A 226,159-nucleotide genomic window follows, 5' to 3' on the forward strand; every position below is an offset into this window, starting at 1 on the left:
GCGCACCGAATCGCTCAAGGCGGCCGGCGTCGACATGCACCAGCTGGCCGAGGAGGGCGTCGAGATCTTCTTCACCCAGGTATTCCGCGACGGCTTCTTTCATGCCGACATGCACCCGGGCAACATCCTGGTGTCGGTGCAGCCGGAGTCCTTCGGCCGCTATATCGCGCTGGACTTCGGCATCGTCGGCGCGCTGTCGGAGTTCGACAAGAATTACCTGGCGCAGAACTTCATCGCCTTCTTCCGCCGCGATTACCACCGCGTGGCGCTGCTGCACGTGGAATCCGGCTGGGTGCCGCCCGAAACCCGCGTGGAAGAGCTGGAAAGCGCGGTGCGCGCCTGCTGCGAGCCGTATTTCGACAAGCCGCTCAAGGAAATCTCGCTGGGCATGGTGCTGATGCGCCTGTTCCAGACCTCGCGCCGCTTCAATGTCGAGATCCAGCCGCAACTGGTGCTGCTGCAGAAGACGCTGCTCAATATTGAAGGGCTGGGCCGCCAGCTCGACCCTGACCTGGACCTGTGGAAGACCGCCAAGCCGTTCCTGGAGCGCTGGATGTACGAGCAGGTGGGCTGGAAGGGCGCCTGGGAGCGGGTCAAGGTGGAGGCGCCGCAGTGGGCCAAGATGCTGCCTGACTTCCCGCGCCTGGCACACCAGTTCCTGGAGCGCCGCGCGCTGGCCGGCAACGGCGAGAACGACAAGCTGCTGGCGCAGCTGGTGGCCGAGCAGCGCCGCACCAACCGGCTGCTGGGCACGGCGTTGTTGCTGGTGGGCGGCTTTGTCGCCGGCATCGTGTTGACGCACGTGCTGGCCTGGGGCGGCTACTGGTAGGCCGGCCTCGCCGCCAGCGCACCCCCATCCCCCTATATAAGGAACGAGTGGAGACCATGCCGGACGTGCCCAAGCCCGCCCCCGTCCCTGCCTTCAGCACCCGCGACGCAGCCGACCCGTCGTTCTGGGACGAGCGTTTCGCGCAGAATTTCACGCCCTGGGACGCGGGCGGCGTGCCCGAGGAATTCCGCCAGTTCATTGCCGGCCGGGCGCCCTGTCCGACGCTGGTGCCCGGCTGCGGCAACGGCTGGGAGGCGGCCTGGCTGTTCGAGCAGGGCTGGCCGGTGACGGCGATCGACTTTTCGGCCCAGGCGGTGGCCTCGGCCAAACGCGCGCTCGGCCCGGCGGGGGTGGTGGTGCAGCAGGCCGATTTCTTCGCCTTCACGCCCCAGCCGCCGTGCCAGCTGGTCTACGAGCGTGCCTTCCTGTGCGCGCTGCCGCCGGCGATGCGCGCCGACTATGCCGCCCGCGTGGCCGACCTGCTGCCGCCCGGCGGCCTGCTGGCCGGCTATTTCTACCTGGGCGAGACCCGTGGCGGACCGCCGTTTGCGATGCCCGGGGCCGAGCTGGATGCCTTGCTGGGGCCGGCCTTCGAGCGCCTGGAAGACCGCCCCTCGGCCGCCCCGTTGCCGGTGTTCCAGGGGCAGGAGCGCTGGCAGGTCTGGCGCCGGCGGCCCGTCTGAAGGCCTGCCGCCAGGGCCTTGTGGCGACAGCGATGCACGGCGTGGCGCATTTGCGCCACTGGGGAATTTTTTTGGCCCGCGCCGGTCTGCGTCGCTATAATCCGCGTTTTGATTCGGCTACGACCGCAGGCCCTGCCGCGTCCGTCCCGCCACGGGATGGCACGCCAAGAAGCTCCTCACGCGGCCCCGACCGATGAATTGGACTCCGGGCAGGCGCCCCTGACGTATCAGGAAAGCCGCCCGGCATTCGGTTTTTCGCCACAAGGGCACTTTCTGCATAGGGCAGCGGCATGCTGATCTGGTTCGTCATCATCTACTGGGTAATCTCGGTCGGCATCGGCCTGTGGGCGGCGCTGCGCGTACGCAACACCACCGATTTCGCCGTCGCCGGGCGCAGCCTGCCGTTCCATATCGTCACCGCCACCGTCTTTGCCACCTGGTTCGGCTCCGAGACCGTGCTGGGCATCCCGGCCGTGTTCCTCAAGGAAGGGCTGTCGGGGGTGGTATCCGACCCGTTCGGCTCGTCGATGTGCCTGATCCTGGTGGGCCTGTTCTTCGCCCGGCCGCTGTACCGGATGAACCTGCTGACCATCGGCGACTACTACCACAACCGCTACGGCCGGCTGGCCGAGGTGCTGACCACGCTGTGCATCGTGGTCTCGTACCTGGGCTGGGTGGCGGCGCAGATCAAGGCGCTGGGGCTGGTGTTCTATACCGTGTCGGACGGCGCGCTGTCGCAGGAGGCCGGCATGATGATCGGCGCGGCCAGCGTGCTGGTTTATACGCTGTTCGGCGGCATGTGGTCGGTGGCGATCACCGACTTCATCCAGATGATCATCATCGTTATCGGCATGATGTATATCGGCTACGAGGTCAGCGGCCAGGCCGGCGGCGTCGCGGCGGTGGTGTCGCACGCGGCCGCGGCGGGCAAGTTCGAGTTCCTGCCGGCGCTGGATTTCGTGCAGATCATCGGCTTCGCCGCGGCGCTGTTCACCATGATGCTGGGCTCGATCCCGCAGCAGGACGTGTTCCAGCGCGTGACCTCGTCACGCACCGAGCTGATCGCAGGCCGCGCCTCGGTGCTCGGCGGCGTGCTGTATTTCTGCTTCGCCTTTATCCCGATGTTCCTGGCGTATTCGGCCACGCTGATCGACCCGGGCATGGTAGCCAAGTACATCGACACCGATTCGCAGCTGATCCTGCCGCAGCTGATCCTGCAGCACGCCCCGATGTTTGCCCAGGTGATGTTCTTCGGCGCGCTGCTGTCGGCGATCAAGAGCTGCGCCTCGGCAACGCTGCTGGCGCCGTCGGTGACCTTTGCCGAGAACATCCTGCGCCCGTACTTCCGCCATCTCGACGACAGGCAGTTCCTGCGCGTGATGCAGGCCGTGGTGCTGGTGTTCACCACGCTGGTGACGCTGTTCGCGCTCAACTCGCACCTTTCGATCTTCCATATGGTTGAAAATGCCTATAAGGTCACACTGGTGTCGTCGTTCGTGCCTCTGGCCTTCGGCATGTTCTGGAAGCACGCCACGCGGCAGGGCGGCCTGGCCGCGATCCTGCTGGGCCTGTCCTCATGGCTGACCTGCGAGGTCGCTTTTGCCGATGCGGTGGTGCCGCCGCAGATGGTCGGCCTGCTGTTCTCGATCAGCGGCATGGTGGTCGGCTCCTTGCTGCCGCAGTGGATCGCGGATCACGCGCCGGTCAAGGAAGTGCATATCGCCTGACCCGGCGGCGCCGGCAAGCGCCGGCAGGGCTCCGATAGCCCCTCCATTTCCGGCCATCAGCCAGCCACAGAACGGTTTATAATTCAAGGCTTTGCATCGCCATGCGGGACGGCTTGCGCGGGTTTCCGCGCTTCCCGGCACCGGCGGCGATGCCCGCCCTTGTACCGATTTCCGTAGTTTTCTCGCGAAAAGACACCATGCCGATCTATGCCTACCGTTGCGACGCCTGCGGCCACGGGCGCGATGTGTTGCAAAAAATGAGCGATGCCCCGCTGACGGACTGCCCGTCGTGCGGCGTCGCCGGTTCGTTCAAGAAGCAGCTGACCGCGGCCGGCTTCCAGCTCAAGGGCTCGGGCTGGTACGTGACCGACTTCCGCGGCGGCAGCGGCGGCGCCAGCGCACCGGCTGCGGGCGGTGCGGCTGCCGGCGCGGCTGCGGCCAGCGCCCCGGCGGCAGCCGAATCGTCGGCCAGTCCGTCGGCCAGTTCGTCGGCCCCGGCCAGCACGACCGCCGCCGCGCCTGCCGCCGGCGGTTGCGGCAGCGCCTGCGCCTGCCACTGATCCGGGTCGCCACGTGGTCGCCAAGAAGACTTCCGCCCTCAAGACCTGGTTCCTGACCGGTCTGCTGGTGCTGGTGCCGCTGGGCATCACGCTGTGGGTACTCAGCCTGATCATCGGCACGATGGACCAGAGCCTGGCGCTGCTGCCCGAGGCCTGGCGCCCGGACCGGCTCATGTTCGGCAAGCGCGTCACCGGCCTGGGCGCCATCCTGACGCTGCTGTTCATCCTGCTGGTCGGCCTGCTGGCGCATAACTTCATCGGCCAGCGCCTGGTGCGCTGGTGGGAAGCGCTGCTGGGCCATATCCCGGTGGTCGGCCCGATCTACACCAGCGTCAAGCAGGTGTCGGACACGCTGCTGTCGTCGTCGGGCAATGCCTTCCGCAAGGCGCTGCTGGTGCAGTACCCGCGCGAGGGCTCGTGGACCATCGCCTTCCTGACCGGCCGCCCCGGCGGCGACGTGCAGAACCACCTGCAGGGCGAGTACGTCAGCGTCTATGTGCCGACCACGCCTAACCCGACCTCGGGCTTCTTCCTGATGATGCCCAAGGCCGACACCATCGAACTCGACATGACCGTCGACGCCGCGCTCAAGTACATCGTCTCGATGGGCGTGGTGGCACCGACCGAACTGCCACGCAAGAACGGCGGCGCACCCACGCCGCCGCGGCCGCCGGCCAGCCGCGCCAGCAGCGAGGAAGCGGTCGAGACGACCGATCCTTAAGCACTCAAACTGATACGAGCCGCCCGATCTGCTTCGGGCGGCAGCGTTTTACCGGGAATTTCCATATGTCCTCCATGCGTACTCACTACTGCGGTCTGGTGACCGAACAATTCTCGGGCCAGGAAGTGGCCCTGACCGGCTGGGTCCAGCGCCGCCGCGACCATGGCGGCGTGATCTTCATCGACCTGCGCGACCGCGAAGGCCTGGTGCAGGTGGTGTGCGACCCGGACCGCCCCGAGATGTTCAAGGCCGCGGAAGAGATCCGCAATGAGTTCTGCATCCGCGTGACCGGCAAGGTGCGCCCGCGCCCGGCCGGCACCGAGAACGCCAACCTGACCTCGGGCAAGATCGAAGTGCTGTGCCACGAGCTGACGGTGCTGAACCCGTCGGTCACGCCTCCGTTCCAGCTCGACGACGACAACCTGTCGGAAACCACCCGCCTGACGCACCGCGTGCTCGACCTGCGCCGCCCGCAGATGCAGTACAACCTGCGCCTGCGCTACAAGGTGGCGATGGAAGTGCGCAAGTTCCTGGACGCCCAGGGCTTCATCGACATCGAGACCCCGATGCTGGGCAAGAGCACGCCCGAAGGCGCGCGCGACTACCTGGTGCCGTCGCGGGTGAACCCGGGCCACTTCTTCGCGCTGCCGCAGTCGCCGCAGATCTTCAAGCAGATGCTGATGGTCTCGGGCTTCGACCGCTACTACCAGATCACCAAGTGCTTCCGCGACGAAGACCTGCGCGCCGATCGCCAGCCCGAGTTCACGCAGATCGACTGCGAGACCTCGTTCCTGACCGAGCAGGAGATCCGCGACCTGTTCGAAGACATGATGCGCACGGTGTTCAAGAACGCCATCGATGTCGACCTGGACAGCAAGTTCCCGGTGATGGAGTTCCGCGAAGCCATGGCCCGCTTCGGCTCGGACAAGCCTGACCTGCGCGTCAAGCTGGAATTCACCGAGCTGACGGAAGTGATGAAGGACGTCGACTTCAAGGTGTTCTCGGGTCCTGCCAACAGCGACAACGGCCGCGTGGTCGGCCTGCGCGTGCCGGGCGGCAGTGCCATCTCGCGTGGCGAGATCGACGCCTACACCCAGTTCGTCGGCATCTACGGCGCCAAGGGCCTGGCCTGGGTCAAAGTCAACGAAGTGGCCAAGGGCCGCGACGGCCTGCAGTCGCCGATCGTCAAGAACCTGCACGACGCCGCCATTGCCGAGATCCTGAAGCGCACCGGCGCCCAGGACGGCGACATCATCTTCTTCGGCGCCGACAAGGCCAAGGTGGTCAATGACTCGATCGGCGCCCTGCGCCTGAAGATCGGCCATTCCGACTTCGGCAAGGCCAACGGCCTGTTCGAGGACACCTGGAAGCCGCTGTGGGTGGTGGACTTCCCGATGTTCGAGTACGACGAGGAAGACGCCCGCTGGGTCGCCATGCACCACCCGTTCACCAGCCCCAAGGACGAGCACATGGAATACCTGGAGACCGACCCGGGCAAGTGCCTGGCGAAGGCCTACGACATGGTGCTGAACGGCTGGGAAATGGGCGGCGGCTCGGTCCGTATCTTCCGCTCGGAGATCCAGAGCAAGGTGTTCCGCGCGCTCAACATCAACGACGACGAAGCCCGTGCAAAGTTCGGCTACCTGCTGGACGCGCTGCAGTATGGCGCGCCCCCGCACGGCGGCCTGGCCTTCGGCCTGGACCGCATCGTCACGATGATGGCCGGCGCCGACTCGATCCGCGATGTGATCGCCTTCCCGAAGACCCAGCGCGCCCAGGACCTGCTGACCCAGGCCCCGAGCTCGGTCGACGAGAAGCAGCTGCGCGAGCTGCATATCCGCCTGCGCGCCGCCGAGCCGAAGCCGAACGCCTGAGCCGCTCAAGCCTCTGGGTAAAGAAAGCCGCGCCGATGCGCGGCTTTTTTGCTTTCTGCGCAATACCGGCCTGCGCCGCGGTGCCGTCTGCAGCGCTTTGGTTTCGATTTGTTACCGGTAGGAACGAAGCCCGCGGCGGCCGTGTCTCCTTTCTTTGACACGTAATTTGTCGAGGGGCCCCGCGATGAAGGCTCCCGGCGCATGGGAGAAATTCGTGAACCTGAACCTGGATACCGAACTGATCCGCCAGTTCCTGCTGGCCCACCAGGAAACCATCCTGACCTGGCTGGTGGCGGGGCTGGTGATGCTGCTGCTGGCCCGCTTCGAGTTGCGCCGCGCCCAGCGGCGCGCGGCGGTGGCCATGTCCGAAGCGGTGGCGACCACCGTGGCCGCGTGCGTGCCAGATATCGCCCATGCCGTGCAGGCCGCATCGCCGCAGCCGCTGGCCGAGCCGGTCGAGATGCAGCGGGCCGACGCGCTGCGCCGGCTGGCGCTGGACACCGTTGGTGCGGTCATGACGCGCGGGCGCTGGCTTGATGAGCTGGGCAACCTGCGCCTGGCCGACGACGCGCTGCTCGACGGCCAGCGTGCCGGCGGCGCCGACCCGCTGCTGGTGGTAGCGCCGCAGCCGGCGGTGCAGGCCTACCTGGCGGCCCAGCGCGTGTTCGAGGACGAGGCCGCGCAGGTGCAGGGGCTGCGCCGCGATGCCCAGCGCCACGGGGAGGCGCTGCAGGCGCTGGACGCCGAGGCCGCACATATCGAGCAGGAGACGGGCAGCATCGTGCTGCGCTTCGAGCAGGTCAATGCGCAGGCGGCCCAGGGCGTCGATGGCGGCGATTACCAGCGCTTCCTGATCCAGAAATACAACGCACTGGGCCAGCGCGAGAAGGAAATCGCCCAGGAACGCGCCCGCCTGCAGGCCCAGGCGCGGATGAGCGCCGACGCGCTGGCCGAGCGCGCCCACGCCGCTTCGCGCCGCTACCGCGAGGCGCTGGCGCCGCTGATGGAACAAATGCGGGCCGCATGGGGCCATGGCGATTCGCCGCAGGTGTTCGACACCTGGCAGCGCAATGGCAGCGAGCCGGGCCGCGAGCCGGGCATCGAGCCGTACCTGGCGCCCCACGCGCCTGCGCGCAACGCGGCCTGAGGCAAGGCCATCCGTCCCAGGGGCAGCGCTTTCGCGTGGCAAGCGGGCGCGGCTGCGCTATCCTTGGGTTTGTCCTTTCGCCCAGTCCCATGCCCTACAAGATTCCGGAATCCGTGCTGGTCGTGATCTACACGCCAGATCTTCATGTCTTGCTGCTGGAACGCGCCGATCGCCCGGGATTCTGGCAGTCCGTGACCGGCAGCCTCGACACCCTGGACGAACCGCTGGCAGTGACCGCTGCGCGCGAAGTGGCAGAGGAAACCGGCATCATCGCCGGCGAGCACCTGCTGGCCGACTGGGGCCATTCGATCCAGTACGAGATCTACCCGCAATGGCGGCACCGTTATGCCGAAGGCGTCATGCGCAATACCGAGCACTGGTTCGGCCTGCGCGTGCATGAAGCGCTGCCGGTGACGCTGGCGCCACGCGAGCACCTGCAATACAGGTGGCTGCCGTGGGAGCAGGCCGCCGCGCAGTGTTTTTCCAGCAGCAACGCCGAAGCCATCCGCCAGCTCGCATGGCGCTCGGCCGGTGCCGCCGGGCAGCAGGCGCTATGCAGGGCGCAGCCATGAAACTGCGCGTGGTCACCTACAACATCCACAAGGGGGTGACCGGCCTTTCGCGGCGCCCGCGTATCCAGAACGTGCGGGCTGGCCTGCATGCGATGGATGCGGATATCGTCTTCCTGCAGGAAGTGCAGGACCGCAACGATCGCCTGGTGGCGGCGGCGCTGTTCGATCCCGACCATACCCAGCTCAACTACCTGGCGACCGATGCATACCCGCATTCGGTCTACGGGCGCAACGCGGTCTATGACTACGGCCATCACGGCAACGCGATCCTGTCGCGCCATCCGATCCTGATGTCCGAAAACCTCGACATTTCCGACCACCGTTTCGAGCAGCGCGGGTTGCTGCATGCGGTGGCGGACATCAAGGGCATCGAGACCCACCTGATCTGCGTGCATTTCGGCCTGTTCGCCCGCAGCCGCGCCCGCCAGGCCGAGGCGCTGGTCGAACGTGTGCGCAACGTGGTGCCCGAGGGTGTGCCGCTGGTGATCGCCGGCGACTTCAACGACTGGAACCACCGGCTGGATGCGCAGATCTGCAATACGCTGCATGCGGTCGAGGCGTCGCACGCGCGCGGCGCGCGGCTCCATACGTTCCCAAGCCATATGCCGTGGTGGCAGCTTGACCGGATCTACGTGCGCGGCTTCGAGATCGAGCGCGCTCACGCGCTGACCGGGCGGGATTGGGCGCAGCGGTCGGACCATGTGCCGCTGGTGGCGGAGCTGGGGCATCCGCAGGGTGAGGCGGTGGAAGCCGTCGCGGAGCAGCGGGAAAAGGCCGCCTGAGGGCGTCCTGCCACAGTCAGCACAGTCAGCACGGTCAGCACAGTCAGCGGCTTGAATAGTCGCGGATAAAGGCGAAGACGGCGTCGGCGTCGTTCAGGTCCAGCACCGGCAACGACGTCATCGCGGCGGCGGCAGCCACGTTGTCGCTCGCCACCGCGACCACGCCGGGCACCTCATCCCACAGCGGCGTACGACCCAGTCCGGGCCGGAACACCTCCAGCTTGGGGAAATCGCTGCGCTTGTAGCCCTCAACCAGTACCAGGTCGGTGTCGGACGGCAGCACCGCCAGCGCATCGTCCAGCTCGGGCGACGGCACTGCCTCGGGGTAATGCCGCATCAACGTCAGGTGGCGCGCGCCGACCAGCACGACGTTGGCGCAGCCGGCCTCGCGCATGCGCCAGGAATCCTTGCCCGGCGTGTCGGGATCGAAGCCGTGGTGGGTGTGCTTGACGCCGGCCACGCGCAGGCCGGCGGCGACAAAACGGGGGATCAGCTGGTCGAGCAGCGTGGTCTTGCCGCTGCCGGACGAGCCGGTGATGCCGAATACCTTCACGATCGGTTCCGTGGGGGCGCGTCGATGATGGCGACGACGATAGCAGAGATCCGCGCACATGTGCACGTGGCGCCTTCCGGACGGCATTCTGTCCGATAATCTCGGCATGTCACGGATATCCCACTCCGAGCGGCCGACAACCGCCGCTGGCACTGCTGAATACATCGCCGACGGGCAACGCCATCGCATGCTGCGCTGGACCTGGCGCCGCGGCAAGCCGACCGGCGGCAACACCGTGCGCCTGCTGCACGGCGGACAAGACTTCTTTCCCGCGCTGATCGCCGCGATCGACCAGGCCGTGTTCCAGGTGGTCCTGGAAACCTACATCTATGCCGACGACGACATCGGCCGCGCCGTCAGCGACGCGCTGATCCGCGCCGCCGCGCGCGGCGTCTCGGTGCGCGTCACCGTCGACGGCTTCGGCGCCGGCGACATGCCCGCCGCGATGGCCGAGCGCCTGAGCGGGGGCGGCGTGCAGTTACGCGTGTACCGCAAGCTGCGCGGCTTCCGGCTGGCCCGTCGCCACCTGCGCCGGCTGCACCGCAAGCTGGCGGTGATCGACGGGCAGGTGGCCTTCGTCGGCGGCATCAACATCATCGACGACCTCAACCACGGCCCGTTCGAGGGTGCGAACCTGGGGCCGCGCTACGACTTCGCGGTGCAGGTCAGCGGCCCGCTGGTGGACCGCATCGCGCTGACCGCCGAAAGGCTCTGGTGGCGGCTGGCGCTGCGCGACACGCACGGCGGCGGCCGCGCCGCAGCGGTGGCGGACTATCCGCTGCTGACCGACCTGCCGCCGCGCGCCGAGCCCACCGGCGGCGTGCGCGCGGCGCTGCTGCTGCGCGACAACCTGCGCAACCGCCGTACCATCGAGCGCGAATACCTGCGCGCGCTGGGCGCCGCGCGCCAGGAGGTGATCCTGGCCAACGCCTACTTCCTGCCGGGCCACAAGATGCGCCGCGCGCTGCTGGCCTGCCGCGCGCGCGGCGTGCGCGTGCGGCTGCTGCTGCAGGGCATGGTCGAATACCGGCTGCAGCACTACGCCACGCACGCGCTCTATGCCTCGCTGCTGGAAGCCGGCGTGGAGATCTACGAATATGCAGAGAGCTTCCTGCACGCCAAGGTCGGCGTGGTCGACGAAGCCTGGGCCACGGTGGGTTCGAGCAATATGGACCCGTTCAGCCTGCTGCTGGCGCGCGAAGCCAACGTGGCCGTTTATGATGCTGCCTTCGCCGCGGAGCTGCGCACGGCGCTGGAACGCGCCATTGCGCACCGCAGCGTGCGGGTCATGCCGGAAGTCCATGCACGGCGCTCGCCGCTGCACCGGCTGGCGAACTGGACCGCGTATATGCTGCTTCGGCTCGGCGTGATCATCGCCGGCGTCACGGGGCGCTACTGAACCGGTTATCACTGTGGGATTGCTGCCATGCGGCAACACATGGCTTGCCACCTGTTGCGTCGCCTTGCGTGACGGGCATGCTGCATTGCGGCCCGTTTAGAAACACGGGTCTAATTAAAAGCTTGAAGGTCGACTGCTGCGCCAGAATAATCTGAACGACCGTTCTTTTTTGGCTTAGACTGCGTGCATTCGCGGTATGCAGCGGCAAATTCGCCAGCGTCCGCAAACAAAATGCAACGTCAGGGTCATACGCACAGGCCGCAGCAGGGCCTTTGCAGAACGGAGAAATAACATGCGACACCAGTCAGCCCGTCTCGAATCCGCCGCCGCTTCCCCCGCGCCCATGCGCAAGGGTGAGATGACGCGCGTGGCGATTCTGGATGCCGCACTGGAGCTGTCGTCCCGCGACGGGCTTGAAGGTCTGACCATCGGCCTGCTCGCGGAACGGATGCAGATGAGCAAGAGCGGCGTCTTCGCGCACTTCGGTTCGCGCGAGGACCTGCAGGTAGAGGTGGTGCGGGAGTATCACCGCAGGTTCGAGCAGGAGGTGTTCTACCCCTCGCTGCAGGAGCCGCGCGGACTGCCCCGGCTGTGGTCGATGGTACGGCGCTGGATGGAGAAGCGCATCCAGGAAGTGACGACTGGATGCATCTACATCAGCGGCGCCGTGGAGTACGACGACCGCACCGGCAGCCTGGTGCGTGACGAGCTGGTCAAGAGCGTCACCATCTGGCGGGCAGCGCTGAATCGCGCCATCGACCAGGCCAAGGAAGAGGGGCATTTGCGCGCGGATTGCGATCCGCGCCTGATGTTGTTCGAGATGTATAGCCTTGAACTAGGCTTGCATCATGACGCCCGTTTCCTGCGCCTGCCTGACAGTGCCGAGCTTGCCATGGTCGCGCTCAACAAACTGATTCAGTCTTACCGTACCTGAGGCCGTCGGGTCGGACCGGTTCGCGAGCAGCGAGGCGGGCGGCGTGGCGGCATCGTATAACTCCAAGGAGTCTCTGATGGGCCAGTACACCGCACCGTTGCGCGACATGCAGTTCGTGCTCCACGAACTGCTCGGCGCCGAAGCCGAACTCAAGGCGATGCCGCCGCACGCGGACATCGACGCGGACACCATCAACCAGGTCATCGAAGAAGCCGGCAAGTTCTGCTCGGACGTGGTGTTCCCCCTCAACCAGGTGGGCGACCGCGAGGGCTGCACCTATGTCGGCGACGGCGTGGTCAAGGCCCCCACCGGCTTCAGGGAAGCCTACCAGCAGTACGTCGAGGCCGGCTGGCCGGCGCTGGCGTGCGACCCGGCCTTTGGTGGCCAGGGCCTGCCGATCGTGGTCAACAACGTGGTCTACGAGATGCTGAACTCGGCCAACCAGGCGTGGACCATGTACCCGGGCCTGTCGCACGGCGCCTATGAGGCGCTGCATGCGCACGGCACCCCCGAGTTGCAGCAGGCCTACCTGCCCAAGCTGGTGTCCGGCGTCTGGACCGGCACCATGTGCCTGACCGAGCCGCACTGCGGCACCGACCTGGGCATCCTGCGCACCAAGGCAGAACCGCAGGCCGACGGCTCCTACCTGATCACCGGCACCAAGATCTTCATCTCCGCCGGCGAGCACGACCTGGCCGAAAACATCATCCACCTGGTGCTGGCGCGCCTGCCGGACGCTCCTGGTGGCACCAAGGGCATCTCGCTGTTCGTGGTGCCCAAGTTCATCCCGGATGCCAGCGGCAACCCGGGCGAGCGCAACGGCATCCAGTGCGGCTCGATCGAGCACAAGATGGGCATCCACGGCAACGCCACCTGCGTGATGAACCTGGACGGCGCGCGCGGCTGGCTGGTGGGCGAGGCCAACAAGGGCCTGAACGCGATGTTCGTGATGATGAATGCCGCGCGCCTGGGCGTGGGCGCGCAGGGCCTGGGCCTGACCGAGGTGGCATACCAGAACTCGGTCGCCTACGCCAAGGACCGCCTGCAGATGCGCGCGCTGACCGGCCCGAAGGCGCCGGAGAAGGCCGCCGACCCGATCATCGTGCACCCCGACGTGCGCCGCATGCTGCTGACCCAGCGCGCCTACGCCGAAGGCGGCCGCGCCTTCAGCTACTGGACCGCGCTGCAGATCGACCGCGAACTGTCGCACCCGGACGAAGCCGTGCGCAAGGAGGCCGGCGACCTGGTCGCGCTGCTGACCCCGGTGATCAAGGCCTTCCTGACCGACAACGCCTTCACCTCGACCAACGAAGGCATGCAGGTGTTCGGCGGCCACGGCTACATCTCCGAATGGGGCATGGAGCAGTACGTGCGCGATGCCCGCATCAACATGATCTACGAAGGCACCAACACGATCCAGGCGCTGGACCTGCTGGGCCGCAAGATCCTGGGCGACATGGGCGCCAGGATGAAGGCCTTCGGCAAGATCGTGCAGGAGTTCGTGGAAGAAGAGGGCACCGACGAAGCCATGCAGGAGTTCGTCAACCCGCTGGCGGACCTCGGCGACAAGGTGCAGAAGCTGACCATGGAAGTCGGCATGAAAGCCATGGGCAATGCCGATGAAGTTGGCGCCGCCGCCGTGCCGTACCTGCGCGTGGTGGGCCACCTGGTGTTCTCGTACTTCTGGGCGCGCATGGCCAAGATCGCGCTGGAGAAGGAAGCGAGCGGCGACAAGTTCTACACCGCCAAGCTGGCCACGGCGCGCTTCTACTTTGCCAAGCTGCTTCCGGAAACCGCCGGCGAGATCCGCAAGGCGCGCGCTGGTTCGGCATCGCTGATGGCGCTGGACGCGGATTTGTTCTGATCTGCCGGGGCGGCTTTCCATGCCGCCGGTGTGCTCCCCTACCCATAAATGGGAGAGGGGAGCAGGCCGCTGGCAATGGAAGCGCGCTCTCGCGCAAATACTCTCACCTCAACGCTCACTAATCCAGGAGCGAGCATGTCCAATTTCATCGTCAAGAAAGTCGCCGTGCTGGGTGCCGGCGTCATGGGGGCGCAGATCGCCGCCCACCTGATCAACGCGCGCGTGCCCGTGGTGCTGTTTGACCTCCCAGCAAAAGAAGGCCCGAAGAACGGCATCGCGCTGCGCGCCATCGAGAACCTGAAGAAGCTGTCGCCCGCGCCGCTGGGGATCAAGGACGAGGCCGGCCTGATCCAGGCAGCCAACTACGAAGACGATATCGCCCTGCTCAAGGAGTGCGACCTGGTGATCGAGGCGATCGCCGAGCGCATGGACTGGAAGCACGACCTGTACAAGAAGGTCGCGCCGCACCTGGCCTCGCACGCGATCTTCGCCACTAACACCTCGGGCCTGTCGATCACCGCGCTGTCCGACGGGTTAGGGGGGGGAAATGCGGACAACCTGAAGTCGCGCTTCTGCGGCGTCCATTTCTTCAACCCGCCGCGCTACATGCACCTGGTCGAGCTGATCCCGACCGCGACCACGCAGCCGGAGATCCTCGACAAGCTGGAAGCCTTCCTGACCACCACGCTCGGCAAGGGCGTGGTGCGTGCCAAGGACACGCCCAACTTCATCGCCAACCGCGTCGGCATCTTCTCGATCCTGGCCGTGTTCGCCGAGGCCGAGAAGTTCGGCATCCCGTTCGACGTGGTCGACGACCTGACCGGCTCCAAGCTGGGCCGCGCCAAGTCCGCCACCTTCCGCACCGCGGACGTGGTCGGCCTGGACACCATGGCGCACGTGATCAAGACCATGCAGGACAACCTGCACGACGACCCGTTCGCGCCGGTGTACAAGACCCCGGCCGTACTCAAGGGCCTGGTCGATGCGGGCGCGCTGGGCCAGAAGACCGGCGCCGGCTTTTACAAGAAGGAAGGCAAGGCCATCAAGGTGCTCGACGCCAAGACCGGCCAGTACGTCGAGTCGGGCAAGAAGGCCGACGAGATCGTGGTGCGCATGCTGAAGAAGGAACCGGCCGAGCGCATCAGGCTGTTGCGTGAATCGGCCAACCCGCAGGCGCAGTTCCTGTGGGCGGTGTTTCGCGACGTGTTCCACTACATCGCCGTGTACCTGGAGCAGATCGCCGGTTCCGCCGCCGATATCGACCTGGCGATCCGCTGGGGCTTCGGCTGGAACTCGGGCCCCTTCGAGGACTGGCAGTCGGCTGGCTGGAAGCAGGTGGCGGAGTGGGTCAAGGAAGACGTGGCCGCGGGCAAGGCACTGTCGGCTGCGCCGCTGCCGGCATGGGTCTTTGACGGCCCCGTCGCCGAGCGCCAGGGCGTGCATGCCGCCGAAGGCTCGTGGTCGCCGGCGACGCAGTCGTTCGTCGCGCGCAGCACGCTGCCGGTGTACCAGCGCCAGGTGTTCCGTGCCGCGCTGAAGGGCAGCGAAGCGGTCGATCCGCGCAAGGCGGGCCGCACCGTCGAGGAAAATGACGCCGTGCGCATCTGGGTGAGCGAAGGCCAGGACGATGTGCTGGTGGTTTCGTTCAAGAGCAAGATGAACACCATCGGGCCGGACGTGATCGACGGCCTGACCCGCGCCATCGACCTGGCCGAAGCTGGCTACAAGGGCCTGGTGGTGTGGCAGCCGACTTCGCTGCAGCTTGGCGCGCCGGGCGGCCCGTTCTCCGCGGGCGCGAACCTGGAAGCGGCGATGCCGGCGTTCATGATGGGCGGCGCCAAGGGCATCGAGCCGTTCGTGAAGAAATTCCAGGACGGCATGATGCGGGTGAAGTACGCGTCGGTGCCGGTGGTGTCGGCGGCGTCCGGCATCGCGCTGGGTGGTGGCTGCGAGCTGATGCTGCATTCGGCGGCACGCGTGGCCGCGCTGGAAACGTACGTCGGCCTGGTCGAAGTCGGGGTGGGCCTGGTGCCCGCCGGCGGTGGCCTGAAGGAAGCCGCGCTCGCCGCTGCACGCGCAGCGCAGGCAGCAGGCAGCACCAACTACCTGCAATTCCTGACCAGCCGCTTCCAGAGCGCGGCGATGGCCAAGGTATCCGCATCGGCGCTGGAAGCGCGCCAGATGGGCTACCTGCAGCCCTCCGACAAGGTCGTCTTCAACGTGCATGAACTGCTGCACGTGGCGCAGAACGAAGTGCGCGCGCTGGCCGACGCCGGCTACCGCGCGCCGCTGCCGGCGCTGGTGCCGGTGGCCGGCCGCTCGGGCATCGCCACCATCAAGGCATCGCTGGTCAATATGCGCGACGGCGGCTTTATTTCCGCGCATGACTTCCTGATCGCCGCCCGCATTGCCGAAGTGGTGTGCGGCGGCGACGTCGAGGCCGGCTCGCTGGTCAGCGAAGACTGGCTGCTGGCGCTGGAGCGCAAAGCCTTCGTCGACCTGCTGGGCACCGGCAAGACGCAGGAGCGCATCATGGGCATGCTGCAGACCGGCAAGCCGGTGCGTAACTAACCAGGCAAGCGAGGAACCGACATCATGAAACAACTGCAAGACGCATACATCGTCGCGGCCACCCGCTCGCCGATCGGCAAGGCCCCCAAGGGCGCGTTCAAGAACACGCGCCCGGACGACCTGCTGGCTACCATCCTGAAGGCCGCGGTGGCACAGGTGCCGGACCTGGATCCGAAGCTGATCGAGGACGCCATCGTCGGCTGCGCGATTCCTGAAGCGCAGCAGGGCCTGAACGTCGCGCGTATCGGCGCGCTGCTGTCGGGCCTGCCGAACACCGTGGGCGGCATCACCGTCAACCGTTTCTGCGCCTCGGGCGTCAGCGCGGTGGCGATGGCCGCCGACCGCATCCGCGTGGGCGAGTCCGACGTGATGATCGCCGCCGGCATCGAGTCGATGAGCATGGTGCCGATGATGGGCAACTCGCCGTCGATGTCGCCGTCGATCTTCGAGCGCGACGAGAACGTGGGCATCGCCTACGGCATGGGCCTGACCGCGGAGAAGGTGGCGCAGCAATGGAAGGTCAGCCGCGAGGACCAGGACGCGTTCTCGCTCGCTTCGCACCAGAAGGCCATCGCCGCGCAGCAGGCGGGCGAGTTCAAGGACGAGATCACGCCGATCGAGATCGTCGAGCGCTTCCCGGACCTCGCCAGCGGCCAGGTCAGCGTGAAGACGCGCACCATCTCGCTGGACGAAGGCCCGCGCCCTGAGACCTCGCTGGAGGGCCTCGGCAAGCTGCGCCCCGTATTCGCCAACAAGGGCAGCGTCACCGCCGGCAACAGCTCGCAGACCTCGGACGGCTCGGGCGCGCTGATCCTGGTCTCGGAAAAGATCCTCAAGCAGTTCAACCTGGTGCCGCTGGCGCGCTTTGTCTCCTTCGCGGTGCGCGGCGTGCCGCCCGAGATCATGGGCATCGGCCCGAAGGAAGCGATCCCGGCCGCGTTGAAGGCCGCCGGCCTGACGCAGGACCAGATCGACTGGATCGAACTGAACGAAGCGTTTGCCGCGCAATCGCTGGCCGTGATGCGCGACCTCGATCTTGATCCCGCCAAGGTCAACCGCATGGGCGGTGCGATCGCACTGGGCCACCCGCTGGGTGCGACCGGTGCGATCCGTTCGGCCACGGTGGTGCATGCGCTGCGCCGCCACAACCTGAAGTACGGCATGGTGACCATGTGCGTCGGCACGGGCATGGGCGCCGCAGGGATCTTCGAGCGCGTATAAACGCGCCTGCGGGACGGTGTTCCGGGGGGAGGCCGTCCCGCCCTTCTGTCAGGTGAGGAGAGCAGTACCGGGGGCTGCCGCCCGCGACCGCGGGTCACCAGCAGGGAGGAGACAACACTATGCAGGAGACAGCCATCCTGGCCGATGCCGCGTGCGACTTGCCGCGCGACATCCTGGCCGCGCTGAAGGTCCACACCATCCCGTTCCGCATCCGCGCGGGCGAACGCTTTGTCGCCGACACGCGCGATGAAGACGCACTGCCCACGCTCTACCGGCAATACCTGGTCGGCCGGCAGGACCACTACGCCGAATCCATTCCGCTGCTCGAACGCGAGCTGGAAGAACACCTGCTGCGCAACGTGGTCACGCAATGCGACCGCGCCATCCTGTTCACCATCGCCAGCGCGCGCAGCAAGCTGTACGCGCATGCGAGCGGCGCCGTGATCGGCACCGTGGCGCGCAGCGTGCGGCTGCGCAAGGAAGCGGGGCGTGCGGGGCTGTTCGACCTGACCGTGATCGACACCGGCGCGATCGGCCCGGGCCAGGCGCTGATCGTGCGGGAAGCCGCGCGCATGGCCATGGGCGGGGCCAGCCCGCAGGCAGTGCGCGACGCTGTTGAAACGCGCCTGCGCGATGCCGCCCACATGTTCCTGGTGCCGGACGAACTGCTCTACATGTACACCCGCGCGCGCCAGAAGGGCGAGGGCAGCATCACCTGGGGCCGCTACGTGATGGGCAGTGCATTCAATATCCGGCCGGTGGTGCGCATGCATCGTGGCCATACCGAAGCCATCGCCAAGGCGCGCGGCTCGGAAGACGGCGCACGCCGCGTGCTGCAGCATGCCGAACAGTGCATCCGCGGCGGCGCCCTGCTGGTGCCGGCGATCTCGGTCTGCTACGCCGGTCCCCTGGACGACGTGCGCGCGATGCCGGCATACCAGTCGCTGGCACATACCGCGCGCAGCCAGGGCGTCGAGCTGATGCTGGCGCCGATGAGCCTGACGGTGGCGCTGAATGTCGGTGCGCGGGCGTTCGGGCTGAGCTATCTTTCCGAATCGCCGCCGCCTTTCGATTAAATCCCACAGACGAGGACACCATGAGCATCCGTACCAGCATCGAGCAGGGCATCCTGACGCTCGAGTTCGACCGCATCGACAAGAAGAACGCCATCACCGCGGCGATGTACCAGGCGCTGGCCGACGCGCTGCGCGCGGCCGAGACCGATCGCAACGTGCGTGTGATCCTGCTGCGCGGCAAGCCGGAGATCTTTACCGCCGGCAACGACCTGGAAGACTTCATGCAGCGCCCGCCGACTTCGGGCGAGGGCACCGGGCAGGCGCCGGTGTTCCAGTTCCTGTACCAGATCAGCCATGCCAGCAAGCCCATTGTCGCGGCGGTCAGCGGCGCGGCGGTCGGCGTGGGCACCACCATGCTGCTGCATTGCGACTTCGTCTATGCGTCGGACACGGCCAAGCTGTCGCTGCCGTTCGTGCAGCTGGGGCTGTGCCCGGAAGCGGCATCAAGCCTGCTGCTGCCGCGCCTGGTCGGCTACCAGCGCGCCGCCGAGAAGCTGATGCTGGGCGAGGCGTTCAACGCGCAGGAAGCGCTGGAAATCGGTCTGGTGACGCGCGTGCTGCCGGTGGCGGAACTGCACGACTTCGCGTTGCAGCGGGCGCGCAAGCTGGCGGCGCTGCCGGCTTCGTCGCTGCGCGAGACCAAGCGCTTGATGAAATCGGGCGCGATGGCCGAAGTGGAAAAGCAGATGGCCGACGAAGGCGCGGTGTTCCGGCGCATGCTGGTGGCGCCGGAGGCGAAGGAGGCGTTCAGCGCGTTCTTCGAGAAGCGGAAGCCGGATTTTACGAAGTTCGAGTGAGGGGCCGAGGGACTTCCCTCTACCACTTTCTTGCTCCCCTCTCCCGCGCTTTGCGGGAGAGGGGGGGAAATCCGCGACGATTGTCGCCCTCAAGCCGTCGGCAACACCCGTGGCTGCCGCGACTCATCCGTCGCCACATAAGTCAGCGTAGCCTCGGTCACCTTGACGATCTCGTTGCTATGCCGCATCCGCTGCGCATAGACCTCCACCGCAACGGTGATCGAAGTACGCCCGGTCTTGACGATATCGGCGTAGAAACTCACCAGGTCGCCCACGAACACCGGGTGCTTGAACAGGAAGGAATTGACCGCCACGGTCGCGACACGCCCCTGTGCGCGCTCGACCGCCGGGATCGACCCGGCAATATCCACTTGCGCCATAATCCAGCCGCCGAACACGTCGCCGTGCACATTGGCATCGGCAGGCATCGGCACCACGCGCAGCGCGGGATTCTTGCCGGCGGGCAGGGCGGGGACGGTATGGGGAGCGTTCATGACAGTATGCGGGTGGACTTCTGAAGGGGGGGCGCGGGCCGCGGCGAAAAACCCTTCGCCTGCCGCGCAATGCGATTCCTGCGACAATCGCGCATTGGCCCGAATTCTAACGTATGCGCCGCTATTCCACGACCGCCGAGCAGGCCCCTGATGGTGCCCGAGACGCCGCCTCGGTCAAGCTCTTTCCCGGCCAGCGCGCCCCGCGCAGCGACTGGCAGACCGTCCGCAACCTGCTGCCCTACGTCTGGCACTACAAGTGGCGCGTGATGCTGGCGCTCGCCTGCCTGGTCGCGGCCAAGGTAGCCAACCTGGGCGTGCCGGTGCTGATGAAGCGCCTGATCGACAGCATGAACCTCACCGCCGGCGACCCGCGCGCCCTGCTGGTGGTGCCGGTCGGGCTGATTGTCGCCTACGGCATGTTGCGGCTGTCGGCGACGCTGTTCACCGAGTTGCGGGAAATCCTCTTTTCCAAGGTCACGCAGAGCGCCGTGCGCGAGATCGCGCTGCAGGTGTTCCGCCACCTGCATGCGTTGTCGCTGCGCTTCCACCTGGACCGGCAGACCGGCGGCATGAGCCGCGACATCGAGCGCGGCACGCGCGGCATCCAGTCGCTGATCTCGTACTCGCTGTACAGCATCCTGCCCACGCTGGTCGAGATGGCGCTGGTGATCGGCTTCTTCGTGTTGCACTACGACATCTGGTTCGCGGCGATCACGGGCTGCGCGCTGGTGAGCTATATCGTCTTCACCATCGTCGTGACGGAATGGCGCACGCACTTCCGCCGCAAGATGAACGAGCTGGATTCGCGCGCCAACCAGAAGGCGATCGATTCGCTGCTGAACTTCGAGACCGTCAAGTACTTTGGCAATGAAGAGTACGAGGCCCGGCGCTATGACGAAAACCTGTTCAAGTACCGCGCCGCGGCGATCCGCTCGCAGAACTCGCTGTCGCTCCTGAACTTTGGCCAGCAGGTCATCATCGCCGTCGGGCTGATCCTGATCCTGTGGCGCGCCACCGTGGGCGTGGTCGACGGCAAGCTGACGCTGGGCGACCTGGTGCTGGTCAATACGCTGATGATCCAGCTCTACATTCCGCTGAACTTCCTTGGCGTGATCTACCGCGAGATCAAGCAGGCGACCACCGACATGGACCGCATGTTCGTGCTGCTGGGCACGCACCAGGAAGTGGCCGATGCGCCCGGCGCGCAGCCGCTCAAGGTCAACGGCGCGCAGGTGCGGTTCCGCGACGTGCGCTTTGGCTACGAGCCGGACCGCACGATCCTGGACGGCGTCGATTTCAATATCGCGGCCGGCACCACCACCGCGGTGGTCGGCCACAGCGGCTCGGGCAAGTCGACGCTGGCGCGGCTGCTGTTCCGCTTCTACGACGTCAACAGCGGTGCGATCGAGATCGACGGCCAGGATATCCGCGCGATCACGCAGGAAAGCCTGCGCCGCGCCATCGGCATCGTGCCGCAGGACACGGTGCTGTTCAACGACAGCATCTACTACAACATCGCCTACGGGCGCCCGGAGGCCACGCGCGAAGAAGTCATCGCCGCGGCGCAGGCGGCGCAGATCGACGCCTTTATCCGCGAGCTGCCGCAGGGCTACGACACCCCGGTGGGCGAGCGCGGCCTGAAGCTGTCCGGCGGCGAGAAGCAGCGCGTGGCGATCGCGCGCACGTTGCTGAAGAACCCGCCGGTGCTCGTCTTTGACGAGGCCACCTCCGCGCTGGATTCGCGCACCGAGCAGGCGATCCAGGCCGAGCTGATGCGGCTGGCGCAGAACCGCACCACGTTGCTGATCGCGCACCGCCTTTCCACCGTGGTGCATGCCGACCAGATCCTGGTGATGGACCATGGCCGCGTGGTGGAACGCGGCACGCATGCCGAACTGATGCGCGCGCGCGGCCGCTATGCGGAGATGTGGGACATCCAGGCCCGTGCCGCCGCGCAGGGCGGCGAGGCCGAACGCAGCGCGGACGCGCTCGCCGTCGACATTGGCGACGCCACGCAGGACGCATAGTGCAGCGCGCAGATGCCGCTGGCTTTTGCCGGGCTGGTGGTGATCGCGATGATGGCGATGTTGATGTACGAGCGGTTCGCCGTGATCCAGAAGCGCATGACAGGCTGGGCCCACCGCGGCTGAGCGCCGCGCGCCGGGGCAGGTGACGCGCCCCGGCGCGCGGTGGATAATCCTGCGTCATGGAAATCAAATGGCTTGAAGACTTCGTCAGCCTGGCCGAGACGCACAGCTTCTCGCGCTCGGCCGAGCTGCGCCACGTGACGCAGCCCGCCTTCTCGCGGCGCATCCAGTCTTTGGAGGCGTGGGTCGGCACCGAGCTGATCGACCGCTCCAGCTATCCCACCAACCTGACGGCGGCCGGCAAGGTGTTCTACGAGCAGGCGCTGGCGATGCTGGCGCAGGTCAGCGAAACCCGCGCGCTGATGCGGGGACAACGGTCGGCCAACGCCCAGGTGCTGGAATTCGCGGTGCCGCATACGCTGTCGCTGACGTTCTTCCCGGAATGGCTCAAGGCGCTGGAGCGCAAGGTCGGCACGTTGCCGTGCCGGCTGCGTGCGCTCAACGTGCATGATGCGGTGCTGATGCTGGTCGAGGGCGGCTGTGACCTGGTGATGGTCTACCATCACGCGCGCCAGGCCATCCAGCTCGATCCGGCGCGGTACGACATGCTGGTGCTTGGTACCGAGCGGCTGTCGCCGTACAGCGTGCCGGACGCCGCCGGCAAGCCGCAGTTCCGGCTGCCCGGGACCGACAAGAAACCGGTGCCGTTCCTCAGCTATACCCCCAACGCCTTCCTCGGCCGCATGGTCGACATGCTGCTTTCCGATACCGCCGAAGCGCTCAAGCTCGACAAATGCTACGAGACCGACATGGCCGAAGCGCTCAAGGTCATGGCGCTGTCCGGCCACGGCATGGCGTTCCTGCCGGAGAGCGCGGTGCGCGAGGAGGTGGCGCAGGGCAAGCTGGTACGGGCCGAGTCGGCGCGCGGGCTGCCGTTGTCGATCGACATGGAAATCCGCTTGTACCGCGAGAAGCCGGGGGAGAACGGCGGAGAGCGGCGCGGTGCCGGGGCACGGCGCAAAAGGCAACTGGTGGACCAGGTGTGGTCTACGTTGTCGGAAGCCTGACGCGCCCCGAAACACATCGTCGTTGACAAGTCACCTTCAAACGTTATGCATATCTTGCATAACCGGATGAACAAACGGCATTGGATTCCGACGGGTCGCCAAGCCTAAGCTTGCGGCCATCCTCCACCCCGGAACCAACCGATGTCCTCCGCAGCACCGACCAACACTGCCGGCCAAAAGCACGCACTCCCGTCCTACCTCAACGCCGACAATCTCGGCCCCTGGGGCATCTACCTGCAACAAGTCGATCGTGTCACGCCCTACCTGGGCTCGCTGGCACGCTGGGTTGAAACCCTGAAGCGCCCCAAGCGCGCGCTGGTCGTCGACGTACCCATCGAACTGGATAACGGCACCATCGCCCACTTCGAGGGCTACCGCGTGCAGCACAACCTGTCGCGCGGCCCGGGCAAGGGCGGCGTGCGTTTCCACCAGGACGTGACGCTGTCGGAAGTGATGGCGCTGTCGGCGTGGATGTCGGTGAAGAATGCCGCGGTGAACGTGCCCTACGGCGGTGCCAAGGGCGGCATCCGCGTCGACCCGCGCACGCTGTCGCACGCTGAGCTGGAGCGCCTGACGCGCCGCTACACCAGCGAAATCAACATCATCATCGGACCGAGCAAGGACATCCCGGCGCCGGACGTCAACACCAACGCCCAGGTGATGGCATGGATGATGGACACCTACTCGATGAATTCGGGCAGCACCTCCACCGGCGTGGTGACCGGCAAGCCGATCTCGCTGGGTGGTTCTCTGGGCCGCCATGAAGCGACCGGCCGCGGCGTGTTCGTGGTGGGTTCGGAGGCTGCGCGCAATATCGGCCTGGAAATCAAGGGCGCGAGCGTCGCCGTGCAGGGCTTCGGCAACGTGGGCGCCGTCGCCGCCAAGCTGTTCCATGAGGCCGGCGCCAAGGTGGTGGCGGTGCAGGACCACCGCACCACGCTGTTCGACCCGGCCGGCCTGGATGTGCCGGCGATGATGGAATACGCCGCGCACAGCGGCACCATCGAAGGCTTCCGCGGCGAAGTCCTGCGCACCGAGCAGTTCTGGGAAGTCGATTGCGACATCCTGATCCCGGCCGCGCTGGAAAGCCAGATCACCGCCAAGAACGCACCGTTGATCAAGGCCCGCCTGGTGATCGAAGGCGCCAACGGCCCGACCACGCCGGAAGCGGATGACATCCTGCGCGAGCGCAATATCCTGGTGGCGCCGGACGTGATCGCCAACGCCGGCGGCGTGACCGTGTCCTACTTCGAATGGGTGCAGGATTTCTCGTCGTTCTTCTGGACCGAGGAGGAAATCAACCAGCGCCTGGTACGGATCATGCAAGAGGCGTTCCGCGCAATCTGGCAGGTGGCGCAGGAGAACAAGGTGACGCTGCGCACCGCGGCGTTTATCGTGGCCTGTTCGCGGATCCTGCAGGCGCGCGAAATGCGCGGCCTGTATCCCTGATCGCAGGGTACAGGCGGAACCGGAACGAGGCGCGTGGCACTGGCATGGTGCGATGCAGCAACCGATCCGGTTCCCAGGTTCTTGACCGCCAGACGCGGTCTTCAGCAAGCGCTGGAGACCGCGTTGTCGTATCCGGACGACGTGCAGGACGACGTGCGCATGGATTGCCCTGAATAAGGGTTCTAGGAGAAAACCCAGTTGTATTGCGACGGATGCTGCGCAATACTGTTTCACCAGAGGGGGTTTTGTCTCTAGAATCCCGCTTTCTCTTCTATGGTCAAGGAGATGTTATGAATTTTGCCAAGTTGGCTTCCCTGATGATTGCCGCCGGCGTAATGTGCGGAACGGCCCAGGCGGCTGAACAACTGACGGGCACGCTGAAGAAGATCAAAGACACCGGCGTGATTACGCTTGGCGTGCGCGAGTCGTCGATTCCGTTTAACTACAACCTGGGCGGCGTGCGCCAGGTCGGCTATTCCTACGACATCAATATGAAGATCGTGGAAGCCATCAAGGACCAGCTGAAGCTGCCGAACCTGCAGGTCAAGGAAATCCCGATCACCTCGCAGAACCGCATCACGCTGCTGCAGAACGGCACCATCGACATCGAGTGCGGCTCGACCACCAATAACCTGGAACGCCAGAAGCAAGTCGCCTTCACCAACTCCATCTTCATCATCGGCACGCGCATCATGGTGAAGAAGGACGCCGGCATCAAGGACTGGGCCGACCTGAAGGGCAAGAACGTCGTCACCACCGCCGGCACCACGTCGGAGCGCCTGCTGCGCAAGATGAACGACGACCAGAAGCTGGGCATGAATATCATCAGCACCAAGGACCACGGCCAGTCGTTCCTGACGCTGGAATCGGGCCGCGCGGTGGCGTTCATGATGGACGACGCGCTGCTGTACGGCGAGCGCGCCAAGGCCAAGAACCCGGCCGACTGGATCGTGGTGGGCAAGGCCCAGTCGCGCGAGTCGTATGGCTGCATGATCCGCAAGGACGATCCGCAGTTCAAGAAGCTGTCCGACACCGTGATCACCGGCATGATGAAGGACGGCGCGGTCAACACGCTGTACACCAAGTGGTTCATGCAACCGGTGCCGCCGAAGGGCCTCAACCTGGACTTCCCGCTGTCCGAAGACATGAAGACCCTGATCAAGGCGCCGAACGACAAGGCGCTGGACTGATCTGACCGGGACAGCAGTGCGAAACGGAAGGCATGTCCTTCCGTTTCTTTTTGAGGACGCAACATGAACTACAACTGGCATTGGGGAGTTTTCCTCGAACAGGCCGCCCAGAACGAGACCTACCTGGACTGGATGATCTCCGGCCTGAAGGTCACGCTCGCGCTGGGGCTTTCGTCCTGGGTCATTGCCCTGGTCATCGGGTCGGTGCTCGGCGTGCTGCGCACCGTGCCCAACAAGTGGCTGTCGGGTTTTGCCGCCACCTACGTCGAGATATTCCGCAACATCCCGCTGCTGGTGCAGCTGTTCATCTGGTATTTCGTCGCCCCCGAGCTGCTGCCCGGCGGCGAGGCGATCAAGCAGATGAACCCGTTCGCGCAGCAGTTCCTGGCCGCGATGCTGTGCCTGGGCACTTTTACCGCCGCGCGGGTGTGCGAGCAGGTGCGCTCGGGTATCAACTCGCTGGCGCGCGGGCAGAAGAACGCGGGCCTGGCGATGGGCTTCACGCTGCCGCAGACGTACCGCCACGTACTGCTGCCGATGGCCTTCCGCGTGATCGTGCCGCCGCTGACCTCCGAATTCCTGAACATCTTCAAGAACTCGGCGGTAGCGTCGACCATCGGCCTGCTGGAACTGGCCGCGCAGGGCCGCCAGCTGGTGGACTACACCGCGCGTCCGTATGAATCGTTCATCGCGGTCACGCTGATGTACGCGCTGATCAACGTCACGGTGATGCTGCTGATGCGCTGGGTCGAGGCCCGCACGCGCGTGCCCGGCTTCATCGGCGGCAAGTAAGGGGGCGCCATGGCTTATTCCTTCGATTTCACCTCGATCAATCCCAGCACGCTGCACGTGCTGGGCGAGGGCATGATGGTCTCGCTCAAGATCACCGTCACCGCGGTGGTGGTCGGTATCATCTGGGGCACCATCCTGGCGATGATGCGGCTGTCGTCCTACAGGCTGCTGAACTGGTTTGCGCAGGGGTACGTGACCATCTTCCGCTCCATCCCGCTGGTGATGGTGCTGTTGTGGTTCTTCCTGATCATTCCGCAGGTGCTGCAGGGCATCTTCAACCTGTCGCCCGCGACCGACCTGCGCATGACGTCGGCGCTGGTGGCGTTCGCGCTGTTCGAGGCGGCGTACTACTCTGAGATCATCCGCGCGGGGATCCAGAGCGTGTCGCGCGGGCAGATGTTCGCGGCGCAGGCGCTGGGCATGACCTACGGGCAGTCGATGCGGCTGGTGATCCTGCCGCAGGCATTCCGCAACATGGTGCCGCTGCTGCTGACCCAGGGCATCATCCTGTTCCAGGATACGTCGCTGGTGTACGTGAGCGCGCTGGCTGACTTCTTCGGCCAGGCTTACGGCATCGGCGAGCGCGACGGGCGTATCGTCGAGATGCTGCTGTTCGCGGGCCTGGTGTACTTCATCATTTGTTTCTCCGCTTCGCTGCTGGTCAAGCGTTACCAGAAAAAGGTGGCTGTATGATCGAAATCAACAATGTTTCCAAGTGGTACGGCTCCTTCCAGGTGCTGACCGACTGCACCACCAAGGTTGCCAAGGGTGAAGTGGTGGTGGTGTGCGGCCCGTCGGGTTCGGGGAAATCCACGCTGATCAAGACCGTCAACGCGCTGGAGCCGTTTCAGAAGGGCGACATCCTGGTCGATGGCACCTCGGTGGGCAATCCCAAGACCAACCTGCCCAAGCTGCGTTCGCGCGTGGGCATGGTGTTCCAGAACTTCGAGCTGTTCCCGCACCTGTCGATCACCGAGAACCTGACCATCGCGCAGATGAAGGTGCTCGGCCGCTCGAAGGACGAGGCGATGGCGAAGGGCATGAAATACCTGGAGCGCGTGGGCTTAAAAAGCCAGGCGGAGAAGTACCCTGGCCAGCTTTCGGGCGGCCAGCAGCAGCGCGTGGCCATTGCGCGCGCGCTGTCCATGGATCCGATCTGCATGCTGTTCGACGAACCCACCTCGGCGCTGGACCCCGAGATGGTCAACGAAGTGCTGGACGTGATGGTGCAGCTGGCGCAGGAAGGCATGACCATGATGTGCGTGACCCATGAAATGGGTTTCGCGCGCAAGGTGGCCAACCGCGTGATCTTCATGGACCAGGGCAAGATCGTCGAGGATGCCGAAAAGGAAGAGTTCTTCGGCGATATCGAGCACCGCTCGGAGCGCGCCAGGCAGTTCCTGTCGAAGATCCTGCATCACTGAACGGACTGCCAGCCATAGGAAAAGGGACGCCTCGGCGTCCCTTTTCAGTTGTGCCTTCCGTTGTGCCAGGCTCAGGTACAGGCGGGCTCAGGTACAGGCGGTATTGGCCGCGTTCTTGGCCTGGACTTCGGGCGGGATCGGTACGGTCAGCGTCATCACCGGACGCCCGTGCTCGAACATGATCAGCTCGCCTGGGGCGAACTGGGTCCAGGTCTCGTTGTCAGTCAACGGGGCGGTGGCGATCACGGCAACGCGGTCGTCCGGCGTGGTCACCTGGGCGAAGTCGATCGACAGGTCCGCATCGATCAGGTGCGCGGTGGAAAACGGCCACTCCCGCACGATGTAGTACAGGCGGGTCGAGCAGTGGGCAAACAGGGCCTGGCCGTTGCTCAGCAGGAAATTGAACACGCCATGCAGCGTGATATCGCGCGTGATGTCGGCCAGCGCATGGCCCAGTTCATTCAGCGGCGGTTGCGAGCCCGGAAAGCGCTTGCGCAGGCCTTGCATCAGCGTGCAGAAGGCCAGTTCGCTGTCGGTATCGCCGACCGGCTGGTACACGCCCGACAGGAATGGCGAGAAATTCAGCAGGTCCCCGTTGTGGGCAAAGATCCAGTGCCGGCCCCACAGCTCGCGCATGAACGGGTGGCAGTTCTCCAGCAGCACGGTGCCCTGCGTCGCCTTGCGGATATGCGAGATGACGTTCTTGGACTTGATCGGGTAGCGCTTGATCAGGTCGGCCACCGGCGAGGTGCCGGCGGACTGGTTGTCGATGAACAGGCGGCAGGCCTTGTCCTCGAAGAAGGCGACACCGAAACCGTCGGCGTGGTGGTCGGTCACGCCGCCGCGGGCGGCGAAGCCGGTGAAGGAGAACGTCACGTCGGTCGGCGTGGCGCAGTTCATGCCTAGCAACTGGCACATATCAGGGCACCGGTCGGCAGCGGGCTGCCGCTTTGCAATAGAATGCAGACATTATCCCGCGCGCCCGGGCCGCTGCCAAGCAACCCGCGGGCGCTCCAGTGCGGTGCCACCGGTACCCCATACCTGCTAGCAATCCCGAGAACGATGAGCCAATACAAGATCGCCGTGATTCCCGGAGACGGAATCGGCACGGAAGTCATGCCCGAGGGCATACGCGTGATGGATGCCGCGGCGCGCCGCTTCGGCATCGACTTCCAGTGGGATCATTTCGATTTTTCCAGCTGCGACTACTACGCCCGCCACGGCAAGATGCTGCCTGACGACTGGTTCGACACACTGGTCAAGTACGACGCCATCTACTTCGGCGCGGTCGGCTGGCCCGATACGGTGCCCGACCACGTCTCGCTGTGGGGCTCGCTGCTGCAGTTCCGCCGTTCGTTCGACCAGTACGTCAACCTGCGCCCGGTGCGGCTGATGCCCGGCATCAAGAGCCCGCTGGCGGACCGCAAGCCCGGCGACATCGACTTCTACGTGGTGCGCGAGAACACCGAGGGCGAGTATTCCAGCATCGGTGGCCGCATGTTCCCCGGCACCGAGCGCGAGATCGTGGTGCAGGAAACGGTGATGAGCCGCACCGGCGTCGACCGCATCCTGAAGTTTGCCTTCGAACTGGCCCAGAAGCGGCCCAAGAAGCACCTGACGTCGGCGACCAAGTCCAACGGGATTTCGATCACGATGCCGTACTGGGACGAACGGGTCGAAGCGATGGCCGCCAACTACCCCGGCCTGAAGGTCGACAAGTACCACATCGACATCCTGACTGCCCATTTCGTCCAGCATCCGGACTGGTTCGACGTGGTGGTGGCCAGCAACCTGTTTGGCGACATCCTGTCCGACCTGGGGCCGGCCTGCACCGGCACCATCGGCATCGCGCCGTCGGGCAATATCAATCCGGACCGCACCTTCCCCAGCCTGTTCGAGCCGGTGCACGGATCGGCCCCGGATATCGCCGGGCGCGGCATGGCCAACCCGATCGGCCAGATCTGGTGCGGCGCCATGATGCTGGAGCACCTGGGCCATGCCGAGGCCGGCGCGGCCGTGCTGGGCGCGATCGAAAAGGTGCTGGCCGCCGGGCCGGAGCATGCGCCGCTGACGCGCGATATCGGCGGCAAGGCCGGTACCGCAGACCTGGGCCGCGCCATCGCGGAGGCGCTGTGAGCGCCGGGTTCGCGGGGGACGCCCGCGCACTGCTGCTCGAAACCTTCCAGGCCGCCGTGGCGGCGGCCGACCCGCTGCAGATCGTCGCGCAGCACCTGCCGCCGCCGCACGCCGGCGGCCGCACGCTGGTGGTGGGTGCGGGCAAGGCCGCTGCGTCGATGGCCGCGGCGGTCGAGCGCGCCTATGCCGGCAAGGCTACGCTCGAAGGGCTGGTGGTCACGCGCTACGCACACGGCATGCCGACCGACCATATCCGCGTGATCGAGGCCGGCCACCCGGTGCCGGACGAGTCGGGCGAGCAGGCCGCGGCGGAAATCCTGGCCGCAGTGCAATCGCTTACGGCGCAGGACCGGCTGCTGGTGCTGGTCTCGGGCGGCGGTTCGAGCCTGCTGTCGCTGCCGGCCGAGGGCATCCCGATGGCCGACCTGAAGGCGACCACCAAGGAATTGCTGCGCTGTGGCGCACCGATCACCGACATGAACATCGTGCGCAAGCATGTCTCGCGCATCCAGGGCGGGCGGCTGGCGCAGGCCAGCCAGGCGCCGGTGACCACGCTGATTGTCTCGGACGTGGCCGGCGACGACCCCAGCGCTATCGCTTCGGGCCCGACCGTGGCCGATCCCAGTACTTTCAACGACGCGCTAGAGATCCTGCGCCGCTATGGTGCACAGGTGCCGGCCAGCGTGCAGTCGCACCTGGAACGCGGCGCCCGCGGCGAGGTGCCTGAGACGCCCAAGCCCGGCGATCCCTTGTTCGACCGGGTCGACAACGTCATGATTGCCACCGCCCACGGCAGCCTCGAGGCCGCCGCCGCGCTGTTCCGCGAACGCGGCGTCACCCCGGTGGTGCTGGGCGACACGGTGACGGGTGAGGCGCGCGAAGTGGCGCGCGTCTACGCGGCGCTGGTGCGCGAAATTCGCGCGTACAATGCGCCGTTCGCCACGCCCGTGGCGCTGATCTCCGGAGGTGAGTGCACGGTCACTTTGCCGGCCGGCGGCGGTGCCAGCAAGGCGCGCGGCGGGCGCTGCTCGGAGTTTCTGCTGTCGCTGGCGGTCGAACTGGCAGGCATGCCCGGCGTGCACGCGATCGCGGCCGACACCGATGGCATCGACGGCTCGGAAGACAACGCCGGTGCGCTGGCCGATCCGACCACGCTGGCGCGTGCCGAAGCCGCCGGCCTGCCGGGCCAGCGCCAGCTCGAGGCGCACGACGCCTGGGGCTTGTTCGGCGCCATCGGCGACCTGGTGGTCACCGGGCCCACGCGCACCAACGTGAACGATTACCGCGCCATCCTGATTCTCTGATTCTGAAATAGCGCCCGCCGCCGTCCCCCGCGGTGGGCCCAAGCAAGCCATGACCCAGAAGCTCACCATTACCCGCCCGGACGACTGGCACCTGCACCTGCGCGACGGCGCGGCGCTGGCCGCCGTGCTGCCCGACACCGCCCGCCAGTTCGCGCGCGCGATCATCATGCCGAACCTGAAGCCGCCCGTGACCACGGTGGCCCAGGCGCAGGCCTACCGCGCCCGCATCCTGGCGGCGCTGCCGGCCGGCATGCAGTTCGAGCCGCTGATGACGCTGTACCTGACCGATAACACCAGCGCCGAAGAGATCGTCGCGGCCAAGGCCAGCGGCTTCGTGCACGGCGTCAAGCTGTACCCGGCGGGCGCCACCACCAACAGCGACGCCGGCGTGACCGACATCCGCCGTTGCTACGCCGCGCTGGAAGCGATGCAGCGCGAAGGCCTGCCGCTGCTGGTGCACGGCGAAGTCACCGACCCGGCGATCGATATCTTCGACCGCGAGGCCGTGTTCATCGAGCAGGTGATGACACCGCTGCGCCGCGACATGCCTGAACTGAAAGTGGTGTTCGAACACATCACTACCAAGGATGCCGCCCAGTACGTGCTGGAAGCCAGCGGCCCGGTCGGCGCCACCATCACCGCCCACCACCTGCTGTACAACCGGAATGCGATCTTCACCGGCGGCATCCGCCCGCATTACTACTGCCTGCCGGTGCTCAAGCGCGAAACCCACCGCGAAGCGCTGGTCGCGGCCGCCACCTCCGGCAACCCGCGCTTCTTCCTGGGCACCGACAGCGCGCCGCACGCGCGCGGCCTGAAGGAACATGCCTGCGGCTGCGCCGGCTGCTACACCGCGCTGCATGCGATGGAGCTGTATGCCGAGGCCTTCGACGCCGCCGGTGCGCTGGACAAGCTGGAAGCCTTCGCCAGCTTCAACGGTCCGGCCTTCTACGGCCTGGCGCGCAACGCCGGCACGCTGACGCTGGAGCGTGAAGACTGGCAATTGCCGGCCGAACTGCCGTATGGCGACACCACGCTGGTGCCGCTGCGCGGCGGCGAAACGCTGCGCTGGAAGGCGCGCTGACCGCTTCGGCGTTGCAAGCCGAAGCAACCGCGGCGGGCGAATCCTTCGCCGCCGCGCTGGCCGGGATCGACTGGTCCCGGCCATGGTTCCAGCCCTTTGCCCCGCACGGCGCAGCGCTGGCGTCGGCAGTGCAGGGCGGTGCCGACCTGCGCGCGCTGCTCGATGCCCAGGCAAGCACGCTGGGCTTGCACAGCGCGCGCGGGGTGCCGCTGCGCTTTATCCCGCAGCAGGCCTTGCCCGAGGGCAGCGCCTATGAAGCGCATATCCACGCCACGGGCGAAGTCCCGACGCGCGACAACCTCCACGATTTCTTCAATGCGCTGGTCTGGCTGCATTTCCCGCAAGCCAAGCGCGTGCTCAACCAGATCCAGGCCACGGTGATCGCGCGCGAGGGCGTGCAGACCACGCGCGGCGGCGTGCGTGACGCGGCCACGCTGTTTGACGAAAACGCGGTGCTGTTCCTGAGCGAGGGCGGCGAGCATGCCGACGCGCTGCGCGGGTTTGCCTGGCAGCGTCTTTTTGTCGCTCAACGCCACGCGTGGGGCACCGCGTGCAGGGTGGTGCCGTTCGGCCATGCGCTGCTGGAAAAGATGGTGCAGCCGTACAAGGCCGTGACCGCGCATGCCTGGATGCTGCCGCTGGTGCCGGGCGGCGCGCTGGATGGCGCGGTGGCGTCGTCGCTGGAAGGGGCGGCCGATACCGGCACGCTGCGCGGGGGTCGCTGCTTTGCGCCGCTGCCGGTCATGGGCATCCCCGGATGGTGTGCCGGCAACGCCTCGCCTGATTTCTATGCCGACACCACGGTGTTCCGGCCCGGGCGCATGCGGGACTTACGCCGGCAACCTGGCTGAATCGGTGTTAGACTGCGGCCCGCAAAGCAGGCCAGACAACCGCTGCCTGAACCGCAAGGTGCAGGGGGAGGAAAGTCCGGACTCCACAGGGCAGGGTGTTGGCTAACAGCCATCCACGGCAACGTGCGGAATAGGGCCACAGAGACGAGTCTTGCCGCCGGGTTCGCCTGGCGGGAAGGGTGAAACGCGGTAACCTCCACCTGGAGCAATCCCAAATAGGCAGGCGATGAAGCGGCCCGCTGAGTCTGCGGGTAGGGAGCTGGAGCCGGCTGGTAACAGTCGGCCTAGAGGAATGGTTGTCACGCGCCGCTGGCCGCAAGGCGGGCGGTGCGCACAGAATCCGGCTTATCGGCCTGCTTTGCTTCAGTCTTCGGCATGACCCGGCGCCTTCGCGGCACACCGGGCCGGCCAACTTCCATCAGCCTTCGACGATTTCCATCGTGTGCGTGATCTCGGCCGTCTTGGCCAGCATGATCGACGCCGAGCAGTACTTTTCGTGCGACAGCTTGATCGCGCGCTCGACCGTGGCGGGGTTGAGATTCTTGCCGGTCACCACAAAATGGAAGTTGATGCGGGTGAAGACCTTGGGATCTTCGCCGGCGCGATCGGCCTGCAGCTGGACGCTGCAGCCGCGCACATCCTGGCGGCCGCGTTTCAGGATCAGCACCACGTCATAGGCGGTGCAGCCGCCGGTGCCGACCAGGACCATTTCCATCGGGCGGGGCGCAAGGTTATGGCCGCCGCCCTCGGGCGCGCCGTCCATCGCAACGATATGGCCGCTGCCGGTCTGGGCCACGAAGCTCATGCCGTCGGCGCCCATCCATGTTACTTTGCATTCCATTCTGTTCGTTCCTGTCGTTTGTGTTGTGAGATTGCGATCACTATCGCGTGATCTCGAATCTTGCAATTCTCAGTATATGGCATCGTCAAGTTCACGCCCGTGATGCCGATATCCCTGGGAAAACTGAGGGTTTCCTCTAGTGTGACGGTTCTGTGACAACGGTTTTATGTGTATAAACCATTGTTTTAAAAGGAAAATATGGTGCAGAATGGAAGGGGCGTGTCATCCCGCCATATGAAATCGCATTTCGTACTACAAATTTCCCTTGCATCCGGGAAAACCCCATGTATAATTCCAATCATTGAACGACGGCGCTGACAGCGCGCCAGAGTGCGAAAGCGAAGCCTTCCGGATACGCCACCCGCACCGCCCGCAGTTTCCCCGTCGATCTCCAAGTGTCTCCTCCACCCTCCTCCTTTGGTGGATTCAAACCCAAGCTAAACCAGCTTGGGTTTTTTTTCGCCCCTGCGCGGAAGCGGTTCCGGTGGCCAGAGTGGCGTACGCTGCCCGGGCAGGCGATTTGTAGCAACGATCTTGACGAAAACCTCAGTCTTTGCTTGTGCCCATCCGATAGCCGCGATTATAATCGTGGGCTTTTCCGTCATGCCCGCGGGAAAGAGAAGCAGTATCCGGCCAGTCCCAGACGGGCCACAAGACTTGCAGGGGCGAGTACAAGCCTTCGCGAGTCGGATTTCGGGCACGAACTAATAGTCAGGAAAAATCATGAAGACCTTTTCCGCCAAGCCTCATGAGGTAAAGCGCGACTGGTACGTGATTGACGCGACGGACAAAGTCCTCGGCCGTGTCGCCAGCGAAGTGGCACGCCGTCTGCGCGGCAAGCACAAGCCGGAATTCACTCCGCACGTCGACACGGGTGATTACATCATCATCGTCAATGCAGCCAAGCTGCGTGTCACGGGTACCAAGGAAACGGACAAGAAGTACTATCGCCATTCGGGCTACCCGGGCGGTATCTACGAAACGACGTTTGGCAAGATGCAGCAGCGTTTCCCGGGCCGTGCCCTGGAAAAGGCTGTGAAGGGCATGCTGCCGAAGGGTCCGCTGGGCTACGCGATGATCAAGAAGCTGAAGGTTTACGCCGAAGCCGAGCATCCGCACGAAGCGCAGCAGCCGAAGGCGCTGGAAATCTAAGGAGGCCAATCCATGATCGGTAACTGGAATTACGGTACTGGCCGCCGCAAGAGCGCTGTGGCTCGTGTCTTCATCAAGTCGGGCAAGGGCGAGATCGTCGTCAACGGCAAGCCCATCAAAGAGTATTTCGCTCGCGAAACCTCGCTGATGATCGTGCGCCAGCCCCTGGAACTGACCGCCCACGGCGAAACGTTCGACATCAAGGTCAACGTGACCGGCGGTGGCGAAACCGGCCAGGCCGGCGCAGTGCGCCACGGCATCACCCGTGCCCTGATCGACTATGATGCGACCCTGAAGTCGGCTCTGTCGAAGGCTGGCTACGTCACGCGCGATGCACGTGAAGTCGAGCGTAAGAAGGTCGGCTTCCACAAGGCGCGTCGTCGCAAGCAGTTCTCGAAGCGCTGATGCGTTTTCGCGGTACCGGTTCTGCCGGATACTGCGAAATCCAAAAAAACCGCACGCTTGCCGTGCGGTTTTTTTTTGCCACGACGCTACGGTTTCAGCGGAGGCTGCCGAAATAGCGGACGGGCCACCAGACTTTTGTGGGGTATGCGCTGCACGCGGCTACAATCACGCCCTGTCGCCATCGGCAAGCCGTCTGCCATGGCGACGCGCTCCGGGCCCGGCGGCCCGGTACGAACGAGAGAGGAGTGAGAGCGATGCTGTTTTCGAAGAAGAAGGGCCTTTCGATCGATACGCTGATCGGCGCGGACACCGCCATCGACGGCAACCTGGTGTTTGCCGGCGGCCTGCGCCTGGATGGGCGCGTGCGCGGCAATGTCACCGCGGCGCCCGGCAAGCCGAGCATGCTGGTGGTCAGCGAGAAGGGCATGGTCGAAGGCGAGATCAGCGTTGGCCACCTGGTGCTCAACGGCACGGTGAAGGGCCCGGTGCATGCGACCGACCTGCTGGAACTGCAACCGCAGGCGCGCGTGCTGGGTGATGTGCGCTATGCAGCGCTGGAGATGCACCAGGGCGCGCTGGTCGAAGGGCGGCTGGTCCCGCTGTCGCAGGGCGCGGCCGGCGAAATCAAGGCGTTGCCCAACGTGGTCGATGCCGGACCGGTGACTGAAGTGACGGAAACGCCGGCCGGGGACGATGCGGCGGCCGAGGAAACTCCGGTGGACGCCGCCAGTCCCACGGAAAAGGCCGCCTGAGCGGCCTGCCGCACGCTCGAAACCCTTGAAAACAAAGGGCTTCGGCACGATCTTCCAGTAACGCTTAGAATACAGGCGTATCGTGCGACACGCACTATCGTGTCCGGGCAGCTCCAACGTAAGGAGCATCGACCTTGTTGGGACACGGAAAGGCTTCTGCCAGACCGTCTAATCCCAACCAATTTCTTGCTTAGACGAACCCAGCCGAACAGCCAGGGGGAGTCCGATGTGCTGCGGGAGCCGGAGTATTGGCTACCCGCGGTTTGCTTTCTGCTGGATGAATTTCCAGCCATTGCCCAAGGGCGGGGACGCTCGCCTTTGGGCGAGTTTCTTTGTAAACGCCTCCTCTACGGAGGGTGCGGGCGGTTGCGCAACGTTAGTTTGGTTGCGAAGTCGTTACACGGCATTCAAACCGACCCAGTCGGGTCGGCGCTGTACGCCTTGGGACGGAGGTCTGCGCTCGAAAGAGTTCACCCACCGTCAAGCGCTCGCCAATATGGGAGCACATGAAGTAGGAAGTGAGGTCCCGGAGCGCAAGCTCTGCGCGTTATGGTTCGGTCGAATGTGCCCGTGAGGGTGTTTCGATAGAGAACCTGCTATGCGACTAGCAGTAGCCTAAGGGGACATGCGTCACTGGTAACGGTGGGGTGTGAAGCTCTCCTGACAATGTTTCCCCCGCAAGGGTGTCGCCTAGTCGTGAGACTGGACGGCAGAGACTCCGAGCAGCAATTGGGGTTGAGGAGCTAGGCTGGCTGGCATGGGCAACGTATATGAACTGCTGGTAAACGTCGTCAGTATTGAGATGCCAAAGCTGCTGATAGGCATCAACCAAAAGGTGTGCGGTTGGTTGTTCCGCTGGTACGCCGGAACACGTCGCCATACAACCGCCGGCGGAAAGGCAGGCCCTAACCCGGTCGTGTAATGCGCAGGGAACGTGGTAAGCCCGTATGGCTGCCGGAGCGCAGTTTGGCTCAGGCAGGCGAACCGCAAGGAACGCTGTTGGCTGTGCGGGTATGGGAGGTTGGAGAAAGCGAATGCCGGGCTGTAATGGCTCGGATAGGGATTGAAACATCATCCCACGCGAAAGCGGGCAGACTTCCAACTGGTCAATCGTCGCAGGACGGCTGACTAATCTCGCTTGTTTAAATTTTCTTCCCTTGAGGGGCAACACGTCCCTCAAGGGGCGTGCTGTCTCTTGATGTTGGGGAAGATCCTCAAGATAGGAGAGCAGCATGGAAGCATTGATCCGCAAGGATGAATCTGCGCTCTCCGGCGGGCCGCAAACCTGGGGTGCCATTGATTGGCGCCGCGTGGAGCGGAACGTCCGAGAGATGCAGATTCGAATTGCGAAGGCGACACAGGAAGGGGATTGGCGCAGGGTGAAAGCTTTGCAACGGTCTCTGACCCGCTCGTTTTCTGCCAAGGCATCGGCAGTGAAGCGAGTGACGGAGAACCAAGGTAAGCGAACGGCAGGCGTCGATCGCGAAAAATGGGACTCGCCTGAAACCCGATGGGAAGCCATCGGGCGGTTGAAGCGCCGGGGATATAGACCTTTGCCACTACGGAGGGTTTTTATCCCCAAGGCCAACGGGAAGGAGCGCCCTTTGGGCATTCCGACCATGTTAGACAGAGCCATGCAAGCGCTGTATTTGCTGGCCCTGGAGCCGGTGTCCGAAGGGACGAGCGATCCGAACTCCTATGGGTTTCGGATCAACCGCTCTACCGCGGACGCCATGTCTCAGCTATTCCTAAACCTGTCCAGAAAGGCTTCGGCCCAATGGATCTTGGAAGCGGACATCAAAGGCTGCTTTGACCATATCAGTCACGACTGGCTGGAAAGCAATGTCCCTATGGACAAAGCAATCCTTCGGAAGTGGTTGAAAGCTGGCGTGGTATTTCAAGGCCAGCTTCAGGCGACCGAAGCCGGAACACCGCAGGGGGGCATCATTTCCCCCACTCTGGCAAACGTTGCGCTGAACGGGTTGGAACGACAACTGGTTAAGTCTCTCGAGACTAAACTGGGCGTGGTCAACACGAAGAAGCTAAAAGTGAATGTGGTGCGCTATGCGGACGACTTCGTGATCACTGGCAGTACGCCGGAGATCCTAGAAAGCGAAGTGAAGCCGTGGGTGGAACAGTTCCTGGCAGTACGGGGGCTGACGCTATCGACGGAGAAAACGCGGATCGTCAATATCGCTGACGGCTTTGACTTCCTCGGGTGGAATTTCCGGAAGTATTCGGGAACGCTGCTCATTAAGCCGAGCAAGAAGAATGTGCAAACGTTCTATCGCAAGGTGAAAGGGGTCATCAGTGCCAACAAGACGGCGAAGCAAGTGAACATCATCAACTTGCTGAACCCGATGCTAAGGGGCTGGGCGCAGTATCACAGCCCGGTGGTTGCGAAGGCCACGTTCAACCGCTTGGAGTACGCAGTATCCAAGGCTCTATGGCGGTGGGCGAAACGGCGACATCCACAGAAGACCACCGATTGGGTGCGGAAGAAGTACTACGCGCCAGTCGGGGATCGGAGTTGGGTGTTTGGAACCACGATCGTGGATGACGGCGGCAATAGCCGATGGGTGGGGCTTTATTCCCTTGCGGGTACGCCTATCCAAAGGCACAAGAAGGTTCGAGGGGACTATCACCCCTTCGACCCAGCGCAGGAAAGATACGGCGAAACGCTGCGTCAGGAGCGGATGTTAAACAACATGTCGCACCGGAAGCAGTGGATTAAGCTCTACATTTCCCAGCGGGGCTTGTGTGCGGTGTGTGAGTGCAAGATCACCAAAGAGACAGGATGGGAAGATCATCACATCGAGTACCGTACATACGGAGGCTCGGACGCTCTAGGGAATCGTGTGCTGCTACACCCTGATTGCCACAAGCAAGTGCACCACCACGGCAGACCCGTAGTGAAACCGGTACAATAAACCGTACTTTGAAAGGCTTGAGCCGTATGCGGGGAAACTCGCACGTACGGTTCTTAGGGGGGGATGGGTCAGCAATGACCTGTCCCTACCCAACTAAACAGGAGAACACCCCATGAACGCAGTCGCAGAGGCACCCGTTACCGAGGACGTGCCGGCACCGTTCGTCTTTACCGACAGCGCCGCCGACAAGGTCAAGCAGTTGATCGAGGAAGAGGGCAATGCCGAACTGAAACTGCGCGTGTTCGTGCAGGGTGGCGGCTGCTCGGGCTTCCAGTATGGCTTCACCTTCGACGAGGAAGTCAACGAAGACGACACCACCATGGTCAAGAACGGCGTCACCTTGCTGATCGACTCGATGAGCTACCAGTACCTGGTCGGCGCCGAGATCGACTACAAGGAAGACATCAATGGCGCCCAGTTCGTGATCAAGAACCCGAATGCCTCGACCACCTGCGGTTGCGGCTCGTCGTTCTCGGTCTGAGCGGTTCCGACCCCAAAAAAACGCACCTTCGGGTGCGTTTTTTTGTTTGATGCCGTGACTACCGGCCGGCGCGCCAGACCACCGGAAACCAGTCCTCGCGCAGTCGCTCGCCACTCTGCTGGCCGATGCCGGGAAACGGCGGCGAGGTACGCCCCGGCCGCTGCAGGAAGCGCACGTCGTCACCCAGGAAGCGCGCCGAGAACGCGCGCCGGCGGCCAGTGCCGGTATTGCCCGCCGCGCCGTGCACGGTGCGGAAGTCGAACACCACCGCATCGCCCGGTTCCATGTCGGGCGCGAGCAGCGTGTGGCTGCCGTCCTCGACATCCGGCATGTCCATGAACGCGCTGTCATCGTTGCCCCGGCCGCCATAGAAGTTTTCGTTGCTGGCCCAGCGCTTGGGCCGCACCAGCCGCGGCCAGCGATGCGAGCCGGCCACCACGCGCAGCGTATTGGCCTGCGTGACGGGGTCCAGCGGAATCCAGTAGCTCGCGGTCTGGGTGCCGTCGACGCAGTAGTAGGGCAGATCCTGGTGCCACGGCGTGGGCTTGGCCGTGCCGGGTTCCTTGACCAGGATATGCTCGTGGAACACCTGCACGGCTTGCGATTGCATGATGCGGCCCGCGATGGCTGCCGCCGGCGACTGGCGGATAAAGGCATCGAACGGCGCGATGCGCTGCCAGTTGCAATAGTCCTCGAAAAAGCGCCCGCCTTCGCCGGGCCGTACGTTCTCGATGGCGAAGGGGCCGGGCACGGCCAGGTTCTGCGCGAAACCTTCGCGCAGCGGCTCGATCCAGTCCGCGAAGGCACCGCGCAGCACCAGCACGCCGTCGCGCTGGTAGGTCTCGATCTGTTCCTGGGTGATTTCCATGGGGGCTCCGGTTGGCGATGCTCGCAGTATCGGCATCCGGCATGGATAGGAAAAGCATATATTTCCTATGTTGCGATATAGGAAATCATGATTCCTTTTTCTTTCCGCCAGCTCGAGTACTTTGTCGCCGCCGCCGAGCACGGCAGCATCAGCGCGGCGGCCCGCGCCCGCCATGTGTCGCAGCCGTCGGTGTCGACCGCGATCGCGCAGCTGGAAGACACGCTGGGTGAGCCGCTGTTCCGGCGCCAGGTCAGCCGCGGCCTGTTGCTGACGCCGGCCGGCCAGCGCTTGCTTGGCCGTGCGCGCGATATTCTGGCGCTGGCGGCGGGACTGACCGCCGACGATGCCGGCGAGCGCGGCCTGAGCGGCCAGTTATCGCTGACGTGCTTCCAGGACCTGGGACCGTATTTCGTGCCGCGATTGCTGGCCGGCTTCCGCGCACGGCACCCCGGGGTCTCGGTGACCCTGTTCGAGGCTGACCTCGCCACCGTGCATCGCGCGCTGCAGGCCGGCAAGGCGGAACTGGCGCTGACCTATGACCTGGGCCTGGATGCGCGCACCGAGCGCTGCACGCTCGCGCAACTGCCGCCCTACGCGCTGCTGCCCGCGAGGCACCCGCTGGCGCGGGGCGCGGACGTGAGCCTGGCCGACCTGGCCGGCGAGCGACTGATCCTCGAAGACATTCCGCAGACACGCGAATACTTCCTGTCGTTGTTCTGGGCGCACGGCCTGCAACCGGTGCTGCACCAGTACACGCAGACCTTCGAGATGCAGCGCGGGCTGGTGGCGCACAGCTACGGCGTGGCGTTGTCGTGCACGCGGCCGGCCGGCGATCACAGCTACGACGGCATGCCGATCGCCTGCCTGCCGCTGCGCGAGCCGGTGACGCCGCAGCGCGTGGTGCTGGCGCGCTCGCCGGCCATGCGGGCGTCGCCGCTGGCGCAGGCCTTCATGGCATGGGTGGAGGAGGGTGCTACCGGCGCGGCAGCTGCTTAGCGCGGATAGATCGCGCCCAGCACCCGCGGGCCGGCGGCGCCGGTCACGGTGGGCACGTTGCCAGGCAGGCGCAGTGCGCACTGGCGCGCCAGCCAGGCAAAGGCGATGGCCTCGACCTGCGAGACCGGCACGCCGTAGTCTTCCGAGGTTTCGATGGCCACGCCAGGCAGCGCCTGCGCCAGCCGCGCCATCACGAAGGCGTTGCGGGCGCCACCGCCGCAAACCACGAGGCGTCTTGCATCGCGCGCATGGACGCGCACGTCGCGGGCGATGGCTTCGGCGGTCAGCGCCGCCAGCGTGGCCTGCACGTCGGCGGGGGCAAGGTGCCCGAAAGCCCGCAGTTGGGAGTCGAGCCAGCCGGGGTGGAACAGGTCGCGGCCGGTGCTCTTGGGCGGTGATGCGCTGAAGTAGGGATCGGCGAGGCATCGCGCCAGCAGCGCGTCGTCGACGCGCCCACTGGCCGCCCAGTCGCCATTGCTGTCGAACGGAAACCCGCGATGGCGGTGGATCCAATGGTCGAGCAGGGCATTGCCCGGGCCGCAGTCAAAACCGCTGACGGCGCCGGCGGCAGGCAGGATGCTGATATTGGAGATGCCGCCGATATTGCAGGCGACGCGCGTCTCGGCGTCGCTGCCAAACAGGGCATGGTGCAGCGCCGGCACCAGCGGTGCCCCCTGACCACCCGCGGCGACATCGCGGCTGCGGAAATCCGCGATGACGTCGATGCCGGCCAGCTCGGCGAGCCGGGCCGGATGCTGGCTCTGACGGGTGTAGCCGATGCCGTCGTACTGGCCCGGCCGGTGGCGGATGGTCTGCCCGTGCGCGCCAATGGCGGCGACCGAGGCGGCCGGCACGCCAGCCTCGCGCAGCAACGTCGCCACGCAAGCCGCGTAGACCTCGGCCAGCGCGTTCGCCGCCAGTGCCTCGCGGTGGATCTCGTCTTCGCCCGGCTGCTGCAGGGCGCCGTACGCCGCGCGCAGGGTCTCGGGAAAGGGTTCGCTGGCGGCGGCCAGTACCTCTGGCCGCGTGCCGTTGAAATCGACCAGCACCGCATCGGCACCGTCCATGCTGGTGCCGGACATGATGCCGATATAGCGCTCGCTGCCTGGCACGGGCTGGGTCACGGTCGGCGCGTCAGTTGGAAGCGGTCAGCACGTTGTAGGCACGCAGTGCATTGATGCGGCTGAGCAGCCCGCTGGTGTAGGTCTGGAATTCCTGGCGTGACTTGCCGGTCAGCGGCGGCGATTCCATCAGCGTGATGGTCAGCGGGTTCTGCGGCACGTCGTTGAAGCGGAACTCATAGTGCAGGTGCGGCCCGGTGGCCCAGCCGGTCGAGCCGACGTAGCCGATCAGTTGCCCCTGCCGCACCGGTTGGCCCTGACGCATGCCGGCAAAGCCGGACAAGTGGGCGTAATAGGTCGAGTAGCCGTTGGAATGGCTCAGGATGACGATGTTGCCGTAGCCGTTCTGCTGGCCGACGAATTCGACCACGCCGTCGCCGGTCGCCAGCACCTTGGTGCCGGTCGGTGCGGCGAAGTCCACGCCCTTGTGCTGGGCCCAGTCGTGGTGCAGCGGATGCTCGCGGCCGCCGAAGCCCGACGACACGCGCGAGAATTCCACCGGCGAACGCAGGAACGGCCGCTTCATGCTGCGCCCGTCGAACGTGTAGTAGGCGCCGGTGCCATCCTTGCTGTCTTCGGGCGCGAACCACAGCGCCTGGTGCAGCTGGTTGCGGTTGATCAGTTCGATCGCGATCACGCGGCCGTTGCGCACGAAGGTGCCGTCGCGGAAGCCCGCTTCATAAATGATGCGGAAACGGTCGCCGCTGGCGATATCGTGGTGGAAGTCGATCACGCCGGAGAAGATCGACAGCATCTGCTGCACGACCTCGTCGGGCACGTTGGCCGCGTCCATGGCCTTGAAGAAGCCTGCGCCGGAAATCGCGCCCGAAGCCATCTCGTAGTGCACGTCGTTATCGACGCGCTGGACCTTGGCCTTGTAGCTGGCGGTGCCGCTGTCGGCAGCCGCGCGCACGCGCTCGATCACCAGCTCGCGCGAGGCCGCGGCGTCGCCGCCGAGGTTGGCCTGCAGCGACACCAGCATGTTGCTTTCGTCGATTTCCGCCTGAACTGCCTGGCCCGGGTTCAGGCTGAACAGGCCCCGTGCGGTCGGATTCTTGACGATAAAGGCCTGCGCATCGGGATCGTCCACGCCGAGGCGGCGCAGCAGGCTGCCGATGGTGTCGCCGCGCTGCATGCGCTCTTCGCGCACGTACACGGACTGGCTGTCGGTAAGCAGGTCGAGCTGCTCGCGCACGTCGGGCATGCGCAGGGGCTGCTCGGTGCGCGGGGCGAGCGGATCATCGAAGGCGCTGCGCGGTGCAACGCCCATCGCCGCGGCCATGCCGAGCGTGAAGATTGCGCCCACCGAGGCAGTAAGTTGCTTGCGCCGGCGCGCATGCTGGGGGTTGGTTGGGTCAACAAGAACCACCAGCTCGCGCGCGAAAACTTCGCGGAGTCTTGACCACATCACGTAAAATTCAACCTTGGTCTGAGCACCGCTGCTGCAACGATGTGTCTCGTCTGCCTTCCTCCCCCGAGGTGCGGCGCGTGCTGTTCACTTTATCGGGCCACCTGCATCGGATCGCGACCTCGATTTGGACCGAGTGCCGCGGCAGGTGACTAATGGCGCACAGGAAGCGGTTCCGCTGGCGCCCGGAAAGGCGGATTATACCAAAATCCGCCGCTCGCGGCTGTCGGAATCTTTCCTAAAATTTCATGTATTTCAAAGACTTACGTCATGACTGAAGTTTCCACGGGCCCCGCGGCCAAATTCCCGCTGACGCCGTCGGTGATGCACGCCCTGGAGGTCTCCAGGCGTGGCTGCGACGAACTGCTGATCGAATCCGAATGGGCGCAGAAGCTCGCGCGCAGCGAGGCCACCGGCGTGCCGCTGCGCATCAAACTGGGCCTGGACCCGACCGCGCCCGACATCCATATCGGCCACACCGTGGTGCTGAACAAGCTGCGCCAGCTGCAGGACCTCGGCCACCAGGTGATTTTCCTGATCGGCGATTTCACCTCGACCATCGGCGATCCGTCGGGCCGCAACAGCACGCGCCCGCCGCTGACGCGCGAGCAGATCGAGGCCAACGCGCAAACCTACTACCGCCAGGCCAGCCTGGTGCTCGACCCGGCCCGCACCGAAATCCGCTACAACAGCGAGTGGTGCGACCCGCTGGGCGCGCGCGGCATGATCCAGCTGGCGGCCAAGTACACCGTGGCGCGCATGATGGAACGGGACGACTTCACCAAGCGGTTCCGCTCCGGGATTCCGATCTCGGTGCACGAGTTCCTCTACCCGCTGATGCAGGGCTATGACTCGGTGGCGCTCAAGTCCGACCTGGAGCTGGGCGGCACGGACCAGAAGTTCAATCTGCTGGTCGGCCGCGAACTGCAGAAGGAGTATGGCCAGGAGCCGCAGTGCATCCTGACCATGCCGCTGCTGGTGGGCCTGGACGGCGTCGAGAAGATGTCAAAGTCCAAGGGCAACTACGTCGGCGTGACCGAGGCGCCCAACGACATGTTCGGCAAGCTGATGAGCATCTCGGACGACCTGATGTGGCAGTACTACACGCTGCTGTCGTTCCGCCCGCTTGCCGAGATCGACCTGATGAAGCAGGAAATCGCCGCGGGCCGCAACCCGCGCGACTGCAAGGTGCTGCTGGCGCAGGAGATCGTGGCCCGCTTCCACAGCCAGGCCGATGCCGAGAAGGCGCTGGAAGACTTCAACCACCGCGCGCGCGGCGGCGTGCCCGACGATATCCCCGCCATCAGCCTGGAAGGCGCGCCGCTGGGCATCGCGCAGCTGCTCAAGCAGGCCAACCTGGTACCGTCCACGTCCGAAGCCAACCGCAATATCGACCAGGGCGGCGTCAAGATCGACGGCGCCACGGTCAGCGACAAGGCCACCAAGGTCGCCGCCGGCACCTACGTCGTGCAGGTCGGCAAGCGCCGCTTCGCGCGCGTGACGCTGTCCTGAGGCGGCGGGCATGATCGCTCTGATCCAGCGTGTCGCGCAGGCCCGCGTGACGGTCGAGGGCCGCACCACGGGCGAGATCGGCGCCGGCCTGCTGGCCCTGGTCTGCGCCGAGCGCGGCGATACCGAGGCGCAGGCCGAGCGGCTGCTGGCCAAGATGCTGTCGTACCGGGTGTTTTCGGATGCCGCCGGCAAGATGAACCTGCCGGTGCAGAACATGGACGGCAACGGCAACCCGGGTGGCCTGCTGGTGGTGTCGCAGTTCACACTGGCGGCCGATACCAACAGCGGCACGCGGCCCAGCTTTACGCCGGCGGCGTCGCCGGAGGACGGCAAGCGGTTGTACGAACATTTCGTGGCAAAAGCGCGCACATCGCATCCGCTGGTGCAGACCGGCGAGTTCGGCGCGATGATGCAGGTCAGCCTGGTCAACGACGGGCCGGTCACGTTCTGGCTGCGGGTGCCGCCGGCCTGATCTAGAACGCCAGACAGATCCCAAGCTGTCGCGCCTCGGCGCGGCACCAAGACAGGAGAGACAAATGAAACTCTGGAGCAAGTCCTTTAACGACAACGCGCCGATCCCTGGCGAGTTTGCTTTCTGCGTTCCCGACGCGGCCAGCCACGTTGCCTTGTCGACCAATCGCAACCCCGACCTGCACTGGGAAGACGCGCCCGCCGAGACGCGCTCGTTCGTGCTGATCTGCCATGACCGCGACGTGCCCAGCAAGGGCGACGACGTCAACCAGGAAGGCCGCGAAGTGCCGGCGTCGCTGCCGCGCGTGGATTTCTTCCACTGGGTGCTGGTCGACATTCCGCCGGGCCTGAGCTCGATCGCCGCCGCCTCGCACAGCGACGGCGTGATCGCGCGCGGCAAGCCGGGCCCCGAGGCCACCGGCGGCACCGCCACCGCGGGCGGCCTGCGCCACGGCATCAACGACTACACCGGCTGGTTCGCCAGCGATGCCGACATGAAGGGCGACTACTACGGCTATGACGGCCCGTGCCCGCCGTGGAACGACACGCTGATGCACCACTACGTGTTTACGCTGTATGCGCTGGACATCGACCGCTTGCCGCTGGATGGCACCTTCACCGGCGCGCAGGTGCGCGACGCGATCCAGGGCCATGTGCTGGCGCAGGCCAGCCTGACCGGCACCTACACGCTCAATCCCAAGCTGGCGAAGTAAGCGGCTTCTAGGAAACCGAAGGAATCGGCATGTCGCTAAGCCCCGGGCTGCAATCGCTGGCCTTTACCCACCTGATCGTAATCCGCCATGGCGAAACGGCCTGGAACCGGGAGCGCCGGCTGCAAGGCCAGCTCGATATTCCGCTGAACGATACCGGCCGCGCCCAGGCGCGCGCGCTGGCCGCCGCGCTGGCCGGCGAGCCGATCGACGCGGTGTATTCGAGCGACCTGTCGCGGGCCATGGAAACCGCGGCGCCGCTGGCCGAGGCGCTGGGGCTGCAGATACGCCCCGATGCGCGCCTGCGCGAACGCAGCTACGGCACGCTGCAGGGCAAGACCTACGCCGAAGTGGCCGAAGACTTGCCCGAGGAGTTTGCACGCTGGCAGGCGCGCGTGCCGGACTACGCGCCGCCCGAGGGCGAATCGCTGCTGGGTTTCCATGAGCGCACCGTCGACGCCGTGCTGGCGCTGTCGCGCCGCCACCCCGGCGAGCGCATCGCGCTGGTCGCGCACGGCGGCGTGCTCGACTGCCTGTACCGCGAGGCCACCGGCATGACGCTGGAAGCGCCGCGCCAGCATGAGCTGCTAAATGCCAGTGTCAACCGGCTGCGCAGCGACAGTTCCCACCTGATGCTGGCGGCGTGGGGGGATGTGAGCCATCTGGAAAACCTGGCGCTGGACGAGGTGGACCGGCGGGTGCCTTGAAGCTCTGGATGTCCTTCTCCCGCCCGGCGGGAGTGGGCCTCAGACCCGCACGCGGAACGGCGTGAAGTCGGTATGCCGGTCGAAGTAGTCCTCGTTCTCCGCCCGTTTCAGGAAACCCACCACCTTGTACGTCACCGGCGTCATCGCGACTTCCCAGCCGGTCTTCAGCACATACTGCGCCACCGCCACCTGGAGAACTTTCTCCAGCGGCCAGATGCCGTAGAAGGCAATCACGTAAAACAGCGACGAATCCACCAGCTCGCCTGCCAGCGTCGAGCCGATCGTGCGCGTCCATAGCCACCGCCCCCCGGTCCACAGCTTCATCTTCGCCAGCACATAGCTGTTGGTGAAACTGCCGCAGCAGAACGCGATCAGCGATCCGAGCGCGATGCGCCAGGTGTTGCCGAACACGTCCTGCAGGCTCTTCTGGTAGTCCGCCATGAACGGCGCGACCGGCATGTTCAGTACCACCAGGCTCATGAAGGTGGCGAACGCCAGCGCGGCGAAACCGGCCCAGACCACGCGCCGGTCACGGCCATAGCCGTAGACCTCGGTCAGCACGTCGCCAAAAATGTACGAAATCGGGAAGAACAGCACGCCGGCGCCGAAGGTCACCGTGCCGATCACGGGCAGCGTCACCTGTGCCGCCTTGGCAGCACCGATCAGGTTCGAACACAGCAGCACGGTAACGAACGCCGCCATGACGAAGTCATAGTAGCGGTAGACGCGGCCCGGTTGGGTCGTGCTGGCGGGGACGGCGGACATGGGGGCTCCCGGTCGGTGGCGCTGGCGCGCGGTATTTTGGGCGCGATTATGCCAGCGGCGCCGCAATCGGGTGCCACGCTGTCCTGCAAAAGAAATTCCCGGCGAAAGCCGGGAATTGGGTTCTGAAGGCCCCCGCCGGGGGAGCAGCTGTGTCAGATATCCAGTTTGCTGATCTTGGAGCCGTTCACCGAGACGTCGAACATCAGGCCGGCGTTGGTCTGCACGAAGGCGATCACCGGCTGCTGGCTGGTCAGGGTGTCGAGCCTGCCGTCCGCGCCGACCTTGGCCACCGCCACGTTCGCATCCGCGCCGGCCGTCCAGCCCTTGCTGGACACGAACTTGTTGTAGGCCTCCGGCGTCATGAACATGATGATGACGGACTTGGACTGCCCGCCGGCGGTCAGCCCGACCGAGGCCTGCGTCGTGCTGTAGTAGCCGACCGTCGCACCCTTCGATCGCAGCGCCCCCTCGCCGTATTCGCCGCCTACCAGGAAGCCGGCTGCGATGACACGTGGGAACACCAGGACCCCTTGCGCGCGCTGCGCCAGGTCGCGTGCGCCGGCGTTGGCGGAGAACAGCCGGTTCAGCGCGCCGTCCACCCCGGCATCGATTTCCTGCTTCTTGGCGACCGGATCCTTCGAGGCGCTGGTACCGGTGGTGGTACAGCCTGCCGCCATTGCGGTGGCGACGAGCAGGCCCGAGCCGGCAACCCGGGTAACAAAGTGGCGACGATTCATAGGTAACCTCCTGGTGGGGAAAAGTACCGCGCCCGGCACGGCGGCTTAGTTGGCGGCGGCCGCCGCTGGGGCCTTGACCGTAATGGCCACGACTTCGCGGTAGACAAGCTTGGCCATCTGTCCGCGCTTGATCTGGTTCAGGTCGATGGCGGGATCCTCGACCTTGACGGTACGCAGCGTTTCACGCGGTCCGCGGAACGTGACCAGGCGCTTGGCCGGATCGACCTTGGTGATTTCCGCGGTCACCGTGGTGGTGATCTCGCGCATGATGCCCGGCTTGCCGCCCTCGGCGGCACGGGAGGTGCGATCGACCTGTTCGGCCATGGCCGTGGCCTTGCTGTCCAGCGGTTCCAGCGATGCCACCAGAGCCGCGCCGCGCGTCACGGTAACGATGTCGCCCTTGCGGATCTGGCCGAAGTTCTTCGCCTCGTCGCCCGCGACCAGTTCGACCACATTGCCACGCGGGCCTTGCACCAGCACAGCCTTGGAAGTGGGATCGATATCAATGATCTTGCCGCTGATCACGGCTTCCTCGGCGACGCCAACGGGGCCCTGCGCGCGCTGGGCGTTGGCGTTCCCGGCAGACAGCAACAAGATGGCGGCACTGGCCAGGCTGGCGGCGAGCAGGGACGAGGTGGAACGGCGCTGGGGACGGCTCATGGCATTCCTTGCAGGGTCGGAAACCGGTTCACAATGGCGCCGCAACCGTGGCAGGCGGCCCTTGGGGCCTCCCTGCGGGGGCGGTCATCGGCGGGCACCAGGCAGGTGCCGATGAAGCCATTGTGGACAAACGGGCATGGGCCAGCAATCCACTTCGAAAAAATTTGGTGGGCGAGATTAAAACGTTTAATTGGCTGATGCCGGCCCCGCCGGCGGCATCCCTGCGCCGCGCCTTACTGCCCGTCGAGCAACTCGCCGCCGCCGCCAGATTGCGGTGCCGCCAGCCCGAAATGCCGGTAGGCCGCCGCAGTGGCCACGCGCCCGCGTGGCGTGCGCTGCAGGTAGCCCTGCTGGATCAGGTAGGGTTCGAGCACGTCCTCGATGGTGTCGCGCTCCTCGCCGATGGCCGCGGCCAGGTTGTCCACGCCCACCGGGCCGCCGCCGAACTTGTGCAGCACCGCTTCCAGCAGCTTGCGGTCCATCAGGTCGAAGCCGACACGGTCCACGTCGAGCATGGCCAGCGCGGCATCGGCCATCTCGCGCGTGATGGTGCCGTCGCCTTTGACCTCGGCATAGTCGCGCACGCGGCGCAGCAGCCGGTTGGCGATACGCGGCGTGCCGCGGGCGCGCCGCGCGATCTCCAGCGCGCCCCGCGGGTCGATGCTGGCGTGCAGCAACTGGGCCGATCGCGTGACGATGCGCGCCAGTTCCTCGGCATTGTAGAACTCCAGCCGCGCCACGATGCCGAAGCGGTCGCGCAGCGGGTTGGTCAGCATGCCGGCGCGCGTGGTGGCGCCCACCAGCGTGAACGGCTGCAGGTCGAGCTTGACCGAGCGGGCAGCGGGGCCCTCGCCAATCATGATGTCGATCTGGTAGTCCTCGAGCGCCGGATACAGGATCTCCTCGACGACCGGCGAGAGCCGGTGGATTTCGTCGATGAAGAGCACGTCGTTGGCTTCCAGGTTGGTCAGCAGCGCCGCCAGGTCGCCGGGGCGCTCCAGCACCGGCCCCGAGGTCTGGCGCAGGCCCACCCCCATCTCGCGCGCGATGATATGGGCCAGCGTGGTCTTGCCCAGCCCCGGCGGGCCGAACAGCAGCACGTGGTCGAGCGCCTCGCGCCGCTTGCGCGCCGCCTGCATGAAGATATCGAGCTGCCCACGCACCTTTTCCTGGCCGACGTACTCGTCCAGCAGCTTGGGCCGCAATGCCCGCTCGAACGCCTCCTCCTGCGACGAGGCGGGGGTGGCGGAGATCACGCGGGCGGGGGCGGAAAGCTTGTCGGTCTCGATCATGGCGCTAATGGGGCATGCCCCGGAGGAAACCCCGCCATTCTACGCTTCAGCCCTTGGACAAGGCCTTGAGCGCCAGCTTGATGCCTTCGGACACGCCGGTGCCGGCCGGCACCTGCTTGATCGCCGCGGCGGCTTCCTTCTCCGAGTACCCGAGCGCGAGCAGCGCGTTGAGCACATCGACGGCGTTGTCGGGCACCGCCGCGGCGCCGGGCGCGTGGCCCAGCTCCGCGCCGAGCTTGCCCTTGAGCTCGAGCAGCAGCCGTTCGGCGGTCTTCTTGCCAATGCCCGGCACGCGCGTCAGCCGGCCCGCTTCCTGCAGCGTGATCGCCTGGGCCAGCTCGGACACCGACATGCCCGACAGTACCGCGAGCGCCATGCGCGCGCCGATGCCGCTGATCTTGATCAGTTCGCGGAAGGTATTGCGCTCGGCCGCCGTGCCGAAGCCATAGAGCAGGTGCGCGTCCTCGCGCACGATCAGCTGGGTCAGCAGCGTGACCGGCTGGCTCACCGCCGGCAGGTTATAGAAGGTGCTCATCGGAACGTCGACCTCATAGCCAACGCCGTGGCAGTCGACCAGCAGGTGCGGGGGATTCTTCTCGATGAGGGTGCCGGCGATGCGTCCGATCATGGTGTGGTATGTCAGGTAGGGGATGAGGCGGCCGCAAGTGTACCCCGCGGCCGTCCCGTGGCTTCAGCGGGTTGGCGTATCGACCGCGCGGCGCCCCAGCGCCGGGTCGTCGGTGAAGAAGCCATCGACGCCCGCGGCGATAAAGGCTTCCAGCTCGCGCACCATGCCCGACGGGCTGCGCGTAGCCTCGTCGCCGCCGGTCTGCAGTGGCTTGGGCAGGAAACTGTTCTCTGGGCGGAAGGTGTAGGGATGGACGAACAGGCCGGCGGCATGGGCCTGGCGGACGACCGCGGTCGGCGTGGCCAGCGCGCCCTGGGCATCGCGCGGCACCACACTGCTCTTCTCGGGCCCGATGCCGTCGGCATAGGTCGCGACTTCGCGCAGGCCGGTCGCATTCAGCATGTCGCCGAAGGTACGGTTGTCGCCGGCAAGCTTCCAGTCGGCGGGGCCCTTGCGCGGGTTGCCGACCAGCTGGACCAATTTGACGTTGGGCTGCGCGTGGCCGAACGTGCGCCGCAGCGCGCGCAGGCTTCCTGCCTCAAAGCACTGGATGTACAGCGGTGCCCGGCTCAGGTAAGGCTGGGCACGCACGGCGGCGGCGAGCTTGTCTTCCAGTGGCAGGCCGATGCCGCGAAAGTAGCTCGGATGCTTGAGTTCGGCGTAGATGCCGATGGGTTTGCCGGTGCGCAGCGAAGCCTGCTCGGCCAGCCGCACGATCTCGTCCAGGGTAGGCACCTCAAACTGGTCGTTCAGGCGCGCATTGGCCGGGCGCAGGCGCGGGATGCGTTCGCGCGCGCGCAATGTCTTGAGTTCGGCCAGCGTGAAGTCCTCGGTGAACCAGCCGGTGAGGCGCTCGCCGTCGATGACCTTGGTGCGCTTGCGGTCGGCAAACTCCGCCACGTCGGCGACATTGGTGGTGCCGGTGATGTCGTTCTCGTGGCGGGCCACCAGCACGCCATCGCGGGTCATGACGAGATCCGGCTCGATCGCATCGGCGCCGTCCTCGATCGCCTTGGTATAGGCGGCCAGCGTGTGCTCGGGCCGCAGTGCGCTGGCGCCGCGGTGGGCGATAACCAGCGCCTTGGGTTTTTCGGCGGTGGGGGGCTGCGGCGCGCCTGGTGCCGGGGTCGTGGCCGGCGCCGGTGCTGGCGGTGCAGGTGGCTTGGGCCGGGGCGCGGTGACACAGCCGGCGACCAGCATGGCGCAGGCCGCGGCCGTGGTGACGGGGAACCGCCAGCGCCGCAAGGCAAGCATTACGGGGCGGGCGAGGACATCAGTCTGGCTTGGCATTCAGTATTCCTGCGGGAAGACGAATGCCAGATTGTAAGAGACACGGGGCGCAGGACCCGCGTGAGATGAGGGGCAGGCTTAGCCGACCAGGCGGCCGCGCCGCACGCGCATGCCCTTGCGCACCAGTTCGGGGGCCATGCCTGCGAGCGTGCCAAGCGTATCGCCGCCATTGGCATGGCAGATTGCGACGCCCAGCGCGTCGGCCGCGTCGCTGCCGGGCTGGCCGGGGAGCATCAGCAGGCGGGTCACCATTTCCTGGACCTGGGCCTTGTTGGCCCGCCCGTAGCCGACTACTGCCACCTTCAGTTGCAGCGCGGTGTATTCGAATACCGGCAGGCCGTAGCCGACCAGCCCGCAGATCGCGGCGCCGCGGGCCTGGCCGAGCAGCAGCGTCGATTGCGGGTTGACGTTGACGAAGACCTTTTCGATCGCGGCGCAGTCGGGGGCATAGGTGCGAGATACCTCGCTGATGCCGTCGTAGAGCGTCTTCAGCCGTTGCGGCAGGCTTTCATTGCCGTTGCTCTTGATCGTGCCCGAGGCGATGTAGGCAAGCTTGTTGCCTTGCTTCTCGATCACGCCAAAGCCGGTGGTGCGCAGGCCGGGGTCGATGCCTAGGATTCGCATATTGGGTTGAATTGGTTGGGTCTTGGCGCTGTTGTCGCATGTCACCAACAGCGACAAGCCCCAGCCGTCAAACAAAACCCTTAATGCCGGAAATGCCGCGTCCCAGTCAGCACCATGGCAATCCCCCGCTCATCAGCAGCAGCAATCACCTCATCATCCCGCACCGACCCGCCCGGCTGAATCACGCAGGTAGCGCCAGCGTCCACAACCACATCCAGCCCGTCACGGAACGGGAAGAACGCATCCGACGCCACAGCGGAGCCAGCCAGCGTCAGCCCGGCATTCTGCGCCTTGATGCTGGCGATGCGAGCCGAATCCACACGGCTCATCTGCCCGGCACCGACACCCAGCGTCATACCGCCACCGCAGAAGACGATCGCATTGGACTTCACGAACTTCGCCACCCGCCAGGCAAACATCAGATCATCCATCTCCTTCGGCGTCGGATGACGGCGCGTCACCACGCGCAGTTCCGAAGGCTGAACGTTCTTGGCATCCGGGCCCTGCACCAGCAGACCGCCGCCAACACGCTTGAAGTCAAACTGGTTGATGCCCTTGCCCAGCGGAATCTCCAGCAGACGCACGTTCTGCTTGGCCGCGAACACCGCACGCGCAGCAGCGCTGAACGACGGCGCGATCAGCACTTCAACGAACTGCCTGGCCACGGCCTGCGCGGCGGCTTCGTCCAGCTCCACGTTGAAAGCGATGATGCCGCCGAAGGCCGAGGTCGAATCGGTCTTGAACGCCTTCTCATATGCTTCCAGCGCGTTGGCGCCCAGCGCCACGCCGCACGGATTGGCGTGCTTGATGATCACGCAGGCAGCGCCGTTGGCCGCGTCGAACGACTTGACGCATTCCCACGCCGCATCGGCGTCGGCGATGTTGTTGTACGACAGCTCCTTGCCCTGCAGCTGCACGTAGTTGGCCAGCGCGCCATCCACGGCCTTCAGGTCGCGATAGAAGGCGGCCGACTGGTGCGGGTTCTCGCCGTAGCGCATTTCCTGCACCTTGTCGAAGGCCAGGTTCAGCGTCTGCGGGTAGGCGCTGCGGCCCTGATGCGACTTGTCGGCGCCGAGGCTGGTCAGGTAGTTGGTGATGGCGCCGTCGTACTGCGCGGTGTGCGCGAACACCTTGGTCGCCAGGCGGAAGTTGGTGTCGTAGCCGACGCTGTTGCCGTTGGCGCGCATTTCGTCGAGTACCACGGCGTAGTCGGCCGGGTCGACGATCACGGTCACGTCGCGGTGGTTCTTGGCCGCCGAGCGCAGCATGGTCGGACCGCCGATATCGATGTTCTCGATCGCGTCAGGCAGCGTGCAGTCATCCTTGGCCACGGTCTGCTGGAACGGATACAGGTTCACCACCAGCAGGTCGATCGTGGGGATATTGTGCTCGGCCAGCGCGGCCATGTGCTCGGGCAGGTCGCGGCGCGCCAGGATGCCGCCATGGACCTTCGGGTGCAGCGTCTTGACGCGGCCGTCGAGCATTTCCGGGAAGCCGGTGTAGTCGGCCACCTCCGTCACGGGCAGGCCGCTGTCGGCCAGCAGCTTGGCGGTGCCGCCGGTGGAAAGCAGCGTCACGCCGAGCGCGTTCAGTTCGCGCGCGAATTCGACGATGCCGGTCTTGTCGGATACGGAAAGGAGGGCTTGCTTGATCATGGCTGTGGGAGACGCTTCAAATTCAAAGTAAACCGTGCTGCTGCAGCTTCTTGCGCAGCGTGTTGCGATTGATGCCCAGGTAGGCGGCCGCCAGCGACTGGTTGCGCTCGGCGCGCACCATCACGGCTTCCAGCAGCGGCCGTTCGACCGCTTCGAGCACCATGTTGTACATATTGGAAGGCTCTTCGCCGTCCAGGTCGCGAAAATACGTGTCCAGGCTTTCCCTGATGCACTGGTCGATAGCGTTGCGGCTCATGCGGCAAGCAACTCCCCGTTTTTGTTGTTGTTCGCTTCGTCTTTATCTTGTTTGCCCTGGTCGTCGTCCACGTACACCAGCCGGTCCGAGAACTGCGCCTGCTCTTCGAAGAAAGCGTTGACGGCCGCAAGTTGCTCGGTGGTGGATTCCAGCGTGTTCATCCGGTGCCGGAACAGGTTCGCGCCGCGCAGGCCACGCGTGTACCAGGCAATATGCTTGCGCGCGGTGCGCACGCCGGTGAACTCGCCGTAGAAGGCGTAGTGGTCTTCCAGGTGCGCGTTCATGATCGCGCGGATCTCGGCCACTTCCGGCGACTGCAGCATTTCGCCGGTCTTCAGGAAGTGCTCGATCTCACGGAACAGCCACGGCCGGCCCTGCGCCGCGCGGCCGATCATGATCGCGTCCGCGCCGGTCAGCGCCAGCACTTGCTTTGCCTTCTGCGGCGTAGTGATGTCACCGTTGGCGACCACCGGGATCGAGATCGCTGCCTTGACCGCGGCAATGGTCTCGTACTCGGCGTCGCCGTGGTACAGGTCGGCGCGGGTGCGCCCGTGGATGGTGAGCATGCTGATGCCCGCGTCCTCGACCATGCGTGCGATGCGCAGCGCATTGCGGTTCTCGCGGTTCCAGCCGGTGCGGATCTTCAGCGTGACCGGCACGCGCTCGCCGACAGCGGCGACCACCGCCTCGACGATGCGCACCACCAGCGGCTCGTTCTGCAGCAGCGCCGAACCGGCGGCGACGTTGCACACCTTCTTGGCCGGGCAGCCCATGTTGATATCGATGATCTGCGCGCCGCGGTCGACGTTGTAGCGCGCCGCCTCGGCCATCATCGCCGGCTCGGCGCCGGCGATCTGCACCGAGATGGGCTCGACCTCGCCGGCGTGGTTGGCGCGGCGCATGGTCTTTTCGCTTTTCCACAGCTGTGCGTTGGACGCCACCATTTCCGATACCGCATAGCCGGCGCCGAGCTGCTTGCACAGCTGGCGGAACGGCCGGTCCGTCACGCCCGCCATGGGGGCGACAAACAGGTTGTTGCGGAGTTGGTGAGGTCCGATCTGCACGATAGGGCGGCGGTTCTGCTGGGGCCCTGCCGCCCTGGCGGCGCGCGCGCCGGGAAGGGATCGGGATGGCCTGCTCTGGTTCGGGAGACCTTGTGACGATCGGGCGAAACAGAGACGAAACGGAAAAACATGCCCCTGCCGAAACTGCAGCCGGCGATGGATCGGGACATGTGCGAGGCCGAGATTCTACCGCCAAACGGGAGCGACTGCCCAAGAATTGAGCATCGGCGGCGCATTTTGCCCGGCACAACGCCAACAGAACGCCATATCAATCCCGCCATTTCGCCGGCCGCGGGCAATAACAGGCATACGCGGCGGGCGGACCATTGCGCGCTGGCGCAATGGTCCGGTTCCTGTGTTGCGCCAGCGCCACTCACGCCAGGCCAGCGCCAGGGACTTTAGCGGCGCATGCCGAACATCATGTGGCGCGCCAGCGCGTGCCGCAGCGGCGGCAGGCAGGCCAGCGCCGCCAGCGACGCCCCGCGGGCATGCGCGGCAAGCGGGTAGGGCACGCCGAACAGGCGCGGCAGCAGGTCGGTGACGCCGATGGTGACCGCGCGGTCGAGCCGATGGCGGCTGGCAAACGCCTGCAGCGCCTGCGGCGTGCAGGCGGCGCGCAGCGAGTCGGCCAGCGCGAAGGCGTCGCGCAGGCCCAGGTTGAGGCCCTGGCCCGCCACCGGGTGCAGCGTCTGCGCCGCATTGCCTACCGCCGCGACGCGGCCGCTGACCGTGACCGGCGCGGCGTTCAGTCCCAGCGGGAAGGCATGGCGCTTGCCCGCCAGCGTGAAATAGCCCATCCGGTCGCCGAAGGCGCGTCCCAGCTCCAGCGCGAACTCCGCGTCGGGCAGGGCCAGCCGCCGTGCGGCCTGTTCCGGCGGGCAGCACCACACCAGCGCGTAGCCGGCGACGCCGTGCTCGTCGTGTGGCAGCAGCGCCAGCGGGCCTTCCTCGGTAAAGCGCTCCCAGGCCCAGCCGGGCTGCGGGCGCGAGCAGGTCACATGGGCGATCACGGCGGTCTGCCCGTAATCGCGCGTACGCGCGCCGCGGCCCTGGTGCCGCGCCTGCTCGTGGAACAGGCCACCCTCGGCCTGTATCGCGAGCCGGGCGAGAAAGCGCACCACCTGGCCGTCATGGGCAGTGCCGGTCAGCTGCACCGTGCCGGCGTCGGCATCGTCGCCGGTGCCGGCCGATGGCGGTTGCTCGATCTGGTCGATGCGGGTCTCGAATACGCGCTGGAGCCTGTCATCCGCGCAGGCCTGCGCGGCGCGCGCGAGGGCGCGTTCGAGCACATCGCACAGCTCGCCATAGCGGACCACATAGCCCAATGCCGGCACGCCGTAGTCGTCATGGTGCAGGCGAACATGGCCGAAGCGGCCGCGCTGCGACACATGGATATGCTCGATCGGGCTGCCGGGCACGGGCCAGGCGCCGATCTGCTCGAGCAACTGGCGGCTGCCGTGCGACAGCGCGATCGCGCGCGGGTCGCGCGCGGCGCGCGCAGGCGTGGCGGCGTCGATCAGCGCGATGCGCCAGTCGGTGGTGCGCAGCAGCTGGCAGGCCAGCGCCAGTCCTACCGGGCCGCCGCCGACGATGGCGATGTCGCGCATCTCAGCTGGCGCGGCCGGCATCGTCACTGCTTCCTGCATTGCCGCCAGGGGCAGCGCCGCCGTCTCCGGCCACTCGCTTCCAGCAGATCGCGTCAGTGCGCGACCTGCCGGCCGCGGCATCGCGCAGCGCGTTGTCGAGCTTCTGCTGGTTGAAGCCGGGCAGCGCGCGCAGTTGCTCGGCCAACGCAGCATAGTTGGCGGCATCGACCGGGACCACGCAACCCTGGCCGCTGTCGGGCGCGCCGACCAGGATCAGCCAGGCAGTGCCGGTCCAGGGCTCGCGGTTGGAGACGCGTACTACGACGCGTTCCAGTGCGTCCCACGCGATTTCCTCGCGCTGGCCATCAGGGCGGTGCACCACCACGCGGTCGTCGTACAGGTTGATGATGAACGGTTCCGACGGGTCGCGCGGTTGCGCGGCCGCGGCCTGGGTGCCGCCCTGTCCGGGGAAGAGTCTGCGCAGCCAACCGGTCATCGCTGGCCTCCGGCATCGCGCATCAGCGCTTCGATCTCGGCGGCATGCACCGGCACGCCGCGGGTGATCAGCTCGCAGTCGCCATCGGTGACCACGGCGTCATCCTCGATGCGGATGCCGATATGCCAGTAGCGCTCCGGCACGTCCTGCGCCGGGCGCACGTAGATGCCGGGCTCGATGGTCAGCACCATGCCCGGCTGCAGCGGCCGCCACGGGCGCTCGCCTTCACCATTATGGCTGGCGACGCGGTACTCGCCCACGTCGTGCACGTCCATGCCAAGCCAGTGCCCGGTGCGGTGCATGTAGAAGCGGCGGTAGCTGCCGCTGGCCAGTACGTCGTCGAGCGTGCCTTCCTTGTTGCGGTCGAGCAGGCCGGTATCGAGCATGCCTTGCGCCAGCACGCGCACGGCGGCATCGTGCGGCACGTTGTAGGGCACGCCGGCGCGGGTCTCGGCGATCGCGGCTTCCTGCGCTGCCACCACCAGGTCATACAGCTCGCGCTGCGCGGGGGAAAAGCGTCCCGACACCGGGAAGGTACGGGTGATGTCCGAGGCGTAGCCGTCAAGCTCGCAGCCGGCGTCGATCAGGCACAGGTCGCCATCCTTCAACTCGGCCGGGCCGGCCCGGTAGTGCAGCACGCAGGCATTGGGGCCGGCCGCGACGATCGAGTTGTAGGCCACGCTCTGCGCGCCGTGGCGGCGGAATTCATAGAGCAGCTCGGCTTCGAGGTGGTATTCGCGCAGGCCGGGGCGCGTGGCCTGCATCGCGCGCGCATGGGCCCCGGCGGAGATTTCGCCCGCGCGGCGCATGATGGCCAGTTCGCCCGCGTCCTTGAACAGCCGCATCTCGTCAAGCAGCGTGCGGATATCGATCGCCACCGACGGCGCGGCCACGCCGGCACGGCCCTGCATGCGCACGGCGTCGAGCCAGCGGCGCATCTGCATGTCGGTGCGGGTCGACTCGGCCAGCGGGTAGGCCACCTGGGCACGATTGGCCAGCAGCGGCGGCAGCGTCGCGTCGATCTCTTCGACCGAATGCGCTTCGTCAAAGCCAAACGCGGCGCGCGCTCCTTCGGGGCCGTAGCGGAAGCCGTCCCAGATTTCGCGCTCTTCGTGCTTGGGGCGGCAGAAGAGGATGCTGCGGTCGGCATCGGCGGGGTCGCCCGGCGCGCCGGCCACCAGCACCAGCACGGCTTCTGGCTCGGTAAATCCGCTCAGGTAATAGAAGTAGCTGTCGTGCCGGTACGGATAGTCGCTGTCGCGGTTGCGCATGGCTTCCGGCGCCGTAGGCAGGATCGCCACGCCACCGCCGCCGGCGCGCAGGTGCTGCAGCACACGGGCGCGGCGTTCGCGGCAGGCGGCGAGGAGGGCGTTGTCGGGTGCGGACATGATGTGGCCTGGTAAGAGGAGGATCAGGCCGATTCTACCGCCGGTAGGCGCGTTGCAGCGGCGGTGAAGCAAAAGGCGCGCAGCGCCACCGCCATGGCGCAGCGCCGGTACCCCTGAACTAACGCCCGACGGAGGCGGCCGGCACAGGTTCAATCCTGGCGTTCAATTCAGCCAGCTGCGCCGGCGTCCCCACGTTTTCCCAGCGCCCGTCGAAGCGTTCGCCGGTGGCGGTGCCATCGGCAATCGCGGCGCGGTAGAAGGGTGTCATCGGAACACGGGTGCCAGCCGCGATGCCGGCAAACAGGCGCGTATCGTACAGGCCGATATTGCCGAAGGTAAGGCGCTCGCCGATGGCCGGGTGCTCGTCCAGCGATAGCCGTCCTTGCGCATCCATGGCGAAGTCGCCGCGCGGATGGAAATCGGGGTTAGGCACCATGACCAGGTGCATGCGCGGCTCGGCGGCGCCGGCCATCGCGGCGGCGCGGGGCAGCAGCGTGCGGAAGTCGTAGTCGCAGAAGATGTCGCCCGACACTGCCAGGAAGATCTCGCCTCGGGCCGGGTCGTGCGAGAGCAGCGGCAGGGCCTTGGCGATGCCGCCGGCGGTTTCCAGCGCCTCGGTTTCGGGCGAGTACGCGATGCGCACCCCGAAGCGGCTGCCGTCGCCGAGCGCGGCTTCGATCTGCTCGCCTAGCCACGCGTGGTTGATGACGATGTCGCGCAGTCCAGCCCGCGCCAGCGCTTCGATCTTCCATACGATCAGCGGCTTGCCGCCCACGGCCAGCAAGGGCTTGGGGCAGGTATCGGTCAGCGGACGCATGCGGTCGCCGCGGCCGGCGGCGAAGATCATGACCTTCATCAGAACAGTGCCTCCAGGGCAAGCAGCGTGGCCATGCCGCCGGCAATGGTCCAGCCGACGCTGCGGGTACGCGCGGCGATCAGGATGGCGACCACGCCGGCCACCAGCCGCGCATTGGTTGGGGTGAGCGCGAGTTCGCCGCCCTGCATCAGCAGGTCGGGGGCGATCAGCGCCGACAGCATGGCGGCCGGCACGAACTGCAGCGCGGTCCGGAACCACGCTGGCAGCCGCACCCGGCCTTCCACGGCGATAAACGACAGGCGGATCAGGAACGTGGCCAGGCCCGCGGCGAGGAAGACCCACAGCAGGGTCATCGAATTCATGCGGCCTCCTTGCCGACCGATCCGGCATGGGCGGCTGCACGCGGGCCCGGGCGGTTTCCTCGGCCCAGCACCAGCATGCCGACGACGATGCCGCCCAGCGCCGCCACCATCAGCCCGAGCTTGTGCGGCAGGCCGAAGCAGGCCACCGCCAATACGCTGGCAGCCACCGCGGCGGCCACATGGGAGCGATGCTTGAGCCCGGGGACGATGATGCCGATGAAGGTCAGCGGCAGGAAAAAGTCGAGTGGCCAGTCGCGCGGCACCTGGGCGCCGACCAGCACGCCGGCCAGCGTCGATACCTGCCAACTGGCCCACAGCGCGAAGCCGCCGCCAAAGTAATACCAGTGACGGTATTGCGCGCGCGGACCCGTATCGCCCAGCCGGCGCGTCATCGCGGCGAAGGCTTCGTCGGTCAGCAGGTAGGCGATCAGCGCTTTCCAGCGGCGTGGCAGGTGTGCCAGCGTGGGCGCTATCGTCGCGGAATACAGCGCATGGCGCAGGTTGACCATAGCCACCGTCAGCGTGATCACCACCGCGGGCGTGCCGGCGGTCCACAGCTGGGTCAGGATCATCTGCGACGCGCCGCCGAACACGATCGCGCTCATGGCACAGGCCAGCCAGGCCGGCATGCCGGCGCCGACTGCCAGCACGCCGTAGATCAGGCCGAACGGCACCACGCCCAGCAGCATCGGCGCGAGCGCGCGCGCGCCTGCCAGCCATTCGCCGAAGGCGGTAATGGCTGGAGGCTGGGCCGGGTCGTTCACGTCAGGCACGGCGTCAGAATGTATAGCCGGCCGGGCTGGCCGCGCCTTCCAGCGCGTCCAGCAGCCGGATCAGCTTGCGCAGCTCGGTATAGCGGCCGGCAACGCTGCGGGTGTACTTCAGCACCAGCGGCAGGTTGGCGAGGTAGCCGTCCTTGCCGTCGCGGTGGTACAGGCGGGCGAAGATGCCCAGCACCTTCAGGTGGCGCTGCAGGCCCATCCATTCGAAATCGCGGTAGAACTCGCCGAAATCCGCGTTGACCGGCAGGCCGGCCTTGCGCGCGCGCTCCCAGTAGCGGATCAGCCAGTCGAGCTGCTGTTCCTCGTCCCATTCGATATAGGCGTCGCGCCACAGCGAGACCGCGTCATAGGTGATCGGGCCGATCACCGCGTCCTGGAAATCCAGCACGCCGGGATTGGCGCCGCCGTCCAGCACCATCAGGTTGCGCGAGTGATAGTCGCGGTGCACGTAGACCTGCGGCTGCGCCAGGTTGTTCTCAAGCAGCGCATCCATCACTTCGCGCAGGTCGGCCTGCTGGCTGTCGGTCAGCGTGGCGCCAAGGTGCCTGGCGACATACCACTGCGGGAACAGGTCGAGCTCGCGCTGCAGCAGCGCGCGGTCGTAGGCGGGCAGCTCGCCGGGGCGCGTGGCGGCCTGGATGCGGACCAGCGCCGCGGCGGCGTCGGCATACATGCCATGGGCGGTGGAATCGTCCAGCCGGGACAGGTAAGTCTGGTTGCCCAGGTCCGCGAGCAGCAGGAAACCCTGCGCCAGGTCCTGCGCCAGCACGGTCGGCACGGTCACGCCTGCGTCGCCGAACAGCTGGCAGACGTGGATGAAGGGTCGGCAGTCCTCATGTGCCGGCGGCGCATCCATGACGATGGCGGTCGGGTGCGCCGGGTTGCCGGTGCGCACGCGGAAATAGCGGCGGAAGCTGGCGTCGGCCGATGCGGGAGCGCAGGAGTCGGGATCGGCGGACCAGGCCGGGCCAAGGCCGGACACCCAGGCCTTGAGCTGGTCCAGGCGCGGGTCGTGGGGAAGAGCTGCCATACAGGAAGGGCGCGGAAAAATATCGTGGAGCGGGGGAAGCCGGCCGCAAGGGCAGGTTTGGTTGCCCCGTATAATACCCGACCAGACCCGGGCGCCGGGCGGCCCCCGGGAGGGGCCTTCGTTGCCCTGCAGCCTGCTCTGGCAGGGGTTGGCGGCTTGCAGGCGGCCGCAGCCCACGCCGAGACTGACAACCCGTGCGAATGACCGAACAACGACGAACACCGAATAACAGGGCCTTGCTTTCGCCTGCCCCCACTGGCGCCGCCGCCCGCGCCAGGCGTGCCGGCCGCCTGAGCGCTGGCCGGCTGCGTCCGCTGGTGCTGGCCATGGCCGGGCTGTCGGCCGGCGCCCAGGCGCAGATGTCGGGCTCGGCGATTCCGGACCTGGACCAGGTCGAGCCGGTGTTCGAAGCCGCGCCGCAGGCGCCCGAACTGCCCGCGGTTTCCGGCGAACTGGTGCCGCGGCTGGCCGAGCCCCCCAAGACCAGCGAGCCTGATTCCGGCGCACCGACGTTCATCGAGGGTGACCGCATGACCGGCTACAGCGAGCGCGGCGTCGAGCTCGAAGGCCATGCCGAGCTGCGTCGCGACGGCGGCGTGGTCAAGGGCGACAAGCTGAGCTACGACCAGGATACCGACGAGGCCCATGCCCAGGGCAACGTGCGGCTGTCGCGCAGCGGCACGCTGGCGGTGGGGCCCGAGGCCAAGCTGAAGGTCGAGGCCAACGAAGGCTACATGCTGTCGCCGGACTACTACTTCCAGCAGACCGGCGGCGCCGGCAAGGCCGAGCGCATCGACTTCCTGGACAAGGACCGCAGCACCATCAAGCGGGCGTCGTACACCACCTGCTCGCCGGACAACGCGGACTGGTATTTCAGCGCGAACCAGATCGACCTGGACAGCGACCGCCAGGTGGGCGTTGCCTATGGCGGCGTGCTGAATTTTTTCGGCGTGCCGATCGCGGCGGCGCCGGCGTTCAGCTTCCCGCTGAACGATGACCGTCGCAGCGGCTTCCTGGCGCCGCTGATGGGCTACGGCTCGCGCTCGGGTTTCGACCTGACGATGCCGTACTACTTCAACATCGCGCCGAACCGCGACCTGACCATCTACCCGCGGCTGATGACGGAGCGGGGCCTGCAGCTGGGCGGCGAGTACCGCTACCTGGGGCAGGGCTACTCCGGCCGCATCCGCGCCGAGTTCCTGCCTGACGACCAGAAGACCAACTCGAACCGCTGGGCCTACTCGATCCAGCACAACCAGAACCTGGCCAAGGGGCTGAACGCCTACCTGAACGTCAACCGGGTCTCGGATGACCAGTACCCGGACGACTTCAACCGCAGCGTGGCGCAGTCCGCGCAGCGCCAGTATGTGCAGGAAGGCGGCGTCACCTACAACTGGCAGGACTTCTTCCTGATGGCGCGGGTGCAGAAATTCCAGACGCTGCGCCCCAGCGAGCCGTCGTACGAGCGCGTGCCGCAGCTCAACGGCAAGTACATCCGCTATGACCTGGGCGGTTTCGACGTGCAGGTGGAGGCGGACTATACGCGCTTCCGAATCCCGCTGACGTCCACGGGCTTCCAGCAGCCGCAGGGCGAGCGCATGTTCATCCAGCCGAGCATCAGCTATCCGATCGTGCGCGCTGGCTGGTACGTGACGCCCAAGGTCACATTCAACGCGACCCAGTACCAGATGGAGTCGCAGGACAATACGCCCAACGCGCAGACCAATTTCTCGCGCGTGCTGCCCACGGTCAGCCTGGATTCGGCCATGACGTTCGAGCGCGATGCGCCGACTGTCAGCCGGCTGTTCGGCGTCAACTACCTGCAGACGCTGGAACCGCGCCTGTTCTACGTGTATACGCCGTTCCGCGATCAGAGCCAGTTTCCGCTGTTCGACACGGTTCAGTCCGACTTCGGTTACGGCCAGATCTTCAGCGAGAACCCGTTCACCGGCTACGACCGGATCGCCGACAACAACAAGATCACCGGCGGCCTGACCACGCGCCTGATCGAGGCCGACTCCGGCATCGAGCGTTTCCGCGGCACCATCGCGCAGCGCTACGACTTCACCGGGCAGCGCGTGCAGATCAATGGCACGCTGGCAGACCCCAAGCCCGGCGCCTCCGATCTGCTCGCGGCGACCACTATCCAGATGTTCCGGGGCTATTACCTGGACATGGGCGTGCAGTACAACCTCGATACCGACCGGGTCAACTACGGCAACGTGGCGTTTTCATACCGCCCCGAGCCGCGCAAGGTCTTCAACGCCGGCTACCGCTACCGCCGTCCGACCGCCGTGACCGACAACACCGCGATCGACCAGTTCGAGCTGTCAGGGCAGTGGCCGATCACGCGGCGCGCCTATGCCATCGCGCGCTTTGCCTTCGACCTGAGCGCCAGCCAGATGGTCGATACGCTGGCCGGCGTCGAATACGCCGCGGACTGCTGGGTCGGCCGCGTGGTCTATCAGCGTTTCCGCAACACCACACAGGGCTACACCGGGCGGGTCTTCCTGCAGGTGGAGTTCCGTGGCCTTTCCAAGATCGGGTCCAATCCGCTGAACATCCTGCGGCTGAACGTGCCGGGCTACGAGCCCGTGTCCGCCAAGCCGGTGCCGACGACCCAGTACGATCACTATGAATGACGGATTAAGATGAAACGTCAAGAATTCGCCGTGTTTTCCTTTCTCATGACGTCGTGGCACCGCCTGCTGCTGCCGGCGGTGCTGGCCGCGGTCGCCGTTCCGGCCGCCGCGCAGCTGAAGGCGCCGGGCGCGGGCCGTGCCACCGGCATCTTCGTGCCGCAGTCGTCCGACGTCACCGCGCCGGCGAGCCAGCCCAAGCTCGGCGTGCCGCAGCCTGGCGACCAGAAGCGCTCGCAGTTGGTGGACGAGGTGGTCGCCGTGGTCAACAGCAGCGTGATCACGCGCCGCGAGCTGCTCGACCGCGCCGACGAAATCGAAGGCCAGCTGCGCGCCGCCGGCCGTCCCGTCCCGCCGCGCGCTGACCTGCTCGGCGAGGTGCTGGAGCGCCTGGTGATGGAACGCGTGCAGACCCAGGCCGCGCAGGAAGCCGGCATCCGCGTGACCGACCAGGAGATCGACCGCGCCATCGAATCGGTGGCGCAGCAGAACCGCATGAACGCCACCGAGCTGCGCCGCCGCGTGGAAGCCAGCGGCATGACCTGGACCAAGTACCGCGACGAACTGCGCAAGCAGGTGCAGGTGATCCGCCTGCGCGAACGCGAGGTCGATTCCAAGGTGCAGGTCTACGACGGCGAGATCGACAACTTCCTGGCTGCCCGCGGTGGCCAGGCCGCGGCCACCGGCCCGACCGAGTACAACGTGGCGCAGATCCTCGTGCGCGTGCCCGAGAATGCCTCGGACGCGCAGAAGCAGGCGCAGCGCGCCAAGGCCGAGGGGCTGCTGAAGCAGGCCCAGGGCGGCGCGGATTTCGCGCAGCTGGCGCAAGCCAATTCGGAAGGCCCCGAAGCCGCGCAGGGCGGCGCCATGGGTTTCCGCGAGATCGGCCGCCTGCCGGCGCTGTTTGCCAACTCGGTGGTCGACCTCCAGCCTGGCGCCCTGGCGCCCCAGGTGGTGGAGAGCGCAGCGGGCTTCCATGTGGTCAAGCTGATCGCCAAGCGTGCCGCGCCGGCATCCGGCCCGGCCGCGGCAGGGAAGATCACCCAGACCCAGGTGCGCCACATCCTGATCCGCACCGGCCCGAACATGCCCGAGGCCGAGGCGCGCCGCCAGCTCAGCACGCTGCGCGATCGCATCACCCACGGCGGCGACTTTGCCGACGCGGCCAAGCGCTTCTCGCAGGACGGCTCGGCGCAGAACGGCGGCGATCTCGGCTGGGTCTCGCCGGGCGAGCTGGTGCCCGAATTCGAGCAGGCCATGAGCCGCCTGCGCCCGAACGAGATCTCCGAGCCGGTGGTCACGCAGTTCGGCGTGCACCTGATCCAGGTGCTGAACCGCCGCGAGACCGAGCTGTCGCCCGAGAAGCAGCGTGACTTCGCGCGCGCCGAGGTCCGCGAGCAGAAGCTGCGGGCCGCGTATGATGACTGGGTGCGCCAGCTTCGCTCGCAGGCGTACGTCGAGTACCGCATCAACCGGCAGCGCTGACACGCGCACTGCCGCCGACCCGCCCACGCCGACATGCCTGACCCGCTATCCCTGGCCATTTCCACCGGCGAGCCCGCCGGCATCGGTCCCGATATCACCATCGGGGCGTTGCTGCAACTCGCCGGCGCCACCCATGGCAACAACGGCGGCAGCGGGCACTACCGCTTCCATGTGCTGGGCGATGCCCGCCTGCTGGCCGAGCGCGCCGCGGCGCTGGGCGTGACCCATGCCTGGGAGCGGCGCATCGCCGCCGGCGACGTGGTGATCGAGGATATCCCGCTGGCGGTCGCGTGCGAACCCGGCCGCCTGGACGCGCGCAACGGCCCCTACGTGCTGGCGCTGCTGGATGCCGCCATTGACGGCTGCCGCGCGCACGGGAAGGCCGCGCCGCGCTATGCGGCCATGGTCACGGCGCCGGTGCAGAAGAGCACCATCAACGACGCCGGCGTGCCGTTTACCGGCCACACCGAATACCTGGCCGACAGCGTCCGCGTGCCGCGCGTGGTGATGATGCTGGCCGGCCCGCAGCCCGCCCACGACAACGCCATGCTGCGCGTGGCGCTGGCGACCACCCACCTGCCGCTGCGCGCGGTGCCGGATGCGCTTTCCATTCCGCTGCTGCTGCAGACACTGGCCATCATCGATGCCGACCTGCGCCGCTACTTTGGCATCGCGCGGCCGCGCATCCTGGTCACGGGCCTGAACCCCCACGCCGGCGAAAGCGGACACATGGGCCGCGAAGAGATCGACGTGATCGTGCCCGCGCTGGCGCAGGCCAAGGATGCCGGCATCGATGCGCGCGGTCCCTTTCCCGCCGACACGCTGTTCCAGCCGCGCCACCTGCGCGATGCCGACTGCGTGCTGGCGATGTACCATGACCAGGGGCTGGCGCCGCTGAAATACGGCACCTTCGGCCACGGCGTGAACATCACGCTGGGGCTGCCTTTCATCCGCACTTCGGTGGATCACGGCACCGCGCTGGACCTGGCCGGCACCGGCCAGGCCGAGCATGGCAGCATGATCGAGGCCATCCGCAGTGCGGTCACCATGGCCGGCCATGCCAACGGCCGCCATCCCGATGGCGCCGGCGCCAGCCATCCGGGCCATACCAATCCTGGCTTGCAGCCGCCTTGCTGAAGCCGGACCTCATGCTGCAACATCGAACCATGCGTTCCAACGTGCACCAGGGCCATGTGGCCCGCAAGCGATTCGGGCAGAACTTCCTAGTCGACGACACCATCATCCACGGCATCGTCAATGCCATCAGTCCGCAGGCCGAAGACGTGCTGGTCGAGATCGGGCCGGGCCTCGGCGCGCTGACCAGCCCGCTGCTCGAACGGATCCCGCAAATGCAGGTGGTCGAACTCGACCGCGACCTGGTCGAGCGCCTGCGTCGCCGCTACGGCGAGCGCCTGCAAGTCCATGCCGGCGACGCGCTGGACTTCGACTTCGGCAAGCTGGAAGTGACGGGGCGGCCGCTGCGCATCGTCGGCAACCTGCCATACAACATTTCCAGCCCGCTGCTGTTCCACCTGATGGAGTTTGCCGACCAGGTGCGCGACCAGCACTTCATGCTGCAGAAGGAAGTGGTGGAGCGCATGGTGGCCGAGCCCGGCAGCAAGGCCTTTGGCCGGCTCTCGATCATGCTGCAGGTGCGCTACTACATGGAGCATGTGCTGGACGTGCCGCCGGGCAGTTTCAACCCGCCGCCCAAGGTCGATTCCGCCGTGGTGCGCATGATCCCGTGGCCGCGGCATAACGATGGCCGCCTGCGCTCGCCGCATGCCGATTGCGACATCACCGTGCTCGGCGACGTGGTCACCGCGGCGTTCTCGCAGCGGCGCAAGGTGCTGCGCAATACGCTGTCGTTCCTGCGCGACCAGGTCGACTTCGACGCGATGGGCTTCGACCTCGGCCGCCGTGCCGAGGAAGTGCCCGTCGGCGAGTATGTCGAACTGGCCCGCCGCCTGGGCGGCGGCGCCGCAGGGCAGGCCGCCTGAAGCCTCAGATCAACGAACCCGAATTCCCGCGACCATTTCGTGCAAGACCGTCCCATGACAGCCCAGTCCCAATCCAGCCAAACCAACCGGCGTCCCGTGATCCTGACCGGCGACCGTCCCACCGGCCCGCTGCACCTCGGCCACTTCGTCGGCTCGCTGCAGAGCCGCGTGGCGCTGCAGGATTCGCATGAGCAGTACCTGCTGCTGGCCGACACCCAGGCCATGACCGACAATGCGCACGATCCCGACAAGGTACGCCGCAACGTGCTGGAAGTGGCGCTGGACTACCTGGCGGTCGGCATCGACCCGGCCAAGACCACCATCACCGTGCAGTCGCACCTGCCGGCGCTGGCCGAGCTGACGCTGATGTACCTGAACTTCGTCACGGTATCGCGGCTGGAGCGCAACCCGACCATCAAGGAAGAGATCCAGGCGCGCGGTTTCGGCCGCGATATCCCGGCCGGGTTCCTGTGTTACCCGGCCGCGCAGGCGGCCGACATTACCGCCTTCAAGGCCCAGGTGGTGCCGGTGGGCGAAGACCAGGCCCCGCTGATCGAGCAGACCAACGAGATCGTGCGCCGCATCAACAACCAGGTCGGCCGCGACATACTGCCGGAGTGCAAGGCGCTGATCCCGAAGTTCGGTCGCCTGCCCGGCGTCGACGGCAAGGCCAAGATGAGCAAGTCGATGGGCAACGCGATCGCGCTGGGCGCGTCGCCTGAGCAGATCAAGGCCGCGGTGCACAGCATGTACACCGATCCGAACCACCTGAAGGTGTCCGATCCGGGCCAGGTCGAGGGCAACGTGGTGTTCACCTACCTGGACGCGTTCGACCCGAACAACGAGGAAGTCGAAGCGCTGAAGGAGCACTATCGCAAGGGCGGCCTGGGCGACATGGTGCTCAAGCGCCGCATCGAAGGCATCCTGCAGGACATGCTGGCCCCGATCCGCGCGCGTCGCGAAGAGCTGGCCAAGAACCCGGACTATGTCTTCGATGTGCTGCGCCAGGGCACGCAGAAGGCGCGCGAGCTGACCCAGCAGACGCTGGAGGAAGTGCGCGACGCACTGGGGATGTTCTCGTTCGAGGCACGCCGCTGAGCGTGGCAATAAAAAACGGCGGCCCCGAGCCGCCGTTTTTATTGCAGGCATCCCGCCACTCACGCCCGCCGATTCACCAGCACAATCCCCGCCAGCACCAGCACGGCCGCCACCGCGAAGCGCGGCCCTACGGAGTCGTGCATCAGCACCACGCCGAAGGCCACGCCAAACAGCGGCGTGAGGAAGGAAAACACCGAAAGCCGCGACGCCAGGTAGCGCCGCAGCAGCCAGAACCATGTCAGGTAGCTCGCAAACGCGATCAGCACCGACTGGTAGAACAGGCTCGCCAGCACCACGCCGTCGATCTGCACGGTCGCGGTCTGGCCCGCGGCCACCGCCATCGCCAGCAGCAGCACCGCCGAGACCGCCAGCTGGTACAGCAGCGTCTTGCTGGCCGGTGCGGTTGCCAGCGGACTGGCGCGCACCACCACGGTGGTAGCGGCCCACAACGCCCCGGCCACGATGCCCAGCGCATCGCCGAGCAGCGTGCTGCCATGGGCCGACGGTGCCGCAATGCCATCGGCAAACGCCAGCGCCATGCCCACGAACGCCAGCGCCACGCCCAGCCATTGCCCGGCGTGCAGCCGCTCGCCGGGAACCACGAAATGCAACCCCAGCGCGGTGAAGATCGGCGCGGTGTACAGGAACACCGCCATGCGCGAAGCCGTGGTGTGGCCCAGCCCGACAAAGATGCAGAAGAACTCGGCGCCGAACAGCAGCCCCGCCAGCAGTCCGGCATTGAGCGTGCCGTCGCGGCGCCAGATCGGCGTGCCGCGCCAGGCGGCAAAGCCGAACACCAGCAGCGCCGCCACTGCCGAGCGCACGCCGGCCTGCAGCACCGCGCCCATCAGCGGCGCGGTCACCTTGATCACTACCTGTTGCAGGCCCCAGCCGGCGCACAGCACCACCATCAGGCCCACCGCCATGCCGTCCAGCGGCCGGCGGGTCAGGGTTTGCGCGTCCACGAGCGCGATGCTCAGGGACGGCTGGCGTCGCGGGTGGAATGGCGCTCGATCAGCTCGATCTTGTAGCCGTCCGGATCTTCGACAAAGGCGATTACGGTGGTGCCGCCCTTGACCGGCCCGGCTTCGCGGGTGACCTTGCCCCCGGCCGCGCGGATGCGCTCGCACGCCGCCGCGGCGTTGTCGGTCTCCAGCGCGATATGGCCGTAGGCGGTGCCCAGGTCATACTGGTCAACGCCGTAGTTGTAGGTCAGTTCCAGCACCGCGGTTTCGGTTTCGGGGCCATAGCCGACGAAGGCGAGGCGGTACTTGTATTCAGGGTTGTCGCTCTCGCGCAGCAGCTGCATGCCGAGAATGCGGGTGTAGAAATCGATGGAGCGCTGCATGTCGCCGACGCGCAGCATGGTGTGGAGGAGTCGCATTTGAGGGCCTTCAACTGTTTTAGGTATTGGAAGGCGCCATTTTAGTGCGTTTGGCCGAAACGCATCGGCTGCTTAAAACGTGGGCAGCAGCTCGGGCGGATGCGCGCGCAGCTGCGCGCGGGCGTCGCGGAATTCCGGGAAGATCGATTCCACGGTCTGCCAGAAGCGCGGCCCGTGGTTCATTTCCTTCAGGTGGGCGAGTTCGTGCGCCGCCACGTAGTCGATCATCGACAGCGGGAAATGCATCAGGCGCCAGTTCAGCCGGATCTTGCCGTCGGCGGTACAGCTGCCCCAGCGCGTTGCCGCCGAAGTCAGCGCAAAGCCGGTATGGCGCACGCCGAGCCTGTCGGCGTAGACGTCGAGCCGCTCGGCCAGCAGCCGGCGCGCCTGCTGCTGCAGCCAGCCCTGCACGCGGTCCTTGATCTGCTGCTCTTCCGCGTGCCCCGGCAGCGCCAGGTGCAGCACGCGGCGGTCTGCGTCGAACAGCAGCGCACCGATCGGTGATTCCAGAGACAGCGTCAGCGGCTTGCCCAGGAAGGGCAGGCTGGCGCCGTCGCGCCACTGCACCGTGGGCAGTACGCGGCGTGCCTCGCGGTGGCGCCATTCGCCAAGCTTGTTGAAGATCCAGCGCTGCTTTTCCAGGATGGCCGATTCGATGTCGGCCAGCGTGACCCAGCGCGGCGCGGTGATCGACAGGCCGCGGTCGTCGATGGTGAAGCCGATGGTACGCCGCGACGAGCGCTTGAGCGTGTAGTGCACCGGGCGCTCGCCCACGTGCAGCAGCCGCGCGTTGGGCTGCGGTACCGGCCATGCCGGCCGTTCCGGCACCGTTGGCGCGAGCGGCACCGACGGTGCGGACGTGGCTGGATGGGCGGACGGGGTCGCCTCCGCCAGCGGCAGCTCCAGCTGCGCGCCGTCGGCGTCGGAGGCGGGGCGCAGCAGCTTCATGCGGCCGGCTCTACCCGTGCTTCGCTGCGGTAGCTGTCCGCGTCGATGCGGCGCATGTCGCGCTCGATCCAGTCGGCCACTTCCTGGTTGAGCTGGTCGGCGGTCTTGTTGGCCGAGGCGATCGGCGGGCCGACCGAGATCGTCACCATGCCCGGGTACTTGAGAAACTTGTTGCGCGGCCAGACCCGGCCCGAGTTGACCGCCATCGGCAGCACCCAGGCACCGGTCTCGACCGCCAGGCGCGCGCCGCCGCTCTTGTAGCGCGTCTTTACCAGCCCCGACGGCGTGCGCGTGCCCTCCGGGAACATGATGATCCAGGCCCCTTCGGCCAGCCGCTCGCGGCCCTGGCGCACGGCCGAGGCGAAGGCGCGGGTGCCTTCCTTGCGATTGATATGGACCATCTTCAGCATGCCCAGCGCCCAGCCAAAGAACGGCACCAGCAGCAGCTCGCGCTTGAACACGAAGCACAGCGGCCTGGGCATCAGCGCCACGTAGGCCACCGTCTCCCATGCCGACTGGTGCTTGGACAGCAGCACCACCGGCTTGTCGAGCATGACATCCATATGCTCATGGCCTTCGATGCGGTACTGGATGCCGCAGATGCCGCGCGCGGCCCAGATCACCAGCCATGGCCAGCCGCGCACGAAGCGGAAGCGCTGGTCGGCATTCATGAAGGGAAACACGAGGAAGCAGGCGCAGGCGTAGGGAGGCGTCAGCACCAGCAGGTACAGCGCAAACAGCAGGGAACGGAGAAACGTCATGCGTGGGGGCGCAAAAAAAAAGGGTCGGTGCCAGCGTCAGCAATGGCTCAATGTGCGGACTCGCGGGTGGCGCCGTCGTTGCCGCCGTCGGTGCCGGTCAGCCAGCGCGCAAAGTCGCGCAGGTCGTCGTGCACCCGCGTGCCGGGGGGCAGGCCGCCTTTGTCGAGGGTCTTCAGGCCTTTGCCGCTGCGCACCAGGTGCGGCGTGCAGCCGACGGCGACACCGGCCTCCAGGTCGCGCAGGGAGTCGCCCACGATCGGCACGCCCTTGAGCTCGACGCCGAAGCGCTCGCTGATCTGTTCGAGCATGCCGGACTTGGGCTTGCGGCAGTCGCAGCCGTCCGCGGCGGTATGCGGGCAGAAGAACACGGCGTCGACGCGGCCGCCCACGCGCGCCAGCGCGGTGTACATCTTCTCGTGCATGGCGTTGAGCGCGCTCATCTCGAACAAGCCGCGGCCGATGCCGGACTGGTTGCTGGCGATCACCACGCGATAGCCGGCCTGGTTCAGCGCTGCAATGGCTTCCAGGCTGCCGTCGATGGGGATCCACTCGTCGGGCGACTTGATGAACTGGTCGCTGTCGAGGTTGACCACCCCGTCGCGGTCCAGGATGACGAACTTGGGCGGCGTCTGCGGCATGTGCGGCTCCGGTATCGCGTGCTGGCGGCGCTCAGGCGGCCAGCTTGGAGATGTCGGCCACGCGGTTGGCCAGCGCATGCAGCGTGGCCAGCAGCGCCAGGCGGTTGGCGCGCAGCTGCGCGTCCTCGGCCATGACCATCACGTCGTTGAAGAAGCGGTCGACGGCATCGCGCAACTGGGCCAGGTCGCGCAGCGCGGCGGTGAAATCGCCGCTGGCGAAGGCAGCTTCCACGGCCGGACGCACTTTCTCGATCGCCGCGTGCAGCGCGCTTTCGGCCTCTTCCTGGAACAGCGCCGGGTTCACCGCGCCGACCGGCTCGGTGTTCTTGCGCAGGATATTGGTGATGCGCTTGTTGGCGGCGGCCAGGGCCTCGGCCTCGGGCAGCGCGGCGAAGGTGCGCACCGCTTCCATGCGGCCCAGCACGTCGTGCAGCTGGTCGGGGCGCAGGCTGACCACGGCCTCGACCTCGTTGGTGGTGTAGCCCTTTTCCTTCAGGTAGCCGCGCACGCGGTCATACAGGAAGTCGGCGATGGCGTCCGGCGCCGGCTTGACCGCAGCGATGCCTGCGAACGTCTGCTGCGTCAGCGCCAGCAGCCCGGTCACCGACAGCGCCAGCGGCTTCTCGATCAGCATGCGCAGGATGCCCAGCGCATGGCGGCGCAGCGCGAACGGGTCTTTCTCGCCGGTCGGCTGCAGGCCGATTCCCCAGATGCCGACCAGCGTTTCCAGCTTGTCGGCCAGCGCCACCGCGGTGCTGACCGAGCCTTCGGGCAGCGCGTCGCCGGCAAAGCGCGGGCGGTAGTGCTCGGAGCAGGCCAGCGCCACGTCTTCGGCTTCGTCGTCGTGGCGGGCGTAGTACGTGCCCATGGTGCCCTGCAGCTCGGGAAACTCGCCCACCATGTCGGTCAGCAGGTCGGCCTTGGCCAGCTCGGCGCCGCGCATCGCGGCCGCCTTGTCGGTGGCCACGCCGGCGGCGTTGAGCGCATCGGCGACATGGCCGGCGATCTGCTGCAGGCGCTGCACGCGGTCCAGCTGCGTGCCGATCTTGTTGTGGTAGACCACGCTGGCCAGCTGCGGCACGCGCGAAGCCAGCGTCTTCTTGCGGTCCTGGTCGAAGAAGAACTTGGCATCGGCCAGGCGCGGGCGCACCACGCGCTCGTTGCCGGTGATGATCGACTGCGGCGTCTCGGTGGCCAGGTTGGAGACGATCAGGAAGCGGTTGCGCAGGTGGCCGTCGGCATCGGTCAGCGCAAAGTACTTCTGGTTGGTCTGCATCGTCAGGATCAGGCATTCCTGCGGCACGGCCAGGAAGGCTTCCTCGAAGTGGCAGGCGTAGACCACCGGCCATTCCACCAGCGAGTTGACTTCATCGAGCAGCGACTCGGGCATGATCACCTGGTCGGCGCCGGCCTCGGCCAGCAGCGCGGTGCGCATGCGCTCGCGGCGCTCGGCATAGCTCGCCAGCACGCGGCCGGCCGATTCGAGCTGCTTCGCATAGTCGTTGGCATGCGCGATCTCGATCGTGCCATGCGACAAAAAGCGGTGGCCCTGCGTCACGTTGCTGGCCTGCAGGCCCAGCAACGACACCGGCAGGATCTCGCTGCCGAACAGCGCGATCAGGCTGTGCGCCGGGCGCACGAAGTGCACGGTGCTGCCGTCCGGGCGCTGGTAGCTCATCAGCTTGGGGATGGGCAGCTTGGCGATGGTGTCTTCCAGCGCCGCCTGCAGCCCGGCGGCCAGTTCGGCGCCGCGCGCGGTGTAGCGGTAGAAGAAGGCTTCGGCCTTGCCGTCGGAGGCGCGCTCCAGCGACTGCCAGTCGATCTCGGCGACGCCGACCGACTTGGCCAGCGCGGCCAGCTTCTTGGCCAGCGGCGGGGTGGGCTCGCCGTTGGCGCCAAGCGCCACCGACAGCGGCAGGACCTTCTCGCGCTGCTCGCGGTCGGGCGCGCTGCGGCGCACGCCCGACACCAGCGCGGCCAGCCGGCGCGGCGTGGCGAACGGGGTCACGGTGGCACCCGGCTCAAGCAGGTCGCGCTCGCCCAGGCCGGCGAACAGGCCCTGCGCGAAGGCGTCGCCCAGACGCGCCAGCGCCTTGGGAGGCAGCTCTTCGGTGAACAGTTCGATCAGCAGCGAGTCGGTCATGGGTTGCGACATGAATCGTATCCAACAGGTTGTGGCGCGCGCGGCTGTCAGCAGCGCGGCGAATGATTAGGTTCCACTCCGGACAGCAGCCACAGGCCGTTCTGTTGCCGGAATTGCAGCGTGGTGAAGGCGCATTGCGCGGCCGCCGCGGCGCTGGCCGCACCGTTGCTGCCGCCGCGGCTGCCCGCTGCGGGGAAGCGCGCGTCGATGCGGCGCAGGCGCTTGTCGTAGCGGATTTCGTCGATGCGCCCGCCCACCCAGAAATCGATCTTCGGCGGCAACTGGGCCGCCGAGTAGTAGGTCTTGGTCTTGCGCCGGGTGCGGCCGTTGGTGGTTTCCACCTCCACCCAGGTCAGCGGGTAGCGGATCGCGCTTTCGTAGGCGCGCAGCGGCACGCGGTGCCAGCCCAGGTCGCGCTGGCCCGACAGGTCGCAGGCGAACGAGCGCACCAGCTGCGCCCACTGGTCGAGCGCGTTCAGCGACGGGCGCCAGTGGCGCGCCATGGCCAGTTGCAGCGCCTGCGGGTCGGCCTCGCACACATTGCTCAGTTCGGCCGGCAGCAGCAGCGCCTGCGGCGCGGGGGCGGCCACGGCGCGCGCGCCGGCGGCATTGCCCGCAGCCGACAGCGTGGCGATGGCCAAGGCGCAGCTCAGCGCGCTGCGCACCAGTTGCGTCATGCCCGGGCTCCGCCGTTGCCGCACATCGGGAAGCCGAGGGCTTCGCGCGAATCGTAGTAAGCCTGCGCCACCTGGCGCGACAGGTTGCGGATGCGGCCGATATAGGCGGCGCGCTCGGTCACCGAGATGGCACCGCGGGCGTCCAGCAGGTTGAACGTGTGCGCGGCCTTCAGTACCTGCTCATAGGCGGGCAGCGCCAGGCGCGTGCCGGTGGCCTGGCTCGCGTCGGAGCGGTCGGTGCCCTCGGCGCCGTCTGCATTGCCCATCAGCCGCTTGGCCTCGCCCTCGTGCTCGGCAAAATGGCGGAACAGGATTTCGGTGTTGCTGTGCTCGAAGTTGTAGGTCGACTGCTCGACCTCGTTCTGGTGGTACACGTCGCCGTAGGTCAGGCGGCGCGTCTCGCCGTTCTCGACCCACTCGGTCCAGATGAGGTCATAGACGTTCTCGACCTTCTGCAGGTACATCGCCAGGCGCTCGATGCCGTAGGTGATCTCGCCCGTGATCGGCTTGCAGTCGATGCCGCCGACCTGCTGGAAGTAGGTGAACTGGGTCACTTCCATGCCGTTGAGCCAGACTTCCCACCCCAGCCCCCACGCGCCCAGCGTCGGGTTCTCCCAGTCGTCCTCGACGAAGCGGATGTCATTCTGCTTCAGGTCCAGGCCCAGCGCCTCGAGCGAGCCCAGGTACAGCTCGAGGATGTTCTCGGGCGCGGGCTTGAGCACCACCTGGTACTGGTAGTAGTGCTGCAGGCGGTTGGGGTTCTCGCCATAGCGGCCGTCCTTCGGGCGCCGCGACGGCTGCACATAGGCGGCGCGCCACGGCTCGGGGCCGATCGCGCGCAGGAAGGTATGCACGTGGGAAGTGCCGGCGCCGACCTCCAGATCGATGGGTTGCAACAGCGCGCAACCCTGCCGGTCCCAGTAGGCCTGCAGGGTCAGAATCATTTGTTGGAAGGTCAGCATATGAAGGCTAGGTAGTGGCTGATCGGTCGGCTGGGGGCGAGTTTGCGCCGCCCGGCGTGCTGGCGGCGCAGCGCGTGCCGGGGCCGCCGCATACGGATTTTGCCAAACCCTGAATTCTATCGGCTTTTTGGCCGCTCGCCCCGTTTGGCGGGGTGTGGGCGGGTGGGCGGGGGTGCGCGCGGATGTCGGTCTTTCGCAACGCATGGGGAAAATACCGACCCCATTTTCAAGTTGCGGGAACGCTAGCCGATAACGTTTTTGTATACAGTATGAATAAGCAACCCGTTCGAGAGTGTTGCGGTTGGCAGGCCTAGCCGTCCTGCCGGTAGACGATTAACGATGGGGACTTGGGATCATGGCACTCCTTTCTCGCAAACCTTACCTGGTCGCAATCGCGGTCATGATCGCCGCGGCCGTCGTGTCGGTCGCGACCGGGCTGCTGAACTGACGCAGCCGGCGCGCGCCTGACGCGCCACGGACGCCGCGGGTCGGGAATCCGTGGCGCGGGGATTGCTGCGCCAACCGCGCCCGCGAGGTCTGGGCTTCAGCCCGCGCGCCGCGCGCGCCAGGCAGCCGCGCCCAGCACCAGCGCAAACAGCGCCAGCACCGGCGCGTTCCCCCAGCGGATATAAGGGGTCAGCCCCTGCATGCCCTGCACCTCGGCCACCAGCGTGCCGACCGTGAAGGTGGGCAGGCGCGCCTGCACGGTGCCGTCCGGGCGTACCACCGCGGTCATGCCGGTATTGGTCGAGCGCAGCATCGGACGGCGCGTTTCCAGCGCGCGCATGCGCGAGATCTGCAGGTGCTGGTCCAGCGCGATGGTGTCGCCGAACCAGGCCAGGTTGGTCAGGTTGGCCAGCACGTTGGCGGGCGCGGGCTGCTGGCGCAGCGTCTGCGCGATCTCCTCGCCGAACAGATCCTCGTAGCAGATATTGGGTGCGACGCGTACGCCGCGCACCGGCAATGAAGGCTGGTCGAGACCGCCGCGGCGGAAATCGCCCAGCGGCATCTTCATCATGTCGACGAACCAGCGGAAGCCCAGCGGGATGAATTCGCCGAACGGCACCAGGTGGTGCTTGTTGTAGCGGTACAGGCGCTCGGTCAGCGGTCCCAGCCCGAACACACTGTTGGTGAAATCGACCGGCGAATCCGCGCCCGCCGCGCCGAACAGCACCGTGGTGCCGCTCTGCAGCGCGTAGTCGCGCACCGCCACGGCGACGTCGACGGGCAGGTCCTGCAGTATCACCGGGAAGGCGGTTTCTGGCGTCACCACCAGGTCGGCGGGCGCGGCGGTGATCATGTCGCGGTACAGCGCAATCGAGCGCTGGATGCCGGCGGCCTCGAACTTGATGTCCTGCGGCACGTTGCCCTGCAGCAGCCGCACCGTCAGCGGCTTGCCGGCCGGCGTGGTCCAGGCCAGCGGCGACAGCACCCCGCCAAGCGCCGGCAGCAGCAGTGCCAGCGCCAGCGATGCGACGGCAAGCGTGCGGGCACCGTGCCCCAGCCCGCGCACCGCGCCGGCCAGCAGGGCGGCAATGGCCGCCGCCAGCGCGCCGATGCCGTAGACACCAACCAGCGGCGCATAGCCGGCCAGGGGCCCGTCGGTATGGGCATAACCGCCGGACAGCCATGGAAAACCCGTGAAGACGACGCCGCGCAGCCACTCCGACAAGCCCCACGCAGCCCCGAACGCCAGCGGCGCGAGCAGCGCCGCGGCCCATGTGCCGGCACGCAGCCGTGCCGTCAGCCGGTGCCACAGCGCGCCCGCCAGCGCCGGCCACAGCGCCAGGTAGCCCGAGAACAGCACCACCGCCAGCGCCGCCATCCACGCCGGCATCTCGCCGTAGACGTGCATGCTGATATAGAGCCACCAGATGCCGGACAGGAACCAGCCCACGCCGAAGGCAAAACCGGTGGCCGCGGCGATGCGCGCGCGCGGCGCGTCGGCCATCAGCGCGGCCAGGCCGGCCAGCGACAGGATCTGCAGCCACCACCAGTCATGCGGAGCGAAGGCCTGCGTATGTGCGACGCCGAGCACGCCGGCCAGCAGCAGCCGGGCCATGGCGGCGGCACGCGAACGCGCGCCGGGCACGCTGTCAGCACCGGCGTCGGCAGCAGCGGCGCCGTTGGGAATCGGGGCGGGATGCTTCATGCGCCGGCAGCGCTCGCGCCGTCAGCCAGGGACTCGCGGCGCACCTGCAGCAGGTGCACCTGCCGCGCGTCGGCGCGCAGCACTTCGAAGCGGATCGGCGGCAGGGTGATGACCTCGCCGCGGTGGGGCACGTGGCCCACATGGTTGGACAGCAGTCCGCCCACGGTGTCGACATCGTGGTCGGAAAAGCCGGTACCGAAGGCTTCGTTGAACTGGGCGATCTCGGTCAGGCCGTGCACGCGCCAGCTGCCGTCGGGCATCGGCAGGATATTGTCCTGGTCTTCGTCCAGGTCGAACTCATCCTCGATATCGCCGACGATCTGCTCGAGAACGTCCTCGATCGTCACCAGCCCGGCCACGCCGCCGTATTCATCCACGACGATGGCGATATGGTTGCGGTTGATGCGGAATTCACGCAGCAGGATATTCAGGCGCTTGGATTCGGGGATGAACACCGCCGGCCGCAGCGTTTCGCGCAGGTCGAAGGCGGGATCGGTGTAATAACGCAGCAGGTCCTTGGCCAGCAGGATGCCGATGATATTGTCACGGCTGCCTTCATAGACCGGAAAGCGCGAGTGCGCGGTCTGCTGCATGAACGGGATGAAGGTCTCCGGCGCGTCGACGATATTGACCATATCCATCTGCGCGCGCGGCACCATGATGTCGCCGGCGGTCAGTTCGGAGACCTGGAACACGCCCTCGATCATCGACAGCGAATCGGCGTCGATCAGGTTGCGCTCATGCGCGTCCTGGAGCACTTCGAGCAATTCGGCGCGGGTGTCCGGCTCGGGGGAAATCAGGTCTGACAGGCGTTCGAGAAGCGATCTGGGGCGATCGGTCTGCTTCAGGTAAGCGGGCTTCGAACTGGGATAGGGGTCGTTCATTTCGCGGCGAGCGCGTGGTGGAGATCGACTGAAGGATACACCAAAAGGCTGTCGGTCCCGTGACAGCCGCCGGGTGGCGGCTGCTGAATATGATGCTGGCTGCACTTGTCTGGTGCCGCCGGTGCGCCGTCAATCATGCGGTGCCGGTGCGCTCGGCGAGGTAGGGATCCGCGTAGCCCAGCGCCTGCAGGGTCTCGGTCTCGATCGCCTCCATTTCCTCGGCCTCGGCGTCTTCCTCGTGCTCGTAGCCCTGCGCATGCAGCACGCCATGCACCACCAGGTGCGCATAGTGCGCTTCCAGCGGCTTGCGCTGCTCGCGTGCCTCGGCTTCGACAACCGGGCAGCACAGCACGATATCGCCGCTCACCGGGTCGTCCTCGTTCTCGGCATAAGCAAAGGTCAGCACGTTGGTAGCGTAGTCCTTGCCGCGGTAGGTGCGGTTCAGCAGGCGGCCTTCTTCCTCGCCGACGAAGCGGATCGTCAGCGCGGCATCGGCATACAGCGCCGACTTGACCCAGGTCTCGATCTTCTTGCGCGGGGGCAGGCCATCCTGCTTGCCGATGCCGTCGCCTTGCTGGATCTCCAACTCCAGCGCCGGCGGTGTGGCCGGGGTGCCGGTGGTGGTCACGACCGGCGTGGCGGTCACGGCCACGGACAGCGAGTCATGGTTGTCCGGGCGCACCAGCAGGCCGGCCTGCTGGTTGGTGTCGGTGTGCTCGGCCAGCAGCGCGACCACGCCGTCGGCGGCCAGCGACAGGTCCAGCGTCAGGCTGCGGCCGTCCGGCAGTTGCACGCGCAGCGCGTGCGCGGCGCTCTTGCGCGCGCGGCCTTCGCCATCGAACAGGGTCAGGCTGACGCCCGGGGCCTTGGATTTCTGGATTTTCGGGGATTTCAATTACGCGTCCTTGTGCTGGGCGTGGTATTCGTCATAGGCATCGACGATGCGCGCCACCAGCGGATGGCGCACCACGTCGATGCTGGTAAAGCGGGTGCAGGCGATGCCGCGCACGTCGCGCAGCACGTGCTGCGCATCCACCAGGCCGCTCTTCTGGCCCTTGGGCAGGTCGATCTGCGTGGTGTCGCCGGTGATCACGGCCTTGGAGCCGAAGCCGATCCGGGTCAGGAACATCTTCATCTGCTCGGGCGTGGTGTTCTGCGCCTCGTCCAGGATGATGAAGGCGTGGTTCAGCGTGCGCCCGCGCATATAGGCCAGCGGCGCGATCTCGATCATCTGGCGCTCGAACATCTTCTGCGTGCGGTCGAAGCCGAGCAGGTCATACAGCGCGTCATACAGCGGGCGCAGGTAAGGGTCGACCTTCTGCGCCAGGTCGCCGGGCAGGAAGCCCAGGCGCTCGCCGGCTTCCACCGCCGGGCGCGTCAGCACGATGCGCTTGACCGAATCGCGTTCCAGCGCGTCAACCGCGCAGGCTACCGCCAGGTAGGTCTTGCCAGTGCCGGCCGGGCCGATGCCCATGGTCAGGTCGTGCGCCAGGATATTGCGCAGGTATTCTCGCTGCGCCACGGTGCGGCCCTGCAAGCCGGTGCGGCGGGTGTGCAGCACCGGCGATTCGTCGTCGAACTCGCGCTCGTCGTCGTTGCCCTTGTCGTCCTCGTTGCCGGGCAGATAGCTGCCATGCGCGCTGAGCTGGCGCGTTTCCACCAGGCCCAGTTGCACGTCGTCGATCGACAGCGGCGTGCGCGCATGGTTATAGAAGCGCTCCAGCGCCAGCGCGGCGTCCTGCGCGTGGGTGCCGCGCACCGTCATGCGATGGCCGCGCCGCTGGATGGTCACGTCCAGCGCCTGTTCGATCTGGCGCAGGTTTTCGTCGAGCGGCCCGCACAGGTTCTGCAGCCGGGCGTTGTCGTCCTTGGGAGCGACGAATTCTGCGGAAGGGACTTTCATCTTGTGGCGATGGCCTCGCTATGTGCTGTGCCTGGATTACTGCCGGACCACGATCTCGCCGCGCAGCGAGTGCGGGAATGCCTGCGTGATGCTGACGTCGACCATCTGGCCGACCAGCCGGTCGCGGCCTGCCTGGGGCACGCCGGGCAGCGCAAAGTTGACCACGCGGTTGTTCTCGGTGCGGCCATGCAGCTCGGTCGGGTCCTTGCGGGCCGGGCCTTCCACCAGGATGCGCTGCACCGTGCCGACCATGTTCTGGCTGATGCGCTGTACGTTTTCCTCGATGGTGGCCTGCAGGCGCTGCAGCCGGCGCAGCTTGACCTCGTGCGGGGTGTCGTCGTGCAGGTTGGCCGCGGGCGTGCCCGGGCGCGGGCTGAAGATGAAAGAGAACGAGGTGTCGTAGCCGATCTCTTCGATCATCGCCATCAGCTTCTCGAAGTCGGCATCGGTCTCGCCGGGGAAGCCGACGATAAAGTCCGACGACATCGACATCTGCGGGCGCAGCGCGCGCAGCTTGCGGATGATGCTCTTGTACTCCAGCACGCTGTAGCCGCGCTTCATCGCCATCAGGATGCGGTCCGACGCATGCTGCACCGGCAGGTGCAGGTGGTTCACCAGTTTGTCGCAGCGGCCGTACAGCTCGACCAGGCGCGAGGTGAATTCCTTCGGGTGGCTGGTGGTGTAGCGGATGCGCTCGATGCCCGGGATCTCGGCCACGTATTCGATCAGCAGCGCAAAATCGGCGATCTCGCTGGTGTCGCCCATCTTGCCGCGGTAGGCGTTGACGTTCTGGCCCAGCAGCGTGACTTCGCGCACGCCTTGCCCCGCCAGGCCGGCGACTTCGGCCAGCACGTCCTCGAACGGGCGCGAGACTTCCTCGCCGCGGGTGTAGGGCACCACGCAGTAGCTGCAGTACTTGGAGCAGCCTTCCATGATCGACACGAAGGCACTCGGGCCATCCACGCGCGCCGGCGGCAGGTGGTCGAACTTCTCGATCTCGGGGAAGGAAATATCGACCTGCGACTGGCCGGTGCGCTGGCGGCGCGCGATCAGGTCTGGCAGGCGGTGCAGGGTCTGCGGGCCGAACACCACGTCGACGTACGGTGCGCGCGAGACGATGCTGGCGCCTTCCTGGCTGGCGACGCAGCCGCCGACGCCGATCACCAGGTCGGGCTTGACCGCCTTGAGCGCCTTCATCCGGCCCAGTTCGGAGAACACCTTCTCCTGCGCTTTCTCGCGCACCGAGCAGGTGTTGAACAGGATCACGTCGGCGTCTTCGACGTTGTCGGTGGGTTCCAGCCCCTGGCTGGCGTTGAGGACGTCGACCATCTTGTCCGAGTCATACTCGTTCATCTGGCAGCCGTACGTCTTGACGAAAACTTTCTTCATATGCCGATCTCAGTGGTTGACCTGGGGGCATCAGGGTGTTGCAACAACGCGCGGTCGCGTGGGGCACGCCGCGCTCTTTCGGGGGACTACGATTTCTGTTTCAGCGCCTTCTGCTCCGGCTCGCTCAGCACCCAGGCGGTCAGCAGCTGGCCATAGAGGTCCAGCTTGTACCGCACCGGCAGCTTCTGACCCGCCACCGCGGCGGAGGCCAGCAACTGGTTGTCGGTGCCAAACAGGCGCAGGCCCGGTGCCACGCCGACGGTCTTGCCGTCCAGCGTGGCGGTCTGCGGCGCGGTGGCCGCCGGGGCGGCGATCACCAGCTTCGCCGCCTGCGCGTCCTCCGGAATCACCCGCACCGGCTGGGCCGAGGCGGTGGCCGCGCCGAGCAGCAGGGTTGCTACGCTCGCCAGCCACGGCAACCGCCCGCGCAAGGATCTGGCATTTTCCGGCGCCTCGCGGCGCGTATCACGACCTGCTGGCATGGGGAAACTCCGTCAAGTGAGGCGAAGCGTGGGTGGGGGAGGGCCCGGAGCGGGCGCAACCCGCCATTTTACTCGCTTGGCGCCTGCCCGGGGCGGACCGGCAAGACGGTGTTCAGAAGAGGCAGGATGCTTCTTGCAGCACACGCTGCTTCGACACGGTGCCGATCAGCTCACGGTCGACCGTGTCCCGCACCAGCGGGATCCGGTTGATGCCGTGTGCGGCGAACACCTCAAGCGCATCGCGCAGGCGCGAATCGGGGGTCAGCGCCGGGAAGTCGCGTTCGGCCAGTTCCAGCACGCCTTGCTGCGAGCCTTCGCGCTGGGCGCGCTGCACCGCGTGGATCGACAGTGCCCCCAGCAGGCGGCCGTCGAACTGCACCAGATATAGATAGCGGGTACCGGTCTCGGCGAACTTGTCGGCCGCCTCGGCGAGGGTGGCATTGGGGTCGAGCACGGTGGCGGTCGGGTCGCACAGCCCCGCCAGCGTCATGGTGCGCGCATGCTCGGCCGCGGCCGACGCCTGCGCGCGCTCGGCGATCACGCTGTACAGCGACAGCGTCTGGCAGCGCGACGCCGTGTAGTACGCCGCCACCGCGCCGATCATCGACGGCAGCAGCAGCGCCGGCGCCAGCGTCATTTCGAACACCATCAGCACCGACATCAGCGGCGCCTGGCTGGTCGCCGCCAGGAACGCGCTCATCCCGACCAGCGGCAGCAGCGGCGTGGCGCCGTCGGCCACGCCATGCATGGCCAGCGCCAGCAGTTGCCCCAGCGCCGCGCCAACGAACAGCGACGGCGTAAACACCCCGCCGACCGCGCCCGAGCCCATGCTGATCACCGTAGCCACCAGCTTGGCCAGCAGCACTGCGGCCACCGGCACGCTCAGCGGCTGTTCCTGCAGGATGGTCTGGATGGTGTGGTAGCCGTTGCCCACCACTTCGGGCACGGCCATCGCCAGCACGCCGACCAGCGCGCCGCCCAGCGCCAGCCGCGCCACCGGCCCGCCCGGCACCGCGGCAAAGCGGCTGCGGGCGAAGCCCGACGCGCGCATGAACAGCGCGCCGACGATGCCGGCCGCCACGCCGAGCCCGGCGGCGGCCAGCAGGATATGCGGGCGCAGGTCGGGCGCGATTTCCAGCCCCGGATACAGTGGCTGCAGTCCGCCGTGCCACTGGCTGACCATGGCACCGGCTACCGACGCAAGGAACAGAGGCATCAGCCGCTGGACGGCCAGCGCCCCAAACACCACTTCGGCAACGAAGACGGCCGCGGAGAAAGGGGTGTGATAGACGGTGGCCAGGCCCGCTGCGGCGGCACAGGCCGTCAGCATCCGGCGCATGTTCGAGCCGCCGCCGCGCACCAGCCGCGTGGTCGGGAACAGCGAGCCGCATAGCGCCGCCAGCTGGATCATCGCGCCTTCCTTGCCGACCGAGCTGCCGCTGACGATGGAGAAGAATGACGACATGGCGCGCAGCAGCGTGATCCGCACCGGCAGCCGGCCGCTGCCGTTGGCAACCGCTTCCATATAGTCAGTTGCGCCGCTGTGGCTGCTGGCCAGCCGATTGGACAGCACCAGCAGCGCGCCGGCCAGCGCGCCGCCCACCGCCGGCACGACTACGCGCCAGCCCAGTGCCAGCGCGGCAAAGACGACCACCACGTCGGCATGGCTGGAGAACAGCACCACGCCGGCACCGTCCAGCGCCTCCTTGAACAGCGTGGTCGCGATGGCTGCCACGATGCCGACCGGGATGGCCGCAAAGAGGGTGACTTCCTGGTCTTCAAGGAAACGCAAGCGCATGGCGCGGGCTCCGGGGCGCAGCAAAGTGCCGGGGCAGGCAGGGCTGGCCTGGCATCACTGCGGCGTTTTTGGGGCGGGCCGTTGTCGGCAGCGCCCGCCATGATAGCGCAGCGCCACTCGCTCCGCGCCGATGTGCGCCGTACCGCATGTGGCGCCGCCGCATGTGCAGAACCGGCTCGGCCCGGACTGGTACACTAGCGACCTTTCCCGCGGACGGGCCATTGGCCCGCCAGGCCGGCCTTCCGGCCGCTCCTGTCACCGATACCGAACATCAATTACACGAGCCATCCCGCGATCGGCGCACCGCGTGCGCAGGGATGGCCGAAGCAGCAATTCATGTCTTTCTCCGAACTCGGCTTGTCCGAAAAGATTGTGCGTGCGGTGGCCGAACAGGGCTACACCTCACCGACTCCCATCCAGGCCCAGGCGATCCCCGCCATCCTCAAGGGTGGCGACCTGCTCGCAGGCGCCCAGACCGGCACCGGCAAGACCGCCGGCTTCACCCTGCCAATGCTGCAGTTGCTGTCCGCGTCCGCCGCGGCCCGCGCGGCCGGCAACGCGCCGCGTCCCGGCAAGCCGGCCGTGCGCGCGCTGGTGCTGACGCCCACGCGCGAACTGGCTGCGCAGGTCGAGGAAAGCGTGCGCAACTACGGCAAGTACCTGCGCCTGCGCTCCATGGTGATGTTCGGCGGCGTCGGCATCAACCCGCAGATCGAGCAGCTCAAGCGCGGCGTCGATATCGTGGTGGCCACGCCAGGCCGCCTGCTCGACCATGTGTCCCAGCGCACCGTCGACCTGTCGCAGGTAGAGCTGCTGGTGCTCGATGAAGCCGACCGCATGCTCGACATGGGCTTCATCCACGACATCCGCAAGATCCTCAACGTGCTGCCGGCCAAGCGCCAGAACCTGCTGTTCTCGGCGACGTTCTCGGACGATATCCGCGCACTGGCCGACCGCCTGCTGAACAACCCCGCCTCGATCGAGGTGGCGCGGCGCAACACCACCGCCGAGACCGTCGACCAGCGCGTCTATGCGGTCGACCGCGAACGCAAGCGCGAGCTGCTGGCCCACCTGGTGCGCCAGCATGACTGGCACCAGGTGCTGGTGTTCACCCGCACCAAGCATGGCGCCAACCGCCTGGCCGAGCAGTTGACCAAGGACGGCCTGTCGGCGCTGGCGATCCACGGCAACAAGAGCCAGTCGGCGCGCACGCGCGCGCTGTCCGAATTCAAGGCCGGCACGCTGCGGCTGCTGGTGGCGACCGATATCGCCGCACGCGGCATCGACATCGACCAGCTCCCGCATGTGGTCAACTTTGACCTGCCGAACGTGCCCGAGGACTACGTGCACCGCATCGGGCGCACCGGTCGCGCCGGCGCCGAGGGCGAGGCGATCTCGCTGGTCTGCGTGGACGAGCACGCGCTGCTGCGCGATATCGAACGCCTGATCAAGCGCAAGATCGAGCAGACCGTGCTGACGGGGTTCGAGGTCGACCCGACCATCGCAGCGGAACCGATCCAGAAGGGCCGCCAGCAACGCGGCGGCGGCCAGGGACAAGGACAGGGCCAGGCCCAGGGCCGCGGCCGTAGCCAGGCACGCCCGGCAAACGCCGACGGTGAGCCGGCACCGCGCGCACGCGCGCCGCGCCAACCCCAGGACGCACCGCGCCAGGGCCAGGGCGGCCAGCCGCGTCAACGCCAGGCCGAAGGCGGCCAGCGCCGCGGCGGTGGCAACGGCAACGCAGGCAGCAACCATAATGGCAGTAGCAATGGCGGCGCCCGCAACGGCGCACCGCGCCAGGGCAGCCAGGAGCCGGCACGCGGCCAGCAACGCGCCGCCGCCCAGCCGGCACGCCAGCCGCACGATGCTGCCCCGGCGCCCGCCCGCAACCGCCGCCCGGCGCCGCAGGCCGCGCTGCTCGGCGGCAACCGCAACCGCGACTGACACCATGACAGCGTCCACCGCCCCGGCCGATTCCGGTATTCCCTATGCCGGCCTGACGCCTGAGCGGATGCTTGACGCGCTCGAAAGCGCCGGTCTGCGCCCCGACGGGCGCCTGCTGGCGCTCAACAGCTATGAGAACCGGGTGTGGCAGGCCGGCATCGAGGACGCCGCGCCGGTCATCGCCAAGTTCTACCGCCCCGGCCGCTGGACCGACGCGGCCATCCTGGAAGAACACGCCTTCGTGCAGCAGCTGGCCGATGCCGAGATCCCGGCCGTGCCGGCGCTGGCCTTGCCGGCCGGTGCGCCGGATGCGGGCACGCTGCGCCACCACGCCGGCTTTCGCTTTGCGGTGTTCCCGCGCTGCGGCGGCCGCGAACCCGCGCTTGACCGCAAGGACACGCTGACCTGGCTCGGCCGCTTCATTGGCCGTATCCATGCCGTCGGCGCGGCGCAGCCTTACCAGGCCCGGCCCGCACTGGATATCGACACCTTCGGCGTTGCCCCGCGCGACTGGCTGCTGGCCAGCGGCTGCATTCCCGCCGATTTGCTGCCGGCGTGGCAATCAGTCGCCGACCTCGCGCTGGACGGCGTGCGCCGCTGCTACGAACGTGCGGGCGACGTGCCGCTGCAGCGCGTGCATGGCGACTGCCACCGCGGCAATGTGCTGTGGATCGACGAAGACGATGCGCGCGGCGGCAGCCACGGCGCGCCCGGCCCGCACTTCGTGGACTTTGACGACAGCCGCATGGCGCCGGCGATCCAGGACATCTGGATGCTGCTGGAGGGCGACCGCGCGGCGATGCAGGACCAGCTGGCCGATATCGTGGCCGGCTATGAAGATTTCGCTGAATTCCGCATGCGCGAACTGTGGCTGGTGGAAGGGCTGCGCACCCTGCGCCTGCTGCACTACAGCGCCTGGCTGGCCAGCCGCTGGACCGACCCTGCCTTTCCGGCGGCGTTCCCATGGTTCGGCACCGCGCGCTATTGGCAGGACCGCATCCTGGAACTGCGCGAACAGGTCGCGCTGATGGACGAAGCGCCCCTGTGGGGCGCCTGAACAACGATACGCGGCGCTATGCGCGCCGCGCTTTGGGTTTGTCTACTTCTTTTCCGGTGCCTTGACCAGCAGCACCGGGCAATCCGCCTGCGCCAGCACGCGCCCGGCCACCGAGCCGATCACCGCATCGAAGAACGAGCCGCGGCCGTGCGTGCCCATCACGATGGCTTGCGCACTCACCGAACGCGCGTAGGTCACGATGCGCTCCGGCGCGAAGCCATGCAGCGCATGCCGCTCGAAGGGCACGCCGGCCCCCGACAGGATCTCGCTGACACCCGCCATCGCCTTGTCGCTGGCCTCCTTGTGCCAGTCGTCGATCGTCTCCTTGCTGACAAAGGCGCGCACCTGGCCGCTGACTTCCGGGGCCACATGCACGACATGCACGGTAAAGCCGTTCTGCAGCAGCTTGCCTTCGGCAATAAAGCGTGCCGCGGCATCGCTGAAGGCCGAGCCATCGGTGGCGAGCACGATATTGGTCATGACGGGAATCTCCTCGATTGGGGGCTGTCGGGACGAGCCAGGTTGAAGAACACCTCCTGGCGCTGCCGCCGTGGGGCGCCGGCGCCATCTGAAACCATCATCGCAGCTAGTCTGCCGTTGTGACCCGACTTAGATCAAGTTGGTTCGGAAAACTACGATTCCGCCGGTGCCGCGCGTGCGATAGCCGGCCGCATGGCAAATCCGACAACACGGCTGGCAGTTTCGGCCATTGCCGCCCCGGCGCCGTGGCGCGTAGCATGCTCCCGAGCCCCATGACAGACCGGCAGGCCTCCAGGCCTCCAGGCCATCAGGCCGCCGTACTGGCGCGGCGCACGACACATCCCACACAGCTGGCCCGGGGCCCGGATCCCGGATCCCGGCGCACGGCAACCGGAGACAAGCAAGATGAGTGAGCATGGCAAGCTGCTGCCCCTGCGCGGCATCAAGGTGGTGGAGTTCGAAGGCATCGGCCCCGGCCCGCTGTGCGGCGCGATGCTGGCCGGCCTGGGCGCCGAGGTGACGCTGGTGACCCGCCCGGTCGCGCCCGACGCGCGCCGCATCCTGCGCGGCCAGGCCGTGCCGCCGGAGATGGAGCTGGAGCACGGCAAGCAGGTCGTGCAGCTGAACCTGAAATCGCCCGAGGGCGTGGCCGCGGCGCTGGAGCTGGTGGCTGGCGCTGACGCGCTGATTGAAGGGCTGCGCCCCGGGGCGATGGAGCGGTTGGGCCTGGGCCCCAAGGCCTGTCACGCCCGCAATCCGCGTCTGGTGTACGGCCGCATGACGGGCTGGGGCCAGAGCGGCCCGCTGGCGCAGAGCGCCGGGCATGACCTGAACTACATCGCGCTGACCGGCCTGCTGTCGATGGCAGCACGCGACGACGCGCTGCCGATGGTGCCGCCGACCGTGATGGGCGACGCCACCGGCGCGCTCGGCCTGGCCTTTGGCCTGACCAGCGCCATCCTGAGCGCGCGTGCCAGCGGCGAGGGCTGCGTGGTCGATGCGGCGATCACCGACATCGTTGCCATGCTCGGTTCCCTGGTGCAGGTGTCGCGGGCCGCCGGCACGCTGGGCGGGCCCCAGCCCAGCCCATTCCACGATTCGCCGTTCTATGACGTCTACCGCTGCGCCGACGGCCGCGCCATCACGCTGGGCGCACTCGAGCCGCAGTTCTACCGCGAACTGCTCGAACGGCTGGAACTGACCGACCTCGATCCCGCAACGCAGTACGACCGCGCCCAGTGGCCCGCCCTCAAGGCGCGCATCGCCGCCTGCATCGCGGCGCAGCCGAGTACGCACTGGGAAGCGCTGCTGGGCGGCACCGATGTCTGCTTCGCGCGCGTGCTGACGCTGGACGAGGCCGCCCGCCATCCGCACAACCAGGCGCGCGGCACCTACCAGCTGTACCGGCAGGGCGAGCGCGAGGTGCCGCGCTCGACGCCGGCGCCGCGCTTCCTGCCCGCGGGCACGGAGTGAGCGGCCGGTTCGGCCAACACCTTTCGGCTAACATCTGTCATCACCTCATCACCGGAGACAGATGCCATGGCCGAACCCAGCCAGAATCCCCACTACGCCCCCACGCCCGCATTCGCGGCCGGGCTCGAGGTCCGCACCGAGGTCCTTGGCCCGGCGCATGTGCAGCGCGCGCTCGATGCCGCGGCCCAGCAGGGCGATACCAGCCTGCAGCAACTGGTCACGGAATTTGCCTGGGGCACGGTGTGGACCCGCGAGGGGCTGGACCGCAAGCAGCGCAGCCTGGCGACGGTATCGATGCTGATCGCGCTGAACCGGCCGCAGGAGCTGGCCGGCCACCTGCGCGGCGCCCTGGCCAACGGCGTCACCCCCGAGGAACTGCGTGAGCTGATGGTGCACAGCGCCGTTTACTGCGGTTTCCCCGCGGCGCTGGACGCGAGCCGCAAACTGACTGAAGTGCTCGACGCCGCCAAGTCCTGACGCGCGGGCCGGCCTGGCGCCACCAGGCTGTCCACCCCTGCGGAATTGCCCGAGGGCCGCGCAGATTCTGCTGCATTCGAGCAGCGAGAATTCGGCGCTTCAGCACGCAGCGAGGCCCTTAACCTTGGCAACTGCCCAAGCTGTCAAGGAGCTCCAATTGCACCACGCGCTGATCGTCGACGAGCCTTCCCGGTTCCGCACTACGCTGTCCGGCCAACTGACAGCGGCATTGGATGCCGCCGAAGTGCTGGAAGCCGACGGCGTGCGCGATGCATTCCGGCTGGTGCGCGACCACCGGCCCGGGCTGGTGCTGGTCGATGTCGAGTATTTCGGCAATCCTGGCGTTGATTTCGTCCGACGCGTGTCGGCGACCTTTCCCGCGGTATACGTGCTGGTGCTGTCCGGTACCGACGCCACCGCCGCGCCGGTGCGGGCGTTGCGCGCCGGCGCGCATGGCTTCGTGGTCAAGCACCGCGGCGTGCCCGAGGTGCTGCAGGCCGCGCGAGGCGTGCTGAGCGGCTATCTGGTGTTCCCCATGCGCACGCTGGAGGCCGCGAGACAGCTTGGCGAAGCGCTCGACTCCGGCGTTCCGCGGCTCAGCAACCGCGAGATCACTATCCTGCAATACCTGGCGCGCGGCCATTCCAACAAGGCGATCGCCGGGGAGCTGCTAATCAGCAGCAAGACGGTCAGCACGCACAAGGCCAATATCATGGCCAAGCTCAATGTGAACTCGCTGGTGGAAATGGTCGACTACGCGCGGCGCCACCAGCTGGTGTGGTGAGAGGTTGCATCAGCGCGTGCAAAGGGCGTCCCTGACAACCATCGCCGCCGTGCCATTGCCGGGCTTGCCGAGGTCGTAGTGCAGCGTGCAGGCATCGCCGCCGGCCTGGCCCCACCGCGCTGTCAGCCCGCGTACCAGCACGCGGCCTGCCTGCGCCACGGTCCCCACCGGCCTGCCGTCTCCATTGAACACCTCGGCGCCAAACGGCAGCGGCGCGTCATCTGGCAGGCGTGTGCGCAGGATTGCCGCGCGGCCGGGATTTTCGGTCTTGAAGCGCACCCGCACTACAGCGCCCGCGGTGGGCGCGACCCGCTGCAGCGTCGACTTGAGCTCGACTTCCAGCGGCAGGCCCTGCGGATCGATCTCGATTTCGTTACGCGCGAACGGCACCAGGTTCGATACCACCGCATGGCCCCACGGGTCGACGCGCAGCCCGGCGCCATTGGCGAGGCGCGCGCCCGCGGCGTCTTTGGCCTCGACCACCGCGACCGTATCGCCGAGCGTCGGCGAAAATGCCACGCCATCCGCATAGGCCACGATACCGCCGGAAATGCCTGCACCGGCCTGCGCATAGGCGGTGCTCCTGGATGCGCTGGCGGTCATCGTTGCAAACGGCGACACATAGGAGGCACTACCGCCGATGCTGTTGGCGCTGCCGGACGCGCCGCCGCTACGGCCCGCATTGAGCGAGTAGCTGAAGGCGTTGTCGCTGCCGAGCGTGCCGGTCACGGTCTCCTGCGCCGTGCCGGTGCCGTCGGAGCCACGCTCGAGGCTGGTCAGCGAGTAAGGCGCGTGTGACGACTTGCCCAGCGGCACGCCGACGGTCAGCATCACGCGCGTGTCCCACTTGCCGGTGGCGACATTCAGCTGCCGCGACGCCGACACGCCATAGGCAATGGCGCGGTAAGCATTGTTGTAGCCGGCCTGGAACTGGCTGGCAGTGCCGCTGCCCTGCCAGTAGCTCTGCACCGATCCGGTCAGGTAGAAATTGCCATAGCCGGCCGGCAAGGCCTGGTTGATGCTCAGCTGCAGCTTGCCCCGCGCGGTTGGCAGGCTTTGCAGCCGCCCCGCCTGGTCCAGCGCGAGCCAGGACATGGCATCAGCGAGGCCAAGGTAGCCGCGGCTGGAGTAGCGGTACGCCGCTACCGAAACATTGGTGTTGGTTGGTGCTACCAGCTTGCTGTAGCTCAGCCGCACGCTCTGGCCGCTGCGGTCGGGTTGCCCCTGCAGCCGGGTGCTGGCATGCGTGATGTCCGCGCCGAAAGCGCCCAGGTCGGTGTTCAGCGCAATACCGGCGGCGATTGCACCATAGCCTTGCGCGGCCACGAAGCCACCGTAGCCGGTGACCATGTTGGCGAAGCCATGCAGGTAGGTGCCCTGCAGCAGCAGCGTCGAGCCCTGCATCACGGTACTGCGGTACTGGCCCGCGGTGACGCTGTACCGGCTCTGGCCGGCGCGCAGGGCATTCACCGCGGCGGCGTACGGCATTGCCGACACGTGCACGCTGCCGTCCGCCTCGGTGACAACGACCTCGATATCGCCGCCATAGCCGGTCGGGTACAGGTCATCGATCTCGAACGGCCCCGGTGCCACCGTGGTTTCGTAGAGGATGTTGCCTTGCTGGCGGACCTGCACGCGGGCATTGCTGCGCGCGATACCGCGCACGATGGGGGCATAGCCGCGCAGCGATTCGGGATACATCCGCTCGTCGCTGGCCAGGCGCACGCCGCGAAAGCCGATGCTGTCGAACAACGTGCCGTCAGTAAAGGCATCGCCGATCACCAACTGGCTTTTCCATGGTGCAATGGCGCGCTGAAGGTTGGTCAGCACGCTCTGGTAGCGCGTGCCTTGCCGTTCGTCACGGTTCAGGCTGCCCTGGTGGCTGAAGCGCCACGGTCCCACGTTGATGCCGGCGTTCAGGCCCACATAGGCCTGCGTGGTCGACAGGCTGGATGCGTCGGAATGATAGACGTTGGCGTTGTACTGCAGGCGCGCCGCCGGTACGCCGTCGTCCCAGTTCTCCGGGCTGACGTAACCACGCGCGCGGCGCACCATCGCAGCCTGTGGCACGCTGACATCGAGCCGCTGCTCGCCGTTGTCGAAGCTCGCCGTGGCGTCGGCGACCAGAGCTGGCAGCGGCTGGCAGCCGTTGCCGTCCAGCGATGCGGCGGCCGGCAACCTGGCCAGATCGACACCGACGCGCTCCAGCAGGCTGTGATCGAAGCACGGCACCGCAGGGGCAGCGGGGTCTCCGGACTGGCGCAGCTCCACGTCGGCGCGGCCCAGCCAGATCTCGTTGACATACAACTCGGCACGGTAGTGGCCGGGCAGCGCCGGATTGCCCTTGCTGAAGCGGCTCAGGTCGGCAACGCCGCCCGCCGTGCCCTGCAGGAAGGTATCGCTGAACTCCACTTCCTGTACGGGGCGGGCACGCTGCGGGCTGGCGTCGGGTTGTCCGGCCGCGCCTGCGCCGCTGGCGAACAGGGCCAGCAGCACGGCATGAAGCGGGCGCAGGCGAAACGGGACGTGACGGGAAGGCATTGGCAGCATGGCACCGGCGTGTCGACGATGGCCGCACGCGAGCGCCGGCAGCCGGCGGCCGCCGAAAGGGCGTAACGGACCGTGGGTTGATGGGGCTAGCGGGAGCCGGAGGCGCTCAGCGGCGCGCTGAATTTGTCCCTGCCGCCGAAGTCGTTGATGCAGTGCACGCGCACGGTGGCGCCGGCAGGGTTGCGGACATTGCTGTCCAGATGGAAGGCCGCGGTGGCGCCAGGCGCAATCATGTCCGGGTCTGTCGCCTTGACAATGTGTTCGCCGGCGATGACTTCGACGGTGACCGGCGAAACGTGGTAAGGCGTGGGGTTATGCGCTACCAGGGCGGGTTTGCCGTCGCGGCTGCCAAGTTCCCAGCGCAACGCAGCAGGCGCCTCCATGGCGCTGCCCGGCAACCCGCTGGGCCGAAAAAAGAGTTTGAAACGCGAACGGAACGCCATTTGCAGCGAGTTGACACCGCTCTCATCGGCCGACGGCTTCGGCGGGACTTCGAGCACGTTGAGCCAGAACAACGACTCCTTGTCCTGCGGCAACCGCTCGCCGGTATAGAGGATGCGCAGCGTCTGGCCTTTGCCGGGATCGATGCGCGTGATGGGCGGCGTGACCGTGAAGGGCACTTCGATCGATGTGGGGCTGGGGGTTGCCGTGCCGGCATCGATCCACGCCTGCGTCAGTGCGGGAGACTGGCCTTCATTGGTCAGCTTCAGCGTGACTTCCTTGTCCGTGCCGCGATAGACCACGCGGGTGCCGCCGACGACGACCGAGGCGCTTGCGGGCAGAGCGAACGACAGCACCAGCACGGCCAGCGCGGAGGCCAGCGAATTACGTAGGGATGTGGGCAACATGTTGAGGCCTGGGAACAGACGCCACCGCGAGCCCCCTCTGCTCTCAGGGAAAGAACAGGGACGCGGTCGCGTCGGCGATCGCGTCAGGGATACGCGATGGTGTACATCACGCTGGAGTTGGCCGCACCTGCGGTTGCCTTGTCGGTCGCTACGTACTCGGCAAAGTAGGACAGGTTGGCGACGCCGCCGACCAGGTCCACCGGCAGCGAGTTCTGAACGCCGTCCGCGAAGCCGGCCTTGATCGGCGTGAAGTTGGAGTTCAGCAGCCCGATCTGCACGTTGGTCGCCGTGCCGGCACCGCTGTTCAGCACCAGGTTGCCGGTGCTGGCATCAGTGGTCGGGCCGGGTTCGAAATAGGTATGCACCGCGCCGGTATCCGCGTCGCAGTTCAGTGCGATGACGAACGGGGTGCGGCCCGCGCGGGCGCCGGCGGTTTCCAGTGTGGACGCCGACACGGTCGGCAGCGTGACCGTGAACGACTTCGCGCCGCTGCCGTTGCCGTTGATCGTGCACGAGGTGGCGGAGATGTTGCCGTTAAAGGTAATCGTGCCGTCGACGGCATGCGCGGATTGCGCAGCGAAGACGATGCTGGCGGCAAGCACCACCGGTGCGAATGCAAATTTCATATCGGGTCTCTTGATTGTGGAGGGGCATGCCGCGGCACGATTGCCACGCATGCGGGCGTTCCAAGGCAGCGTCTGCGTGACATGGGAATTGCCTTGTGAACGGGGGCCAGTGTAGGAATGCGGCGATACGCCCACGCTATGAAACTTCCGAGGAAGCTGGGTGAATGGGCTGAATCTGCCAGGGAAATTCATAGATCTGCCGGGCTGGCCGCTTGCATTTTTCGAACTGTTGGCGTAAAGCCGATTTCCGCCGGATAGGCCGCTTTTTCCCCGGGCTCGTCAATTTCCGATCCGATGTCATCACGCAGCGTTTTCCGTGCGGTGCAAACGCCGCTTCACTAACACAGGTAGACTGTGGGCGTGTGCCACGAAACGGGCCCATCCCCACGATGCCTTCGTTCCCGACAGCCACGCGCCCGAGCGGCGCCAGTCTTGCCGCAGTCAAGGCTGCCCTCCCTTCGCTTTGCCTGGCTGCGCGTCATGCCAGCGACCACCGCCCTGGCGCCATGAAGCGTGCGCTCGCGGCACTGTTGCTGGCAGGCGCTGCCGCAGCACCGGTCCTGGCCCAGCCTCCCCAGACGACCCAGACCCCGCAAGCGCCACAAGCGTCAGCACCACAAGCTTCCCCCGTCGCCCAGGGTCCGCTCTGGTTCGCGCAGGGCAGGCCCGTGCCGGAAGCCAAACTGGCGGTCGACGCGCTGGCCGGGGCGGCCGCTGACGGCCTGGATCCCCGCGACTACGATGCCGAGGCGCTGCGGCAGGCAGTGCACCAGGCGGCCACTGGCCCGGTGTTCGCGCCCGATGCCGCCGCCCGGCTGGACGCCGCGCTGACCGCCGCGATGGAGCGCATGCTGGCCGACCTGCACGGCGGGCGTATCAATCCGCGCGCCGTCCACGCCAATTTCGCGCCACAGGAAGAACGCCCGTACGACGCCGCGGCGGTGCTGCGCGAAGCGGTCTCGCAACACCGCCTGCCAGACGCCGTGCGCCAGGCCGCGCCCACCTTTCCGCTGTATGGCACGCTGCGCGAGGCGTTGGCCCGCTATCGCGAGATCGCCGCGCAGCCAGTCTGGTCCCAGCCGCTGCCGGCGCTGCCCGCCGGGAAGCTGACGCCGGGGCAGCCCTGGGCGGGCACCGCCGCGCTGACGGCGCGCCTGGCCGCGCTGGGCGACCTGCCGGCCGGCACGAAGCCGCCCGCGCGCTATGACGGCGCGCTCGTCAATGGCGTCAAGGCGTTCCAGTCACGGCATGGTCTGGAGCCCGACGGCGTGATCGGCGCGGGTACGCTGGCGCAGCTCAATCTGCCCATGGCCAGCCGGGTGCGGCAGATCGAACTGACCATGGAGCGGATGCGCTGGACCCCGCTGGACGGCCCGCGCATGATCGTGGTCAACGTGCCGGAGTTCATGCTGCGCGCCTACGAGATCCGCGATGGCAAGCTCGACATCAAGCTGGAGATGAAGGTGATCGTCGGCAAGGCGCTCGATACCCGCACGCCGTTGTTCGAGGAGGGCATGCGCTATATCGAGTTCAGCCCGTACTGGAACGTGCCGCCGTCGATCGCCAAGCGTGAGACGATTCCGCGGCTGCGGCGCGATCCGGCGTATTTCAACCGGCAGGGCTTCGAATTCGTGACCGGCGAGGGCAAGGCCGTGACCACGCTGTCAGAGGACAACCTCGACGCCGTGCTCAACGGCCGCATGCGCATCCGGCAGCGGCCCGGACCCATGAATGCGCTGGGCGACATCAAGTTCGTGTTCCCCAACAACGAGAACATCTACCTGCACCACACCCCGACGCCGCAACTGTTCAAGCGCGACCGGCGCGACTTCAGCCATGGCTGCATCCGCGTGGAATCCCCAGTGGCACTGGCGCAGTTCGTGCTGCAGGATATGACGGACTGGAACGAGGCGCGTATCCGCGAGGCGATGACACGCGGGAAGTCAAACACGGTGCGGCTGCAGCAACCGCTGCCGGTGGTGCTGGCCTATGGCACGGTCATCGCCCGGGCCGATGGTCGTGTATCCTTCCTGCCTGACATCTACGGTCACGACAAACTGCTGGACAAGGCGCTGCGGCAACGCACCGGGCGCTCCTCGCCGCCAGCCATCGCGCGCGCCGCTGCTGCCACGCAATAAGGCGCGCTCAGCACTTGCAGAGGAAGTACCATGAATGATGCGACGCGCAAGGCACGCCGCCGCTTTCTACATACCACCGGAGGCTTGGCCCTTGCCGCCGGCCTGATGCCCCTGGCGCCGCGCCAGGCGCTTGCCAGCCTGCCCGATGCGCGCTCGCTGGCGTTCGACCATACCCATACCGGCGAGCGCATCAAGCTCGTCTTTGCCCTCGGCGATAGCTTTGTTCCCGAGGCACTCACGTCGCTCAACGGTTTCCTCCGCGACCATTATTCGGGTCAGGTTGGAGTGATTGATCCACAACTGTTCGACCTGCTGTACCAGCTGCGGCGAGAGCTCGGGACCAACGAACCGTTCCAGGTCATCTCCGGCTATCGCAGTCCTGCCACCAATTCGCGCCTGCGGAATTCGCGCGGCGGCGGTGTCGCCAGGCACAGCCTGCATATGGACGGCAAGGCTATCGACATCCGCGTCGCCGGCGTGCCGCTGGGGGACCTGCGCGATGCCGCGAAGACGCTGAAGGGCGGGGGTGTCGGTTTTTACCAGGGCGAGCAATTCGTACACCTGGACACGGGCCGGGTCCGCTACTGGTAATTGCCCCGGCAGGTCGTCACAGCCGACGACCGATAGCTGGCCGGGCACGTCGATGCCCATCGCGGCGGCCTTGAACAGGTCGCCCCCGGCGCCAGCACCTCCTTCCCCGCCAGCACCTCTCTCCCCTTAGCAACTGCCGCAGGGCGATCCGCAGATCGCCGATGATCTGCTGCAGTCCCGCGCGCCGAAGGCGCCGACCCTCGTTCAACTAAGTGATATATATGAGTTAGTTGACATGGATCTTTTGCTTGCCTAAGATGGTTTCACAGGCAACCCGCAAAGACGACCCACACAGAGGAGACAACGATGATTCACGTAGTGCTGCACGACGCCAGGGACACCGTGGCGGTGGCTGTGGTGGAAGGCATCCAGGCTGGTACCAAACTCAACGCCTGGATCATGGATGAGGACAAGATCGTGACCGTGACCGCGCTGCAGCCGATCCCCATCGGCCACAAGGTGGCGCTGTGCGACATGGATCCCAACGACACCGTCTACAAGTACGGCATCGACATCGGCAAGGTAGTGGCGCCGATCAAGGCGGGCGAACACGCCCACGTCCACAACATCAAGACCAAGCGCTGGTAAGCCGCGCCCCGGTCCCCGCCACTTATCTCCCCACTCCATACCCGAGACCCAAGCCATGTCCGTGATCGATCAAAACACCACCTTCTGGGGCTACCGCCGCGACAACGGCCGCGTCGGCGTGCGCAACCACGTCATCATCCTGCCGCTGGACGACCTCTCCAATGCAGCCGCCGAGGCGGTCGCTGTCGCCATCAAGGGCACCATGGCGATTCCCCACCCGTATGGCCGCCTGCAGTTCGGGCCGGACCTGGACCTGCACTTCCGCACGCTGATCGGCGCGGGCAGCAATCCCAATGTCGCCGCCGTGGTGGTGATCGGGATCGAGGATGGCTGGACCAAGAAGGTGGTCGATGGCATCGCCAGGACCGGCAAGCCGGTGGTCGGCTTCGGCATCGAGGGCCATGGCGACCATGACACCATCATGCGGGCGTCGAAGGCGGCGAAAGAATACGTGCAGTACGCCACCGCGCTGCACCGGGTGGAATGCCCGATCAGCGAGCTGTGGGTGTCCACCAAGTGCGGCGAGTCGGATACCACGTCCGGCTGCGGCGCCAACCCGACCGTCGGCAATGCCTTCGACAAGCTGCATCCGCTCGGCACCACGCTGGTCTTCGGCGAGACCTCGGAGCTGACCGGCGGCGAGCACATCGTGGCGGCGCGCTGCGCCAACGATGAAGTGCGCCACCAGTTCATGGCCATGTTCGAGCGCTACCAGGGCATGATCGACCGCTGGAAGACCTCGGACCTGTCGGAGTCGCAGCCGACCAAGGGCAATATCGCCGGCGGCCTCACCACGATCGAAGAGAAGGCGCTGGGCAATATCCAGAAGATCGGCAAGAAATGCACGGTCGACGGCGTGCTCGACAAGGCCGAGGAGCCGACCCACCCGGGCCTGTGGTTCATGGATTCATCTTCGGCCGCGGCGGAGATGGTCACGCTGTGCGCCGCCGCCGGCTATGTGGTGCATTTCTTCCCGACCGGGCAGGGCAACGTGATCGGCAACCCGATCGTGCCGGTGATCAAGCTGTGCGCCAACCCACGCACGGTGCGGCTGATGAGCGAGCACATGGATGTCGATTGCTCCGGCCTGCTGCAGCGCGAGCTGACGCTGGACCAGACCGGCGACAAGCTGCTCGAATGCATGCTGGCCACGGTCAACGGGCGCTGGACCGCGGCGGAAGCGCTCGGCCACCGCGAGTTCGTGCTGACCCGCATCCACGAGTCGGCATGATGAAGCGCATCTGCATCAGCGAGTTCATGGACGATGCCGCGGTGCAGGCGCTGCGGGCGGGCTTCGACCTGCGGTACGAGCCGGGCTGGGTGGACCGGCGCGCCGAACTGCTCGACGCGCTGCCCGATGCGCAGGCGCTGATCGTGCGCAACCGTACGCAGGTCGACGCGGCGCTGCTGGCCGGTGCGCCTTCGCTGCGTGTGGTCGGGCGGCTCGGCGTAGGGCTCGACAATATCGATGTCGATGCCTGTCGCGAGCGCGGCATCCGCGTCATCCCCGCGGCCGGAGCCAACGCGCGCTCGGTGGCCGAGTACGTGGTCATCACCGCGGCGTCGCTACTGCGCGGCGCCTACGGCAGCAGCGCGCAAGTGGCCGCGGGGCAGTGGCCGCGCGCACGCTTGTCGGAGGGCAGGGAGGCGCTCGGCAAGACGCTGGGGCTGATCGGCTTTGGCGACATCGGCAGACAGGCCGCCGCGCTGGCGCAGGCGTTCGGCATGCAGGTGGTGGCGTTCGACCCGATGCTGGCCGCCGACGACCCGGTATGGGCCCGGACCGGCGTGCGCAGCCTCGCGCTCGACCCGCTGCTGGCGCAGGCCGATGCGGTCAGCCTGCATGTGCCGCTGGTCGCCGCCACGCGGCATCTGCTCGATACGCAACGGATCGCAGGCATGAAGCGCGGCGCCGTGCTGATCAACACCGCGCGCGGCGGCGTGGTCGACGAGGCCGCGCTGGCGCAGGCGCTGCGCGACGGGCATCTCGGCGGCGCCGCGCTCGACGTCTTCGAATGCGAGCCCTTGCCGGCAGGCAGCGTGCTCGCCGACGTGCCCAACCTGATGCTGACGCCGCATATCGGCGGCGTGACGCAGGAGGCCAATGCGCGGGTCTCGATGATGATCGCGCAACAGGTGCGGCAGACGCTGGAGGTCATGTCATGAGCCGGGTGCCGATCGCGCAGTTGGAGCGGATCGCCAATGCCGCGCTGCGGCGTGCGGGCGCGAGTGCGCTGCAAGCCGATGCGACGGCTGCGGCGCTGGTGCGCGCCGATGCGGCGGGTCTGGCCTCGCATGGCGTATCGCGGGTACCCATGTATGTCGCGCACCTGCACGCGGATCGTGTCGATGGCCGTGCCACGCCAGCGGTGCGCTCCGCGCGCGCCAGTGCCGCGCTGGTCGATGCCGGCTGCGGCTTCGCCTTCCCGGCATGCGACCTGGCGATCGCCGAGGCAATGGGCCGCGCCTACGAAACCGGTGTCGGTGTTGCGGCGGTCACCAACAGCCATCACTTCGGCGCGGCCGCGCTGCCGCTCGATGCGGTGGCGCGCGTCGGCATGGTGGGCATCGCCATGGGCAACTCGCCGGCCGCGATGCCTGCCTGGGGAGGAAGGCGCCCGCTGTTCGGCACCAATCCCATTGCCGCGGTGTTTCCGCGCCGGCGCCACGCGCCGGTCGTGATCGACCTGTCGTTGTCCGAGGTCGCGCGCGGCAAGATCATGGTGGCCGCGAAGCAGGGCAAGCCGATCCCGCTGGGCTGGGCATTGGACGAGACCGGCCAGCCGACCACCGACGCGCAGGCCGCGCTGCGCGGCTCGATGCTGCCGGCGGGCGGCGTCAAGGGCGCGATGCTGGCGTTAATGGTGGAGTTGCTGGTGACGTCGCTGGCGGGCGCCAGTTTCGGCGCCGAAGCGGATTCCTTTTTCACCGACGCCGGCAATCGGCCGCGTATCGGCCAGCTCTTCATGGTGCTGGACCCGGGCGCCTTCGCGGGCTCGGACGCCTATGCCGAACGCGTGGAAGCCTTGCTGCAAGCGATGCTGGACGATGAAGGCACGCGCCTGCCCGGCGCCCGCCGCGATACCGCGCAGGCTGACGCGCAGGCCCATGGCATAGAGATCCCGGACGCCCTGCTCAACGAGCTGCGCGAACTGGCGGGCGAGGCAGTGCAGGAGGGCCGGGCCTAGAGATTCGATTTCCACCACATTTCCACCACAAAGGCGGACCCGACACAGAACGGGCCAGCGACCACAAAACGGAGACACACCATGGTTCGAGGTTTGATTCGCACCGCGCTCAGGTACGGAGCCGGCGCGCTTGTCGCATTGTCCGCAGTATCCACGCTCACCGGTCTGGCCTCGGCGCCGGCCGCGGCACAGGGCGCGGCGCAGGCATCGGTTCCCGCCCATGACTATCCAGGCAAGCCGATCCGCTACGTGGTCCCGTTCGCGGCCGGTGGCCTGACGGACATCATGGCGCGGCAGGTCGGGCACCAGCTGGCGGAAGAGTGGAAGCGGCCCGTGGTAGTCGACAACAAGCCCGGCGGCAACGCGAACATCGGCGCCGACCAGGTCGCCAAGGCACCCGCCGACGGCTATACCTGGCTCGCGGTCACGCTGACGCATGCTTCCAATGTCACGCTGTTCCCCAAGCTGCCGTTCAGCATGCAGAAAGACCTGGTGCCGGTGGCGCGCATCGCCTCGTCGCCGATGCTGGTGGTGGTGCCGGTGAGTTCGCCGGTCAAGTCGATGAAGGACCTGGCCGCGGCGGCGCAGAAGGGCAAGCTCAATGCCGGCTCCAGCGGCAACGGTACGCCCCCGCACCTGACCCTGGCCCTGTTCGAAAGCCTGACCGGCGCCAACCTGACCCATGTGCCGTACAAGGGCGGGGCGCCGTCGATGACCGACCTGATCGGCGGCCAGATCGATGTAGTGTTTTCCAATTTCCCGGAGTCGCTGGCCTACGTGAAGGGTGGCAAGCTGCGCGCACTGGCGGTGACCACGCGTGAACGGCACCCGCTGCTGCCCGACGTGCCGACGGTGGCCGAGGCGGGCTTTCCCGACCTGATCGTCGAGAACTGGACGGGCCTGATGATGCCGGTCGCCACGCCCAAGCCGATCGTCGACAAGGTCGCCGCGTCGGTGGCGCGCATGCTCCAGTCCGACGCCATGCGCGAGCGCATCGTGGCGTCCGGATTCAGTCCGGCGCCGCAGACCAGTGGCCCCTTCGCCGAATACTTCAACGGCGAGGTGACGCGATGGGCAAGGTTGATCGAAGAGAAACACATCCGCGCCGAATAGGATCGGATAGCGCGGGCTGGCCGCGACAGGCGCCGATAGGCGCAAGTTGGCCTCCGGTATGATCTGGCTTATCTAGATGAATCGGCCCGCTCCGCGCGGCGGCGCGGGCCACCGAACAGGGATTTCAACGTGGGTGCCAGATTTGATGCGGCCAGCGCGATTGGCGGCGTCCTGTACAAGGACGTCAAGCAGGCCATTCTCTCCGCGCTGGCGGAGGGCGAGTGGAAGCCGGGTGAAGCCATTCCGTCCGAGCGCAAGCTGATCGAACGCTTTGGCGTGTCGATCGGCACGTTGCGCAAGGCGATCGACGAACTGGTGGCCGAAGGCATCATGATCCGGCACCAGGGCCGCGGCACCTTCGTCGCCACGCACCGGCAGGAGGATCACTTCTTCCGCTTCTTCCGTATCGTGCGCCAGGATGGCCATCGCGAATACCCGACCGTGCGCCTGGCCAGGTTCCGCCGCGCGAAGGCCGACAAGGACGAGGCGGCCGCGCTCGGCCTGGCGGTGGGCGAACCGGTGTTCCGCTTCATCAATGTCCTGTCGCTGGAAGGCATGCCGATGATGACCGATGCCATCACCGTGCCGGAAGCGCGCTTCAAGGGCCTGACCGAAAAGATGCTGCGCGAGCGGCCCAATACGCTCTACAACTTCTACCAGGATGCCTTCGGCATCAATATCATCCGCACCGAAGAACGGCTGCGCTCGGCGCTGGCCGACGAGGATGCCCACGAGTTGCTGGGCGTTCCCGTGGGCAGTCCGTTGCTGAAGATCCTGCGGGTGGCCTCGTCCTACCACGACGAGCGGATCGAGTACCGCGTGTCGCGCCTCGATACCAGCCGGCATGAATTCCTGTTGTCGCAGCCGTAGGGCGTGACGCTTCCGGCATCGAGAGGTGCCGGCAGCGTGCCTGGCAGTCCAAAGAAAAAAGCCGCGTCCTCTTGCGAGAGCGCGGCTTTTCAAATAGATGGTGGCGAATCAGGGACTCGAACCCCGGACCTGCGGATTATGATTCCGTCGCTCTAACCGACTGAGCTAATTCGCCAACGAAGACTGAGATTATACAGGGGCTTTCGGCACTGTCAACACCTCGTGCGAAGATTTTTGCGGGGCGCCGGTGTATGAAAAAACGGCAGGCCGGGCGGCCTGCCGTTGTGGTCACGGTTTCGTCAGACCGACCGTTCAATCGTGGGCGTAGATATCCACGTCCTTGGTTTCCCGCACGAACAGCGCACCGATCACGAAGGTGATCGCCGCGATGATGATCGGGTACCACAGGCCGTAGTAGATATTGCCGTTCTGGGCCACCAGCGCGAAAGAGATGGTGGGCAGCAGGCCGCCGAACCAGCCGTTGCCGATATGGTAGGGCAGCGACATCGAGGTGTAGCGGATGCGGGTCGGGAACAGTTCCACCAGCATGGCGGCGATCGGACCGTACACCATGGTCACGTAGATCACCAGGATGACCAGGATCACCAGCACCATGATCGTGTTCATCTGCGCCGGGTCGGCCTTGGCCGGGTACCCGGCCGAGGACATGGCGCCGCTTACCTCCTTCTTGAACGCCGCGATCTGGGCCTTGCTGGCATCGTCAAAGGCATGGCTGTTGGCAAGCTTGGCGTCGAAGGCCTTGATCTCCTTTTCGCCGATCTTGACCGTCGCCACCGTGCCGGCCGGGGCTTCCACCACCTCATAGCTGGCCGACGACTGGGCCAGGGTACGCTTGGCGATATCGCAGGAGCTGCGGAAGTCGATCTCGCGGGCGATCGGGCTGCCCTGGAACGAGCACTGCTTCGGATCCGCGGTCACCACGATCTGCGCGGTCTGCTGCGCGCGCTCCAGCGCCGGGTTGGCGTAGTGGGTCAGTGCCTTGAACAGCGGGAAGTAGGTCAGCACGGCCAGCGCGCAGCCCGCCATGATGATCCACTTGCGGCCGATCTTGTCCGACAGGGAGCCAAAGAAGATAAAGAACGGCGTGCCGATCACCAGTGCGCCGGCGATCAGCAGGTTGGCCGTCTTGGCATCGACCTTGAGCACCTGCGTCAGGAAGAACAGCGCGTAGAACTGGCCGGTGTACCAGACCACGGCCTGGCCGGCGGTCAGGCCGAGCAGGGCCAGGATCACGATCTTCAGGTTGCGCCACTGGGCGAAGGATTCGGTCAGCGGAGCCTTGGAGGTCTTGCCTTCGGCCTTCATGCGCTGGAATGCCGGCGATTCATTCATCGACAGCCGGATGTACACCGACATCCCCAGCAGCAGGATCGACAGCAGGAACGGGATGCGCCAGCCCCAGACTTCAAAGTTCGGGCCAGTCAGCTCGCGGCACAGCAGGATCACGATCAGCGACAGGAACAGGCCCAGCGTGGCCGTGGTCTGGATCCACGAGGTGTACGCCCCGCGCTTGCCGTGCGGCGCGTGCTCGGCCACGTAGGTGGCGGCACCGCCGTACTCGCCGCCGAGCGCCAGGCCCTGCAGCATGCGCAGGATGATCAGGATCACCGGGGCGGCCCAGCCGATGGTGGCAAAGCCGGGCAGCAGGCCGACGATGAAGGTCGACAGGCCCATCAGCAGGATGGTCACCAGGAAGGTGTACTTGCGCCCGATCATGTCGCCCAGGCGGCCGAACACCAGCGCGCCGAACGGCCGCACGATAAAGCCGGCGGCAAAGGCGAGCAGCGCAAAGATGAAGGCCGAGGTCGGATCCAGTCCGGCGAAGAACTGCTTGGCGATGATCGCCGCCAGCGAGCCGTACAGATAAAAGTCGTACCACTCGAACACCGTGCCCAGCGACGAGGCAAGGATCACCTTGCGCTCCTCGCGTGTCATCGGCGCGTTTTGCGCACCCCCTCCGGGTACCGCAACGTTTTGCACGTTTGCCATCTTGTCTCCTCCGTCTGGAATGGATCTCGGGCAAGGCGCGGCAACATCGCGGAAAAGCCCCGTGCCGCTGGCCGGGAGCCTGAGTTGCAGTGGATTGTGGGTGGCGAAACTTACTGCGTTCTGACAGATTTCGGCGTGCAAGTGCCAAAAATATCGGGGTATACGCTAGCCGTTTTCAGGCCTGCGCATGCTGCAATGCAGCCTGTCCTGGCCGTTTCACGGCACTGCTATGCGGCCGGTACGGCATGTCGCTATGCAGCATCGGAACCTGGGCCGCGCAAGGTACCCTGCGAAGGCAGGGGGGCGGGTGTGTCCGCTTCGTCAACGGTTTCATCGGCGCGGTTCATGCGCCAGGCATAGAGGGCGGCCATCAGCACGTAGACCACCAGCGCTCCCTGGGCGCCCACCCAGAACGAGAACGGCCAGCCGAAGAAGTCGAAGCGCAGCTCGCGCGCGAACCACGCCACCACGAAGGTGACCACGAACCAGACCGCCAGCAGCCCCGCGATCCAGCGCAGGTTGCGGTGCCAGGCCTGCCGCTGGCGCGCCTCGGCGAGATCGGGGGCGGCAGCGGGGGCGGGGGTGTCGTTCATAGTGCGGAGAGATCGGTGGGGCGGCGCAGGGTCACGCGGAAATGCGCGCCGGCCAGGCGCGGCGCCTGCTGGTAGACGTGGTCGGAAATCTGCACGTCGCCACCGTGCTGCTGCACGATCTCGCGCACGATGGCCAGGCCCAGCCCGCTGCCTTCGGTATTGGTGCCGAGCACCCGGTAGAAGCGCTCCATTACGCGTTCGCGCTCGGCCGGCGCAATGCCTGGGCCGGTGTCTTCCACGTCCAGATAGGCGAACGGCTCGAAGGCATCGGCGCTGACGCGCACCGTCGCGTGCCCGCCGCGCGGCGTGTAGCGGATGGCATTGTCGAGCAGGTTGTTGAGCATCTCCGTCAGCATCAGCCGGTTGCCGAGCACCGTCACCGGATGGTCGTCCGCTTCCAGCCCCAGGTCGATGTCGCGCGCCCAGGCTTGCGGCAGCCATTCCTTGACTACCTCGCGCGCCAGGGCACCCAGGTCCAGTTCGCCCATGCCGCCGGTGCCCGCCAGGTTTTCCATGCGCGCCAGCGACAGCAGTTGGGTGACCAGGTGCGCGGTGCGCTCTGAGCTGCCGGCGATCTGGGCCAGCGAGCGCCGCAGCTCTTCCGGCGACTGCTCGCGCTGCGCCAGCTCGGCCTGCATGCGCAGCCCCGCCAGTGGCGTCTTCATCTGGTGCGCGGCATCGGCGATAAAGCGCTTCTGCGTCTGCACCGACTGGTCCAGCTGCGCCAGCAGGTCGTTGAACGATCCCACCAGCGGCGTGATCTCCTGCGGAGCGGCGCGTTCGTCGATGGGGCTGGTGTCGCCCGGGGTGCGCGCGCGGATGCGCTGCTGGATCGCGGTCAGCGGCGCCAGCCCGCGCGAGAGCCCGAACCACACCAGCACCACCGCCAGCGGCAGGATCACGAACTGGGGCAGGATCACGCCCTTGATGATCTCGTTGGCCAGGCGCGCGCGCTTGTCGAGGGTTTCGGCCACCTGCACCAGTACCGGCTGGTTGCCGCTGACATTGCGCAGGTCGATGTAGGTGTAGGCTACCCGCACGTCGTTGCCGGCGACGCGGTCGTCGCGCAGCGATACCAGGCCGGCGTGGCCCTGGTCTTCTTCCGACGGCAGCGGCAGGTCATGGTCGCCGGCAATGTATTCGCCGCGCTTGCCGACCACCTGGTAATAGATATTGTCGGTCTCGTCCGCGCGCAGGATTTCGCGCGCCGACAGGGGCAGCTGCAGGGTGACGCGGCCGTTGACCTCGCGCAACTGCTGCGACAGCACGATGGCGCTGGCTTCCAGCGCCCGGTCGAACGGGCCGTTCGCGATCGACTTGGCCACCAGGTAGGTCACCGCGATGCTCATCGGCCAAAGCAGCAGCAGCGGCGCCAGCATCCAGTCGAGGATCTCGCCAAACAGCGAGCGCGGCGCGGGCGTGGCGGTGCTTTCCTCCAGATGCGGCAATGCGTCGGCCAGTTCCTGGTCGGCGGTGCCGGGCATGGCAGGGGACGCAGCGGCAGGGGAGGGTGGCGGCACGGCGCGGTGCGCGCGCCGCCAGCGCAGTTGCAGCAGGCTCATCTCGACGGTGGTCGCTCGGTTGCGGTCGTGCTCGCCTGCAAGGGTGAGGCTAAGGCGCGGCTCGCGTCAATGCTGCGCGGCCACGGCCGGCTGGAATTTCTCCAGGCAGTAGCCCAGGCCACGTACCGTGGCGATGCGGATGCCGCCCACCTCGATCTTCTTGCGCAGGCGGTGCACATAGACTTCGATGGCGTTGTTGCTGACTTCTTCGCCCCACTCGCACAGGTGGTCGACCAGCTGTTCCTTGGACACCAGCCGGCCGCAGCGCGTGAGCAGGATTTCCAGCAGGCCGATCTCTCGCGCCGACAGGTCGAGCATCTGCTCGTTCAGGTAGGCGATGCGGCCGACCTGGTCGAAAGCCAGCGGCCCGTGCCGCATCAGCGTGGCGCCGCCGCCGGCGCCGCGGCGCACCAGCGCGCGCACGCGGGCTTCCAGTTCGGACAGCGCGAAAGGCTTGGCCATGTAGTCGTCGGCACCCAGGTCCAGGCCCTTGACGCGTTCGTCGACGCTGTCGGCCGCGGTCAGGATCAGCACCGGCAGCATCGCGCCGCGCGCGCGCAGGCGCTTGAGCACCTCCAGGCCGGACATGCGCGGCAGGCCCAGGTCCAGGATCAGCAGGTCGAAAGTCTGGGTCGACAGGGCCGAGTCGGCACCCAGCCCGTCGGCAACATGGTCGACGGCATAACCAGAGTGACGTAACGAGCGCGTCAGCCCATCGGCCAACGTGTCGTCATCTTCGGCGATCAGAATACGCATGGTTGTCTCCACCTGGCCGGCATAGCCGGGCGCCCGCGGAACGGGCGCGATGGGGCTTGCCAAGCATACTGTTTTTTTATACAGTACCCGCACATTCCGCTGGGGCCGCCCGGGATGCTTCCTGACTGATGTTTCCCGGATGGCGGCCGCGCAGACAGCCGGGCCGGCGCTGGAGCCGGCAAAAGCCGGTGCCGCGCCACATGCGGCCTATTTATACACCATTTGATTCAAGGACGACCATGGACGACAAGAAGGCAGGTGCGGGCGTGAGCGCCGAGAAGCAGAAGGCGCTTGCCGCCGCGCTCTCCCAGATCGAGAAGCAGTTCGGCAAGGGCTCGATCATGCGCCTGGGCGACGGCGAGGTCGAAAAGGACATCCAGGTGGTCTCCACCGGTTCGCTCGGCCTGGACATCGCGCTTGGCGTCGGCGGCCTCCCGCGCGGCCGCGTGGTCGAGATCTATGGTCCGGAATCGTCGGGCAAGACCACGCTGACGCTGCAGGTCGTGGCCGAGATGCAGAAGCTGGGCGGCACCTGCGCCTTTATCGACGCCGAGCACGCGCTGGACGTCAGCTACGCCAACAAGCTGGGCGTGAACGTCGGCGACCTGCTGATCTCCCAGCCGGACACCGGCGAGCAGGCGCTGGAAATCACCGACGCGCTGGTGCGCTCGGGCTCGATCGACCTGATCGTGATCGACTCGGTGGCGGCGCTGGTGCCCAAGGCTGAAATCGAAGGCGAAATGGGCGACTCGCTGCCCGGCCTGCAGGCCCGCCTGATGAGCCAGGCGCTGCGTAAGCTGACCGGCACCATCAAGCGTACCAACTGCCTGGTGATCTTCATCAACCAGATCCGCATGAAGATCGGTGTGATGTTCGGCTCGCCGGAAACCACCACCGGCGGCAACGCGCTGAAGTTCTACGCCTCGGTGCGCCTGGATATCCGCCGCATCGGCTCGATCAAGAAGGGCGACGACGTCATCGGCAACGAGACCAAGGTCAAGGTGGTCAAGAACAAGGTCTCGCCGCCGTTCCGCGAAGCCTTCTTCGACATCCTCTACGGCCAGGGTATCTCCCGCCAGGGCGAGATCATCGACCTCGGCGTGGACGCCAAGATCGTCGAGAAGTCGGGCGCGTGGTACAGCTACAACGGCGACAAGATCGGCCAGGGCAAGGACAACGCGCGCGAATACCTGCGCGAGAACCCGGACATCGCCGAAGAGATCGAGAACAAGGTGCGAGTGGCGCTGGGTGTGGTACCGACCAACCCGGTGGCTGCGGAAGCGCTGGAAGGCTGATCGCGCCGGCGCGCAAGACGCAACACGATTGCAGCAGCCGGAAGGGGCCGGAGCATCAGCCGATGCGCCGGCCTTTTTTATTAGGGATTTTTCACCAAGCCGCCAATGGCCCCCCGCCCCCCGCTTTCCCTGAAGGCCCGCGCCGTCGGCTACCTGTCGCGCCGCGAGCACAGCCGGGCCGAGCTGGCACGCAAGCTGGCGCCCCATGCCGAGTCGCCGGAACAACTGGAGCAGTTGCTCGATGCGCTCGAGCGTGAGAACTGGCTGTCCAACCAGCGCTTTGCCGACAGCCTGGTCCATCGCCGCGGCGCCCGCTATGGCACGGCCAGGGTGATGCAGGAAGCCAAGACCCACAAGCTGGGCAGCGAACAACTGGGCGAACTGCAGGAAAGGCTGCGCGCCACCGAGACCGAACGTGCCCGCGAAGTCTGGCGCAAGCGTTTCGGCGTGCCGCCAGAGTCGCCAGAGGCCCGCGCCAAGCAGATCCGCTTCCTGGTGGCGCGTGGATTCTCGCGTGGGGTGGTCAGCAAGATCATCCAGGGCGCCGACGAAGCGTACGGCGACGACGAGTAAGCATCTGCGTGCGGTATCGTCCGCAATTGACGGGCCATTATCTGCACTGCCCTCAGGGTATTCGCGCGCCAGTCGGCCGACAATGCGGCGCGACAGTCGCCATACAAGGATGTTCCCGGGCAAACCGGCGCGGCATGTTAAACTCCCCAAGTTATTCGGTGCTCCGGCGCCGCCGTTCCCAAGCCCCCAGTATTCCAGCCTGGCCATGCCTCTGTCCCAGCCCGTCAACCGCTCCCTGCGCCATCGCCGTGCCATTACGGCCGAGGCGTACCAGAGAGAGGACGGCCTGTGGGATGTCGAGGTGCGCCTGACCGACACCAAGCCCCGCGATATCGAACTTGCCGGCGACCGTATCCGCCCGGTGGGCCAGCCCCTGCACGACCTTTGGCTGCGCGTCACGATCAACGAGGACATGACGGTGCTGGATGCCGAGGCCTGCTCTGACTGGGTGCCGTATCCGTCGCAATGCGACACCATCGGCCCGGCCTACCGCAAGCTGATCGGCCTGAACCTGCGCAAGGGCTTTCGCAAGGCCGTGCGCGAGCGCCTGGCCGGCATCAACGGCTGCTCCCACCTGACCGAAGCCGCCGGCGTGCTGCCCAGCACCGCGATCCAGGCGTTTGCCGGCGAAGTCATCAGCATCCGCGACAACGGCGAGGACGATCCGAATCCGGAGCCGCCCTATCAGTTGAACGGCTGCCACGCGCTGCGTTTCGACGGCGAGGTGGTCCGTGAGTTTTACCCGCGCTGGTATGGTCACCAGCCGACGCCCAAGGCAAGGGCCGAGGCCGCACCTGCCGTCGCAACCGCGCCTCGGGCGCCCGCCGTGGCCAATGGCGACCGCGGTGGTCAAGCCAACGACGACGGCAATGACGCTGTCCCGGCCGACAGGCCAACCGGCACTTCCGGCTGATTCTCAGGATCAGCCAGCAAGACGAGAGAGTTCGTCTCCTTTTTCAGATTCTTCCCTCTACCTTTTACGCCTACCCGAAAGGAAACACGCATGAATATCCATGAGTATCAAGGCAAGGAACTCCTGCGCAAATACAATGTGCCGGTTCCGCGCGGCATCCCCGCGTTCTCGGTTGACGAGGCCCTGAAGGCCGCAGAACAGCTCGGCGGCCCGGTGTGGGTTGTCAAGGCGCAGATTCATGCGGGTGGCCGCGGCAAGGGCGGCGGCGTCAAGGTTGCCAAGAGCATCGAAGACGTCAAGACCTATGCTTCGAACATCCTGGGCATGCAGCTGGTCACGCACCAGACCGGTCCGGAAGGCAAGAAGGTCAACCGCCTGCTGATCGAAGAAGGCGCCGACATCAAGAAGGAACTGTACGTTTCGCTGGTGGTGGACCGCGTTTCGCAGAAGATCGCCCTGATGGCGTCGAGCGAAGGCGGCATGGACATCGAAGAAGTCGCTGCCCACACCCCGGAAAAGATCCACACCCTGATCATCGAGCCGTCGACCGGCCTGACCGACGCTGACGCCGACGACATCGCCCGCAAGATCGGCGTGCCCGACGCTTCGGTTGCCCAGGCTCGCCAGGCCCTGCAAGGCCTGTACAAGGCGTTCTACGACACCGACGCTTCGCTGGCCGAAATCAACCCGCTGATCCTGACCGGCGAAGGCAAGGTCATCGCGCTGGACGCCAAGTTCAACTTCGACTCGAACGCGCTGTTCCGTCACCCGGAAATCGTGGCCTACCGCGACCTGGATGAAGAAGACGCCAACGAAATCGAAGCCTCGAAGTTCGACCTGGCCTACATCTCGCTGGACGGCAACATCGGCTGCCTGGTGAACGGCGCCGGCCTGGCCATGGCCACCATGGACACCATCAAGCTGTTTGGCGGCGAGCCGGCCAACTTCCTCGACGTGGGCGGCGGTGCCACCACCGAGAAGGTGACCGAAGCCTTCAAGCTGATGCTGAGCAACAAGAACGTGCAGGCCATCCTGGTCAACATCTTCGGCGGCATCATGCGTTGCGACGTGATCGCCGAAGGCGTGATCTCGGCCTCGAAGGCCGTGTCGCTGAACGTGCCGCTGGTCGTGCGCATGAAGGGCACCAACGAAGATCTCGGCAAGAAGATGCTGGCCGAATCGGGCCTGCCCATCATCGCCGCCGACACGATGGAAGAAGCCGCCCAGAAGGTGGTGGCCGCTGCCGCTGGCAAGTAAGCCGTCGCACGAACGCAACCATACGCGAACGCGAGCCGTGCGCAGGCGCTCCCTTGAGCCCCTGTGCGCGCGGCTCGTAGAAAAGCAAAGGATTACAGCATGTCGATTCTGATCAACAAAGACACCAAGGTCATCACCCAGGGCATTACCGGCAAGACCGGCCAGTTCCACACCCGTGGCTGCCGCGACTACGCCAATGGCAAGAACGCCTTCGTAGCAGGCGTGAACCCGAAGAAGGCCGGCGAAGACTTCGAAGGCATTCCCATCTACGCCAGCGTCAAGGACGCCAAGGCCCAGACCGGCGCTACCGTGTCGGTCATCTACGTGCCGCCCGCAGGCGCCGCTGCCGCAATCTGGGAAGCCGTTGACGCCGACCTGGACCTGGTGGTCTGCATTACCGAAGGCATCCCCGTGCGCGACATGATGGAAGTCAAGGACCGCATGCGCCGCGAGAACAAGAAGACCCTGCTGCTGGGACCGAACTGCCCGGGCCTGATCACGCCGGACGAAATCAAGATCGGCATCATGCCGGGTCACATCCACAAGAAGGGCCGCATCGGCGTGGTGTCGCGCTCGGGCACCCTGACGTACGAAGCCGTGGGCCAGCTGACCGCGCTGGGCCTGGGCCAGTCGTCGGCTGTTGGCATTGGTGGCGACCCCATCAACGGCCTGAAGCACATCGACGTCATGAAGATGTTCAACGACGATCCGGAAACGGACGCCGTGGTCATGATCGGTGAGATCGGTGGTCCGGACGAAGCCAACGCCGCCAACTGGATCAAGGACAACATGAAGAAGCCGGTGGTTGGCTTCATCGCTGGCGTGACCGCGCCTCCGGGCAAGCGCATGGGCCACGCCGGCGCGCTGATCTCGGGCGGTGCCGACACCGCCCAGGCCAAGCTGGAAATCATGGAAGCCTGCGGTATCAAGGTGACCAAGAACCCGTCGGAGATGGGCCGCCTGCTGAAGGCGATGCTGTAAGGTCTGCTTGCCGTTCCCGCTGTTGCGGGAATGACAGACTTGTGATGCCCCCGCCCCTCGGCGGGGGCATTGTCTTTTCCGGGGAGTGATTCCGGCGCCATGAATCCCCCGAAAGATTACAGGATTGAAATGTAATCGAAAGGTTCGTGGGTTAAACAGTCATGTCTGCGCTTTCAGACATCCGAAAACCCGTCAGATGACGGGGCGCGCCGTCACATAGAACCGCCAATTACATAGAACTCGAGGAGCCTCCCCGTGGAACTGCTGTCTTCCACCACTTTCTGGATTGCGTTGGGATCGATCATCCTGACCAACATCGTCCTGTCCGGCGACAACGCGGTGGTGATCGCGCTCGCCTCGCGCAACCTGCCGCCGGCCCAGCAGAAGAAGGCCATTTTCTGGGGCAGCGCCGCCGCCATCATCATGCGCGTGGTGCTGACCGTGGCCGCGGTCAAGCTGCTGAGCCTGCCGTACCTGAAGATCGTCGGCGCCGTGCTGCTGGTCTATATCGGCGTGCAACTGCTGACCGGCGATGACGACGAGGACGGCCACGACGGCAAGGACAATATCTGGGCCGCCATCCGCACCATCCTGATCGCCGACCTGGTGATGTCGCTGGACAACGTGGTGGCCGTGGCCGCCGCCGCGCAGAAGGGTCCCGAGGGCAGCCAGCTGATGCTGCTGATCATCGGCCTGGGCCTGTCGATCCCGCTGATCGTGTTCGGCAGCACGCTGCTGCTCAAGGTGATGGAACGCTTCCCGGTCATCATCGTGCTGGGCGCCGCGCTGCTGGGTTACCTGGCTGGTGAGATGCTGGTCAGCGACCCGGTCGATGCCGCCTGGTTCGAGGTCCACGTCCCGCACGCCCACCTGGTATTCGGCGCCGCCGGCGCGATCCTGGTGGTGATCCTCGGCAAGCTGCTGAGCCGCCGGTCGGCGCAGACGGCCTGACGGGAACCTGCATCGCACGAAAGGGCGGCCGGTTGGCCGCCCTTTTTTGTTGCCCCTTCGCGGAACTCACCCTGTCGGTGGGACAGCCCACTAACTCATGTGAGTGATCGCACTTTTTGTCGCTTTGGCGGGTGGTAGTGCGGCCAGGTGACAAAATTTGGCGCATGTGGCGGGCTTCTCCGTGCCGGGTGACGAAATTTGTCGTTTTTTGCCCCCTACGGACGGGGGATATGCCTGGCACGCTTACTGCTGATTAGTCCCCGCGTCACGAAACCGAAGACGTGCAACGCTTAACCAAAAATCTCTTCGAGGGGTCAAATCATGCAACGGGTACAACAACTGAAGAAGCTGGGCCGTCGAGTCCAGAAGGGCTTTACGCTGATCGAACTGATGATCGTGGTGGCGATCATTGGTATCTTGGCGGCGATCGCAATTCCGCAGTATCAGGACTATGTGACGAAGTCGAAGTGGCAGAACAACATCTCGGACTTGGCTGCACTGAAGACGGCTGTGAGTCAATGTCTCCAAGTCAATGCCGGTGACGGATCGTTGTGCGATACGGCTTCCGATTTGAACATCACTTCGCTACCGACGCCGAAGTACGCAACCGCCGCAGTTGTGCTGACTGGTACTGCTGCCGTTGGTGGTGCGACCCCGACTCCCGGTAAAGTGAACGTTACGTTCACCGGCAAGCCCGACGTTGGTAGCTTCGTCTATGCAGCTGATTGGGCGCCTGACGCAAGCGGAACTCAAGTTACGTACACTAAGGTCGCGGCTGACACCATTCCGACAAACATTATGCCGGCCGCCAATCGCTGATAAACCTTGGTGTGTGGCGGTCAAAGCGCCTTCGGGCGCTTTTTCTTTGCCCGCCCCCCAAGCTATCATGCGCCTTTCCCCAAATCAGGCGCCTCGATGCCGCCGTCCCGGACAACCTTCCCGTCGGCTGCCCTCATCGCAGCAATCGTCTTCCCGCTGCTAGTCTCCCGGCATACGCTCCCACTCGCGACGTTCTACGGCGAATGGACCGCCGCATGCTGCGCGCTCGCCCTGATCGCGTTCCAGGCACTTCGCAAGCCCGCCATACCAGCGGCATACGCGACGATTTCGCTGCCGTGGGTAGCCTTGCTGTTCTGCTGGCTCGCAGCCGTCGGGCTCACTCGCATCGCTCTCGGCCACGCCGACATCACCGGCAGCGCGACTCTCACCGTCCTGACCCTGTTGCTCGGCGCCACCGTGACATGCGCGGCATGGTCGTACCGCCGCAGTCGGGCATCCGGGACGCTCGATGCCGGCGACACCCTGGCCATCGCGTTCCTGATCGCCGGCCTGCTCGGCACCGTCACGCAGTGGGTCCAACTCTTCCATCTCGAACGCAGCACCTTCGGCCTCGTTTCCACCTACTTCTACGACGATAACCGCCGCCTCTGGGGCAACCTGAACCAGCCCAACCACCAGGCCACCGTGCATGGCATCGCACTGGTCGCGTCAGTCTGGCTGGCCTCGCGCGGCAGGCTGCGCTTCCCGATGTGGCTGGCAGCGGTAGCACTGCTGGAGAGCGGCATCGTGCTATCCGGATCGCGCACCGGCGTGCTGCATGTCGGTCTGGCCGCGCTCTACGCACTGGTGGCCGCCTGGCTGCAGCGCGGCATGCCACGCGAGGTGGATCCGATGCGGCGCACGACCGGACTGCTGGTGGCCGCGGCCGCCATGGTTGCAATGCTGCTGGTGCTGCAGCCAGCGATCCGCAGCGCCGGCCAGCTGCTTGACTGGCGCCTGTTCGACACGATCGCGCAACTGGAAGCCGAGGACCAGATGTCGGCCCGTGGCGCGCTCTGGGCGCATGCGATGGCGATGTTCCGCGCGCACCCCTGGATCGGCGTCGGCTGGGGCGAGTTCGGCTGGGCGCAATTCATGCAGCTGCCGCAGGTCGGCGTGAAGGTGGAGATGTCCCTGCACGCCCACAATGCCGTGCTGGACCTGCTGGCCAAGACCGGCATCGCCGGCACGCTCGGGGTCGCGCTGATTCTCGCGGCGTGGCTGTGGCGCGTGGTGCGGGCGCGGCTCTGGCAGGCAGAACATGGAGAGCGCCGCGAAGCGGGGCTGATGCTGACGTGGCTGGCGATGCTGTGCGCGCATTCGATGCTCGAATACCCGTTGCACTACCTGTACTTCTTGCTGCCGTTCTGTTTCCTGCTGGGCTGGCTGGAGCCTGCCGCGGCCGGACCATGGCGCGTCCGGGCCAGCGTGGCGAAGGGCCTCAGCGTGGCGTTCATTGCGCTTGCCGTTGCCATCCTGGCCACCATGTGGCAGGACTACCGCCGCGCCGAGGCACGCGAGTACGCCGCCAGCGAAACCCGCAACACCCTGCCGATGCCGCGCTTCTGGTTCCGCCAGCATGCGCAGGCCGATGCCGCGGGCCTGGCCGTCATCACGCCGCAGAATGCAGCGCAACTTCTGCCCGCGCATATCGCCGCGGTGCACCTGCTGCCGACCCCGACGATGATCGCACGCACGGCATGGCTGCTCGCGCTGACCGGCGATGCCGCGCAGGGCCGCCTGTGGATGGAGCGGCTGCGCTGGTATTACCTGGGCGATGAAGTCACGCAATACGCCGACATCGTGAAGTCATGCCGGGAATTGTCCGCCGACGAACGCCCGCAGGCGTTCTGCGCCTGGGTTACCGACCGCTCGCGCCGGTTCTCCGCGTGGGGACGCAAGTGACCTAGTAGTAGGGCGCGTAGTAGGCCGGCGGCGGCGCGTAGTAGTACCGCGGCGCCGGCGCAGGTGCCGCGGCAACCCGCCCCGATACCGGCACGCGGTTGCCGCTGGCATACATGCACTGCACGTAGGCGGCATCGTATTGCCGCTGCGTGCCATAGCCCGCGTACTGGGCGTTGCCCGCGCCCACCGCCGCGCCCGTCAGCAGGCCAACGCCGGCGCCAACCGCCGCGCCTGATCCGCCATTGAACGCCGCACCGGCCGCCGCACCGAGGGCGGAGCCGACCACGGCGCTGCCGACCGCCGCGTTGTTCGCGGCCTGCGAGGAAGTCACGCCACCAACCTGCCCGAAGGCGAACTGGCGGCAGTTGTAGTCGTCGGCGCGGAACTGGTCGAAGCTCTTGCCGGTGCCCGGCAACGCCATCACGCTCGGGCCCGAAGGCATCACGACGCAGGCGCCGAGGGCCAGGGTGGCCACGGCGAGCGTGGCGCGGGTCAGGACTCGCATGCTGCGCTCCACGCTGTCAGGAGTTTGCCGGCGGCTGAGCCGGCACGCGTTGCCAGCCTCCCGGGCAGGATTGCACGTAGGGGTAGTAGCCTTCAGGCTGGTTGCAGTGGTACCACCAGCCCTGGTCCTGCGGCACGGCCCGTTCGGGACCCGGGGCGGGCACCGGCCCGTTGGGCCCCTGCTCGATGTATTGAGGTGGCTCGACCGGCACGGCGACGGCCGGAGCCGGGTAGTAATACGGCGCCGGGTACGAAGGGTAGTAATACGGGTAGCCGCCGAACACGACGCTGGGGCCAAAATAGATACCCACGCCGACACGCGTCTTGATCATGCCGCCGCGTGTGTCGGCGCCATGCCAGTCGGCATTGTGGATATCGGCCCGCCCGGCAAGGGCGGCGCCGCTCGCGGCCGTGGCCGCCAGTGCCAGTACCAGCTGGCAGAGCTTGCGCCCGTTCATGGTATTCACCTTTCCCCCGCGTGGCCGGAAGGCACGCCGCGGGCAGAGGCAGCCGGCCGCAAAATGCGCCGGCCCGCAATCGTATTGAATACCAAATTGTGAAGCGCGGGCATGCCGCCGGCGCGGCTGGAAATGCGGCGTTACCTTTATTACCGAGGAACGACAGGCCGGTAAGACGCCGTGACCTGACACGACACCTGACGCGACATGCCAGGTCCGTCGTCCCCGCATCCGCCCATGGGCGCCGACCTATTCGGCGAACAGGTCTGGACCAAACACCTCGTAATGAATGCGCGATTCATGGACGCCTAGATTCTTCAGTGCGTCATGCTGCATTCGCATGAATGGAATCGGGCCGCAGATGTAGTAATCGGCGTCAGGCAGCAGAATCGATTTTTCGATTTGCTTTACGTCGACCAGGCCCGCGTGGTCATAGTCGCGCCCTTGCACGTCTTCTGGCAGCGGCTGGTCATAGAAGACGAAGAGTTCAAGGTTCTCATAGGTCTTCGCCGCCTCGCGCAGCTTGTCTCGCATGGCGTGCACTGCACTATTGCGGGCGCCATGCGCGAAGACGACTTTCCGCGGCGGCGCCTGCAGCGCGGTCTTGAGCATGCTGATCATGGGCGTCAGCCCCACGCCGCCGCTGATCAGCACAATGGGCGTGGTGGCGTTGACGTCGATATGGAAACTCCCATATGGCGTGGCAAGCTTGACCTCATCGCCGACATTGACGTGATCGTGCAGCAGGTTGGAAACATAGCCAGGTGGCTGGGTGTCGCCGCTTTCCCGCTTGACTGAAATCCGATAGCTGCGCCCGTTCGGCATATCGGACAGGCTGTATTGGCGGATTTGCTGCAGGCCGAGTGCGGGCACATCGACTGCAATGCTGGTGTATTGACCGGGCTTGAAGTTCGCGACCGGCTTGCCGTCGGCCGGCTCAAGGACGAAGGACGTGATCACGCCGCTTTCGGGGCGCTTCTCGCGGACGACAAAGGTTCGCCACCCGGTCCAGCCGCCGTCCTGCCCGGCCGAACCTTCGTACAGGGCGCTCTCCATGCCCATCAGGACATCGGCCAGGTTGCCATAGGCTTGCGCCCACGCGGAGATGATTTCCTCGGTCGCTGCGCTGCCCAGGACTTCCCTGATGGCCGCCAGCAGGTGCTCGCCGACGATGGGGTATTGCTCCGGCTTGACGCCCAGGCTCGCGTGCTTGTTGGCAATGTTGTTCAGCACGGCCATCAGGCTGCTGGGGTCTTCGATATTCTCCGCATACGCGTAGACCGCCCGCGCCAATGCCTGCTGCTGCTCGCCCCGTTCCTGATGCGCCATGTTGAACACATTTTTCAGTTCGGGATGCGCTTCGAACATGCGCTTGTAGAAGCACTTGATAATGTCGTAGCCGTGTTCCGCCAGTACCGGGGCGGTGGCTTTCACGATGTCCTTCGTCTTCTGGGTAAGCATTGCCTCTTCTCCTTTGGCAAGGTGATGGGAGCCAGGCGGTGACGCTGCGTCCGTGCGGGCGCGATTCGCGATTCTCGTTTTCCGGCTGCCCTGAGCAATGTCTAGTCTAGGTGCGGTGATTGCCGTTTGGCACGTGCCGGCCCACGGGCGGTGCAGCCAGGCCGGTCACTGAGCTGTGGCGGCCACCCAGTCGCCCGACTTGCCGCCATGCTTTTCCAGCAGCTTCACATTGCCGATCACCATGCCGCGGTCCACCGCCTTGCACATGTCGTAGATCGTCAGCAGCGCCACCTGCACGCCGGTCAGCGCTTCCATCTCGACGCCGGTCTGTCCGCGGGTCTCGGTGCGCACGGTGCAGGCGACGGTGGCGCTGGCCTCGTCGAGCGCAAAGTCGACCGCGACCTTGGTCAGCCCGATCGGATGGCATAGCGGGATCAGGTCGGCGGTACGCTTGGTGGCCATGATCGCTGCCACCCGTGCAATGCCGAGCACGTCGCCCTTCCTGGCATTGCCGTCGCGAACCAGCGCGAAGGTGTCGGGCAGCATGGTGATGGTGCCGGTGGCTACGGCCACGCGGTGCGTGCTGGACTTGTCGCCGACGTCGACCATATGGGCCTGGCCGGCGGTATCGAAATGGGTGAGCTGGGTCATGGCTGGGCGTTATGCAGGGCGTTGTGCAGGAGGCCTTTGGCGGGGGCGGGAACCGTCTGATGGGAACGGCCACCGGAGGCCGCTATCATAGCAACATGCCAAAACAACCATCGCTTCGCAGGTCTGCCGCACCCGGCCATTGCGCCGCGGCGGATGCCGCGCCTGCCGGTTCCGCGTCACATCGTGGTGGCGCCGGGTCGCCATGGCGGCGGCCGCTGGCGGCGGTGCTGGCGCTGAGCATTGCATCGCCGGCGTGGCCGCAGGCAACGCCCCGCGCGCCTGCTTCGGCCCCGGCCGCCGCCGCACCGGCCACGCCGGTGGCATCCACGCGGGCGCCGCAGCCGGTGCCGTCGTTGTCCGGCGATGCCAGCGACCAGGTCTACGACAACCTGAACCGCAGCATCAAGGCGGGCCAGAAATCCGAGTTCGGCCTGCGTACCAACAACCCGGTGGTCGAGGGCGGCGGAGTGCAACTGCCGGACCTGGGCGACCCGTCCACGGCAGCGCTGTCGCCCGACATGGAGAAGCGCCTGGGCGACCGCATCATGCGCGACATCCGCCGCGATCCGCTGTACGTGCCGGACCCGCTGCTGTCGGATTACCTGAACGCGCTCGGCTACCGGCTGGTGCAGGCGGCGCGGCGGCAGAGCATCTCGGGCTCGACCGGCGCCGGCACCTTTGCCACCGGCTTCGACCTGTTCGCGGTGCGCGACCGCAGCATCAACGCCTTCGCGCTGCCGGGCGGCTATATCGGCGTGCATACGGGGCTGCTGGTGCAGTCCGATACAGAGTCGGAACTGGCCTCGGTGCTGGGCCATGAAATCGGCCACGTGATGCAGCGCCATATCGCGCGCGGCATCACCTCGCAAGACCGGTCAATGTGGATCGCGCTGGCCTCGATGGTGCTGGCCGGGCTGGCCGCCACGCGCAGCCCCGATGCCGCGGCGGCGCTGGCGATGGGCGGGCAGGGCGCCGCCATTGCCAACCAGCTGTCGTTCTCGCGCGGCGCGGAGCGCGAGGCCGATCGCGTCGGCTTCCAGATCATGACCGCGGCGGGCTTCGACCCGCAGGGCATGCCCGATTTCTTCGCGCGGCTGCAGCGCGTGTCCGGCATCTCGGAAAGCTCGGTGCCGTCCTATGTGCGCACCCACCCGCTGACTTCCGAGCGTCTTGCCGACATGCAGGACCGCGTGAGCCACGCCAACGCGCGCAAGGTGCCCAATACGCCCGAGTACGAGTTCGCCCGGATGCGCGCGCGCGTGATCCAGGAATCGTCGCCGAGCGACCTGCAGGCGTTGCGCAACTCGCTGAACGCGCAGTTGCCGGGTGCCTCGGCGCTGCGGGCGCCGGCGCTGCACTACGGCCTCGCCTTCACCGAGCAGCGGCTGGGCCGCACCGCCGCCGCCGAACAGGAACTGGCCGAGGCGCGGCGCCTGTACGGCACCATCCCCGGTGCCAGCTCGGGCAGCCCCATGCTGGACGTGATGGCGATCCAGCTGGCGCGCACGCAGGGCCGCGTGCCCGAGGCGCTGGCACAGGCCACGGCGTCGATGAAAGCCTTCCCGCTGTCGCATGCGGTGTCGGTCACCTATGCCGAGACCCTGGTCGGCTCGGGCCGCTACGACGAGGCGGTGCGCTTCCTGCGCGAGCGCACGCGCCAGGAAACCAGCCGCAGCGACTGGTGGGAAATGCTGGCACGCGCGTACGCCGGCCAGGGCAAGCGGGTGCAGCAGCACCAGGCGCTGGCCGAGAAATATGCGATGGACGGCGCCTACCAGGCCGCGATCGAACAGCTGCAGATCGCGCGCAAGGCCGGCGACGGCGACTTCTATACGCTGTCCGAGGTGGATGCCCGCCTGCACCAGCTGGAACGCCAGTACCGCGAGGACAAGCAGGACAGCAAGGGCATGCCGAACTGAGGCAAGCCCGGCCGCGCGGCGTCAGGCCGCCGGCTGGCGCACGAAGCCGAAGCGCTTCGGCAGCTCGCTTTCCGCGATGGGCTCGATCGGGAGGTCGCGGCCGTCGTGGTGGAAAAGGCCCAGCTCGGTGCCGCAGGCTTCGCCATGCCAGGTGCTGCTGCTGCTGAAAGTTTCCAGGTCATGGTCATGCAGCAACGCGGCCTGCGTGCCATCGACACCGTCGACCGTCCCCGCCAGTACCACGTTGCCGTGCTCGTCGGCATAGCAGGCCTGCAGCCTGAACGGCTGCCGCGAGGTCGTGCTTAGCGCGCCCTGGTGCAGCCGCACGATCCACGGCGCGTACGCCAGCCCCACGAAAACCTTTTGCGGCCCGTTCTGGAAATACCACGCGCCGCGCTCGTCGCTCAGGTAGTTGCGTTCGATAAAGCCGATCAACGCTTCATTGCGCACCGGCTCGCCGGTCAGGCCGTGCTGCTGGGCGTATTCATTGCGCAGGCGCCACTGCCCGCGCCGGTCCAGCGCGAGCCAGCCATAGGCGTTGGGCACGTTGGGCCAGCGCGCCATGGCTTGCCTGACGATGTCGTCCATCTCCGTCTCCTCCGCCGGCAAGGCGCCACGCACGCCGCCGGCCTTACATCATGCTGTCGAAAAAGCGCAGGATCCGCGCCGGGAGCCATTCGATGTGGCCGCCGAATGCCACGCCTGACTGGCTGTCGGGCAGCCACAGATGGCGCCGCCAGCCTTCCTCCGGGGTCATGAAGCCGACATGGCCGCCGTACTCCGGCTGCTCCAGCCACACCTGCGGGCTAACGTCGGCCGGGCCGGGCAGGTGCCGTTCGGGCAGGAAGGGATCGTTGCGCGCATTGAGCACCAGCGTGGGCACGGCAATCGCGCCCAGCACCGGCTTGCTGGCGGCGCGGCGCCAGTAGTCGTCGGTGTCGGCATAGCCGTGCAGCGGCGCCGTGACCACGTTGTCGAAGGCGTACAGGTCGCGGCTGGCCAGCATCGCCTCGCGGTCGAACAAGCCCGGGAACTGCTGCAGCTTGGCCAGCGACTTGCGCTTGAGCGTCTGCAGGAACATGCGCGTGTAGAGCAGGTTGAAGCCGGCCGACAACGCCGCGCCGCCGGCAGCCAGGTCCAGCGGGGCCGAGATCGCGGCCGCGGCGGACACGTGGCCGGCAGCGGCGCCGTCTTCGCCGAGCAGGCGCAGCAGCGCATTGCCGCCCAGCGAAATGCCGACCACCAGCAGCTTGCGGCCCTGGGCGCAGTGCTGGCGGTGCACGCGTTCCAGCACCCAGCGCAGCTCGGCCGAGTCGCCGGAGTGGTAGAAGCGCGGCGCCAGGTTGAGCTCGCCGGAGCAGCCGCGGAAATGCGGGATCACGCCCTGCCAGCCGCGCGCGCCGAGCGCGTGCATCAGCGCCTGCGCGTAGTGGCTGTTCGAATCGCCCTCCAGCCCATGGAACATCACCACCAGTGGCGTGTCAGGCTGCACCGGGTGGGTGGTCCAGTCGAGGTCGATGAAGTCGCCGTCAGGCGTGTCCCAGCGCTCGCGCCGGTAGGCGACGCGTGGCGGGCGGCGCGTAAAGCGGGCGGGGATGATGGTCTGGGCATGGCCGCCGCGCAGCCACCAGGGAATGGCGATGCCGTCGCCGTAGCCATGGCCATGCCCGTGCGGCGCGGCGGCAGGCGTCAAACGATGCGGCGGGAGATCGGGGCGCTGCGTCATGACAGCTCGGTATTGCAGGGTGCGGTAGTGCGGCAGTGCGGGATTGCAGTCTTGCGGCCCTGCGCCATGGCGGGCGGGCCGTGCCGCCCGCCAGGCTCAGTGCAGCGCCTGGCCGGGTGCTGCAGCCACCGCGGCCACCTGCACGGCGTTGGCCGGGCTGCAGTGGATATGCGCCAGGCGCCAGCCTTCGTGGTTTTGCATCAGCACGTAGGTGGTGTGCACGTACAGGTCGGCTTCGACCCGGTCGCCGCCGAAGCGCAGCGCCTCGGTCACGTCGAAGATCGACACGGCCATCGACGCGTGGCTGCTGGTTTCGATCGCATCGACCAGCACCGGCTGCTCTTCCAGCAGTTGCGAGAACGCCTGGCGCAGCTGTTCGTGGCCGATCATGCGCTGGCCGTCGGGCAGCACGCAGGTGATCGAATCCTCGTCCAGCCACAGGCGCAGCGCGCCTTCGGCATCGCGCTGCTTGAGCGCCTCGCGGAAGGCTTCGACGATGTCTTCGGCAGAATCGAACAGGCGGGCAAAACGAGGCATGGTGGCAGTGTCAGGGTATCAGGGCCGGTGCAGCAGCTTGCGCAGCTCAACGAAGACCATTTCGGGTTCGATCTCTTTCAGGCAGCGCAGGTGGCCCAGCGGGCACTCGCGCTTGAAGCACGGGCTGCACTCCAGCTGCAGCCACATGATACTCGCTGCCTGTGACAGCGGCGGCGTGTGGCGCGGATCGCTCGAGCCATAGACCGCCACCTGCGGCCGGTTCAGCGCCGCGGTCACGTGCATCAGCCCGGAATCGTTGCAGACCGCGGCCTCGGACAGCGCCAGCAGGTCGACGGCGTCGTCCAGCGAGGTCTGCCCGCACAGGTTGCGCACGAACGGCGCGTCCTTGACGATCTCGGCGGCGATCTCGGCGTCCTTGGCCGAGCCCAGCGTGATCATCTGCGCGTACGGGTAGGAGCGGCGCAGCATCTGCGCCAGCCTGGCGAAGTGGCCGGCGGGCCAGCGCTTGGCGGGGCCGAACTCGGCGCCCGGGCAGAACGCGATCACGCGCGTGTGCGGGGCAATGCCGAAGCGCTCGGCGGTCGCCGCCATGCGCGTCGGGTCGACGCGCAGGCGCGGCTCGGGGATGTTCTCGGGCAGGCGCGCGCCGGGCTTGAGCGCGAGGCGGGCATAGTGCTCGACCATCGGCGGGCGGTGGTCGCGCGGCGGGTTGGCATGGCGCACGTTGAGCATGCCGAAGCGCGCTTCGCCACGGTAGCCGATGCGCAGCGGAATGCCGGCCAGCCACGGGATCAGCGCCGACTTGAGCGAATTCGGCAGCACGTAGGCGAGGTCGTAGTCTTCGTTCTTGAGCTGCTGCGCGAACATCAGCCGCGCCGACAGTTGCAGCTTGCCGTGCGCCAGGTCGGACGGGAACACGCGGTTGATCTCGGGCATGCGCGCGAGCACCGGCGCCACCCACTTGGGCGCGAGGGCGTCGATGGCCAGGCGCGGATGGCGCGCCTTGAGCAGCGCGAACAGCGGCTGCGCCATCAGGGCGTCGCCGATCCAGTTGGGGGCGATGACGAGGGCTTTCTTCATGGGCGGGGCGCGGGGAGCCGGTTCGCGGGCGCGATCTTCGGCGCAATCGTCGGCACAATCGCAGAAGCGATCGCCGACAAAATCACCGGGAACAGCAACGCTCCGGGGCGCCAACAGGCGGCCCGGAGCGTCGGGGTCGTGCGAATACCGGCGGCTCGGGTCAGTGGTGGCCCTTCAGCACGGTGCCCGGCTTGAGCTTGTAGACGGTACCGCAGTAAGGGCACTTGGCTTCGCCGGTGTCGGCCACGTCCAGGAACACGCGCGGATGGTAGTTCCAGGCCGGGGTGTTGGCGGTGGGGCAGTGCAGCGGAATGTCTTCGGCGCCGATTTCGATGATGGTGGCGGTTTGCGTCATGGTGTTGCGGGGATTGAGGCTGATTGTTCGTCAAAACAAGGCATGCCCCGCGCGCACGGCGGCGGGTGCGGGGCACGAGGGCTGGCGGCCGGTGCTCAGACCAGCGTCAGCCACTTCTTGTACTTTTCGTTGGTGCCGCCCACGGCGGCAAAGAACGCGTCCTGGATCTGCCTGGTCACCGGGCCGCGGCGGCCTTCGCCGATGATGCGGTCATCCAGTTCGCGGATCGGCGTGACTTCGGCGGCGGTGCCGGTGAAGAAGGCTTCGTCGGCGCAGTACATCTCGTCGCGGGTGATGCGCTTCTCGCGCACTTCGATGCCCAGGTCGCGCGCGATGGTCAGCGTGGCGTCGCGCGTGATGCCGTCCAGGCACGAGGCCAGGTCAGGGGTGTAGATCACGCCGTTGCGCACGATAAAGACGTTCTCGCCCGAGCCTTCGCTGACATAGCCTTCGGTGTCGAGCAGCAGCGCTTCGTCGTAGCCCAGGCCGGTCGCTTCCTGGTTGGCCAGGATCGAGTTGATGTAGTAGCCGCTGGCCTTGGCGCGCACCAGCGACACGTTGACGTGGTGGCGGGTAAAGGACGAAGTCTTCACGCGGATGCCGCGCTCCATGCCTTCCTCGCCCAGGTAGGCGCCCCACGGCCACGCCGCGATCGCCACGTGGATGGTGTTGCCCTTGGCCGACACGCCCAGCTTTTCCGAGCCGATCCACACGATCGGGCGGATGTAGCAGGATTCCAGGTTGTTGGCGCGCACCACTTCGCGCGTGGCGGTTTCCAGCGTGGCCTCGTCGAACGGCATCGCCATCTGGAAGATCTTGGCGGAGTTGAACAGGCGGCGGGTGTGCTCTTTCAGGCGGAAGATGGCGGTGCCTTCGGGCGTCTTGTAGGCGCGCACGCCCTCGAACACGCCCATGCCGTAGTGCAGCGTATGCGTCAGCACGTGGATCTTTGCATCGCGCCATTCGATCAGCTTGCCGTCCATCCAAATCTTGCCGTCGCGATCCGCCATCGACATCTCTATTCTCCCAGCGCCGTGAAAGTAGCAAAAACGACATTGTAAGCCCGGGGGGCATGGGTGCCAACGCAGCCGGCAGGGGGAAGGGGGCAGTGGCGGACTAGAATCCTCATTTCCGTGCGTTTGCCGGCTCGCCGGTTGCATCGCCCGCGCCTGCCCCGACGCCATACCGTTTTCTTCGTGCCTTTGACTACACATTCCGACCCGCATGCCGAACCCGGCCAGCCCGGCTGGGAGCAGGCGCTGGAAGCGCTGCGCGCGCTGGCCAGTGCCGAGCCCGCCGCTGCCATCGAAGGCGGGCGCCGCCTGCTGTGGGCGCTGACGCTGGAACCGGACGGTGCCGTGGCCACCATCGAGCCGCTCGAGCAGGTGCGCGGGGCGCGCGGCTGGGGCAAGCCCAGGCCCATACCGCTGGCGCGCGTGGCCGAGGACGACCGGCTCGAGCCGTGGGACGCACGCATCGCGCGTGCGATCCGGCGCGATGCCTCGCACAACCGGCGCTATGTGCTGGACCGCGCTGCCGCCGCCATGGCGCTGGTCGGCCACCCGGGCGTGGTGCTGGTTCATGCCCCGGCACAGACGCTGGACGTAGTTGAAGACGCGCCCGCGCTGGAGGCCGTGCACAGCGCCGGCCGCTTCGTGCTGCGCCTCTACCCCCCGCTGCGCGAGGCGCCGGCGATGGAGGCCTTGCTGCCCGCCGCCGCGCGCCAGGAAGCCGAGGCGCTGCGCCAGGTCAGCGTGCTGCGCGACGGGCCGCACCGGCTGAAGGTGCTCCGCTTCACCCCGGCGCAGTTCGATGCCGCGCGGCTGATCGGCGACGGGCTGGCGATCCCGGAGGATGGCCAGGCCCAGTTGGACCGCACCCTGCGCGCGCTGGCCGGCCACTTCCAGGTCCATGCCGACCAGGCCGCCGGCACGCGCCCGGTCGAAGCCGACGCGCGGCTGCGCGCGGAGGTCGCGCCCATCGGCGGCGTGGCCGGGCGCGGCATCACGATGCGGCTGGTGGTCACGCCGCTGGGCCAGCTCGGGCCCCGCCTGGCGCCGGGCGCGGGCAGGGAGCGCCTGATGGCCGCGGTGCGCGGCGAGACGCTGGTCACCCAGCGCGATCTCGATGCCGAACTGGCCAGCGTGGCCGAGGTCTTCGCCGCGCTTCCGGTGCTTGTCACGCAGTCGCCGCCGGGCGGCGAGTACACCTGGACGCTGGACGATCCCGAAGATGCGCTGACCGTGCTCGAAGCGCTGCCCGGCCTGCCCGCGGTGCAGGCCGTGGAATGGCCGCGCGGCAAGGAAATCCGCATCGTCCCCGCCGATCTGCCGCAACTTGGCGTGCATATCGAAAGCCGCGGCGCGTGGTACCGGCTGGCCGGTGAGCTGCGCGTGGCCGAGGGGCTGGTGCTGGAGCTGGGCAAGCTGATCGACTGGACCGGCAGCCACGCCGGCCGCTTCGTGCCGATGGGGCAGGGTGTCTTCGTGGCGCTGACCCGCGCGCTGCGCGGCCAGTTGCGCGACCTGGCGTCGGTGGCCGAGCGCATTCCCGACGGCATCCGCGTGCCGCAGATGGCCACGCCGTGGCTGGACGACGTGCTGGCCGGCGTGGGGATCGATCCGGACGCGCATTTCCGCCAGCGCATCGCCCGCCTGCGCGCGGCGCGCGACACGCCAATCACCGTGCCCGCCACGCTTGCGGCGGAACTGCGCCCCTACCAGGAGGCCGGCTACCGCTGGGCGATGACGCTGGCCGCCTCGGGGCTGGGCGCCTGCCTGGCCGACGACATGGGCCTGGGCAAGACCGTGCAGGCGCTGGCGGTGCTGGTGGCGCGCGCGGCCGGCGGCGCCGCGCTGGTGATCGTGCCCACCTCGGTGTGCGGCAACTGGGCCGCCGAGGCACGACGCTTTGCGCCGACCCTGAATGTCCACGTCTATGCAGAGGGCGAGCGCGATACGCTGCTAGAGCAGGCCGGCCCGCATGACCTGGTGATCGTCTCGTACACGCTGCTGCAGCAGGCGCGACAGGACTTCTGCGCGCGCGACTGGCATACCGTGGTCGCCGACGAGGCGCAGGCGTTCAAGAACGCCATTACGCGGCGCGCGCAGGCGATGTTCGATTTGCGCGCGGACTTCCGCATGGCGTTGAGCGGCACGCCGGTGGAAAACCGGCTGGCCGAGCTATGGTCGGTGATGCGCTTCTGCAACCCGGGTTTGCTGGGCTCGCTGGCCCGCTTCAACGAGCATTTCGCCAACCCGATCGAGCGCGGCGGCGTGCGCGAGGCCCGCCAGCGCCTGCGCCGCATGATCGCGCCCTTCGTGCTGCGGCGGACCAAGGCCCAGGTGCTCGACGAACTGCCGCCGCGCACTGAGCTGGTGATCCGGGTCGAGCCCGAGCCGGTGGAGGCCGCGCACTACGAAGCCCTGCGCCGTCAGGCGCAGACCCAGGCCGAAGCCGCGCTGGCGCGCGTGGATGCGGCGCGCAAGGCCACGCATGGCGCGCCGGCCGGGGCAAAGGCGCGCGCGCTTGCCCAGGCGCAGCAGCAATCGCAGGCGCGCATCCATGTGCTGGCGCAGATCATGCGCCTGCGCCGCGCCGCGTGCGACCCGCGCCTGGCAACGCCCGAAATCGGCAGCCAGATGGAGGAGGGCGCCAAGCTGCGCGCCTTCGTGGCACTGGCGAGCGAACTTGCCGCCAGCGGCCACAAGACGCTGGTGTTCAGCCAGTTCGTCGACTTCCTGCAGTTGCTGAGGCGGGGCCTGGAGCGCGCCGGGCTGGCGCTGCAGTACCTGGACGGCGCCACGCCGGCGGCCGAGCGCACGCGCCGCGTGGCCGCTTTCCAGGCGGGCGAGGGCGATGTCTTCCTGATCAGCCTGAAGGCCGGCGGCTTCGGCCTGAACCTGACCGCGGCCGACTACGTGATCATCGCCGACCCCTGGTGGAACCCCGCGGCCGAGGACCAGGCCATGGGCCGCGCGCACCGCATCGGCCAGCAGCGCCCCGTGACGGTGTACCGGCTGATCAACGCCGGCACCATCGAGGAGCGCATTGTCGCCCTGCACCGCGACAAGCGGGCGCTGGCCGACGGGCTGCTGGATGCAGATGACGAAAGCGCCGCCGGGACCGGCGCGCCATTGCCGGATGTCGACGAGCTGGTGGGCCTGCTGCGCCGCTGAACGTCACATCAGGTCGCACACCGGCGCACCATATGCCCCCACGGCATACCTTCAAGCGAACTGGTTCGTTTGGTTTTGGCAGGATCCTTGCTATCTTGTTGCGCTGGCCCGGGGCTCAGACCCCGGCCGCTATTTTGTGCTGACCTTCCTGACGGTGCCCCCATGCCCATTTCGTCCCGCCTGCCGCGCTTGTCCTTCCGTTCCGCTTCCCGCCTGGCCGCTGGCATGGCCGCCCTGTGCGCCGCCGCTGCCGTGAGCGCGCCCGCCCAGGCCCAGGGCGAGTGGCCGACGCAGCCGGTGACCATCCTGATGGGCTTCACCGCCGGTTCCGGTGTCGACATGGTGGGCCGCACGCTGCAGGAATCGCTGCAGAAGTCGCTCAAGACCACGATCATCTATGACTACCGTCCGGGCGCGGGCGGCAACGTCGCCTCTGAAGTGGTGGCGCACGCCAAGCCGGATGGCTACACGCTGCTGCTCGGCACCGCGGCCACGCACGGGATCAACCCGGCGCTGTACAAGAACCTGCCGTTCGACGCCGAAGCCGATTTCACGCCGGTGGCGCCGCTGGTGGAAGTGTCCAACGTGCTGACCGTCAACCCGGCCGTGCTCGACGTGAAGACGGTGAAGGAATTCATCGAGAAGGTGAAGGCCAACCCGGGCAAATACAACTATGCCTCGACCGGCAACGGCACCGGCACGCACCTGGCCTTCGCGGAATTCAATGCCCGCGCCGGCCTCGACATGGTCCATGTGCCGTACAAGGGCGGCCCGGACGCGCTGCAGGCCGTGGTCAAGGGCGAGGTCTGCTGCATTTTCAACCAGGTGCAGAGCGTGCTGCCGCAATACCGTGCCGGCAAGGTGCGGCTGCTGGGCGTGACCACCAGCAAGCGCGTGCCGGTGATCCCGGACGTGCCGACCATTGCCGAGAGTGGGGTGGCGGGCTACAACAGCACCATCTGGTTCGGCTTCTTCGGGCCCAAGGGCCTGGATCCGAAGATCGCGCGCAAGATCAATGACGCGGTCAAGGTGGCGCTGGAAACGCCGTCGATCCGGCAGAAGCTGGTCGAGGCCGGCAATACGCCGCGGATCGAGTCGGTGGAGCAGTTCAAGGCTACCGTCAAGGCGGACCGGCAGAAGTGGGCGGGGGTGGTGAAGACCGTGGGGGCTTCGATCGATTGAGGCTTCGATTGAGGCTGCATCGATTGCGGCCATATCGGGGGCTTTACTTCGTTGAGGCTCCTGCCCTCTCCCCCGGCCCCTCTCCGGCACGCGGGAGAGGGAAGCAAACCGGCGGGCACCCTGACTAAGCCCGCACCCCCAGGCGCGTCAGCAGATGCGCCAGTTGCGCCTGCGTGCCCGTAGCAGTCTTGTTGAAAATAGCCTTCAACTGCGTCCTCCCGGTCTCGCGCCGAATCCCAATCTGCTCGCAAGCCTCGGGCAACCCCATCCCGCTTGACAACTGCAGCGCCAACCGCGTTTCCGCCGGCGTCAGCCCATACAAATCCCGCAGCACCGCCGGCAACGTCATCGGCGCGACGCCGGGTTCATGGATCGCCACCAGTACGCTGGGGCGCTGCCAATCCATCGACAGTTGATGTGCCGGCGGCAACGGCAACAGGATGATCTGCGCCTGCCGCCCGCCACTATCCACCGCCCGCAGCGCCTGCGCCGGCTGCGGGTTGCCCGGATCGCACGCCGCCTTCAACGCATCGGCAAATGGCCGCGACAGCCGCCATTCATCAGCCCGCCCGCTCGCCGCCGACACCGTCGCGGCGCTGGTTTCGATCGACACGGCCGGCAGCAGCCGACGCACCCAGGCCTCCCCGGTGCTGTTGGCAAGCAGCGTCTTGCCATCGTCGCGCAGCACGATCACGCCAAACGGCAGCCGCTCCAGCAACTGGCTCGACGCATGCGCCAGCGCCGACACCTGGTGCGTGCGGTCGCGCAGCGCCATGGCATGGCGCACATGCGGGATCGCCCAGTCGAGCGCACGCGCGTCCTCGGGCGAGTACTGGTTGCCACCCAGCGGCCGCTGCAGCGACAGGAACACTTCATAGTGCGGCTTGCGCTCGATCAGGCAGGCCATCACCGACGATTGCTCGAACTGGTGCAGGAAGTCGCCGTAGAACGGCGACTGGCGCATCGTCTGCGAGCCGAGCTCGCGCGAATCGATGTACCAGTTGCCCACCGACATGCGCTGGGCGAAGGGCAGGCCCGGATCGATGCTTTCGTAGTATTCGCTGTAGGCCGCCACCGCTTCGGGCACGGGATTGACCACCTGGTTCACCAGCACGCGTTCGTGGACCGTATCGCGCACCAGCAGCAGCGCATGCGAGCTGTCGCTGGCCTGGCATAGCGCACCCAGGCTGCGGCGCCAGGCATCGGCGTCAAAGATCCCCTCGTACAGCGCGCGGATGGTGTCATGCATCGGCGTGTTGCTCATGGTTTTTCTTCTTTCTTCTTTTTCGTACTTTTGGTACTTCCTTCGCGCGGCTGTGCCGAAGCCGCCGGTTGGTTGCCGGCTGGCGTACCGCGCGAGGGTGGAATTCAGGCCCCTTCCAGCGCCGCGCCCAGGCGCGAAAGCAGGTGGGTGAGCTGGGCCTGGCTGTTGGTGCCGGTCTTGTGGAAGACGGCCTTGAGCTGCGTGCGCGCCGTTTCGTGGCGGATATTCAGCTGCTGGCTGGCTTCGGGAAGGCCCTGGCCACCGGCCAGATGGGTGGCCAGCCGCGTTTCCGCCGGCGTCAGGCCGTACAGGTCGCGCAGCACGGGAGCCAGCAGCAGCGGCGCGCTGTCGTGCTCGTGCACCACCACCAGCGCCGCCGGTTCCTGCCACTGTGCGGCGAACGCGTGCGAGGGCGGCAGCGGCAGCACGATCACCTGCGCGCTGGCGCCGTTGCCGTCGGTGGCGCGCGCGGCCTGGGCGGCCACCGCGCGCTGCGGGTCGCAGGCCGCGGCCAGCATCTCGCCGAACGGGCGCGACAGGGTCCAGTCGGAGACCTTGCCCGCCGGATCCAGGCGTCGCACCCAGCGTTCGCCGGCGCGGTTGCTCAGCAGCACCTGGCGCTGCGGCGAAAACACCAGCAGCGCGAAATTGAGCCGCTCCACCAGCTGCGACGACAGCCGCGCCAGCACGGTCAGCCCCAGCGTGCGGTCGCGCATGGCCATGGCGCTGCGCATATGCGGGATGATCCAGTCCATGCCACGGGTGTCGTCGGTCGAGAACAGCGGCTGCGTGCGCCCGCGCTGCATCGAGAAATAGACTTCGTAGTGCGGCTGGCGCGCGACCAGGCACGCCACGTAGGAGCGCAGGTCGTAGCGGTGGAAGAAGTCGCGGTAGAACGGGTGCCGCGCCATGGCGCCTTCGCCCAGCTCGCGCGCATCGACGTACCACGCGCCCGGCTGCAGCCGCGGGGCGAACTGCTTGGCCGGGTCGATGGCCTGGAAATCCGATTCGTACTCGGTGAACAGCTCGACCACCGGATTGACGATTTCATTGACGGTGACCTGGTCGCGTACCGTGTCCCAGACCATCATCGAGGCGTGCGCCGAGCCGGCCATATCGGTCAGGGTGCGCAGGCTCTGCTGCCACGCACCGGGATCGAGAATGCCCTCGTACAAGCCACGGATCGCTCCGTGCATGTCGGCTTCTTTCATCTGATTACCCCCCTGCATTCGCGACAAAACAATGCGCGGCGCCGGCTGTGCGTCCATGCGCACGCCGGCATGCCTTGTTATCCGCCTGGTGCCTTCTCTGGCCGTTGCTTGCCCGGCTCTTTGTCAGTGCGTGTCTGTTGTAGCAGACGTTGCATACATTACCGCACTCGGCGCGGCAGGGGGGCATCCCCTTGCCCCTTCTTTCGTGGGGAGGCAAGGAATGATGCGGCCGGCGTGAAGCCTCGTTGTGCTCGCTGCCGCACATTGTAAGTCCGTTGCACCCCGGAATCGCCAAAGCGTTGACCGCGATCAGGTAAAATCCCCGTTTCCCCGATTTTTCAGCGAAATCTCGCGCCTTTCACCGTCATGACCACTGTCCTGCGTCTTTCCGATCTGATTTCCCAAGGCAAAATCTCCGGCAAGCGGGTGTTCATCCGCGCCGACCTGAACGTGCCGCAGGACGACGCCGGCCATATCACCGAGGACACCCGCATCCGCGCCTCGGTGCCCGCGATCGAGGCCTGCCTGGCCGCCGGCGCCGCGGTGATGGTCACCTCCCACCTGGGCCGCCCGACCGAAGGCGAGTTCAAGCCGGCAGACTCGCTGGCGCCGATCGCCACGCGCCTGTCCGAGCTGCTGGGCAAGCCGGTCAAGCTGGTGCAGAACTGGGTCGACGGCGTCGAAGTCGCCCCCGGCCAGGTGGTGCTGCTGGAAAACTGCCGCGTGAACAAGGGCGAGAAGAAGAACAGCGACGAGCTGGCCCAGAAGATGGCCAAGCTCTGTGACGTGTATGTGAACGATGCCTTCGGCACCGCGCACCGCGCCGAGGCGACCACCCACGGCATCGCCAGGTACGCCCCGATCGCCTGCGCCGGCCCGCTGCTGGCCGCCGAGATCGACGCGCTGGGCAAGGCGCTGGGCCAGCCGGCCCGTCCGCTGGTGGCGATCGTGGCCGGCTCCAAGGTCTCGACCAAGCTGACCATCCTGAAGTCGCTGGCCGACAAGGTCGACAACCTGGTCGTCGGCGGCGGCATCGCCAACACCTTCATGCTGGCCGCCGGCCTGAAGATCGGCAAGTCGCTCGCGGAAGCCGACCTGGTCGGCGACGCCAAGACCATCATCGACATCATGGCCAGGCGCGGCGCCTCGGTGCCCATCCCCGTCGACGTGGTCTGCGCCAAGGAGTTCAGCGCCACCGCCGTGGCGACCGTCAAGGACGTCAAGGACGTGGCCGACGACGACATGATCCTGGACATCGGTCCCAGGACCGCTGCCCAGCTGGCCGACCAGCTCAAGGCCGCCGGCACCATCGTCTGGAATGGCCCGGTGGGCGTGTTCGAGTTTGACCAGTTCGGCAACGGCACCAAGGTGCTGGCGCAGGCCATCGCCGATTCCAGGGCGTTCTCGATCGCGGGCGGCGGCGACACGCTGGCCGCCATCGCCAAGTACGGCATTGCCGACCGCGTGGGCTATATCTCCACCGGCGGCGGCGCGTTCCTGGAATTCCTGGAAGGCAAGAAGCTGCCCGCCTTTGAAGTGCTGGAGCAGCGCGCAGCAGGCTGAAGCATCCGCCGGGCCTGGCGCCGTGCCGGGCCCCCGTCCTTCACCAAGGAAACCCGCGCATGACCCGTTCCACCAAGATCGTTGCCACCATCGGCCCCGCTTCCAGCTCGCTGGAGATCCTGACGCGCATGATTGCCGCGGGCGTCGACGTGGTGCGGCTGAATTTCTCGCACGGCAGCGCGCAGGACCATATCGACCGCGCCCGCCTGGTGCGCGAGGCCGCCCAGTCGTGCGGGCGCGAGGTCGCCATCATGGCCGACCTGCAGGGCCCCAAGATCCGTGTCGGCAAGTTCGAGCAAGGCAAGGTCACGCTCAAGCCGGGCGCCCCCTTTGTCCTCGATTCCGCCTGTCAGCTCGGCAATGAAGAACGCGTTGGCCTGGACTACCAGGACCTGCCGCGCGACGTCGGCCCCGGCGACCTGCTGCTGCTCAACGACGGCCTGATCGTGCTGGTGGTGGACCGCGTGCTGGGCACCGAGATCTTCACCACCGTGCGCATCGGCGGCGACCTGTCCAACAACAAGGGCATCAACCGCCAGGGCGGCGGCCTGTCGGCGCCGGCGCTGACGGCCAAGGACATGGACGACATCAAGACCGCCATGGCCCTGGGCGCGGACTATGTCGCGGTCAGCTTCCCCAAGAACGCCACCGACATGGAAATGGCGCGCCAGCTGGCCGCCGTGGCTGGCCAGCCGCATGGCCACAAGGCCCGCATGATCGCCAAGATCGAGCGCGCCGAGGCCATCCACCCGGGCGTGCTGGAAGAAATCCTGCAGGCGTCCGACGGCATCATGGTGGCGCGTGGCGACCTCGCCGTGGAAGTCGGCAACGCCGCCGTGCCCGCGCTGCAGAAGCGCATGATCAAGCTGGCGCGCGAAGCCAACAAGCTCACCATCACCGCGACGCAGATGATGGAAAGCATGATCGTCAACCCGGTGCCGACGCGCGCCGAGGTGTCGGACGTGGCCAACGCCGTGCTGGACGGTACCGACGCGGTGATGCTGTCGGCCGAGACCGCGGCCGGGCGCTACCCGGTGGAGACTGTAGAGGCCATGGCCGCGGTCTGCATCGAGGCCGAGAAGTCCGAGGTGGTGCAGCTCGACACCGACTTCCTGAATCAGACGTTCTCGCGCATTGATCAGTCGGTGGCGATGGGTGCGCTGTTCACGGCCTATCATTTGCAGGTGAAGGCGATTGCCGCGCTGACCGATTCCGGCGCCACCGCGCTGTGGATGAGCCGTCACCGCATCCATGTGCCGATCTACGCCATGACGCCCAACCTGGCCTCGCAGCGCAAGATGCAGCTGTACCGCAACGTGGTGCCGCTGCCGCTGCAGTCCAGCGCCGACCGCGACACCGCGCTGGAGCAGGCCGAAGAGCTGCTGCTGGCGCAGGGCGTGGTGCAGCGCGGCGACTTCATCGTGCTGACCATCGGCGAACCGATGGGGCAGCCGGGCGGTACCAACACCCTGAAGATCGTCAGGGTGGGGCACTGAGCGCCGACAGAAGAATACAGAGACACCCCATTTTTATTTAGGAGTTAGACATGCCACTCGTTTCGATGCGCCAGCTGCTGGACCACGCAGCCGAGAACAGCTACGGCCTGCCGGCCTTCAACGTGAACAACCTCGAGCAAGTGCAGGCCATCATGCAGGCGGCCGACGAGGTCAACGCTCCGGTGATCATGCAAGCCTCGGCCGGTGCCCGCAAATACGCCGGCGAGCATTTCCTGCGCCACCTGATCGAAGCCGCGGTCGAAGCCTACCCGCACATCCCGGTGGTGATGCACCAGGACCACGGCCAGTCGCCGGCGATCTGCCAGGGCGCGATCGACCTGGGCTTCTCGTCGGTGATGATGGACGGTTCGCTGCGCGAAGACGGCAAGACCCCGGCCGAGTACGACTACAACATCGACGTCACCCGCAAGGTGGTGGAACTGGCCCACGCCGTCGGCGTGACCGTGGAAGGCGAACTGGGCTGCCTGGGCTCGCTGGAAACCGGTGAAGCCGGCGAAGAAGACGGCATCGGCGCCGAAGGCGTGCTGGATCACTCCATGCTGCTGACCGATCCGGAGCAGGCCGCCGACTTCGTCAAGGCCACCCAGCTGGACGCGCTGGCCATCGCCATCGGCACCTCGCACGGCGCCTACAAGTTCACCCGCAAGCCCACCGGCGACATCCTGGCGATCAGCCGCATCAAGGAAATCCACGCCCGCATCCCCAACACCCACCTGGTGATGCACGGCTCGTCGGCCGTTCCGCAAGAACTGCTGGAAGAAATCCGCAAGTTCGGCGGCGACATGAAGGAAACCTACGGCGTGCCGGTCGAGGAAATCCAGGAAGCCATCAAGTACGGCGTGCGCAAGATCAACATCGATACCGACATCCGCCTGGCCATGACCGGCGCGATTCGTCGCTTCTTTGTCGAGAACCCGAGCAAGTTCGACCCGCGCGAATACCTGAAGCCGGCCCGCGAAGCCGCCAAGCAAGTGTGCAAGGCGCGCTACATTTCCTTCGGCTGCGAAGGCCAGGCCAGCAAGATCAAGCCGGTCACGCTGGTCGACGTCGCGCAGCAGTACAAGTCGGGCAAGCTGGCGCAGGTCGTGCAGTAATTGTCCCGTGTCCGCCTTCCGCGCAAGTGGAAGGCGGATCGCAGTTCCGGCCGCCGCGGCACGCATTTTGCGCCCGGCGGCTTCGCCGTTTTATCGGAACCATCATGTCCAACGCTCTCTACCAGTCCTCCATCAACTCGCTGCCGCTGCTGGGCCACGGCAAGGTGCGCGACAACTACGCCGTCGGCAATGACAAGTTGCTGATCGTCACCACCGACCGCCTGTCGGCGTTCGACGTCATCATGGGCGAGCCGATCCCCGACAAGGGCCGCGTGCTGAACCAGATGGCCGACTTCTGGTTCAGGAAGCTGGCGCACATTGTGCCGAACCATGAGACCGGCATCGCGCCCGAAACCGTGGTCGCGCCGGAGGAAGTGGAGCAGGTCAAGGGCCGCGCCGTGGTGGTCAAGCGCCTGAAGCCGATCCTGGTCGAAGCCGTGGTGCGCGGCTACCTCGCCGGCAGCGGCTGGAAGGACTACCAGGCCACCGGCAAGGTGTGCGGCATCACGCTGCCCGCCGGCCTGCAGAATGCGCAGAAGCTGCCCGAGCCGATCTTCACCCCGGCCGCCAAGGCAGAAATGGGCGAGCACGACGAGAACATCTCGTTCGCCGAGGTCGAGGCCCGCATCGGCATCGCGCTGGCGCGCCAGATGCGCGAGATCTCGATCCGCCTGTACAAGGAAGCGGCCGAGTTCGCCGCCACCCGCGGCATCATCATCGCCGACACCAAGTTCGAGTTCGGCCTGGACGACAACGGCGTGCTGACGCTGATGGACGAAGTGCTGACCGCCGACTCCTCGCGCTTCTGGCCGGCCGATTCGTACCAGGTGGGCACCAACCCGCCGTCGTTCGACAAGCAGTTCGTGCGCGACTGGCTGGAAGCCGTGCGCATCGACGGCAAGCCGTGGCCCAAGACCGCCCCGGCGCCGCAACTGCCGGATGACGTGATCGAAAAGACGGCGGCGAAGTATCGTGAGGCGCTGACGCGCCTGACGGGTGAAGAGCTGAAGTAAGCCATGGCGTCGTTCCCGCGCGTGCGGGAACGACCATCGAAGGAACAGATAAAGTGAGCAAGCAAGACAAGCCGCTGGTCGGCGTCGTGATGGGCAGCAGTTCCGACTGGGACGTGATGCAGCACGCGGTGGCCATGCTGAAGGATTTCGGCGTGCCGTTCGAAGCCCAGGTGGTGTCCGCGCACCGCATGGCCGACGACATGTTCCGCTATGCCGAGACCGCGCGCAGCCGCGGCATCCGCGCCATCATCGCCGGCGCCGGCGGTGCCGCGCACCTGCCGGGCATGATCGCGGCCAAGACCATCGTGCCGGTGTTCGGCGTGCCCGTGCCGTCGAAGTACCTGCGCGGCGAAGACTCGCTGCTGTCGATCGTGCAGATGCCCAAGGGCGTGCCGGTCGCCACCTTCGCCATCGGTGAAGCGGGCGCCGCCAATGCCGCGCTGCATGCCATCGCCACGCTGGCCACCACCGACGACGCGCTGGCCACTGCGCTGGAAGCCTTCCGCGCCAGGCAGACCGAAGCCGCGCGCGCCATGACTTTGCCGCTGTAATGCTGCCGCTGTAATCCTCCGGACCCACACGGAACCAAGCAATGCCGACCGATATCCATCCCTACCTCTCCGAAGCCCACACGCCGGAATCGCGCGCCGAGTTCGGCGTCGACCGTCCCGACGCGCCCATCCTGCCCGGCGCGTGGCTGGGCATGCTGGGCGGCGGCCAGCTCGGCCGCATGTTCACGCATGCGGCGCAGGCGATGGGCTATCGCGTGTGCGTGCTCGATCCCGACCAGGACAGCCCGGCGGGCGTGGTGGCCGACAAGCATATCTGCGCCCAGTACACCGACGAGGCCGCGCTGGCCGAGATGGCCAAGCTGTGCCAGGCGGTGAGCACCGAGTTCGAGAACGTGCCGTCGCTGTCGCTGGACCGCCTGGAGCAACTGGGTTCGTTTGTCGCGCCGCGCGGCTACTGCGTGTCGATCGCGCAGAACCGCATCGGCGAGAAGAAGTTCTTCGCCGCCTGCGCCGAGCGCACCGGCGTGCCCACGGCCCCGCACTGGGTGATCCAGCACGACGCCGACGTCGACCAGCTGCCCGACCTCGTGCTGCCCGGCATCCTCAAGACTGCGCGCATGGGCTATGACGGCAAGGGCCAGGCCCGCGTGAAGACGCGCGACGACGTGCGCGCCGCATGGAAGGCGATGCAGCACGTGCCGTGCGTGCTGGAACAGATGCTGCCGCTGGCCTATGAAGTCTCGGTGCTGGCCGCGCGCGCCGCGGACGGCTCCACCGCGACCTGGCCGCTGGCCGAGAACGTGCACCGCGACGGCATCCTGTTCTCGACGGAAATGCCGTCGACCAGCGTCTCGCCCGACATCGCCGACCGCGCCCGCGCCGCGGCTGCCGCCATCGCCACGGAAATGGGCTATGTCGGCGTGCTGTGCATCGAGTTTTTCGTGCTGACCGACGGTTCGCTGGTCGCCAACGAAATGGCGCCGCGCCCGCACAACTCGGGCCACATCACCATGGACGCGTGCGAGACCAGCCAGTTCGAGCAGCAGGTGCGCGCCATGGCCCGCCTGCCGCTGGGCAGCACGCGCCAGCATTCGGCCGGCAAGATGCTGAACCTGCTGGGCGATGTGTGGTTCGAGTTCGGGCTGGAACGTACCCCGGCCTGGGACGAGGTGGTGGCGCAGCCCGGCGCCAAGCTACATTTGTACGGCAAGAGCGATGCGCGCCCGTCGCGCAAGATGGGGCACGTCAACTGCATCGGCGAGCATGCCGAGGCGGCCGGCGCTGCCTTTGCCGCGGCCGCGCAGGCGCTGCATATCCTGCCCTGATTTCCCGCTCTGATATCCCGCTCCGATATCCCGCACTGATTCGACGCAAGGAACACGATGTCGCCGCGCACGCCAACGGCTGCTGAACTCGATGAAGCCGTCCGCCTGCTTGAGGCGGGGCAACTGGTCGCTTTCCCGACCGAGACGGTCTACGGGCTGGGTGCCGACGCCGAGAATCCCGAGGCGGTCGGCCGTATCTTCGCGCTGAAGGGACGGCCGTCCAACCATCCGGTGATCGTGCATGTGGTCGACGGCGCCGATATCAGCTACTGGACCGACGAGGTTCCGGAAGCCGCGCAGAAGCTGATCCATGCGTTCTGGCCAGGGCCGCTGACGCTGATTCTGAAGCGCGCTTCGCATATCGATGCCGCGGTGGCGGGGGGGCAGGACAGCATCGGCTTGCGTTGCCCGTCGCATCCGGTGGCGCAGGCGCTGCTGGCGCGCTTCAAGCGCGGCCGCGGCGGAGTTGCGGCGCCTTCGGCCAACAAGTTCGGGCAGGTCAGCCCTACTACCGCGCAGCATGTGCGGGATGAATTTGGCGATGCGGTTTATGTGCTGGAAGGCGATGGGGTCGAGGTCGGGATTGAATCGACCATTGTCGACCTGTCGCGCCTGGACGCTGGCGTCGGGCCGGTCTTGTTGCGTCCCGGTGCCGTCACGGTCGGGATGCTGGCCCAGGTACTGGGCGAAGCGCCCCTGCCCCCCGATGCCGCCGCGCCGCGCGCGTCAGGCACGCTGAAGGCCCATTACGCGCCGCACACGCCCTTGTTGCTGGCGGATGCGCAGGCGGCTGCCGCGCGGCTTGTCGCGCTGCCCGGCGATGCGCGCGTGGCCTGGGTAGGACGCGCGCCGCTGGCGGACCAGCGCTGCACCTGGGTGCAGGCGCCGGCGGATGCTGCTGCGTATGCGCGGGAGCTGTACCGGTTATTGCGCAAGCTCGACAAGCAGGGCTATTCGCAACTGGTGTTCGAGACGTTGCCTGAAGGGCAGGATTGGGCTGGAGTGCGGGACCGGCTGGAGCGCGCGGCGGCGGCGTTCGGGGGCTGAAGCGGATTCGGGCGAGCACTTCCAGACGCGCTAGCCCTCACCCCAACAACCGCAACGCCGTATAGACCGCCATCCCCACCGCAATCATCCCCACCATCCGCCGCGTCAGCAGGTAGAACGCGGTGGCCACCACGCCCGCTACCAGCTTGTAGTTCGACAGCGCCACGGTGAAATGCCCCTGCCACGTCATCAGGTCCGGCAGGATGATCGCCGCCAGCGCCGCTGCGGGCGCATAACGCAGCGCCCGCTGGATGCGGTCAGGCACCGAGACGTGCTCGCCAGCCATCAGGAAGAACGCGCGCGTCAGCACCGTGACCACGGCCATGCCGACCAGCGCGATCCAGATATCCGAATGGCTCATGCGCGGTCTCCCGGCGGCGCATCAGCCGCATTGCCAATCGGCGCGGACTTGCGCCGCCGACGAATGCCCCGCAGCGCAGCCCGCGCCGCCAACTCGTCACTGGCCATGCCCGCGGCAATCGCACCGACCACCGCCACCACGAGCCCAAGCCGGTACGGCAAGTCAAAGCACAACAACGCCATTACCGCCGAAATCACCACCGCCATCAGTGTCGAGCGCGAATTGATGGTGGCGATCATTACCGGGATCAGCGCCATCGTGCCCGCCAGGCCCAGCCCCCAGCTGTCCGGGAACAGGCTCGCCAGCACGATGCCCAGGATCGACGATACCTGCCACATCGCGAAGTTGGTCAGCGCCATGCCCCAGAAGTAGCCTTCCTTGCCGGGCTCATAGCCCGGCGTCGAATACTTCTGCATGAAGTAGACGAAATGCAGGTCGCCGTTGAAGAACCCCAGCACCGTGCGCCGCGCCAGCGTCAGGTAGCTGAAGTGCGGCTGCATGGCGGCGCTGAAGATGACGAAGCGCAGGTTGACCATGGCCGCGGTCAGCCAGATCGTCCACAGCGGCAGTCCGGCCGCGAACAGCGGCAGCACCGCCAGCTGCGCGGAGCCGGCATAGGCCAGCAGCGACATGCCGATGGCTTCGGGCACGGTCAGCACCGATTTGCTCATCGCCACGCCGGTCACCAGCCCCCAGGAAAATACCGCGGGAAGGGATGGGGCAAAGCGGCGCACGCCGGCCATGAAGCCGTCGCGTTCGGCGGGTGCGAAGCGATGCCAGAAGCGCAACCACACCGAGGGTTGTCGGGAAGTCATGTCAGAGGAAAGGGGCAATGCAGGTCCGGCGCCGAGGGCCGGCCCGGAAAGCTGCCGCCGCAGGACGCGGCCGGCACCCTGGCATTATAGGGTCGGAACGCGCCCTGGTAAGTGGGCACTTAACAAATTGGCGCCCGGCGTTGGCGGCAGGCCACGCACGGGTGGCCTGCCGTCAACGCCGGCGCAAATCTCAGGGCGCGCCGCGATACACCCACTGCATCAGCGCGTCGTGCGCCTCCTGCGCCTGCGAGGCGCTGGGGTGGTTGATCATGCTCACCACCACATAACGGCTGCCATCCTCGGCATCGACATAGCCTGCCAGCGCACGCACATCGGCCAGCGTGCCGGTCTTGAGGTAGCCGCTGCCGGCCGCATTGGCGCGGGTCAGCCGGTTGCGCAGCGTGCCGTCGACGCCCAGCACCGGCAGCGAATCGACCAGCACCGGGCCGACGTTGCTGGCCGCGGCCTGCTGCAGCAGGCGCGCCATGTCGTAGGCGCTGATGCGTTCCTCGCGCGACAGGCCGGAGCCGTTATCCAGCACCAGCCCGGGCATGTCCAGCCCCTGCTTTGTCAGCCAGCGCCGCACCACGCGGATCGAACGCTCGGGGCTGGCCGGGCCGCCGCGGTCCAGCTCGGCGCCGATGGTCAGGAACAGCTGGCGTGCCATCACGTTGTTGGAGAACTTGTTGATGTCGCGCACGATGTCGGACAGCGGCAGGCCATAGTGGCGCGCCAGCAGCACCGCGCCGCGCGGCACCTTGCCGCTGCGCAGCGCCGGCAGGTGGGTGAAGCGCCCGCCGGCGCGCTGCCATTCGGCGACAAAGCCGCCCCAGGTGAAATCCGCGTGTGACAGCGTGGCGATATTGAGCACGTGCTCGCCGCAGTCGCTCGAATAGTCGCCGGCGAACGATGCCAGCACGGTGCCGTCGGCCTGTGGCTGCACGCTGGGGGTGGCGCGGCTCTGCCAGTCGCCGCAGCGGCCGTTGGTCAGCGTCAGCTGGTTGTCGAGCTTGAGTTGCGCCAGCTCCGGCGTGACGCTGACCGCCACGGTCTGCGTGACGGGATCCGGCGTCAGCGTGAACGACAGCGTCTTGAAGGCATAGAGCAGGGCATCGGGGCCGACGTTGTAGGCGCGCTGCGCTTCGCCATCGATAGTGCCGTTGCCGTTGAGCCCATCGGCAAAGTAACTGCGGTCCAGCACCAGGTCGCCGTTGATCGTGGCGGCGCCGCCGGCGCGGGCGCTGGCCACCAGCTTGGCCATCTCCTCCGGCACCAGCTTGGGATCGCCGCGGCCGCGCAGGTAGACATTGCCATTGACGGTGCCGTCGAAGCCGGGCTGCGCGTCGGCGTAGAGCGCGGTCTGCCAGCGGTAGTCGGCGCCGAGCAGCTGCAGGCCGGCGAAGGTTGTGACCAGCTTCATGGTCGAGGCCGGGTTCATCGGCTGCTGCGCATTCCAGCTGGCGCGCGCACTTGGAGCGCCCAGCTTGATGACGTAGAAGCTGGCGGCCGAGGCCGGCACGCCGGCGCGGCGCAGGGCCGTGGCCACCTGCGCCGGTACGCCGGCCTGCACCAGGGTCGGATCGGCGGACGGCGTGGCTCTGGCTGCCTTGCCGGCTTTCTGGACCTTCTGGGATTTCTGTACCTTGGCTGGCGGCTTGGCCAGCGCCGGGGCGATGACCGGCCCACCGGCCATCAGCAAGGCGGCGGCAAGAAGAGGCGACAGGCGGCGCAGCAGCGCGCCGGGTCGCGATGCGGTTCGCGTGGCGGTTGTTCTTGGCATGGCGGCCATGTTAACGCATGGCTGGCGCTTGCCGGATGACAGCGGCGTGGCGCTCAGTCCGCGCGCGGCGGCGCCAGCCGGGACAGCAGCGATTTCAGCGTGGCTTGATCGCTATCGGACAGCGCGCTGCCCACATGCGCGTCATGCTCGACCACCGCGCGCGTGGCCGCGTCCAGCGTCTTGCGTCCCGACGGGGTCAGCACCAGGCTGTAGGCGCGGCGATCGCCCGGCGCCGGGCGGCGCGCGACCAGGTTCATCTCTTCCAGCGCATCGACCAGCAGCACCGCGCCCGAGCGCGCGATGCCCAGGATGCGCGCCAGCTCGGTCAGCTTCAGGTGCGGGTTGCGCGAGATGATCACCAGCGCCGAGAAGCGCGGCGGGGTGATCTGCCACTGCGACAAAGACAGTACGAAATCCTCGTAGATGCGGATCTGCGCGCGGCGGATGGCGTAGCCGATCAGGCTGTCGAGCACGCCATAGTCGACATTGGGCACATGCGGATCGAAGCCGCTGTCGGCCACCGCCGGATCCGGCGCAAGCGGTTCGCGCGGTTTGCGCCGCGCGCTGGCGGTGTGCGTGCTGCCAGTCTTGCCTGCCGCGGCGGGTGCGCCAGATGCACCGGATGCGTCGGGGATCATTGCAGTAGTTTCCAGTTGCCGTTGTCGATCGTCAGCATAACGCGGCCGCGCTGGTCAAAGCCATAGTGGTCTTGCCCACTGTAGTTGAGCACGCCGTGCGACACCACGATGTCCTTTTCGGTCTCCAGCGCCTGGCGCAGCGCCTGGCGGAAGGCCGGCGTCCCGGGTTTGGCGTTTTTCAGCGCCACCGGCACGATCCGCTCCAGCACCAGCCCGGCATCGTAGGCATGCGCGCCGAACTGCGTGCGCGACTCGGCGCCGTATTGCTTCTCGTAGCGGGTGACGTAGTCGAGTCCCGGCTTGCGTACCGGGTCGCCGGCTGGCAGCTGCTCCGGCACGATCACCGGCCCCGCCGGCAGGATCGCGCCATTGACCAGGCGTCCGCCGATGCGGATCAGGTCTTTGGTGGCGGCGCCGTGGGTCTGGTAGATGGCGCCGCCGTAGCCCCGCTCGCGCAGCGTGGTGTGCGGCAGCGCAGCACCGGTGCCGGCGCCGGCGATCAGGATGGCGTCGGGTTTGGCGGCGATCAGCTTGATGGCCTGCGCGGTCACGCTGGTATCGGCGCGGCCATAGCGCTCGGTGGCGATCAGGCGCAGGCCGTTGGCGGTGGCGGCGGCGGTGAAATCCTTCAGCCAGGTTTCACCGTACGCGTCGGCAAAGCCGATGAAGCCGATGGTCTTGACGCCCTTGGTCTTGGCGGTGGCGGCGACGGCGTTGGCCATCAGCCGCACCGGCTGCGCCAGCCGGAAGGTCCAGCCGCCGCGGCCGGGCTTGAGCTCGATCGGCGAGAAGGCGAGCTGGACGGTCTGGCTTTCCTCGGCCACCTCGGCGATGGCAATCGAAGGCGCGACCGCTGACGAGCCGAGAATGATGTCGACCTTGTCTTCGGAGACGAAGCGGCGCGCCACCCTGGCGCCCTGGGTGGGATCGGAGGCGTCATCCAGCACGATGTAGCGCACCGCCTCGCCGCCGATCTTCTGCGGCAGGTAGGGCATCGAGTTTTTCTGCGGGATGCCGAGCGAGGCGGACGGGCCGGTGGTCGACAGGCTGACGCCGACGGTGATGTCCGCCAGCGCGACGCTGGCGGTGAAGGCGAGGGCGGCGGCCAGCGCCAGGCGGGTGAGCCGGGTTGGGTCCAGGGGCGCCATGTTGTCTCCTCTTGATGGTTTTTTTTGGTTGGATCTGGCGGATCGCGGTGCTATCGCCCGCCGCCCTGCATCGACTGCCGGTCGAACCCCGCCAGCTGCTTATACCGCAGCGAAATCGCCTCCAGCTCGGCGCGCGGAATCACCTGTTCGATATCGCGGAACCCCTGCGGCGCGCGTTCCTCTGCCAGTTGCATCACCTGCTCGGGCCCGTTCATGCGGTTGCGCAGCACGATACCAGCAGTGCGCGGCAGGCGCTCCGCCTCGTATTCGCGCAGCGCGTAAGGGGTGTCCCGCGTGCCAAGCAGGCTGTCGAGCAGGTAGCGCGCATCCAGGATCGCCTGCGCGCTGCCATTCGAGCCGATCGGGTACATCGGGTGCGCGGCATCGCCGAGCAGCGTGACGCGGTCGAAGGTCCAGCGCGGCAGAGGGTCCTTGTCGACCATCGGGAATTCGTAGATCGCCCCGGCACCGTCGATCAGCGCGGGGATGTCGATCCAGTCCCATTGCCAGCCGGCAAACTGCGCCAGGAACACCGACTTGTCGACCTGCTTGTTCCAGTCGCTGCGCGGCGGTGTGTCAGACACGCTGTCGGGCACGCGCAGCTCGGCGATCCAGTTGACCAGCGAGCGGCCCTGCCGGCGCAGCGGCTCGGAGATGGGGTAGGCGACGAACTTCTGGTTCTGGTGCCCGGCCATGAACATCGAGCGCCCGTCGAGGTAGGGCGGCGCCTCGGTGACCGCGCGCCACAGCATGCGGCGCGAGAAGCGCGGCGCGTCGCCGGTGGGATAGAAGTGCTGGCGCACCGCGGAGTGGATGCCGTCGGCGCCGACCAGCACGTCGGCGCTGGCTTCCACCTCGGCACCGTCGCCGCGGCGGCGCAGGCCGAAACGCACAGGCCCGCGCGCGCCGGTATCGAGCACGGTCTCGAACGCATGTCCTGTGTGGACCGCATCGGCACCCAGCCGCTCGACCACGGTGCGATGCAGCAGCATCTGGAACTCGCCGCGATGGATCGAGAACTGCGGCCAGTCGTAGCCCGCCGCGAGCCCGCGCGGCTCATGCCAGATACGCTGGCCCAGCTTGTTGTAGTAGGAGAGCGACGAGGTCTCGATCGCGATCCCGGCCAGCGCGTCGCGCAAACCGAGCTCGGACAGGATGCGTACCGCGTGCGGCAGCAGGTTGATGCCCACGCCCAGCGGGCGCAGCGATTCGCTGGCTTCCCAGACTTCGGCGTCGATGCCGTGGCGGTGGCACAGCAGCGCCAGCGTCAGCCCGCCGATGCCGCCGCCGGCGATTGCGATCTTCATGTTGTCTCCCCGCTTGCGGCGCGCAGCGACGCGCCCGGTCGTCGAATTTTGTTATCGAGTATAACAATTCGCGTCCGCGCGGCAAGGTGGGGATACACCCCGGAGTGGCCTGTCCGGGGTCAGGTAAAACCCGGCCTCAGCCGGCCGCCGCGCCGTCGGGCCTGGCGGCATGCTTCAGCGACGGCACCGGGAAGATGATGTCGTACAGCCAGTTGTACACCAGCGCGTAGACCATGTAGAAGACGGCCACGGCGATATCCATGATCAGGGCATCGACCAGGCTGATATTCAGGTACCACGCCAGGGCCGGCAGGAACACCACCAGCAGGCCCAGTTCGAACAGGATCGCGTGCAGCACCCGCACCTTGACCGATTTGCGCACCTGCCCGGTGATGCGCAGCATGGCCTTGTCGAACAGCAGGTTGTACAGGTAGTTCCAGCCGGTCGCGATCAGCGACGCGACCGCGCCGATCAGGCCCATCTCGTGCAGCTTGTAGCCAAAGGCCCAGCTGGCCAGTGGCGCGAAGATCAGCAAGCCGACGAGCTCGAAGCCAACGGCGTGGCGGATCCGGTCCCGGGTAGTACGCATGGTTTCCTCCTGCGGAGCAACAATTCAGTCGGGCCAAGTCTATCTGCTTTGCTGGGATTGCCAAGTTGGATACTATCGTCAAATCCGATAGATCACTCGCAGGGGCGTCGTATGAGTCTCTCCTTGGACCAACTCCAGGCCTTTGTCGCCGCCGCAGAGGCCGGCTCGTTCTCCGCCGCGGCGCGCCGGCTCGGCAAGGCCCAGTCAGTGGTCAGCGCCGCCGTGTCGAATCTGGAAATCGACGTCGGCAACGCGCTGTTCGACCGCACCGGCCGCTATCCCGTGCTGACCCCGGCCGGCGAGCGGCTGCTGGCAGAGGCACGCGTGATCCTGGAGCGCTGCGAGCACTTCCGTGGCGTCGCCAAGAGCCTGGGCGAGGGCGTGGAGACACGGCTGGTGCTCGCCGTCGACGAGCTCTATCCGGAAGAAACGCTGGGACAGCTGCTCGAAGCGTTCTCCGGCCGGTTTCCGGCGGTCGAGCTGGAAGTGCTGTTCCCGCTGATGGAGGACGTCAGCCGGCTGGTGCTGGAGGGTGGCGCCGATCTCGGCATCATGTGGCGGCAGGAGGTGCTGCCGCCCGAGCTGGGCTTCCATGCACTGGGCTGGATGCCGATGCAGATCCTTTGCGCGCCCGACCATCCGCTCGCGTCGCAGCGCGTGGACTGGGAAGAGCTGAAACGCTACCGCCAGCTGATGGTCGCGACGCGTACCGACAGCGAAGAGAAGATGCGCCTGCGCGTGGCGGCGGATGTGTGGTGGGTGGAGAGCCAGTGGGTCATCGTCGAGCTGGTCAAGCGCGGGCTCGGCTGGGCTTTCGTGCCGTGGCACGTGGTGGCCAACTCGCCGGCGGCGGCGCAACTGGTGTCGCCGCCGCTGGCGTTCCAGCAGCAGGACTGGCCGGTGGCGATGGAACTGGTGTGGCACAAGCAGCGGCCGCTGGGCAAGGCCGCCACCTGGCTGCGCGAACGCATCTGCGCGCAGCCGTTGCCGAACGCGCCGCAGCGCGGCGCCTAGCGCTGGCTGACTGTCGCGCCGTTCACCGGTTGCGGATGCCAGTTGCCGCCCAGGGCCTTGATCAGCACCACTGCCGCCGTGTACTGGCGCCCGGCGATCGACAGCGCGGTGCGCTCGGCGGTGTAGGCAGCCGTCTGCGCCGTCAGCACGTCGAGCAGGCCCGCGGTGCCGGCGCGGTAGCGGTTGTTGACCAGCGCCAGCGCCTCGCGCGCGGAGCGCAGCGCGTCGTTCTGCACCACCGCTTCCTGCTCCAGCAGCCGTTGCGCGGCGAGGTTGTCCTCGACTTCCTGGAACGCCGACAGCACGGTCTGGCGGTAGTTGGCCACGGTCTGGTCATACGCGGCCACGGCCTGCGCCTTGGCCGCGCTGCGCAGGCCGCCATCGAACAGCGTGCCGGCCAGTCCGCCCCCGATCGACCAGATGCGGTCCGGCAGCGACATCCAGCGCGCCAGCGTGCTGGCGGTCAGCCCGCCGCTGGCCGACAGCGACAGCGTCGGGTAATACGCGGCCTGCGCCACGCCGATCTGCGCATTGGCGGACGCCATGCGGCGCTCGGCCGCCCCGATGTCGGGCCGGCGCTCCAGCAGTTCCGAAGGCACCGCGCCCGGCACGAGCGGCGGTGCCTTGCGGAAATCGTCCGCGGCCAGCGACAGCGCCGCGGGCGGCTTGCCGACCAGCACGGCGATGGCATGCTCCAGCTGCGCGCGCGTGATCTGGATGTCGATCTGCTGCGCCTGCGCGCTCTTGAGCTGGGTCTCTGACTGCAGCACGTCGGAGCGTTGCGCGGTGCCGGCGGCGTACTGGTTCTGCACCAGCTGCAGCGACTTCTGGTAGTCGGCGACGGTGCGGTCGAGCAACGCCTTCTGCGCATCGGCCACGCGCAGCAGGAAGAAGCTCTGCGCCAGCGTTGCCTGCGTCGACAGCAGTGTCGAGGCCAGGTCGGCCTGGCTCGCCTGCGCGCTGGCTTCGCTGCTTTCCACCTGGCGCCGCACGCGGCCCCACACATCGATCTCCCAGGTTGCGCCCAGCGTCACGCTCTGCCCGTTGAGCGTATTGCCGCTGGCGCCGCGTGCGCGCGAAGCGCCGGCCTGCGCATCGACGGTCGGGAAGAAGCCGGCACGAGCCGCCTGCAGCGCGGCCACGGCCTGGCGATACTGCGCTTCCGCCGCCTTGATGTTCTGGTTGGAAATCTGCACTTCCGACATCAGCGCATCGAGCTGCGGGTCGCCGAAGACCGTCCACCAGTCGGCACGCGCGACGGCATCCTGCGGCTCGGCGGTTTTCCAGTCGCCGCGCCAGGCATTCGCATCGGTCGTGGCATCGGCGGCTTCCTTGAAAGCTTCCGGCACCGGCGCATCGGGGCGCTTGTAGTCAGGGCCGACCGCGCAGCCGGCCAGCAGCAGCGCGCACGCCAGCGGCAGCGGCAGGGCATGGGTCAGGAATCGGCTAAACGCAGGGCGAAACACAAGGTTAAACACAGGGTTAAACACAGTCATGAGGAATCTCTGCAAATTCAGACGGCGGCCGGATGGTCAGGCGTGCCGCTATCGCCGCTATGGCCGCGGCGGCGCTGGCGCCAGGCCTTGACCTTCAGGCGCCAGCGGTCCAGCGTCAGGTAGACCACCGGCGTGGTGTACAGCGTCAGCAGCTGGCTCACCACCAGGCCGCCGACAATGGAGATGCCCAGCGGCGCGCGCAGCTCGGCACCGTCGCCGCGGCCGATCGCCAGCGGCACCGCGCCCAGCAGCGCGGCCATGGTGGTCATCAGGATCGGGCGGAAGCGCAGCAGGCAGGCGCGGTAGATGGCATCGCGCGGCGACAGCCCTTCGCGGCGCTCGGCGTCGATGGCGAAGTCGATCATCATGATCGCGTTCTTCTTCACGATGCCGATCAGCAGGATCACGCCGATCAGCGCGATGATGCTGAAGTCGGTCTTCGATGCCAGCAGCGCCAGCAGCGCGCCCACGCCGGCCGACGGCAGCGTCGACAGGATCGTCAGCGGGTGCACGTAGCTCTCGTACAGCACGCCGAGCACGATGTAGATCGTGATCAGCGCCGCCAGGATCAGGATCGGCTGGCTCTTGAGCGAATCCTGGAACGCCTTGGCGCCGCCCTGGAAGTTGGCGCGCAGCGTCTCGGGCACGCCGATGCGCGCCATCTCGCGGTTGATCGCATCCGTCGCCTGCGACAGCGAGGTACCCTCGGCGAGGTTGAACGAGATCGTCGACGCGGCAAACTGGCCCTGGTGGTTCACGCCCAGCGGCGTGCTGGTCGGCACCACGCGCGAGAACGCGGACAACGGCACACGGTTGCCATTGCCGGTGACGACGTAGATGTCCTTGAGCGCGTTCGGGCCCTGCAGGTACTCGGGGCTCAGCTCCATCACCACGCGGTACTGGTTGAGCGGATGGTAGATGGTCGACACCAGCCGCTGGCCGAACGCGTTGTTCAGCACCGCATCCACCTGCTGCGCGGTCACGCCCAGGCGTGACGCCGCATCGCGGTCGATGATCACCGAGGTCTGCAGGCCCTTGTCGTTGGTATCGGTGTCGATGTCCTCCAGCCCCTTCAGGTTGGACAGCGCCGCGCGCACCTTGGGCTCCCACGTGCGCAGCACTTCGAGGTCGTCGGACTGCAGCGTGAACTGGTACTGCGAACTGCTCTGCCGCCCGCCGATGCGGATGTCCTGCACCGGTTGCAGGAACAGGCTGGCGCCCGGCTCCTTGGCCAGCTTGCCGCGCAGCCGCGCGATGATCGCATCGGCGGATTCCTTGCGCTCGGACAGCGGCTTGAGCGTGACGAACATCTGCCCGGTATTGCGCTGCGAGCCGCCGGTAAAGCCGGTCACGTTCTCCACTGCCGGATCCGAGCGCACGATCGTGATGAAGTTGTCGAGCTTGCCGCGCATGGCCTGGAACGAGGTGGCCTGGTCGGCGCGGATAAAGCCGATCAGCCGGCCCGTGTCCTGCTGCGGGAAAAAGCCCTTCGGCACGATCACGTACAGCCACACGTTGAGCGCGATGGTGGCGATCAGCACCAGCCACACCAGCGGGCTGAAGCGCAGCGCGGTCGACAGCGAGCGCGCGTAGCCGTCATGCAGCCACTGGAACATGCGCTCGGTGGCACGGAAGAAACGCCCCTGCTGCTCCGGTTCCACAGGGCGCAGCATGCGCGCGCACATCATCGGCGTGGTGGTCAGCGACACCACCAGCGACACCAGGATCGCCACCGAGAGCGTGATCGCAAACTCCTGGAACAGCCGACCGACGATGCCGCCCATCATCAGGAGCGGGATAAATACCGCGATCAGCGACAGGCTCATCGACAGCACCGTGAAGCCCACCTCGCGCGCGCCGCGCAGCGCGGCGGCCAGCGGCTTCATGCCTTCCTCGATATGGCGCGAGATGTTTTCCAGCACCACGATGGCATCGTCGACCACGAAACCGGTGGCGATCGTCAGCGCCATCAGCGACAGGTTGTTCAACGAGAACCCGGCCAGGTACATCACCGTGAAGGTGCCGATCAGCGAGACCGGCACGGCCACGCTGGGGATCAGCGTGGCGCGCACATTGCGCAGGAACACGAACACCACCATGATCACCAGCGCCACCGCGATCATCAGCGTGTGCTCGACCTCGCGCAGCGAGGCGCGGATGGTGGGCGTGCGGTCCATCATCACGTCCATCGAGATCGCCGCCGGGATCATCTTCTGCAGGTTCGGCAGCATCTCGTTGACGCGGTCCACCGTCTCGATGATGTTGGCGCCAGGCGAGCGGTTCAGCACCAGCAGCACCGACGGCTTGCCGTTGGCCGAGCCCGCATTGCGGATGTCCTGCACCGAGTCGACCACATTGGCCACGTCGCGCAGCCGCACCGGCACCGCGAACGAATTCGGGCCGCTGGTGGCGCTGTTGCCGCCGGTGGCGCCGCTGGTGATGGTGGTGGTGCCACTGCTGGTGGTGAGCGTGGTCACGGTGACGCCGTTGACCACCTTGGTGCTGACGCCGCCGCTGGCCGTGGCATTGGCGGTGCTGGCGATCAGCGCGCCCGCCGACGCCGACGAGTACGTGCCCGGCGTGGCGTAGCGGATGATCAGCGGCATGTAGTCTTCCGCCTTCATCGCCTGGTCATTGGCGTAGACCTGCCAGTTGTTGCTGGCGTTCTCCAGCGTGCCCAGCGGGCGGTTGGCGTTGGTCGCGCTGATGGTGTTGCGCACGTCATCCAGCGAGATGCCGTAGTTGTTCAGGGCGGTGGGATTCAGTTCCACCCGCACCGCCGGCAACGACGCGCCACCGATGGTCACCTGGCCCACGCCGTCCACCTGCGACAGCTTCTGCGCCAGGATGGTCGACGCCGCGTCGTAGAGCTGGCCGCGCGTCATGGTCGGCGACGTCAGCGCGATGATCATGATCGGCGCGTCGGCCGGGTTCACCTTGCGGTAGGTCGGGTTGTTGGGCAGGCTGGTTGGCAGCGTCGCCCGCGAGGCATTGATCGCCGCCTGCACGTCGCGCGCGGCGCCGTCGATATTGCGCGACAGGTCGAACTGCAGCGTCACGCGGGTGGAGCCGAGCGAGCTGCTGGAGGTGATTTCCGTCACGCCGGCGATGGTGCCGAGCGCGCGCTCCAGCGGCGTCGCCACGGTGGCGGCCATCGTTTCCGGGCTCGCGCCCGGCAGCGACGCCGATACCGAGATGGTCGGGAAGTCCACCTGCGGCAGCGGCGACACCGGCAGCAGCCGCAGCGCCGCCAGCCCCGCCAGCAGAATGCCGAGGGTCAGCAGCGCGGTCGCGACCGGGCGATGGATAAAGGCAGCCGAGAGATTCATCGCGGGGTCGGCTCCCGTGGGGGCTCATACGGCGGCTCCTCGCCCGTACCGCCTTCCTCCGGATCACCGAAGCGGCGCTTGCGCCAGCCCTTCACGCGCCTGGCCACGCGGTCGAACGCCAGGTAGATCACCGGCGTGGTGAACAGCGTCAGCACTTGGCTGACCAGCAGGCCGCCCACCATGGTCACGCCCAGCGGCTGGCGCAGTTCGCTGCCGATGCCGGAGCCCAGCATCAGCGGCAGCGCCGCCAGCAGTGCCGCCATGGTGGTCATCAGGATCGGGCGGAAACGCAGAAGGCAGGCCTGGAAGATCGCGTCGCGCGGCGACATGCCGCCTTCGCGTTCGGCCTCGAGCGCGAAGTCGATCATCATGATCGCGTTCTTCTTGACGATGCCGATCAGCAGGATGATGCCGATGATGGCGATGATGCCCAGGTCCATCCCCGCCACCAGCAGCGCCAGCAGCGCGCCCACGCCGGCCGACGGCAGCGTCGACAGGATCGTGACCGGGTGGATGGTGCTTTCATACAGCACGCCCAGCACGATATACATCGTCACCACCGCGGCCAGGATCAGCCACAGCGTGTTCGACAGCGACGCGCGGAACGCCAGCGCCGCGCCCTGGAAGCTGGTCTGCATCGAGATCGGCAGGCCCAGCTCCTGTTCCACCTTGGTGATCTTGTCGACCGCGGCGCCGAGCGATTCGCCATGCGCCAGGTTGAAAGAGATCGTCGCCGCCGGGAACTGGCCCTGATGGTTGATCACCAGCGGCCCGGTGCGCTCCGTGATGCGCGCGAACGCGCCCAGCGGCACCTGTCCGCCGGAAGAGGAGGGCAGGCGCAGGTCGGCCAGCGACTGCGGGCTCTTGCGGAATTCCGGCATGGTCTCCAGCACCACGCGGTACTGGCTCGACTGCGTGAAGATGGTCGACACCAGCCGCTGTCCGAAGGCGCTGTACAGCGCGCTGTCGATCACCGCGGTGGTGATGCCGAAGCGCGCCGCGGCGTCGCGGTCGATATCGACATAGGCGCGCAGGCCGTTGTTCTGCTGGTCGCTGGTGACGTCGCGCAGCTCGGGCTCCTGGCGCAGGCGCTCCACCAGTTTCGGCACCCACGTGGCCAGCGTCTCGGGATCGGGGTCCTCCACCGTGAACTGGTACTGCGTGCGCGAGACCTTGTCTTCGATGGTCAGGTCCTGCACCGGCTGCGTGAACAGCGACACGCCGCCAAGGTTCTGCACCGACTGCTGCAGGCGCTGCGTGACCACGTCGATCGGGTCGCGCTCGCCCTTGGGCTTGAGGTTGATCAGCATGCGCCCGGCGTTGAGCGTGGTGTTGCTGCCATCCACGCCGATGAACGACGACAGGCTTGCGACCGCCGGATCCTGCATCACCACCTTGGCCACCGCTTCCTGCTTGCGCGCCATGGCGCTGAACGAGGTGGTCTGCGCGGCCTCGGTAATGCCCTGGATCACGCCGGTGTCCTGCACCGGGAAGAAACCCTTGGGCACCAGCAGGTACAGCAGAACGGTCAGCACCAGCGTAGCCACTGCCACGACCAGCGTTGCCTTCTGGCGATCGAGCACCCACTCCAGCCCGCGGCCGTAACGCTCGATCACGTTGTCGAAGAAGCGGCCCGTGGCACGGTGAAAGCGCGACAGCTTTTCTTCCGGCACATGGTGCAGCAGGCGCGCGCACATCATTGGCGTGAGCGTCAGCGAGACCACCGCCGAGATCAGGATCGACACCGCCAGCGTGATCGCGAATTCGCGGAACAGCCGGCCGACCACGTCGCCCATGAACAGCAGCGGGATCAGCACCGCCACCAGCGAGAAGGTCAGCGAGATGATGGTGAAGCCAATTTGCTTCGAGCCTTTGAGCGCGGCCTGCATCGGCGAATCGCCCTTCTCGATGTAACGCATGATGTTCTCGATCATCACGATCGCATCATCGACCACGAAGCCGGTGGCAATGGTCAGCGCCATCAGCGTCAGGTTGTTGATCGAGAAGCCGGCCAGGTACATCACGCCGAAGGTGCCCACCAGCGACAGCGGCACCGCAACGCCGGGGATGATGGTGGCGGGGATATTGCGCAGGAACAGGAAGATCACCAGCACCACCAGCGCGATCGCCAGCAGCAGCTCGAACTGCACGTCCTCGACCGAGGCGCGAATGGTGGTGGTACGGTCGGTCAGCAGCTGCACGTGGACCGACGCCGGCAGCGCGTTCTGCAGCTGCGGCAGCAGGGTCTTGATGCGGTCGACCACCTCGATCACGTTCGCGCCGGGCTGGCGCTGGATGTTCAGCACGATCGCGGGCTTGTCGTTGGCCCACGCGGCCAGGCGGCTGTTCTCGGGGCCGTCGACGATCTCCGCCACGTCGGTGATGCGGATCGGTGCGCCGTTCCTGTAGCCCAGGATGATCTGGCGGTATTCGTCGGCGGAGCGCAGCTGGTCGTTGGCATCGATGGTCGAGGCGCGCTGCGGGCCGTCGAAGCTGCCCTTGGCGCCGTTGACGTTGGCCGAGCCGATCGCGGTGCGCAGGTCGTCGATCGACATGCCGAGCGACGCCAGCGCGGCCGGATTGGCCTGGATGCGTACGGCGGGGCGCTGCCCGCCGCTGATGGTGACCAGGCCCACGCCCTGGATCTGCGAGATCTTCTGCGCCACGCGCGTATCCACCATGTCCTGCAGCTTGGGCAGCGGCATGGTGTCGGAGGTCATGGCGATGGTCATGATCGGCGCGTCGGCCGGGTTGACCTTGCTGTAGACCGGCGGCATCGGCAGGTCGGACGGCAGCAGGTTGCTGCCGGCGTTGATGGCGGCCTGCACCTCCTGCTCGGCCACGTCCAGCGGCAGCGTCAGCTCGAACTGCAGCGTGATCACCGAGGCGCCGCCCGACGAGGACGACGACATCTGTTTCAGGCCCGGCATCTGGCCGAACTGGCGTTCCAGCGGTGCCGTCACCGACGAGGTCATCACGTCGGGGCTCGCGCCGGGGTAGAGCGTGGTGACCTGGATGGTCGGATAGTCGACCTCCGGCAGCGCCGACAGCGGCAGCAGCCGGTAGGCCACCAGCCCTGAGAGCAGGATGGCCAGCATCAGCAGCGCCGTGGCGACCGGGCGCTCGATGAAGAGGCGTGAGGGGTTCATGCGTGGTCCTTACTGCTGCTGCTGCTGGCGGCGCGGGCCTTCCGCACTGGGCGCGCTGGCGCCGCCTTCGCGATGGCGGCGATGCTCGCCTGCCACGCCAGATGCGCCAGCCGCTGCCGCAGCGCTGGCGTCGCCATGCGCACCGCTGGCGCCACCCCCGCCGGCGCCATCGCGGTTGCGCCGGCCGCGCCCACGCGGCTGGCTCGCCGGCACCGTGGCCGCGGCGCGCGCGGCCGGGTCGACCGTCTCGACCGTCATGCCTTCCTTGAGCCGGTCGGCGCCATCCACCACCACGCGCTGGCCGGGCTCCAGGCCCTTGAGGACCGCATTGCGGCTGCCGTCGCCGGGCCCGAGGGTGACGACCTGCACCTTGACCTTGTTGGCGTCGTCCACGGTGTAGACGAACGTACCCTGCTGGCCGCGCTGGATCGCCGCCACCGGGATCACGGTGGCGTCCTTGAGCGTGTCGACGCGCGTGCGCACGTTGACGAACTGGTTCGGGAACAGCATGCCGTCTTCATTGGGGAAGACCGCCTTGAGCTTGACCGTGCCGGTGGTGGTGTCGATCTGGTTGTCGGTGGTCAGCAGCGTGCCTTCGCCCAGCTGGTTGCGCACCTGGCGGTCCCAGGCCTGCACCGGCAGCTTTTCGCCGGCATTGAGCTTCCTCAGCACCGACGGCAGGTTGTCCTCGGGGATGGTGTACATCACGGCGATCGGCTGGATCTGCGTGATCAGCGCGATGCCGTTGGTGTCGCTGGTGTTGACGATGTTGCCCGGATCGACCTGGCGCAGGCCGATGCGGCCCGACACCGGCGCCACGATCCTGGTGTAGCCCAGCTGCAGGCGCGAGTTGGCGACGTTGCCCTGATCGGTCTTGACCACGCCCTCGTACTGGCGCACCAGCGCGTCCTGGGTATCGACCTGCTGCTTGGAGATCGAATCCTGGCCCAGCAGGGTGCGGTAGCGCTGCTGGTCCAGCTTCGCGTTCTGCAGCAGCGCCTGGTCGCGCGCCAGCTGGCCCACGGCCTGGTCCAGCGCGGCCTGGAACGGGCGCGGGTCGATCTCGGCCAGCACGTCGCCGGCCTTGACCATCTGGCCTTCCTTGAACAGCACCTTCAGCAGCGGGCCGGAAACCTGCGCGCGCACGGTCACGTTCGAAACCGGGGTCACGTTGCCCAGTCCGTTCAGGACCACGTCCATGTCGCGCTGGGCCACCGTGGCGACCACCACCGGCGAGCGCGGCATGCCGGCGCGTCCGCCGGGGCCACCAGGGCCACCAGGGCCACCGGGACCGCCAGGACCTCCTGCACCAGGCCCGCTGGCGCCGCCCGGGCCGCCTGCGGTGCCTTTGGGCGCGTCGCCGCGGTGGGCATACCAGTACCAGCCGCCCCCGGCCAGCAGCAGCACCAGCAGCCCGGCATACAGCCGGCGCCGGTTCCTGCGGGGCGGGGTACCGCCGGGCGGCAGGGGCGGACGGGAAGACGGGGAGGGGTTAGGTTGGCCTTGTTCGGGGTTGGACATGTCCGCAATCCTGGGAACGGCGCGCCCGGCGCGCCGTGGTGTTCTGCTGGCAAGTGACGATGCAGCAGTATGCCGCAACGCAATGGGCACCGGCCGGCCGTGGGGGCAACGCACCCAAAGGCCGCCGGCGTGCCGGCGAGTGCCGTGCAGCGCGCATGGGACGGCGCCGACGGCAAGTCATGCGGCAAGGATAATGTGCGGGCGCGGACGCCCGTATTTCGGCGCCCGGCGCTTTTATTACAGAGGATTACCAGCGCCCCAGGTGTAACCTCCAGAAACAAAACCGCCCGGCCGATCCGGCATGTGCGCCGCCCGGGCTGACTATCATGTGCCTATGCGAACGAACCAGCCTACCCAGATCCTCGTCGTCGACGACGATCCCGAACTTCGCGACCTGCTGCGCGAGTATCTGACCCAGCAGGGCTTTGCCGTCTCGGTACTGCACGACGGCGACGGCCTGCAGGCGCGCCTGGAGCGCGAACGGCCCGCGCTGATCGTGCTCGACCTGATGATGCCCAAGGTCGACGGCCTGACCGCGCTGCGCAACCTGCGCGCCAAGAACGACGACATCCCGGTGATCCTGCTCACCGCCCGCAGCGACGAGATCGACCGCATCGTCGGCCTGGAGATCGGCGCCGACGACTATCTCGGCAAGCCCTTCTCGCCGCGCGAGCTGCTGGCGCGCATCAACGCGGTGCTGCGCCGCAAGCTGGCCCGCCCGGCCGCGGCGCCCGAGGACCGCGAATCGGTCGCCTTCGGCCCGTTCCGCGTCAATTTCCGCCAGCGCACGCTGACCCGCGCCGGCCAGACGCTGTCGATCAGCGACACCGAATTCGCGCTGCTCAAGCTGCTGCTGATGCATCCGCTCGAAGTGCTGTCGCGCGAGCGCATCGTCGAGCTGATGTACGGCAGCGCCAGCGGCATCAGCGACCGCGGCATCGACGTGCAGATCTGGCGCCTGCGCCGGCTGCTGGATGAAGACGCGCAGCGGCCACGCTATATCCAGACCGTGCGCGGCCGCGGCTACACCTTCGTGCCCGACGAAGCGGAAGAAATTCCCGCCGAGCTTTCCGACTAAAGCCCGCGGCGGCCGGCCGTTTTATCGTTTGACGTGCCGCCGCGTGCCACCCGAGCCTGCTTCCCGATGAAGTTGCGACGTATCGACACCCTGTTCGGCCGCATTGCCTTGCTGATCGCGGCCGTGCTCGTGATCAGCCACTTCTCGTGGCTGGCCATCCTGCGCATGGACCGGCGCCAGCAGCAGGTCGACTATTCCGTGGAGCAGATGCTGTTCCAGCTCGACAGCATCGAGCGCGCGCTCGATGCGCGCCCGCCGGCGAAGCTGCCCAGCCTGGTGGAGACCGCCGATACCGCCAGCGCCGACGAGCACGCCACCGCGCCCAAGGGCGGCCGCTCGCGCCGCCTGGTCGAACAGTTCATCTCGCGGTTGCCGCAGGGTACGGAGATCCGGCTGGAAGACGAGACCACGCCGCGCATCTGGATCAAGCTGCCCAGCCGCGACGACTGGATCGCCATGCCGATCCTCTGGGTCCACAATCCGCCGCCCGATAACCGCCTGGTGCCGGGCGTGATGCTGGTGGTGGGCGTGGCGATCATATTCGCGCTGCTGATCGCCTGGCAACTGCAGCGCCCTGTCCGGGACATGGCCAACGCCGCCGAGCTGCTGTCGCGGCAGCGCGAGGTGCCGCCTTTGCGCGAACGCGGGCCGCGTGAGCTAAGGCAGTTGATCGAGCGCTTCAACCGTATGGTGGCTGACCTGGCGCGCATCGATCAGGAGCGCAATACGATGCTGGCGGGCATCGCGCATGACCTGAAGACGCCGCTGGCGCGGCTGCGGCTGCGCGCGGAGATGATGTCCGACCCCAAGGCCGCGGCGGGGGTCACGCGTGATGTGGATTCGATGCAGGCGATCGTTGAGCAGTTCTTGAGCTTCGCGCAGACCAGCGAGTCGACGGCACGGCCGGTGCCGGTGGACCGGCGGGTCAACGAACTGGCGGCTTCGCTTGCCGAGCAGGAACGGCAGGTAGTGTTGTCGCTGGGTGCGGGGGACGGGTTCCGCATGATTGCCACGCAGCTGGACCGGATCATTGGCAACCTGGTTGACAATGCCTATGCCTATGGCAAGCCGCCTGTTTGCATCGCCACGACGCGTACGGCTGACGGTTACGTGCTGGTGGTCGAAGACCAGGGGGCCGGGATTCCTGAAGAGGACAAGGAGCGCGTCACATTGCCGTTCGTGCGGCTCGATCCCGCTCGGGGCGGCAATGCGCATTCCGGGTTGGGGCTGGCGATCGTGGATCGGCTGGTGCGGCAGGCTGGGGGGAAGCTCAATCTGGTCAATGCCGACGGGGGTGGGTTCAGGGTTGAGATGGTTTTTGGGGTGGTGGCTTGATGGATGTGGCTCGGTCTCGCTGCGGCTTGGCATCTGGTAGCTATTTGATATGCCCGGTTCCGCCCTGAAGGGCGGGTAACTCTTTGTCCGAGCGACAAAGAGTCACCAGAAAGCGCGTTTATTGCCCTGGGCGGGCGGCCACTTTTATCGTAGTGTGCGAGGGCTTTCGTACGGGGCTCTCCTTCCTCGCAAAGCAAGACTGCCTGCCGCAGGGGTGCACCATGGTGGCAGGGATGGACATGCTGGTTGAACGAGCCCAGAGGGTTGGTGGACCCTGCTACCGGGGGCAACGCAGGAACGCCTACGGCTGCGCTGCGCGCCGGCAGCATCTCAGGTCAGGGGCCTTGGCACGGCACGCATCGCTGCGCTCGCTTGGCGCTATCGCCGAGTGACTCGCCCCTTCAGGGGCGAAACCCGGGCATATCAAATAGCTACCAGATGCCCGCCGCAGCGATAAAGAGAACGATAGAGAGAGCGAGAGAGCGAGACCCCTCAATCCTCCGCCACGAACCCCGTAGCCTCAACAATCGGCTTCCATGCAGCCCGCTCCACCTGGATCCTGCGCTTCGCCTCCTGCCCCGGGCGTGCCACGACCTCAAGCCCCAGCGCTTCCAGCTTGGCAGCCGTAGCAGCATTGCCCGACGCGGCAATAAACATTTTCTCAACCTTGGCGACCACGTCAGGCTGCGTGCCAGCCGGCACAAACACCCCATACCAGCTGGTCGCATAGTCATACTGGCTGAACCCCTGCTCCTTCATCGTCGGCACGTCAGGCAGCGCCTTGGCCCGCCGCGTGCCGCTGACGCCCAAAAACTGCAGCTTGCCGCCCTTGTAGAGCGGCATCATGCTCGCCACCGCATCCCAGCCGATCGACACGTTGCCGCTGATCACGTCGACCAGCATCGGCGCCGCGCCACGGTAGGCGGCCGGCGTGATCGCGATGCCTGCCGCCTTGCCCAAAGCGACCGTGCCGAGGTGGCCGGCGCTGCCGATGGTCGCCAGGCCCAGGCTCGCGCCCGAAGGATTGCGCTTGGCCCACTCCAGGTATTCCTTCATGTTCCGGTAGGGCTGTTGCACCCCGGCGGCCACCACGGTCGGCACGTCGGTCAGCACCGCCGCCGGCACCAGGTCCTTGTCGGCGTCGTAACCCAGCTTCTTGTACGTCAGCGGAAAAATGGTGAACAGCGGCGATGGGCCGATAAACACGGTCTTGCCATCCGGCCTGGCGCGCTTCACATAGTCCAGCGCCAGCCGTGCCGACGCACCCGGCCGGTTCTCGACGACCACCGTGCCGTGGCCGTCCTGGCGCAATTGCTCGGCGTACAGGCGGGCCAGGCTGTCGGCCGCGCCGCCGGGGGCGTAGCCGACGATGATATGCATCGGTTCGGCATCAGCCGCAAGGGCCGGGCCCGCGACGACGAGGGCGGCCGCGGCGGCCGCGGTGGTCAGTGCGGCCAGCAGGCCGCGTGCGAAACGGGAGTCAGCAGTCATGGCAGTCAGGATCGATGGAAGTTGGCCGGGCAGGGCGGGGCTCACGGCAACGCGGGCCACCTGTTGCGAAAGTCGTGCGCGGCCTCGTACAGCGCCGCGGCACGCAGCAGGTCGGCATCGCGCCGGAACCGGCCGACCAGTTGCAGGCCGATCGGCAGGCCATCCTCGCCAAAGCCGCAAGGCAGGCTGATCGCCGGATGGCCGGTCATGTTGAACGGCATGGTCCACGGAAACCAGCACGCGCGCACATTGTCGTACTGCTGGCCGTCGATCTCGATCTGGCCGAACAGGTCCTGGTCGATCGGCAAGGCCGTGCGCGTGAGCGTGGGCATGGCCAGCAACTCGGCATCGGCCAGCAGGTCCTGCACGCGCAGGAACAGCTTCGAGCGCTCGAACATGGCCTGCTGGTATTCCATGCCGGTGAAGTGCGCGGCCGATTCAACCTGCCGCACGAAGGTGGCGCTGAGCGCATCGCGGTGTTGCGCCACGATCGGCGCGAAGCGGGTGCGCCAGACCGTATGGTTGATCGCGCGCCAGATCGGCTCGACCTCAAAGCCTTCGCCCGAGAACGGCTCCAGCACCGCGCCAAGCTCACGCAATCGCTCCAGGCTTGCCATGAACGCCGCGGCGACGTCAGCGGCCACCGTGCGGCCCGGCGGTGCCAGGCAATAGCGGATGCGCACGCCGCGCAGGTCGCCGTGCGGCTGCGCGGCGGCCACGTAGTCGGCGGCAGGCACGCCCAGCGACCAGGGATCGCACGCATGCTCTCCGGCCATCGCCTGCATCATCAGCGCGGTATCCATGACCGTGCGCGTGGTCGGCGTGACATAGGTCTGGTTGCCGAACAGGTCCTGCGCCTGGCTGTGCGGGATCACGCCCTGGCTCTGCTTGATGCCGACCACGCCGTTGCAGGCCGCCGGGATGCGCGTCGAGCCGCCGCCGTCGGTCGCCACCGCGAGCGGTGCAATGCCGCTCGCCACTGCCACCGCGGCGCCGCCGCTCGAGCCGCCGCTGGTGCGCTGCGCGTGCCAGGCATTGCGCGTGCGCCCGAACAGCGGCGAATCGGTCAGGCATTTGGAGCCGAACTCCGGCGTGGTGGTCTTGCCGACGAGGATCGCGCCATGCGCGCGCAGGCGGGCGACCGAGACCGCGTCTTCGACCGGCACGTTGTCGCGCATCGGCACTGCGCCAAAGGTCGTGCGCACGCCGCGCGTGTTGACGATGTCCTTGGCGGTGAAGGGGATGCCGTGCAGCGGACCCAGCGGCCGGCCAGCCATCACCTCCTGCTCGGCGGCGCGTGCGGCGGCCATGGCCTCGTCGGCGCATAGCGTGATGAAGCAGTTCAGCTCGGGCTGCAGCCTTGCGGCACGGGCCAGCACCGCTTCCATCAGCTCTACCGGCGAGATGTCCTTGCGGCGGATGCGGGCCTGCAGTTCAGCGGCGGAAAGAAAGCAAAGCGCTTCGCTCATCGGCGTGCGTCTCCTGGGACGGGCCGGTACGCGGCCGGCCGCGATGGGACGGGCGGGGAAGACCCGCCGGGGCAGGGCCCGGCGCGGGATCGCGCGGCGGGCGAGTGCGCTGGCAGTGTAACCCGCTCAGACCTTCTTTTTCTCGCCGATCCGGCTTTCCTTGCCGGCCAGCAGCTTGGCGATGTTCTGCCGGTGGCGCGCGATCAGCAGCACGCTGATCACGAAAATGGCGCCGGTCATCGCGTCCACGCCATTCATCAGCACGTAGAAGAACGGCGCGAAGATCGCCGCCACAAGTGCTGCCAGCGACGAGTAGCGGAAGAAGAACGCAATGATCAGCCAGGTGGCCAGCGTGCCCAGGCCCAGGATGGGATCGATCGCCAGCAGGATGCCCGCCGCGGTCGCTACGCCCTTGCCACCGGCAAAGCGGTGGTAGACCGGGAACAGGTGCCCCAGGAATACCGCCAGCGCCACCATGGCCAGGCCGGTCTCGGTCAGCCCGTAGGCCGGCCCGAAGCGCGCCGCCAGCCACACCGCCAGCCAGCCCTTGAGCGCATCGCCGATCAGCGTCAGGATCGCGGCCTTCTTGTTGCCGGTGCGCAGCACATTGGTCGCCCCCGGGTTGCCCGAGCCGTACGAATGCGGGTCCGGCAGCCCCATCAGCTTGCTGACGACAACAGCAAAGGAAATCGAGCCGATCAGGTAGGCGGCGAGGGCGAAAATCAGGTTAGGCAGGTTAGCCATGTGCAGTGGGGTGTTTTCAAGCTGGCGGGATTGTAGCGCGGCGGCGCCTTCACCACGTCCGTGACTTCCCGGATTGGCAGGTGCGGCCGCCACGCGCGTGGCGCCGGGTGGCGGCTGCTGCGCACCCGAGGCGCCCGCGCCTCAGTCAGGCAGCGCGCACTCCACCGGCTTGGCATCGACCAGACCCGGCAGCAGTTTCGGGTCCAGGCTGACGAGGTAGCCGCGCCGGCCGCCGTTGATGTAGATGCGCTCCAGCTCCAGCACGGTGGCCTCCACATACACCGGCATGCGCTTGCGCGTGCCGAACGGCGAGGTGCCGCCGACCATGTAGCCGCTGTGGCGCTGCGCCACGTCGGGCTTGCACGGCTGCACGCTCTTGCGCCCGGTCTGGCGCGCCAGGTTCTTGGTGGAGACCGAGCAGTCGCCGTGCATCAGCACCACCAGCGGCTGCGCGCGCTCGTCTTCCATGATCAGGGTCTTGACCACGTCGTGCTCGGCCACGCCGAGCTGGCGCGCCGATTCCCCGGTGCCGCCGTGCTCGACGTATTCATAGGGGTGTTCGCCGAAGGCCACGCCTTGCTTGCGCAGGAACTGGGTGGCGGGGGTTTCGGAGACGTGCTTGTTCTTGCTCATGTCTTGCTGATGGCGTGGATGCCGGTCTGGAAGGGCTCGGTATGGCTCAGCCGCGCGGATGGTGCTGCTGGTGCAGCTCGCGCAGGCGTTCGCGTGCGACGTGGGTGTAAATCTGGGTGGTGGAAATATCGGCGTGGCCGAGCAGCAGCTGCACCACGCGCAGGTCGGCGCCGTGGTTGAGCAGGTGCGTGGCGAAGGCGTGCCGCAGCGTGTGCGGCGACAGCGGCGCATGCACGCCGGCATCGCGCGCATGGCGCTTGATCAGGTGCCAGAACGCCTGGCGCGTCATGCCTTCGCCGCGCTGCGTGACGAAGAGCGCGTCGCAGGCGCGCCCGGCCAGCAGCGCGGGACGGGCGCTGGCGAGGTAGCGGCGCAGCCAGTCGGAGGCCTGCTGGCCGAACGGGACCAGCCGTTCCTTGTCGCCCTTGCCGCCGACCACGCGCGCCACGCCCTCGTTCAGGCCGATCTCGATGGTTTTCATCTGGGTCAGCTCGGACACGCGCAGGCCGCTGGCATACATCAGCTCCAGCATGGTGCGGTCGCGCAGGCCCAGCGGCGTGCCGGTGTCGGGCGCTTCCAGCAGCGCATCGACCTGCGCCTCGGTCAGTGTCTTGGGGTAGCGCGGCGGCTGCTTGGCGGGGCGCAGCAGCAGGCAGGGATCGGCCTCGACGATGTGTTCGCGCAACGCCCACTGGTAGAAGCGCCGGAACACCGCCAGCCGCCGGTTGGCCGACGACGCGCGCGTCTGTGTGTGGCGTGCGCTGAAATAGGCCGACAGCACGCTGTCGTCCACGCCCGGCAGCTCGCCGTGGCCGTCGTGGCGCAGCCAGCGGGCCAGCAAGGTCAGGTCGCGCCGGTACGCGTCGATGGTGTTCTGCGACAGGCCGTCTTCCAGCCACAGCGCGTCGCAGAAGCGGCCGACCAGCGCCGCGTCGGCATCGCTGGGAGCCGCGGCAAGATCTGGCGGTGCGGCCACCGGTGCGGCGGCACTCATATCAGCATGGCGCCTTCATGGCGCAGCAGCCAGCGTTTGACGTCGAGGTAGAAACCGTCTTCGGCATGATGGGAGAAGCCGCCGATACCGCGGGCCGAGACCACGCGATGGCAGGGGATCACGATCGGGAACGGATTCTGGCCGCAAGCCTGGCCCACCGCGCGCGGCATCGCGCCGATGGCCCCGGCAATGGTGCCGTAGGTGGTGGTGGCGCCGCGCGGCACGGCGGCGATCGCCTGCCAGACCTGCTGCTGGAAATCGCTGCCCGCCGGAGCGAGGGGCAGGTCGAAGGGGGCGTCGGGGTTGGCGTAGTACGCGTCGAGCTGGGCCTCGAGCCGGGCCACGAGCTGGCGCGTCAGCGCATCGGCCGGCGCGCGTGCCTCGACGTGCGCGGGCAGGTACACGATGGCCCGGATGCGCGTGCCGTCCGTGCGCACGCCGACCTTGCCGAACGGGGCGGAAAGGATGGCATCGTAAGTGGCAGGCATGGCGGTCGAACTGGGGCGGATGCTGGATTTTAGTGCTTTTTGCGTTGGCAAGAAAAAAGGCCGCCTGGCGGCGGCCTCAGCGGCAAGTGCTGCAGCCGGATTTATTGCTCCAGCTTGATGTTCTGCACCTTCACCAGGTTCTTCATCTTGTCGAACTCTTTCCTGATCTCGGCCGCGTGCTGCGCCGGCGTATTGCCCGATGGCTCGGCGCCGGCGGTGCGCAGGCGCTCCTGGAAGCCCTTGTCCTGCAGCGCCTTGACAGCGGCGTCGTTCAGCTTCTTGATGACGTCGTCAGGCGTGCCGGCCGGCGCTACCAGGCCGTACCAGGCCGGGTCGTTCGGCTCCTTCAGGCCCATTTCGCCGAAGGTCGGCACGTCCGGCAGCGAGTCCAGGCGCTTGTTCCAGGCCACCACCAGCGGGCGCAGCTTGCCGGCCTTGATATAGGGCATCGACGACGGCAGGTTGTCCACCATGATCGGCACCTGGCCGGCAAGCACGTCGTTCAGCGCCGGGCCCGCGCCGCGGTACGGGATATGGACCATGAAGGTCTTGGTCGATACCTTGAACTGCTCGCCCAGCATGTGGCCGAAGCCGCAGGTGCCCGACGACGCGTACGAGTACTTGCCCGGGTTGGCCTTCAGCACGGCCAGGAATTCCTTGTAGGTCTTGGCCGGGAAGTTCGGGTTCACCGCGATCACGTTGGCCACGTTGGCCAGGTTGGTGATGGGCTTGAAGTCCTTGATCGGGTCGTACGACAGCTTGGGGTTGCAGGCCGGGTTCACGGCCATGGTCGACACCGTCGAGATGCCGATGGTGTATCCGTCCGGCGCCGCCTTGGCGATCGCGTCCGCTCCGATCGAGCCGCCCCCGCCGGCGCGGTTTTCCACGACCACCGGCTGGCCCAGGATGCGGCTCATCTGGTCGGCGGCGCCGCGGCCGACGATGTCGGTGGTGCCGCCCGGTGCGAACGGAATAATCAGGCGGATCGGCTTGGTCGGAAAGCTCTGGGCGTGCGCCGTGGTGGTGGCCGCGACCAGGGCCAGGGTCAGGGCGAGTTTGCCAGCTTGCATGAGATCATGTCTCCCGTCAGAAATCCGGGCAGGGTGCTGCCCGGAAGCAAAGAAACCGTCGCGGTGCCACAGGTAAAGGCACGGCGGCGGCAGCGTAAAAGAATGCGGCCCTGTCAGCCGCCGAGCAGTCCGCGCTTGACGTCCGGGTCGACCGGGCGGTCGCCCAGGAACACCCGCAGCACGGCCTGGTAGAAGTCTTCGCCGGGGATCGGGCGGCCGCGCGGCGTGCCGTTGATGGCGACGACCGTGCCCGTCTGCGGGGTAAAGTCCAGGTTGATCACGTCGCCCTTGTGCGCGTTGCCGACCTCCCCCAGGGTGCGCTCGAACTGCACCAGCCGCGCGGACAGCCCCTGCACCTGGGATTCGCTGTGGTTGTCGCGGATGCCCTGGCGGATGGCGCGGGCAAAGGCAGGCGGTTCGGCCTCGCGCAGCATGCGCAACTGTAGCCGCTTGGCGCCGGGCGTGCCGAGTACCACGGTCGCGTTGCGGGCCTTTTCCTGCAGGTACAGCGCGGCTACGTAGCCCTTGGTCAGGAAGCGCGCGCGCAGCGCGGTGCCGTTGAGTTGCAGTTCCTTGCCGCCCACGCGCGCGGCGTCATCGAAGCGGATCCCCTCCATCTCGATCGCGCGCGCCGGCATCGCGCCGGCCGCGGTGGTGGCGCACAGCATCACCAGCAGGGCGGCCGCGCGCGAGCGCAGGCCGGTGTGAAGGCCAGCGCGTGAACGGGAGCGAAGGTGGGTGTCCGGGCCTGGCGGCGCGGAACGGGTGCGGGACAACATGGCGGCAGGACGTACAACTAGGCATGCCATGCTGACCTAAATCTGGAAAAATACCTATCCGTATCTGCCCTAGTCTGCACATTCCCGCACGTCGGCCGTATTTCCATCCCACATCCGGCCGGAATCGCGACCGGAGGCCGGGCAGCTACCACGCCGTGCCCTCGCCATTACAACAACGACAATGTCTTCTGCTCTCCTGCTGGTGCCTGACTTCAGCCTGATCCTGATCGGCTGGCTGCTGGTGCGCTATTCCCCGTTCGACCGCGCCTTCTGGGGCGGAGTGGAGCGGCTGGTCTACTTTGTGCTGTTCCCGGCGCTGCTGCTGCAGTCGACCAATGCCGCCGTCTTCGATTTCTCGTCGACCTCGGCGATGCTGGGCCTGGCGCTGCTGGCGATGGCCGTGGGCATGGCAGCCGGCTACGCCGTCAAATGGGTGCTGAAGCCCGATGCGCTGAGCTTTGCCTCGGGCCTGCAGACCGCCTTCCGCTTTAATTCCTACATCGGCCTGGCGCTGGCATCGCGCCTCGGCGGCAGCGAGGGGCTTGCGCTGATGGCGGTGATCGTCGGCTGCACCGTGCCGCTGTGCAACGTGGCGGCGGTGTGGGCGCTGGCCCGGCACGGCGAGACCGCGCTGTGGAAGGAGCTGGCGCGCAACCCGCTGATCCTGGCCACGGCCGGCGGCCTCGTGACCAACCTGCTGGGCCTGCACCCGCCCGAGGTGGTGGCGATGACGCTGAACCGGCTTGGCTCGGCCTCGACCGCGCTGGGGCTGATGACGGTGGGCGCCGGTTTGCAGATGAGCGGGGCGACCGGCACGGTCGGGCCGGTGGCATGGTGGACCGGGGTCAAGCTGCTGGCGATGCCGTGCGTGGCCTGGCTGGTGGGCCGGCACCTGCCGCTGACCGCGCTGCAGTACCAGATCGTGGTGCTCTATGCCTCGCTGCCCACCGCGTCGAGCGCCTATATCCTGGCGGTGCGGATGGGCGGCAACGGGCCGATGGTGGCGGCGACGATTTCTGTGATGACGGTGGCGGCCATCGTCACCACGCCGCTGTGGCTGGCGCTGGTCAGCTAGGTCCGGTCAGCGAGGTCCGGCCAGCCAGATTCGGTCAGCCAAATTCGGTCAGCCAGTGCGTGCCGGCTCGCCCTGCGCGAGCGCCCAGTCGATATGCTCCAGCACCAAAGGCGAAGCGGACTCGCGCGCCGCCTGCAAGGCGGCGCGGATGCGCGCGGCCAGTGCCGCGTCTTCCGCGCGCGTGCCCGACAGCGCCACGCGCAGGCTGTTACCCAGTCCCACCGCCAGGTTGCGCAGCCAGCGCTCATGGCCGATGCGCCGGATCGGGCTGCCTTCCAGGCGCTGGTTGAACTCGTCCTCGGTCCACTGGAACAGCGCCACCATGTCGGGCGCGTCCAGGCCGTTGCGCACATCGAAGTCCGGCACGCTGGCCACGTGCGCGAACTTGTTCCACGGGCAGGCCAGCTGGCAGTCGTCGCAGCCGTAGACACGGTTGCCCATCGGCGCGCGGAATTCGGCCGGGATCGGGCCCTTGTGCTCGATGGTCAGGTAGGAGATGCAGCGGCGCGCATCGAGCCGGTAGGGCGCAACGATGGCGCGCGTGGGGCAGATGTCGAGGCAGCGGTGGCAATTGCCGCAGTGGCCCGGTTCGGGCGCATCGGCCGGCAACGGGATATCTACCAGGATCTCGCCCAGGAAGAACATCGAGCCCCCGTCGCGGTCGAGCAGCAGCGTATGCTTGCCGCGCCAGCCGAGTCCGCCCTGGCTGGCCAGCGCCACTTCCATCACCGGCGCGGAATCGGTGAAGACACGGTAGCCGAATTTGCCGATTTCGGCCTCGATCCGGCTGGCCAACTGCTGGAGACGGCTGCGCAGGACCTTGTGATAGTCGCGGCCGCGCGCGTACAGCGACACCACCGCCGTGGCCGGATCGCCCAGCCGCGCCAGTTCGCGCCGGCGCCAGTCGGGCGCGCCCGGTGGGGTTTCGGCAGCAGGGACATAGGGCATGCGCGCGACGATGGCGCGTACCGTGCCCGGCACCAGTTCGGCCGGACGGGCGCGCCGCAAGCCGTGGTTCGCCATATAATCCATGTCGCCGTGATAACCCTGCTCCAGCCATGCCAGAAGCCCCGGCTCGGCGTGGCCAAGATCGACGTCGGCGATGCGCACCGACGCAAAACCCAGCGCGGCGCCCCATTCGCGGATAGATTCCGCAAGCGCCGCCAGCTCCTCGGGGTTGGCCTGGCCGGCCTGGCCGGATTGCCCTGGAGCGCTTGCGGGAACACTATGCGCGCCTGGCGCGCTGGCCGGCGGCTTGACTGCTGGGTCGATCATCCCTGAATTGTACGCAATGCCCTTGCTCGAAGAACGCACCCTGACGCTGCCCGACGAAGCCGCCACCGCGCGCCTGGGCGCCGCGCTGGCCGCCACGGTGCAGGCCATGCCGCCGCGCACGGTGCATGTGCAGTTGTCCGGCGACCTTGGCGCCGGCAAGACCACGCTGTCGCGCGCGGTGCTGCGCGCGCTCGGCCATGCGGGCAAGGTCCGCAGCCCCACCTACACGCTGTGCGAGCCCTACGAGGTGGCCCGCGCCGACGGCTCGCCGCTGACGGTCTACCACTTCGACCTGTACCGCTTCGCCGATCCGGAGGAGTGGATAGACGCAGGTTTCCGCGACTGTTTTGCCGAACCTGCCTTCAACCTGGTCGAATGGCCGGAGAAGGCGGGGCGGCTGCTCGGGGAACCCGACCTGCATGTGTTGCTCCAATCGGACATGACACCGCCGGACGACAGCGAAAACGATGCCGGGGAGCGACGAATCGCGACGTTGCGCGCCTATACTCACACTGGACTTACCTTGCTGAACGCATGCTGATCAAGCGACTTGCCACCGACCGCCCCGATGGACCCGACGGCCTGCTGCAGGCGCGCCGCAAATGGATGGCGCAGGCACTGAAGCTGGGCGCGGGCACGGCCGTGCTGACGCTCGCCGGCCCGCAGATCGCGTTCGGCGCCGGCATCGTCGCGGTGCGCGTGTGGCCGGCCGAGGACTACACCCGCGTCACCATCGAATCCGATGCGCCGCTGTCTGCGGTGCACCAGATGATTCGCGATCCGGACAGGCTGGTGGTCGACATCGATGGCCTGGACCTCTCGCCCACGCTGCGCGAGCTGGTGGCCAAGATCACCCCCAACGACCCCTATATCCAGACCGTGCGCGTCGGCCAGAACCGCCCGCGCGTGGTGCGCATGGTGTTCGACCTGAAGGAGAGCGTGGCGCCGCAGGTGTTCACGCTGTTGCCGATCGGCACCTACCGCAACCGGCTGGTGTTCGACCTGTACCCGGTCAACCCGCCCGACCCGCTGTGGAAACTGGTGCGCGACACCGAGGACAAGCAGCGCCGCTTCGCCACCTCGGACCCCGCGCCGGGTCCGGACAGCATTGCCGGTGCCCCGGCTGGCGCCGAGGAAGATGCCATCGGCGCGCTGGTGCGCAAGTTCGACGAGAAGGGCGACGTGCCGGCCACGACTGCGCCGCCACCCCCGGTGGTTGCCGCCCGGCCCAGGCCGTCGGCCCCCATGGTGCCGAAGCCGGATGCCCCCGTGGTGCCGCCGGTCGCGCGCGACAACCCGACTGCCGAGCGCCCGTTCAAGATGCGCCGCCTGCTGACGGTGGCCCTGGATCCCGGCCACGGCGGCGAAGACCCCGGCGCGATCGGCGCCGCTGGTTCGCGCGAGAAGGACGTGGTGCTGCAGATCGCGCACCGGCTGCGCGCCAAGATCGACGCCCAGCCCAATATGCGCGCGATGATGACGCGCGATGCGGATTTCTTCGTGCCATTGAACGTGCGCGTGCAGAAGGCGCGACGGGTGCAGGCCGACCTGTTCGTGTCGATCCACGCGGATGCCTTCCTGTCGCCGGAGGCCAATGGTGCGTCGGTGTTCGCATTGTCCGAGCGTGGCGCGTCCAGTTCCGCGGCGCGCTGGCTGGCCAACAAGGAAAACGCCGCTGACCTGATCGGTGGCGCCAACATGGGCAACAAGGATGCGCAGGTCGCGCGCGTGTTGCTGGACCTGTCCACCACCGCGCAGATCAATGACAGCCTGCAGGTCGGCAAGTCCGTGCTGGGCGAGATCGGCGGCATCAACCGGCTGCACAAGGGGAGTGTGGAGCAGGCCGGGTTTGCGGTGCTCAAGGCGCCGGATATCCCGTCGATCCTGATCGAGACCGCGTTTATCAGCAACCCCGCCGAGGAGCGCAAGCTCAACGACAGCGCGCACCAGGAGCAGCTGGCGAATGCCATCCTGCGTGGGATCAAGGCGTATTTTGCGAAGAATCCGCCGTTGTCGAAGAATCCGTCGGTGTGATCGGAACGGACACAAAAAAACCGGGGTTTGCCCCGGTTTTTTTACGACTGCGGCACCTTACGCCCGCGCCGCCGCGCGATCCTCCAGCAGCGCATCCCGATTGGCATAGCGCGCGGCGATCACCGAGCAGACGATCAGCTGCAACTGGTGATAAACCATCAGCGGCAGCACCAGCAGCCCCAGCGCGGGATGGCCGGCAAACAGGATCTTCGCCATCGGGATGCCGTTGGCCAGGCTCTTCTTCGAGCCGCAGAACACCGCGGTGATCTCGTCCTCGACCGAGAACCCCATCCGCCGCGCGGTCAGCGTGGTGAAGCCCAGCACCACGAACAGCAGCACCGCGGCGATCAGCATCACCGCACCGATGGTCTGCCACTGGTACTGGTGCCACAGGCCTTCGGCGGTGGCATCGCAGAACGACGAGTAGACGATCAGCACGATCACGCCACGGTCGATCTTGGTGGTGATCTGCTTCTTCTTCGCCAGCCAGTTGCCGATCAGCGGACGCAGCAGCTGGCCCAGCGCGAACGGCAGCAGCAATTGCAGCGCCACGCCGGTAAGCGCCTTGCCCAGCGGCATCGACGCGCCGCTGGCGCTGATCACCAGCCCCATCAGCAGCGGCGTGACCAGCATGCCGATCAGGCCCGAGATGGTGGCGTTGAAGATCGCGCCCGACACATTGCCACGCGCCATCGAGGTCATGGCCACCGACGACGACACCGTAGAAGGCAGCGCGCACAGGAAGAACACGCCCAGCAGCAGGTCCGGCGGCAGCGTGTTGTGCAGGGCCAGCATCAGCAGCGCGCCGACCACCGGGAACACCACGTAGGTGAACGACTGCACGAACGCATGCAGGCGCCAGTTCTTGGCGCCCGCCACCAGCTTGTCGCGCGACAGTGCCGCGCCATGCAGGAAAAAGACCAGTGCCACGCCCACGCTGGTGACCACGCCAAGGTGCAGCGGGCCCTTGCCGGTGCCGATTTCCGGGGCCGCCAGGGCGATCGCGATGGCGGTCAGCATGATGAGGACGAAGCCGTCGATCAGGTCATAGAGTTTCTTGAGCTTGGCAAAAAGACGGGACATGACTGCGGTTGGTTAGGGTTTTGCCTAGTATTGGACGCCAGCCGGGTCTAGAATGCAAATTCATTTATAGAATCTATTTATCCGGTCGTTGCATGAATTACACACTACGCCAGCTGCGCGTCTTCCTGGCGGTGGCCAGCAGCGGCGGCTTCAGCCGCGCCGCCGACCTGGTCGGCCTGACCCAGCCGGCGGTCAGCCGGGGCGTGGCAGAGCTGGAAGAGGCACTTGGCGTACGGTTGCTGGACCGGACCACGCGTGAGGTGGTGTTGACCGACGCCGGCCATGCCCTGGTGCCTGCCCTGGAGCGCCTGCTCAACCAGCTCGACGATACCCTGGAAGAGACGCGTCAGTTAGGTGAACGCTATCGGGGTCGTGTAGTCATAGCCGGAGCTCCGACCATTTCGGCGCGGTTGATGCCGATGTATGTGGCTGCCTGTGCCGCGCAATATCCCGATATCCGCCTGACGGTGCGCGACAACGTGCAGGCTGACGGCCTGGAGCAGGTGCGGGCCGGCGCGGTCGACTTCGGCGTGCTGATCGATCCGCTGGTGCGTGAAGGGCTGGTGGTGGAGCCGGTGGCGACTGACCCGTTCTGCTTTGTGTGCCGGCGCGACCACCCGCTGGCGCAGTCGCCGTCGGTGCCATGGTCGGCGCTGCACGGCATGCGGCTGGTGCTGCTGGACTTTGCCTCGGGCAGCCGGCCGCTGATCGACCGCATCTTCAGCCGCCACGGCGTGGCACCGCAGGTGGTGCAGGAGCTGGGGCACTCGGCCAGCGTATTTGGCATGGTCGAGGCCGGCATCGGCGCCTCGGTGCTGCCTTCGTTCTCGCTGCCGCTGCCGGCGGCGTCGCCCCTGGTGTGGCGGCCGCTGGTGCCGCGCGAGGAGCGCAGCATTGTCATGGTCTGCCGGGAGGACCGCTCGCTGTCGCCGGCCGCGGCGGCGGTGTGGGCGCTGGTGCGGCGCCTGACGTTGCGCGCCGAGGCGCCCGGGATGGACGCCGCAGCCTGAACGCTGGCTTCGTGGGCGGTCAGCGCGCGGTGACCATCACCGCCTCCAGTTCAAAGCTCCCGTCGGCCTGGATCCGATAGTGCTCCCGCACTTCGGCCGGCGCGACCTGCCACAGGTGGCGGATTGCCGCCACCGCCACGGGCGGCGTGCGCATGCGCTGGACCCAGCTTTCGAACTCGATGCCGATGCGCCACGGCTCGGATACGCTGACGCCCGGCGCGGCAAAGCCCGCCGCCTCGAACAGTGCGCGCCAGCCGGCCGGCGTGTAGTCGCGCACATGCGACGGATCGCGCAGCAGTTCGGCCGACTGCAGCCAGGTATCGCGCAACGGATCGTCGGACCCGGCGATATCGATCAGTACCACCTTGCCGCCCGGCTTGAGCACGCGGCGCACCTCGGCCAGCGCCGCCGGGACGTCGCGCCAGTGGTGGGCGCTCATGCGCGAGACCACAGCGCAGAAGCTGGCGTCGTCAAACGGCAGTTGCTCGGCCGCGCCCTGGCGCGTGCGAACGTTGGCCAGCCCCCGATCCCGTGCCGCGCCTTCCACCACAGCCAGCATGTCGGCCGACAGGTCGTAAGCCGTCACTTCGCCTGCAACCGCCGCCGCGGCAAAGCTGGCGTGGCCGGCGCCGCAGCCGAGGTCGAGCACGCGGCTGCGCGGCCGGTTGCCTTCCGGGATCAGCGCGGCCAGTTCGTCCTTCAGTTGCTGCAGGTCGGCGCCGCTGGCATGGACGGCGCTGGTGAGGTACGCGCTGGCGGCGGCGCCGAACTGCGCGGCGACGAGTTCCTGTTGTTGCATGGCTGGCTCCTTGGCCTTTCTTGTGGAGAGGGTTGCCCGCGAGGCGGGTTCGGCATACTGTAGGCGGCTCGTATTCCCGGTACAAGTTATCCTTTTATCCTGGTATAAGCGCCACCAGCCTGTGATGTCAGCCTCCGCTCCCATCTCCGAATTCCCCGCGCAATCTACCCGTGAAGCCGTGTTGGGTGCCTTCCTGCGCGCGCACCGCGAGCGGCTGGCGCCCGCCGACGTCGGGCTTGCGCCGGGCCGCCGCCGCCGTACGCCTGGCTTGCGGCGCGAAGAGGTGGCGCAACTGGCGGGGCTGAGCGCTACCTGGGTGACATGGCTGGAGCAGGGCCGTCCGGTTTCGCTGTCGGCGCGCGCTTTAGCCAGCCTGGCAGCGGCGCTGCGGCTGTCGCGCGCCGAACGCGCCTACCTGTTCGAACTGGCCGGACGCCGTGACCCGCAGCAGGCCGCCGACGAAACCGTGCCGGCGACCGTGCTGGCCAGCGTGGATGCGATCGCCGGCCCGGCTTACCTGCTCGACCGGCAATGGACCGCGCTGGCCTGGAACGACGCAGCGGCGCGGCTGTTCACCGGCTGGCTCGATGCCGCCAGTGGCGAGCGCAACCTGCTGCGCGCGATGTTCCTGTCGCCGGTGCTGCAGGCGCTGGTGGAAGACTGGCCGCACCGCGCCGCGCGGCTGGTGGCCGAATTCCGCGCGCACAGCATCCGCCACGCCGACGAGGCGCCGACGCGCGCATTGATCGATGGGCTGATGGGGGAGAGCGCGGCCTTCCGTGATGCCTGGCTGTCGCAGGATGTGGAAGACCGCGAGGGCGGGCGCCGGGGGTTCCGGCACCCGCAGCTGGGGGCGCTGCAGTTCGAGCAGCTGACGCTGGTGCCGGCGGCGGCGCCGGGGCTGATGCTGGTGATGCTGCTGCCGGGCTGAGCGGCCGCTGCCTGTTACTTCGGCTGCATCCGGATCGCGCCGTCGAGGCGGATCACTTCACCGTTCATCATCGTGTTCTCGATGATTGCGCGTGCCAGCTTGGCGTATTCGGCCGGGCGGCCCAGGCGCGGGGGGAACGGCACCATCCTGCCGAGGGCGTCCTGCACTTCCTGCGGCATGCCGAGCAGCATGGGCGTTTCAAAGATCCCCGGGGCAATGGTCATGCAGCGGACGCCGTCGCGGGACAGGTCGCGGGCGATGGCCAGGGTCATGGCGACTACACCGCCCTTGGAGGCCGCATAGGCGGCTTGTCCGATCTGGCCATCGAATGCGGCCACCGAGGCAGTATTGATGATCACGCCGCGCTCGCCTTCGCTGTCGGGGGTGTTCTGGACCATGGCGGCGGCGGCCAGGCGGATCATGTTGAAAGTGCCGATCAGGTTGATGCGGACGGTCTTGTCGAAGGCATCCAGCGGATGCGGGCCGTTCTTGCCGACCGTCTTGTTGGCGGTGGCGATGCCGGCGCAGTTGATGATGCCTGACAGGCGGCCCAGTGCCTGGGCGGCGGCGACCACGGCCTGGCCGTCAGCTTCGGAGGTGACGTCGCAGCGGATGAATTGGCCGTTCAGTTCGGTGGCGAGGGTTTGGCCGGCTTGCTCGTTGAGGTCGGCGATGACGACTTTGGCGCCGGCTTCGGCGAGCATGCGGGCGGTGCCGGCGCCCAGGCCGGAGGCGCCGCCGGTGATGATGAATACGTTGTCTTGGATTTGCATTGTGGGTTGTCTCCTTTGATCTTGCTGGTATTTCCGTTTACGTAAACGTCAACCATTGTACGAGGTGGGAGTTGATGTGCAAGGGTTTTGGGACTGTCGTTTGGGGGGATTTTGGGGGGGCTGGCGGTTATGGGATATGGCCGCTGCTGGCGGCATGGCGGGAATGCCTTCGGCTGCGCGGTGTGCGACCCCAAAGAAAAAGCGGCCCTTGGGCCGCTTTTTTTGTCGTGGTCTCGACTACCGATTACTTCAGCGCGTCAAACACTTGCGCGGTAATTTCGTCGACGTTGCCGACGCCGGAGATCTTCCGGTACTTCGGCGGCGCTACCTTCGCACCGGCATCGCCCTTGGCGGCCCAGTCCGAGTAGTAGTCGACCAGCGGGCGGGTTTGCTGCGAGTACACGTCCAGGCGCTTCTTGACGGTTTCTTCCTTGTCGTCGTCGCGCTGGATCAGCGCTTCGCCGGTTTCGTCGTCGATGCCGTCGGCCTTGGGCGGGTTGTACTTGACGTGGTAGGTACGGCCCGATGCCACATGGACGCGGCGGCCGCTCATGCGCTCGATGATGGCGTCGAACGGCACGTCGATTTCCAGCACGTAGTCGATCGCGACGCCGGCTTCCTTCATCGCCTCGGCTTGCGGGATGGTGCGCGGGAAGCCGTCGAACAGGTAGCCGTTCTTGCAGTCGTCCTGCTTCAGCCGGTCCTTCACCAGGCCGATGATGATGTCATCCGACACCAGCCCGCCTGCATCCATGACCTTCTTGGCTTCCACGCCCAGGGGGGTGCCCGCCTTCACCGCCGCGCGCAGCATGTCGCCGGTGGAGATTTGCGGAATGCCGAACTTCTCGCAGATGAACTTGGCTTGCGTGCCTTTGCCGGCGCCAGGCGCGCCCAACAGGATCAAACGCATTTACGGGTCCTCAGAGTTTTGAATCTGGTATGGCGGGAGATCAGAAGGAGGGTAATGCCGCAACTTGACGCAAGACTTACTGCTGTCTTGTTCGGATGATGACGGCATCTGGCGCGGGCACGGCCCACGCGGACGTCCGGCGGCGGCTGCCAGGGGGATGGCGGCGCGGCACACCAGTCGGGCTCTATCTTTATCTCCCCACCGAGCCTTGGCCGGCGGCGCGTTGGCGCACAGCCGGGGCGGCCCTGTATCGGCAAGCATTATGCCATGAGGCGGCGCGAATTCGGCCTGAAATCCGCCCCCCGGGTCAGGTTGCAGCAGTTTGAACCTGAGCGGGCGGCTGGCCCCATCGGGTGGCGCCCAGGATGGCGATCAGGGTCCGTCCTGTGCCATCGACCCGGCCCAAAGGGCGCGGACGCGCTCCAGGTCGGCCGGGGTGTCGACGCCGGGCGCTGGCGCGGCGCTGGTTTCGAGCACCGCGATGCGCTCTCCATGCCACATGGCGCGCAGCTGCTCCAGCGCCTCGGTCTGCTCCAGCGGCGCGGCCGGCAGCGTCGGGAAGCGGCGCAGGAAGCCGGCGCGATAGGCGTACAGGCCGATATGGCGCAGCACCGGCATGGCCGGCAGCGGCACCTGGGCCGTGGCGGCCGGGGCGGCGGGGACGCCGGACCAGGCGTCGCGCGCCCACGGGATCGGCGCGCGCGAGAAGTACAGCGCGCGGCCGGTGGCGTCGCAGACTACCTTGACCACGTTGGGATTGAAGACCTCGGCGATCTCGTGCAGCGGGTGTGCCGCGGTGGCGATGGCGCAGTCGGCGTGGTGCGCCAGGTGCAGCGCCACCTCGTCGATCAGCGACGGCTCGATCAGCGGTTCGTCGCCCTGCACGTTGACCACGATCGCGTCGTCGGCCAGGCCAAGTTGCGCGGCGACTTCGGCCAGGCGGTCGGTGCCGGACGGGTGGTCGGCGCGGGTCAGCACGGCTTCGATACCGTGGTCGGCGCAGGCCCTGGCCACTGCCGGGGCATCGGTGGCGACCACGGTCCGCTGGGCCGACGAGGCGTGGGCGCGCTCGGCGACGCGCACGATCATCGGGCGTCCGCCGATATCGGCCAGCGGCTTGTCAGGCAGGCGGGTCGAAGCGAGCCGTGCGGGGATGACGACGGTGAAGGCCGGGACGGTCATGGTGCTGACTCAGTTGTCCTCAGTTGCCGTTCGCCGGCGTGTCCGGGTCGATGACACGCCCCGGCACCGACTGGCGCGCTTCGTCGGCCAGCATCACGGGGATGCCATCGCGGATCGGGTATGCCAGCTTGTCTGCGTGGCAGATCAGTTCCTGCGCGGCGCGGTCGTATTCCAGCTTGCCCTTGCACAGCGGGCAGACCAGGATTTCAAGCAGCCGGTTGTCCATCTCGGTGTTCCTCGTTGCGCCCGGCGCTGCCGGACGTGGCCGCCGCGGACTGCGCGGTCGGTGCCGTGTTGATATGCGCCAGCACGGCGCTGCGGATTTTGTCGATCAGGCCCGCGTCGATCACCGGCCTGGTAGGCACGACCCAGATGCGCGGGTCGTCGAAGCGCTCGCATTTTACGGCATCCTTTTCGGTGATCAGGATCACGTCCGCATCGAGCGCGTCGGCGTTGCCGGCAAAGGGGTCGTCGGCGAAGTCATAGTGGTCGGGCAGCGGCAGCGTCTTCGGCGACAGGCCCGCGCCGCGCAGGCTGGCGAAGAAGCGCTCGGGGTTGCCGATGCCCGCCGCGGCCAGCACGCGCCGGCCAGCAAAGGCGGAAACCGGCCGCGCCATGGTCGGGTCGTTCAGCTGCCACGCGTCTTCCAGCTCCAGCCGCATGCCGTACACGCCGGGGCGGTCAGGCGTGGCGCGGAAGTTGGGATCGTTGATCAGCGTGGCGTCGCGCGGGCGCGTCAGCGGCTCGCGCAGCGGGCCAGCCGGCAGCATCAGGCCGTTGCCGCCCATGCGCGTGTCGAACATCACGATTTCGAAGTCGCGCTGCAGCTTGTAGTGCTGCAGGCCGTCGTCGAGCAGCAGCACATTGACGCCGGGGTGCGACACCAGCATGGTCTGCGCGCACAGCGCGCGGTCCGGGTACACCCATACCGGCACATCGGTGGCGCGCGCGATCAGCAGCGGCTCGTCGCCGACGTCGCTGGCCTGCGAGGTCGGCTTGACCCGGCGCGGATGCTTCAGTTCGACGCCATAGCCGCGCGACACCACGCCGGGCCGCAGCCCGGCCTCGGTCAGCGCGCGCGCCAGCGCGATCACGGCCGGCGTCTTGCCGGTGCCGCCCACGGTGACGTTGCCGACCACCACCACCGGCATCGGCAGCCGCGTGGATTTGAACCAGCCGCGCTGGTAGCCGTGCCGGCGCACGCGGGCCACCAGCCCGAACAGCAGCGAGAAGGGCAGCATGACCCAGGCAAACCAGCCGCGGCGCTGCCACTGGGCGGTCACGAAGTCGGCGAGGGCATGGCGGGGAGCGGGCATGGACGCGGCGGGTCGTTCAGGACGTGGATGGGATGGGATTGTAGTGCGCCCGGGAGTTCGCGCCCGAATGGGAGGAAGAGAAGGAAGGGAGGATCGGCGAACACCGGCGGATCCGCCCATTATGGGCACTGCGCAGCGCATGGGGCAAGCCTGACCCTTGCGCTGCCCCCGAGGGAGAGCAGCGCTCAGCGCGGTTGCGAGCTCTGCGTGGCGAAAGTCAGGCGCGACAGCCCGGCCAGCCGCGCGGCCTCCATCACGTTCACGACCGCCTGGTGGCTGGCCTGCGCGTCGGCGTTGACGATCACCACCGGCGGCTGGCCGTTGCCTGCGGGCCCCGACGCGGCGCGCAGGCGGTCGGCCAGGCTGGTCACGTCCTTCTGCTCCAGCACCTGCTTGTTGACCGAGTAGACCCCGCGCGAGGACACCGACACCACGATCTCGTGCGGCCGCTGCTGGGCGCGCTCGGCGTCGGCGGTGGGCAGCTGGATCTGCAGCTCGGTAAAGCGCGAGTACGTGGTCGTGATCATCAGGAAGATCAGGATCACGAGCAGCACGTCGATCAGCGGGATCAGGTTGATCTCCGGCTCTTCGCGCCGCTGGCGGGAACGGAATCGCATGGCTTGATCCGGGATCAGCTGCGGCGTTGCGGCAGGATCGCGTCCAGGAACGCGGTGGCGCGGAATTCCAGCTCGGCCACGTAGTCGTCCACGCGGCGGCGGAAGTAGCGCCAGAAGATCAGCGCCGGGATCGCCACGATCAGGCCGAAGGCGGTGTTGTACAGCGCCACCGAGATGCCGTGCGCCAGCTGTTCCGGATTGGCGCCGGTGCCACCCTGGCTGCCGAAGATCTCGATCATGCCGATCACGGTGCCGAGCAGGCCCATCAGCGGCGCGACCGAGGCGATCGTGCCGAGCGCGTTCAGGTAGCGCTCCAGCTCGTGCGCAACCACGCGGCCGGCTTCCTCGACCACGTCCTTGGCGGCATCGCGCGAAGTGTGAGGCTGCAGCACCACATGGCGCAGGCCTGCGGCCAGCACCCGGCCGAGCGGCGAATTCTGTTCCAGCGTGTTGACCACTTCCGGCGTGGCCCGGCGCTGCTGCGCAGCGGCCAGCGCTTCTTCATAGAGCCGGGGCGGCAGCACCTTGCTGCGCTTGAGCGACAGGAAACGTTCGACGACCAGCGCCAGCGCGAGGACCGAGGCCAGCAACAGCGGCCAGATCGGCCAGCCGGCCGCTTGAATGATGGAAAACAATTGGACCCCCGGGATCGACAACCCAGTAAAGAAACCCCAACCAGCTGGTCGGCATGCCTTGAGGCGCGTCAGCAGGCAGCGCTCCGGCATTGCTCTGAAAAATCAGGCGCAACTCTACCCCGCGGCCTGCCGCGCGGCAAGCGACGGCCGGGCCGGCTGTCTCGGGCGCGCATCGGCGCTGGGTGATGTCGCCGGCGGCTTTCCACAGGGAGCAGGGACAGTGCTGTGGATCGATTGTGGAAAGCCGCCTGACAAGCGATCCAAGTCCTTGATTCGCAAGAGGAAGCCAAGCCCTGCTTAAAAATTGTGCAGGCGGGTGCGAGGATGCCCGAGGCGCATGCCGCACACCGGTGGAAAACCCAGTTTGACGCTGCCGCGTACCGCGTCCATGCGCTGCGGCGCGGATCGGTGGGGTCTTCCACACTAGTGCGGGACAGCATTGTGGAGCGGTTGTGGACAGGTATCGGAGAAGGCGCCTAAGCCTTTGATTTTTAAAGCATGGTCTGTGGTTGCTTAAAAATAAGGCAAACGCAGGCGGGCACGCCGCCGAAGTGGCCTGCGGCGCTCGGCATGGGTAAACCCCGGCTTTTCCACACAGGGCAGGGAGAGAATTGTGGATGGCCTGTGGATAAAGTCTGGAGAGGTGGGCTAACCCATTGATTTGACAGGCGGAAAAGTTTTCTGCCTGTAAATTGAGCAGGGCTGTCGATACTGCCCGTTCCACATGGTGCAGTGCCGGTTCGCAGCATGGCGCGACGGCTACGCCGCTTGGCGCGTGATGCCAGTTGCGCTTGGCGCCTTTAGCGGGCGGAAAGTCGGGTAAACACCGCGTTTTATCCAGAATTCCTGTGGATAACTTTGTGAACAAGCCCTGTCGGCGCCCGCTAAGTGGTTGATGCAAAAGAGAATTGGTTATATTGCCTAATTTTTGTTTCAATCATAAACCTCATAAAAATCAAAGGGTTGTACGAAACGATGCGGGCTGTGGGACGGGCTGGGGCCACCAACGGGACCCCCTTGACAGACCGGTTATGCTGTGGACATGTCCTATTTACGCCGCTTGCCGGACGTGATCCATGCCTGACCTGCCCACCTTTTCGCGTGACGCTTCCTCCACCGGCCAGCGCAGCGGCCGTGAGGTCATTCCTGTAGGCGAGCTAAACCACACGATCGCCCGCTTGCTGGAGCGAAGCTTTCCCCTGGCCTGGGTGCGCGGCGAAATTTCCAACTTCACCCGCGCGGCCAGCGGCCACTGGTATTTTTCGCTCAAGGATGCGCGCGCCCAGATCCGCTGCGTGATGTTCCGCGGCCGCAACCAGCATGTTGACTTCCAGCCGCGCGAGGGCGAGGCGGTCGAGGTGCGCGCCGTGGTCACGATGTACGAGGCGCGTGGCGAATTGCAGCTCGGCGTGGAGGCGATGCGCCGCGCCGGGCTGGGCAACCTGTACGAAGCTTTCCTGAGGCTGAAGGAGAAGCTGGCGCAGGCCGGCCTCTTCGACCCAGAGCGCAAGCGGCAGGTGCCGGCGCACCCGCGCACCATCGGTGTCATCACCTCGCTGCAGGCTGCCGCCTTGCGCGATGTGCTGACCACGCTGCGCCGGCGCGCGCCGCATGTGCCGGTGGTGGTCTACCCGGTACCGGTGCAGGGTGCCGGCGCGGCACAGAAGATCGCCGACATGATCGACCTGGCCGATGCGCGCGGCGAGTGCGAGGTGCTGATCCTGTGCCGCGGCGGGGGCAGCATCGAAGACCTGTGGTCGTTCAATGAAGAGGCGGTGGCGCACGCGATCGCGCGCTGCGCGCTGCCGCTGATTTCCGGCGTGGGGCACGAGACCGACTTCACCATTGCCGATTTCGTCGCCGACGTGCGCGCGCCCACGCCGACCGGCGCGGCCGAACTGGTCAGCCCCGACCGCTCGCACCTGCTGGCGCAGACCCTGCGTGGCCGCGATGCGCTGGCGCAGGCGATGCGACGCACGCTGGACTTGCGCGCCCAGCACCTGGACTGGCTGGCGCGGCGCGTGCGCAGCCCGCAGGCGCAGCTGCAGGAACGCCGCGCGCGCGTAGACAATCTGGCCCGACACTTGCGATCGGCATTGCGCGACACCGTGGTGTCGCAGCGGCATCGCCAGCAAGTGCTGGCGATGCGCTGGAGCGCCTGCCGGCCCGACACCGCCGCCGCACAGGCCGACCTGGGGCGGTTGTGGCAGCGGCTGCAGGCCGCCGCCGCGCGCCGCCACGAGCGCGCCGGCCAGCGCCTGGCGCGCGCGGCCGGTGCGCTGGAGTTGCTGGCGCCGCAGCGCACGCTCGAACGCGGCTACGCGGTGCTGCTCGACCAGCGCGGACGCGCGCTGCGCTCGCCCACTGAAATCCGCCCGGGCAGCGTGGTCGAGGCCCACCTGGCCGAGGGCGTTGCCGACCTGTCGATCGCCGGCGTGCAGCCGAAGCTGCCTGAATTCTGAGCGCGCGCATGTCCGCAACGAGTCCGATCCGCGCCCCGGGGAACGCTTGGGAAGCGCTTGGGGAAGGGCGCGGAAAACCCCCGGAAACCCGCGCCCGGACAAACTAACATCGAAGCAGGGGGCATAGGCCCGCGGTTTGCGTGGGTATTCCAAGTCCCCTACAATCGACAGTTCCGGACCCCACAACCCCAACCCACAGAGACAGAACAATGGAACACAAGCTCCCCCCGCTTCCGTACGCGCATGATGCCCTGGCTCCGCACATCTCCAAGGAGACGCTGGAGTTCCATCATGACAAGCACCACCAGACCTACGTCACCAACCTGAACAACCTCATCAAGGGCACCGAGTTCGAGAACGCGACCCTGGAAGAGATCGTCAAGAAGTCGTCGGGCGGCATCTTCAACAACGCTGCCCAGGTGTGGAACCACACCTTCTACTGGGATTCGCTGAAGCCCAACGGCGGCGGCCAGCCGACCGGCGCGCTGGCTGACGCCATCAACGCCAAGTGGGGCTCGTTCGACAAGTTCAAGGAAGAGTTCACCAAGACCGCCGTCGGCACCTTCGGTTCGGGCTGGGCCTGGCTGGTGAAGAAGGCCGATGGCTCGCTGGACCTGGTGTCCACTTCCAACGCCGCCACCCCGCTGACCACCGACGCCAAGCCGCTGCTGACCTGCGACGTGTGGGAACACGCTTACTACATCGACTACCGCAATGCCCGTCCGAAGTACGTCGAGGCATTCTGGAACGTCGTGAACTGGGACTTCGCCGGCTCGAATTTCGCTGGCTGATCCACGGATCACCGTCTCATGAAAAAGGGCCGCAAGGCCCTTTTTTCTTGCACGCTCGCCTCCGCTTCAATCCTGCTTCGGCTGTCCGTTCGACGCCATCAGTCCGCCATCCACCGGCAAATTGACGCCAGTGACAAAGCGCGCCCCGAGACCGTCGACACATTGACGATGCAGCTGCGCGCCTCGAGCAGCGCGGGCATGGCGGCACGGCCGGGCCACCCGCCGTGGCAGCGCGTGCGTGGCACCGGCAGCAGGCGCAATGGCGCGCTTTCTACAAGGCGTGGAGTTTCTTACAAGCGTCATGCGTGCTGGTGCCTCCCGATGCGCCCCGCCCACACAGGGAACCGTTCCTGGGGGGCTGCCTAGCCTCCACCGCGCGCCAGCCTCGCGGCGGCGCGCAGGCTGCGCACGATGCGATCGAACGCGGCAGCGCGCGCGTCGTCGGAGCGCTGGCGCAGCGCGAACGACGGGTGGTAAGTGGCGATGACGAGCCGGCCCTCATGCTCGACCGGTGTGTCCATCATCGTGCCGAGTGTCACGCTCTTGCGACCGAGCACCGCGCGCGCGGCGGTCGCGCCCAGCGCGACGATGATCGTGGGATCCACCTGCTTCAACTCGCGCTCGAGCCACAGGTGGCAGGCCTCGATCTCCAGCTGCCCGGGCGACTTGTGCAGGCGCCGCTTGCCGCGCAATTCGAACTTGAAATGCTTGACCGCGTTGGTCATGAACAGTTTGTCGCGGTCCAGTCCGGCCTGGTCCAGCGCCTCGTCCAGCAGGTGTCCCGCGGGACCCACGAAGGGCGAGCCTTGCAGGTCTTCCTGCGATCCCGGCTGTTCGCCCACCAGCATGATGCGCGCGCGCGGCGCGCCCGCACCCGGCACCCCCTGCGTGGCGTTGCGCCATAGCGGGCAACGCCGGCATTCATTCAGTTCGGCATGGCTGACCGGGGGTTTCTTGCGCTCGGGCATGGCATCGATGGCAGGGCGGTGCGGGACGCATAGCCCGCTAGCGGGTGCGCAGCAGGTTCCGCGCCATGCAAGGCATCGTCAGCAGGCATTCAATATCGGGGAACAGAAAGGGAGGCCGGTGCTTCAGCCTTGTGTGGGGCCTGCGGCAGACAGCGACCAGTAACGCTCTGGCGCGCACAGGTCGCACAGCTGCGCTTCGCCGAACATCTGCAGCTGGCTCTGGTACGCATTGATCGCGTAGCTCTTCTGCGCGAGGTACTGTCCGACCGGCAGGTTGACCGGCGTCGCTTGCAGCCCGGCACGCAGGCATTCGGCCAGCCGCTCCTGCAATACCCCTGGCCGCCGGCGGTGGATCGCGTCCTCGTAGTAGAGCCACTGCACCTGCGGGTTGGGTGCCGCGTGCGGAGACGAAGGTTCCAGCAGCGCGCTCCAGGCACCCGCGCGTGTCTGGGCCGCCTGCATCAGCAGCCGGCAGGCGTCGTGCACCAGCACGTGGTCGGTGTGGAACAGGCCAAGCGGCGCGACCACCAGGCCTTCGGTCTGCGCAAGCAAGACGCGCTCCAGGCCGTCGGCGAGCTCGCGCGGCGTGTGGCGGCGGCCGTACTGGCCGTCCCAGAACTCAAGCCAGACCGGATGCGCGTCCAGCATGCCGAGCGCGCGGCTATCCTCGCGCCGGCGCGCGAGCACTGCCTGCTCGGCGCTGTCGAAGCCCGCGTTGCGGTCCCAGTCCGGCGCCGCCATGCCCGCGGGCGGGACGCCGGCCAGGACAGTCACCACGCGCGTGCCGCGTACCGCGGCGATCAGGCCGCCGCAGCTGAACACCGCGTCGTCCAGGTGCGGAGCGATCACCGTTACCGGGCCGGCTATGTCAGTCACCATCGAATCACCATTGCCGCCGCCACGTCGTTTCGTCGCCTTTCGTCGCCGAATGGCACAAGACGCTGCGCATGGTGGCCGGCCAGGCCGGCGGCCGCGCTCCTGGGCGAATCAGGCCTGCCCGTGACCGCCGGAGGGCGCGCCCGTATGTGCGCGCGCGCGCGTGCCGGCCGAGACGGTGCAGCAGACCAGAAAGTAGGCGCGCTTGAGCGCCATCGCGGCCTGCGCCTTCTTGCCTTCCTCGGCGAAGGCAAAGGCTTCGCGCAGGCACTGGCTGATCCCGTCGGCGGTGCCGTGCTGCTCGAACAATCCGTCGGGCCGGTTCCCCCACAGACCCAGAAGTACGGCCTGCCGTTGCGCGAGCGTTTGCGGCGGCCATGCGCGCTCGCGGCTCAGCAATTCCAGGCGGGTGGCAAGCAGCGTCTCCAGGAACAGTGTAGGACGCGCAGGATGCGGGGCGCCGGCAGCCGGTTGCAGCACAGCGGCTGGGGCCAACGGCGCGTCAGCGGCGCCGCCCGCGGCTATAGCCGTTTCGCCTTGCAGGAAAGTGGTCATGGCATTGGGGGAGACCGCGCCGTCCCTGCATGGGCAGGCATGGCGGGGCGCGATCCCCGGGTCTGGTTGCGCTCGCGCGCTCATTGAATGCGCTGCAAGTTGCGTTCCAGGCGCGGGCCAGCGCGGCAGGCCCGGCACGGCGCAGGGGCGGCACCGCGCTGGCGGGGAATATTGCAACGATGCGCGTAAATCCGCGGGGTACGGCTGGTACTTGCCGCCCGTGCCATGCCCGTGCAACGATCCCTGCCCACCGTACGGCGGCTGTGGGCCTTGTTCCGGGGACCTTACACCGCGCGCAGGTCCCGGATGGCGTCAAGCAGCGCCTGGAGCGACACCGGCTTGGTCAGGTGTGCGTCAAAGCCTGCCTGCATCGACTGCCGGACATCGTCCGGGCGCCCATAGCCGCTCAGCGCGATCGCCGTCAGCGCGTTCAGGTGCGGCTGCAGGCGGATGGCGCGGATGACGTCCAGGCCCGACATGCCCGGCATGCCGATGTCGGAGAGCAGCAGATCCGCCGGATGGTGTGCCAGCCAGTCCAGCGCCTCCTGCCCGCTGGTGGCGACCGTTACGCTGGCGCCCTCCATTTCGAGCAGCAGCTTGAACGTCTCGACCGTGCCGGGATCGTCGTCGACCAGCAGGATCCCGGTGCCGCCCAGCGGCAGTGACGGTGCGGGCGCTGGTACGGCATTGGCGGCGATATCCTCGCGCAGCGGGAAGGTGACCGTGAAGACCGCACCATGTCCGAGGCCGGCGGATGCCGCACGCACCGTACCGCCCTGCATCGAGACCAGTTCGCGCACCAGCGACAGCCCGATGCCAAGGCCACCCTGGCGCGCGGTGGGAGAGGTGCCCTGGCGGAACATGTCGAAGATATGCGGCAGGCTCTGCGGCTCGATGCCCACGCCGGTATCGCGCACCGCCAGCACCGCATCACCGTCGGCACGGTCCAGCGTCACAGTGATGATGCCGCCGTCACCGGTGTACTTGAGCGCATTGCTGACCAGGTTCCACACGATCTGCTCGACGCGCGTCAGGTCTGCATCGATCACCAGCCGCTGTGGCGGCAGCGAGCGCTCCAGTTTGATGCCCTTGCGCGCGGCATCTTCCTCGATGGCGTTGCAGACCCGGTCGACCACTTCGGCCCAGTCCACCGGCGCGCGCGCGATCGACAGCTTGCCGGTGCGCAGGCGCGACATGTCGAGCAGGTCGTCGATGATATGCGCCTGGCCAATCACGGTCCGCCGGATCGTGGCGGCGGCGCGCTGGATCACGGCGTTGCCGCGCGCGTCGGGCGAGCGGCTGATCAACTCGGCGCTGGCGCTGATCAGGTTGAGCGGATGCTTCAGCTCGTGCGACACCACCGCCAGGAAGTCGTCGCTCCCGCGTTCGGCGCGCTGGCCGGCGCGGGCCTCGTCGGGATCGGTTGCGCCGGGCCGGGCAGTGAGCGAGGCCAACCGCGTCAGCGCCGCTTCCTTGCCGGCTTCCAGCTCTGCGGTGGCCGAGCGCAGCTCTTCGTTGATCGCCTGCAACTCCTCGTTGGAAGCCTTCAATTCCTCGTTCGAGGTCTCGGCCTGCTCGATGGTGGCCTGCAGCCGCTCCTTGACGCGGCGCAGCTCGCTTTCCAGCCGCGCGATCGTCGGGTCGCGCCCGTCGCCGGTTTTGCCCACGGGCACCGTGCTCATGCTGTCCTCTACCTCGTCGAACAGGATCAGCACGAAGTCGCCGTTGGACTCGGCATCGTGGACCGGCCGCGCGGTCATGTTGACAAAGAAGCTGCGCCCGTCCCGCTCCAGTTGCACGCGCCTGGCCTCGACGCTGTGATTGGTCTGCAACGCCTGGTAGATCGCGGTGCGCAGTTCCAGCCGCAGTTCCTGGCGCACGGCGGCGATGATGTTATGCGAGGGCTCGCCGCCGGCGTACTGCAGGAAGCGGCCGGTACGGTCCGACAGATGCACGATTTCGGAGTCGCGGCTGACCAGGACGCTGGGGGGCGCGTGCTGCTCGAGCAGGCGCTGGTGCAGGTCGCCGAAGGAGAACTTGCGCTTGCCTGACGGCTGCAGCACCGCCACGGGCGTGCGCCCGTTGGCGGCACCGGCCGGCAGTGGCAACGGCGCGTCTGCGCGCGCCGCGACATTGGCGCGGTACAGGCGCGACTTCTTGTCGACCACCGAGAACAGGTTGCTGGCGCTTTCGGCCGCTTCGGAACTGCCCAGGAACAGGTAGCCGCCGGGCCGCAGTGCGAAGTGGAAGGTGCGCAGGATATCGGCCTGTGCGTCGCGGTCGAGGTAGATCAGCAGGTTGCGGCAGCAGATCAGGTCAAGGCGCGCGAACGGCGGGTCGCTGAGCACGTTGTGCAGCGCGAACAGCACGCGCTCGCGCAGCTCCTTGCGCACGCGGAAATGGGCGCCATCCTTGTTGAAGAACTGCCGCACGCGCGCCGGCTCGACGTCGGCGACGATGGACTCCGGATACATCCCGTTGCGGGCGATCGCTACCGCGCGCTCGTCGATATCGGTGGCGAACACCTGGAACGGCAACGGCTGCGGCGTCTGCGAAGACGCCTCCTGCAGCAGCATGGCCAGCGAATACGCTTCTTCGCCGGTGGCGCAGCCGGGCGCCCAGACCCGGACCGGGTCGTGCCCGGCGCGGTTCTGGAACAGGGGCGTCAGGACTTCGGCGCGCAGCGCCTCGAAGGCGTCTGTGTCACGGAAGAAATTCGTCACGCTGATCAGCATGTCCTGCAGCAGCGCCGGCGTTTCATCCGGATGGAGGTGGAGGTAGTCGCGGTACTGCTGCAGGTCGGTCAGCCCGTTGACCTGCAGCCGGCGCTCGATGCGCCGCAGCACCGTGGCGCGCTTGTAATGGCGGAAATCGTGCGAGGTGCGGGAGCGCAAGGTCACCATGATCTCGCGCAGTGCGCGTTCCTGGCTTTCCGGCTGCTGCCCGGGCTTGCCTTCATCCGGCGTCTGCGGCAGGTGGATATGGCTGGCGGTGTTCCACAGGTCCAGCAACCGCTGCGGGATATCGTTGGCCGGCAGCACGAAATCCACCAGGCCGGTGCTGATGGCCGAGCGCGGCATGCTCGGATATTCGGCGTCTTCCGGATCCTGCGCGATGGCGATGCCGCCCAGCTCCTTCACGCGGGTCAGCCCGACTGAACCGTTGGCGCCGGCGCCGGACAAGACCACGCTGATTGCGCGCTGGCGATGCGCTTCGGCCAGCGAGCGAAAGAACAGGTCGATCGCCGCGCCGCGGCCTCCCTGCGCGCCAGGGCCTTCCTGCTGCGTCACGTGCAGGCAGCCGTCGACCATGGCCAGGCTGCAGTCCGGCGCGATGACGTAGACCTTGTTGGCCTCGATGCGGGCGGTGTTGCTGACCTGCTGCACGGGCATGGCGGTGCGCGCCTGGAGCAGCGGCGCCAGTTGGCTGGCGTGGTCCGGGGACAGGTGCGCGACGAGGACGAAGGCAGCCCCGGTACTGGCTGGCAGGGCTTCGAAAAACTGGTTCAAGGCAGCTATGCCGCCAGCGGATGCGCCGAGACCGACCACGGGGAAGGCAAGCGGGCTTGGCAGGGGTTCGTCACGATTTCTGGACATTACTGCATGGGTAAGTGGAATTGCGCCGGCCGGAAGTGGCGCAATCCGCGTGCAAGGCGCCCGCCGCTCGTGCGGGGAACGCAGGGCATTGGCATCGTTGTTTGCCCGGGTGCGTCATGCCACGTCCTCTCTTGAACCGGCTTGCCGACGCCACCCGGCTATTCCGCGGTGGACACTTCCGCGTCGGCTTCGGCTTCGGTGCTGTCGCCGACCGGGGGCAGCAGGATCGTTGCCGGTGCCGCCGCGCGGATGCGCAGCACCGTCTGGCGCGAGGTATTGAAACGTCGCGCGGTCTCGCTGACCGACTGGCCCTCCGCCAGCGCGCGCAGGATCGCGTCGCGTTCTTCGGGCTTGTGCTTGGGCGGGCGTCCGACCGCGCGCCCCATGGCCTTGGCCGCGGCCAGGCTGTCGCGCACGCGCGCACTGCGCGTGCTGCCCTCCAGCGCGGCAACGGTGCGCAGAACCATGACCGCCTCCGGCGGTGCGGCGCTGGCCAGGTTGGCGCGGCTGAGCTGCACGCAATGCAGTGCCACGCCGAGCAGGCGGAACTTGCGGATCGTACCCAGCACTTCCTGCACGCTCCAGCCCAGGCAGCACAACTGCATGGTCACCACGATGTCGCCGGCGCGCACCCGTTGCAGCAGCGACAGCAGCCGCGGCCGTTCGCCCGCGGGTACTGAAGCCGGCTCGCTTTCCCAGAAGGCACAGCGCAGGTCGACGGTATAGCCGGCACGGTCGGCGATGCGCAGTTCGTCTTCCATCGCGTCGAGATCACCGGCGCGGTTCGAGTAGATGAAGGTAGACGGCATGAGGATTCCTCTTTGTGATCTTTCGTCTCCGGTCGCTGGCCGGACGCACCTCCAGGCATGTCCGCAAGCGACCTGTTTCTTCTGATTAGCAAAACTCGTCCCAGCAGCAGGGGGCGGCAAGATAGTGACGGTTATCGTGCCGATGTGTGCATTTCTGTCATGTACGTAACGCGAGTCTTACGTACTCGCGCGAAGCGCTCTGCGACGCGCACGCCTCGGCTAGCATGCGGATAAGGCGCGACATCAGGCCGTGCCGGTGAACGGGCATGCCGGTGCGCGCAAGCTTTTCAATGTGAGGCGGTACCCATGACAAAGGTGATCCACGTCGTCATCACCGCAGTGTGCGGGCGCTGGTATGCCACGCCGGTCCATGACGATCACAGTGCCGGGGGGTCGACGGGTTTCGATTCGCGGCAGGCAGCGCAACGGTTCTGCGCCCGCGTTTTCCCGGGCGTGCCGATCTCGCAGGGCGGCATGCGCGCCGCTCGCCGCATCGTCGCCTGTCCTTTGGTAGCCGGGTTTGGCGTCAAGCCTCAGGGCTGAACGGCAAGCTCGCGAGATATCAATTCGGCAGCCGCAAGCGCCGGCGCGTGGCCGAGCGCATGCGTCGGGCCGCGTTGTCGGGCGGAAGGCGCCTTGGCGGGCACAAATAACAACCCTTCGCGCAGGAATTGCAACGATTGCCGTGTGCGCATGGCGGATACGGGGCTCCGTTGTCGCGGCCGCGCGGTGCGTGGGCCGGGCACAGAACCTGCCTTCACGGTGGCGAAGCCGGGCCAGACCGGTTCCCCCACTCAAGCTCCCAGGAGGCAATCGTGGACAAGTCTAAGATCCCCGCAGACCAGGCCGAAGCCATCGGCGCACTGATGGACGACCACCGCGCAGTCAAGAAACTGTTCAAGGCATTCAAGGACACCGAAGCCCGCGAGGAGAAGGAATCGATCGCGATCGAGGTCTGCCATCAGCTGACCGTGCATGCCACCATCGAGGAAGAGATCTTCTACCCGGCCCTGCGCGGCGTCAGCGAGGAAATCGACGACATGCTGGACGAAGCCCAGGTCGAGCACCAGGTGGCCAAGGACCTGATCGCGGCGATCGAGGACGACCCGGCCGGCGATATGCTCGAAGCCAGTTTCACGGTGCTGACCGAATACGTCTCCCACCATATCGAGGAAGAGGAAGGCGAGCTGTTCAAGAACGCGATCAAGGAGAAGGTCAACCTGCGCGACGTGGCTCAGGCCCTGGCGGCGCGCAAGGAAGAGCTGATGCAGGAAACCGCCTGATTTGCGAGCGGTTCTTCTGTAACCGCTCTCACCCCCCTCTCACCCCCCTCTCACCCTCTACTTCCACTGAGGCGGAACAGAAGCGGAGCGGGGCGGACGTCAGGCGATTTGAAGGAGTCGCACAAGGCGGCCCGTCCCGCGCCGCTTGCCAGGGGGCTACGATGACGCGTCTTTACCGTCGTACTGCGTTTGCCCCATGACCTTTGTCGTGACGGATGCCTGCATCCAGTGCCGCCATACCGATTGCGTCGAAGTCTGCCCGATGACGTGCTTCCACGAAGGGCCCAACTTCCTCGCCATCGACCCCGACCAGTGCATCGACTGCTCGATGTGCGTGCCGATGTGCCCCGTGGGCGCCATCTACTCCGAGCATGACCTGCCCGAAGACAAGCGCCATTTCATCGCGCTGAACGCCGAGCTGTCGCGCCGGCCGGACTGGCCGCCGCTGTTTGCGGCCAAGGGGCCGCTCGAAGGCCATGAGCAATGGGCGGATCATCCTGACCGCCTGGCGCTGCTGGTGCGCTAGCGCGTGCCGGCGTAGTCGGGGAACGCGTCTTCCAGCGTCAGCACGCTGCCGGTCAGCGCGCCGTCATAGCCCGGCAGCGCATTGACGCGCTGGCGGAACGCCTCGCTGGTCAGCGCGCCCACCGCGCCGGACAGCGCCGCGCTGCGCAGCATCGATTTTTCGATGGCGAAGAAGTAGCGCTCCTTGATCACCGGCTCGAAACCCAGGCCAAAGCGCCGCGCCGCGGTTTCCACGCCGAAGCCCACATCCGCCATGCCGCTGCCGATATATGCCGCCACCGCGGCGTGGGTGAACTCACCGTTGCTGTAGCCCTCGATCCGTGCCGGGTCGATGTTGCGCGCGGCCAGCATCAGGTCGAGCAGCAGCCGGGTGCCCGAGCCCACCTGCCGGTTGACGAAGCGCACCTCGCGCCGGGTCAGGTCTTCCAGCGTGCGGATCCCGAGCGGGTTGCCCGGCCGCACGAACAAGCCCTGGCTGCGCACCGCCAGATGCACCAGGCAGTGCGTGTCGGGCTTGAGCCACCTGGTGAAGTGGCGCCACATGCCATGCTCGAACTCGCCGACCGGCACGTGGAAGCCGGCGATATCGCACGCGCCCTCGGCCAGCGCCGCCACCGCCTCGACGCTGCCGCAGTATTTCAGGTCGTGCCGCACATGTTGCTCGTCGAGGAAGTCGCGCAGCGCGGCCACCGCAAAGCCGTGGCTGGCATGCAGCCGCACCGCCGCCTCGGACTGCTCCATCAGCTTCTTCAGTTCGATTTCCAGCTCTGATGCCAGGCTGTCCAGCGTCGGCGACAGCCGCGCGCCGATGCGCTTGCTGGCCCACACCAGCTGCTGCGCCAGCGGCGTCAGCGCGCTGCCGCGCCCGCGGGTCTTGTCGATCAGTGGACCGCCGAACAGCGCCTCGGCATCGCGCAGGATGCCCCAGGCGTAGCGGTACGACAGCGACACCGCCTGTGCCGAGTGACTGATGCTGCCCGATTCCTCGATATGGCCGAGCAGGGCAACCAGCCGGGATACGTCAAGGGCTTCGGTGCCGGGCGTGGCATCGTCGCGGATTTGCAGGTGAGGATGGATCGAGATACGGAGCATATGAAAAAAATAGCTTATTGCTGGACCGCTGTCACTCTCATATATTGCATTCCACGGCCTTAACAGCGTAGCTGGAGGGTCGGAAATAGGAAAAAAATAGCATATAAGGGGTCCGGACGGCAGCGGCTGCCAGCCCCAGCGACCCCCACAGGAGACGCCATGCCAGACATCGCTCCCAACGCCCAGGCCTCCGCCGACGCGATCGACGCCATCGTGGCCGCGCGGCAGGACATGCCGGGCGCCTTGCTGCCGATCCTGCACGAGATCCAGGACACGCAGGGCCATATCCCGGACACGGCCGTGCCCGTGATCGCCCGGGCACTGAACCTGTCGCGCGCCGAGGTGCATGGCGTGATCACCTTCTATCACCACTTCCGCCAGGAGCCGGCCGGACGCCATGTGATCCAGGTGTGCCGGGCCGAAGCCTGCCAGGCCGTCGGCGCCGAGGCGCTGGCCGACCATGCCAGGCGCGCGCTGGGCTGCGGCTTCCATGAAACCACCGCCGACGGCGCGGTCACGCTGGAGCCGGTCTACTGCCTGGGCCAGTGCGCGTGCGGCCCGGCCGTGATGGTCGGCGAGCAGTTGCACGGCTATGTCGATGCGAAGCGCTTCGATGCGCTGGTCCGGTCGCTGCGCGAAGCGCAGGCCGCCAACGAAACCGCGGAGGTCCAGGCATGAGCGCCGCCATCACGACTATCTTCGTGCCGCGCGATTCCACCGCGCTGGCGCTGGGCGCCGATGACGTGGCCCGTGCGATCGAACGCGAAGCCGCCAGCCGCGGCGAGGCGGTGCGCATCGTCCGCAACGGCTCGCGTGGCATGTTCTGGCTGGAGCCGCTGGTCGAGGTGCAGACCGAAGCGGGGCGCGTGGCCTATGGCCCGGTCAGCGCGGCAGACGTGCCGGCGCTGTTCGACGCCGGCCTGCTGCAGGGCGGCGCGCATGCGCTGGCGCACGGCCTGACCGAAGAGATCCCGTTCCTGAAGAAGCAGGAGCGCCTGACCTTTGCCCGCGTCGGTATCACCGACCCGCTGTCGCTGGATGACTACCGCGCGCATGAAGGTTTTGCCGGCCTGGAGCGCGCGCTGTCGATGGCCCCCGCCGAGATCGTGCAGGAAGTCACCGACTCCGGCCTGCGCGGCCGCGGCGGCGCGGCGTTCCCCACCGGCATCAAGTGGAAGACCGTGCTGGGCGCGCAATCGGCCATCAAGTACATCGTCTGCAATGCCGACGAAGGCGACTCGGGCACGTTCTCCGACCGCATGGTGATGGAAGACGACCCGTTCACGCTGATCGAAGGCATGACCATCGCCGGCCTCGCCGTCGGCGCCGAGCATGGCTACATCTACTGCCGCTCGGAGTACCCGCACGCGATTGCCGTGCTGGAAAGCGCGATCGGCATCGCCAACGCTGCCGGCTGGCTCGGCGACGATATCCGCGGCAGTGGCAAGCGCTTCCAGCTGGAAGTGCGCAAGGGCGCCGGCGCCTATGTCTGCGGCGAGGAAACCGCGCTGCTGGAAAGCCTGGAAGGCAAGCGCGGCGTGGTGCGCGCCAAGCCGCCGCTGCCGGCGCTGGAGGGTTTGTTCGGCAAGCCCACCGTCATCAACAACGTGATCTCGCTGGCCACCGTGCCGGTGATCCTGGCGCGCGGCGCGCAGTACTACCGTGACTACGGCATGGGCCGTTCGCGCGGCACGCTGCCGTTCCAGCTGGCCGGCAATATCAGGCAGGGCGGGCTGGTGGAAAAGGCGTTCGGCGTCACGCTGCGCGAGCTGCTGGTCGACTACGGCGGCGGCACCCGCAGCGGCCGCGCCATCCGCGCGGTGCAGGTGGGCGGGCCGCTGGGCGCCTACCTGCCGGAGTCGCGCTTCGACGTGCCGCTGGACTATGAGGCTTACGCCGCGTTTGGCGGCGTGGTCGGCCACGGCGGCATCGTGGTGTTCGACGAGACCGTCGACATGGCAAGGCAGGCGCGCTACGCAATGGAGTTCTGCGCGGTCGAATCGTGCGGCAAGTGCACGCCGTGCCGGATCGGCTCGACCCGCGGCGTCGAGGTGATGGACAAGATCATCGCCGGCGAGCAGCCAGTGAAGCACGTCAAGCTGGTGCGCGACCTGTGCGACACCATGCTGTACGGCTCGCTCTGCGCCATGGGCGGCATGACGCCGTACCCGGTGCTGTCCGCGCTGAATGAATTCCCCGAGGACTTCGGCCTCGCCCCTAATCGGACCACTGTGCCGGCCAAGGCGGCTTAAGCCGACATTGTCTGACGCCAGAACAGAACACGGGAGACAAAGATGGACTGCCGCGATGTAATTGACTTCGGTACCCCCGCCAGCGAATCGACCGAGATGGTCACCCTTGAAGTCGACGGCGTCAGCGTCACCGTGCCGGCCGGCACGTCGGTGATGCGCGCCGCGATGGAAGCCGAGATCGCCGTGCCCAAGCTGTGCGCGACCGACAGCCTCAAGGCCTTCGGCTCGTGCCGCCTGTGCCTGGTCGAGATCGAAGGGCGCCGCGGCTATCCGGCCTCGTGCACCACGCCGGTGGAAGCCGGCATGAAGGTGAAGACGCAGAGCGACAAGCTTGCCGACCTGCGCCGCGGCGTGATGGAGCTGTATATCTCCGACCACCCGCTCGACTGCCTGACCTGCCCGACCAACGGCAACTGCGAGCTGCAGGACATGGCCGGCGTGGTCGGCCTGCGTGAAGTGCGCTACAACGACGGCGGACCGGAGGCTGGTACCAGCGCCAAGCCCATCGCCACGCACACCGCGCTGAAGAAGGACGAGTCCAATCCGTACTTCACCTATGACGCCTCGAAGTGCATCGTCTGCAACCGCTGCGTGCGCGCCTGCGAAGAAACGCAAGGCACCTTCGCGCTGACCATCAGCGGCCGCGGGTTTGAGTCGCGCGTGTCGCCCGGCACCAGCCAGTCCTTCATGGACTCTGACTGCGTGTCGTGCGGCGCCTGCGTGCAGGCCTGCCCGACCGCAACGCTGACTGAGACTTCGGTCATCAAGCTGGGCCAGGCTTCGCACAGCACCGTCACCACTTGCGCCTATTGTGGCGTGGGTTGCTCGTTCAAGGCCGAGATGAAGGGCAACGAGGTGGTGCGCATGGTGCCGTACAAGGACGGCAAGGCCAACGAGGGCCACGCCTGCGTCAAGGGCCGCTTTGCCTGGGGCTACGCCACGCACAAGGACCGCATCCTCAAGCCGATGATCCGCGCGAAGATCACCGACCCATGGCGCGAAGTGTCATGGGAAGAGGCGATCGGCTACGCCGCATCGGAGTTCAAGCGCATCCAGGGCAAGCACGGCAAGGATTCGATCGGCGGCATCGTGTCGTCGCGCTGCACCAACGAAGAAGGGTACCTGGTCCAGAAGCTGGTGCGCGCCGCCTTCGGCAACAACAACGTCGACACCTGCGCCCGCGTGTGCCACTCGCCCACGGGCTATGGCCTGAAGCAGACGCTGGGCGAATCGGCCGGCACGCAGACCTTCAAGTCGGTGGAGAAGGCCGACGTGATCATGGTGATCGGCGCCAACCCGACCGACGGCCACCCGGTGTTTGCCTCGCGCATGAAGAAGCGACTGCGCGCCGGCGCCAAGCTGATCGTGGTCGACCCGCGCCGTATCGACCTGGTCGATTCGCCGCACATCCGCGCCGACTACCACCTGCAACTGCGTCCGGGCACCAACGTGGCGCTGGTGACGTCGCTGGCCCACGTGATCGTCACCGAAGGCCTGCTCAACGAAGCCTTTATCGCCGAGCGCTGCGAGGATCGTGCCTTCGGCCAATGGCGTGACTTTGTCGCGCTGCCGGAGAACTCGCCCGAGGCGATGGAATCGGTCACCGGCATCCCCGCCGACCAGCTGCGCGGCGCCGCGCGCCTGTACGCCACCGGCGGCAACGCCGCGATCTACTACGGCCTGGGCGTGACCGAGCATGCGCAGGGTTCGACCACCGTGATGGGCATCGCCAACCTGGCCATGGCCACCGGCAACATCGGCCGCGAAGGCGTGGGCGTGAACCCGCTGCGCGGGCAGAACAACGTGCAGGGCTCGTGCGACATCGGCTCCTTCCCGCATGAGCTGCCGGGCTACCGCCACGTGTCGGACTCGACCGTGCGCGGCCTGTTCGAATCCGCGTGGAATGTCGAGATCAGCCCGGAGCCGGGCCTGCGCATTCCCAACATGTTCGAAGCCGCGCTGGCGGGCAGCTTCAAGGGCCTGTACTGCCAGGGCGAGGACATCGTCCAGTCCGACCCGAACACGCAGCACGTGTCCGAGGCGCTGTCGTCGATGGAATGCATCGTGGTGCAGGACATCTTCCTGAACGAGACCGCCAAGTACGCGCACGTGTTCCTGCCGGGTTCGTCGTTCCTGGAGAAGGACGGCACCTTCACCAACGCCGAGCGCCGCATCTCGCGCGTGCGCAAGGTGATGCCGCCCAAGGCCGGCTACGCCGACTGGGAAACCACCATCCTGCTGGCCAATGCACTCGGCTACCCGATGGACTACACGCATCCGTCGCAGATCATGGACGAGATCGCGCGCCTGACGCCGACGTTCTCCGGCGTCAGCTACAAGCGGCTGGACGAGCTGGGCAGCATCCAGTGGCCGTGCAACGCCGACGCGCCGGAAGGCACGCCGACCATGCATATCGACGCCTTCGTGCGCGGCAAGGGCAAGTTCATCATCACCAAGTACGTGCCGACCACCGAGAAGATCACGCGCGCCTTCCCGCTGATCCTGACCACCGGGCGCATCCTGTCGCAGTACAACGTGGGCGCGCAGACGCGGCGCACCGACAACGTCTACTGGCACGCGGAGGACCGCCTGGAAATCCATCCGCACGATGCGGAAGAACGCGGCATCAAGGACGGCGACTGGGTCGGGGTGCAGAGCCGGGCAGGGGATACGGTGCTGCGCGCGATCGTCAGCGAGCGCATGCAGCCGGGCGTGGTCTACACCACCTTCCACTTCCCGGAATCCGGCGCCAACGTGATCACCACCGACAACTCGGACTGGGCCACCAACTGCCCGGAATACAAGGTCACCGCGGTGCAGGTGATGCCGGTGGCGCAGCCGTCGGCGTGGCAGCAGCAGTACCAGGACTTCAACACGCAACAGCTGCAGTTGCTGGAAGCCGCCAGCGCGGATCCGACACAAACCGCGGCGCAGGCCGCGAACTGAGCGGAGGGCCACATCATGATGCGCTGCATGCAGTCACCGCAGGCCGAGCCGTCGGCGCTGGACGAGATGCCTACCCACAGCACCTTCGCCGTCAGCCGCTGGCGGCAGGGCGAGATCTCGCTCAGTCCCGACGAGATCGCCGAAGAAGTGCCGGTCGCGCTGGAATACAACGGCATCTCGCACGCGGTGATGCTGGCCACGCCGGCCGACCTGGAGGACTTCGCGCTGGGCTTCAGCCTGAGCGAGGGCATCGTGTCGACGGCGCGCGATGTCTATGACATCGAGATCGACATGCGCGAGCACGGCATCGCGGTGCGGCTGGAAATCGCTTCCGAAGCATTCATGCTGCTGAAGGACCGGCGCCGCTCGCTGGCGGGGCGCACCGGCTGCGGGCTGTGTGGGACCGAGTCGCTGGAACAGGTGATGCGCACGCCGGCACCGGTGCGCAGCGAGGCCAGTTTCCATACCGACCTGATCCAGGCCGCGTTTGTGCAACTCCAGTTGCGGCAGGCACTGCAGCGCCACACCGGCGCTACACACGCCGCCGCGTGGCTGCGTGCCGATGGCCATGTCTCACTCGTGCGTGAAGACGTGGGGCGCCACAATGCGCTCGACAAGCTGGCCGGCGCGCTGGCGCGCAGCGGGGAGGACATCTCCACGGGCGCCGTGCTGGTGACCAGCCGGGCGAGTTATGAAATGGTGCTGAAGACCGCCGCCATCGGGGCCGGCGTGCTGGCGGCAGTGTCGGCGCCGACGGCGCTGGCGGTGCGGCTGGCCGAGCAGACCAATATGACGCTGGCCGGGTTCGTGCGCGCCGGCGCGCACGTGGTCTACGTCCATCCCCAACGGCTGCAACACGGCCTGCAACACGACCTGCAACACGAAGCGAGCCTCGTATGAACGTCGAGAACCTGATCACCATGGCCAACCAGATCGGCTGCTTCTTCGAGGCGATGCCTGATCGCGAGGAGGCGGTTTCCGATATCGCCGGGCATATCAAGCGCTTCTGGGAGCCGCGCATGCGCAGGGCTTTGCTGGGGCACGTCGACGGCGAATCCGGCGTCGGGCTGGATGCGATCGTGCAGGAGGCGCTGGCGCGGCACCGGAGCGTGCTGGAATAAGTTCCGCACGAACGCCGCGCTGATCTTCGCCGCTACCGCTTTCCATACTCCAGCTGCGGATACCAGTCGCCGCCGCGGCCTTCCGGCGTGGTATCCAGCAGCGTCCAGAGCGGGTCCAGGTCCGGCGCGCCGCGCGGATCCTGTCCGGGGTCGGCCGTGAGGGCATACATTTCGCCGCTCCAGAAGTGCCGGATCTTGCCGTCGCGCCGCGTGAAGACCGAGTAGCCTGGCACGTCGCCGTCTTCCGGGCTGACATAGTCGCGCGTGAATGCGCCGTCGAGGTCCGCATAGACCTTCAGCTTCGTCCAGCCCCGTTCCTGCTTCGCCTGCAGCAGGCGTTCGACCGGTGAGCGGGCGATCATGGCCAGCGCCACGCGTTGCTCGATATCCGGCACCTTGTGGTCCCACGAACCCATCAGCGAAGTGCACATCGGGCAAGGCCGTTCGCGCTGCGGCCCGAACATATAGCTGTAGATAACGAGGGTGTCCTTGTCCCCGAACAGCGCTTCCAGCGTCATGGGTCCGTGTTCGCCCTGGAAGGTGTAGCGTTTGGTGACTTCGCCGCCGGGCGGCAGCCTGCGGCGTTGCGCGGCGACGCGTTCGATGTGCCGTCGCAGTTCGATCTCTTCCGCCAGCAGCGTATTGCGCGCCTTGCGGTACTCGGCACTTTCGTTGGGGAAATGCACGGGATTGCGTTGCGCAAGTTCCATGGCTGGGGTAAGTGTTGCCTTGGCATCCATGTCAGCCCTCCTTGTCAGGCTAGCGTCCCGGAACAGCCATGCAAGGTGCGCTACCCACCACCGGGTGGGATCGCGGATAACATGGCCCGTCAAGGTTGGTACCCGCCCGGAAGGGAATCGTTCCCACGCCGCGCGTTTCCGGGCCCTCACTTCCGCATCAATACCGCATCACTTCCGCATCACTTCAGCCGCAAAGGCTCCAGCAGCGCCCCGTCATACTCGGGATGCGAAATCCTGCCCAGCTCCAGCATGCGGCGCAGGATATAGACTTGCCGCTGCCGGGCGCGGCGGGGATTGGCGACGGGGTTGTTCGCCGAGGGGGCCTTGGGCAGGCCGGCGAGCATCGCGCTCTCGGCCAGCGACAGCTGCGCCAGCGGCCTGCCGAAGTAAGTCTGCGCCGCATCGGCGAAGCCATACGCGCCCTGGCCCAGGTAGATCTTGTTCATGTACAGCTCAAGGATCTCGTCCTTGCCCAGTGCGTCTTCGATCCGGTACGACAGCAGCACCTCATACAGCTTGCGCGTATAGGTCTTGTCGCGCGACAGGTAGAAATTGCGCGCCACCTGCATGGTGATGGTCGACGCGCCCTGCGACAGGTCGTCCGACAGGTTGGCGACGCCGGCGCGGATCACGCCGACGTAGTCGATGCCGTCATGCACGTAGAAGCGCTCGTCCTCGATCGCCACCACGGCGTCGATCAGGTCGCGCGGATAGCGCGACAGCGGGACGTAGTCAGCGGTGCGGCGGAAATCCGTCAGCGCGTCGAGCGACGGCAGTTGCCGCTGGACGGCGAGGATGGCAACGGTGGCAAGCAGCGCGCCGCCGATCACGGCGAGCACCAGCAGCCTGACAAAGGCGGACCAGAGACTTTTCATGCCGCGTATTGTGCCAGCCGCGGGCGGCGGGGTGCGAGTCCCTGCTGTCCCGCTCGCCCATGGCTGGTGGCGCCGCGGCGGTCAGCCCTGCGGCACCGGTACGCCTACTGCCTGCGCCAGCTGCTCCAGGTTGCGCCAGATCGCGGGGTTGATGTCGAGGGCATCCGCGGCACGCTCGCGGTTGGCCGCTTCGAACTCGCCGGGATACTGCACGCGGTCGAAGCCGGGCGCCGTCGGGGTGTCGTGCAGGTATTTGACGAACGCCTCCACCTCGGCGCTTTCCCAGCTCAGGCCGAGGTCCAGCTCGGGATTGACCAGCACCGCGAACAGGTTGTTGGTGGCCACGCCGCCGCGCGGGTTTTCCGGCTGGATGGTGCCGCCGCCCGACAGCACCCCCGCCAGCAGTTCCGCCACCACGCCGAGCGCATAGCCCTTGTGCAGGCCGAACGGCAGCAGCGCGCCGGGTTCTTCGCCGAACATGGTCGAGGCGTCGGTGGTGGGGTTGCCTTCGGCGTCGATGATGCTGTTCTCGGGCGCGGCCTCGCCTTTCTCGGCCAGCACGCGCGCCTTGTTGATGGCGATCGCGCTGGTGGCCATGTCGACCACGATGGGCGGGCGGCCGTTCGGCATGGGGCCGGCGAAACACAGCGGGTTGGTGGTCAGGCGCGCGACGCGGCCGCCATACGGTGCCACTACCGGCGGCCGGTTGGTCACGTTGGTGAAGCTCAGCAGCACGAAACCCGCCGCCGCCACCAGCTCGCCGTAGTGCCCCATGCGGCCCAGGTGGTGCGAATGGCGCAGCGTGACGATGCAATGGCCGTGCTCGCGCACGCGCTCGATGGCGGCCTGCATCACGGTCTTGCCCACGTGCTGGCCGAAGCCGCGGTGGCCGTCGAACACCATCAGCGAGCCCCGGTCCAGCGCGCAGGTGGCGCGGCCTTCGCGGTTGACGTTGTTGGTCTCGATCGCCTTGCGGTAGTTGGGCAGGATCGAGATGCCGTGGCTGGCGTAGCCGCAGCGGTCGGCTTCGACCAGGTGCTCGGCGACGTCGTCGGCGATGTCCTCGGGTACCGACTGTGCCACCAGCAGGTCGCGGGCAAAACGGCGGGCGGAATCCAGGGAGATTTTCATCATGGCCTCCTTAACGGCTGTCTTATACCCAGCCCAGCCAGCGCCAGTAAGTCGCCGCGAACAGCAGCATCAGGCCGTAGCCGATGATGGTGACCGGGATGCCGATGCGCGCGAACTGGCGGCCGTTGAAGGTATCGGTGCCCAGGCACACCATGTTCTGCGGCGCGTTGATCGGCAGGATAAAGCCGAAGCTGACGGTAAAGCCCAGCAGCATGGTGATGCCGACGCGGTTGATGTCGCCGGGCAGGGTCTGCAGTACCGAGATCAGGATCGGCAGCAGCGCCGCGGTGAGCGCGGTGGCGCTGGCAAAGCCCAGGTGGATCAGGATCAGGAACGCCGCCAGGATGGCGAACACCATCACCGCACCCTGCGTGGCCAGGCCCGAGTGCGTGACCACGAATTCGCCCAGCCACTGGCCGGCCTTGGTCGACAACAACGCGGTGCCCAAGCTGATGCCGACGCCGAACACGATCAGCGTGCCCCACGGCGTGCGCTGCTGCATGGTCTTCCAGTCCATCACGCCGATGCGCGGCAGCATCAGGATCACCAGGCCGACAAAGGTCACCGTGGCGGTATCGAAGCTGTGCAGCTTGCCCTCGGTGGCCCAGAACAGCAGCAGGCCGATCGACACCGCGGCCAGGCGCTTCTGCGGGCCGGTCATCGGGCCCAGTTCGGACAGCTCGCGCTGCACCGCTTCCTTGCCGCCGGGGATGGCTTCGGTCTCGGGCGGCAGCAGCCAGCGCACCAGGAAGTACAGCACCACCGACATGACGATGGCCCACGGCGCGCCGGCGATCAGCCACTGCAGCCAGGTGATCCGCTCACCGAGCAGCTTGTCCATGAAGCCCACGGTCAGCAGGTTCTGCGCGGCGGCGGTCTGGATGCCGACGTTCCAGATGCTGGTGGCCTGCGCCACCGTGATCATGATGCCGGCGGCGATATTCGACTTCTTGTCGACACCGAACGCGGCGATCACGCCCATCATGATCGGCACCACGCACGCGCTGCGCGCGGTGGCGCTCGGCACCACCAGGCTCAGCGCGATGGTGACGGCGACCGTGCCGATCAGGATGCGGCGCGTGCTGGTGCCGATGGCCGACAGCGTCACCAGCGCGATGCGCCGGTCCAGCCCGGTCACGGTCATCGCCGCGGAGATGAACAGCGCGGCGGCCACCAGCGCGAGCGCCGTGTTGGAGAAGCCGGCCAGCGCCATGCCCAGCGCCCGGGAGGTGCCGTACTGCACGCTGGGGTCGCTGACCGTCGGCGCAAAGCCGATCAGCCCGGCCATCAGCGAGGTGATCATGATCGCGCTGGCCTCGTACGAGACCGCCTCGGTGATCCACACCACGATGGCGAAGGCGAGGATGGCCAGCATGCGCTGGCCGGCTATGGTCAGTCCTTCCGGCTGCGGGATCGCGAGTACGCCAAGCAGCACGGCGACGGCGAGGAACAGGCCCCAGTGCAGCGCCATCCTGGGCGCGGCGGCGCTGGCGGTTGCCGCGGTCGCGGGCGCCGTGGGGGGAGCCGGGGAGGCAGGTGAAGCGTGAGAGGTATCGGGCATCGCCGTCATCCTTGTGTTGATGATCCTCGTCGGATACCTCGACGCGGCGTGCTGGCGATCGGTGCGGCAGGCCGGCAACTTTGCCGGCGGGGCATTGTCGGTCGCGAGGCTGCATCCGCGTCGGGCTTGCTCTAGCGGCCCGGCTTCTGGCCTGGCCGCCGCGTTCGACATGATAGGAATTGTCCGGGCCGGCGGTGGGCGATGTCGAGGCTCCGACTCGCTTCATTGCGCCGACAATGATTCAGATCAAGTTTAGTTTCGAGCGACGGATTTTTGCGGCGGCTTCGCTATCCCATCTATAAAGGCCGGCGCTACAAGGCGTGGCGGGCGTGGCGTGGCGATGAGGGCGCACGCGCCGCCGCGCCCGGCCAGCCGGGTGATGCATGCGCCGGTGTGATCTGAAATAATTGGAGCCGATGATGAAGGTTTTAGTACGCGGGCTGAAGGCAGGACTCAGCGCAGCGGCGCTGCGCAAGGCATTGGCACAATACGCCAGCATCCGCTCGGTCGAGCTGGTCGAGGCCGGCGACCCGAAGCGCCCGTGGGCCTGGGTCGATATCGACGCCGGCGCACTGGCGGTGTGGAAGCTGGTGGCGCGGCTGGACCGGCGCTATATCGCCGGCAGCCACCTGCGCTGGTATGTGCCGGCCTATCGCGGCCGCTGACGCTGCCAGGTGCGACGCCCGCATCGACAAGAACATTCAGGGAGCAACAATGAACAAGTGGTTCCGATGGGCGTTTCCGCAGGCCCAGGCAATCGTGTCGCCAGGACCGGCGGCAGTGGAGAGCATGAACGGCAACGCCGCACTGGCATTCGACACCATCAGCAATGCGCGCGACCTTGGCGGGCTGCGCGGCGCCGCCGGACGGCGCGTGCGCAACGGCCGGCTGTACCGCAGCGGCAACCCGGCGCTGGCCAGCACGGCCGACCTGGACCGGCTGCATGCGCTCGATCTCGACACGGTGGTCGACTTCCGTTCGTCCGGCGAGAAGTCGCCGGACGAAGCCGCCTTCGGCGCGCGCTTCAACTGGGTGGCGGTGCCGGTGCTCGATGGCAGCATGGCGATGGACGTGCTGATGCCGCGCCTGCGCACCAGCACGCCGGCGCAGATCGACGGCTTCATGCTTGACGTCTACCGCGATTTCCCGGTGCGCTACCGCGACGCCTTCGCCGGCTTCATGCAGACCGCGCAGCAGGGCAAGACGCTGCTGTTCCACTGCACCGCGGGCAAGGACCGCACCGGTTTTGCCTCGCTGTTGCTGCTGTCGGCGCTGGGCGTGGCGCAGGACGATATCCTCGCCAACTACCTGGAATCGAACCAGCGCAATGCCCGCTTCAACGAGACCGCGCTGGCGCGCATGGCGCAGCTGGGCGTGAGCGCCGAGGCCATGATGCCGCTGCTCGAAGTCCGCGCCAGCTATCTGGATGCCTCGCTGCAGGCGATCGAGCAGGGTTGGGGCAGCGTCGACAACTACCTGGGCGACGCGCTTGCCGTCGACGTCGCGCAGCTGCGCGCGCACTACCTGGAAGACTGACGCGCCGCCTCGCTCAAAGTCCGAATGCCCTGAAGCCCTGAAGCATTAAAGCCGCCCGCATTCGCGCAGGATGCGGGCGGTACTCAGCGCGATCATCCCTTCTTCATCGGTCGGCAGCACCAGCACCGGCACGCGGCTTCAGCCCGGATTCGCCATAGAGCATCGACTGGATCTCGGCCGGCTTATACCGAGACCTCACCGCCGGTGCCTTGCACCGCGCCACGTCGGCTGCTAGGCTTTATTTTAGTTGCAGTGCAACATGCGCCACTCCGGCCTGCGCCACCAGCGTGCACACCCGCAACAGGCGCGAACAGGCGCCAACAGGGGAAGTGGAATGACCGCTCGCATACCCGCCGGTCCGTCTCAGCGCGGCACCGGCCCCTCCACGCGCCCGTCCGCCGACGGCGCCAACCCCTACCTGGGGCAGCCGGCTCTGGAGTACTTCGCCGATGCCTGGCAACGCTCGGTGCTGTTGCTGGATATCCTGCGCCAGCGCGGCAACGAGTCCTCCGAACATGAGCGCGAAGGCATGCCTGCGGTGCTGGTGTTCGAGCACGAACTGCTGGCCGACGGACGTGAACTGTCCGAGCCCGTCAACTACGCGCTGCTGCGCATCATCCCGCCTGCCGCCAGTCCCACCGACCCAACCAAGCGCGCCTTCGTGGTGATCGACCCGCGTGCGGGCCACGGCCCGGGCATCGGCGGTTTCAAGGCTGACAGCGAGATCGGCATCGCGCTGCGCACCGGCCACCCTTGCTACTTCATCACCTTCTACCAGGAGCCGTGCCCTGGGCAGACCATTGAATCGGTCGCGCGCGCCGAGGCGCATTTCCTGCGGCTCGTCAGCGAGCGCCACCCCGACGCGCCGGGCAAGCCCTTTATCGTCGGCAACTGCCAGGCCGGCTGGGCCCTGATGATCCTGGCTGCGGTGGCGCCCGAGCGCTGCGGGCCGCTGCTGGTCGCCGGCGCGCCGCTGGCGTATTGGTCAGGCGTGCGCGGGCGCAATCCGATGCGCTACAGCGGCGGGCTGCTGGGCGGCTCGTGGCTCGCGTCGCTGACCGCCGACATGGGCAACGGGCGCTTCGACGGCGCCTGGCTGGTGCAGAACTTCGAGAAGCTCAATCCCGCCAACACGCTGTGGTCAAAGCTCTACGACGTCTACGCCAGGGCCGATACCGAAGGCCCGCGCTTCCTGGAATTCGAGCGCTGGTGGGGCGGCCACTTCCTGATGAACCGGGAAGAGATCGACTGGATCGTGCAGAACCTGTTCGTCGGAAACCGCCTGACCGCGGGGCAGGTGCGCAGCAGTGACGGCAAGACCGAGGTCGACCTGCGCAACGTGCGCTCGCCGGTGATCGTGTTCGCATCGTGGGGGGACAACATCACGCCGCCGCAGCAGGCGCTGAACTGGATCCCCGATCTCTACGCCACCGATGAAGAGCTGGTGGCCAACGACCAGGTCATTGTCTATTGCCTGCATCCGACCGTCGGCCACCTCGGCATCTTTGTCTCGGCCGGTGTCGCCAACCGCGAGCACAGCGAACTGTTCTGCGCGCTTGACCTGATCGACGTGCTGCCGCCGGGCCTGTACGAGGCCAGGATCGAGGACGTCGCGCCGGACATGCCGCACCGCGACCTGGTCGAAGGGCGCTACCTGGTGCGCTTCGAGCGCCGCAGCGTGACCGACATCCTGGCGCTGGACGACGGACGCGAGGACGAGCGCGCCTTCGAGGTGGTGCGCCGCGTCGCCGAAGTCAACCAGCACCTCTACGACACCTTTGTCTCGCCGTGGGTGCGCGGGATGTCGAGCGAACTCAGCGCGCAATGGATGCGCAATATGCATCCGGCCCGGCTGGAGCGTTCGCTGGCCACCGACATGAACCCGTGGATGGCGTGGATCGGCGCCCTCGCGCCGATGGTGCGCGCGCACCGCACGCCGGTATCGCCGGACAACCCGTTCCTGACGATGGAGAAGGCGGCGTCGGCGCAGATCGTCAGCGCGCTGGACCAGTTCCGCGACGTGCGCGACGCCTGGTACGAGCAGGCCTTCGAGGCCATCTACAACTCGCCGGCGATGGCCGCGCTGGTGGGGCTGCAGGCGCAGCCGCCGGTCAATACCGAATCGCCGGTCACGCAGGCATTGCGCAAGGAACTGGCTGAACGCCGGCTGCACGACGCCGAGGCCGCGATCGAGCAGGGCGGCAAGCTGGAGGCCTTCGTGCGCGTGCTGGCCTACGTGGCCGACCGGCCCAGTTCGATCGAGGAACGGCCCTTCAACCTGCTGCGCCGGTTCGCGCGCGAGCAGCCCGAGACCGCGGGGCAGGTAAGCCTGGCCAGGTTCAAGCAGGTGGTGCGCCAGCAGACCTTCATCGTGCAGCGCTATCCGCAGCATGCGGTGCAGGCGCTGCCGGCATTGGTGCAGGACCGCGAAATGCGACGCCGGCTGATGATCGCGGTGCACCAGGTCATGACGCTGGACCACCCGCTCGAAGGCGAGCGGCTGGCGCGCTACCGCGAAGTGAGCGAGGTGCTGGGCACGCGCCACCCGCTGCGTTCCGCCAAAGACGACGGCGAGGCCGTGGCCGGCAGCGAGGTGTCCGAAGTGCGCGAGGTGCGCGAGGTGCCCGAGGTGCCCGAGGTGCCCGAGGTGCCCGAGGCACCCGAAGCGGCCAGCAAGCCGCAGGCATCGCGCGCGGTGCAGCGCAAGGCGGCGCCGCGGCCGGGTAGCTGAGTGGTGCCAGGTGGAGCGCCAGGTGGTCCGCCAGGTGGTGCCCTCAGCAGTCCTGCGTGAAGTCTTCCCCCGGAGGCATCGATGGTCAACGTTTCCAACCCGCCGCTCGCCGGCGCCCGCGTGCTGGTGGCGGGCGTCGCCTGGCCGATGCTGCAGGGCGCGCGCCGCTGGGCGAGGTGGTCGACATCATGGACGTCGGCTTTGCCACTGCCTACCTGGCCACGCCGTACGCGCGGCGCATCTCGGGCAATACGGTGTACGTCGATGGCGGCGTGCACATCATGGCGTAGCGGGTCATGCAGATACTGATCCGCGGCTTGCCCCGCGACGTCACCGAAGCCATGCTGCAGGACAAGCTCTGCATCTATGCGCCGGTCAGGTCCGTGGAGATCCTGCGCGACGGCGATCCCGAGCGCCCGTGGGCATGGGTCGACCTTGACATCGACCGGATCGCTGCCTTGCGCCTGCTGCGCCAGTTCGACCGCCAGTCCTTCAAAGGCGGCGTGATGCGCTGGTATATCCCCATGCACCAGGAATGAATGCCCGGGAAAGGGATTACCATAGCCGCGTCTGCCACTCTGTCACGGCACCGGCCCACGGTGCCTCTCCTCCATGCTTGAACTCCAGGGAGCCATCTGGTTCCGCTCCGGCTCGCAAGACTGGGGCGGCAAGGACCGCATCGCGCTGCTGGCCGCCATCGGCGAGCACGGCTCGATCACCGCGGCCGCGCGCGCGGTCGGCATCAGCTACAAGGCCGCGTGGGACGCCATCGACCTGATGAACAACAGCGCCGGCGAAGCGCTGGTGGTGCGCGCCGCCGGCGGCAAGGGCGGTGGCGGCACGCGCCTGACCGCGCGCGGCGAGCAGCTGATCCGCACCTACCGCGCGCTCGAGGACGAGCACCGGCGCTTTGTCGCGCAGCTGTCGCGGCTGGGAGAGGGCGCGGCTGACGATATCCACCTGATGAGGCGAATGATGATCAAGACCAGTGCGCGCAACAAGCTGTTCGGGCGCGTGGCCAGTGTGCGCGGCGGCGCGGTCAACGACGAGGTGGTGCTGGCGCTGCCGGGCGGCCAGCAGATCGTGTCGACGATCACGCATGAAAGCGTCGAGGCGCTGGAGCTGGCCGAAGGCGTGGAGGCATTTGCGCTGATCAAGGCGTCATCGGTGCTGGTGGGCCTGCCCGATCCGGGCGTGCGGCTGTCTGCGCGCAACCAGCTGCCGGGTGTGGTGTCGCGCGTGATGCCGGGCGCGGTCAATGCGGAGGTGGTGATCGAGCTGGATGGCGGCGGCACCATCGCGGCGATCGTCACCAATGGCAGTGTCGAGACGCTGGAGCTTGCCGTGGGTGTGCCGGCGGTGGCGGTGTTCAAGGCGTCTAGCGTGATCCTGGGGGTGGTGGGGTGAGGGTGGCATGCTGACGCCGCGCCGGCGCTCAGGCCACGCGCGCCGACAGCGGCGCGTAGACCGGCGCATGGTGGCGGCTGTCGCCGCTGCCGAAGATGCGGCCTTCGCGGATCTCGAGCACGTGGTCGCCCAGCGCTTCAACGTCGGCGGGATCGTGCGAGATCACCAGCATGGGCACGTCAAGGCTCGACTGCAGCGTGCGCAGCTCTGCGCGCATGCGTGCGCGCAGCGCGGGATCGAGCGCCGAGAACGGTTCGTCGAGCAGCACGATATCGGGCTGCGCCACCAGCGCGCGCGCCAGCGCCACGCGCTGCTTCTGCCCGCCGGAAATCTCGGCAGGATAGTTGCCGACGATCTCGTTCAGCCCGAAGGCATCGATCCAGCGCCGGGCTTCCGGCGGGATCGCGCCGCGGCGCGGGTTGCGCCAGCCGCGCGCCAGCCCGAAGGCGATGTTCTGGCCGACCGTCAGGTGCGGGAACAGCGCGTATTCCTGGAACAGGTAGGCCACGCGGCGCTCTTGCGGGCGTACGTCGATGCCCGCCTCGCTGTCGAACAACGTGCGCCCGTTCAGTTCGATGCGGCCGCTGTCGGGCGCGAGCAGCCCGGCGATGGCGCGCAGCGTCAGGCTCTTGCCGGCGCCGGACGGCCCGAACAGCGCGATGCGGCGGCTGTCGGAGTCGAAATCGATATCAAGCGAAAACTGCCGGTCGGCCGACACCATCTGCTTGCGGATACTGACGTGCATGCCCATGGCGTTCCTCACCGTACCGCGCGCGGGCGCAGGCGCCGGCGTTCATACACTTCAGCGGGATTGCGCGCGGCGGCGGGCACCAGCCGACCGGCGACCACCAGCAGCAGCACGCAGGTGACCGAAGTCACCAGCACCAGCAGGTTGGCGGTGTTGTCGTCGCCGGCCTGCACGGCCTCATAAATTGCCACCGACAGGGTCTGGGTGCGCCCGGGCAGGTTGCCGGCGATCATCAGCGTGGCGCCGAATTCGCCCAGCGCGCGCGCGAATGCCAGCAGCACGCCGGCGATGATGCCGCGCGCGGCCAGCGGCAGCGTCACGCGGAAGAAGATGCCGGATTCGGAAACGCCCATCACGCGTGCGGCGTTTTCCAGCTGGTGGTCGACGCCTTCAAACGCAGCGCGGGCCGACTTGAGCACCAGCGGGAAGGCCACGATGGTCGAAGCCAGCACCGCGCCCTGCCAGGTGAAGACCAGTTCGATGCCGAGGCTGGACAGCCACTCGCCAAACACGCCACGCCGGCCCACCAGCACCAGCAGGTAGTAGCCGAGCACGGTGGGCGGCAGCACCAGCGGCAGCGTCAGCACCGCGTCGACCACGTCGCGCAGCGGCGAGCGCCAGCGCGCCAGCGCCCACGCGGCGCCGACGCCAAGCACGGCGTTCAGCGCGGTGGCCCAGCCGGCAACCTTCAGCGACAGCAGCAGCGGTACCCAGACGGCATCCATGGCGTGGCGGAAATCAGGGCTTGTGGAAGCCGTAGCGCGCCAGGATGGCCTGGCCTTCCGGCGACGCCACGAAGTCGACGAACTGCGCCGCTTCCTTCTGCTGGCGGGTCTGGCTGGTGACGGCGATGGGGTAGGTCACCGGGGTGCGGCTGGGCACGCGCACGGCGACCTTGACCTTGTCGGGCATCAGCGTGGCGTCGGTGGCAAAGACGAAGCCGGCCTCGACCTCGCCGCGCGCCACGTAGTCCAGGCTCTGGCGCACGTTCTGCGCGGGCACGCCCTTGGCGGCGACCGCGTCCCACAGCCCGGCGGCTTCCAGCGCGCCGCGGGTGTAGCGGCCGACCGGTACCGAGGCCGGGTTGCCATAGGCGATGCGCTTCACTTCCGGCCTGGTCAGGTCCTGCAGCGAGCCGATGTTCAGCTTGCTGTCCGACGGCACGATCAGCACCACCTCGTTGGCGGCGAAATTGCGGCGCGAGGCGGGCGCAATCACCTTCTCGGTCTCGGCCTTGTTCATCGCTTCCTGGTCGGCGGAGGCAAACACGTCGGCCGGCGCGCCCTTGACGATCTGCTGCATCAGCACGTCCGACGCGCCGAAGTTCAGCACCACCTTGGTCCCGGGATGGGCGCGCTCGTAGGTCTCGGCCAGCGACTTGAAGGCGTTGGTCAGGCTGGCGGCGGCGGACACCACCAGGTCGGCGCCGAAGGCCGGCGCGGCGGGCAGGGCCAGCGCCAGGGCGGCCAGCATGGCACCGGCGGCGCCGGCGAGAACGGAGCGGCGCCCGGTACGGGCGGAGCGGAACGCGGACATGGGATCCTCAGCGAAGCGGCCAGTAAAGCTGGCGCTGGTATGGGTGGACTGTCAGGCGCAATATACGTCCGTATATAGCGGTGCGTCAATGATGCACCCTGCGCGCTGTTGTGGGTATTCCGGCGGGGATAAGTGCGGTATCAGGGGCTGCGAATGTGCCCCAAGGGGGGAAGGTCGGGAGCTGGCGCCATTGCAGCGCCAGCTTGTTCCGGTTTCAGGCCGGCGGGTTGCCTTCTTTGAACAACGACTTCAACTGGGTGCGCAGTTCGGGGGTGTCCTGGTGCTGGTGCACCGCGACTGCGTGCTGGACCGCGGCTTCGAGTAGTTCGTCTTCACTGTCGGCGCTCAGCGCAACCGTGCAGCCAATGTCGCTCGGGTAATCGCGGCAATCGATAAACTTGCGTCCCATGGTGCCTCCTGTCACCGGCCGCGCGGCCGGCGTATCCAGTATAGGCAGGGGGACCGGCCACTACAGCACTGGCGTCAGCACCTTGCCGCCGGCCAGGAACGCATCCAGGTTCTGCAGCGTGAGCGCGGTCATCGCGGCGCGGGTCTCGTTCGTGCCGCTGGCCATGTGCGGCGCCAGCACGACGTTGTCTAGCGCCAGCAGCGCGGCCGGCATGTTGGGCTCGTCCCGGAACACATCGAGGCCGGCGCCGCCCAGGCGGCCTTCGGCCAGCGCCGCCACCATCGCGTCTTCGTCGATCACGCTGCCGCGCGAGACATTGACCAGGATGCCCTTGGGGCCGAGCGCGTCGATGACCTCGCGCGATACCAGCCCGGCGGTTTCCGGGCCGCCCACGCAGGTCACCACCAGGAAGTCCGACCACGCGGCCAGCGCCTTCAGGTCGGCCTCGAAGCGCCACGGCGCGCCGTCGCGCGGGCGGCGGTTGTTGTAGGCGATCTCCATGTCGTAGCCCTGCGCGCGGCGCGCCACGATCTCGCCGATGCGGCCCAGCCCCAGGATGCCGAGCTTCTTGCCCGAGGCCCGTGTCGTCAGCGGAAAGCCGCCCTGCGGCCAGCGTCCGGCGCGCACGTAACGGTCGCCATGGGCGATGCCGCGTGCGGCGTCGAGCAGCAGCCCGAAGGCCAGGTCAGCGACGCAGTCGTTGAGCACATCGGGCGTATTGCTGACCTGGATGCCGCGTGCGCGGGCGGCATCCAGTGCGATCGAGTCATAGCCCACGCCGAAGCTGACGATGGCCTGCAGCGCCGGCAGCGCGTCGATCAGCGCGGCGCTGCAGCCATGGCGCGCCGAGGTCACCACCACGCGCACCTGCTGGCCGTGCTCGTGCGCCCAGGCAAGCGCATCGCCCTGTTGCCACAGCGCGATGGCGCCGTACTGTTGCTGGAGGCTGGCATTGGTCTGGGGCGCGAGCGGGCCGACCTGGAGGATCTGGGAAGCGGACATGAGGTGTAGCGGGTATCGACGGAGGGACCAAGGATGGTAGCGCAAGGCCCCGCGTCGTGCAGGCGACCGCCGCCGCCGCGGCGCCGGCGCGCAAGCAACTTTGTGCGATGTTCGTGCGGGGGCGGGTTATGCTGCGGCATCCCATTCCTTCCCTGACGAACATCGCCATGAAAACCATCTACCTGGCCGGTTTCGACGTCTTCCGCAAGGACGCCATCGCCTGGGGCGAGCACCTCAAGTCGCTGTGCGCGGCGCATGGCTTCACCGGGCTGTATCCGCTCGACAAGGCGGCACCCGGAGGCCTGTCGGGGCAAGACGCGGCGCGCTGGATCTACGACGCCAATATCGCGCTGCTGCGCCGCGCCGACATGGTGATGGCCAACCTCGACGATTTCCGCGGGCCGGGAGAGCCGGACTCCGGTACGGCCTTCGAGGTGGGGTTCGCGGTTGCGCTGCAAAAACCGGTGTGGGGCTACAGCACTGACCTCGGCACGGTGCTTGATCGTGCCACGGTGGTGACCGACGAGGACGGCCGGCCGCTGGATGCGCGGGGCTTCGTGGTGGAGGATTTCGGCTTGCCCAAGAACCTGATGCTGGCGTGCCCGGTGAAGCTGGTGCAGGGCGGGGCGGCGCAATGCCTGGCGGCGATGGCCGACGCCATCCACCGGCGCGCCGCCGAAGCGGCGGCACGGCGCGAGCGCGATGCGGCGGCCTGGGGGGATGACTGACGCGGCGCGATGGAACCTGCCTATCGCCGCAGCGCCTCCACCCCCGCCGCAATATCCCTAGCCGTGCTTGCCACGATCTCGCGGTAAGCCGCCACCACGCCATCGACTTCGCCCGGCGCGGACAACTCCGCCTGCGTCCGGCCGCTGACCACCTTCCCGTCCGGCAGCCGCCGCACCGTCCAGTTGATCGTGGCGCCGGCGCGCTGCCCGACATCCGCATCGAGTCGCAGCACTTCCGTGGTGATCCGATACAGCGGCTGCACGTCCGACAACCCCTGCTGGTAGGTATCGACCGCGCCCAGCGTAGCCTGCAGGCGCTGTGACAGCGCATCGCGCAGTTCGTCCGGCAGCGGCGACGACCAGCGCGCCAGGTCGAGCAGGCGCAGGCTGGCGTCACTGCTGCCGTCGCGCACCACCAGTTGCGGCCGGTTGAGGCGCTCCGGCACACGCACCGGCGCGACTTCCAGCCACAGCGTGTTGGTCGACGGCACCGGTGCTGCCGCCGGCGGCGTGGCAACCGCCGTGGCGCCTTGCGCCAGCGTGTAGTAGCGCGGCTCCGGCGAGGCGCAACCTGCGAGCACGGCGGCGCCCATTGCCCCGGCAATGGCGCAGCGGGCGAGTGTGGACGCAAGTGCGGAGGCAAGTGCCGAGGTAGGTGCCGAGGTAGGTGCCGAGGTAAGGGAATGGCGCTTCATCATTCTTTCTCCGCCTTGCCGCGCAGCAGCGCTTCGGGATGGCGTTCGAGGTAGTCGGTCAGCGTGCGCAGCGACGTGGCGGTGCGCGTCAGCTCCTGCAGCATGCGGCGCGTGTCCTGCTGCAGCGGCGCGTCCGACGCCAGCGTACCGTTGGCCGTGGTCAGCGTCTTGCGCGCGTCCTGCAGCGCCGCCAGCACCTGCGGCGCGACGTCGCCGTTGAGCTGCTGCACCAGCTGGTCGGCGGTGGCGAGCGTCTTGTTCAGGCTCGCCACGGTTGCGCGCAGGTCCTGGCCGATCTGGTCGAACGGGATCTTGTCGATGCGGTTGACGATTTCGCCCACCTGCGCCTGCAACTGGTCAAAGGTACCCGGCGTGGTGGCGAACTCGGGGATCGGCGCGTCCAGGTTGACCTGGGCCGGCGGCGCCTTCGGGAAGAAGTCGAGCGCCACGTACAGCTGGCCGGTGAGCAGGTTGCCGGTGCGCAGCTGCGCGCGCATGCCACGCTTGAGCAGACCCTCGATGATCTGGCGGGCACGCGCGCGGTCTTCCACGTCGCGCTCGCGGAAGCCCATGCGCGACGGGTACAGCTCGACCACCACCGGCATGCGGAAGGCCTTCTTGTCGCGCTGGTATTCGATGCCGATCGAGCGGACCTGGCCCACGATCACGCCGCGGAAGTCCACCGGCGCGCCCGGCGACAGGCCGCGCACCGACTGGTCGAAGTTGAGCACGGCCAGGGTCGGCGCCAGTTCTTCCGGCTCCTTCATGGCGTCGGACTGGTCGGCCGCCAGCAGGAACTGGGTGTTCTCGGCGGCGGCGTCGGTGGCGGCGGTGCGGTCCGGCGCCTGGAACGCAACGCCGCCCAGCAGCACCGTCACCAGCGATTGCGTCGACAGCTTGAGGCCGCCGGCATCGAGCTTGAGGTCGACGCCGCTGGCATGCCAGAAGCGCGTGTCGGCGGTGACCAGCTTGTCATAGGGTTTGTTGACGAATACGCGCAGCGAGATGTCGCGCCCGTTGGGCTCGAGCTGGTAGGCCACCACCTGGCCCACCTGCACGCGGCGGTAGTAGACCGGCGAGCCGATGTCGAGCGAGCCCAGCTCGGACGCGCGCAGCACGAACTGCTTGCCGGATGAGTCGGTGGTCACCACCGGCGGCACTTCCAGCCCCTTGAATTCGCGCGTGGACTCGGACGACTTGCCGGCATCGACGCCAATGTAGGCGCCCGACAGCAGCGTCTCCAGCCCCGACACGCCACTGGCGGCGAAGCGCGGGCGCACTACCCAGAAGCGCGTGTCGGCCACCGCGAAGTTCTCGGCGTCCTTGGTCAGGTCGATCGACGCGATCACGTGCGAGCGGTCGCGCGCGAGCCGCACCGACTTGACCAGGCCGATATCGACGTCCTTGTAGCGCACCGCGGTCTTGCCCGGTGTCAGGCCCTCCGCGGTGCGGAAGCTGACGGTGATCTCCGGCCCGCGCGACGCCAGCGTGTGCACCAGCAGCGACACGCCGACGACCGCCGCGACGATCGGGATCAGCCACACCAGCGATGGCAGCCAGCGCGCGCGGCGCCGGCGCTCGGGCCGTGGCAGGCCGGGGCCGGGAGCGCCGGACGGGTTGGGCGGATGTTGTTCAGTGTCGGGCATTGTCGTCTTCCAGCGAATCCCACAGCAGGCGCGGATCGAAGCTGAGCGAGGCCAGCATGGTCAGCACCACGACCGCGCCAAAGGCCAGCGCGCCGCCGCCCGGGATGACGGTGGCCAGCGCCCCGGCCCGCACCAGCGAGGCCAGCAGCGCCACCACGAAAATATCCAGCATCGACCAGCGGCCGATCACCTCTACCAGTCCGTACAGCCGGGTTTGCTGCCGGATGCGCCAGGTCGCGCGGAAATGCACCGACAGCAGCAGGAAGGTGAGGATCACCATCTTCAAGAGCGGCACGATGATGCTGGCGATCAGCACCAGCACAGCCAGCATGTGCGAGCCGGACAGCCACAGGTAGATCACGCCGGACAGGATGGTGTCCTGCTGCGTGCCGAGGATCGATTGCGTGACCATCACCGGCAGCATGTTGGCCGGGATGTAGAGGATAAATGCGGCCAGCAGGAAGGCCCACGTGCGCGCCAGGCTGTCCGGCTTGCGGTGGTGCAGCGTGGCGCCGCAGCGCGGGCAGGGCTCGCCTTCCAGCGTGCGCGGGCTGACCAGGTCGCAGGCGTGGCAGGAGAGCAGGCCCAGGCGGCTGGCGGTCGGCACCTGCGGCAGCGGCGTGCGCTCGTCGTCGTCGGTGAGTTCGGCCACCACCTCGCGCGCGAGCCGGCGCGGGTGCGCCAGGCGGTCGGGGCGAGATGGCCGTGGCGCTTGCCGGGGCGGCGGCCGACTCGCGTCCGTCATCGGCCTCCCTCGCTTGCACCGCCGGCATCCCCTGCGCCTCCGGCCTCATCCTCCGGGGTTTCCAGGTAGCGCCACAGGTCGCGCGGGTCGAACGACAGCATCGCCGCCAGCACGATCACCAGCGCGGCGAACGACCACAGCGCGATGCCGGGCAGCACGCGCGCCATGGTGGACAGCTTCACCAGCGTGACCAGCACGCCGATCATGAAGACCTCGATCATGCCCCACGGCCGCGTTTGCCGGATGCCGCGCACGATGCGGTCGAAGCCCGGCGGCATGCGGTGCTTCGCCATCGGCACCAGCAGGTAAATCATCATCAGCAGCTCGGACAGCGGGAACAATATGGTGGTGGCGAATACCAGCGCCGCGACCAGCGCCATGTGGTCGTCGTACAGCGCCTGCACCGCGCCCAGCAGCGTGGTCTGCGTGCGCACGCCCTTGAGGTCCATCTCGACGATGGGGTAGGCGTTGGAAACCAGGAACAGGATCAGCGCGGTGACCACCAGCGGCAGCAGGCGCCGGTAGTGGCGCCGGCTCTCGCGGTACAGCTCGCCGCCGCAGCGCAGGCACAGCGCGCGCTCGCCGGGGGAGATCGGGGTGCGCTCGTAGACGGCATCGCAGTACTCGCACGCCACCAGCCGGTGCAGGGCGGCGGGCGAGGTATCGGGCAAGGCGGGTGCGGGGGCGTTGTCGGGACCTGCCATCAGCCGTTCAGCCGGGGTGCTTGCCGGTGGTCGCCGGCGGCACGTCGGGGTTGTCGACCACGGCGGGTGCCGCTGCTGCTGCCGTTTTAGCCGTTGCTGCCGGGGCGGGCGGCGCTACCGCAGCCGCGCCGCCCGGCTTCAGGTCGTGCGCGAGGTCCTGCGCCAGCTCGGCCTGCGAGCCGATGGTCCAGTCGCGCAGCAGCGCATACGCCACCGCCAGCAGCGTCGGGCCGATGAATACACCCAGGAAGCCGAACGCCAGCGCGCCGCCCAGCACGCCCAGCATGATCCAGATCAGCGGCATGCCGGTGCCCTTGCTGATCAGCAGCGGCTTGACGATGTTGTCGGCCATGCTGACCACGCCCACGCCCCAGACCACCAGGAAGATGGCCCAGCCAGTGGATCCGGAGTGGTACAGCCACAGCGCCGCCGGCAGCCACACCAGCGGCGGGCCCACCGGCACCACCGACAGGAAGAACGTGACGAAGCCGAGGATGGCCGCGCCCGGCACGCCGGCGATCCAGAGCCCGATGGCGGCCAGCACCGCCTGGATAAAGGCCGTGCCCAGCACGCCGTAGACCACGCCCTTGACGGTGCTGCCGGCCAGTTCCAGCAGGTGGTCGGCACGCTCGCCGGCAATGCGGCGCATGCCCGCGCGCAGCCAGGCAATGGCGAACTCGCCGCCGGTATAGAAGAAGAACGCCAGGATGATCGACAGCGCCAGCTGCCCCAGCCCCGCGCCGATCGACAGGCCGGCGCCGAGCAGCACATGCCCGACCGGCGCGATCAGCTTGCGCAGGTTGGCGACCATCTCGGAGTCGGCGTTGATGATGCGGTCCCACGAGCCTTGCAGGTACGTGCCGACATAGGGCAGGCTGCTCAGCCAGTCAGGCAGCTGCGGGATGCCGTGCTCCATGTAGCGGTCGACCAGCGCCGACAGGTCGTCCAGGTGCGCCGAGAAGCTGGCGCCGGCATAGACGAACGGGCCCAGCACGATCACCGTAGCCAGCAGCACGCAGATCAGCGCGGCCAGGCCGCGGCGGTTGCCGAGCCAGCGCGACAGCACGGTGTACGGGTACCACGAGCTGTAGGCCAGGATCGCGCCCCACAGCAGCGCCGTGGTAAAGGGCGCGAGCACAAGCAGCGAGCCGCCGATCAGGACGATCAGCGCAAAGACTGCTGCAATTTTCTCGATTAACTGGCCGGAACTCATCGATGGCTCTCCCTGGGCCCGCCGGTGTGACGGAAACGGCGTAAATATAGCCTACGCCGGGGCGGGCGATGCCAAAGGGCTGCTGGAGGGTGCTGGAGGGATGCTTCAGGCACCACATCGCGATGCGCCGGCGCAGCACGCCCGGGACGCATCCACAGTGCCATAGCTTTGTGACGTTGAACAGCGCGGCGGGCGTGCCGTCAAGGCATGGAGGAAAAGGCGCCGGGCAGGGCCGGCGCCAGCGAGGGGGTCAACCTCAGGCCAACCCCGGCCAACCTCAGGCCGGCACTGCCATCACGCCGCTCTTGAGCAGCGCGGCAACCAGGTCGGACTGCGTCACCATGCCGATCACGCGGCGGTGGTCGTCGATCACCGGCGCATGGTGCAGGCCGCCATCGGAGAAGGCCTGGGCCAGTTCCACCATCGGCTGGTCGGCGCGGGCGGTGACCACGGCGTGCGTCATCAGGTTGCGCACGGTGCCGGCCAGCCGGCGCGCACCGGTATCGCGCTGCGCGGCGAAGAAATCGCTCTGGGTGATGATGCCTTCGAGGCGGTTCTGCGCATCGACCACCGGCAGTGCCTTGATGCGGTGCCGCGACAGCAGGTGGCCAGCCTCGTGCGCGGGCTGGTCCGGCCGCACCATGATGACGTCGCGCGACATGATCTCGCCGCACAGAACGTTGCCGAAGTGGCGCCGGTACGCGCGCAGCTGCGCCGCCACCAGGATGGCCTCGAGGTCGTCTTCTTCGATGTCGAGGAATTCGCCGCGCGCCTTCAGGGCCGCGTCCAGGTCGGCGCGGTTAAAGCCCACGCGCTGGGTCGGCGGCACGTCTTTGGTGCCATGCTGCACCGCGGGCTCGGGCGGGCGGTGCGGGTAGCGCCGGCGCGACAGGTTGTTGAAGGCCAGCGCCATCAGCAGCAGCAGCATCGAGTTGAACAGCACTGGCACCACCACGAAGCCGAAGCCGAGAGCGCTGACCGCCGGGCCGCCGAATACCGCGGTGATCGCCACGGCCCCGCTGGGCGGATGCACGCAGCGGAACTGGAACATGACGGCGATCGCCACGGCCACGGCTGTCGCCGCGGCCAGGCCCGGGTCAGGGATCCAGCGCGCGCAGGCCACGCCCACCAGCGCCGCAAACAGGTTGCCGCCGATGATCGACCACGGCTGCGCCAGTGGCGAAGACGGCACCGCGAACAGCAATACCGCCGACGCGCCCATTGGCGCGACGAACCAGGGATTGAATCCGCCCAGCGTCTGGTGGCTGATCCATTCGGTGCAGAACAGGCCGAGCAGCGCGCCGAAGCAGCTCTTGAGGCGCTCATGTCGGTTGGCGGAGATCGGCAGCGGGACGAAAGTGCGCAGCCATGCACGGGTGTTTTGCGCCAGGGAGGCGACAGCGGGGGCGGTTGGCATTCTTGGACGGGGGCGGCTTGGGAATGGTGCACGTAATATATCACGCGGTGATATATTTGGCCGCCTTTGGTGCAGCGCATCCCCGTGTTGGGGAGTGATGCACCGCACAAGAGCAAAAAGGAGTCGCCCTCATGTCGTTCCCTGCGTCATCCACCGCCGCGCCCGTCGAGAAGCGTGACTACGCCGTCAACCGCCGCCTGCTGATGCTGTCGGCGATCGCGCTGGGCATCGGCGCGCTCAGCACCGTGGCGGCCAGCGTGCTGGTCAACCTGATCCGCTTCTTCACCAACCTGTTCTTCTACCAGACGCTGTCGCTGGCCGAGCGCTCGCCGGCGGACCATGCGCTGGGCGCGTGGGTCATCGCCGTGCCGGTGGTCGGCGGCCTGGTGGTGGGGCTGATGGCGCGCTACGGCAGCGACAAGATCCGCGGCCACGGCATTCCCGAGGCGATCGAGGCGGTGCTGTTCGGCAAGAGCAAGATGTCGCCGCGGGTGGCGGTGCTCAAGCCGCTGTCGTCGGGCATCGTGATCGGCAGCGGCGGGCCGTTCGGCGCCGAGGGGCCGATCATCATGACCGGCGGCTCGCTGGCGTCGCTGCTGGCGCAGTACCTGCACCTGACCGCCGGCGAGCGCAAGGCGTTGCTGGTGGCGGGCGCGTGCGCGGGCATGACGGCGATCTTCGGCACGCCGGTGGCGGCGGTGCTGCTGGCGGTGGAACTGCTGCTGTTCGAGCTGCGCCCGCGCAGCCTGCTGCCGGTGGCGCTGGCATGCGCGGTGGCGGGCTTCCTGCGGCCGCTGTTGTTCGAGGCTGGCCCGCTGTTCCCGCTGCAGACCGCGGCCGCGGGCACGCCGGCCCTGGCATCGTGCGTGATCGCCGGACTGTTGTGCGGCGCGCTGGGCGCTGGGCTGACGCTGGCGCTGTACCGCACCGAGGACGCATTCTCGCGCCTGCCGCTGCACTGGATGTGGTGGCCGGCGATAGGCGGGCTGGTGGTCGGCATCGGCGGCTATTTCGAGCCGCGCGCGCTGGGCGTTGGCTATGACGTGATCGGCGACCTGCTCAACCACCGCATCGCCATTGGCATTGCGCTGGGGCTGCTGGCGGTCAAGGCGGTGATCTGGATCGCGGCACTGGGCTCCGGCACCTCGGGTGGCGTGCTGGCCCCGCTGCTGATGCTCGGGGCGGGGCTGGGCACGGTGCTGGCGCCGTGGCTGCCGGGCGGTTCGCCCGAGCTGTGGGCGCTGGTGTGCATGGCCGGCGTGCTTGGCAGCGTGCTGGGCGCGCCGCTGACCGCGATCGTGTTCGCCTTCGGGCTGACGCACGACACGCACGCGCTGCTGCCGTTGCTGCTGACGACGGCGGTCGCGTACGGTTTCTCGGTGCTGACCATGAAGCGCTCGATCATGACCGAAAAGATCGCCCGGCGCGGCCTGCATATCTACCGCGAATACGGCGTCGACCCGCTTGAGCGCGCCCATGTGGGCGAGCTGATGACGCACGAGGTGGTGACGATCGATGCCGACCTGCCGGTGGCCGACGCCTTGGCGCGCTACTTCGGCGAACACGCCGCGCACCGCGCCTATCCGGTGGTGGCGGGCGGGCGCGTGCTGGGCATGCTGGAACGCGCCGCCATCCGCGGCGCGGCCGCCGGCGAGGTGCCGCCTGGCCTGCGCTGCCGTGACTTGCTGAGTGCGCCGGCGCATGTGCTGTTGCCTGAGCAGACCGCGCGCGCGGCCGCGGGGAGCATGGCCACGCTCAGCGTGGCGCGGCTGCCGGTGGTGGAAAGCGTGGACAGCATGCGGCTGGCGGGCATTGTGTCGCTGCGCGACCTGCTGCAGGCAAGTTCGCAGGTCCATCATGAGGAAGCGCGGCGCGAGCGGCTGCGGGGGCGGTTGGCAGGCTGAGGTTCAAGCCGGCGGCGCTATTTGTAGGTCGACAGCAAAATACTCGTCTCCGTCGCGCTGATCCCCTCGA

Annotated in this window: 208 protein-coding genes, 1 tRNA gene, 1 other RNA gene and 2 pseudogenes (2 of these 212 only partly in view); 101 read left to right on the plus strand and 111 right to left on the minus strand. The window is 67.3% G+C overall.

The window, feature by feature from the left end:
- The 9 genes from ubiB to LPA45_RS02145 all read left to right on the plus strand — a co-directional run.
- Positions 1–829 carry the 3' portion of a ubiquinone biosynthesis regulatory protein kinase UbiB gene (ubiB, locus tag LPA45_RS02105; RefSeq protein WP_116317088.1) on the plus strand. The gene continues 749 nt to the left of window position 1, outside the view, so the window shows 829 of its 1,578 coding nt (coding positions 750–1,578); its start codon lies beyond the left edge, outside the window; its stop codon occupies positions 827–829.
- A 56-nt stretch (positions 830–885) separates the two neighbouring features.
- Entirely contained in the window at positions 886–1,512 is a 627-nt protein-coding gene (locus LPA45_RS02110; protein ID WP_317923648.1) for a methyltransferase domain-containing protein, read from the plus strand.
- A gap of 290 nt (positions 1,513–1,802) precedes the next feature.
- The gene (locus LPA45_RS02115) at positions 1,803–3,239 is read left to right on the plus strand and encodes a sodium:solute symporter family protein (RefSeq protein ID WP_116317089.1); all 1,437 of its coding nucleotides are present in this window, start codon (positions 1,803–1,805) and stop codon (positions 3,237–3,239) included.
- Between the two features lie 197 nt (positions 3,240–3,436).
- Positions 3,437–3,799 (plus strand): FmdB family zinc ribbon protein, encoded by a 363-nt coding sequence (locus LPA45_RS02120; protein WP_367394863.1) that lies wholly within the window; start codon positions 3,437–3,439, stop codon positions 3,797–3,799.
- Between the two features lie 13 nt (positions 3,800–3,812).
- Entirely contained in the window at positions 3,813–4,520 is a 708-nt protein-coding gene (locus tag LPA45_RS02125; protein ID WP_317923645.1) for a DUF502 domain-containing protein, read from the plus strand.
- Between the two features lie 65 nt (positions 4,521–4,585).
- Positions 4,586–6,394, plus strand: coding sequence for an aspartate--tRNA ligase (gene aspS, locus LPA45_RS02130; protein ID WP_116317092.1), 1,809 nt, complete (start codon positions 4,586–4,588; stop codon positions 6,392–6,394).
- A gap of 220 nt (positions 6,395–6,614) precedes the next feature.
- Complete coding sequence (locus LPA45_RS02135) at positions 6,615–7,541, plus strand: hypothetical protein (RefSeq protein WP_116317815.1); 927 nt, start codon at positions 6,615–6,617, stop codon at positions 7,539–7,541.
- Positions 7,542–7,630: 89 nt separating this feature from the next.
- A complete protein-coding gene (gene nudB / locus LPA45_RS02140; RefSeq protein WP_317923644.1) occupies positions 7,631–8,113 on the plus strand; it encodes a dihydroneopterin triphosphate diphosphatase in 483 nt (160 codons plus the stop codon).
- Entirely contained in the window at positions 8,110–8,895 is a 786-nt protein-coding gene (locus LPA45_RS02145) for an endonuclease/exonuclease/phosphatase family protein (RefSeq protein ID WP_116317816.1), read from the plus strand. The genes nudB and LPA45_RS02145 overlap by 4 nt, the downstream gene beginning before the upstream one ends.
- A 43-nt stretch (positions 8,896–8,938) precedes the next feature.
- On the opposite strand, the gene mobB is transcribed toward LPA45_RS02145, so the two are convergent.
- A complete protein-coding gene (gene mobB, locus LPA45_RS02150; RefSeq protein WP_116317094.1) occupies positions 8,939–9,448 on the minus strand; it encodes a molybdopterin-guanine dinucleotide biosynthesis protein B in 510 nt (169 codons plus the stop codon).
- Positions 9,449–9,554: 106 nt separating this feature from the next.
- On the opposite strand from mobB, the gene clsB reads away from it, so the two are divergent.
- The 7 genes from clsB (at position 9,555) to LPA45_RS02185 (ending at position 19,310) form a co-directional block, all read left to right on the plus strand.
- Positions 9,555–10,847: a cardiolipin synthase ClsB gene (gene clsB, locus LPA45_RS02155; RefSeq protein ID WP_376790628.1), complete on the plus strand. Its 1,293-nt coding sequence runs from the start codon at positions 9,555–9,557 to the stop codon at positions 10,845–10,847.
- Positions 10,848–11,190: 343 nt separating this feature from the next.
- Positions 11,191–11,781: a TetR/AcrR family transcriptional regulator gene (locus LPA45_RS02160; RefSeq protein ID WP_063236773.1), complete on the plus strand. Its 591-nt coding sequence runs from the start codon at positions 11,191–11,193 to the stop codon at positions 11,779–11,781.
- A 76-nt stretch (positions 11,782–11,857) separates the two neighbouring features.
- Entirely contained in the window at positions 11,858–13,645 is a 1,788-nt protein-coding gene (locus tag LPA45_RS02165) for an acyl-CoA dehydrogenase C-terminal domain-containing protein (protein ID WP_367394865.1), read from the plus strand.
- Positions 13,646–13,780: 135 nt separating this feature from the next.
- Positions 13,781–16,216, plus strand: coding sequence for a 3-hydroxyacyl-CoA dehydrogenase/enoyl-CoA hydratase family protein (locus LPA45_RS02170; RefSeq protein WP_367394866.1), 2,436 nt, complete (start codon positions 13,781–13,783; stop codon positions 16,214–16,216).
- Positions 16,217–16,237: 21 nt separating this feature from the next.
- A complete protein-coding gene (locus LPA45_RS02175; RefSeq protein ID WP_367395006.1) occupies positions 16,238–17,437 on the plus strand; it encodes an acetyl-CoA C-acyltransferase in 1,200 nt (399 codons plus the stop codon).
- 119 nt (positions 17,438–17,556) lie between these two features.
- A complete protein-coding gene (locus tag LPA45_RS02180; protein ID WP_367394867.1) occupies positions 17,557–18,513 on the plus strand; it encodes a DegV family protein in 957 nt (318 codons plus the stop codon).
- A gap of 20 nt (positions 18,514–18,533) precedes the next feature.
- A complete protein-coding gene (locus LPA45_RS02185) occupies positions 18,534–19,310 on the plus strand; it encodes an enoyl-CoA hydratase (protein ID WP_367394868.1) in 777 nt (258 codons plus the stop codon).
- Positions 19,311–19,399: 89 nt separating this feature from the next.
- Here LPA45_RS02185 and LPA45_RS02190 read toward each other — a convergent pair whose 3' ends face one another.
- Positions 19,400–19,804, minus strand: a complete 405-nt coding sequence (locus LPA45_RS02190) for an acyl-CoA thioesterase (protein WP_025583457.1) — start codon at positions 19,802–19,804, stop codon at positions 19,400–19,402.
- 113 nt (positions 19,805–19,917) lie between these two features.
- Between LPA45_RS02190 and LPA45_RS02195 the strand changes: the two genes are divergently transcribed.
- The 8 genes and pseudogenes from LPA45_RS02195 to LPA45_RS02230 all read left to right on the plus strand — a co-directional run bounded on the left by LPA45_RS02195 (position 19,918) and on the right by LPA45_RS02230 (position 27,813).
- A complete protein-coding gene (locus LPA45_RS02195; RefSeq protein ID WP_367394869.1) occupies positions 19,918–21,831 on the plus strand; it encodes an ABC transporter ATP-binding protein/permease in 1,914 nt (637 codons plus the stop codon).
- Between the two features lie 9 nt (positions 21,832–21,840).
- A pseudogene (locus LPA45_RS02200) lies at positions 21,841–21,954 on the plus strand (ABC transporter permease); the annotation flags it as partial.
- A 56-nt stretch (positions 21,955–22,010) separates the two neighbouring features.
- Positions 22,011–22,958, plus strand: coding sequence for a LysR substrate-binding domain-containing protein (locus LPA45_RS02205; RefSeq protein WP_116317102.1), 948 nt, complete (start codon positions 22,011–22,013; stop codon positions 22,956–22,958).
- Positions 22,959–23,099: 141 nt separating this feature from the next.
- Positions 23,100–24,407, plus strand: coding sequence for a Glu/Leu/Phe/Val dehydrogenase (locus LPA45_RS02210; RefSeq protein WP_116317103.1), 1,308 nt, complete (start codon positions 23,100–23,102; stop codon positions 24,405–24,407).
- Positions 24,408–24,697: 290 nt separating this feature from the next.
- Positions 24,698–25,597 (plus strand): glutamate/aspartate ABC transporter substrate-binding protein, encoded by a 900-nt coding sequence (locus LPA45_RS02215; RefSeq protein ID WP_116317104.1) that lies wholly within the window; start codon positions 24,698–24,700, stop codon positions 25,595–25,597.
- Positions 25,598–25,660: 63 nt separating this feature from the next.
- Entirely contained in the window at positions 25,661–26,389 is a 729-nt protein-coding gene (locus LPA45_RS02220) for an amino acid ABC transporter permease (protein WP_116317105.1), read from the plus strand.
- A 9-nt stretch (positions 26,390–26,398) separates the two neighbouring features.
- Positions 26,399–27,082: a glutamate/aspartate ABC transporter permease GltK gene (gene gltK / locus LPA45_RS02225; protein WP_116317106.1), complete on the plus strand. Its 684-nt coding sequence runs from the start codon at positions 26,399–26,401 to the stop codon at positions 27,080–27,082.
- Positions 27,079–27,813, plus strand: a complete 735-nt coding sequence (locus tag LPA45_RS02230; protein WP_116317107.1) for an amino acid ABC transporter ATP-binding protein — start codon at positions 27,079–27,081, stop codon at positions 27,811–27,813. The genes gltK and LPA45_RS02230 overlap by 4 nt, the downstream gene beginning before the upstream one ends.
- An 87-nt stretch (positions 27,814–27,900) precedes the next feature.
- Here the strand turns inward: LPA45_RS02230 and LPA45_RS02235 are convergent, their stop codons facing one another.
- Positions 27,901–28,731 carry a class II glutamine amidotransferase gene (locus LPA45_RS02235; RefSeq protein WP_029048545.1) on the minus strand — a complete coding sequence of 277 codons (831 nt, stop codon included), beginning with the start codon at positions 28,729–28,731 and terminating at the stop codon, positions 27,901–27,903.
- Between the two features lie 144 nt (positions 28,732–28,875).
- On the opposite strand from LPA45_RS02235, the gene LPA45_RS02240 reads away from it, so the two are divergent.
- The 5 genes from LPA45_RS02240 to rnpB all read left to right on the plus strand — a co-directional run bounded on the left by LPA45_RS02240 (position 28,876) and on the right by rnpB (position 33,552).
- Positions 28,876–29,949 carry a tartrate dehydrogenase gene (locus LPA45_RS02240; protein WP_367394870.1) on the plus strand — a complete coding sequence of 358 codons (1,074 nt, stop codon included), beginning with the start codon at positions 28,876–28,878 and terminating at the stop codon, positions 29,947–29,949.
- Positions 29,946–31,253, plus strand: a complete 1,308-nt coding sequence (locus LPA45_RS02245) for a glycerate kinase (protein WP_367394871.1) — start codon at positions 29,946–29,948, stop codon at positions 31,251–31,253. Before LPA45_RS02240 ends, LPA45_RS02245 begins: the two co-directional genes overlap by 4 nt.
- Before the next feature lie 49 nt (positions 31,254–31,302).
- The gene (pyrC, locus tag LPA45_RS02250) at positions 31,303–32,337 is read left to right on the plus strand and encodes a dihydroorotase (RefSeq protein WP_116317110.1); all 1,035 of its coding nucleotides are present in this window, start codon (positions 31,303–31,305) and stop codon (positions 32,335–32,337) included.
- A gap of 11 nt (positions 32,338–32,348) precedes the next feature.
- Entirely contained in the window at positions 32,349–33,188 is an 840-nt protein-coding gene (locus tag LPA45_RS02255) for a DUF3025 domain-containing protein (protein ID WP_367394872.1), read from the plus strand.
- Positions 33,189–33,211: 23 nt separating this feature from the next.
- Positions 33,212–33,552: RNase P RNA component class A (gene rnpB, locus LPA45_RS02260), an RNA gene on the plus strand.
- A gap of 54 nt (positions 33,553–33,606) precedes the next feature.
- Here rnpB and LPA45_RS02265 read toward each other — a convergent pair.
- Positions 33,607–34,029, minus strand: coding sequence for an OsmC family protein (locus tag LPA45_RS02265; protein WP_116317112.1), 423 nt, complete (start codon positions 34,027–34,029; stop codon positions 33,607–33,609).
- Between the two features lie 723 nt (positions 34,030–34,752).
- Between LPA45_RS02265 and rplM the strand changes: the two genes are divergently transcribed.
- The 5 genes from rplM (at position 34,753) to erpA (ending at position 39,749) form a co-directional block, all read left to right on the plus strand.
- The gene (rplM, locus tag LPA45_RS02270) at positions 34,753–35,181 is read left to right on the plus strand and encodes a 50S ribosomal protein L13 (protein WP_010813907.1); all 429 of its coding nucleotides are present in this window, start codon (positions 34,753–34,755) and stop codon (positions 35,179–35,181) included.
- A 12-nt stretch (positions 35,182–35,193) separates the two neighbouring features.
- A complete protein-coding gene (rpsI, locus tag LPA45_RS02275; RefSeq protein ID WP_116317113.1) occupies positions 35,194–35,586 on the plus strand; it encodes a 30S ribosomal protein S9 in 393 nt (130 codons plus the stop codon).
- Between the two features lie 254 nt (positions 35,587–35,840).
- On the plus strand, positions 35,841–36,338 hold the full coding sequence (locus tag LPA45_RS02280) for a polymer-forming cytoskeletal protein (protein ID WP_367394873.1): 498 nt from the start codon (positions 35,841–35,843) through the stop codon (positions 36,336–36,338).
- A gap of 1,232 nt (positions 36,339–37,570) precedes the next feature.
- Complete coding sequence (ltrA, locus tag LPA45_RS02285) at positions 37,571–39,268, plus strand: group II intron reverse transcriptase/maturase (protein ID WP_116317115.1); 1,698 nt, start codon at positions 37,571–37,573, stop codon at positions 39,266–39,268.
- 112 nt (positions 39,269–39,380) lie between these two features.
- A complete protein-coding gene (gene erpA / locus LPA45_RS02290; RefSeq protein WP_010813904.1) occupies positions 39,381–39,749 on the plus strand; it encodes an iron-sulfur cluster insertion protein ErpA in 369 nt (122 codons plus the stop codon).
- Between the two features lie 58 nt (positions 39,750–39,807).
- Here the strand turns inward: erpA and LPA45_RS02295 are convergent, their stop codons facing one another.
- Positions 39,808–40,617 (minus strand): phytanoyl-CoA dioxygenase family protein, encoded by an 810-nt coding sequence (locus tag LPA45_RS02295; RefSeq protein WP_116317817.1) that lies wholly within the window; start codon positions 40,615–40,617, stop codon positions 39,808–39,810.
- 87 nt (positions 40,618–40,704) lie between these two features.
- On the opposite strand from LPA45_RS02295, the gene LPA45_RS02300 reads away from it, so the two are divergent.
- The gene (locus tag LPA45_RS02300) at positions 40,705–41,613 is read left to right on the plus strand and encodes a LysR family transcriptional regulator (protein WP_116317116.1); all 909 of its coding nucleotides are present in this window, start codon (positions 40,705–40,707) and stop codon (positions 41,611–41,613) included.
- Here the strand turns inward: LPA45_RS02300 and LPA45_RS02305 are convergent.
- Both LPA45_RS02305 and LPA45_RS02310 read right to left on the minus strand, forming a co-directional pair.
- Positions 41,610–42,695 carry an anhydro-N-acetylmuramic acid kinase gene (locus LPA45_RS02305; RefSeq protein ID WP_233527971.1) on the minus strand — a complete coding sequence of 362 codons (1,086 nt, stop codon included), beginning with the start codon at positions 42,693–42,695 and terminating at the stop codon, positions 41,610–41,612. The two genes, LPA45_RS02300 and LPA45_RS02305, sit on opposite strands and share 4 nt — an antisense overlap.
- Positions 42,696–42,747: 52 nt before the next feature.
- On the minus strand, positions 42,748–44,142 hold the full coding sequence (locus LPA45_RS02310) for a M23 family metallopeptidase (RefSeq protein WP_367394874.1): 1,395 nt from the start codon (positions 44,140–44,142) through the stop codon (positions 42,748–42,750).
- A gap of 270 nt (positions 44,143–44,412) precedes the next feature.
- Here LPA45_RS02310 and tyrS point away from each other — a divergent pair, with 270 nt between their 5' ends.
- The 4 genes from tyrS (at position 44,413) to LPA45_RS02330 (ending at position 47,542) form a co-directional block, all read left to right on the plus strand.
- On the plus strand, positions 44,413–45,654 hold the full coding sequence (gene tyrS, locus LPA45_RS02315; protein WP_116317119.1) for a tyrosine--tRNA ligase: 1,242 nt from the start codon (positions 44,413–44,415) through the stop codon (positions 45,652–45,654).
- Positions 45,655–45,664: 10 nt separating this feature from the next.
- Entirely contained in the window at positions 45,665–46,126 is a 462-nt protein-coding gene (gene dtd / locus LPA45_RS02320; protein WP_116317120.1) for a D-aminoacyl-tRNA deacylase, read from the plus strand.
- A gap of 64 nt (positions 46,127–46,190) precedes the next feature.
- On the plus strand, positions 46,191–46,838 hold the full coding sequence (locus LPA45_RS02325) for a YbhB/YbcL family Raf kinase inhibitor-like protein (RefSeq protein ID WP_116317121.1): 648 nt from the start codon (positions 46,191–46,193) through the stop codon (positions 46,836–46,838).
- A gap of 29 nt (positions 46,839–46,867) precedes the next feature.
- Complete coding sequence (locus tag LPA45_RS02330) at positions 46,868–47,542, plus strand: histidine phosphatase family protein (protein WP_116317122.1); 675 nt, start codon at positions 46,868–46,870, stop codon at positions 47,540–47,542.
- Positions 47,543–47,581: 39 nt separating this feature from the next.
- Here the strand turns inward: LPA45_RS02330 and LPA45_RS02335 are convergent, their stop codons facing one another.
- The 17 genes from LPA45_RS02335 to LPA45_RS02415 all read right to left on the minus strand — a co-directional run bounded on the left by LPA45_RS02335 (position 47,582) and on the right by LPA45_RS02415 (position 62,974).
- Positions 47,582–48,307 (minus strand): queuosine precursor transporter, encoded by a 726-nt coding sequence (locus LPA45_RS02335; protein ID WP_367394875.1) that lies wholly within the window; start codon positions 48,305–48,307, stop codon positions 47,582–47,584.
- Between the two features lie 152 nt (positions 48,308–48,459).
- Complete coding sequence (locus LPA45_RS02340; protein WP_116317124.1) at positions 48,460–49,044, minus strand: YSC84-related protein; 585 nt, start codon at positions 49,042–49,044, stop codon at positions 48,460–48,462.
- Positions 49,045–49,089: 45 nt separating this feature from the next.
- Positions 49,090–49,704, minus strand: a complete 615-nt coding sequence (locus LPA45_RS02345; RefSeq protein WP_116317125.1) for a hypothetical protein — start codon at positions 49,702–49,704, stop codon at positions 49,090–49,092.
- Positions 49,705–49,937: 233 nt separating this feature from the next.
- Positions 49,938–50,996, minus strand: coding sequence for a Holliday junction branch migration DNA helicase RuvB (gene ruvB, locus LPA45_RS02350; RefSeq protein WP_116317126.1), 1,059 nt, complete (start codon positions 50,994–50,996; stop codon positions 49,938–49,940).
- A gap of 46 nt (positions 50,997–51,042) precedes the next feature.
- Positions 51,043–51,624, minus strand: a complete 582-nt coding sequence (gene ruvA / locus LPA45_RS02355) for a Holliday junction branch migration protein RuvA (protein WP_116317127.1) — start codon at positions 51,622–51,624, stop codon at positions 51,043–51,045.
- Positions 51,625–51,687: 63 nt separating this feature from the next.
- A complete protein-coding gene (locus tag LPA45_RS02360; RefSeq protein WP_199414495.1) occupies positions 51,688–52,914 on the minus strand; it encodes a glycerophosphodiester phosphodiesterase in 1,227 nt (408 codons plus the stop codon).
- A 78-nt stretch (positions 52,915–52,992) separates the two neighbouring features.
- Positions 52,993–53,538: a crossover junction endodeoxyribonuclease RuvC gene (gene ruvC, locus LPA45_RS02365; RefSeq protein ID WP_116317129.1), complete on the minus strand. Its 546-nt coding sequence runs from the start codon at positions 53,536–53,538 to the stop codon at positions 52,993–52,995.
- A gap of 80 nt (positions 53,539–53,618) precedes the next feature.
- Complete coding sequence (gene purH, locus LPA45_RS02370) at positions 53,619–55,193, minus strand: bifunctional phosphoribosylaminoimidazolecarboxamide formyltransferase/IMP cyclohydrolase (RefSeq protein ID WP_116317130.1); 1,575 nt, start codon at positions 55,191–55,193, stop codon at positions 53,619–53,621.
- A gap of 22 nt (positions 55,194–55,215) precedes the next feature.
- Positions 55,216–55,449, minus strand: a complete 234-nt coding sequence (locus LPA45_RS02375) for a Fis family transcriptional regulator (RefSeq protein ID WP_010813887.1) — start codon at positions 55,447–55,449, stop codon at positions 55,216–55,218.
- Complete coding sequence (gene dusB / locus LPA45_RS02380) at positions 55,446–56,513, minus strand: tRNA dihydrouridine synthase DusB (protein ID WP_116317131.1); 1,068 nt, start codon at positions 56,511–56,513, stop codon at positions 55,446–55,448. Before dusB ends, LPA45_RS02375 begins: the two co-directional genes overlap by 4 nt.
- Before the next feature lie 398 nt (positions 56,514–56,911).
- On the minus strand, positions 56,912–58,141 hold the full coding sequence (locus tag LPA45_RS02385; RefSeq protein WP_116317132.1) for a UbiH/UbiF/VisC/COQ6 family ubiquinone biosynthesis hydroxylase: 1,230 nt from the start codon (positions 58,139–58,141) through the stop codon (positions 56,912–56,914).
- The gene (locus LPA45_RS02390; RefSeq protein ID WP_116317133.1) at positions 58,122–58,595 is read right to left on the minus strand and encodes a hypothetical protein; all 474 of its coding nucleotides are present in this window, start codon (positions 58,593–58,595) and stop codon (positions 58,122–58,124) included. Before LPA45_RS02390 ends, LPA45_RS02385 begins: the two co-directional genes overlap by 20 nt.
- Positions 58,592–59,983, minus strand: coding sequence for an aminopeptidase P N-terminal domain-containing protein (locus LPA45_RS02395; protein ID WP_116317134.1), 1,392 nt, complete (start codon positions 59,981–59,983; stop codon positions 58,592–58,594). Before LPA45_RS02395 ends, LPA45_RS02390 begins: the two co-directional genes overlap by 4 nt.
- A 118-nt stretch (positions 59,984–60,101) precedes the next feature.
- Entirely contained in the window at positions 60,102–60,839 is a 738-nt protein-coding gene (murU, locus tag LPA45_RS02400) for an N-acetylmuramate alpha-1-phosphate uridylyltransferase MurU (RefSeq protein ID WP_116317135.1), read from the minus strand.
- A complete protein-coding gene (locus LPA45_RS02405) occupies positions 60,839–61,162 on the minus strand; it encodes an AzlD domain-containing protein (RefSeq protein ID WP_116317136.1) in 324 nt (107 codons plus the stop codon). The genes murU and LPA45_RS02405 overlap by 1 nt, the downstream gene beginning before the upstream one ends.
- Complete coding sequence (locus tag LPA45_RS02410) at positions 61,159–61,851, minus strand: AzlC family ABC transporter permease (protein ID WP_233527972.1); 693 nt, start codon at positions 61,849–61,851, stop codon at positions 61,159–61,161. The genes LPA45_RS02405 and LPA45_RS02410 overlap by 4 nt, the downstream gene beginning before the upstream one ends.
- 88 nt (positions 61,852–61,939) lie before the next feature.
- On the minus strand, positions 61,940–62,974 hold the full coding sequence (locus tag LPA45_RS02415; protein ID WP_116317138.1) for an aminoglycoside phosphotransferase family protein: 1,035 nt from the start codon (positions 62,972–62,974) through the stop codon (positions 61,940–61,942).
- A gap of 200 nt (positions 62,975–63,174) precedes the next feature.
- Here LPA45_RS02415 and LPA45_RS02420 point away from each other — a divergent pair, with 200 nt between their 5' ends.
- Genes LPA45_RS02420 through trpS form a run of 5 tightly spaced genes read left to right on the plus strand, consistent with a single transcriptional unit; the run spans position 63,175 to position 70,196 of the window.
- Positions 63,175–65,616 carry an LPS-assembly protein LptD gene (locus LPA45_RS02420; protein WP_116317139.1) on the plus strand — a complete coding sequence of 814 codons (2,442 nt, stop codon included), beginning with the start codon at positions 63,175–63,177 and terminating at the stop codon, positions 65,614–65,616.
- Positions 65,617–65,625: 9 nt separating this feature from the next.
- Entirely contained in the window at positions 65,626–67,098 is a 1,473-nt protein-coding gene (locus tag LPA45_RS02425) for a peptidylprolyl isomerase (protein WP_116317140.1), read from the plus strand.
- A 33-nt stretch (positions 67,099–67,131) separates the two neighbouring features.
- The gene (gene pdxA, locus LPA45_RS02430) at positions 67,132–68,235 is read left to right on the plus strand and encodes a 4-hydroxythreonine-4-phosphate dehydrogenase PdxA (RefSeq protein WP_116317141.1); all 1,104 of its coding nucleotides are present in this window, start codon (positions 67,132–67,134) and stop codon (positions 68,233–68,235) included.
- Between the two features lie 29 nt (positions 68,236–68,264).
- A complete protein-coding gene (gene rsmA, locus LPA45_RS02435) occupies positions 68,265–69,098 on the plus strand; it encodes a 16S rRNA (adenine(1518)-N(6)/adenine(1519)-N(6))-dimethyltransferase RsmA (protein ID WP_116317818.1) in 834 nt (277 codons plus the stop codon).
- A gap of 54 nt (positions 69,099–69,152) precedes the next feature.
- Positions 69,153–70,196, plus strand: a complete 1,044-nt coding sequence (trpS, locus tag LPA45_RS02440) for a tryptophan--tRNA ligase (RefSeq protein WP_116317142.1) — start codon at positions 69,153–69,155, stop codon at positions 70,194–70,196.
- Between the two features lie 59 nt (positions 70,197–70,255).
- On the opposite strand, the gene LPA45_RS02445 is transcribed toward trpS, so the two are convergent.
- From LPA45_RS02445 to LPA45_RS02515, 15 genes are all read right to left on the minus strand, one after another.
- Entirely contained in the window at positions 70,256–71,122 is an 867-nt protein-coding gene (locus LPA45_RS02445; RefSeq protein ID WP_317923727.1) for a DMT family transporter, read from the minus strand.
- A gap of 50 nt (positions 71,123–71,172) precedes the next feature.
- A complete protein-coding gene (gene gloA / locus LPA45_RS02450) occupies positions 71,173–71,580 on the minus strand; it encodes a lactoylglutathione lyase (RefSeq protein ID WP_116317144.1) in 408 nt (135 codons plus the stop codon).
- Between the two features lie 72 nt (positions 71,581–71,652).
- Positions 71,653–72,528, minus strand: coding sequence for a M48 family metallopeptidase (locus LPA45_RS02455; RefSeq protein ID WP_116317145.1), 876 nt, complete (start codon positions 72,526–72,528; stop codon positions 71,653–71,655).
- The gene (locus LPA45_RS02460) at positions 72,525–73,289 is read right to left on the minus strand and encodes a 1-acyl-sn-glycerol-3-phosphate acyltransferase (RefSeq protein ID WP_116317146.1); all 765 of its coding nucleotides are present in this window, start codon (positions 73,287–73,289) and stop codon (positions 72,525–72,527) included. Before LPA45_RS02460 ends, LPA45_RS02455 begins: the two co-directional genes overlap by 4 nt.
- A gap of 47 nt (positions 73,290–73,336) precedes the next feature.
- Entirely contained in the window at positions 73,337–73,927 is a 591-nt protein-coding gene (gene gmhB, locus LPA45_RS02465) for a D-glycero-beta-D-manno-heptose 1,7-bisphosphate 7-phosphatase (RefSeq protein ID WP_116317147.1), read from the minus strand.
- Positions 73,928–73,958: 31 nt separating this feature from the next.
- Positions 73,959–76,082, minus strand: coding sequence for a glycine--tRNA ligase subunit beta (glyS, locus tag LPA45_RS02470; RefSeq protein WP_116317148.1), 2,124 nt, complete (start codon positions 76,080–76,082; stop codon positions 73,959–73,961).
- 35 nt (positions 76,083–76,117) lie between these two features.
- Positions 76,118–76,747, minus strand: a complete 630-nt coding sequence (locus tag LPA45_RS02475; protein WP_116317149.1) for a hypothetical protein — start codon at positions 76,745–76,747, stop codon at positions 76,118–76,120.
- Positions 76,744–77,709 (minus strand): glycine--tRNA ligase subunit alpha, encoded by a 966-nt coding sequence (glyQ, locus tag LPA45_RS02480; protein ID WP_116317150.1) that lies wholly within the window; start codon positions 77,707–77,709, stop codon positions 76,744–76,746. Before glyQ ends, LPA45_RS02475 begins: the two co-directional genes overlap by 4 nt.
- A 544-nt stretch (positions 77,710–78,253) precedes the next feature.
- Positions 78,254–79,861, minus strand: coding sequence for an apolipoprotein N-acyltransferase (gene lnt / locus LPA45_RS02485; RefSeq protein WP_116317151.1), 1,608 nt, complete (start codon positions 79,859–79,861; stop codon positions 78,254–78,256).
- Positions 79,858–80,745 carry an HlyC/CorC family transporter gene (locus LPA45_RS02490; RefSeq protein ID WP_116317152.1) on the minus strand — a complete coding sequence of 296 codons (888 nt, stop codon included), beginning with the start codon at positions 80,743–80,745 and terminating at the stop codon, positions 79,858–79,860. Before LPA45_RS02490 ends, lnt begins: the two co-directional genes overlap by 4 nt.
- 133 nt (positions 80,746–80,878) lie before the next feature.
- A complete protein-coding gene (gene ybeY, locus LPA45_RS02495; RefSeq protein ID WP_116317153.1) occupies positions 80,879–81,640 on the minus strand; it encodes an rRNA maturation RNase YbeY in 762 nt (253 codons plus the stop codon).
- On the minus strand, positions 81,641–82,648 hold the full coding sequence (locus LPA45_RS02500) for a PhoH family protein (RefSeq protein ID WP_116317154.1): 1,008 nt from the start codon (positions 82,646–82,648) through the stop codon (positions 81,641–81,643). It lies immediately after the preceding gene.
- A 36-nt stretch (positions 82,649–82,684) separates the two neighbouring features.
- Positions 82,685–84,037, minus strand: a complete 1,353-nt coding sequence (miaB, locus tag LPA45_RS02505; protein WP_116317155.1) for a tRNA (N6-isopentenyl adenosine(37)-C2)-methylthiotransferase MiaB — start codon at positions 84,035–84,037, stop codon at positions 82,685–82,687.
- 86 nt (positions 84,038–84,123) lie between these two features.
- Positions 84,124–84,519: a hypothetical protein gene (locus LPA45_RS02510; protein WP_116317156.1), complete on the minus strand. Its 396-nt coding sequence runs from the start codon at positions 84,517–84,519 to the stop codon at positions 84,124–84,126.
- A gap of 112 nt (positions 84,520–84,631) precedes the next feature.
- Positions 84,632–86,317 (minus strand): ClcB-like voltage-gated chloride channel protein, encoded by a 1,686-nt coding sequence (locus tag LPA45_RS02515; protein WP_367394876.1) that lies wholly within the window; start codon positions 86,315–86,317, stop codon positions 84,632–84,634.
- 336 nt (positions 86,318–86,653) lie between these two features.
- On the opposite strand from LPA45_RS02515, the gene LPA45_RS02520 reads away from it, so the two are divergent.
- Both LPA45_RS02520 and LPA45_RS02525 read left to right on the plus strand, forming a co-directional pair.
- Positions 86,654–88,261 (plus strand): DEAD/DEAH box helicase, encoded by a 1,608-nt coding sequence (locus LPA45_RS02520; RefSeq protein ID WP_116317158.1) that lies wholly within the window; start codon positions 86,654–86,656, stop codon positions 88,259–88,261.
- A gap of 4 nt (positions 88,262–88,265) precedes the next feature.
- On the plus strand, positions 88,266–89,318 hold the full coding sequence (locus LPA45_RS02525; RefSeq protein ID WP_116317819.1) for a serine/threonine protein kinase: 1,053 nt from the start codon (positions 88,266–88,268) through the stop codon (positions 89,316–89,318).
- A 42-nt stretch (positions 89,319–89,360) separates the two neighbouring features.
- Here the strand turns inward: LPA45_RS02525 and LPA45_RS02530 are convergent, their stop codons facing one another.
- Positions 89,361–89,798 carry a universal stress protein gene (locus LPA45_RS02530; protein WP_116317159.1) on the minus strand — a complete coding sequence of 146 codons (438 nt, stop codon included), beginning with the start codon at positions 89,796–89,798 and terminating at the stop codon, positions 89,361–89,363.
- 405 nt (positions 89,799–90,203) lie between these two features.
- Between LPA45_RS02530 and LPA45_RS02535 the strand changes: the two genes are divergently transcribed.
- The 3 genes from LPA45_RS02535 (at position 90,204) to LPA45_RS02545 (ending at position 92,532) form a co-directional block, all read left to right on the plus strand.
- Positions 90,204–91,271, plus strand: coding sequence for a CaiB/BaiF CoA-transferase family protein (locus LPA45_RS02535; RefSeq protein WP_116317160.1), 1,068 nt, complete (start codon positions 90,204–90,206; stop codon positions 91,269–91,271).
- A 66-nt stretch (positions 91,272–91,337) separates the two neighbouring features.
- Entirely contained in the window at positions 91,338–91,748 is a 411-nt protein-coding gene (locus LPA45_RS02540) for a carboxymuconolactone decarboxylase family protein (RefSeq protein WP_116317161.1), read from the plus strand.
- A gap of 157 nt (positions 91,749–91,905) precedes the next feature.
- The gene (locus tag LPA45_RS02545) at positions 91,906–92,532 is read left to right on the plus strand and encodes a response regulator transcription factor (RefSeq protein ID WP_116317162.1); all 627 of its coding nucleotides are present in this window, start codon (positions 91,906–91,908) and stop codon (positions 92,530–92,532) included.
- Positions 92,533–92,541: 9 nt separating this feature from the next.
- Here the strand turns inward: LPA45_RS02545 and LPA45_RS02550 are convergent, their stop codons facing one another.
- The 3 genes from LPA45_RS02550 to LPA45_RS02560 all read right to left on the minus strand — a co-directional run bounded on the left by LPA45_RS02550 (position 92,542) and on the right by LPA45_RS02560 (position 96,556).
- Complete coding sequence (locus LPA45_RS02550; RefSeq protein WP_233527942.1) at positions 92,542–95,073, minus strand: fimbria/pilus outer membrane usher protein; 2,532 nt, start codon at positions 95,071–95,073, stop codon at positions 92,542–92,544.
- A gap of 95 nt (positions 95,074–95,168) precedes the next feature.
- Positions 95,169–95,930 (minus strand): fimbria/pilus periplasmic chaperone, encoded by a 762-nt coding sequence (locus LPA45_RS02555; protein WP_116317164.1) that lies wholly within the window; start codon positions 95,928–95,930, stop codon positions 95,169–95,171.
- Between the two features lie 83 nt (positions 95,931–96,013).
- Positions 96,014–96,556 carry a fimbrial protein gene (locus LPA45_RS02560; protein ID WP_116317165.1) on the minus strand — a complete coding sequence of 181 codons (543 nt, stop codon included), beginning with the start codon at positions 96,554–96,556 and terminating at the stop codon, positions 96,014–96,016.
- Positions 96,557–97,062: 506 nt separating this feature from the next.
- Here LPA45_RS02560 and LPA45_RS02565 point away from each other — a divergent pair.
- The 8 genes from LPA45_RS02565 to LPA45_RS02600 all read left to right on the plus strand — a co-directional run bounded on the left by LPA45_RS02565 (position 97,063) and on the right by LPA45_RS02600 (position 105,044).
- Complete coding sequence (locus tag LPA45_RS02565) at positions 97,063–98,694, plus strand: L,D-transpeptidase family protein (RefSeq protein WP_116317166.1); 1,632 nt, start codon at positions 97,063–97,065, stop codon at positions 98,692–98,694.
- A gap of 30 nt (positions 98,695–98,724) precedes the next feature.
- Positions 98,725–99,285, plus strand: coding sequence for a YcbK family protein (locus LPA45_RS02570; protein ID WP_116317167.1), 561 nt, complete (start codon positions 98,725–98,727; stop codon positions 99,283–99,285).
- 306 nt (positions 99,286–99,591) lie between these two features.
- Complete coding sequence (locus LPA45_RS02575; protein ID WP_116317168.1) at positions 99,592–99,873, plus strand: UxaA family hydrolase; 282 nt, start codon at positions 99,592–99,594, stop codon at positions 99,871–99,873.
- A 55-nt stretch (positions 99,874–99,928) separates the two neighbouring features.
- Positions 99,929–101,104 (plus strand): UxaA family hydrolase, encoded by a 1,176-nt coding sequence (locus LPA45_RS02580; protein ID WP_116317169.1) that lies wholly within the window; start codon positions 99,929–99,931, stop codon positions 101,102–101,104.
- Positions 101,104–102,039 carry a hydroxyacid dehydrogenase gene (locus tag LPA45_RS02585; protein WP_116317170.1) on the plus strand — a complete coding sequence of 312 codons (936 nt, stop codon included), beginning with the start codon at positions 101,104–101,106 and terminating at the stop codon, positions 102,037–102,039. The genes LPA45_RS02580 and LPA45_RS02585 overlap by 1 nt, the downstream gene beginning before the upstream one ends.
- Positions 102,036–103,061, plus strand: coding sequence for an Ldh family oxidoreductase (locus LPA45_RS02590; protein ID WP_116317171.1), 1,026 nt, complete (start codon positions 102,036–102,038; stop codon positions 103,059–103,061). Before LPA45_RS02585 ends, LPA45_RS02590 begins: the two co-directional genes overlap by 4 nt.
- 81 nt (positions 103,062–103,142) lie before the next feature.
- Positions 103,143–104,174, plus strand: coding sequence for a tripartite tricarboxylate transporter substrate binding protein (locus tag LPA45_RS02595; RefSeq protein WP_116317172.1), 1,032 nt, complete (start codon positions 103,143–103,145; stop codon positions 104,172–104,174).
- 129 nt (positions 104,175–104,303) lie between these two features.
- The gene (locus LPA45_RS02600) at positions 104,304–105,044 is read left to right on the plus strand and encodes a GntR family transcriptional regulator (RefSeq protein WP_116317173.1); all 741 of its coding nucleotides are present in this window, start codon (positions 104,304–104,306) and stop codon (positions 105,042–105,044) included.
- 98 nt (positions 105,045–105,142) lie between these two features.
- Here the strand turns inward: LPA45_RS02600 and LPA45_RS02605 are convergent.
- The 5 genes from LPA45_RS02605 to LPA45_RS02625 form a co-directional block, all read right to left on the minus strand.
- A tRNA-Met gene (locus LPA45_RS02605) sits at positions 105,143–105,219 on the minus strand.
- 137 nt (positions 105,220–105,356) lie between these two features.
- Positions 105,357–107,054, minus strand: coding sequence for an MFS transporter (locus tag LPA45_RS02610; RefSeq protein WP_116317174.1), 1,698 nt, complete (start codon positions 107,052–107,054; stop codon positions 105,357–105,359).
- 251 nt (positions 107,055–107,305) lie between these two features.
- Positions 107,306–107,647 (minus strand): DUF4212 domain-containing protein, encoded by a 342-nt coding sequence (locus tag LPA45_RS02615; RefSeq protein WP_116317175.1) that lies wholly within the window; start codon positions 107,645–107,647, stop codon positions 107,306–107,308.
- The gene (locus LPA45_RS02620; protein WP_116317176.1) at positions 107,644–109,209 is read right to left on the minus strand and encodes a sensor histidine kinase; all 1,566 of its coding nucleotides are present in this window, start codon (positions 109,207–109,209) and stop codon (positions 107,644–107,646) included. Before LPA45_RS02620 ends, LPA45_RS02615 begins: the two co-directional genes overlap by 4 nt.
- A gap of 66 nt (positions 109,210–109,275) precedes the next feature.
- Positions 109,276–109,965 (minus strand): response regulator transcription factor, encoded by a 690-nt coding sequence (locus tag LPA45_RS02625; RefSeq protein WP_116317177.1) that lies wholly within the window; start codon positions 109,963–109,965, stop codon positions 109,276–109,278.
- 239 nt (positions 109,966–110,204) lie between these two features.
- Between LPA45_RS02625 and recA the strand changes: the two genes are divergently transcribed.
- The 8 genes from recA to LPA45_RS02665 all read left to right on the plus strand — a co-directional run bounded on the left by recA (position 110,205) and on the right by LPA45_RS02665 (position 118,659).
- Complete coding sequence (recA, locus tag LPA45_RS02630) at positions 110,205–111,260, plus strand: recombinase RecA (protein WP_116317178.1); 1,056 nt, start codon at positions 110,205–110,207, stop codon at positions 111,258–111,260.
- A 105-nt stretch (positions 111,261–111,365) separates the two neighbouring features.
- A complete protein-coding gene (gene recX / locus LPA45_RS02635) occupies positions 111,366–111,833 on the plus strand; it encodes a recombination regulator RecX (RefSeq protein WP_116317179.1) in 468 nt (155 codons plus the stop codon).
- A 205-nt stretch (positions 111,834–112,038) separates the two neighbouring features.
- A complete protein-coding gene (locus LPA45_RS02640) occupies positions 112,039–112,746 on the plus strand; it encodes a DUF2889 domain-containing protein (RefSeq protein WP_116317180.1) in 708 nt (235 codons plus the stop codon).
- Between the two features lie 90 nt (positions 112,747–112,836).
- Positions 112,837–114,003, plus strand: coding sequence for an ADP-forming succinate--CoA ligase subunit beta (gene sucC / locus LPA45_RS02645; protein ID WP_116317181.1), 1,167 nt, complete (start codon positions 112,837–112,839; stop codon positions 114,001–114,003).
- Positions 114,004–114,102: 99 nt separating this feature from the next.
- Positions 114,103–114,984 carry a succinate--CoA ligase subunit alpha gene (gene sucD, locus LPA45_RS02650; protein ID WP_062796940.1) on the plus strand — a complete coding sequence of 294 codons (882 nt, stop codon included), beginning with the start codon at positions 114,103–114,105 and terminating at the stop codon, positions 114,982–114,984.
- A 255-nt stretch (positions 114,985–115,239) separates the two neighbouring features.
- Entirely contained in the window at positions 115,240–115,935 is a 696-nt protein-coding gene (locus tag LPA45_RS02655) for a TerC family protein (protein ID WP_116317182.1), read from the plus strand.
- 321 nt (positions 115,936–116,256) lie between these two features.
- The gene (locus tag LPA45_RS02660) at positions 116,257–116,754 is read left to right on the plus strand and encodes a prepilin-type N-terminal cleavage/methylation domain-containing protein (protein ID WP_116317183.1); all 498 of its coding nucleotides are present in this window, start codon (positions 116,257–116,259) and stop codon (positions 116,752–116,754) included.
- A 96-nt stretch (positions 116,755–116,850) separates the two neighbouring features.
- Positions 116,851–118,659, plus strand: coding sequence for a Wzy polymerase domain-containing protein (locus LPA45_RS02665; protein WP_116317184.1), 1,809 nt, complete (start codon positions 116,851–116,853; stop codon positions 118,657–118,659).
- Between the two features lies 1 nt (position 118,660).
- Here LPA45_RS02665 and LPA45_RS02670 read toward each other — a convergent pair whose 3' ends face one another.
- From LPA45_RS02670 to moaC, 4 genes are all read right to left on the minus strand, one after another.
- Positions 118,661–119,164, minus strand: a complete 504-nt coding sequence (locus LPA45_RS02670; RefSeq protein ID WP_116317185.1) for a hypothetical protein — start codon at positions 119,162–119,164, stop codon at positions 118,661–118,663.
- Between the two features lie 16 nt (positions 119,165–119,180).
- Complete coding sequence (locus tag LPA45_RS02675) at positions 119,181–119,621, minus strand: hypothetical protein (protein ID WP_116317186.1); 441 nt, start codon at positions 119,619–119,621, stop codon at positions 119,181–119,183.
- A gap of 249 nt (positions 119,622–119,870) precedes the next feature.
- Positions 119,871–121,082: an NO-inducible flavohemoprotein gene (gene hmpA, locus LPA45_RS02680; RefSeq protein WP_116317187.1), complete on the minus strand. Its 1,212-nt coding sequence runs from the start codon at positions 121,080–121,082 to the stop codon at positions 119,871–119,873.
- A gap of 165 nt (positions 121,083–121,247) precedes the next feature.
- The gene (gene moaC / locus LPA45_RS02685; protein ID WP_116317188.1) at positions 121,248–121,733 is read right to left on the minus strand and encodes a cyclic pyranopterin monophosphate synthase MoaC; all 486 of its coding nucleotides are present in this window, start codon (positions 121,731–121,733) and stop codon (positions 121,248–121,250) included.
- A gap of 95 nt (positions 121,734–121,828) precedes the next feature.
- Here moaC and LPA45_RS02690 point away from each other — a divergent pair, with 95 nt between their 5' ends.
- Positions 121,829–123,652: a M48 family metalloprotease gene (locus LPA45_RS02690; RefSeq protein ID WP_116317820.1), complete on the plus strand. Its 1,824-nt coding sequence runs from the start codon at positions 121,829–121,831 to the stop codon at positions 123,650–123,652.
- 21 nt (positions 123,653–123,673) lie between these two features.
- On the opposite strand, the gene LPA45_RS02695 is transcribed toward LPA45_RS02690, so the two are convergent.
- The 6 genes from LPA45_RS02695 to LPA45_RS02720 form a co-directional block, all read right to left on the minus strand.
- Positions 123,674–124,240 (minus strand): DUF2946 family protein, encoded by a 567-nt coding sequence (locus LPA45_RS02695; RefSeq protein WP_116317189.1) that lies wholly within the window; start codon positions 124,238–124,240, stop codon positions 123,674–123,676.
- A gap of 43 nt (positions 124,241–124,283) precedes the next feature.
- Complete coding sequence (locus tag LPA45_RS02700) at positions 124,284–125,378, minus strand: YheT family hydrolase (RefSeq protein ID WP_367394877.1); 1,095 nt, start codon at positions 125,376–125,378, stop codon at positions 124,284–124,286.
- Positions 125,379–125,474: 96 nt separating this feature from the next.
- Complete coding sequence (locus LPA45_RS02705; RefSeq protein ID WP_116317191.1) at positions 125,475–125,915, minus strand: nuclear transport factor 2 family protein; 441 nt, start codon at positions 125,913–125,915, stop codon at positions 125,475–125,477.
- A gap of 18 nt (positions 125,916–125,933) precedes the next feature.
- On the minus strand, positions 125,934–126,956 hold the full coding sequence (gene waaF / locus LPA45_RS02710) for a lipopolysaccharide heptosyltransferase II (protein WP_367394878.1): 1,023 nt from the start codon (positions 126,954–126,956) through the stop codon (positions 125,934–125,936).
- Positions 126,957–127,116: 160 nt separating this feature from the next.
- Positions 127,117–127,311 carry a zinc-finger domain-containing protein gene (locus tag LPA45_RS02715; protein WP_010812205.1) on the minus strand — a complete coding sequence of 65 codons (195 nt, stop codon included), beginning with the start codon at positions 127,309–127,311 and terminating at the stop codon, positions 127,117–127,119.
- Between the two features lie 95 nt (positions 127,312–127,406).
- Positions 127,407–128,327 carry a branched-chain amino acid transaminase gene (locus LPA45_RS02720; protein WP_116317193.1) on the minus strand — a complete coding sequence of 307 codons (921 nt, stop codon included), beginning with the start codon at positions 128,325–128,327 and terminating at the stop codon, positions 127,407–127,409.
- A gap of 180 nt (positions 128,328–128,507) precedes the next feature.
- Here LPA45_RS02720 and LPA45_RS02725 point away from each other — a divergent pair, with 180 nt between their 5' ends.
- Both LPA45_RS02725 and LPA45_RS02730 read left to right on the plus strand, forming a co-directional pair.
- The gene (locus tag LPA45_RS02725) at positions 128,508–131,489 is read left to right on the plus strand and encodes a DEAD/DEAH box helicase (RefSeq protein WP_116317821.1); all 2,982 of its coding nucleotides are present in this window, start codon (positions 128,508–128,510) and stop codon (positions 131,487–131,489) included.
- A gap of 162 nt (positions 131,490–131,651) precedes the next feature.
- Entirely contained in the window at positions 131,652–132,671 is a 1,020-nt protein-coding gene (locus LPA45_RS02730; RefSeq protein WP_116317194.1) for a tripartite tricarboxylate transporter substrate binding protein, read from the plus strand.
- 124 nt (positions 132,672–132,795) lie between these two features.
- On the opposite strand, the gene LPA45_RS02735 is transcribed toward LPA45_RS02730, so the two are convergent.
- Complete coding sequence (locus LPA45_RS02735) at positions 132,796–133,935, minus strand: helix-turn-helix transcriptional regulator (RefSeq protein ID WP_116317195.1); 1,140 nt, start codon at positions 133,933–133,935, stop codon at positions 132,796–132,798.
- Between the two features lie 104 nt (positions 133,936–134,039).
- The gene (locus LPA45_RS02740) at positions 134,040–135,146 is read right to left on the minus strand and encodes a helix-turn-helix transcriptional regulator (protein ID WP_116317196.1); all 1,107 of its coding nucleotides are present in this window, start codon (positions 135,144–135,146) and stop codon (positions 134,040–134,042) included.
- A gap of 366 nt (positions 135,147–135,512) precedes the next feature.
- Here LPA45_RS02740 and LPA45_RS02745 point away from each other — a divergent pair, with 366 nt between their 5' ends.
- The 7 genes from LPA45_RS02745 to LPA45_RS02775 all read left to right on the plus strand — a co-directional run bounded on the left by LPA45_RS02745 (position 135,513) and on the right by LPA45_RS02775 (position 143,217).
- Complete coding sequence (locus tag LPA45_RS02745; RefSeq protein ID WP_116317197.1) at positions 135,513–136,709, plus strand: phosphoglycerate kinase; 1,197 nt, start codon at positions 135,513–135,515, stop codon at positions 136,707–136,709.
- A 59-nt stretch (positions 136,710–136,768) separates the two neighbouring features.
- Positions 136,769–138,205, plus strand: a complete 1,437-nt coding sequence (pyk, locus tag LPA45_RS02750) for a pyruvate kinase (protein ID WP_116317198.1) — start codon at positions 136,769–136,771, stop codon at positions 138,203–138,205.
- Positions 138,206–138,255: 50 nt separating this feature from the next.
- A complete protein-coding gene (fba, locus tag LPA45_RS02755; RefSeq protein WP_116317199.1) occupies positions 138,256–139,320 on the plus strand; it encodes a class II fructose-bisphosphate aldolase in 1,065 nt (354 codons plus the stop codon).
- Between the two features lie 104 nt (positions 139,321–139,424).
- Entirely contained in the window at positions 139,425–140,333 is a 909-nt protein-coding gene (locus tag LPA45_RS02760) for a phosphoribosylaminoimidazolesuccinocarboxamide synthase (protein ID WP_116317200.1), read from the plus strand.
- 53 nt (positions 140,334–140,386) lie between these two features.
- Positions 140,387–140,884: a 5-(carboxyamino)imidazole ribonucleotide mutase gene (purE, locus tag LPA45_RS02765; protein WP_116317201.1), complete on the plus strand. Its 498-nt coding sequence runs from the start codon at positions 140,387–140,389 to the stop codon at positions 140,882–140,884.
- Positions 140,885–140,925: 41 nt separating this feature from the next.
- Positions 140,926–142,170, plus strand: a complete 1,245-nt coding sequence (locus tag LPA45_RS02770; protein WP_116317202.1) for a 5-(carboxyamino)imidazole ribonucleotide synthase — start codon at positions 140,926–140,928, stop codon at positions 142,168–142,170.
- Positions 142,171–142,227: 57 nt separating this feature from the next.
- Positions 142,228–143,217 (plus strand): L-threonylcarbamoyladenylate synthase, encoded by a 990-nt coding sequence (locus LPA45_RS02775; RefSeq protein WP_116317203.1) that lies wholly within the window; start codon positions 142,228–142,230, stop codon positions 143,215–143,217.
- Between the two features lie 37 nt (positions 143,218–143,254).
- On the opposite strand, the gene LPA45_RS02780 is transcribed toward LPA45_RS02775, so the two are convergent.
- From LPA45_RS02780 to LPA45_RS02810, 7 genes are all read right to left on the minus strand, one after another.
- Complete coding sequence (locus LPA45_RS02780) at positions 143,255–143,578, minus strand: AzlD domain-containing protein (RefSeq protein WP_116317204.1); 324 nt, start codon at positions 143,576–143,578, stop codon at positions 143,255–143,257.
- Positions 143,575–144,393: an AzlC family ABC transporter permease gene (locus tag LPA45_RS02785; RefSeq protein ID WP_116317205.1), complete on the minus strand. Its 819-nt coding sequence runs from the start codon at positions 144,391–144,393 to the stop codon at positions 143,575–143,577. Before LPA45_RS02785 ends, LPA45_RS02780 begins: the two co-directional genes overlap by 4 nt.
- Positions 144,394–144,583: 190 nt before the next feature.
- Positions 144,584–146,182, minus strand: coding sequence for a D-alanyl-D-alanine carboxypeptidase/D-alanyl-D-alanine-endopeptidase (dacB, locus tag LPA45_RS02790; RefSeq protein WP_116317206.1), 1,599 nt, complete (start codon positions 146,180–146,182; stop codon positions 144,584–144,586).
- A gap of 44 nt (positions 146,183–146,226) precedes the next feature.
- Positions 146,227–146,811: a MarR family winged helix-turn-helix transcriptional regulator gene (locus LPA45_RS02795; protein ID WP_116317207.1), complete on the minus strand. Its 585-nt coding sequence runs from the start codon at positions 146,809–146,811 to the stop codon at positions 146,227–146,229.
- Entirely contained in the window at positions 146,808–147,959 is a 1,152-nt protein-coding gene (locus tag LPA45_RS02800; RefSeq protein WP_116317208.1) for an ABC transporter substrate-binding protein, read from the minus strand. Before LPA45_RS02800 ends, LPA45_RS02795 begins: the two co-directional genes overlap by 4 nt.
- Before the next feature lie 50 nt (positions 147,960–148,009).
- A complete protein-coding gene (locus LPA45_RS02805) occupies positions 148,010–149,266 on the minus strand; it encodes a flavin-dependent oxidoreductase (protein ID WP_116317209.1) in 1,257 nt (418 codons plus the stop codon).
- Between the two features lie 136 nt (positions 149,267–149,402).
- Positions 149,403–149,855, minus strand: coding sequence for a PACE efflux transporter (locus tag LPA45_RS02810; protein WP_116317210.1), 453 nt, complete (start codon positions 149,853–149,855; stop codon positions 149,403–149,405).
- A gap of 111 nt (positions 149,856–149,966) precedes the next feature.
- Between LPA45_RS02810 and LPA45_RS02815 the strand changes: the two genes are divergently transcribed.
- Complete coding sequence (locus tag LPA45_RS02815; protein WP_029048134.1) at positions 149,967–150,869, plus strand: LysR family transcriptional regulator; 903 nt, start codon at positions 149,967–149,969, stop codon at positions 150,867–150,869.
- Here LPA45_RS02815 and LPA45_RS02820 read toward each other — a convergent pair.
- The 4 genes from LPA45_RS02820 to LPA45_RS02835 are packed head-to-tail and all read right to left on the minus strand — an operon-like array spanning position 150,866 to position 160,364.
- Positions 150,866–152,365, minus strand: a complete 1,500-nt coding sequence (locus tag LPA45_RS02820) for an efflux transporter outer membrane subunit (protein ID WP_199414496.1) — start codon at positions 152,363–152,365, stop codon at positions 150,866–150,868. The two genes, LPA45_RS02815 and LPA45_RS02820, sit on opposite strands and share 4 nt — an antisense overlap.
- Before the next feature lie 17 nt (positions 152,366–152,382).
- On the minus strand, positions 152,383–155,694 hold the full coding sequence (locus LPA45_RS02825) for an efflux RND transporter permease subunit (RefSeq protein WP_116317211.1): 3,312 nt from the start codon (positions 155,692–155,694) through the stop codon (positions 152,383–152,385).
- Entirely contained in the window at positions 155,691–158,843 is a 3,153-nt protein-coding gene (locus LPA45_RS02830; protein ID WP_116317212.1) for an MdtB/MuxB family multidrug efflux RND transporter permease subunit, read from the minus strand. The genes LPA45_RS02825 and LPA45_RS02830 overlap by 4 nt, the downstream gene beginning before the upstream one ends.
- Before the next feature lie 9 nt (positions 158,844–158,852).
- Complete coding sequence (locus LPA45_RS02835) at positions 158,853–160,364, minus strand: MdtA/MuxA family multidrug efflux RND transporter periplasmic adaptor subunit (RefSeq protein ID WP_116317213.1); 1,512 nt, start codon at positions 160,362–160,364, stop codon at positions 158,853–158,855.
- 334 nt (positions 160,365–160,698) lie between these two features.
- On the opposite strand from LPA45_RS02835, the gene LPA45_RS02840 reads away from it, so the two are divergent.
- On the plus strand, positions 160,699–161,442 hold the full coding sequence (locus LPA45_RS02840; protein ID WP_116317214.1) for a response regulator: 744 nt from the start codon (positions 160,699–160,701) through the stop codon (positions 161,440–161,442).
- 66 nt (positions 161,443–161,508) lie between these two features.
- Positions 161,509–162,777 (plus strand): ATP-binding protein, encoded by a 1,269-nt coding sequence (locus LPA45_RS02845; protein ID WP_116317215.1) that lies wholly within the window; start codon positions 161,509–161,511, stop codon positions 162,775–162,777.
- 492 nt (positions 162,778–163,269) lie between these two features.
- On the opposite strand, the gene LPA45_RS02850 is transcribed toward LPA45_RS02845, so the two are convergent.
- From LPA45_RS02850 to LPA45_RS02885, 8 genes are all read right to left on the minus strand, one after another.
- Positions 163,270–164,268, minus strand: coding sequence for a tripartite tricarboxylate transporter substrate binding protein (locus LPA45_RS02850; RefSeq protein WP_233527944.1), 999 nt, complete (start codon positions 164,266–164,268; stop codon positions 163,270–163,272).
- A gap of 41 nt (positions 164,269–164,309) precedes the next feature.
- Positions 164,310–165,737, minus strand: coding sequence for an amidase (locus LPA45_RS02855; RefSeq protein ID WP_116317216.1), 1,428 nt, complete (start codon positions 165,735–165,737; stop codon positions 164,310–164,312).
- 126 nt (positions 165,738–165,863) lie between these two features.
- Positions 165,864–166,472 (minus strand): glycerol-3-phosphate 1-O-acyltransferase PlsY, encoded by a 609-nt coding sequence (gene plsY / locus LPA45_RS02860; RefSeq protein WP_116317824.1) that lies wholly within the window; start codon positions 166,470–166,472, stop codon positions 165,864–165,866.
- 150 nt (positions 166,473–166,622) lie between these two features.
- Positions 166,623–167,114, minus strand: a complete 492-nt coding sequence (locus LPA45_RS02865; RefSeq protein ID WP_116317217.1) for an aminoacyl-tRNA deacylase — start codon at positions 167,112–167,114, stop codon at positions 166,623–166,625.
- A 46-nt stretch (positions 167,115–167,160) separates the two neighbouring features.
- Positions 167,161–168,108, minus strand: a complete 948-nt coding sequence (gene xerD / locus LPA45_RS02870; RefSeq protein WP_116317218.1) for a site-specific tyrosine recombinase XerD — start codon at positions 168,106–168,108, stop codon at positions 167,161–167,163.
- Positions 168,105–168,596: a methylated-DNA--[protein]-cysteine S-methyltransferase gene (locus LPA45_RS02875; RefSeq protein ID WP_116317219.1), complete on the minus strand. Its 492-nt coding sequence runs from the start codon at positions 168,594–168,596 to the stop codon at positions 168,105–168,107. Before LPA45_RS02875 ends, xerD begins: the two co-directional genes overlap by 4 nt.
- A 101-nt stretch (positions 168,597–168,697) precedes the next feature.
- Positions 168,698–169,666, minus strand: coding sequence for a tripartite tricarboxylate transporter substrate binding protein BugE (locus LPA45_RS02880; RefSeq protein ID WP_116317220.1), 969 nt, complete (start codon positions 169,664–169,666; stop codon positions 168,698–168,700).
- 113 nt (positions 169,667–169,779) lie between these two features.
- On the minus strand, positions 169,780–170,445 hold the full coding sequence (locus LPA45_RS02885; protein WP_116317221.1) for a chalcone isomerase family protein: 666 nt from the start codon (positions 170,443–170,445) through the stop codon (positions 169,780–169,782).
- 181 nt (positions 170,446–170,626) lie between these two features.
- Here LPA45_RS02885 and LPA45_RS02890 point away from each other — a divergent pair, with 181 nt between their 5' ends.
- Positions 170,627–171,520, plus strand: coding sequence for an AEC family transporter (locus LPA45_RS02890; RefSeq protein ID WP_116317222.1), 894 nt, complete (start codon positions 170,627–170,629; stop codon positions 171,518–171,520).
- Positions 171,521–171,568: 48 nt separating this feature from the next.
- On the opposite strand, the gene queG is transcribed toward LPA45_RS02890, so the two are convergent.
- Positions 171,569–172,795 (minus strand): tRNA epoxyqueuosine(34) reductase QueG, encoded by a 1,227-nt coding sequence (gene queG, locus LPA45_RS02895; protein ID WP_233527945.1) that lies wholly within the window; start codon positions 172,793–172,795, stop codon positions 171,569–171,571.
- Positions 172,796–172,811: 16 nt separating this feature from the next.
- Between queG and tsaE the strand changes: the two genes are divergently transcribed.
- Entirely contained in the window at positions 172,812–173,336 is a 525-nt protein-coding gene (gene tsaE, locus LPA45_RS02900) for a tRNA (adenosine(37)-N6)-threonylcarbamoyltransferase complex ATPase subunit type 1 TsaE (RefSeq protein ID WP_116317224.1), read from the plus strand.
- Positions 173,330–174,829, plus strand: a complete 1,500-nt coding sequence (locus tag LPA45_RS02905; RefSeq protein WP_116317225.1) for an N-acetylmuramoyl-L-alanine amidase — start codon at positions 173,330–173,332, stop codon at positions 174,827–174,829. Before tsaE ends, LPA45_RS02905 begins: the two co-directional genes overlap by 7 nt.
- Before the next feature lie 57 nt (positions 174,830–174,886).
- Here the strand turns inward: LPA45_RS02905 and LPA45_RS02910 are convergent, their stop codons facing one another.
- Entirely contained in the window at positions 174,887–175,912 is a 1,026-nt protein-coding gene (locus LPA45_RS02910; RefSeq protein ID WP_116317226.1) for a bile acid:sodium symporter family protein, read from the minus strand.
- 92 nt (positions 175,913–176,004) lie between these two features.
- Here LPA45_RS02910 and LPA45_RS02915 point away from each other — a divergent pair, with 92 nt between their 5' ends.
- Positions 176,005–176,922, plus strand: coding sequence for a LysR family transcriptional regulator (locus tag LPA45_RS02915; RefSeq protein WP_116317227.1), 918 nt, complete (start codon positions 176,005–176,007; stop codon positions 176,920–176,922).
- 19 nt (positions 176,923–176,941) lie between these two features.
- Here LPA45_RS02915 and LPA45_RS02920 read toward each other — a convergent pair whose 3' ends face one another.
- A complete protein-coding gene (locus LPA45_RS02920; protein ID WP_116317228.1) occupies positions 176,942–177,721 on the minus strand; it encodes a class I SAM-dependent methyltransferase in 780 nt (259 codons plus the stop codon).
- A 124-nt stretch (positions 177,722–177,845) separates the two neighbouring features.
- On the opposite strand from LPA45_RS02920, the gene LPA45_RS02925 reads away from it, so the two are divergent.
- On the plus strand, positions 177,846–178,652 hold the full coding sequence (locus LPA45_RS02925) for a helix-turn-helix domain-containing protein (protein WP_116317229.1): 807 nt from the start codon (positions 177,846–177,848) through the stop codon (positions 178,650–178,652).
- A gap of 14 nt (positions 178,653–178,666) precedes the next feature.
- Here LPA45_RS02925 and LPA45_RS02930 read toward each other — a convergent pair whose 3' ends face one another.
- From LPA45_RS02930 to LPA45_RS02960, 7 genes are all read right to left on the minus strand, one after another.
- Complete coding sequence (locus tag LPA45_RS02930) at positions 178,667–179,425, minus strand: 3-hydroxyacyl-CoA dehydrogenase (RefSeq protein WP_116317230.1); 759 nt, start codon at positions 179,423–179,425, stop codon at positions 178,667–178,669.
- 244 nt (positions 179,426–179,669) lie between these two features.
- A complete protein-coding gene (gene adk / locus LPA45_RS02935) occupies positions 179,670–180,335 on the minus strand; it encodes an adenylate kinase (protein ID WP_116317231.1) in 666 nt (221 codons plus the stop codon).
- Between the two features lie 372 nt (positions 180,336–180,707).
- Entirely contained in the window at positions 180,708–181,517 is an 810-nt protein-coding gene (gene kdsB, locus LPA45_RS02940) for a 3-deoxy-manno-octulosonate cytidylyltransferase (RefSeq protein ID WP_367394879.1), read from the minus strand.
- 19 nt (positions 181,518–181,536) lie between these two features.
- Positions 181,537–181,743, minus strand: coding sequence for a Trm112 family protein (locus LPA45_RS02945; protein WP_116317233.1), 207 nt, complete (start codon positions 181,741–181,743; stop codon positions 181,537–181,539).
- Positions 181,724–182,833, minus strand: coding sequence for a tetraacyldisaccharide 4'-kinase (lpxK, locus tag LPA45_RS02950; protein ID WP_116317234.1), 1,110 nt, complete (start codon positions 182,831–182,833; stop codon positions 181,724–181,726). Before lpxK ends, LPA45_RS02945 begins: the two co-directional genes overlap by 20 nt.
- A gap of 185 nt (positions 182,834–183,018) precedes the next feature.
- Positions 183,019–183,450 (minus strand): biopolymer transporter ExbD, encoded by a 432-nt coding sequence (locus tag LPA45_RS02955; RefSeq protein WP_116317235.1) that lies wholly within the window; start codon positions 183,448–183,450, stop codon positions 183,019–183,021.
- A gap of 14 nt (positions 183,451–183,464) precedes the next feature.
- Complete coding sequence (locus LPA45_RS02960; protein WP_116317825.1) at positions 183,465–184,085, minus strand: MotA/TolQ/ExbB proton channel family protein; 621 nt, start codon at positions 184,083–184,085, stop codon at positions 183,465–183,467.
- A gap of 1,076 nt (positions 184,086–185,161) precedes the next feature.
- On the opposite strand from LPA45_RS02960, the gene xseA reads away from it, so the two are divergent.
- Positions 185,162–186,547: an exodeoxyribonuclease VII large subunit gene (gene xseA, locus LPA45_RS02965; RefSeq protein WP_116317236.1), complete on the plus strand. Its 1,386-nt coding sequence runs from the start codon at positions 185,162–185,164 to the stop codon at positions 186,545–186,547.
- A gap of 209 nt (positions 186,548–186,756) precedes the next feature.
- The gene (gene sodB, locus LPA45_RS02970) at positions 186,757–187,338 is read left to right on the plus strand and encodes a superoxide dismutase [Fe] (RefSeq protein WP_116317237.1); all 582 of its coding nucleotides are present in this window, start codon (positions 186,757–186,759) and stop codon (positions 187,336–187,338) included.
- A gap of 362 nt (positions 187,339–187,700) precedes the next feature.
- Here the strand turns inward: sodB and LPA45_RS02975 are convergent, their stop codons facing one another.
- The 5 genes from LPA45_RS02975 to LPA45_RS02995 all read right to left on the minus strand — a co-directional run bounded on the left by LPA45_RS02975 (position 187,701) and on the right by LPA45_RS02995 (position 194,142).
- Positions 187,701–188,306: a UdgX family uracil-DNA binding protein gene (locus LPA45_RS02975; protein WP_116317239.1), complete on the minus strand. Its 606-nt coding sequence runs from the start codon at positions 188,304–188,306 to the stop codon at positions 187,701–187,703.
- Between the two features lie 123 nt (positions 188,307–188,429).
- Positions 188,430–189,185 carry a PIG-L deacetylase family protein gene (locus LPA45_RS02980; RefSeq protein ID WP_367394880.1) on the minus strand — a complete coding sequence of 252 codons (756 nt, stop codon included), beginning with the start codon at positions 189,183–189,185 and terminating at the stop codon, positions 188,430–188,432.
- Between the two features lie 108 nt (positions 189,186–189,293).
- Positions 189,294–189,737, minus strand: a complete 444-nt coding sequence (locus LPA45_RS02985; protein ID WP_116317241.1) for a hypothetical protein — start codon at positions 189,735–189,737, stop codon at positions 189,294–189,296.
- A 284-nt stretch (positions 189,738–190,021) separates the two neighbouring features.
- Positions 190,022–193,333 (minus strand): CheR family methyltransferase, encoded by a 3,312-nt coding sequence (locus LPA45_RS02990; RefSeq protein ID WP_367394881.1) that lies wholly within the window; start codon positions 193,331–193,333, stop codon positions 190,022–190,024.
- 158 nt (positions 193,334–193,491) lie between these two features.
- Complete coding sequence (locus LPA45_RS02995; RefSeq protein WP_116317243.1) at positions 193,492–194,142, minus strand: recombinase family protein; 651 nt, start codon at positions 194,140–194,142, stop codon at positions 193,492–193,494.
- A gap of 306 nt (positions 194,143–194,448) precedes the next feature.
- Here LPA45_RS02995 and LPA45_RS03000 point away from each other — a divergent pair, with 306 nt between their 5' ends.
- The 3 genes from LPA45_RS03000 (at position 194,449) to fdxA (ending at position 195,951) form a co-directional block, all read left to right on the plus strand.
- Entirely contained in the window at positions 194,449–194,685 is a 237-nt protein-coding gene (locus tag LPA45_RS03000) for a hypothetical protein (protein WP_116317244.1), read from the plus strand.
- Positions 194,686–194,957: 272 nt separating this feature from the next.
- Positions 194,958–195,425, plus strand: coding sequence for a hemerythrin domain-containing protein (locus LPA45_RS03005; protein WP_116317245.1), 468 nt, complete (start codon positions 194,958–194,960; stop codon positions 195,423–195,425).
- 196 nt (positions 195,426–195,621) lie between these two features.
- Positions 195,622–195,951 carry a ferredoxin FdxA gene (gene fdxA, locus LPA45_RS03010; protein ID WP_116317246.1) on the plus strand — a complete coding sequence of 110 codons (330 nt, stop codon included), beginning with the start codon at positions 195,622–195,624 and terminating at the stop codon, positions 195,949–195,951.
- On the opposite strand, the gene LPA45_RS03015 is transcribed toward fdxA, so the two are convergent.
- Positions 195,948–197,042: a substrate-binding domain-containing protein gene (locus LPA45_RS03015; protein ID WP_116317247.1), complete on the minus strand. Its 1,095-nt coding sequence runs from the start codon at positions 197,040–197,042 to the stop codon at positions 195,948–195,950. The two genes, fdxA and LPA45_RS03015, sit on opposite strands and share 4 nt — an antisense overlap.
- 159 nt (positions 197,043–197,201) lie before the next feature.
- Between LPA45_RS03015 and LPA45_RS03020 the strand changes: the two genes are divergently transcribed.
- Genes LPA45_RS03020 through LPA45_RS03040 form a run of 5 tightly spaced genes read left to right on the plus strand, consistent with a single transcriptional unit; the run spans position 197,202 to position 203,361 of the window.
- Positions 197,202–197,720, plus strand: a complete 519-nt coding sequence (locus LPA45_RS03020; RefSeq protein WP_116317248.1) for a formate dehydrogenase subunit gamma — start codon at positions 197,202–197,204, stop codon at positions 197,718–197,720.
- The gene (locus LPA45_RS03025) at positions 197,717–199,294 is read left to right on the plus strand and encodes an NADH-quinone oxidoreductase subunit NuoF (protein ID WP_116317249.1); all 1,578 of its coding nucleotides are present in this window, start codon (positions 197,717–197,719) and stop codon (positions 199,292–199,294) included. The genes LPA45_RS03020 and LPA45_RS03025 overlap by 4 nt, the downstream gene beginning before the upstream one ends.
- Before the next feature lie 42 nt (positions 199,295–199,336).
- Entirely contained in the window at positions 199,337–202,240 is a 2,904-nt protein-coding gene (gene fdhF, locus LPA45_RS03030; protein WP_116317250.1) for a formate dehydrogenase subunit alpha, read from the plus strand.
- 15 nt (positions 202,241–202,255) lie between these two features.
- On the plus strand, positions 202,256–203,140 hold the full coding sequence (gene fdhD / locus LPA45_RS03035; RefSeq protein WP_116317251.1) for a formate dehydrogenase accessory sulfurtransferase FdhD: 885 nt from the start codon (positions 202,256–202,258) through the stop codon (positions 203,138–203,140).
- Positions 203,137–203,361, plus strand: a complete 225-nt coding sequence (locus tag LPA45_RS03040; RefSeq protein ID WP_116317252.1) for a formate dehydrogenase subunit delta — start codon at positions 203,137–203,139, stop codon at positions 203,359–203,361. The genes fdhD and LPA45_RS03040 overlap by 4 nt, the downstream gene beginning before the upstream one ends.
- Positions 203,362–203,393: 32 nt before the next feature.
- On the opposite strand, the gene LPA45_RS03045 is transcribed toward LPA45_RS03040, so the two are convergent.
- The 4 genes from LPA45_RS03045 to LPA45_RS03060 form a co-directional block, all read right to left on the minus strand.
- Positions 203,394–204,101 carry a DUF899 family protein gene (locus tag LPA45_RS03045; RefSeq protein ID WP_116317253.1) on the minus strand — a complete coding sequence of 236 codons (708 nt, stop codon included), beginning with the start codon at positions 204,099–204,101 and terminating at the stop codon, positions 203,394–203,396.
- Between the two features lie 179 nt (positions 204,102–204,280).
- Positions 204,281–204,976 carry a transglycosylase domain-containing protein gene (locus LPA45_RS03050; protein WP_116317254.1) on the minus strand — a complete coding sequence of 232 codons (696 nt, stop codon included), beginning with the start codon at positions 204,974–204,976 and terminating at the stop codon, positions 204,281–204,283.
- A gap of 81 nt (positions 204,977–205,057) precedes the next feature.
- A complete protein-coding gene (locus tag LPA45_RS03055; RefSeq protein ID WP_116317255.1) occupies positions 205,058–206,107 on the minus strand; it encodes an Ldh family oxidoreductase in 1,050 nt (349 codons plus the stop codon).
- 22 nt (positions 206,108–206,129) lie between these two features.
- Positions 206,130–207,668 carry a DASS family sodium-coupled anion symporter gene (locus LPA45_RS03060; RefSeq protein ID WP_367394882.1) on the minus strand — a complete coding sequence of 513 codons (1,539 nt, stop codon included), beginning with the start codon at positions 207,666–207,668 and terminating at the stop codon, positions 206,130–206,132.
- 419 nt (positions 207,669–208,087) lie between these two features.
- Between LPA45_RS03060 and LPA45_RS03065 the strand changes: the two genes are divergently transcribed.
- The 6 genes and pseudogenes from LPA45_RS03065 (at position 208,088) to LPA45_RS03090 (ending at position 213,342) form a co-directional block, all read left to right on the plus strand.
- A complete protein-coding gene (locus LPA45_RS03065; RefSeq protein ID WP_116317256.1) occupies positions 208,088–208,333 on the plus strand; it encodes an RNA-binding protein in 246 nt (81 codons plus the stop codon).
- A gap of 124 nt (positions 208,334–208,457) precedes the next feature.
- Positions 208,458–209,204, plus strand: coding sequence for a tyrosine-protein phosphatase (locus LPA45_RS03070; RefSeq protein ID WP_233527973.1), 747 nt, complete (start codon positions 208,458–208,460; stop codon positions 209,202–209,204).
- 334 nt (positions 209,205–209,538) lie between these two features.
- Positions 209,539–211,935: a DUF3141 domain-containing protein gene (locus LPA45_RS03075; protein WP_367394883.1), complete on the plus strand. Its 2,397-nt coding sequence runs from the start codon at positions 209,539–209,541 to the stop codon at positions 211,933–211,935.
- A gap of 140 nt (positions 211,936–212,075) precedes the next feature.
- Positions 212,076–212,225: pseudogene (locus LPA45_RS03080) on the plus strand (SDR family oxidoreductase); the annotation flags it as partial.
- A gap of 6 nt (positions 212,226–212,231) precedes the next feature.
- On the plus strand, positions 212,232–212,474 hold the full coding sequence (locus LPA45_RS03085; protein WP_116317259.1) for an RNA-binding protein: 243 nt from the start codon (positions 212,232–212,234) through the stop codon (positions 212,472–212,474).
- A gap of 73 nt (positions 212,475–212,547) precedes the next feature.
- The gene (locus LPA45_RS03090) at positions 212,548–213,342 is read left to right on the plus strand and encodes a TOBE domain-containing protein (protein WP_116317260.1); all 795 of its coding nucleotides are present in this window, start codon (positions 212,548–212,550) and stop codon (positions 213,340–213,342) included.
- Between the two features lie 28 nt (positions 213,343–213,370).
- On the opposite strand, the gene LPA45_RS03095 is transcribed toward LPA45_RS03090, so the two are convergent.
- The 5 genes from LPA45_RS03095 to LPA45_RS03115 all read right to left on the minus strand — a co-directional run bounded on the left by LPA45_RS03095 (position 213,371) and on the right by LPA45_RS03115 (position 217,037).
- Positions 213,371–214,093 carry an ATP-binding cassette domain-containing protein gene (locus LPA45_RS03095; protein WP_116317261.1) on the minus strand — a complete coding sequence of 241 codons (723 nt, stop codon included), beginning with the start codon at positions 214,091–214,093 and terminating at the stop codon, positions 213,371–213,373.
- An 8-nt stretch (positions 214,094–214,101) separates the two neighbouring features.
- A complete protein-coding gene (gene modB, locus LPA45_RS03100; protein ID WP_116317262.1) occupies positions 214,102–214,815 on the minus strand; it encodes a molybdate ABC transporter permease subunit in 714 nt (237 codons plus the stop codon).
- Positions 214,816–214,828: 13 nt separating this feature from the next.
- On the minus strand, positions 214,829–215,626 hold the full coding sequence (gene modA / locus LPA45_RS03105) for a molybdate ABC transporter substrate-binding protein (protein WP_116317263.1): 798 nt from the start codon (positions 215,624–215,626) through the stop codon (positions 214,829–214,831).
- 214 nt (positions 215,627–215,840) lie between these two features.
- Positions 215,841–216,035, minus strand: coding sequence for a DUF1059 domain-containing protein (locus LPA45_RS03110; protein ID WP_116317264.1), 195 nt, complete (start codon positions 216,033–216,035; stop codon positions 215,841–215,843).
- Between the two features lie 60 nt (positions 216,036–216,095).
- Positions 216,096–217,037 carry a 2-hydroxyacid dehydrogenase gene (locus LPA45_RS03115; protein ID WP_116317265.1) on the minus strand — a complete coding sequence of 314 codons (942 nt, stop codon included), beginning with the start codon at positions 217,035–217,037 and terminating at the stop codon, positions 216,096–216,098.
- A gap of 167 nt (positions 217,038–217,204) precedes the next feature.
- Between LPA45_RS03115 and LPA45_RS03120 the strand changes: the two genes are divergently transcribed.
- Positions 217,205–217,765, plus strand: a complete 561-nt coding sequence (locus LPA45_RS03120) for a nucleoside 2-deoxyribosyltransferase (protein ID WP_116317827.1) — start codon at positions 217,205–217,207, stop codon at positions 217,763–217,765.
- Between the two features lie 20 nt (positions 217,766–217,785).
- Here LPA45_RS03120 and LPA45_RS03125 read toward each other — a convergent pair whose 3' ends face one another.
- The 6 genes from LPA45_RS03125 to LPA45_RS03150 form a co-directional block, all read right to left on the minus strand.
- Positions 217,786–218,358: a membrane integrity-associated transporter subunit PqiC gene (locus tag LPA45_RS03125; protein WP_233527974.1), complete on the minus strand. Its 573-nt coding sequence runs from the start codon at positions 218,356–218,358 to the stop codon at positions 217,786–217,788.
- A 101-nt stretch (positions 218,359–218,459) separates the two neighbouring features.
- The gene (locus LPA45_RS03130; RefSeq protein ID WP_116317267.1) at positions 218,460–220,106 is read right to left on the minus strand and encodes an intermembrane transport protein PqiB; all 1,647 of its coding nucleotides are present in this window, start codon (positions 220,104–220,106) and stop codon (positions 218,460–218,462) included.
- Positions 220,093–220,851, minus strand: a complete 759-nt coding sequence (locus LPA45_RS03135; RefSeq protein ID WP_116317268.1) for a paraquat-inducible protein A — start codon at positions 220,849–220,851, stop codon at positions 220,093–220,095. The genes LPA45_RS03130 and LPA45_RS03135 overlap by 14 nt, the downstream gene beginning before the upstream one ends.
- A complete protein-coding gene (locus tag LPA45_RS03140; protein ID WP_116317269.1) occupies positions 220,848–221,555 on the minus strand; it encodes a paraquat-inducible protein A in 708 nt (235 codons plus the stop codon). Before LPA45_RS03140 ends, LPA45_RS03135 begins: the two co-directional genes overlap by 4 nt.
- 7 nt (positions 221,556–221,562) lie before the next feature.
- Positions 221,563–222,768 carry an AI-2E family transporter gene (locus LPA45_RS03145; protein WP_116317270.1) on the minus strand — a complete coding sequence of 402 codons (1,206 nt, stop codon included), beginning with the start codon at positions 222,766–222,768 and terminating at the stop codon, positions 221,563–221,565.
- Between the two features lie 277 nt (positions 222,769–223,045).
- Positions 223,046–224,185: an HPP family protein gene (locus LPA45_RS03150; RefSeq protein WP_116317271.1), complete on the minus strand. Its 1,140-nt coding sequence runs from the start codon at positions 224,183–224,185 to the stop codon at positions 223,046–223,048.
- Positions 224,186–224,316: 131 nt separating this feature from the next.
- Here LPA45_RS03150 and LPA45_RS03155 point away from each other — a divergent pair, with 131 nt between their 5' ends.
- The gene (locus LPA45_RS03155) at positions 224,317–226,089 is read left to right on the plus strand and encodes a chloride channel protein (RefSeq protein ID WP_116317272.1); all 1,773 of its coding nucleotides are present in this window, start codon (positions 224,317–224,319) and stop codon (positions 226,087–226,089) included.
- Positions 226,090–226,106: 17 nt separating this feature from the next.
- On the opposite strand, the gene LPA45_RS03160 is transcribed toward LPA45_RS03155, so the two are convergent.
- Positions 226,107–226,159: the 3' portion of an Lrp/AsnC family transcriptional regulator gene (locus LPA45_RS03160; protein ID WP_116317273.1), read on the minus strand. Its footprint extends 367 nt past the window's final position; the window shows 53 of its 420 coding nt (coding positions 368–420); the start codon falls outside the window, past its right edge — the gene reads right to left on this strand; the stop codon is at positions 226,107–226,109.

The sequence above is a fragment of the Cupriavidus sp. Agwp_2 genome, assembly GCF_040784895.1.
In the GTDB taxonomy this organism is placed as follows: Bacteria; Pseudomonadota; Gammaproteobacteria; order Burkholderiales; family Burkholderiaceae; genus Cupriavidus.

Bases quoted from the DNA above. Each gene is read 5' to 3' on its own strand.
- LPA45_RS02180 (WP_367394867.1), top strand. From the start codon at position 17,557: ATGCAGGAGACAGCCATCCTGGCCGATGCCGCGTGCGACTTGCCGCGC.
- LPA45_RS02500 (WP_116317154.1), bottom strand. From the start codon at position 82,648: ATGAAAGTCCCTTCCGCAGAATTCGTCGCTCCCAAGGACGACAACGCC.
- sodB (WP_116317237.1), top strand. From the start codon at position 186,757: ATGGAACACAAGCTCCCCCCGCTTCCGTACGCGCATGATGCCCTGGCT.
- pdxA (WP_116317141.1), top strand. From the start codon at position 67,132: ATGCCTGACCCGCTATCCCTGGCCATTTCCACCGGCGAGCCCGCCGGC.
- LPA45_RS02890 (WP_116317222.1), top strand. From the start codon at position 170,627: ATGTCTTCTGCTCTCCTGCTGGTGCCTGACTTCAGCCTGATCCTGATC.
- LPA45_RS02515 (WP_367394876.1), bottom strand. From the start codon at position 86,317: ATGCGCTTGCGTTTCCTTGAAGACCAGGAAGTCACCCTCTTTGCGGCC.
- nudB (WP_317923644.1), top strand. From the start codon at position 7,631: ATGCCCTACAAGATTCCGGAATCCGTGCTGGTCGTGATCTACACGCCA.
- ltrA (WP_116317115.1), top strand. From the start codon at position 37,571: ATGGAAGCATTGATCCGCAAGGATGAATCTGCGCTCTCCGGCGGGCCG.
- LPA45_RS02815 (WP_029048134.1), top strand. From the start codon at position 149,967: ATGAGTCTCTCCTTGGACCAACTCCAGGCCTTTGTCGCCGCCGCAGAG.
- LPA45_RS03050 (WP_116317254.1), bottom strand. From the start codon at position 204,976: ATGAAAAGTCTCTGGTCCGCCTTTGTCAGGCTGCTGGTGCTCGCCGTG.
- LPA45_RS03110 (WP_116317264.1), bottom strand. From the start codon at position 216,035: ATGGGACGCAAGTTTATCGATTGCCGCGATTACCCGAGCGACATTGGC.
- purH (WP_116317130.1), bottom strand. From the start codon at position 55,193: ATGATCAAGCAAGCCCTCCTTTCCGTATCCGACAAGACCGGCATCGTC.
- LPA45_RS03150 (WP_116317271.1), bottom strand. From the start codon at position 224,185: ATGCCAACCGCCCCCGCTGTCGCCTCCCTGGCGCAAAACACCCGTGCA.
- LPA45_RS02660 (WP_116317183.1), top strand. From the start codon at position 116,257: ATGCAACGGGTACAACAACTGAAGAAGCTGGGCCGTCGAGTCCAGAAG.
- LPA45_RS02955 (WP_116317235.1), bottom strand. From the start codon at position 183,450: ATGCGATTCCGTTCCCGCCAGCGGCGCGAAGAGCCGGAGATCAACCTG.
- LPA45_RS02240 (WP_367394870.1), top strand. From the start codon at position 28,876: ATGAGCCAATACAAGATCGCCGTGATTCCCGGAGACGGAATCGGCACG.
- LPA45_RS02565 (WP_116317166.1), top strand. From the start codon at position 97,063: ATGAAGCGTGCGCTCGCGGCACTGTTGCTGGCAGGCGCTGCCGCAGCA.
- LPA45_RS02185 (WP_367394868.1), top strand. From the start codon at position 18,534: ATGAGCATCCGTACCAGCATCGAGCAGGGCATCCTGACGCTCGAGTTC.
- LPA45_RS03135 (WP_116317268.1), bottom strand. From the start codon at position 220,851: ATGACGGACGCGAGTCGGCCGCCGCCCCGGCAAGCGCCACGGCCATCT.
- LPA45_RS02160 (WP_063236773.1), top strand. From the start codon at position 11,191: ATGCGCAAGGGTGAGATGACGCGCGTGGCGATTCTGGATGCCGCACTG.
- LPA45_RS02880 (WP_116317220.1), bottom strand. From the start codon at position 169,666: ATGCAAGCTGGCAAACTCGCCCTGACCCTGGCCCTGGTCGCGGCCACC.
- LPA45_RS02455 (WP_116317145.1), bottom strand. From the start codon at position 72,528: ATGAAGCTGCTGCGCCCCGCCTCCGACGCCGACGGCGCGCAGCTGGAG.
- LPA45_RS02610 (WP_116317174.1), bottom strand. From the start codon at position 107,054: ATGGCAAACGTGCAAAACGTTGCGGTACCCGGAGGGGGTGCGCAAAAC.
- LPA45_RS02555 (WP_116317164.1), bottom strand. From the start codon at position 95,930: ATGTTGCCCACATCCCTACGTAATTCGCTGGCCTCCGCGCTGGCCGTG.
- LPA45_RS03155 (WP_116317272.1), top strand. From the start codon at position 224,317: ATGTCGTTCCCTGCGTCATCCACCGCCGCGCCCGTCGAGAAGCGTGAC.
- LPA45_RS02770 (WP_116317202.1), top strand. From the start codon at position 140,926: ATGCCGACCGATATCCATCCCTACCTCTCCGAAGCCCACACGCCGGAA.
- LPA45_RS02410 (WP_233527972.1), bottom strand. From the start codon at position 61,851: ATGCTGCTGGGCGTGGTGCCGTTCGGCCTGATCTACGGCGTGCTGGCA.
- LPA45_RS02420 (WP_116317139.1), top strand. From the start codon at position 63,175: ATGACCGAACAACGACGAACACCGAATAACAGGGCCTTGCTTTCGCCT.
- fba (WP_116317199.1), top strand. From the start codon at position 138,256: ATGCCACTCGTTTCGATGCGCCAGCTGCTGGACCACGCAGCCGAGAAC.
- LPA45_RS02730 (WP_116317194.1), top strand. From the start codon at position 131,652: ATGCCCATTTCGTCCCGCCTGCCGCGCTTGTCCTTCCGTTCCGCTTCC.
- LPA45_RS02280 (WP_367394873.1), top strand. From the start codon at position 35,841: ATGCTGTTTTCGAAGAAGAAGGGCCTTTCGATCGATACGCTGATCGGC.
- LPA45_RS02875 (WP_116317219.1), bottom strand. From the start codon at position 168,596: ATGCCTGCCACTTACGATGCCATCCTTTCCGCCCCGTTCGGCAAGGTC.
- LPA45_RS02550 (WP_233527942.1), bottom strand. From the start codon at position 95,073: ATGCCTTCCCGTCACGTCCCGTTTCGCCTGCGCCCGCTTCATGCCGTG.
- queG (WP_233527945.1), bottom strand. From the start codon at position 172,795: ATGATCGACCCAGCAGTCAAGCCGCCGGCCAGCGCGCCAGGCGCGCAT.
- LPA45_RS02220 (WP_116317105.1), top strand. From the start codon at position 25,661: ATGAACTACAACTGGCATTGGGGAGTTTTCCTCGAACAGGCCGCCCAG.
- LPA45_RS02640 (WP_116317180.1), top strand. From the start codon at position 112,039: ATGCCTCTGTCCCAGCCCGTCAACCGCTCCCTGCGCCATCGCCGTGCC.
- LPA45_RS02360 (WP_199414495.1), bottom strand. From the start codon at position 52,914: ATGCCAAGCCAGACTGATGTCCTCGCCCGCCCCGTAATGCTTGCCTTG.
- LPA45_RS02475 (WP_116317149.1), bottom strand. From the start codon at position 76,747: ATGACGCAACTGGTGCGCAGCGCGCTGAGCTGCGCCTTGGCCATCGCC.
- LPA45_RS02335 (WP_367394875.1), bottom strand. From the start codon at position 48,307: ATGTCCGCCGTCCCCGCCAGCACGACCCAACCGGGCCGCGTCTACCGC.
- xseA (WP_116317236.1), top strand. From the start codon at position 185,162: ATGCCTGACCTGCCCACCTTTTCGCGTGACGCTTCCTCCACCGGCCAG.
- trpS (WP_116317142.1), top strand. From the start codon at position 69,153: ATGACAGCCCAGTCCCAATCCAGCCAAACCAACCGGCGTCCCGTGATC.
- LPA45_RS02585 (WP_116317170.1), top strand. From the start codon at position 101,104: ATGAAGCGCATCTGCATCAGCGAGTTCATGGACGATGCCGCGGTGCAG.
- sucC (WP_116317181.1), top strand. From the start codon at position 112,837: ATGAATATCCATGAGTATCAAGGCAAGGAACTCCTGCGCAAATACAAT.
- miaB (WP_116317155.1), bottom strand. From the start codon at position 84,037: ATGAAGAAAGTTTTCGTCAAGACGTACGGCTGCCAGATGAACGAGTAT.
- LPA45_RS02390 (WP_116317133.1), bottom strand. From the start codon at position 58,595: ATGACCGGTTGGCTGCGCAGACTCTTCCCCGGACAGGGCGGCACCCAG.
- LPA45_RS03085 (WP_116317259.1), top strand. From the start codon at position 212,232: ATGCAGATACTGATCCGCGGCTTGCCCCGCGACGTCACCGAAGCCATG.
- dtd (WP_116317120.1), top strand. From the start codon at position 45,665: ATGATCGCTCTGATCCAGCGTGTCGCGCAGGCCCGCGTGACGGTCGAG.
- LPA45_RS02915 (WP_116317227.1), top strand. From the start codon at position 176,005: ATGAATTACACACTACGCCAGCTGCGCGTCTTCCTGGCGGTGGCCAGC.
- LPA45_RS02855 (WP_116317216.1), bottom strand. From the start codon at position 165,737: ATGAGCGAAGCGCTTTGCTTTCTTTCCGCCGCTGAACTGCAGGCCCGC.
- LPA45_RS02930 (WP_116317230.1), bottom strand. From the start codon at position 179,425: ATGCAAATCCAAGACAACGTATTCATCATCACCGGCGGCGCCTCCGGC.
- LPA45_RS03045 (WP_116317253.1), bottom strand. From the start codon at position 204,101: ATGGATGCCAAGGCAACACTTACCCCAGCCATGGAACTTGCGCAACGC.
- rplM (WP_010813907.1), top strand. From the start codon at position 34,753: ATGAAGACCTTTTCCGCCAAGCCTCATGAGGTAAAGCGCGACTGGTAC.
- LPA45_RS02925 (WP_116317229.1), top strand. From the start codon at position 177,846: ATGTCAGCCTCCGCTCCCATCTCCGAATTCCCCGCGCAATCTACCCGT.
- gloA (WP_116317144.1), bottom strand. From the start codon at position 71,580: ATGCGACTCCTCCACACCATGCTGCGCGTCGGCGACATGCAGCGCTCC.
- ruvB (WP_116317126.1), bottom strand. From the start codon at position 50,996: ATGATCGAGACCGACAAGCTTTCCGCCCCCGCCCGCGTGATCTCCGCC.
- kdsB (WP_367394879.1), bottom strand. From the start codon at position 181,517: ATGACCGTCCCGGCCTTCACCGTCGTCATCCCCGCACGGCTCGCTTCG.
- LPA45_RS02615 (WP_116317175.1), bottom strand. From the start codon at position 107,647: ATGAACGACACCCCCGCCCCCGCTGCCGCCCCCGATCTCGCCGAGGCG.
- ruvA (WP_116317127.1), bottom strand. From the start codon at position 51,624: ATGATCGGACGCATCGCCGGCACCCTCATCGAGAAGAATCCCCCGCAC.
- LPA45_RS02325 (WP_116317121.1), top strand. From the start codon at position 46,191: ATGAAACTCTGGAGCAAGTCCTTTAACGACAACGCGCCGATCCCTGGC.
- LPA45_RS02885 (WP_116317221.1), bottom strand. From the start codon at position 170,445: ATGTTGTCCCGCACCCGTTCCGCGCCGCCAGGCCCGGACACCCACCTT.
- LPA45_RS02720 (WP_116317193.1), bottom strand. From the start codon at position 128,327: ATGTCGATGGCGGATCGCGACGGCAAGATTTGGATGGACGGCAAGCTG.
- LPA45_RS02345 (WP_116317125.1), bottom strand. From the start codon at position 49,704: ATGAGCCGTCCCCAGCGCCGTTCCACCTCGTCCCTGCTCGCCGCCAGC.
- LPA45_RS02785 (WP_116317205.1), bottom strand. From the start codon at position 144,393: ATGACTTCCCGACAACCCTCGGTGTGGTTGCGCTTCTGGCATCGCTTC.
- LPA45_RS02115 (WP_116317089.1), top strand. From the start codon at position 1,803: ATGCTGATCTGGTTCGTCATCATCTACTGGGTAATCTCGGTCGGCATC.
- LPA45_RS02760 (WP_116317200.1), top strand. From the start codon at position 139,425: ATGTCCAACGCTCTCTACCAGTCCTCCATCAACTCGCTGCCGCTGCTG.
- glyS (WP_116317148.1), bottom strand. From the start codon at position 76,082: ATGTCGCAACCCATGACCGACTCGCTGCTGATCGAACTGTTCACCGAA.
- LPA45_RS02445 (WP_317923727.1), bottom strand. From the start codon at position 71,122: ATGGCGGTGGGCCTGATGGTGGTGCTGTGCGCCGGCTGGGGCCTGCAA.
- LPA45_RS02865 (WP_116317217.1), bottom strand. From the start codon at position 167,114: ATGAGCAAGAACAAGCACGTCTCCGAAACCCCCGCCACCCAGTTCCTG.
- hmpA (WP_116317187.1), bottom strand. From the start codon at position 121,082: ATGCTTACCCAGAAGACGAAGGACATCGTGAAAGCCACCGCCCCGGTA.
- LPA45_RS02340 (WP_116317124.1), bottom strand. From the start codon at position 49,044: ATGAATCGTCGCCACTTTGTTACCCGGGTTGCCGGCTCGGGCCTGCTC.
- LPA45_RS02235 (WP_029048545.1), bottom strand. From the start codon at position 28,731: ATGTGCCAGTTGCTAGGCATGAACTGCGCCACGCCGACCGACGTGACG.
- clsB (WP_376790628.1), top strand. From the start codon at position 9,555: ATGTCACGGATATCCCACTCCGAGCGGCCGACAACCGCCGCTGGCACT.
- LPA45_RS02825 (WP_116317211.1), bottom strand. From the start codon at position 155,694: ATGAATCTCTCGGCTGCCTTTATCCATCGCCCGGTCGCGACCGCGCTG.
- LPA45_RS02330 (WP_116317122.1), top strand. From the start codon at position 46,868: ATGTCGCTAAGCCCCGGGCTGCAATCGCTGGCCTTTACCCACCTGATC.
- LPA45_RS03130 (WP_116317267.1), bottom strand. From the start codon at position 220,106: ATGCCCGACACTGAACAACATCCGCCCAACCCGTCCGGCGCTCCCGGC.
- LPA45_RS02800 (WP_116317208.1), bottom strand. From the start codon at position 147,959: ATGGCGCCCCTGGACCCAACCCGGCTCACCCGCCTGGCGCTGGCCGCC.
- LPA45_RS02820 (WP_199414496.1), bottom strand. From the start codon at position 152,365: ATGACTGTGTTTAACCCTGTGTTTAACCTTGTGTTTCGCCCTGCGTTT.
- LPA45_RS02715 (WP_010812205.1), bottom strand. From the start codon at position 127,311: ATGACGCAAACCGCCACCATCATCGAAATCGGCGCCGAAGACATTCCG.
- LPA45_RS02230 (WP_116317107.1), top strand. From the start codon at position 27,079: ATGATCGAAATCAACAATGTTTCCAAGTGGTACGGCTCCTTCCAGGTG.
- LPA45_RS02810 (WP_116317210.1), bottom strand. From the start codon at position 149,855: ATGCGTACTACCCGGGACCGGATCCGCCACGCCGTTGGCTTCGAGCTC.
- LPA45_RS02740 (WP_116317196.1), bottom strand. From the start codon at position 135,146: ATGAAAGAAGCCGACATGCACGGAGCGATCCGTGGCTTGTACGAGGGC.
- LPA45_RS02690 (WP_116317820.1), top strand. From the start codon at position 121,829: ATGCCAAAACAACCATCGCTTCGCAGGTCTGCCGCACCCGGCCATTGC.
- adk (WP_116317231.1), bottom strand. From the start codon at position 180,335: ATGCGTTTGATCCTGTTGGGCGCGCCTGGCGCCGGCAAAGGCACGCAA.
- modA (WP_116317263.1), bottom strand. From the start codon at position 215,626: ATGTCCGCGTTCCGCTCCGCCCGTACCGGGCGCCGCTCCGTTCTCGCC.
- gmhB (WP_116317147.1), bottom strand. From the start codon at position 73,927: ATGCCGCAGACGCCGCCCAAGTTCGTCATCCTGGACCGCGACGGGGTG.
- LPA45_RS02920 (WP_116317228.1), bottom strand. From the start codon at position 177,721: ATGCAACAACAGGAACTCGTCGCCGCGCAGTTCGGCGCCGCCGCCAGC.
- ruvC (WP_116317129.1), bottom strand. From the start codon at position 53,538: ATGCGAATCCTAGGCATCGACCCCGGCCTGCGCACCACCGGCTTTGGC.
- LPA45_RS03070 (WP_233527973.1), top strand. From the start codon at position 208,458: ATGAACGGCAACGCCGCACTGGCATTCGACACCATCAGCAATGCGCGC.
- LPA45_RS02460 (WP_116317146.1), bottom strand. From the start codon at position 73,289: ATGACGTTTCTCCGTTCCCTGCTGTTTGCGCTGTACCTGCTGGTGCTG.
- LPA45_RS03095 (WP_116317261.1), bottom strand. From the start codon at position 214,093: ATGGGCATGCACGTCAGTATCCGCAAGCAGATGGTGTCGGCCGACCGG.
- LPA45_RS02215 (WP_116317104.1), top strand. From the start codon at position 24,698: ATGAATTTTGCCAAGTTGGCTTCCCTGATGATTGCCGCCGGCGTAATG.
- LPA45_RS02795 (WP_116317207.1), bottom strand. From the start codon at position 146,811: ATGATCCCCGACGCATCCGGTGCATCTGGCGCACCCGCCGCGGCAGGC.
- LPA45_RS02385 (WP_116317132.1), bottom strand. From the start codon at position 58,141: ATGCCGGCCGCGCCAGCTGAGATGCGCGACATCGCCATCGTCGGCGGC.
- gltK (WP_116317106.1), top strand. From the start codon at position 26,399: ATGGCTTATTCCTTCGATTTCACCTCGATCAATCCCAGCACGCTGCAC.
- LPA45_RS02525 (WP_116317819.1), top strand. From the start codon at position 88,266: ATGACAGCGTCCACCGCCCCGGCCGATTCCGGTATTCCCTATGCCGGC.
- LPA45_RS03115 (WP_116317265.1), bottom strand. From the start codon at position 217,037: ATGTCCGCTTCCCAGATCCTCCAGGTCGGCCCGCTCGCGCCCCAGACC.
- rsmA (WP_116317818.1), top strand. From the start codon at position 68,265: ATGCGTTCCAACGTGCACCAGGGCCATGTGGCCCGCAAGCGATTCGGG.
- LPA45_RS02165 (WP_367394865.1), top strand. From the start codon at position 11,858: ATGGGCCAGTACACCGCACCGTTGCGCGACATGCAGTTCGTGCTCCAC.
- LPA45_RS02575 (WP_116317168.1), top strand. From the start codon at position 99,592: ATGATTCACGTAGTGCTGCACGACGCCAGGGACACCGTGGCGGTGGCT.
- LPA45_RS02670 (WP_116317185.1), bottom strand. From the start codon at position 119,164: ATGCGAGTCCTGACCCGCGCCACGCTCGCCGTGGCCACCCTGGCCCTC.
- LPA45_RS03000 (WP_116317244.1), top strand. From the start codon at position 194,449: ATGACAAAGGTGATCCACGTCGTCATCACCGCAGTGTGCGGGCGCTGG.
- fdhD (WP_116317251.1), top strand. From the start codon at position 202,256: ATGATGCGCTGCATGCAGTCACCGCAGGCCGAGCCGTCGGCGCTGGAC.
- sucD (WP_062796940.1), top strand. From the start codon at position 114,103: ATGTCGATTCTGATCAACAAAGACACCAAGGTCATCACCCAGGGCATT.
- tsaE (WP_116317224.1), top strand. From the start codon at position 172,812: ATGCCCTTGCTCGAAGAACGCACCCTGACGCTGCCCGACGAAGCCGCC.
- LPA45_RS02590 (WP_116317171.1), top strand. From the start codon at position 102,036: ATGAGCCGGGTGCCGATCGCGCAGTTGGAGCGGATCGCCAATGCCGCG.
- moaC (WP_116317188.1), bottom strand. From the start codon at position 121,733: ATGACCCAGCTCACCCATTTCGATACCGCCGGCCAGGCCCATATGGTC.
- LPA45_RS03065 (WP_116317256.1), top strand. From the start codon at position 208,088: ATGAAGGTTTTAGTACGCGGGCTGAAGGCAGGACTCAGCGCAGCGGCG.
- LPA45_RS02300 (WP_116317116.1), top strand. From the start codon at position 40,705: ATGATTCCTTTTTCTTTCCGCCAGCTCGAGTACTTTGTCGCCGCCGCC.
- pyk (WP_116317198.1), top strand. From the start codon at position 136,769: ATGACCCGTTCCACCAAGATCGTTGCCACCATCGGCCCCGCTTCCAGC.
- lpxK (WP_116317234.1), bottom strand. From the start codon at position 182,833: ATGCCCGCTCCCCGCCATGCCCTCGCCGACTTCGTGACCGCCCAGTGG.
- LPA45_RS03090 (WP_116317260.1), top strand. From the start codon at position 212,548: ATGCTTGAACTCCAGGGAGCCATCTGGTTCCGCTCCGGCTCGCAAGAC.
- LPA45_RS03145 (WP_116317270.1), bottom strand. From the start codon at position 222,768: ATGAGTTCCGGCCAGTTAATCGAGAAAATTGCAGCAGTCTTTGCGCTG.
- LPA45_RS02295 (WP_116317817.1), bottom strand. From the start codon at position 40,617: ATGGAAATCACCCAGGAACAGATCGAGACCTACCAGCGCGACGGCGTG.
- LPA45_RS03075 (WP_367394883.1), top strand. From the start codon at position 209,539: ATGACCGCTCGCATACCCGCCGGTCCGTCTCAGCGCGGCACCGGCCCC.
- LPA45_RS02840 (WP_116317214.1), top strand. From the start codon at position 160,699: ATGCGAACGAACCAGCCTACCCAGATCCTCGTCGTCGACGACGATCCC.
- LPA45_RS03060 (WP_367394882.1), bottom strand. From the start codon at position 207,668: ATGCCCGATACCTCTCACGCTTCACCTGCCTCCCCGGCTCCCCCCACG.
- LPA45_RS03020 (WP_116317248.1), top strand. From the start codon at position 197,202: ATGCCAGACATCGCTCCCAACGCCCAGGCCTCCGCCGACGCGATCGAC.
- LPA45_RS02835 (WP_116317213.1), bottom strand. From the start codon at position 160,364: ATGTCCAACCCCGAACAAGGCCAACCTAACCCCTCCCCGTCTTCCCGT.
- dacB (WP_116317206.1), bottom strand. From the start codon at position 146,182: ATGGCCGCCATGCCAAGAACAACCGCCACGCGAACCGCATCGCGACCC.
- LPA45_RS02540 (WP_116317161.1), top strand. From the start codon at position 91,338: ATGGCCGAACCCAGCCAGAATCCCCACTACGCCCCCACGCCCGCATTC.
- LPA45_RS02205 (WP_116317102.1), top strand. From the start codon at position 22,011: ATGGAAATCAAATGGCTTGAAGACTTCGTCAGCCTGGCCGAGACGCAC.
- modB (WP_116317262.1), bottom strand. From the start codon at position 214,815: ATGGATGCCGTCTGGGTACCGCTGCTGCTGTCGCTGAAGGTTGCCGGC.
- LPA45_RS02850 (WP_233527944.1), bottom strand. From the start codon at position 164,268: ATGACTGCTGACTCCCGTTTCGCACGCGGCCTGCTGGCCGCACTGACC.
- LPA45_RS02700 (WP_367394877.1), bottom strand. From the start codon at position 125,378: ATGACGCAGCGCCCCGATCTCCCGCCGCATCGTTTGACGCCTGCCGCC.
- fdhF (WP_116317250.1), top strand. From the start codon at position 199,337: ATGGACTGCCGCGATGTAATTGACTTCGGTACCCCCGCCAGCGAATCG.
- LPA45_RS02560 (WP_116317165.1), bottom strand. From the start codon at position 96,556: ATGAAATTTGCATTCGCACCGGTGGTGCTTGCCGCCAGCATCGTCTTC.
- LPA45_RS02570 (WP_116317167.1), top strand. From the start codon at position 98,725: ATGAATGATGCGACGCGCAAGGCACGCCGCCGCTTTCTACATACCACC.
- LPA45_RS02110 (WP_317923648.1), top strand. From the start codon at position 886: ATGCCGGACGTGCCCAAGCCCGCCCCCGTCCCTGCCTTCAGCACCCGC.
- LPA45_RS02375 (WP_010813887.1), bottom strand. From the start codon at position 55,449: ATGAGCCGCAACGCTATCGACCAGTGCATCAGGGAAAGCCTGGACACG.
- recX (WP_116317179.1), top strand. From the start codon at position 111,366: ATGGCCCCCCGCCCCCCGCTTTCCCTGAAGGCCCGCGCCGTCGGCTAC.
- LPA45_RS02195 (WP_367394869.1), top strand. From the start codon at position 19,918: ATGCGCCGCTATTCCACGACCGCCGAGCAGGCCCCTGATGGTGCCCGA.
- LPA45_RS02310 (WP_367394874.1), bottom strand. From the start codon at position 44,142: ATGTGGTCAAGACTCCGCGAAGTTTTCGCGCGCGAGCTGGTGGTTCTT.
- LPA45_RS02745 (WP_116317197.1), top strand. From the start codon at position 135,513: ATGACCACTGTCCTGCGTCTTTCCGATCTGATTTCCCAAGGCAAAATC.
- LPA45_RS02190 (WP_025583457.1), bottom strand. From the start codon at position 19,804: ATGAACGCTCCCCATACCGTCCCCGCCCTGCCCGCCGGCAAGAATCCC.
- recA (WP_116317178.1), top strand. From the start codon at position 110,205: ATGGACGACAAGAAGGCAGGTGCGGGCGTGAGCGCCGAGAAGCAGAAG.
- LPA45_RS02425 (WP_116317140.1), top strand. From the start codon at position 65,626: ATGAAACGTCAAGAATTCGCCGTGTTTTCCTTTCTCATGACGTCGTGG.
- LPA45_RS02520 (WP_116317158.1), top strand. From the start codon at position 86,654: ATGTCTTTCTCCGAACTCGGCTTGTCCGAAAAGATTGTGCGTGCGGTG.
- rpsI (WP_116317113.1), top strand. From the start codon at position 35,194: ATGATCGGTAACTGGAATTACGGTACTGGCCGCCGCAAGAGCGCTGTG.
- LPA45_RS02210 (WP_116317103.1), top strand. From the start codon at position 23,100: ATGTCCTCCGCAGCACCGACCAACACTGCCGGCCAAAAGCACGCACTC.
- LPA45_RS02985 (WP_116317241.1), bottom strand. From the start codon at position 189,737: ATGACCACTTTCCTGCAAGGCGAAACGGCTATAGCCGCGGGCGGCGCC.
- LPA45_RS02535 (WP_116317160.1), top strand. From the start codon at position 90,204: ATGAGTGAGCATGGCAAGCTGCTGCCCCTGCGCGGCATCAAGGTGGTG.
- LPA45_RS02705 (WP_116317191.1), bottom strand. From the start codon at position 125,915: ATGCCTCGTTTTGCCCGCCTGTTCGATTCTGCCGAAGACATCGTCGAA.
- LPA45_RS02675 (WP_116317186.1), bottom strand. From the start codon at position 119,621: ATGAACGGGCGCAAGCTCTGCCAGCTGGTACTGGCACTGGCGGCCACG.
- LPA45_RS03040 (WP_116317252.1), top strand. From the start codon at position 203,137: ATGAACGTCGAGAACCTGATCACCATGGCCAACCAGATCGGCTGCTTC.
- LPA45_RS02625 (WP_116317177.1), bottom strand. From the start codon at position 109,965: ATGCGTATTCTGATCGCCGAAGATGACGACACGTTGGCCGATGGGCTG.
- fdxA (WP_116317246.1), top strand. From the start codon at position 195,622: ATGACCTTTGTCGTGACGGATGCCTGCATCCAGTGCCGCCATACCGAT.
- LPA45_RS02735 (WP_116317195.1), bottom strand. From the start codon at position 133,935: ATGAGCAACACGCCGATGCATGACACCATCCGCGCGCTGTACGAGGGG.
- waaF (WP_367394878.1), bottom strand. From the start codon at position 126,956: ATGAAGAAAGCCCTCGTCATCGCCCCCAACTGGATCGGCGACGCCCTG.
- LPA45_RS02830 (WP_116317212.1), bottom strand. From the start codon at position 158,843: ATGAACCCCTCACGCCTCTTCATCGAGCGCCCGGTCGCCACGGCGCTG.
- LPA45_RS03120 (WP_116317827.1), top strand. From the start codon at position 217,205: ATGAAAACCATCTACCTGGCCGGTTTCGACGTCTTCCGCAAGGACGCC.
- lnt (WP_116317151.1), bottom strand. From the start codon at position 79,861: ATGAAGCATCCCGCCCCGATTCCCAACGGCGCCGCTGCTGCCGACGCC.
- LPA45_RS02530 (WP_116317159.1), bottom strand. From the start codon at position 89,798: ATGACCAATATCGTGCTCGCCACCGATGGCTCGGCCTTCAGCGATGCC.
- LPA45_RS02595 (WP_116317172.1), top strand. From the start codon at position 103,143: ATGGTTCGAGGTTTGATTCGCACCGCGCTCAGGTACGGAGCCGGCGCG.
- LPA45_RS02490 (WP_116317152.1), bottom strand. From the start codon at position 80,745: ATGAACGACCCCTATCCCAGTTCGAAGCCCGCTTACCTGAAGCAGACC.
- LPA45_RS02980 (WP_367394880.1), bottom strand. From the start codon at position 189,185: ATGGTGACTGACATAGCCGGCCCGGTAACGGTGATCGCTCCGCACCTG.
- LPA45_RS02775 (WP_116317203.1), top strand. From the start codon at position 142,228: ATGTCGCCGCGCACGCCAACGGCTGCTGAACTCGATGAAGCCGTCCGC.
- LPA45_RS02120 (WP_367394863.1), top strand. From the start codon at position 3,437: ATGCCGATCTATGCCTACCGTTGCGACGCCTGCGGCCACGGGCGCGAT.
- aspS (WP_116317092.1), top strand. From the start codon at position 4,586: ATGTCCTCCATGCGTACTCACTACTGCGGTCTGGTGACCGAACAATTC.
- LPA45_RS02665 (WP_116317184.1), top strand. From the start codon at position 116,851: ATGCCGCCGTCCCGGACAACCTTCCCGTCGGCTGCCCTCATCGCAGCA.
- LPA45_RS02845 (WP_116317215.1), top strand. From the start codon at position 161,509: ATGAAGTTGCGACGTATCGACACCCTGTTCGGCCGCATTGCCTTGCTG.
- LPA45_RS02170 (WP_367394866.1), top strand. From the start codon at position 13,781: ATGTCCAATTTCATCGTCAAGAAAGTCGCCGTGCTGGGTGCCGGCGTC.
- xerD (WP_116317218.1), bottom strand. From the start codon at position 168,108: ATGAGTGCCGCCGCACCGGTGGCCGCACCGCCAGATCTTGCCGCGGCT.
- pyrC (WP_116317110.1), top strand. From the start codon at position 31,303: ATGACCCAGAAGCTCACCATTACCCGCCCGGACGACTGGCACCTGCAC.
- LPA45_RS03015 (WP_116317247.1), bottom strand. From the start codon at position 197,042: ATGCTCCGTATCTCGATCCATCCTCACCTGCAAATCCGCGACGATGCC.
- LPA45_RS03125 (WP_233527974.1), bottom strand. From the start codon at position 218,358: ATGGGCGCCGCCGTGCTCGCAGGTTGCGCCTCGCCGGAGCCGCGCTAC.
- LPA45_RS02945 (WP_116317233.1), bottom strand. From the start codon at position 181,743: ATGGACAACCGGCTGCTTGAAATCCTGGTCTGCCCGCTGTGCAAGGGC.
- LPA45_RS02805 (WP_116317209.1), bottom strand. From the start codon at position 149,266: ATGAAGATCGCAATCGCCGGCGGCGGCATCGGCGGGCTGACGCTGGCG.
- LPA45_RS03055 (WP_116317255.1), bottom strand. From the start codon at position 206,107: ATGAAAATCTCCCTGGATTCCGCCCGCCGTTTTGCCCGCGACCTGCTG.
- LPA45_RS02415 (WP_116317138.1), bottom strand. From the start codon at position 62,974: ATGGCAGCTCTTCCCCACGACCCGCGCCTGGACCAGCTCAAGGCCTGG.
- LPA45_RS02695 (WP_116317189.1), bottom strand. From the start codon at position 124,240: ATGGACGACATCGTCAGGCAAGCCATGGCGCGCTGGCCCAACGTGCCC.
- LPA45_RS02910 (WP_116317226.1), bottom strand. From the start codon at position 175,912: ATGTCCCGTCTTTTTGCCAAGCTCAAGAAACTCTATGACCTGATCGAC.
- murU (WP_116317135.1), bottom strand. From the start codon at position 60,839: ATGAAGGTCATGATCTTCGCCGCCGGCCGCGGCGACCGCATGCGTCCG.
- LPA45_RS03140 (WP_116317269.1), bottom strand. From the start codon at position 221,555: ATGGCAGGTCCCGACAACGCCCCCGCACCCGCCTTGCCCGATACCTCG.
- LPA45_RS03025 (WP_116317249.1), top strand. From the start codon at position 197,717: ATGAGCGCCGCCATCACGACTATCTTCGTGCCGCGCGATTCCACCGCG.
- LPA45_RS02510 (WP_116317156.1), bottom strand. From the start codon at position 84,519: ATGCCAGCAGGTCGTGATACGCGCCGCGAGGCGCCGGAAAATGCCAGA.
- LPA45_RS02145 (WP_116317816.1), top strand. From the start codon at position 8,110: ATGAAACTGCGCGTGGTCACCTACAACATCCACAAGGGGGTGACCGGC.
- LPA45_RS02990 (WP_367394881.1), bottom strand. From the start codon at position 193,333: ATGTCCAGAAATCGTGACGAACCCCTGCCAAGCCCGCTTGCCTTCCCC.
- glyQ (WP_116317150.1), bottom strand. From the start codon at position 77,709: ATGCTGACCTTCCAACAAATGATTCTGACCCTGCAGGCCTACTGGGAC.
- tyrS (WP_116317119.1), top strand. From the start codon at position 44,413: ATGACTGAAGTTTCCACGGGCCCCGCGGCCAAATTCCCGCTGACGCCG.
- LPA45_RS02405 (WP_116317136.1), bottom strand. From the start codon at position 61,162: ATGAATTCGATGACCCTGCTGTGGGTCTTCCTCGCCGCGGGCCTGGCC.
- LPA45_RS02265 (WP_116317112.1), bottom strand. From the start codon at position 34,029: ATGGAATGCAAAGTAACATGGATGGGCGCCGACGGCATGAGCTTCGTG.
- LPA45_RS02995 (WP_116317243.1), bottom strand. From the start codon at position 194,142: ATGCCGTCTACCTTCATCTACTCGAACCGCGCCGGTGATCTCGACGCG.
- LPA45_RS02620 (WP_116317176.1), bottom strand. From the start codon at position 109,209: ATGAGCCTGCTGCAACTGCGCTGGCGGCGCGCGCACCGCGCCGTGCCG.
- LPA45_RS02395 (WP_116317134.1), bottom strand. From the start codon at position 59,983: ATGTCCGCACCCGACAACGCCCTCCTCGCCGCCTGCCGCGAACGCCGC.
- LPA45_RS02905 (WP_116317225.1), top strand. From the start codon at position 173,330: ATGCTGATCAAGCGACTTGCCACCGACCGCCCCGATGGACCCGACGGC.
- LPA45_RS02780 (WP_116317204.1), bottom strand. From the start codon at position 143,578: ATGAGCCATTCGGATATCTGGATCGCGCTGGTCGGCATGGCCGTGGTC.
- LPA45_RS02305 (WP_233527971.1), bottom strand. From the start codon at position 42,695: ATGTCCGGCACCAGCATGGACGGTGCCGATGCGGTGCTGGTCGATTTC.
- LPA45_RS02975 (WP_116317239.1), bottom strand. From the start codon at position 188,306: ATGCCCGAGCGCAAGAAACCCCCGGTCAGCCATGCCGAACTGAATGAA.
- erpA (WP_010813904.1), top strand. From the start codon at position 39,381: ATGAACGCAGTCGCAGAGGCACCCGTTACCGAGGACGTGCCGGCACCG.
- LPA45_RS02580 (WP_116317169.1), top strand. From the start codon at position 99,929: ATGTCCGTGATCGATCAAAACACCACCTTCTGGGGCTACCGCCGCGAC.